This window comes from Amycolatopsis sp. La24 (assembly GCF_029087445.1).
In the GTDB taxonomy this organism is placed as follows: Bacteria; Actinomycetota; Actinomycetes; order Mycobacteriales; family Pseudonocardiaceae; genus Amycolatopsis; species Amycolatopsis nivea.
The window spans coordinates 1-162,394 of the sequence record NZ_JARACH010000011.1 but is presented as its reverse complement, the minus strand read 5'-3'; the positions used below and the strand labels follow the sequence as shown (position 1 = coordinate 162,394).

Here is a 162,394-nt window from a genome sequence, read left to right as displayed (position 1 = left end):
GTTCGGGGGTGCTTGTCAAGGCATCTTTCCCGCCTTGACAAGCACCCCCGAACCGTCAGCACAATCAACCTTCGGGGTGCCCCACGCAACCCTCAAAAGCAATGTCGCCGCCAAGCGACGAGCCGAGCCAACTCACTTAGAAGCAGCCATAGCCACCGCAGTAATAGTCGCCAACCCCCCAACCCCAGCCGCCCCCACAACCAACCCGGCCACAGCCGCAACCGAAGCAGCCAACCGCACCGCCAGCCCGGCAACCCACCGCAGCACCCGAACCACCACGATCAACACAACCAGCGCCAGCACCAAAACCCCAGCCGACACCCCTTGCCCGCCGCTCTCCGCAGCAGCGCTCTCCGCAGCAGCCAGCACGGCACTCATAACCGCACCTCTATCCGCGGTTCGGCCAAACTCTCCCGCCCGAATTCGCGCACGTTCTCGTACGCCCGCCTGCGCATCTCCTCACGCGCCCGCACCCGCCGCCGTTCCGAGCCCAACTGCCACACCCACCGCCAGCCGATGACCGTCGCGACGACGGAACCGGCGAGGGTCACCAGGAAGGCCTGTCCGACGAGACCGTGGAGCGATTCGAGGCTCAGCAACACCAGCAGCGCCCACACCTGAGCGACGGTGAACGGGATGACCAGAGCTGCCGCGTACACCCCCCGACGCCAGCGAACCGGCTGAGGAGCGGGAAGAAACGGTTCCATGACTGCCTCCCTCGGTGGTGTGCTTCCAGAAAACCCCGGCGGCGCCGGGAAATCTGTGTCAGCTGACACGTTTCAGCGGGCGAGCCTCCGCAGTTCCGCGAGCCGGTGAACGGTCACCTTGCCGCGCGCGGTGCTGATCACCCCCTGGCGGCGGAGTTCCCGTGTCACCCGTGCCCACGATTCGCGCGAAATCGCTGCTGTCATAGCGAGTTCTGCTTGCGTTCCGGGCACCGCGACTTCGATATCCGTACCTCGCCGCACGCCGTGCTGAACCGCCAGCTGCATCAACTGCGCGGCGACGCGGCGGGTGGCCGTCCCGCCGCCGATGTCGAGCCATTGCCGTCCGACGTCGCGCATCCGGTCCGCCAGAACTTGCAGCAGCGCCCAGGAAATCGCCGCCTCGCGCCGGCACAGCGCGACGAACCGCGCGGCGGGCACGACCAGGACGTCCAGTTCGTCGAGCGCTTGCACTGTCGCCGACCTCCGTCCGCCGTCGATCACGGCCAGTTCGCCGATCACGTCGCCCGCGCCGCGGACGCCGATCACGACCTCGCGCCCGTCCGGCGTCGCGTTGGTGATCCGGACGTGCCCGGCAAGGAGGAGAAGCACCACCGAGGCCCGCTCGCCTTCGCGGCAGAGGACGTCCCCGCGCCGGTAAGCCTTGCGGACGGACAGCTCTTCGAACTTCGCGCGCTCCGCGGCGCCCAGCGCCGGCCAGAACCCGATCGTTTCCACGGCGGTCCCCCCTCCTCGTCGTCGGCCGGACCGGTCAGGCGATCAGTCCCGCTCCCGGCCGGACGGCGTCGGTGGTGCGGACCCAGCCGCGGGTCCGCTGCCCGCCGACGCGCACGCGGAAGGCGTGCGCGAAGGAGCTGCGGTCGATCCCGGCGTAGCCGTGCCGGACGACCGAGCGGTGGATCGCGTTCGAGACGACGAGCGCGAGCGGCCCCGAGGAGCTGCGCAGCCTGCGTCTCAGATCAGGGGCGTCGAGGAGACGGCAGGCGATGTCGATGTCCTCGCCGTACGGTCCGTGCGCGTCGTAGTGCACCTCGCCGGCGTGCACCGAAACGCGCAGCCGGAAGGCCAGTTCAGGCTCCTGGTCGCCGTGCCGGGCGAGCAGGTCGGCGAGCGCGGGCACCACGCGGGCGAGCAGGACCGTCTTCGGCACCTCGTCGACCGGCCGGACGAGGCACAGCGCCCCGTCGCCCCGGTCCACGAACGGATCCCGGAACTGCTCCGTGATGCCGCCGGCCCGGAACGCCTCGTCGAGCAGGGCGAACAGAACCGAACGGAGCCCGGCCCGAGCCGGGTTCGTACGGGTGGTCGACCCTTCGATGTCGACGACCACGATGGCTCGGTGTACTGGTGCCGGTACTGCTGAGGTGTCCATGACCGCCCCCTTATTTCAGGAAGCTACTGAAATCTAGTAGACTTTCACAGCAGCTACTATAAGGGTGGGCCCGTACTGAAACAATGGTGTCGCGCACACGACATCTTCGATTCAGGTGCGGGTCAAGTCCGAGATAGGCAACCCCTGAACCCTCGCCGACACTCGACCCCGGCCCGTCCGGCCACTCCGGCCTCCCGGGTGTAGAATCCCCGCCATTCACGCCTGACTGAACTTCACTGAAGGGTCTGAAGTCGTGTCTCAGCCCAACCCCGCGCTCGCCGCTCGCCTGCGTACTCTGCGCAAGGAGAGCTGGTCCGACGTGGTGCTCACCCAGAAGCAGCTCGCCGAGGCCTTCGGCGTGAGCACCGGCCTGCTGTCGTCGTGGGAGAACGTGGCGAAGCCGGTGACGCCCCCGCCGCACCGCCTCGAGGCGTACGCGACCTTCTTCGCCACCCGCCGTTCGGTGCAGGGCCCCCAGCTTCATCTCCTGGACACCGAAAACCTGACGGACGACGAGCACACCGTCCGCAAGGAGCTGCTCGCGGAGCTGCAGGCGCTGCGCGGCGACCTCGACGACCCGCCGGCCCAGCCGGTGTTCGCCCCGTCGAGCCTGTGGCACTTCCCGCCGAACCAGGACATCGTCATCGTCTGCGCGCAGCTGCCGGAGAAGTACCGGATCGCCTACACCGACCCGTCCAGCCCGGACTACGTGAACCTCTACACCTACGCCGACCCGGACGCGCTGCTCGAGCTCTACGGCCACATCCGCGCGTGCAACCCGGCCAGCAACGTCACCTTCCGCACCACCGACCAGAACACGACGCTGTCGGCGGACGAGTACACCGCACACCTGGTGCTGCTCGGCGGCGTCGACTGGAACCCGCAGACCCGCGCGCTGCTCGACCGGGTCGACGTGCCGGTCCGCCAGATCAGCCGCAAGGGCGACGAGGACCAGCTGGACACCGGGTTCGAAGTGACCCGCCCGGACGGCAGCACCCAGAGGTTCAGCGCCAAACTGCGCGACGGCATCCTGCTCGAGGACGTCGCGCACTTCTACCACGGCGTCAGCCCGCTCAACCGCAAGCGCACCGTGACCGTGTGCAACGGAATGTACGGCCGCGGCACCCTCGGGGCCGTACGAGCGCTGACCGACCGCCGTTTCCGCGACCGCAACCAGGCCTACCTCGACCAGCGCTTCGCGGGCGCGGATTCCTTCAGCATCATCAGCCGGGTCCCGGTCTTCGACAACCAGGGGCTCACCCCTGACTGGACCCTGCCCGAAAACCGGCTGCACGAGTGGCCAGAATCGAGCCTCACATGACCGCGACCGTCGCAGCGCCGGCGCAGCACACGACGCATCAGCGGCTGCTGCACCACGTCGCCGCCGAAGACGCGCCGCAGGCCAGGCTGGACGCGATCGTCGTGCCCAACGGCCGCCCCGCCGCCTATCTCAAGGACGCGTTCCGCGCCGCCCGCGAAGCCGACGCCACGCTTCTGCTGCTGTGCAGCAAGAACGCGCGCGCGACCGACGCGGTGCTCGCCGGGAAGCGCGCCGGGGTGCGAGTCCGCGCGATCGACACCGACGAGGCCGCCGGTCTCGGCGCCGTCCCGCCGTTCGCGACGAGCAAGCTGCTGCAGGCGAAGCGCCTGCTGCGCCGCACTGACACGAGCTTCAAGCGCAACCTCGGCGTGCTCGTCGCCGACCTGGCGGGCTGGCAGCGCATCCTGTTCCTCGACGACGACATCCGGCTGTTCCCGCACAAAGACATCCCGCTCCTTCGCCCGAGCAACCTGCGCGCCGCCGCGGGTCTGCTCGACCAGTACGCGGCGGCGGGCCTGGCCAACATCGGCATGCCGGACAACTCCGTGGTGTGCCACGCCTACCGCGAGTCCGGCGGAAAACAGGACACGTTCGTCGGCGGCGGCGCTCTGGCCGTCGGACGCGCCGCGTTCTCGTCGTTCTTCCCGGACATCTACAACGAGGACTGGTTTTTCCTCCTCACCGCGACCGGATTGCGCGCCACGGCGATCACCAGCTTCGCCTACCAGCACGACTACGACCCCTTTCGCGACACGGTGCGCGCCCGGTCGGAGGAACTGGGCGACACGCTCGCCGAGGGCATCTACGGCCTGCTGGACAACGGTCTCGGCATCGCCGGCGCGGACGTCGCGTACTGGGCGGACTTCCTGGAAAGCCGCCGGGCGTTCATCCGCACCACGCTGCAGCAGGTCCAGGACGCGCCTTACCTGACCGGCGCGTACGAGAACCGGATGGTCGCCGCGCTGAAGGCCGCGCTCGGCCGCAGCCTGCTGATCGAGCCGGACCTGTGCGTCCGGTACCTGCGCGCTTGGCAACGGGACCGGGACACCTGGGAAACGCATCTGCTGTCGTTGCGCGCGCGCCACGGCGCGCCGGGCGATCCGGACGCCGCGTTCGACACGCTGGGGATCGCGGAGATCGTGCACAAGTCCTGAAGGTTCAGCGTTCGCCGCAGCCGCGGGTGGCAAGCGGCGCGGGACGGTCGTCCGGCAACCGCTTCACCAGCACGTGGCAGCGTTCGGCTTCGAGAATCGTGCGCCCGTCCGGCGAAACGCGCTCGGCGTAGCAGACGACCGTGCCGTGACCCCAGTCGTGATAGCCGAGGCGGCGGTACAGCCTCGCGGCGCGCGTGTTGTCCGTGCGGACCGCGAGCGCGCCGAGCGCGTGACCATGACCGACCAGATAATCCTCGACCGCGCGCACGAGAGCCGCGCCGATGCCGCGGTTGCGAGCGTCCGGGGCGACCTCCAGATGGTTCAGCAGCGGAACGCCCGGCAGGTGGCCGCGGATCGGCGGTTCCTCGGCGTCCTCGAGCCAGAGGTACACGGCGCCGACCGGCCGCGCGGAGCACCACGCGGCGAACAGGACGCCGAGTCCCTTCGCCTGCCGGGTGAACCGGTCCTCGAAAAACCCCTGGTCGCCGAGGATCCCCGCCAGCGCCGCGAGGTCCGCCTGCTCAGCCGGCCGGATCGAGACCTCGCCCATCAACGCCGACTCCTGTCCGCGGGACCGGGGCACGCGAGCGGCAGGCCCGGGCCGCGGTCCTGATCTTGGCCGCCCGGCCTCAAGGGTAAGTGCGCGCCTGGGCACCGCGAAGACGGCGAATGCCGCAGCGCGGTCCTGCGAACGGAGCAACGGGCCGCCCTGCGCCGCCGCGCCCCTCCCCCGGTTTCCACGTCCCCAATACACCCCGGGACGCCCCGATTCAAACGGAAACCGGGCGGTAGTGCGGAAAGCCGCTTCCGGTGGTGGGTTTTGCGCGCAAATGAGCGGTCGGCGGGACGGGGGTCAGCGGATCCAGTCGTGTTCACGGGTCTGTGCGGCGGTGGGAGGACCGCTGCCCGGCCGCTCTGCTCCTCGCTCAGGTCCAGCCGATCCAGCCGTGCTCGCAGCGGAACAACCACTTACCCGCCGCACCGCGCCTAGATCAGGTCCAGCGGATCCAGCTGCACCCGCACCGGTTCGACCGCTTTCCGGGCGTCCCGGCGGGCCACCGCGTCGCGCACCACCGTCGCCAGGGCGCGGCCGTCCGGGCGGGCCACCCGTACCAGTGCCCGTTCGCGTTCCGCGTTGCCCTCGTCGTCGTAGTCGCCCAGCGGGACCGGGCCCAGGACCTCGCCGCTGTCCGGCAGCGGGAGGTCGTCGAGCACGCTCGCCACCGCAGCCGGGCTCCCCTCGACGCTCGCCATCCGCATCGCGGGCGGGAAACCCAGCTCCCGGCGCTGTTCCAGTTCCTGGCTCGCGTGCCAGCCCGGGTCCCAGCGCACCAGCGCCTGCACCACCGCCAGCCCCGCTTCCGCGCCGACGATCACCCGGCCCCCGCCCGACGCCGGGCGCACCAGCGCGCCGGCGGCCATCCAGCGGCGAAGGGTTTCTTCCGCGGCACGCAGATCCTGGCGTCCGAGCAACGCCCAGCCGTCCAGCAGCAGTGCCGCGCCGTAACCGCCTTCGGCGACCGGCTCCGCGCCCGGCGTGCAGACCACCAGCGCCGGGCGGCCCGGGACGGTCGCCAGGACTTCGGTCGCGCCAGAAGTGCGGACCGGAACCCCGGGGAAAGCCCGGCCCAGTTCTTCGGCGGTGCGCTTCGCGCCGACCACCACGGCCCGCAACCGGACGGAACCGCAAGCGGGACAACGGAAAGCGGTCTCCGGGACGCCGCACCACCGGCAGGCGGGCGGGCGCGGAGCACCGTCCGCCGACCCGCCGGGCAATGCCAGCGGACCGGCGCAGCGACGGCAGTGGGCGGGCGTCCGGCATTGGCCGCATGACAATCCGGGAACGTAACCCCGGCGCGGAACCTGGACCAAAGCCGGCAATCCGGCGGCGAAAGCTTGGCGCGCCGCTTCGAACGCGACCGCGGGCAGCCGGGCGACCCGGGCGGCTTCGTCGCGCGCTACGTCGAAGTCCTCGCCGACCGGGGTCACCCGCGGGGCGGCGGCGCGGAGTTCGGCGCGATCGGCCTGGATCTGTTGCGCCCAGCCGGATTCCACCAGCAGCTGCGCCTCGGCGGTCCGGGCGAATCCGCCGACCAGGAACGCCGATTTCGTGGCATGCGCCCGATCCATCAGCACATCCCGCACGTGCGGGTACGGGGCATGCGGATCCAGATGCAGATCGTCGCCGTCGTCCCACACGACGAACAGACCGGGATCGGCGACGGGCGCGAACATCGCCGCGCGAGTGCCGACCACCACGCGAACCGCGCCGCGCAGCACGGAAAGCCAGCGACGGTACCGTTCCGCCGGTCCCAGCCCGGCGATCAGCGCGGCGACGCCCTGCTCCCCCACCAGTTCGATGCACGCCTCGTGGACCCGGGTGAGGTCGCGGTGGTCCGGGACTACCAGGACGGCACCTCGGCCTTGGGCCGCCGCGGTGGCGGCCGCTTCGGCGAGGCGGCGCGGCCAGTCTTCGCCGGGGAGGGCCTGCCAGACCGCGTTCGCTTGACGGGATTCGGCGATCGCTTCCAGGAACGCTTCGCCACGTTGGTAACGGGACCAGGCGGAGACGTCCGGGGCCTCAGGGGTCGGCGCCGGTTCCGCGGGCGGCTCGCTTTCGGTCTTCGCGTGGCGTGGGGGCAGGGCCAGGCGCAGGACGTCGGAAAGGGTCCCGGCGTAGCGGTCGGCTACCGAGCGGCAGACGGCGTGCAGCGACGGCGGGAGGACGGGTTCGCTCGAGGTGACTCGCTCCAGGTAGGCGAGTTTCCGTTCGTACTCCGTCGTGTCGGTGCGTTCGATGAGGTAGCCGTCGACCAGCTGGCCCGCGAAGCGCACCCGGACCCGGCAGCCGGGGACTGCGGATTCGTGCAGTTTTTCCGGGACCTGGTAGTCGAAGGTGCGGTCCAGGTGGGCCAACGGGATGTCTACGGCGATCTTCGCGACGGGGAGTTCGGGGGCCGGGGTTTGCTGGCCTTTTCGGGAACGTGCCGGTTTGCGGGCGGGCTTTTTCGCCGGGGTGGCCTTCGGCTCCGGGGCGGAGCGCGAAGGCTCCGGGAGGTCCCATAGGGGGGTGGGTTCGGAGCTGGTCACTTGGAGATCTCTACCAGACTGGTCCGACAGTGCGGCGGGGAGATTCCCCTTCGGGGGAGGGTGCGGCGGGGCACCCCGAAGCCTGATTGTGTGAGGTTTCCCCCGGCGGTCGGACACCGGGTTTCATGCCGCGTGGGCGTGGTGGTGACGATAGTTCAGGCGGGTTTCGTGTGGTGTGCGGTAGCCGAGGGTGGAGTGCAGCCGGTCGTGGTTGTAGTAGGCGAGGTAGGCGAAGACGGCTTCGCGTGCGTGGTGGCGGGTGGTCCAGGAGCGGGTGCCGATTTCGGTTTTGAGGGTGGCGAAGAAGGACTCGGCGGCGGCGTTGTCGTAGCAGGACCCGGTCCGGCCCATCGACGGGCGGATGCCGTGTGCGGCGAGGGTGGCGCGGAATTCCGCTGAGGCGTATTGGGTGCCGCGGTCGGAGTGGAACACCGCGCCCGCGTTGACCAGGCCGCGGTCCGCGGCGAGGGTGATCGCGTCGCAGACCAGGCCGGCGCGCATGTGCGGGGCGAGGGCGTGGCCGACGATTTCGCGGGTGTGCAGGTCGAGCACGGTCGCGAGATAAAGCCAGCCTTCCTGCGTGGGCAGGTAGGTGATGTCCCCGACCAGCCGCTGTCCCGGCGCGTCGGCGGTGAAGTCGCGGCCGATCAGATCCGGCGCGGCCGCGGCGGTGTCGGGGCGGGTCAGCGACTGCCGCCGGCGACGGGTGAATCCGGCGATCCCGCGTTCGCGCATCACCCGCTCGACGCGCTTGTGGTTGACCGCTTCGCCGCGGCGGCGCAGTTCCGCGGTGATTCTCGGACTGCCGTAAGCACCCTGGTGAGCAGCGTGGATCTCGATGATCTCCCCGGCCAGCCGGTCCTCGCCGGCGGCCCGCTGTTCGCGGGCCGGGCCGGCGGCGAGCCACTCGTAGAAACCGGGGCGGCGCACGTCGAGGACACGGCACAGCCGGGCGACGCCATACGCGCCGCGGTGTTCGGAGATGAACCGGTAGCTGCGGGTCAACGATCCATCTCCTGCGCGAAATAGGCGGCCGCTTTCCGCAGGATCTCCTTCTCTTTCTCCAGCTCCGCCACCCGCTTGCGCAGCTGCCGCAGTTCCCGCTCCGTGGCGTCGCCGCCGGTCGCGGCCGCCTGGTCGGCGCGGTCGGCGGCCCGCACCCACGTCCGCAGGGTCTCGTGATTCACCCCCAGCTCACGAGCCACCTGCGCCAACGGACGAGACGCCGACCGCGCCAACGCGACCGCGTCCCGCCGGAACTCCTCCGGATACCTCGACGAACCAGACACAACAACATCCTTCCCCAGGCCAAAGCCAAGGATCAGAGTGTCCGGCACACCGGGGGAACCTCAGTGCTGACGGTTCGGGGGTGCTTGTCAAGGCGGGAAAGATGCCTTGACAAGCACCCCCGAACCGCAGGGAGGCTTCGTATCGGGGTGCGCGGGAGGGGCTGGGAGCCTCGATAGCGGGTGCATCGGCTGCCGGTGGTGCTGGGTGCTCGATGCGTTGGGTGCACCGGCTGCGGTGTGGGCGAGGTGGGGGCTTGCGCCCCAATGTGGCATTGGGTGCGTCAGATGCACCCAATGTGGCGTTCGGTGCGTCCCATGCACCCAATGCCGCATTGGGGCGGCATCCCGGCGGCGGGTGGGCGTGGGGCGAGCGGGTCGGTCGTGAGGGGAACCCTGAGGGAATCAGAGTCAATGAGGGTGGCCCTCACGAACCGCGACCGGGGGCGAAAGCCGTGAAGGGCTCCTTGAGGGAATGGGATTCCCTCAAGGAGCCCTTCACGGACCGAAACGGATCAGGCGCCGGCGAGTGAGCGCAGGGCGTCAGCGCGGGCGGTGCTTTCCCACGGGAGGTTCAGGTCGGGGCGGCCGAAGTGGCCGTACGCGGCGGTCGGGGCGTAGATCGGGCGCAGCAGGTCCAGGTCGCGGATGATCGCGGCGGGGCGCAGGTCGAAGACCTCGCTGATGGCCGACTGGATCTTGGTCGGGTCGACCGTTTCGGTGCCGAACGTCTCGACGAACAGGCCCACGGGAGCCGCCTTGCCGATCGCGTACGCCACCTGCACCTCGACCCGCCCGGCCAGGCCCGCGGCGACCACGTTCTTCGCCACCCAGCGCATCGCGTACGCGGCCGAGCGGTCCACCTTGGACGGGTCCTTGCCGGAGAACGCGCCGCCGCCGTGGCGGGCCATACCGCCGTAGGTGTCGACGATGATTTTGCGGCCGGTGAGCCCGGCGTCGCCCATCGGGCCGCCGATCACGAAGCGGCCGGTGGGGTTCACCAGGAGGCGGGTGCTGTCGGTGTCGAGGCCCAGTTCGGCCAGCTCCGGCTCCACGACGTGCTTGCGCACGTCGACGCCGAGCATCTGCTCCAGGTCGATCCCGTCCGCGTGCTGGGTGGACACCACGACGGTGTCGAGCCGCACCGGCTGTTCGCCCGCGTACTCGATCGTGACCTGGGTCTTGCCGTCCGGGCGCAGGTACGGCAGGACGCCGTCCTTGCGGACCGCGGTCAGCCGGCGCGACAGGCGGTGCGCGAGCGCGATCGGGAGCGGCATCAGCTCGGGCGTGTCCGAGCAGGCGTAGCCGAACATCAGGCCCTGGTCGCCCGCGCCCTGGCGGTTGATCTCGTCCTCGTCCGATTCGACCCGCGACTCGTACGCGGTGTCGACGCCCTGGGCGATGTCGGGCGACTGCGAGCCGATCGCCACGTTCACGCCGCAGGAGTTGCCGTCGAAGCCCTTGGCCGACGAGTCGTAGCCGATGCGCAGGATGACGTCCCGCACGATGGTGGGGATGTCCGCGTAGGCCTCGGTCGTGACCTCGCCCGCGACGTGCACCTGGCCCGTCGTGATCAGGGTCTCGACGGCGACCCGGCTGCGCGGGTCCTTGGTGAGCAGGCCGTCGAGGATCGAGTCGCTGATGGCGTCACAGATCTTGTCGGGGTGGCCTTCCGTCACGGATTCCGACGTGAACAGCCTCTTCGTGGACGCAGACACGACCTCGTCACTTCCCTCGGTCAAGCGATGGCGCCCCACCGGTATTTCAGGCGCTCCTGGCACAGCCCACCCTACCCAGCGGGCCTGTAGCTAGAGTCGACGTTCGATCAACGCTGTTACGGCATCCCACAATGTGGCCGCCAGCCGGGCTTTAGCGCCTTGCGAGATGACCTGCTCGGTGCCGTCCGCGGCGAGCAGCCAGCCCGAATTGTCCTCGGTGCCGAAGGCTTTGCCGTCGCCGACCGCGTTGACCACGAGCAGATCCGCGCCCTTGCGGCGGAGCTTGGCGCGGGCGTGGTCGAGCACACTGCCGTTCTCGTCGCCGGTTTCCGCGGCGAAGCCCACCACGATCTGCCCGGAACGCCGTTCTCGCACCAATTCGGCGAGGATGTCGGCGTTGCGGTCGAGCGTGATGACCGGGTCCGGGCTGTCGTCGGACTTCTTGATCTTGTGGTCGGCCAGCGTCGCGGGCCGGAAATCCGCGACCGCGGCGGCCATCACGACCACATCCGCGTCCGCGGCAGCGGCGTGCACCGCTTTGCGCATTTCCTCCGCAGTGGACACGCGTTGCAGCGTCGCGCCCGCCGGGGACGGCAGTTCGTCAGTGTGCCCGGCGACCAGCGTCACCTCGGCGCCGCGCTGCGCGGCGACCCGGGCGAGCGCGAAGCCCTGTTTGCCGGACGAGCGGTTGCCCAGGAAGCGGACCGGGTCCAGCGGTTCGCGGGTGCCGCCCGCGGAGATCACCACGCGCAGGCCTTCGAGGTCCCGCGGCAGCGCGCGCGGCTCGGCGAGCAGCAGCCGGGCCAGGTCGACGATCTCGGCCGGGTCGGCGAGCCGTCCCTTGCCGGTGTCGACGCCCGTCAACCGGCCCGCCGCGGGTTCGGTGACGACCATGCCGCGCGAGCGCAGCAGCGCCACGTTGTCGCGGGTGGCCGGGTGCTCCCACATCTCCGTGTGCATCGCCGGGAAGAAGGCGACCGGGCACCGGGCGGTGAGCAAGGTGTTGGTGAGGAGGTCGTCGGCGAGCCCGTGCGCGGCCTTGGCCAGCAGGTTCGCGGTCGCCGGGACGACCAGCACGAGGTCGGCCTCTTTGCCGACCCGCACGTGCTGCACCTCGGGCACCTCGGTGAAAACCCCGGTGTGCACCGGGTTCCCGGACAGTGCCTCGAAGGTCGCCGCGCCGACGAAGTTCAGCGCGGCCTCGGTGGGCACGACGCGGACGTCGTGCCCGGATTCGGTGAGGCCCCGCAGGACCTCGCACGCCTTGTAGGCGGCGATGCCGCCGCCCACGCCCAGGACGACCCTGGGCTTGGCGTCATTCACCCTCGGTGTGCTCGAGCAGCCCGCCGTGGATCTCGCGCAGCGCGATCGACAGCGGCTTCTCGCGGGGGCCGGGCTCGACCAGCGGGCCCACGTACTCCAGCAGGCCCTCGCCCAGCTGCGCGTAGTAGTCGTTGATCTGCCGGGCCCGCTTGGCCGAGTAGATCACCAGCGCGTACTTCGAGGAGACCTTTTCGAGCAGGTCGTCGATCGGCGGGTTGGTGATGCCTTCGAGCTCTTCCAGCGTCGCCTGTTGCACAGTCACTCGTGGTGCTCCGTATCGTCACATCGATCGGCGGCAGAATCGCCACCGCCGGTAATCAAGTCTAGCAACCGCCGCGCGGCGACCTCGACGTCGGCGTTCACGACCCGTTCGTCGAACTCCCCCGCCGCGGCCAGTTCGCGTTCCGCCTCGGCCAGCCGGGCGGCCACCGCGGCCTCGGTCTCGGTCCCCCGGCCGGTGAGCCTGCCGACCAGTTCCTCCCAGGACGGCGGCATCAGCATGACCAGCCGCGCCTCCGGCATCGCGGCCCGGACCTGGCGCGCGCCCTGCAGTTCGATCTCCAGCACCGCCGGACGGCCGTCCGCCAGCGCCTTCTCGACCGGCTCGCGCGGCGTCCCGTACCGGTTGCCCGCGAACTCGGCCCATTCCAGCAGCCGGTTCCCGGCCACCATCCGGTCGAATTCGGCGGAATCCACGAAGTGGTAATGGTTTCCGTCGACCTCGCCCGGCCGCGGCGCCCGCGTCGTCACCGAAACGCTGAAGTACAGGTTCGGCTCGAGCCGGCGCAGCTGTCCCACCACACTCGACTTCCCGACGCCGGAAGGGCCGGAGACGACCGTGAGCCGGGGGCGGGAGATGTCCCCCGCCACCGGCTCACTGCCGCGGTCGGCGCCCCGGGTCACCGGGTAGTCCTGACCGACGCCGCTCACTCGCCGCTGAACTCGGCCAGCAGCGCCTTGCGCTGCCGGTCGCCGAGCCCGCGGAGCCTGCGGCTGGGGGCGATCTCCAGTCGTTCCATCGTCTGCTGGGCACGGACCTTGCCGACGCCGGGGAGCGCCTCGAGCAAGGCCGAAACCTTCATCTTGCCGAGGACTTCGTTCTCCTCGGCCTGCTTCAGCACGTCGACCAGAGTGGTACCGCCCCGCTTCAGCCGCTCCTTCAGCTCAGCACGGATGCGGCGGGCGGCGGCGGCCTTCTCCAGCGCCGCAGCACGCTGTTCCTCTGTCAGCTGGGGAAGTGCCACGTTTTCCTCCGGTAGTTCTCACATCTGGGTGGGTGACGCGACGGTACCCACCCCTGAGCAGGGGCCACAATGCGGGGGTGGCTGGTGGAGCGCGATTCCGGGGCCTGCTATTGGCCTTTTCCGCGCAGTCCCGCCAACCGGCCGTTCACCTCTTGGGCCGCACGGCGTAACGCCGCCGTGTCCGGGCCGTGCCGCAGCAGGTCGCGCGAAGACGCCGGGAGCAGGCCAGGGAGGCCCTCCCCGAAGACTGCCCGCAAATCCGCCTCGGTTGCCCCCTGCGCCCCGAAACCGGGCGCGAGCACCGGTCCGTTGAGCCGGCTCAGGTCGACTTCCCCAGGAGCCACAGTGGCCCCTACGACCACGCCGACGTCGCCGTACGGCTCAGCACCTGCGTTGTGGTCCGCCGCAGCGTCTACGACGCTCTGAGCGACCGTACGGCCGTCTTCGAGCCGCGCGCGCTGCAACGCGTCCGCTTCCGGGTTGGACGTGCGCGCGAGCACGAAGAGCCCGTTGCCCGCTTCGCGCGCCGCCGCGACAGCCGCGTCGAGCGCGCCGAAGCCGAGGTACGGCGACACCGTGGCTGCGTCGGCGGTGAAAGCCGCCTTTTCGGCCACGTACGCCGCCGTGTAGGCCGCCATGGTCGAGCCGATGTCACCGCGCTTCACGTCCAGCAGGACGAGCGCTCCGGCGTCGTGAGCGACGTCCACGACGCGTTCGAGCACCGCCACTCCGGCGGGCCCGAACGCCTCGAAGAACGCCGACTGCGGCTTCACGATCGCCGCCACCTCGCCCAGCACCTCCACGGCGCTGAGCGCGAAGCGTTCGAGCCCGCTCGAGTCGAGCGGCAGGCCCCACGCCTCGATCAGGCCCGGATGAGGGTCGATCCCGGCGCAGAGCGACCCGCGCGCGGCCACCGCTTCGGCGAGCCGCGCCCCGAATCGCGCGGTCACGACGTCGCCTTCAGCGCCGCCTGGAGGTCCTGCAGGCTGCGCACGCCGATGTCGCCGCGGATAAGCGCTTCGATGCCGTGCACCGCAGCCGCGGCGCCCTGCACCGTGGTGACGCACGGAATGTCGCGCGACACCGCGGCAGTCCGGATTTCGTAACCGTCCACGCGCGGTCCGCTGTTTCCGTACGGCGTGTTGATCACCATGTTGACGTCGCCGGCGAGGATCACGTCGACGATGTTCGGCTCGCCGGTGCCCGGGTCCGGCTCCGAGTGCTTGCGCACCACCGAGCAGGCAACCCCGTTGCGCCGCAACACTTCCGCGGTGCCGGAGGTGGCGAGGATCTCGAAGCCGAGATCGGCCAGCCGCTTCACCGGGAAGACCAGCGAACGCTTGTCGCGGTTGGCGACGGAGACGAATACCCGGCCCGAGGTGGGCAGCGATCCGTAGGCGCCGCTCTGCGATTTCGCGAATGCTTTCCCGAAGGAGGTGTCGACGCCCATGACTTCGCCGGTGGATTTCATTTCCGGGCCGAGCAAGGAGTCGACGCCGTGTCCTTCCGGCGTGCGGAACCGGTGGAAGGGCAGCACGGCTTCCTTGACCGCGACCGGGGAGTCGGCGGGCATCCGGCCGCCGTCGCCCTCGGCGGGCAGGACTCCGGAGGCGCGCAGGTCCTTGATCGTCGAGCCGGTCATCACCAGCGCCGCGGCCTTCGCCAGCGGGACGGCGGTGGCCTTGGAGACGAACGGGACGGTGCGCGAGGCACGCGGGTTCGCTTCCAGGACGTAGAGCACGTCGTCCTTGAGCGCGTACTGCACGTTGAGCAGGCCGCGGACGCCGACGCCGCGCGCGATGGCCTCGGTGGAGCGGCGGACCGCGTCGAGGTCCTGCGCGCCGAGGGTGATCGGCGGCAGCGCGCAGGAGGAGTCGCCGGAGTGGATCCCGGCTTCCTCGATGTGCTCCATCACGCCGCCGAGGTAGAGGTCCTCGCCGTCGAACAGCGCGTCGACGTCGATCTCGATCGCGTCGTCGAGGAACCGGTCGACCAGCACCGGGTGCTCAGGGGTGACCTCGGTCGCCCGGCGGATGTAGCCGGCCAGGGACTCCTCGTCGTAGACGATCTCCATGCCGCGCCCGCCCAGCACGTAGGACGGGCGGACCAGGACCGGGTAGCCGATCTCGTCGGCGATCCGCTTCGCGCCCTCGAACGAGGTCGCCGTCCCGTACTTCGGCGCGGGCAGCCCGGCGGCGGTGAGGACCTCGCCGAACGCGCCGCGGTCCTCGGCCAGGTCGATCGCCTCCGGCGGCGTCCCGACCACCGGCACCCCGGCGTCGGCGAGGCGCTGCGCGAGCCCGAGCGGGGTCTGCCCGCCCAGCTGCACGATCACGCCGGCGACCGTGCCGGACTGCTGCTCGGCGTGCACGACCTCCAGCACGTCCTCGAACGACAGCGGCTCGAAGTACAGCCGGTCGCTGGTGTCGTAGTCGGTGGACACGGTTTCCGGGTTGCAGTTGACCATCACGGCCTCGAACCCGGCCTCGCGCAACGCGATCGCCGCGTGCACGCAGGAGTAGTCGAACTCGATGCCCTGCCCGATCCGGTTCGGCCCGGAGCCGAGGATCAGCACCTTCGGCTTGTCCGACTGCACCGCGACCTCGGAGGTTGCGGCGGGGTCGGTCTCGTAGGCCGAGTAGTGGTACGGGGTCTTCGCCGCGAACTCCGCCGCGCAGGTGTCGACCGTCTTGAACACCGGCCGCACCCCCAGCCGGTGCCGCAGCGCCCGCACGCCGTCCTCGCCCGCCAGTTCCGGCCGCAGCGCGGCGATCTGGCGGTCGGACAGGCCGGTGCGCTTCGCCCGCCGCAGCAGGTCGCCGTCCAGCACCGGTGCGTCGCGGACCTCAGCGCCGACCTCGCCGATGAGGGCGATCTGGTCGATGAACCACGGGTCGATCCCCGACGCCTCGTGCACCTGCTCGACGGTCGCGCCGAGGCGCAGCGCCAGCTCAACCTCGTAGAGACGGCCTTCGTGCGGGGTGCGCAGCGAGTCCAGCGTGGACTCGACCGTCGCGCCCTCGGGGTCGGGCTGGGTCCAGAACCCGGTCGCCTTGGTCTCGATCGACCGCATCGCCTTCCCGAGGGCTTCGGGGAAGCTGCGGCCGAACGACATCGCCTCGCCGACCGACTTCATGGTCGTGGTCAGCGTCGGGTCCGCGCCGGGGAACTTCTCGAACGCGAACCGCGGGACCTTCACCACCACGTAGTCCAGCGCGGGCTCGAACGACGCCGGGGTCTCGCCGGTGATGTCGTTGCGGATCTCGTCGAGGGTGTAGCCGATCGCCAGCTTCGCCGCGATCTTCGCGATCGGGAAACCCGTCGCCTTCGACGCCAGCGCGGACGAACGGGACACGCGCGGGTTCATCTCGATCACGACCATCCGGCCGTCGTCCGGGTTGAACGCGAACTGGATGTTGCAGCCGCCGGTGTCCACGCCGACCTCGCGCAGCACCGCGATCCCGACGTCCCGCATCACCTGGTACTCGCGGTCGGTCAGCGTCATCGTCGGCGCGACGGTGACCGAGTCGCCGGTGTGCACGCCCATCGCGTCCACGTTCTCGATCGAGCACACGACCACCACGTTGTCGTGCTTGTCGCGCATCAGCTCGAGCTCGTACTCCTTCCAGCCGAGCACGCTCTCCTCGATCAGCACCTCGGTCACCGGGGACTCCGTGAGCCCGGTCGACGCCAGCCGCTCCAGGTCTTCGGGCGTGTGCGCCATGCCCGAGCCGAGGCCGCCCATCGTGAACGACGGCCGGATGACCACCGGCAGCCCGAGTTCCTCGACCGTGGAACGAACCTCGTCCATGTCGTGGCACACCCGGCTGCGCGGCACGTCCGCGCCGACCGTGCGCACGATGTCCTTGAACTTCTGCCGGTCCTCGCCCCGCTGGATCGCGTCGATGTCCGCGCCGATCAGCTCCACGCCGTACTTCTCCAGCACGCCGCGCTCGTGCAGGGCCACCGCGCAGTTCAGCGCGGTCTGCCCGCCCAGCGTCGCCAGCAGCGCGTCCGGGCGCTCCGCCGCGATGACCTTCTCCACGAAGTCCGGCGTCACCGGCTCGATGTAGGTCGCGTCCGCGAACTCCGGATCCGTCATGATCGTCGCCGGGTTCGAGTTCACCAGCGACACCCGCAGGCCCTCGGCCCGCAGCACCCGGCAGGCCTGCGTGCCCGAGTAGTCGAACTCGGCCGCCTGCCCGATCACGATCGGCCCGGAGCCGATCACCAGCACGTGCTGGATGTCCGTCCTCTTCGGCATCAGGCCTTCTTCTCCATCAACTCAACGAATTCATCGAACAGGGGCGCGGCGTCGTGCGGACCCGCGGCCGCTTCGGGGTGGTACTGCACGGAAAACGCGGGCACGTCGAACGCGCGCACGCCCTCGACCGTGTCGTCGTTCGGGCAGTAGTGGCTGATCTGCGCGGCCCCGTAAGGGGAATCGAACCGCTGGCCCGGTTCGCCTTCGAGGGCGAAACCGTGGTTCTGCGCGGTGATCGCGACCCGCCCGGTCGCCACGTCGATCACCGGGATGTTGATCCCCCGGTGCCCGTAGCGCATCTTGTAGGTGCCCAATCCCAAGGCGCGGCCCAGGATCTGGTTGCCGAAGCAGATCCCGAACAGCGGAATCCGCTGCTCCAGAACGGTTTTCGTCAACGCCGTCGCGTGCGCGGTCGTCGCCGGGTCGCCCGGGCCGTTGGACAGGAACACCCCGTCCGGCTCCAGCGCCAGCAGTTCCTCCGCGCTCGTGCTCGAGGGCAGCACGTGCACCTCGATGCCCCGCTGCGTCATCAGCCGCGGCGTGTTCGACTTGATCCCCAAGTCCAGCGCCGCGACCCGGAACCGCTTCTCCCCTTGCGCCGCAACGACATACGGCTGGTCCGTGGAGACCTCGCCCGCGAGGTCCGCGCCCTTCATCTGCGGGCTCGCCAGCACCTCCGCGACCATCTGCTCGTCGCTGCCCAGCGCGTCGCCCGAGAACACGCCCGCGCGCATCGCGCCCTGCTCGCGCAGATGCCGCGTCAGCGTGCGGGTGTCCACTTCGGAAATCCCGACCACGCCCTGGCGCACCAGTTCCTCGTCCAGCGACCGCTTCGAGCGCCAGTTCGACGGTGTGCGCGCGGGATCCCGCACCACGTAACCGGAAACCCAGATCCGGGCCGATTCGTCGTCCTCGTCGTTCCAGCCGGTGTTGCCGATCTGCGGCGCGGTCTGCACCACGATCTGCCGGTGGTAGGACGGATCGGTCAGCGTTTCCTGGTAGCCCGTCATGCCGGTGCAGAACACCGCCTCGCCCAGGGTCCGCCCGCGCGCGCCGTATGCCGCGCCGCGGAACACCCGGCCGTCTTCGAGAACCAGGGCGGCGGGGCCGCGAGTGCCGGTGCTCACTGGGCACCTCCCTTGATGTCGTGATCGGAAAGTTCGTTGATCCACAATGGATAGTCGTCGAGATCGTCGCCGCGGAACCCGGTGTCCAGCGCGACGTCGCCGAGCTGCCAGGTGATCACCAGCAGCACGTCGGTGCCGGTGACCTTCCCGGCGAGCCGGGAGTCGCGGCGGATCCCGGTGATCGAGGCGCGCGGGATCCAGAAGTCCGGGAGCCCGCCGCGTTCCACGGCCACCCCGTCCGGGTGCAGCCGCCAGACCGCGCCGGACCGCGGGCCCGCGCCGCGCGTGACGATGCGGTCCTGCCAGTTGCCCGCGGTCGTGGTGCCCACGTACACGCCCGTCGATTCGAGCTGGAATTCGCCGGGGTCGGCCGGGATTTCCGGGAACGGGGCGATCCGCGCGCTCTGCGAACGCGCCTTGCGCCGCCAGCCCATCCACATGCCCCACAGGCACAGCAGGAAGAACGCGACGATCCCCAGCGTCAGCAGCAGCCGCTCCATCAGCAGATCTTCCCCTCGCGCGCGGTGATCCGCCCGCGCAGCAGGGTCGCCGTCACCACGCCGGGCAACCGCATTCCCTCGTACGGGGTGTTGGCCGCGATGCTGGCCAGTTCGGCCCCGCGCACGGTCCATTCGGCGTCCGGGTCGACCAGCGTCAGGTTCGCCGGTTCGCCCGCTTCGATCGGACGGCCGTGCCCGGACAGGTTCCCGATCTCCGCGGGCCGCTCGCTCATCACCCGGGCGACGCCGCGCCAGTCGAGCAGGCCGGTCTTGACCATCGTCTCGACGACCACCGACAGCGCGGTCTGCAGGCCGAGCATGCCGGGCCGGGCCGCGGCCCACTCGGTGTCCTTGTCCTGCACCGCGTGCGGCGCGTGGTCGGTGGCGACGCAGTCCACGACGCCCTCGGCCAGCGCGGCGCGCAGCTTCTCCGCGTCGCCGCCGGTGCGCAGCGGCGGGTTGACCTTGTTGACCGGGTCGTAGGTCTCCAGCCGGTCGTCGGTCAGCAGCAGGTGGTGCGGCGTGACCTCGGCCGACACCTTCGTGCCGCGTTCCTTCGCCCAGCGCAGGACGTCGACCGTGCCCGCGGTGGAGACGTGGCAGACGTGCAGCCGCGCGTTCGCGTGCAGCGCCAGCAGGCAGTCGCGCGCGACGATCGATTCCTCCGCCGACGCCGGCCAGCCCGCGTAGCCCAGCCGCGACGCCTGCTCGCCCTCGTGCGCCTGCGCGCCGACGGTGAGCCGCGGTTCTTCGGCGTGCTGGGCGATCACCGCGTCGAGCGCGGTCGAGTACTCCAGCGCGCGGCGCATCAGCAGCGGGTCCGCGACGCACACGCCGTCGTCGGAGAAGACGCGCACGGCTGCGGTGCCCTTGGCCATCGTGCCCAGTTCGGCGAGCTTCTCGCCCTTGAGCCCGACGGTGACCGCGCCGACCGGGTGGACGTCGACCAGGCCGACCTCCTGCCCGCGCCGCCACACGTGGTCGGTGACGAGCGAGTTGTCGGCGACCGGATCGGTGTTGGCCATGGCGAACACGGCGGTGTAGCCGCCGAGCGCGGCCGCGGCGGAACCGCTGTCGATGGTCTCGGTGTCTTCGCGGCCCGGCTCGCGCAGGTGCGTGTGCAGGTCGACGAACCCAGGCAGCAGGACCTGGCCCTCGGCGTCGAGCACCTCGGCGCCCTCGGGAACGTCCACCTCGCCGATCGCGGCGATCACGCCGTCCTCGACCAGGACGTCCACCGGCTCGCCCTCGCCGTACGGGCGGGCACCCTTGATCACGATGCTCACGCGGCAGCTCCTTCACTGGCCAGCAGGTGGTAGAGGACCGCCATGCGCACGTGGACGCCGTTGCGGACCTGTTCGGTAATGGCTGAGGAGGGGGAATCCGCGACCGCGGAGGCGATCTCCATGCCGCGCAGCATCGGGCCGGGGTGCAGCACGACGGCGTGGTCCGGCAGCAGCGCCTGGCGGCGCTCGGAGAGCCCGTAGGAGATCGAGTATTCGCGCGCGGAGGGGAAGAAGCTCTGCCCAGGGCCCCCGCCCGTCATGCGCTCGGCTTGGACGCGCAGCATCATCACCGCGTCGACCGCGGGCAGCTCGGCGTCGAGGTCGTGCGACACGGTGACCGGCAGCTTTTCGACGCCGACCGGCAGCAGCGTCGGCGGCGCGACGAGCACCACCTCCGCGCCGAGGGTGCTGAGCAGGTGGATGTTCGAGCGCGCGACCCGGCTGTGCAGGACGTCGCCGACGATCGCGATCCGCCGGTCCTTCAGGGAACCGAGACGTTCGCGCAGCGTCGCCGCGTCCAGCAGCGCCTGGGTGGGGTGCTCGTGCATGCCGTCGCCCGCGTTGACCACCGCGGTGCCCGGTCCGGCGAGCCAGCCCGACAGCCGGTGCGCGGCCCCCGAGGCGGGGTGCCGGATGATCACGCAGTCGGCGCCCGCGGCGGCCAGCGTGAGCGCGGTGTCCCGCAGCGATTCGCCCTTGTTCACCGAGGAACTGGACGCCGAGACGTTGATCACGTCCGCGCTCATCCACTTCCCGGCGATCTCGAACGACACCCGCGTGCGCGTCGAGTTTTCGTAGAACAGCGTGATCACCGTGCGGCCGCGCAGCGTCGGCAGCTTCTTGACCTCGCGGCCGAGCAGCGTGTGCTTGAGCTCGTCGGCGGTGTCGAGCACGGCGGTCGCGGTGTCCGCGTCGAGCCCGTCGGTGGCGAGCAGGTGCTTCACCGGGTTTCTCCTTCCGGCGCGCGCAGCAGCACCGCGTCCCGGCCGTCGGTTTCGGACAGCAGCACGGAGACGCCTTCGGCGCGCGCGGTGGGCACGTTCTTGCCGACGTAGTCGGCGCGGATCGGCAGCTCGCGGTGGCCGCGGTCGACGAGCACGGCGAGCTGGACGGCACGCGGGCGGCCGTGGTCGCGCAGGGCGTCGAGGGCGGCGCGGATGGTGCGGCCGGAGAACAGGACGTCGTCGACGAGGATGACGACCCGGTTGTCGATCCCGCCGGGCGGCAGCTGCGTCTGCTCGAGCGCGCGCGGCGGACGGCGGCGGAGATCGTCGCGGTAGAGGGTGACGTCGAGGGCGCCGTGCGGCGGCTCGGCCCCGGCGAATTCGCCGATCTTCCCGGCGAGGCGCGCGGCGAGCGGAGTGCCGCGGGTGGGGATGCCGAGCAGCACCGGGTACTGCTCGGGCGGACCGGCTCCGAGAGCGGTCTTCTCGATGACCTGGTGGGCCATCCTCGCGATCGTGCGCGCGACATCGCCGGCAGAAAGCAGCTCGCGCTCTCCCGCCGGCTCCGCCGCGCCACGCGGACGTGACGACAAGGCGGACCTCCTTCCCCGCCTCTCTGGACGGGTCCTTAAAGGACGTCGGCAACCGGCTGCTGCCGGAAACCGCACCGACAGTAGCAGGACCGGTCAATCAGTCTTCCGGGTGGTACGCGCACGGCCGCCACCTGCGCGGACCGACCTTCTGCTTGACCTGGTGACAACTATGCGTAACCATTACTCTGAGTATTCGACTCGAGGAGTCCCCGGCTCCGGTCCTCCCGGCCGGGCAGGGGCGATGAAACGGAGAACCACCAGATGGGCGATTACGCCAAGGCGCTCGGGGCCAAGCTCCGCGGGATCCGCCAGCAGCAAGGCCTGTCCCTGCACGGGGTCGAGCAGAAGTCCGGCGGACGCTGGAAGGCCGTCGTGGTCGGCTCGTACGAGCGCGGCGACCGGGCGGTCACCGTCCAGAAGCTGGCCGAGCTGGCGGACTTCTACGGCGTGCCGGTGGTCGAACTGCTGCCGGAGGGCCGGGTCCCCTCGGGAGCCGAGCCCGCCGCGAAGATCGTGATCAACCTGGAGCGGCTCCAGCAGCTCCCCGCGGAGAAGGTCGGCCCGCTCGCCCGGTACGCGGCGACGATCCAGAGCCAGCGCGGCGACTACAACGGCAAGGTGCTCTCCATCCGCACCGAGGACCTGCGCTCGCTCGCCATCATCTACGACATGACCCCCGGCGAGCTGACCGAGCAGCTCATCGACTGGGGCGTCCTCCCGCCGGAAGCCCGCCCGTCCAAAGAGGACTGAGCACTGATGGCGGCAACGGCCGTGCACGACGCGGCGGGCTTCCCGCACCCGGGGAACCGGGAACGCCCGCCGCGCTTCGGGTGAGGCTCGATCCGCCGCGGTTCCGCGCTGCCCGGCCCGGCCTCGGGCGATCCGGGGTGCCCGCGACCGTTGACCTGCTGTGTTCCGCTCTTCGGCGAACGCCGTAAGTGCCCACGTTTTCCGTGTTGAGAGCCCGGATTCGTTCCGGATTCCGGCGCATTTCCGCTTCGCGTCGCAGCGCCGCCCAGGACTTTTCCTCGCGGCCGCTCCCCCGCTCCGAGCTTCGGACGCCCGAGCGGATTCCCTTGCCTGGCTTGCGGTTTCGCGCCGATGGCTTGCCCGCCGCCGCGCACCTGGATCGCCGATACCAAGCAGTGCGGTAATTCCGCGCTGAGCATTTCCCCCGCTCGCGACCGGTTTCCGCCCCAGGCACGCTCTCCCGGCATCGGCGGCGGTCCGATCCCGCTGCTTTCCCGCCCGCGACATTCCTGCTCCGGGCAGCGGTTTCTCTCCCCCCGCCTGGAAACCGTTGCCCCGTCGCGGTTTCCCCGGCAGCATGCGCGGCACCGCTCCGGCGGGTTGCTCACTCACCGCAGTGAATCCGGAAGACCGCCGCCCCGGCTCGCCGCGCACCCGCCCGGATTCTGCTGCCGCGAAGGGCGCCCGCCGACCGGTTCTGATTCCGCTCGGTGATCAATTTTCTCCCGGACGCCCCTCGCGCCGGCCGCCGCGGTCCGGCGGTGACCCGATCAGGCAGCGGCCAATCAGGTGGCCGCTTTCCCCCAGCCGGGTTACCTCCGACTACCGAGCCGCGAGGGCTAAAGGACCGCGCGCAGCCGGTCGGCGATCGTGCCGATGCGGCCGAGGACGCCGTTGATGAACCGCGGCGAGTCGTCCGTCGAAAGTTCCTTCGCGAGGCCGACCGCTTCGTCGATCGCGACCGCGTCGGGGACGTCGCCCGACCACAGCATCTCGTACACGCCGACGCGCAGGACCGCCAAGTCCACGGGCGGCATCCGCTCGAGGGTCCAGCCCTGCGAGTGTTCCGCGAGAAGTTCGTCGATCCGCTCGCGGTGGGCCGTGACGCCCTCCACGACGGTGATCGTGTAGTCCGCGACCGGGTCGACCTCGACCGCGCCGACCCGGTCGGCCAGCAGCGTGACCGCGTCGGCGGACCGCTGGGCGGCCTCGTACAGCATCTCGACCGCGCGCCGGCGCGCCTGCCGCCTGCTGATCGCGCCGCCGCGGTTCGGGTGCGGGGGAAGCTTGTCCGCCATCAGCTGGAGACGCGGCCGAGGTAACGGCCGTCGCGGGTGTCGACCTTGATCTTCTCGCCGGTCGTGAGGAACAGCGGGACCTGGATCTCCGCGCCGGTCTCGAGCGTCGCCGGCTTGGTGCCGCCGGTGGAGCGGTCGCCCTGCAGGCCCGGGTCGGTGTGCTGGACGACCAGCTCGACCGAGGTCGGCAGCTCGACGTACAGCGGCTCGCTCTCGTGCACCGCGACCTGGACCTCGGTGTTCTCGAGCATGTAGTTCGCGTTGTCGCCGACGGTCTCGGCGGGCACGGTGATCTGGTCGTAGGTGTCGCCGTCCATGAAGACGAAGTCCGCGCCGTCCTTGTACAGGTACGTCATGTTCCGGCGGTCCACCGTGGCCGTCTCGACCTTCGTGCCCGCGTTGAAGGTCTTGTCGACGACCTTGCCGGTCAGCACGTGCTTGAGCGTGGTGCGTACGAACGCACCGCCCTTGCCCGGCTTGACGTGCTGGAACGCGGTGACGCTCCACAGCTGGCCGTCCAGCTTGAGGACGAGTCCGTTCTTCAGGTCGTTGGTGGTGGCCACGAGTCTTCAGGTCTCCTGTGTTCGATCTCTTCGGCCGCGGCCGTCAGACGGCCACGAGGTCCTTGGTGCTCAGGGTGAGGAGTTCGGGTCCGGAGTCCCGCACGACGAGCGTGTCCTCGATGCGCACGCCACCGCGCCCCGCGAGGTACACGCCGGGCTCGACGGTGACCGCCATACCGGCGGACAGTGTACCGACGCCTGCCGCGGCGAGACTCGGTGCCTCATGCACTTCCAGCCCGACGCCGTGCCCGAGACCGTGCGCGAACTGCTCTCCGTACCCCGCGTCGGCGATCACCGAGCGGGCCGCGGCGTCCACTTCGGACACCACAGCGCCGGGCCGGACCGCCTCGCAGCCCGCCGCCTGCGCGCGGTGCACCAGGTCGTAGATCTCGCGCTGCCAGTCCGCAGGTTCGCCGATGACGACCATGCGGGTCATGTCCGAGTGGTAGCCGTCGACGGTGGCGCCGAAGTCGAATTTCACGAAGTCGCCGCGGTTCAGTTCGGCCCCGGTCGGGCGGTGGTGCGGGATCGCCGAGTTCGGCCCGGCGGCGACGATGGATTCGAACGAGATCCCGGACGAACCGTGCTCCAGCATCCGGTTCTCCAGGTCGCGGGCCACTTCCAGCTCGGTCCGGCCCGGCCGCACTCCCCCGGCCTCGATCAGGGCGGCGAGCGCGCGGTCGGCGGCGGCGCACGCGGCGCGCAGTGCGGCGACCTCGACCTCGTCCTTGACCACCCGCAGCTGCTCGACCAGGCCCGGCGTGCGGACCAGTTCGACCCGGTCGAAGCGCACCTTGAGGTTCTCGTGCTCCTCGACGCTCACGTGCTGGCTCTCGAACCCGGTCCGGCCGTAGCCCTGCTCCGCGGCGTGCACCGCGAGCGCGCGGGCGCTGGCGCGGTCGAGCACGCGCTCCAGGTCGGGCACCTCCGACTCCGACTGGGTCGTGTAGCGCCCGTCGGTGCAGAACAGGGTCTTCGCGTCGCCTGCCGCGTGCAGCAGCAGCGCGGCGTTCGACCCGGTGAACCCGGTCAGGTAGCGGATGTTGAGCAGATCGGTGACCAGCAGCGCGTCGACCCCGTTCTCGTGGAGCAGGGCGGCGAGCGCGGCGCGGCGGCGAGCGTGGATTTCCGGCACGCGACCAGCTTAACCAGCGGCTTCCGACCCCTGTTCGGGCACGGTTTCAGCGCGGCTCCGGCACGGTTCCGGCGCGGCGGGGAGGACGGCCTACTGGCGGTTAACTTCGGCGCGCCTACACTCCGTCCATGCTGGGTGCCTGGTTGACGCGCGGGCTGGTCATGGCGGTCGTGCACGCCGCCGCGATGACGCTGCTCGCCAAGTGGTCCGTGTTCCACCCGACCGGCCAGACGCTGTTCACGTCGCTCGCCATCGCCGTGCTGGTCGGCGTGGCGGCGCTGTGGAGCGCGATCGACGGCTGGCGCGGCCTGCGCGACAGAGGGCGCGCGTGGTTCATCGCCTCCCTGGTCGCGGGCGTGTGCTCGGGCATCCTGTACGTGATCGGGCGGGCGATTTTCGTCGACCAGACCGGGGTTTCCGAACTGGGAGCCGCGCTCACCGGCGGGGCGGCGTTCTCCGCGCTGCTGGTGCTGGTGCCCGCCGGGCTGGGATTGTTCGTCGGCGGCCGGATCCGGCGTCCGGCCGAGGATGCCGATGCCGACTCCGAGCCGGAGCCCGACGACGAGGACGAGGACGGCACCGGCAGCCGTTCCGGTGAACTCGAACTCCCGCCGAGCCCGACCCCGCGGGAGGAGAAGCCGCCGGCCGAGAAGCCGAAGCCGTCTCCGGTCAGCCGCCAAGCGGCAAACCGCGCGCGGCGCCGTCCCACTGTTGCGGGTCGATCTCCTGCACCCCGGAACCGTTGAGCGACACGATCGTCGTGTCCGGCAGGCCGTAGAGCTGCCCGTCGAGCACCATGCCGTAGCCGCGGCCGTACGCGTGCACGACGGTCGCCCCCGAACGCAGGCGGGTTTTCACCGGCACCTCCGGCACCTGCGGCAACGGCCGGTTCACCAGTTCCCCGGCGAGCACCTCGGCGACTGAACGCCGGTCGATCCGGATCCGCTCGCCGCGGCGGTAAAGGTCGATCATGCGGTCCGGGGACGGCATCGCGACGCCGTCGAAGGTCGCCGTGCTGCGCGCCGGGGTCGAGCAGCCGCCCGCGCCTTTCACGTCGAGCCCGAAGTGCTTCAGCCCGGTCGGCGCGCCCGACGGGCCGATCTCGGTGGCGCGCACGACGTCCAGCGAGACCAGGTCGCACGGGTCGCTGACCGACGTAGGCGCGTGCCCGTCGGGACGGCGGACGAGTCCGGGTCCTTCCTTCCACGCGCCCGGGATCACGACCGGTTTGTACGGCTGCATCGTGAAATCGCGGTCCCAGAAGGTGATCGTGGTGCCGTCCGCGGTTTCGTGCGCGATGGCGAAGGCGTCGAGCGCGCCGACCCACTCCAGGTCCACGCTGAACGCGTCGACCACCGAACGGGTCCGCGGTGCCGCGGTGGTCGCGGTGGGCTCGAATCCCTTCTCCCCCAACGCTTCCACGCCCTCGCGGAACGCCGGGTCGTGCGCCCGGATCACGAACTGGCCCGCCCCGTTCCACCCCGCCGCGCGGCCAGTGGTGTCGGTGAACATCAGGTAGTACCAGCCGTCGAGGAAGACCACCGAGGGCTGGCCGGCGCCGTAGACGTTGCCGCGGTGGACGTCGTGGGACGCGCCGAGAATCGGTTTGCCGCCGTTCGAACGGGTCCAGTGGATGCCGTCCGGGCTGGTGGCCATGCCGATCGCGTTGCCGAGCGCGTGGTCGCCCGCCGCGCCGGTGTAGTACAGGAAGTAGGTGCCGCCGACGCGCAGCACGGACGGGTCGCAGGTGTGCATGCCGTCGAAGTTGCCGGGCGCGCCGGACAGGAGCGCCGCGGGCGCGCCGCCACCCGGCCCGGTGAAGGGTCCGTCGGCCGAGGGACCTTCGGCGTAGAGGATGTCGTCCCCCGGCGGCGGGGCGCTGCTGTACTGGCTGCACCACCAGATCCGGGTGCGGCCGTTCTCGACCATCACGGTGGGGCCGTAGTTGTAGGACGCGTCCGCGGCCCCGGCCGCCACGACGCCGCCGCTCTGCCTGCTGGCCCCCGAGGCGAGCGCGACGTCCGCCGCCCGAGGCGGATCCTTGGGAGTTTGCGGCGCCCCGCCCGCGATGCCGCCGTGCCCGGTGCCCTCGGCCTGCGGCTGCGCCAACGTCTGACTGCACCCGGAAACGAGGGATCCGGCGATCAGCAGCGAGAGCAGCTGACGCACGGGTCGCCGACCCCCACGACGAAACGGGTGCATGATCGCCGAGTGTAGCGACAGCGGCACCGGATGGGTGAACCACGTCGCGCATCCGCCGGTCAGACGGCGGGTTTACCGGGGGCTTGCTTTTCGGCTGGTGCGGAGGTCTTTCGCCCGCTGGCCTGGGGGTGGCTGCCTGGCGTCGGGCGGGGTATGGCTGTCCGCGCCAAGTCTGGCGGTTGTTGCGGGCGCGGGGTCTCTGAAAGCCCGCCCTGCTGCCTGAACCGCCCCGCTGCGAAGTCAGGACGAGCGCGCGGCAATCCAGCGCAACGCGAACGCGCAACCATCCGCCTCAACGCCAGCGATCACGCCGGTCGCGATGCACGAAAGCCCGCCGTGCGCCCGAAACCACCTCGTCACAGCTCCCGGCGCGAGGTCGGGACGTGTGCACCACAATCCAGCTCAATGCGTGCCCTTGGCTACCCGCCCCAAAACCAGCGATCCCGCCGGTTGCGGGGGTTCCGCGGGGAGGTCAGGACGCGTGCGCGGCAATCCAGCGCAACGCGAGCCCGTGACCATCCGCCCCAAACCAGCGATCACGCCGGTCCCGAAGCTCCCGCCGCGAAGTCAGGACGCGTGCGCGGCAATCCAGCGCAACGCGAGCCCGTAACCGTCCACGCCGAGGCCGACGATCACCCCGGTCGCGATGTCGGAAAGCACGCTGTGGTGCCGGAATTCCTCGCGTTTGTGCACGTTGCTGATGTGCAGTTCGATCAGCGGCGCGGTGAGCTGCGCGGCGGCGTCGCGGACGGCGATCGAGTAGTGGGTCCACGCGCCCGCGTTCAGCACGACCGGCGCGCCCGCGTCGGCGGCCTCGTGCAGCCAGCCGACCAGTTCGCCCTCGTGGTCGGTCTGGCGCACCTCGACGTCAAGGCCCAGTTCCTGGCCAGTCGAGACGCACAACTGCGCGAGGTCGTCGTGCGTGGTGGAGCCGTAGACGTCCGGCTCGCGTTTGCCGAGGCGGCCCAGGTTGGGGCCGTTGAACACGAACGTTTTCACAGCAGCACGCTCCCGCCGTTTCCGGAGGGCTCGGCCGCGATCGCCGAGTACGCGGCGGCGAGCAGCGACGGGTCGGGGCCTTCCAGCCTGCCGGGTTTGGCGAGCCCGTCGAGGACGACGAAGCGCAGCACGCCGGAGCGGGTTTTCTTGTCGCCCTTCATGGTTTCCAGCAGCTGCGACAGCGCGTCCGGGTCGTAGGCGGTGGGCAGGCCGATCAGTTTGAGCACCGAGGCGTGGCGGTCGGCGGTGGCGTCGTCGAGACGTCCGGCGAGACGGGCCAGTTCCGCCGCGAACACCAGGCCGACGCTGACCGCCGCGCCGTGGCGCCAGCGGTAGCGCTCGCGGCGTTCGATGGCGTGGCCGAGGGTGTGGCCGTAGTTGAGGATTTCGCGCAGGTCGGACTCGCGCAGGTCGGCCGCGACGACGTCGGCCTTCACCTGGATCGAGCGGCGGACGAGTTCGGCGAGCACGTCGCCGGTCGGGTCGAGCGCCTGCTCCGGGTCGGCCTCGATCAGTTCGAGGATGCGCGGGTCGGCGATGAAGCCGGTCTTGACGATCTCGGCCATCCCGGCGACGAGTTCGTTGCGCGGCAAGGATTCCAGCGTCGCGAGGTCGACCAGGACGGCGGAGGGCTCGTGGAAGACGCCGACGAGGTTCTTGCCCGCTTCGGTGTTGATCCCGGTCTTCCCGCCGACCGCCGCGTCGACCATGCCGAGCAGCGTCGTCGGCACGTTCACCAGCCGGACGCCGCGCATCCAGGTGCCCGCGACGAACCCGGCGAGGTCGGTGACCGCCCCGCCGCCGAGCGCGACGACCACGCCGCGCCGGTCCAGCCCGATCCGGCCGAGCACCTCCCAGCAGAAACTGGCGACCGAGAAGGCCTTGCCGTCCTCCGCGTCGGGAATCTCGACGCGGTGCGCGTCGAGCCCGGCCGCGGCCAGCTCGTCGCGAACGGCCTCGGCGGTGGCGGTGAGCGTCGGCGGGTGGATCAGCGCGACCTTCGACGCGTCGGCGAGCTGCTCGGTGAGTTCGCCGAGCAGGCCGCGCCCGACGAGCACGTCGTACGGCTGCGCGGTGGCGACCCGGATCCGGACGGGCGGGGTGACGGACACGGTTCTCCTCACTGCTCCCGGACCGGGAGGTCCTGGGCGGGGTGGTGACTCAACGGCATCGGCTGGGTGCGGCCGAGGCTGGTGCGGACAGGGTGGCTGGCGGTGGGGTTCTGGTTCGCGCCGGGGACGGCCGAGGCCAGCAGATCCGGCGAACCGGTCGGCACGACTCGGCCCGCCGCACCTGGTTTCGCGTGGCTGACCGGCCAAGGCAGTCCCGCTGGCTGGTCTCCGGCAACCCGGCTCGGCGCGGTCAGCCAGGCGGGGCCGGGCTGGCTCCGCTGGCTGGATCCGGGCCGGTGGCGGGTCACTGTTCGCGGACCCGGTCGGGTTCGAGGGCGGCGACGGCGGCCGCGACGACCTCTTCTGGCGTGCGTTTGTCGGTCTCGATCTCGACGGTCGCCACCTCGCGGTACACCGGCAGCCGTTGGTCGAGCAGGGCTTTGAAGGTGGCGCGCGGGTTGATGCCGGCGAGCAGCGGGCGGGCGCTGGACATCCCGGTGCGCTGCACGCCCGCGGCGAGCCCGACGTTCAGGAAGACCACCGTGTGGTCCTGAAGCCGGGCGCGGGTGCCGGGGGTGAGCGGGGCTCCGCCGCCCAGGGAGAGGACGCCGTCGTGTTCGGCGAGGGCGGTGGCGACCGCTTCCTCCTCGAGCGCGCGGAAGGCGGGTTCGCCGTCGTCGGCGAAGATGTCCGAGATGGCGCGTCCAGCGCGGGCGACGATGTCGTCGTCCGTGTCGCGGAAGGACACGCCGAGCGCGGCGGCCAGCAGCGGGCCGACCGTGCTCTTGCCCGAGCCCGGCGGTCCGATGACGACCGCGCGCGGGCTCACCAGCGCTCCTCGAGCGCCTTCAAGTACGACTGCGCGTTGCGCCGGGTCTCGGCCAGCGAGTCGCCGCCGAATTTCTCCAGCGCCGCGTCCGCGACGACCAGCGCCACGACCGACTCCAGCACCACGCCCGCGCGCGGCACCGCGCACACGTCGGAACGCTGGTGGATCGCCACGGCGGGCTCGCCGGTCCGGACGTCCACTGTGGACAGTGCCTTGGGCACGGTCGAGATCGGCTTCATCGCGACGCGCACCCGCAGCGGTTCGCCGTTGGTGATGCCGCCTTCGAGCCCGCCCGCGCGGTTCGACCGGCGCGTGACGCCGACCGGTCCGGTGCCGCGGTCGATCTCGTCGTGCGCCTGGCTGCCCCAGCGGCGGGCGGTGGTGAAGCCGTCGCCGACCTCGACGCCCTTCATCGCCTGCACGCCCATGAGCGCGCCGGCGAGCCGCGCGTCGAGACGGCGGTCCCAGTGCACGTGCGAGCCGAGGCCCGGCGGCAGCCCGTAGACGATCACCTCGATCACGCCGCCGACGGTGTCGCCTGCCTTCCGCACCGCGTCGACCTCGGCGACCATCGCCTCGGTCCCCTCGGCCGAGAACGCGCGCACCGGGCTCTCGTCGATCGCCGCGAGGTCGCCCGGCTGCGGGAGCGGGCCGTCGGGAGCGTCCGCGCCGCCGATGGAGACGACGTGGCTCAGCACCTCGGCCCCGAGCAGCTGCCGCAGGAAGTTCCGCGCGACCGTGCCGAGCGCGGTCCGCGAGGCCGTCTCGCGAGCGCTGGCGCGCTCCAGGACGGGACGGGCCTCGTCGAAGCCGTACTTCTGCATGCCGGGCAGGTCGGCGTGCCCCGGGCGGGGCCGGGTCAGCGGCTCGTTGCGGGCGAGCCCGGCGAGTTCGGCCTCGTCGACCGGATCGGTCGCCATGACCTTCTCCCACTTGGGCCACTCGGCGTTCTCGATCTGGACGGCGATCGGGCCGCCCTGGGTGACCCCGTGCCGGACCCCGCCGAGGAACTGGACCTGGTCGGTCTCGAAGCCCATCCGGGGGCTGCGGCCGAACCCGAGCCGGCGCCGCGCGAGCTGCGCGGAGAGGTCCGAGGTCGTCACCTCCACCCCGGCAGGCAGCCCTTCGAGCACAGCGGCGAGGGCGGGTCCGTGCGATTCTCCAGCGGTGATCCAGCGCAGCACCGGCCAATCCTGTCACGGCGCGTCCGGCGGCCTGGCAGAGCCCCTGGCCTCAGGCGATGCCCGTTCCAGCGGCTGGGAAGACCGCGCACGCCCAGGTGGCCAGAACCAAGCCCGGGCCGTAGGGGACGCGGAGGGGGCCGGCGCGGATTCGGGAGGGGGCGGGGTCGGGCGGCGGTGCGGATTGGGCGGGCCTCGGCGGGAGGGCGACGCCGGTTGACGTGGGGGCTGGAGCAGTCGGCGCAGTAGCGGGAGCGGGCGGCGCGGAAGCGAGGCCGGTCGGCGGTGAGGACGAGGCGGGCCTCGGCACGAGAGCGGGCTCGGTTGACGTGGAGGCCGAGCCAGACGGCGCGGCAACGGGAGCGCGCGGCACGGGAGCGGCATTGGTCGGCGCGGAGGGAGTGGCAGTAGCGGAGTCCGTGAGCGTGGACGGAGTGGCAGTCGGCGTAGACGGCTGGGCAGGGTCGGCCGCTAGGGGCGGGGAGTCGGGTTGGCTCGGCGTGGGCTCGTGGAGGCCTCCTTCGGCTTCGGAGTGGAGCGATGGTGCGGCGGTCGAATCGGTGACGGGCGGAGGCGTCGGGGTGGCGGATAACGGAGGAGCGAGAGCTGGCTCTCGAGCAGACCCGCGCAGTTGACGGATCCGGCGTGTCAGCCACATCGGCACGAAAGCCGCCACGCTCACCAGCGCCGCCAGAACCGCCGCCACCGCGGGGGCCAGTCCGCCGACTGCGCCCAGGACTGCGCCGAAGGACCCGGCCAGTTTCACGTCTCCTGGGCCGAGGCCGCCCGCCGACAGTCGGTGGACGATCAGGTGTGTTCCGCCGAACAGCAGGCAGCCCAGGAGGGCGCCAGCGGCCAAGCGCCAGCCTCCGCCGCTCAGAGCGGCGAGGGTGAGGGTCAGGGCGACGGCGGGGTAAGCAGGCAGGGTCAGGACGTCCGGGAGACGGCGGTGCCGGGCGTCAGCCAGCGCGAGGGGTACGCCGAGTACCGAGACCAGCCACGCCACGGGGAGCCACCAAGCCGGGAGTGCGCCCGCGTCGGCGCGGGACGCGGCTACGGCGACTGCCGCCACGGCGGTGGTGATGCCCAGCACTGCGGAGACTGGGGCACCGGCTTTCTTCGTCATCACCAGCAGCACGGGGACCACCGCTCCGGCTGCGAGCACTGCTGTCAAAACCATGCGACCAGCCTGTCGCCAACGCCTGGACCAGGGCAAACAAACCACTGCGCGAGGGGACCCCTCGTGCGCGACACGCCGGAAGGTTCACTCGACAGAGGCAGAATCAGCTGGGGGAAGAAGCCAGAGCCTCGGCGAGGAACGCGGTGGAAAAAAGCATCAGCCGGAGGGGAGAAGCCACAGCCCCGCCGGGATCAGCCCGTGGGCAAAGCATCAGCCGGGGGAAGAGGCCAACGCCTCGGCAAGGTCAGCCGTGGGAAAAGCATGAGCAGGGCGGAAAAAGCCAAAGCCCCACCGAGACCAGCCGCGGGACAAAGCATCAGCCGGGCGGACGAAACAACAGCCCCACCGAGATCAGCCGTGGGAAAACGCATCAGCCGGGCGGAAGAAGCCAAAGCCCCACCGAGATCGGCAGTGGGGAAAGCACCAGCCAGGGTAGAAGCCACAGCCCGCTGAGATCAGACGTGGGAAGAGACCAACTCCCCGGCCAGGAAAGCCCGCCGGTATCCCGACGGATTGACGCCCCGCAAGCGTTTGAAGGCGGCGCTGAAGCCGAACGCGTCCGAGTAGCCCACCGCGCAGGCCACCTCCGCGATCGGCATTGACGGCTGTTCCGTCAGGAGGTCCGCGGCCAGGGTCATCCGCCATCGGGTCAGGTACGTCATCGGCGGCTCCCCTACCAGGTCCGCGAAGCGTTTGGCCAGGGTGGACCGCGAAACTCCGGCGCGGGCGGCCAGTGTGACGACCGTCCACGGGGCTGCCGGGTCCGCGTGCAGCAGGCGCAGCGCAGCGCCTACCACCGGGTCCCGTTGAGCCGCCCACCACGGCGGCGGGGTGCCGCCTGGGCGGTCGAACCAGTCGCGCAGCAGGCAGACCAGCATCCAGTCCAGGAGCCGGTCCAGGACGACTTGCTGACCGGGCGCGTCGACGGCCAGTTCGGCGGCCAAGTGATCAAGCACCGGGTCTTCCGCGTCCGAGGAAGGCGGCCGGACCACTACCGGCAGTGCGTCCAGCAGCGCGGCCATGCGGCTGCGGCTGTGTCCCGGATACGCGCCGACGATCAGGTTGGTTTCGCCGTAGAACGGGTCGTTCCAGCCCAGGTGGTGCTGGGTGCCGCCCTGGTCGGGGGTGGCGCAGAACTCGCCGCATTCGACGGGGGCGGCGGGGGTGTCCAGGCGGTCCACGAAGGAGAACGGGCCGCGGACGAGGATGGTTTCGCGGGCGCGCAGCAGCTCGGGCGGATGGTCTTCCGGCACGATCCAGCCCTCGCCGCTCAACAGCGTGCACAGGGTCAGCGGAGGGCCGTCCACGAAGCGCAGCGACCACGGCGCGGACAGGGCCGTGCAGCCGAACAACGAGCCGTGCGCCCGGACCCCGCGGATCAAATCGCTGAAGGCATCCACCTGCCCGAGGTTAGACGAATGGACAGGCAATCCGCCGTATCGCCTATGGGATCGTCCGAGAAAGCCCGGTTAAATCCCAGCCATGAGCACGCTGACCGACCATGATCTCGAGTTCCTCCGCCGTCCCCTGCACGGCTTCCTGACCGTCGCCGCCGGACCGCGTCCGCCGCAGCCGCGGCCGGTGTGGTTCGAGGCCGCCGATGACGGGACGATCCAGCTGTTCACCGCGCCGGACTCGGCGAAGATCCGCCAGCTGCGCGAGGATCCGCGCGCGTCGATCGTCGTCGCGGCTCCGGTCGGCGAACCGGAGCGCTGGGTGTCCGTCGCCGGGCGCGTCACGATCGAGGAAGACGGCGGGCACGACCTCGCCCGCAGGCTCGCCGCCCGGTACTGGGACCTCAGCACCGACGAGGGCGCGGCCGGGCTCAAGATCCTCGAAGAGCTGCCGCAGGTCCGGATCGTCATTCACCCGGAGAAAGTGCACCGCTACGCGTTCTGACCCGTCCGCGGACCTCCCGCACCAGCAGCACCAGACCGCAGACCACGCACACCGCTTCGGTGATCACGCCCCAGTACTCGTACTGGCTGTTGAACTGGTCGCGCACGCCGTAGAAGCCGACCGTCACCGACAGCAGGTACGCCAGCAGCGTCACGCCGCCGAAGCCCAGCGTGAAGAACGCCGGCAGCCAATGCCGCCAGGCGAGCAGCGCGATCGCGATCACCACGCCAGCGATGCCGTTCACCAGGAAAAGCGGCCCCACCACCGGGATGTCCGCGTAGCCGCTGCCCCAATACAGATAGAAGTGGATCGCCGCCGAGCCCGCCAGGCCCGCCGCGCCGAGTGCGCGCGTCCAGGTCGTCAGCATGGGCGTCTCCTTCCGTGCGGAAAGCCGGATACGGACTACACGCACGGAAGGCCGCGGCGGTTCACGGGCAACTCGGACCGCCGCGGTTCGTTGCACTGGGCATGACTGCCGAACTGCACTCCCGCCGCGCCGCCCTCGCCTGCGGGGCGACCGTCGCGGGCACCGTCACCCTCGCCGCGTGCGGGGCCGGGGGCCAAGAGTCCAAGTCGGCCCCGCCGAAGCCGGGCGGGAAGGTCATCGCACTGGCGGAAGTGCCGGTGGGACAAGCGAAATACGCGAAGCTGATGAACGGCGACAACGTGGTCGTCGCGCAGCCGACGGCGGGGAAGGTCGTCTGTTTCAGCGCCGTCTGCACGCATCAAGGCTGCGAAGTGAACCCGCCGCAGAACGGCCAGGTGCGCTGCCCTTGCCACGGTTCGGTATTCGACGCGTTGACCGGCGCGGTGAAGCAGGGACCGGCGAGCACGCCACTGGCCGCAGTGCCGGTGAAGATCCAGAACGGGGACATCGTCTCCGCGTGACCGGAATCGCCCTTTGTGGACGCTCACCGTCCACAAAGGGCGTTCGGCTCAATCGTTCCAGGTGAAAAGCTCGTCCCCGGCGGCGACCGTGCGGCCGCCTTCGAGGCCGGCGAGGACGTCGGCGGACGCGTCGAGCCCGACGACCGGGACGATCGGCGAGTAGCCCTTGGCGGCGACCGCCTCCGGGTCCCAGCCCACGATCGGCTGGCCCGCCCGCACCTTCTCGCCCTTGACGACGTGCAGGGTGAACCCCTCGCCCTTTTCCTTGACCGTGTCGATGCCGAGGTGCACGAGCACCGCGCGGCCGTCCTCAGTGGCCACGACGTACGCGTGCGGGTGCAGCGTCACCACGGTCCCGTCGACCGGGGCGACCGCGTCGGCGCGGCCGCCGGACGGCTTCACCGCGATGCCGGGGCCGACCATCGCCTCGGCGAACACCGGGTCCGGCACCTCGGTGATCGCGACGACCTCGCCGGCGACCGGGCTCAGGATCGGCAGGCTCACATCAAGTCCTCGATGTCGCTGGCGATGGTGTCCGCCTCCGGGCCGACGATGACCTGGACCGCCGAGCCCATCTTCACGACGCCCATCGCGCCGGCCGACTTCAGCGCGGCTTCGTCCACCAGGGACATGTCCTCGATCTCGCACCGCAGCCGCGTGATGCAGCCCTCGATCTCGACGAGATTGTCCGCGCCGCCGAGCGCCGCGAGAATCTTTTCCGGCCTGTCATCCGCCATCGCGGCCTCCTCGTATCCCGTTGGTTTTCCACCTGGAACAGGTGCGCTCCGCCACCATTACTACGCCGTTTGCCACGTTGCCGAGCGAGCCCGGCCACGAACGGATAACGGTGGTTGACACCTGCTCGCGCTGCGGAGCATCCTGCCCCATCAGATCATTGGTCTAGACCGGAACGTACCAATCTTCCGGCGCGGACGCGAGCACCGGCCCCGGTGCGCGAGAAGCGAGGGAGGGTGACACCGAGATGAGTGCGGCCGCGCACATTCCGCCGTCCGACCCCGCCGACCGCGTCGTCAACGGGCCGACCCCGAAGCACGCCCAGCTGCGGGAGATCCTGCGCCGCCTGGTGGAGCGCGAGCTCCCGCCGGGCTCGCCGATCCCGTCCGAGCGAGAGCTCGCGCAGCACTACGGCGTTTCGAGGCTCACCGTCCGCTCGGCGATCGGGAAGCTCGTCGAGGAAGGACTGCTGGCCCGGGTCAGGGGCAAGGGCACCTTCACCGCCGCCCGGCGGATGGAACTGCAGGTGTACCTGATGTCGTTCACCGACGACATGCGCCGGCGCGGGCTCACCCCGACCACCGAAGTGATCTCGACCTCGACCGAGGTCCCGCCGGTGACTTCGGCGCACGCGCTCGGCCTCGCCGAGGGCGTCGCGGCGCACCGGCTCGTGCGGCTGCGGCGCGCCGACGGCGTCCCGCTGGCCGTGGAGCGCGGCTGGTACCACGCGGGCCGGACTCCCGGCCTGCTCGACCTCGACCTGACCCGTTCGCTGTACGCCCAGCTGGCCGACGCGTTCTCGCTCCGGCCGGACCAGGCGTACCAGACGGTGTGGGCCGAATCCGCGGACCGCGAAACGGCGCGCCTGCTCGGCATGCGCACCGGCAGTCCGCTCCTGGTGTTCCGCCGGGTTTCCAGCTCCGGCGGCGAACCGGTCGAGGACATGACGTCCTGGTACCGGGGCGACCACTACCAGGTGACCATGCAGCTGGACCGGAACTCCCCGGGTTCCGGCGACCAACCCCACAATGGAGGTATCCGATGAGCGCCACCACCGCGGCTGGGGCCAGCGGGAAGAAGAAGGGCGGCGGCGGCCTTGCCGGGCTGCAGCGCTTCGGCCGCAGCCTCATGCTGCCGATCGCCACGCTGCCCGCGGCCGGTCTGCTGAACCGGCTCGGCCAGGACGACGTCCTCGGCAAGGACGGCCTGAACTGGGGCAAGGCCGCCGACGTGATCGGCGCGGCGGGCGGCGGCATCTTCGACTGGCTGCCGCTGATCTTCGCGATCGGCATCGCGGTCGGCTTCGCCCGCAAGGGCGACGGGTCGACCGCCGTCGCGGCCGTCATCGGCTGGGTCGTGTTCAACAAGGTGATCCAGGCGATCGCCCCGATCAAGAGCCAGCAGGGCTACAAGCCCGGCTGGGACCTCGCGCCGATCCACTGGCCCTACAGCGTGCTGACCGGCATCGTGTCCGGCATCGTGGCGGCCCTGCTGTGGCAGCGCTACCACCGGATCAAGCTGCCGTCCTGGCTGGCCTTCTTCGGCGGCCGCCGGTTCGTGCCGATCATCACCGCGCTGGCGATGATCGTGCTCGGCGTGATCTTCGGCCTGCTCTTCAAGTACGTCGACCAGGGCATCACCTCGGCGGGCGAGGCCGTCGTCGGCTCGCCGGTCCTCGGCGGCGGCATCTACGGCCTGCTCAACCGCCTGCTCATCCCGATCGGCCTGCACCAGCTGCTGAACGTGCCGGTGTGGTTCATCTTCGGCGGCGGCGACCTCACCAACTTCTTCCACCACGTGCAGGGCTCCGGCGCGTTCATGACCGGGTTCTTCCCGATCATGATGTTCGCCCTCCCGGCGGCGGCGTTCGCGATCGTGCACACCGCGCGTCCCGGCCAGCGCAAGCTCGTCGGCAGCATCATGATCTCGGCCGCGCTCACCGCCTTCATCACCGGCGTCACCGAGCCGATCGAGTTCGCGTTCATGTTCGTCGCGTGGCCGCTGTACATCTTCCACGCGGTGATGACCGGCGTCTCGCTCGCGGTCTGCAACGCGCTGGGCATCCACCTCGGCTTCTCGTTCTCCGGCGGCGCGATCGACTTCGCGCTGAACTCGTCGCTGGACACCGCGCACAAGGCGTGGCTGCTGATCCCGATCGGGCTCGTGTTCGCCGTGATCTACTACGTCGTGTTCCGCGTCGTGATCACCAAGTTCAACCTGCGCACGCCGGGCCGCGAGGACGACTCGATCGAGGGCGACCTCGAGCGCACGGCCGCGAAGTAACACCCGAGAAAAGCAAGAGAGGTACACCATGCCGGAGAAACGCGTCACCGTGGCCAGCAAGGTGGGGCTGCACGCCCGGCCGGCCGCACTGGTCGCCAAGGCGGCCGCGGCCCAGCCCGTCGCGGTCCAGATCGCCAAGGACGGCGGCGACCCGGTGGCCGCCGGCAGCGTCCTCAACCTGATGACCCTCGCCGCCGCGTACGGCGACGAGGTCGTCATCAGCGCCGAGGGAGACGGTGCTGAGGCGGCGGTCGAGGCCGTCGCCGAGCTGGTCGCCACCGATCTCGACGCTCAGTAGCGATACCGCTCCACGGGGAAAACACGAACCGTGCGGGGCTCCCGGGCTTCCGGGGCCCCGCACGGTTCGTTCGCGCCGGGGCACTGCGGAACAGCCCGGCGGCGGGTCCTATTACGCTGGCGGGCATGGAGAGTCTGCGCCTGATCGACGAGTGGCCAGTGGACAACGCCGCGGCCGGGGCGGTCTCCGCTTCCGGCGAGGTGCGCGGACGCCACGGCGACCCGGCCCGCCCGTTCCGGCTCGCGTCGGTCACCAAACTGCTCACCGCCTACGCCGCGCACATCGCGGTCGAAGAGGGCGTCGTCGAACTCGACACGCCTGCCGGGCCGGAAGGCTCCACCGTCGCGCATCTGCTCGCGCACACCTCCGGGCTCGCCTTCGACGCGCACAAGGCGATGGCCGAGCCGGGCACGCGCAGGCTGTACTCCAACGCCGGGTTCGAGGAACTCGCCGACGCGCTGGCCGAGCATTCCGGCATCGCCTTCGCCGAGTACCAGCGGGAAGCGCTTTTCGAACCGCTGGGCATGACGTCGACCCGGCTGGACGGCTCCCCCGCCGCGGGCGCGGTGTCCACATTGGATGATCTGCTCCGGTTCGCCGCGGAACTGCAGGTGCCCAAGCTGCTCGCGCCGGAAACCCTCAGTGCGGCCACGGAAATCGCGTTCCCCGGGCTGAACGGCGTGCTGCCCGGCTTCGGGCACCAGAAGCCGAACGACTGGGGCCTCGGCTTCGAGTTGCGCGACCACAAGAGCCCGCACTGGACGGGCGCGAACAGTTCGCCGCGCACGTTCGGTCACTTCGGGCAGTCCGGCACCTTCCTGTGGGTGGACCCGGAAGCGGGACACGCCTGCGTCGCGCTCGCCGACCGTTCGTTCGGGCCGTGGGCGGCGCAAGTGTGGCCGCCGTTCACTGACGCCGTGCTGGCGGAACTCTCCGCGTGAGACTCCGGTGGGCGCTGGCCGCTCTGCTGCTCGCCGCGGGTTGTTCCGCACCGGCCGCGCAAACCCAAGCGCCCCAAGCATTGCCCGCGCCGGACGCGCCACTTCCGTTGGGCACCAACGGCGCCGCGGCACCGAAACTCGACTGGGACCCGTGTCACGGCGGTTTCCAATGCGCGACGGCACCGGTTCCGTTGAGCTACCGCGAACCCGGCGGGGCGAAGCTGAATCTCTCGGTGATCCGCATGCCCGCTACCGATCCCGCGCACCGCGTCGGGTCGCTGATGATCAATTTCGGCGGGCCGGGCACTGACGGCGTCGGCGAGCTGATGCGGTTCGGCCCGCGATATCCCGAAGAGCTGCGGGCCAAGTTCGACCTGGTGAGCTTCGATCCGCGCGGAATCGGCGGCAGCGCCCCGGTGCAGTGCCCGGGGACGCCGCCCGCCGCCGGTTCGCCGCTGCGGGACAGCGCGGCGTTCTGGACCGCCAGCGCGGCCGTCGGCAAGGCGTGCGCAGCGGGCACCGGTGCGGAGCTGTCGCACCTGTCGACGGCAAATGTCGCGCGGGACATGGATTTGCTCCGGCAGGCGCTCGGCGAGCAGCAGCTGAACTTCTACGGCTATTCCTACGGCACGTATCTCGGCGGCACCTACGCGAATCTGTTCCCCGGCAAGCTGCGCGCGATGGTCCTCGACGGAACGCTCGACCTCGTCGCGAATTCCACCGGACAACCGGGTCAGCAGCAGAAACCGGTCGACGTGCGCGCCGACGTCGCGACTGCCCAGCAACAGGAACTCGAAGCGTTCTTCGCTGCCTGCAACGCAGCAGGACCGGGCAAATGCGCGTTCGCCGGCGGCGACCTGAAGCAGAAATTCGCCGCGGTGTTCGCCCGTCTGACGCACGGTCCGGTCGGCGGCATGACGGTGGCGTCGCTGATGGAAACAATCGACCGGGCGCTGTATCAGTCGTCCCGGTGGCCCCGGCTGGCGAAGACGCTCGCCGCGCTCGTGCCGTCGTCGCCAGTCTCCCCAGTGCCCGTGCTGGATCCGCGCGTGCCGACGCATTCGCCCGGGTTCCTGGCGGTGCAGTGCCTGGACAGCGAACTGCCGCAGGACACCGCCAAGTACGCCCAACTCGCTGCGGAAGAAGCGAAACGGCAGCCGTATTTCGGTGTCGCGCCAGTGTTTTCGATGGCGCGGTGCGTCGGCTGGCCCGCCCGGGACGAAGACCGGTACCTCGGACCGTGGAACCGGCCGCGGCAGCATCCGATCCTGATCCTGGCCAACCGGAACGACCCGGTCACCCCGCTCGCGAACGCCCAGGCCACCGCACGGGAACTCGGCGACGGTCACGTAGTCGTGGTCGACGGTGCCGGACACACCACGCTCGACGTGCCCAGCACAGCCGCTTCCGCAGCGATGGCACGGTATTTCACCGATCTGACGGTGCCTCCGGAAGGGACGGTCTACCCGCCGGAGGTCCGGCCGTTCCCCTAGCCGTTCAGCACGTTGATCGGCTCGCCCGCTTGGAACGCGGCGATGTCCTCGACCGCGCCGCCGTAGAAGATCTCGTACGTTTCCCGGCTCACGTAACCGATGTGCGGCGTCAGGATCGCGTTGTCCAACGTCCGCAGCGGGTGATCTGAGGGCAGCGGCTCTACGTCATAGACGTCCAGGGCGGCCGCCGCGATCGTCTTGCCGCGCAGCGCCTCCACCAACGCCGATTCGTCGACAATCGGCCCGCGCGAAGTGTTCACCAGGAGTGCGGTCGGCTTCATCGCGGCGAGTTCGGCAGCACCGACCAAACCGCGAGTGCGCTCGGACAGGACCAAGTGGACCGACAGAACATCGGACTGCGCGAACAGGTCCTCTTTGGACACTGCGGTGACCCCGTGCTCGGCAGCCCGCTCCGGAGTGAGATTCTGGCTCCACGCAATCGGTTTCATCCCGAACGCCTGGCCGATCCGCGCGACCTCGGCTCCCAGCCTGCCGAGCCCGAGCAGGCCGAGCGTCTTCTCCCGCAACGCCATCCCGAGACCGACCTGCCAGCCGCCCTCGCGCATCGAACGGAACTCGAGCGGCAGATTGCGCGCACCGGCCAGGATCAGCGCCCAGGCGTGTTCGACGGTCGGCGCGGCGAGCGCCCCGGTCGCGGACACCACGACACCGCGGCGCTTCGCCGCGTCCAGATCGATCGCCGCGTTCCGCCGGCCGGTGCTCACCAGCAGTTTCAGCTCCGGCAACCGGTCGAACACCGCGGCCGGGAACGGCGTGCGCTCGCGCATCGCGACCACGACGTCGAACCCGGCCAGCCGCGCGACGACCTCGTCCGGCCCGGCGAACGGCTCGGTGAACACCTCGATCTCCGCCCCGAGCGGCTCCCAGTCCGCACACTGGAGAGCCACGTTCTGGTAGTCGTCGAGGATCGCGATCTTCATGCCGCCCACCGTAACCCGCGGGTCAGGCGTTGCGCGCCCGCTCGATGATCTCGTCGATCACATCGTTCTTCGCGTCGGCGTAGTTCTGCACGTACTCCCAGACCTGCGCGGCGAGTTCGCGTTTCTTCGCCAGGTACAGCGCCAGTTCCTCCGGATGGCTGCGCAGCCGGTCGCGGAACAGCCGGTAGCGCTCGGTCTGGCCGTTGCCGGGCGAATGGACGTGCAGGTTGATGTTCGTGTCCGGACCCTTGAACAGGCGGTGTTTCTCCCAGTCCGGCTCGCGGATCACCAGCCGGTAGCCCGCCGCTTCGAGGTCGGGGACATACGCGTCCTCGTCGTCCGAATCGGGCACTTCGAGCAGGATGTCGACGATCGGTTTGGCGGCGAGCCCCGGCACCGAGGTGGACCCGACGTGTTCGAGGACGAGCACGCGCTCCCCGAGCACGGAGCGGATCCGCTGTTCCTCGCGTTCGTAGAGCCGCGGCCATTCCGGGTCGTACTCGGCGAGTGTGATGGTAGTGCCGAGTTTCGGCGCCTCGCCGACCCACGCCGCTTGGATTTCTTTCTCCCCGAACTGTTGCCTGGTCACCGTGATTCCCCCTGTTGCTGGCTGAAAAGCAGCCCGCCAGGATATCAGGAAATCGGCAGCGGCAGGATGTTCCCGCTCGCCTCGCGCAGTGCCGCCCGCATCTCCGCACGCGGTGCCGGTTGCCCGGTGAAGTGCTCCGCTTGCCCGAATGCCTGGTGCAGCAACATGTCGAGCCCGGTCGCGAGCCGTCCGCTGCGGCGTTCGACCGCCTCGGCCAGCGGCGTCGGCCACGGGTGATAGATCACGTCAAGCACGCTGCCGATCCGGGACAGTTCCGCGAGATGCGGCACGACCGCGTCCGGCGGCACCGTGTTGACCAGCACCGCCGTGCGGTCCGCCAGCTCCGCGAAGTCCGTATCGGACCAGCGCAGCACGTCCACAGCGAGGCCCGCGCGCTTGGCCGCGTCCACGGTTTCCGAAGCCCGCGCCGGTTCGCGCACCACCAAACGCACCGTCGCGACGCCGAGCGCGGCCAATCCGACTACCGCGGCTGCAGCCGTCCCGCCCGCGCCAAGCACCACCGCCTGATCGCTCGCGGACGGCGAGTAGCCGCCGGCGTAGCGCAGGGCTCCGGTCACTCCGTCGACGTCGGTGCAGTCGGCGAGCCAGCCGTCCGGACGCCGCACGAGCGTGTTCGCCGCGCCGACCGCGGCCGCGCGCGGAGTGACCTCGGCGGCGTGGTCGAGCGCGGCCCGCTTGCCCGGCATGGTGACCGAGAGGCCGACCCATTCCGGGCCGAGACCGTCGACGAAGCCAGGCAGCTCGTCGGCGTCCGTCTCGACCCGGTCGTAGGTCCAGCCGTCCAGCCCCAGCGCCGCGAACGCCGCGCGGTGCAGCACCGGCGACAGCGAATGCGCCACCGGCTTGCCCAGCACCGCCGCGCGGCGCGGGCGGTCACTTGATGACGCCACGCTGCTCCGCCAGGGTCCTGTTCGCGTTGTGCTGGTCGTTCGTGACCGCGAAGCAGGAATGCCCGTCCTTCTCGCACTTCACGAAGTACACCCAGTCGCCGGGGGTCGGGCTGACCGCGGCCTTGATCGCGTCCATGCTGGGCACCGCGATCGGCGTCGGCGGGAGACCGTAGTTGGCGTACGTGTTGTACGGCCCCGCTTTCGCCCGGTCCTCGGGTTTGGTGAGCAGCGTCGGGCGGTCCAGCACGTAGTTGACCGTGGAGTCCAGCTGCAGCCGGATGCGCTGCGTGAGCCGGTTGTAGATCACTCGCGAAATCTTGCCGAAGTCCGGTTTGATCGCCTCGCGTTCGATGAGCGACGCGATGATCAGCGTCTCGTACGGCGATTTCCCCGGCCCGGTGTTCTGCGCGGTGAGCCCGGCCGCCTGGATCGAATCGGCCGACTGCTTCACCAGGTCGGTGATCAGCTCGGTCGCGCTCCAGCCGGGTTTGACGTCGTACACGCCGGGAGCGATCAGGCCTTCGAGCCGTTTGTCCTTGCTCAGCGCCTTGCCCGCGTCGGCCAGCGCCCACTCCGGCGCGCCGAGCGCCTTGAGATCGGCGTCGGCGACGGTCTTGCGCAGCTGGTCGACCGGGATACAGGTGCTCTTGCCGTTCAAAGTCGCGCACGAGGCCTTCGACATCAGGCTGAACACGCCCGGCGTGACCTTGCCGTCGGGCTGGGTGATGTCGTCGAACTGGGTGTACGGCCGGATTTCCAGCCGCCCGACGCGTGCGGCGGGCGAGGTGATGAGGTCGACCGCGTTCTCGCCGGACATGTGCTGGCGCAGCAGGTAGTAGCCCTGCTGGATCTTGCTCAGCGCGGTGTTTTCCGCGCCCGCCTTCACGAACGCCCGGGAACTCGCGACCACGCCCGCGTCGGTGAGCTTCGCGCCGATCGCGGACGTCGTGTCGCCCTGTTCGACCTGCACGAGCGCGTCGCCTTCGCCGGAACCGTCGAAGTCCGCGTAGCCGAAGATCTTCTGATACCCGAAATACGCGCCGCCGCTGAGCAGGACGAGCACGAGCACCGCGGCGATCCAGCCGATCGCGCGCTTGCGCTTCTTGCGGGGCTTCTTCGCGGGCGGCTCGTCGACCGGCGGCTCGGCCCCGTCTTCGGGGTAGCCGTCCTCGTCGTAGCCGTCGTAGTCCTCGTACTCGCCGTATTCGTCGTACTCGTCCTCGAAGAGGCCGTCGATCGGCTGCTCGTCCGGGTGCTCCGGTTCGTGCGCCGCGGCGGGCACGGCCGGGATCACTTCGGTGGGCTGCTCGACCGGCTGCCGGCGCGGCGGCTGGCTGCGCGGGTCGCGCGGCATCGACGCGTCCGCGAAACGCGGGTCGCGCGGCATGGAAGCCTCGGCGAACCGGGGATCCGGCGGCATCGACGCATCGGCGAACCGGGGATCGCGCGGCATCGAAGCCTCGGCGAACCGCGGGTCCGGCGGCATCGACGCGTCCGCGAACCGAGGATCGCGCGGCATCGAAGCCTCGGCGAACCGGGGATCCGGCGGCATGGAGCCGTCCGGCGGCGGAGCGGGAGCGCGCCGGACCGGAGGGGGCGGCGGCATCTCCGGCGCCCGGCGACGGCCAGGCGCGGCAGCTTCCGCGGGCAGCTCGACATCGTCCCGGCGACGACGGCCGGACGGCGGCTCGACGTCGACGGGCGGCGGAATGTCCTCGCGCCGACGGCGACGGCCAGCCGGAGGATCGACCGGCGGCGGCGCGTCCTCAAGCCGACGACGGCCGGCCGGAGCGTCGACCGGTGGAACGTCCTCGCGGCGACGGCGTCGACCGGCGGGCGGCTCGGCTTCCGCGGGCGGGAGGTCGTTCCCGGCCACCGGTACCTCGTCCGGAGTTATGCGGCGCGGCCGGGCGCGGGGAAGGTCGTCGGCCGCGTGCGGCGGCAAGTCCCAGTTCTCCGTCGACCGCTTCGGCCGGTCCTGCGGCGCGACCGGACGGCGCCGCCGGGTCGGCGGAGCGTCGGCGGTCGGGCCACGCGGCGGTTCGGCCGGAGGCATCGCGTCCGGTGCGACGCGACGGGGCGGTTCGCCGGCAGGGCGAGGGGTTCCCTCGGGTGCGCGCCGGCGTCCTTCCGCGGGACGCTGCGGCACGTCGCCGCGCGGACGTCGTCGTTCGCCAGGCGGCATGCCTTCCGGCATCGCGCGGCGGGGAGGTGCTTCGTCTTCGGGCTCGCGTCGCCTGCGCCGTCCGCCGGGAGCGCCGGTACCCGCCGCGGGGTCCGGCACGTCCGGGTTGTCGGGGTTGCGCAGCCGACGGCGGCCACCCGGATTGCCGGGGCCGCGGGGGTCGGTCATGAGTCGCCTTTCCGGGCGCGGTGCGCGGCGGCGGCGTCGAGCCAGGCTTGCAGGATCTCGACTGCCGCTGCCTGGTCCACCACGGCGCGCTGCTTGCGTCCCTTGACCCCCCGCTGGGACAGCATTCGCGACGCGGTGACCGTCGTCAACCGCTCGTCTGCCAGCCGCACGGGCACGTCCCCCACGCGCCCGGCGAGCTTGTCCGCATACGCGAGCGCGATGTCCGCGGCCGCGCCCTGCCGGTTCGCCAGCGTCCTCGGCAAGCCCACGATCACCTCGACCACCTCGTGTTCGGTGACGAGATCGGCAAGCCGGTCCAGATCGCTGTCGTCCTTCGCATCACGGGAGAGGGTAACGAGCGGGCTCGCGAGCACGGGGGCGGGATCGCTGAGCGCGACCCCCACCCGGACAGACCCGACATCGACCGCGAGCCGCCTGCCCCGCCCCGGATCGGACTCGCCGGGCCGATCCGGGCCTCTCCGGGGGTTAGCGGCCAAGGTCCGCGACCGCCGCGCGCAGCGCCGTCACGGCCTGCTCCGCGCCCGCCGGGTTGCTGCCGCCGCCCTGGGCCATGTCCGGCTTGCCGCCGCCGCGCCCGCCGATCGCCCCGGCGAACGACGGCACGAGCTTGCCCGCCGCGATTCCCTTGTCGCGCGCCGCCGAGGTCGTGGCGACCACGAAGGCCACCTTCTCCCCCGAGGGCGCGAACAGCGCGACGACCCCGGCGCGGTCGCCGAGACGCCCGCGGATGTCCGAGGCGAGCGCGCGCAGGCCGTTGCCGTCGACGTCCGGCACGACCTCGGCGACCACCGAGACGCCGGAGACGTCCTGCGCCTTGTCCGCCAGCGCGCCGGCCGAGCCGAGCACCTGCTGCGTGCGCAGCTGCTCGATCTCCTTCTCGGCGTTCTTCAGCCGGGACAGCACGTCCTCGATCCGGCCGGGCAGTTCGTCCGACGGCACCTTGAACGTGTTCGCCAGCTGCGACACGAGCAGCTGCTCCTTGCGGACGTGCTTGAGCGCGTCCGGGCCGACCAGCGCCTCGACGCGGTGCACGCCCGAGCCGACCGACGCGTCCGACACCAGCTTGACCAGGCCCAGCTGGCCGATCCGGCCGACGTGCGTGCCGCCGCACAGCTCGCGGGAGTACTCGCCCATGTCGACGACGCGGACGTCGTTGCCGTACTTCTCGCCGAACAGCGCGACCGCGCCCAGCTCGAGCGCCTTGTCCTTGGTGGTGGTGTAGCTCTGCACCTCGACGTCGGTCTGCAGGTAGTCGTTCACTTCCTGCTCGACCTCGGTGAGGATGTCGGCCGACACCGCGCCCGGCGTGGTGAAGTCGAACCGCATCCGGCCCGGCGCGTTGAGCGAACCGGCCTGCGCCGCGCGCTTGCCGTACGCGCCGCGGACGGCCGCGTGCACGAGGTGCGTCGCCGAGTGCGAGCGCTCGATCGAGAGCCTGCGGTTCGCGTCCACCGACCCGGTGAGCCGGGTGTCGATCCCGACCTCGCCCTGGGTCACCTCGACGCGGTGCACGAACAGGCCCGGCACGATCTTCTGCACGTCGAGCACCTTCAGCTCGACGCCGTCGCCGACCAGCACGCCGGTGTCGGCGATCTGCCCGCCGCTCTCGGCGTAGAACGGGGTGCGGTCGAGCACCAGCTCCGCCTTGCGGCCCGCGGCGACGCTGCGCACCGGCAGGCCGTCCTCGAGCAGGCCGACGACCTTCGCGTCCGCCTGCAGTTCGGTGTAGCCGAGGAACTCGGTTTCTCCGTGCTGCTCCAGCACCTTGCGGTACTCGGACAGGTCGCCGTGGCCGCTCTTGCGCGACGCCGCGTCCGCCTTGGCGCGCTTGCGCTGCTCCTCCATGAGCGTGCGGAACCCGGCCTCGTCGACGGTCAGGCCCTGTTCGGAAGCCATCTCCAGCGTCAGGTCGATCGGGAAGCCGTAGGTGTCGTGCAGCTGGAACGCCTTGTCGCCGGCGAGCACGTCGCCGCCGCCCTTCTTCGTCTCGGCCGCGGCCAGGTCGAAGATGCGCGAACCGCTGGTGAGGGTGGCGAGGAAGGCTTCCTCCTCGACGCGCACGACCTCGGAGATCCGGTCGAACCCGCTGACCAGCTCGGGGTAGGTCGGGCCCATGGTCTGGCTGACGACCTTCGCGAACTCCTGCAGCACCGGCTCCTGCACGCCCAGCAGGCGCGTGGAGCGCACGATGCGGCGCAGCAGGCGGCGCAGCACGTAGCCGCGGCCGTCGTTGCCGGGGGTGACGCCGTCGCCGATCAGCAGCACGCCGGTGCGCGCGTGGTCGGCGATGACGCGGAAGCGCACGTCGTCGGCGTGGTTGGCGCCGTAGCGGCGGCCGGAGAACTCCTCGGCGCGGCCGATCACCGGGCGCACCAGGTCGGTCTCGTACACGTTCTCGACGCCCTGCAGGATCGTCGCGACGCGCTCGACGCCCATGCCGGTGTCGATGTTCTTCTTCGGCAGCTCGCCGATCGGCGGGTGGCCCAGCTTCGGGCTCTGGTCGCCGCGGACGTCCTGCATGAAGACGAGGTTCCAGATCTCGATGTAGCGGTCCTCGTCGGCGACCGGGCCGCCCTCGCGGCCGTACGCCGGGCCGCGGTCGTAGTAGATCTCCGAGCACGGGCCGCCGGGACCGGGCACGCCCATGTCCCAGTAGTTGTCCTTGCCGTCGCGGACCTGGATCCGCTCGCTGGGCAGGCCGGTGAGCTTGCGCCACAGCCCGGCCGCCTCGCTGTCCTTCTCGTAGACGGTCGCCCAGATCCGGTCCGGGTCGAGGCCGAAGCCGCCGTCGTCCTGGGACTTGGTGATCAGCTCCCAGGCGTTCTCGATCGCGCCTTCCTTGAAGTAGTCGCCGAACGAGAAGTTGCCCGCCATCTGGAAGAACGTGTTGTGCCGGGTGGTCTTGCCGACCTCGTCGATGTCCGGCGTGCGCACGCACTTCTGCACCGAGGTCGCGCGCGGGTAGGGCGGCGGGGCCTCGCCGAGGAAGTACGGCTTGAACTGGACCATGCCCGCGTTGACGAACAGCAGGTTCGGGTCGTCGAGGATCAGCGGGGCGCTCGGCACGCGCGTGTGGCCCCTGCTCTCGAAGTGGCGCAGGAAACGGTCGGTGATCTCGTGTGTGTCCACGGGTACGTCCTTGTGCTGAAGACCCGGCTTCGGCCGGGGAAAGGAAACGGGGGTCGGAGGCGGCGGAAGGCGCGCGGAGATCAGCCCTCCGCCCGGCGAGCTCGCCGGGCGGGGCGACGTGCGGCGTGCCTGCCCGAAGGCGGCGCGACGGCGGTCCGCTCCTCGACCATGTCGTGCAGCTCCTGTTCCCGTTCGTTCATCCCGGCGCGCACCTCGGCGCCGAAAGAACCGACGGCGCCCGCGAGTTCTCGCACGGCGTCGCCCAAGTTCGATGCTAACCCGGCCGGCGTGGCCTGACGAGCGGTTTCGCTCGCCTTGCGGCTCAGCGCGACTCCCGCGACGACCCCGACCCCGAGCCAGAACAGCCGCTTCACTTCTTCCCCCGGCGGGCCGGGCGCTGCGCCTTCGAGGCCTTGGCTTCCTGCTTCTTGCGGCGCGCGCGGATGGCTTTGCTGATGCCGTAGGAAAGCGCGGCGGTCTTCACCAGCGGGCCGCCGAGCGTCGCGGTGAAGACCGACGAGAGCGCCGAGACGTTGCCGCTGACCGCCTGCGCGTTCGAGGTGATCCCGTCGACCCGCTCGAGCTGCGTGTTGACGTGCGTGATCGTCTCGTTGGCCCCGATCAGGATCGGGTCGCTGTTCTCGTGCGCCTTGCGGATCGCGATCGTCGCCTCGTCCAGCGTGCGGCCGAGCTTGAGCAGCGGGATCGCCAGCAGCAAGACCAGCAGTACGAAAGCTCCTGCGGCGATCAGCGCGGCGATCTGCCCTGCCGACACGGGCCCTCCTCGGGTGGTGCGGGGTCTTAGGTGGTGTGAGGTTACCGCCTGCGGCGCTTCTCGGCGGGGACCCCCCGCCGCAGTGGTCACCCAGCGCAGTCGCCGTCGCGGAAAACAGTTCGCGCCGGGCGTGTCCGAGCTGGTCTGCTCGTTCCATGGACTCCTCGAACGGACGCGGCCCGCTCCCCCGCGTGCTGGCCGGGCCGGGCGGCCCCGCCGCCGACGTGCTCGCCGGCCTTCCCGGCGCGGACCTGACCACGCTGCAACTGGAAGTAGCCCGCCGCCGAGCCGCGAAACTGCGCGGGCCGGACGTCCTGCGCCGCTACCGCGAGGACCGCTTCACCACCCCCGCGCCCTTGCCGTTCGAGGTTCTGCGGCGGGTCGAAGACTCCCTGCTTTCCGCCGCGCCGCCGGAATTCGATCGAGTGACCCTCTCGCCGGTTACCCCGCTCGGCGCGCATTCCACAGTGGCCGGACTGGCCCAGCACCGCGTCGTCCCCACTGGACGCGGCACAGAGGTCGCTGCGGACCCGACGAACGGCCTCGCGCTCGAAGCAGCTGTCCGCCGCACCGGTTCCGCGCCGGTGCGCCTCACCACCGTGCAACGCGTCGTCCGAGCCCAGCTTCCGGCCCCCGGTCTCTTCGCGCACTTCTCCCTGTTCGCCGCCATCACCGCCGGTCGCGACCGAGGCAGCCTGTCCTTCGAACGCGAACACCTGATTGAGCACGCGCAGCTGCTCACGACAGCCGTGCGCGCCGCCGGTGCCCGCGCGGCAGGCTTCGAAGTGACCACTTTGGACACCCGCTTCGCCGATTTCGCCGCCTCGATGCGGGAATCCTTGCCCGACGTGGCTGTTTCCGACGCCCCAGACCGCTCGGTCGGCCGCGGTTACTACTCCGGCGTCTGCTTCACCGTCACCGCAGACTTCGGCTCCGGCCTTGTCCCCGTCGGCGATGGCGGCTTCACCCCGTGGACCGCACGGTTGCTCGGCAACGCGAAGGAACGCCTGCTCGTCTCCGGCATCGGCGTCGACCGTGTCGCATCTTTGCTCAACGCTTGACGATCCCCTCGTACACCGCCGCCATGTCGTCCTCGCCATGCCCCGCCTCGACTGCAGACTCCAGATGCGCCAACGCAGCCGCCGCCCCGCCGACGTCGATCGCGTGCCCCGCAGCCTCGACGACAAGCCGCGCGTCCTTCGCCGCGAGCGACGCCGGGAAACTGGCCGGGTACTCACCGGCGAGCATCATGGGTCCCTTCGCTCGCGCGTAAGGCACGTCGAACCCCGTGCCGCTCATGACGTCGAAGAACAACTGCGGATCCACCCCGAGCACCTTCGCGAGGGCGAGACTCTCCCCGGTACCGTTGGTGAGCGCGAGAATCCACGCGTTCATCACCAGCTTGAGCCGCGTCGCCGTACCGGGTTCGGTGCCGAGCCAGCGAGTCGTGGAACCAATCGCGTCGAACACCTCCGCCGCACCGTCGTGCACGTTGTCCGGCCCAGCCGCGAGCACCTGCAGCTTCCCCTGCTCGGCGGGTCCTTTCGTCCCCATCACCGGACAATCGACAAACGGCACCCCCGCCGCGACGGACGCCTCAGCAAGCCGATCAGCCCACTCGACCCCGACGGTGCTGGTCTGCAACCAAATAGTCCCCGGTTCGAGGGAGAGCCCGCGAAACACCTCAGCAACCGCAGGCCCGTCGGAGAGCATGGTGACCAGGAAATCGGCCCCCTTGACCGCCTCGCCAGGCGACCCGACAACGGTGACCCCGTCCGCGACAAGCGGCTCAGCCTTGGCCCGAGTCCGGTTCCAAGCCCGCACGGTCACCCCAGCACGAGCAAGATTGGCGGCCATCGGACGGCCCATGATCCCGGTACCGAGAAATGCGACTGTGGTCATCCGGCCATCGTGCCGCCAGACCCAAACCTCGGCAGGATGACCGCCCCGCCGCTGTCCTGAGGGCCACCCTGAGGAACTCTGATTCCGTCAGGGCCCCCCTCACGACCAGCCACCGACGGTGAGGGGCCCCTTCACGGACCTAGATTCCCTCAAGGAGCCCTTCACGGACCACCCTCGCCGCAGCCCCCGCCAGCGATGCGCCCCAATGCGGCATTGGGTGCATCTCACGCAACGAACGCCACATTGGGTGCATCCCACGCACCCAATGCCACATTGGGGCGCAAGCCCCGCCCGAAAACCCGCAGCCCATGCACTCAACCGTCGAGGCACCCAGCAACACCCCCGCTGCCGATGCACCCGCTATCGAGCCACCCAGCCGCTCCCCGCAGCCGGTGCACCCAAGCATCGACGCACTCAGCCCCACCCGCAGCCGGTGCACCCAACGAGCGAGGCACCCAGCCCTCCCCCGCACCCCGATACGAAGCTCATCTGCGGTCGGTGGGTGCTTGTCAAGGCATCTTTCCCGCCTTGACAAGCACCCACCGACCGTCAGCACAATCAACCTTCGGGGTGCCCCACGCGACCCTCAAAAGCAATGTCGCCGCCAGGCGACGAGCCGAACCCGCTCAAGGCCTCCACCGCTCGCTGTAATCCGGATGATCCGCATACGGCAACGCCAGCAACCGCAACGTCAAACACCAATTCGACCCGGCCTCATCCGCGGGCACATGACAGGTCTCACACCAATACTCGCTGCCGTACAACGGAAACCCGGGCACCTTCTCCGACACCGTGGTCCGATGCGCGAGCATGATCCGCCGCGTCGCCTCGATCTCGTTGATCATCTGGTTGACCACGTCGAGTTCGAGGTCGCCAAGGGAGCGGACCCGCTCCTCGAGCCCGACCTTGGCCTCGCCGCGGTTGAGCGACTCGCCGGCCTTGCCCTTCTGCACCGCCTGCATGATCAGCGCCTGCCGCTGTCCGACGCGCGCGGCCAGGAACGCGATCAGGTCGTCCACGACGCCTCCCTCCTCCGGTCCCGGCTCCCCTCCGGTTCCGGCAATAGTCGCACCTCGACCCCGGCGCGTTACCGCTTAGCGGTGCACCTCACGGTAATCAACCTCGGAAAAACCAGTACGACCTGCGGAAACATTCGCGAAATTCCCCGCAATGTTGATCACCGAGAGTGAACACGCCCGGCGATCGGACGATCACGCCTGGTCGGATCGGGCCTTGCTCGGCTGCACCCGCTTCGGTTCGCCAGGCATTTTCGGATAGTCCGGCGGGTATGGCAGTTCCGCACCGCCGAGATCGCGGTCGTCGCGCTCGTACCACTCCAGCAGCGTCTCCAGGCCGAACGTCTTCTCGTCCATCGGCGCGTGGAGGTCGCCGTGCTCGGCGAGGAAGCCGGGGACGGTCAGGACGTCGAAGTCGTCCGGGTCGACGTCGGCGAGCAAATCCCAGGTCAGCGGGGTCGACACGGTCGCGCGCGGGGTGCCGCGCACCGACCAGGAGGAGGCGACCGTCCGGTCCCGGGCCGCCTGATTGTAGTCGAGGAAGACGCGACCGCCGCGTTCCTCCTTCCACCAGGAGACCGTCGCCTTGTCCGGGATCCGCCGTTCGACCTCGCGGCCGAGCGCGATCACCGCGTGCCGCACCGCGATGAAGTCCCATTCCGGGCGGATCCGCACGAGGACGTGCACGCCGCGGCCGCCGGAGGTCTTCGGGTAGCCGGTGAGCCCGGCGTCGGCGAGCACGTCGCGGACGACGCCGGCGACCTCGACCGCGTCGGCGAACCCGGCGCGCTCCGGCGGGTCGACGTCGATCCGCAGCTCGTCCGGGTGATCCAGGTCAGGGCGGCGGACCGGCCACGGGTGGAAGTCGAAGGTGCCGAGGTTGGCCGCCCAGGCGAACACCGCGGGTTCGGTCGGGCAGACCTCATCGGCGGTGCGGCCGGAGGGGAAGGTGATCCGCGCGGTCTGGAGCCAGTCCGGCGCGCCCTTGGGCACGCGCTTGGCATAGAACCACTCGCCGGTGACGCCGTCGACGTAGCGTTTCAGTGTGGTCGGCCGCTCGCCGATCGCGCGCAGCAACGGATCGGCCACGGCGAGGTAGTACTCGACCACCTGCCGCTTCGTGATGCCGCGTTCGGGGAAGTAGACCTTGTCCGGGCTCGACACCCGGACGGTGCGCTCCCCCACCTGGTACTCGACCGGATCGCCGTTTTTGGCCATGCGGCCACCGTAGCCGCGAGTGCCGTACCGTGGCGGGGTGTCCGGGAGAACCAAGCTGATCGCCGCCCTGGTCGTGCTAGCTCTTCTCGGCGCCGCCGCGCTGTGGCTGCCGATTCCGGGACCGGCGCAGCTGCGCACCTGGGCCGCGGAGACCGGATCGATGACTCCGCTGGTGCTCCTCGTGGCTTACTCGTTGCTCACCGTCGCGCCGATCCCGCGCACGGTGTTCAATCTGGCCGCCGGTTTGCTCGTCGGCAGCGTCGCGGGGGTGGTCATCGCCTTGGCGGCTACCACGATCGCCGCCGGGCTCGCGTACGGGCTGGCCCGGCTGCTCGGCCGCGACTTGATCCTGCGGCACCTGCACCGCGCGCCGGTGCGGGCGGTCAACGACCGGCTCTCCGACGGCGGCGTGCTCGCCATCACGTCGCTGCGGTTGATCCCGGTCGTCCCGTTTTCGGCGATGAACTACCTGTGCGGCGTTTCGTCCGTGAAACTCGTTCCGTACCTTGCCGGAACGGCGCTCGGGAGCGTCCCCGGAACCATCGCGGTGGTCGTTTTCGCGGACGCGCTGACCGGCGACACGCCGCCCGCATTGCTGGCTTGCTACGCGGTCTTCGCCGCGCTCGGCGCGGCAGGATTGGTGCGGGTGCTGCGGAAGCGCGTCCCCGCCGCCGAGCCGGAGGCGCCCGTGCCGTCGGCACCGGCTGGCTGACGGCGGGCAGGTACTTCCGACCGCTACACTCGTTCGGGTGCGCGAGGGGTATCCGCGCTGCGCACGACCACGATCACGGGACTTTCGTCAGGAGCGGGCGTCATCGACACCGGGCAGCTGATCGCGGGGCACTACCGCCTCGTCGAGCACATTGGTAGCGGTGCCATGGGCGTGGTGTGGCGTGCCGTGGACGTGCGCCTGGAGCGGTCGGTGGCGATCAAGCAGATCCTGCCGCAGCCGGGCGTCTCCGAGGCCGAACGCGACAACATGCGCCAGCGCGCGATGCGCGAGGCGAAGAACGCGGCCCGTTTCCAGCACCCCAACGCGATCGTCGTGTTCGACGTCGCCGAGCACGGCGGCGACCCGTGCCTGGTGATGGAGTACCTCAACGGCCCGAGCCTGTCCGCGGTGCTGTCCGAACAGGGCACACTGCCGGTCGGCCAGGTCGCGCGGATCGGCGAACAGGTCGCCGCGGCGCTCGTGGCCGCGCACCGCGCCGGGATCGTGCACCGGGACGTCAAGCCCGGCAACATCCTCATCGACGAAACCGGCACCGCGAAGATCACCGACTTCGGCATCTCCCGCGCGGCCGGCGACATGACGCTCACCCAGACCGGCCTCATCGGCGGTACCCCGGCGTACCTCGCCCCCGAACTGGCCCGCGGCGCCGACCCGGTGCCCAGCTCGGACGTCTTCGCCCTCGGCGCGACGCTGTACCAGGCGATCGAGGGGCAAACCCCGTACGGCAACACCACGAACCAGCTCGCGCTGCTCTACGCGGCGGCGAACGGCCAGGTCAACCCGCCGACGCAGGCCGGTCCGGCGACCGCGTTGCTGATGAGCCTGCTGCGCAGCGAGGCTTCCGAGCGGCCGAGCATGGCCGAGGCACGGGAGCGGCTGGCTCAGCTGGCGACCGGGGAACCGGCTGCGCCGCAGCAGTTGCTGTCGGGGAATCGCGGTCCGGGGAGCAACGGGTCCCGTCCGCCGTGGGCGCGTGCGAGTGCTCCGGCGGCGGCTGCCGCTGCCGCGCCGAAGGCTCCGTCGAACCCGCCTCGGACGCCGACTGCTGCGTTCATGCCGATGGGTGCGCCTTCGCGTCCTGCTCCCCCGGCGAATACTCCGCCGCGTCCGCAGCCTGCGGTGCGTCCTACGCCGACTGCTGCTGCGCCGAACTACTCCGGTGCTGGGTCGGGGGATCGGGTTTCGCCTGCAGCGGCTCGGAAGAAGAAGATGGCGTTCCTCGCTGGCGGTGCCGCGGCGGTCGTTGCGGTGGCGTTGGTGGTGTTTCTGGTGTTGAGCAGCAGCCGGGACAAGGGCGGGCCTTCGTCGAACGCGCAGCCGCCCGCGCCGAACTCCTCCGCTCCGGCGTCTCCGTCGAGCACGCCGAGTTCCTCTGCGCCGCCAGTGAAATCCAGCGGCAACGTGCAGTGGGGTCCTGCAGGCAAGCTGGCCGTGGACTTCTACCAGAACGCCGGGACACCGACCGGGTGGGCAATGCTGACCCCCTCGACGCAGGCGCTCTTCGGCGATCAGGCCGCGTTCGCCTCGTACTGGGCACAGAACAAGCCGGTGTCCTACGGAGGCGCGAACGTTTACAAGCGCAAGAACAACCCAGACGGCTCCGTCGACGTACAGATCACCGTAGTCCCGGACGGCGGTGCGCAGATGCAGAAGGTCGTGCAGGTCATCGCCGCCGACGACGGCACGCTGATGATCAACAGCGACCCTCGGCTCGGAAGCGGCGCGCCCGCGCAGTGACACTCGCCGCAGAGGTGGGTCCAGCGGGACGAATAGCCTACCTTTGAAGCATGGCCGAGAACGGAGCTCTGCCGCCGGGCTGGAATCCTCGGTTCCACGAGGATCTGGTCGGGCTGGATCCGTACGACCCGGAGGCCCGTGCGTTCGCCGCCCATCTCGACCGGATGGAGCGCACCGGGCCGACTTTCACCGTCGAGGCGTGCCTGGACCAGGTCGCCGACTTCGCCGAGTCCAGCAACCGCACCGGCGGGCTCCGCTACTGGGTGTCCGCGCTGGTCGTGGTGCTGATCGTGCTCGGGCTGCTGGTCACCGCCTGGGACATCGCGCTGCACACGGTCGCTTTTCTCTCCAGGTAACGTGGGAAGGGTGAAAGGTATGAAACCCGTCGTCGGCACCACTCCGCGCGTGGTGAAGTCCGACCAGGAATGGCGGGAGCAGCTTGCCCCCGAGGAGTACGCGGTGCTCCGGCAAGCCGGCACCGAACGGCCGTTCACCGGCGAGTACACCGACACCAAGACCACCGGCGTGTACGAGTGCCGGGCTTGCGGCGCGGAGCTGTTCCGCAGCGACACGAAGTTCGAAAGCCACTGCGGCTGGCCGTCGTTCTACGACCCGGCGGACTCCGACGCGGTGCTGCTGCGCGAGGACCGCACCATGGGCATGCGGCGCATCGAAGTGCTGTGTGCCTCGTGCCACAGCCACCTCGGGCACGTGTTCGAGGGCGAGGGCTACGCGACCCCGACCGACCAGCGGTACTGCATCAACTCGATTTCCCTGAAGCTCGTCGAGGACTCCGGCGACTGACGCCGAGGTCCGCTGAAACCGCCCTTCCCGCTCCCGGGGAGGGCGGTTTTTCGTCCGGCGGCAACCCCGGGCAGGCGGGTAACGTGGTTTGTTCATCCGGAGGGGGACCGTGATGGACTGGACGATCGAACGCGCGATGCCGGCCGCGCTGATCCTGGTGCTGGCGCTGGTCTGCTGGTGGCTCGGACGGCGGACCGCCGCCCGGCTGCACCGGGGCAGGCATCCCGAAACCCGGCTGACGTCCGCGGCGCAGGTCGCGTTGCTGACGAACGGACCGTTCCGCGTCGCCGAGACGACGGTCGCCTCGATGCTGGAGCGGGAGCAACTGCGCGCGGACTCCGTGGGACGGCTGTATCGCACGCCGACCGAGCCGTCGGACGCGCTGAGCAGGGAAGCTGCCGAGCTGACCGGCACGGGGGTCGGGATCGCGACGGTGCTGCGCGGTCTCGTCTGGGCCGACACGGTCCGCGAACTGGTCGACGACCTCACCAAGCGCGGACTGCTGGTCGACGGCCAGGCGCTGCGCAAGGCCTGGAAGTGGACCGCGATCGAAGAAGCGGTGCTGGCGGCGGCCGGTGTGGCGGCGTTTGTCGGCGGGCTGAACGGCTACGTGCTGATTTCGGTTCTGCTGCCTGCGTGGTTCGTGTTCGCCGCGCTGTCCCGTCGCCGGGCGGCCCGGCGGATCCGGCCGACCGACGCCGGACGTGAAGCAGCCGAAGCGGCGTGGCCGGATCAGAGCCTGATCAGCGGTCTGACCGGGAGCGTCGCGGTCGGCGGACTGTCGAATCACCCGGATCGCGAGCTGCGGGTCGCCCTGCTCCGCGGTCTCCCGGCGACCCGTCGGGCGGGGGCGGCCATCGCGGGAGCCGCGGGCGGGTTCGCCGGACCGGCGGGGTACTGGGCCGCTGGGACGGGCTGCGGGTCTGGTTGCGGCGGCGGAGCGGGCTGCGGCTCCGGATGCGGCGGTTCCGGGTGCGGGTCGGGATGCGGCGGCGGGGGCTGCGGCGGCGGGAACAGCTGAGCCGGGAACGAACCGGACATCGAGTGCGTCAGTTCTGCCGACAGCCTCCGGCGACCGGCCGGTTAGGGTTCCGGCAACGCTGAAACGAGGGGGAAGCCGTGGACGAACCGTGGGGCATTTCCGGCCCGCAATTCCTGCTGATCTTCGGCCTGGCGCTGGCCGTCGTCCTGCTGGTGCAGATCAGCTGGCCGTCGATCGCGCGGTCGCGGCGAGGGAACGCGCCCGCGACCGTCGAGGCGCCGCTGCAGCCGGACGTCTACCAGCTCGCGTACCTGGCCGGCGGCTCGGACCGCACGGTCGACACCGCGATCGCGACGCTGCTGGAACAGGAACTCCTGCGGGTGAGCAGCAAGGGCAAGCTGAGCGCGATCGGCAAGCGACCGGCTCGCAAGAGGCTGGAACGCGCGGTGCACGACGCCGCGCAGGGCGGAACGGCGACCGTCGCCATGGTGCGCAAGTCGCCGACGGTCCAGCCGGAAGTGGAGAAGATCCGCCAGGACCTCGAACGACGCGGGCTGCTCGTCGCCGGCGACGGACTGGACGGCTTCCGCGCCGGGATCGTGGCCGCGTACGCCGTGTTGCTGCTGATCGGGATCGTCCGCGCGGTCAACGGAGCGCAGCTTGACCGGCCGATCGGTGGGCTGATCGGGTTGCTCGTCGTGGCCGGGACCCTGACGTTGATCGCTTACGCGGTCCGCAAGGGCTCGAAGACCTCGCGCCCGACCGACGCGGGCCACGCGATCGTCGTGCGCGCCCGCGAAGACGCGAAGGCTGCCGAGGAGCGGCCTGAGGAGTTCGCTGCCACGAACCGGAACGGCAGCGGGGCATTGCTCGTCGGCGCCGCGGCGGTGGTCGCGCTCGGCGGAATCGCGCTGTACCCGGACGAGGAGATGAGCACAGCGCTGATCAGCGGCGGCGGCAGCTGGACCGGGGGCGGCGGGTCGAGCGGCGGATCGTCGTGCAGCAGCGGCGGTTCCTCGTGCAGCAGCGGGTCTTCGTGCGGCGGAGGCAGCAGTTGCGGCGGCGGGGGCGGCTGCGGCGGATAACCGAAGGAGGGAGGCACCATGCACGAGCCTTGGGGGATCTCCGGCCCGCAGTTCCTGGCGGTCTACGGTTCCGCGCTGGCCTTGACGCTGGCGGTGCAGCTGGTCCGGCCGCTGCTGCGCCAAGCGCCTGCGGACACGCATCGTCCGCTCGACGTCTACCAGCTCGCCTGCCTCGTCGGCGGCCCTCACCGCACGGTCGACACGGCGATCGCGGCGTTGCTGGAGCGCGGGCTGCTGCGGGTCGACAGCAGGGGTCAGCTCACGGCCGTCTCCGGAGCGCCGACGGGGCCGGTTGAGCAGGCGGTCTACGAGGGCGTGCGGAAGCGGCCCCACACGGCTTCGACGCTGCGTACGGCGGAAGCGGTCTCCGCGCCGGTGCGGAGCATCGGAAACGACCTCCGCAAACGCGGTCTGGTTACGGTCGCCTCCGCATCCTTCGCGACCGGAGTGGTTCTGGTCTACGCCGCCCTGTTCATAGTCGGTCTGGTGCGCTCAGTGAACGGCTCCGCGCTGCACCGGCCGACTGCGGGATTGAACGTCCTGCTGGCCATCACCGCGATTCTGACGGTCCTGGCGGTGGCCGGCCGCAGACGGCCGAAAGTCCGTCCGACTAAAGCCGGGCGCGCGCTGGTCGCTGCGGTGCGGACAGACCCGGTGACGCAGCGGGCGCAGTCCAGCGCGCTGCTGTTCGGTGCTGCTTCGCTGGTCGCGCTGGGCGGGTTCGCGCAGTACCCGGACCATGCGACAAGCTTGGCGTTGACGAGCGGTGCGGGAACGTCGTCCGGCGGTGGATCGTCCTGCGGCGGTGGCAGCGGGTGCGGAGGCGGAGGTGGGTGCGGTGGCTGACCGGTTGGGGATCGGCATCGGCTGGCGGCCGGAACTGGACCTGTCGATCGCGCGACTGCCGGGCGTCGACTGGGTCGAGGTGGTCGCGGAGAACCTGCACGCCCCGCACCTGCCGGAAAGCCTGCTGGCGCTGAAGGATCGCGGGATGCCGGTGTTGCCGCACGCGGTGTCGCTGTCGCTGGGCGGAGCCGAGCCGCTGGACACCGCGCGAGTGGAGCACCTGGCCGAACTGGCGCGGGCTCTCGACGCGCCGCTGGTCAGCGACCACGTGTGCTTCGTCCGAGCGGGCGGGCTCGACTCCGGACATCTGATGCCGCTGCCTCGCTCGCGCGCGGCGCTGGACGTGCTGGTGGACAACGTCCGGCTCGCACAGTCCATTGTGGACGTACCGTTCGCGCTGGAGAACATCGCCGCGCTGCTGGAGTGGCCGGACAACGAGCTGACCGAGGAACAATTCCTCACCGAGCTGACCGAGCGGACCGGCTGCCTGCTGATCATCGATGTCGCGAACCTCTACGCGAACGCGCGCAACGTGGGCACCGATCCGGTGGCGTTCCTGGACGGGATTCCGTGGGAACGGCTCGCGTACGTGCACATGGCGGGCGGCGTGGAGCGCGACGGGGTTTATCACGACACGCACGCGCATCCGGTGCTGCCGGAGGTGCTGGATCTGCTCGCCGAACTGCGTCGGCGCACGGATCCGCCGGGCGTTCTCCTGGAGCGCGACGACGACTACCCCACCGATTCCGAACTCGCCGCCGAACTGGTCGCATTGCGCACCGCGGTGACGTTGTGAGCCGGGAAGAACTGGCGGCTCGGCAAGCTGCGCTGCTGGACAGCTTGTTGACCGGGGCCGAGGCGCCGTCCGGCTTCGATGCCTCGCGGTTGCGCATCGAAGCGGACGTCCTGCTCGCCAAGCGACGGCGGCTGGTGGCTTACCTGCGGCCGGACCTGCCCGAGGCGCTGGGCCCGCGGTATCGGCCATTGTTCGACGCGTACGCGGCGGAGCGTCCGAAGACGACTTCGATCCGGGCGCGCGAGTATGCCGACGCGTTTGCGGAGTGGCTCATCGCCCGCGGTGACCTGCCCAAACCTCGACGCAGATGGTTCCGGTGCTGAGCCCGTTCGGTTTTTGTCGGTGGTGCTGGCTACGCTGACGACATGTCTGGTTACGGCGGTGTTATCCGATCTCTGCCGAGCCGGGAGGGAGGGAACCTGTCGTGAACGGATTCTGGGCCGCGGTGAGCCCGATGCTGCTCGTCTACGTCGCCACCGCCGCGGGTTTGGCGAGCATTTTGGCCACTGGCAAGGACAAGCTGGCCACACAGGCGTCCGCGCCGGAGTCGGCCGCCGTGCCGCGCGATGTCTACGACGTCGCGTACCTGGCGGGCGGGCGGCCTCGGCTGGTCGAGGCCGTGATCGCGACGCTGTTCGCGCGCGGCCAGCTGCAGGTCGGGTCGCTGGGCGAGATCGTCGCCGCTGGTCCGCCGCCAGCGTCGCCGCCGCTTGAGCAAGCCGTGCATCAGGCGGCTGGTCGCGGTCGTCTCGCCTCGTGGGTCGCGCGATCGTCGGTGCTCAAGCCTGCGATCCGGGCGCTCGAAACCGATCTCGTCCAGCGGCGGCTGGTCAGCAGGCGCAGGCCGTTGACGGGTCTCGGGTACACACTCACCGCGGTGGCCGTGGTCGTGCTGGCGGCCGGGGTGGGGCGGCTGGTCTACGACGTGGGCCGGTCTCATCTGAACGCCATGGTGGTGCTTGTTTTCGGCGAGGTGGCGCTGACGCTCTGGCTCTGTCTCGTCGGCAGCCAGCGGATCACCAAGCAGTTCGGCGAACGGAAGGTCAGTTCGCTGCCGCCGACGACTGCGGGGGCGACGGTCCTCGCACGGGCCGAACAGCAGGCGGCTGCGGGCGGCTCAGGACCGGCTGAACTGGTCGCGGTGGGCGGACTGGCGGCTTATCCGGACAAGCGGGTTACGGGAGGGCTTATGCCGATTTAGCCGCTGCTTCACGGGCGGCGTTGGCTGGCGGTGTTGGAGGAGGCTGGTGGTGGTCACGGCAGCGCTCGTGTGACCGGCGCGCGGCGGGGACTGGCGGGGCGACCACAGACCTGGGTGCGCGGGAACTGGCTGTGCTCGCTGGACTGGCAGGTGTCACACGAGGCCGACACGGCACTCGCCGGACCGACGCGGCGCTCGTGGTGTCGACGGCGCTTAGCGCACTGGCGGCACCACGCGAACCGCCACGGCACTCGTGCGGAGAGCCACGAGGCCGGTGCAGCACAGCGGTGCCCGCGTCGCCAGCGCGGCCGCTCGCCGAGGCTGGTGTCGCTTACGAGACCGGCAGACGCACCACCGGCGACCACACCGGCGTATCCGCGCCAGGACGATGCGATAGTCCTCCCAGCGCGGCCGCTCGCCGGGTCTGGCACCGCTTACGAGATCGGCTGAGGCACCACCGGCGTATCCGCACCAGGCCGTGCGACGGGTGGTCCCAGTGCGGCGGCGCGCCCGGCAACTCGCCGACCATCCGGACGCGCGAGTCAGCTGGCCGACGTCGCGCACGAGGCCGGTGCAGCACACCGGTGTCCGCTTCGCCAGCGCGGCCGCTCGCCGGGTCCGGCGACGCTTACGAGACCGGCTGAGGCACCACCGGCGACCACACCGGCGTATCTGCGCCAGGCCGGTGCGACGGGTGGTCCCAGTGCGGCGGCGCGCCCGGCAACTCTCCGGCCATCCGCACGCGAGTCAGCTGGCCGAAGTCGCTGTCGACTGTCTCCAGGACGTCCGTGTAGTCCACTTCGGACGGTTCCGGATCCTTGCGGCCCAAGGAATCCAGCCACCGTCCGGTGCCGGCGAGGGACAGGCGGGCGTGCCAGGTGCCGCCGTCGGTGACGGTGCGGCGGATGGCCGTCATGATGGCGGCGGCGGTGAGCCAGCCGGTGGCGTGGTCCAGTGCTTGCGCGGGCAGTGGCGCCGGGGCGTCGGTGGCGTACTCCTCGGCGATGCCGGACGACATCTGCACGAGGCTGTCGAAGCCGCGGCGGCGGGCCCACGGGCCGGTCCAGCCGTATGCCGAGATATCCGCGACCACGAGGCCTGGGCGGAGTTCGGCGAGCTCTTCCGGGCCGAAGCCGATGCGGGCGAGTGCGCCGGGGCGGAAGGTCTGGAGCAGGACGTCCGCGCGGGCGATGAGCTTCTTCAGCTTCGCGCGGCCGCCCTCGGTGTCGAGTGCGATGAACGCCGAGCGCTTGCCCTGGCCGGTGTCCATGGTCAGGACCGGGATTCGCGGCAGGTGTGCGGCACCGACGTGCAGCACGTTCGCGCCGTGCGCTGCCAGCACGCGGCCTGCGACGGGTCCGGCGAGGACGTGCGTCAGCTCCAGCACGCGGACGCCGCCCATCGGACGGTCCGAGTCGAACAGGGTGCGCTTCGGCGCGTCCCCGATGCGGTTCAGTTCGACCAGCGGCAGGTTCGCGACGGCTTGGCCTTGCGGATGGGCCAGCCAGTCCTCGCGCGAGCGCATCAGCGCTGCCGCGCCGCCCGCGGTCACCACGGCGGATTCGACCTCTGCCATGGATTTCGCGGCCACGGTCTTGGTTACGGCTTCACGGGTCGCCGGGACGCCGAGCGCCCAGCAGACCGCCGCTTCATGCCGTGGGGTGTTGCAGTGCAGCTTGATCCAGCCGTCGGCCGCGCGGTAGTCGCCTGCGATCCTGCCCCACGGGCTCGGTCCGGGCTCGCCGTCGATGCGCAGCAGGTGCTCGCTGCGGAACGCGGCGGCGGCGTGCCGGGTGTCGACCGACACCGTGCCTGGGTCGATGCCGCGCAGCCGCAGCAGTTCACCCGCGGACAGGGTGGCCGCGGCGATGCTCGCGGTCGCCATGGCGGGGACCCGGAAGTGTCCGGGCAGCACCGATTCGTCGCCGGTCAAGGACACGGCGGGCAGCGGTTCCCCGGCGAGCGACTGCCAGGCCCCGGCGAGTACGTCCTGCACCGGCGGTTACGGCAGAGCCGCGACGAGTTCGGCGGGCGGCACCTTCGTGCCGGTGTAGAACGGGATTTCGACGCGCACGTGGCGACGCGCCTCGGTGTTGCGCAGGTGGCGCATCAGGTCGACGATCCGGTGCAGTTCGTCGGCCTCGAAGGCGAGGATCCACTCGTAGTCGCCGAGCGCGAACGACGCGACGGTGTTGGCGCGCACGTCCGGGTAGTCCCGCGCCTCCTTGCCGTGGTCGGCCAGCATCTTGCGCCGGTCCTCGTCGGGCAGCAGGTACCAGTCGTAGGACCGGACGAACGGGTACACGCAGATGTACTTGCGCGCCTCCTCGCCGGCCAGGAACGCGGGCACGTGGCTCTTGTTGAACTCGGCGGGCCGGTGCAGCGCGGTCTGGCTCCAGACCGGCGTGGACGCGCGGCCGAGCGGCGTGCGCCGGAACCCGGTGTAGGCGGCCTGGACCTGCTCGATCTCCTCGGCGTGCCACCAGATCATGTAGTCCGCGTCGGCCCGGAGGCCGGACACGTCGTACACGCCCCGGACGACGACGCCCTTGGCCTCGAGCCCGTCGAGGTACTCGGCCGTCTCCCGGCCCGCGGCGCCGCGGTCCTCCCCCAACTTCCCCGGTTCGATCCGGAAGACCGACCACGTGGTGTAGCGGATCGTGTCGTTGAGTTCGTTGTAATTCAGCCGCGCCATGACTCCATCCTGGCACTCCTCGCACGGCGATCGCCATGGGGCTCCGTCACACGAAGAGCTGCTCCGCGATCCGCCGGGCAGCGGCGTCGGCCGTGGCCACGCACGCTGGCAGGCCAACGCCGTGCAGCGTGGCGCCCGCCACGGCCAGGCCCGGGACATCTGCGACTGCCCTCTCGATCCGGGTCACCCGTTCCAGGTGCCCCGTGCCGTATTGCGGGAGGCCGCCGCCCCAGCGCGTCACCAGGGTGTCGATCGGCTTCGCGGTGACGCCGGCGAGCCGGGCCAGATCCGCGCGGACCGCTGCGACCAGGGCATCGTCGTCGCCGTTCAGCGCGCCGGGCTCGCCGAACCGGCCGACTGAACCGCGTACCAGCACCGGTCCGGCGTCGCCGAGGTGAGCCCACTTGTTCGACGAAAACGTGAACGCCTTGGACGCGTACGGCACGCCTTCCGCGTCCCGCTCCCCCGCGCCGATGAGGATTCCGGACGCGTCCGGCAGCTCCGTGCCGGGCGGGAACGCGAACGCGACGACTGCCATCGACGCTAGTTCGACCTCGCCGAAAGCGGTCGAAGCAGCCGGGACCACCCCGTCGAGCAGTTTCCGGGCGGCCGGCGCGGGCACCGCGAGCAGGACGGCGTCCGCGTCGACCGGGCTGTCGGCAGGCGCGTGCGCTGGCGCGGCAGCACCGAATTCGAGGTGCCAGCCGGACGGCGTCCGCGTCAGTGCGCGGACCGTCGACGAGGTGCGCAGTTCGGCGCCGGAAAGCTCCAGCAACCGGTCAAGCAAGCCTCGCAAGCCTCCGGTGAGGCTGCCGAAAACCGGTGCGGTGCCCGGCGTTTTCGGCAGCAGCGACGACGCAGCTTCGGTGAGCGAACCCGCTCCGCCGTCGATCGCGTTGGCCAGGCCGGGCATCGTCGCGCGGAGGCCGAGGCCGTCGGCACCGCCCGCGTACACGCCGCCCAGCAGCGGGTCGACCAGCCGGTCTACCAGCTCATCTCCGAAGCGTGTGCGCAGCAAGGGCCCGAGCGGGACGTCGCCGTCGCCCAGTTCGACCGGGCCTAGCGAGCGTTCCTTCTCGACCGCGCTCCGGCCGTCCTCGGACAGCACGCCCGCGACTGAGTCCGCGGACGCCGGGACTCCCATCACGGTGCCGGGCGGCAGGCTCTGCACCGAACCGCCGGCGTGGATTTTGGCGCGCGCCTTCGTCGGATGGACCAGGCGATCGGCGAGGCCGACCTCCTCGACCAGCGAAATCATCTCGGGCCGCCGGGCGAGGAACGCCTCGGCCCCGACGTCGTAGCTGACCCCGCCGACCTCCGCCGTGCGCAGCTTGCCGCCGATCGCGGACGTGCTCTCGAAAACAGTGATCGTCACCTGGTCGCCGAGCAGCCGGCGCGCCCGGTACGCCGCGGCCAGCCCGGAGATCCCGCCGCCGACGACCGCGACGTGTTTCACAGCGAGTGCACCAGGTCGACGACCCGCTTCAGCACCTCCGGGTCGACGCTCGGCAGCACGCCGTGGCCAAGGTTGAAGACGTGCCCGCGAGCCGCGCGGCCCTCTTCGACGATCCGGCGCACCTCGGCCTCCAGGACCGGCCACGACGCGTACAGCAGCGCCGGGTCGAGGTTGCCCTGCACGGACACCTTGCCGCCGAGCCGGTGGACCGCGACGTCGAGCGGGATCCGCCAGTCGACGCCGACTACGTCCGCACCCGCCTCGCGCATCGCGCCGAGCAGTTCGCCGGTGCCGACGCCGAAGTGGATCCGCGGCACGCCGTACTCGCCTGCGACGGCCAGCACCCGGGTCGAATGCGGCAGCACGAACTCGCGGTAGTCGCGCTCGGACAGCGCACCGGCCCACGAGTCGAACAGTTGCACCGCGTCGACGCCCGCGTCGAGCTGGGCGCGCAGGAACGTGGCGGCGATGTCGGCCAGGCGCGCGGCGAGGTCGTGCCAGACCTCGGGCTGCGAGTGCATCAACGCCTTGGTGTGCTCGTGGTTGCGGCTCGGGCCGCCCTCGATCAGGTAGCTGGCCAGCGTGAACGGCGCGCCGGCGAACCCGATCAGCGGCGTTTCGCCGAGCCGCTCCACCAGCAGCCGGACGCCCTCGGCGACCTTGCCGACCTGCTCCGGTTCGAGCTTCGGCAGCGCGCGCACCGCGTCCGCGTCGCGCACCGGCGAGGCCACGACGGGGCCGGTGCCGGGGACGATGTCGATGTCGACGCCCGCCGCCTTGAGCGGGACCACGATGTCGCTGAACAGGATCGCCGCGTCGACGCCCAGCCGGCGGACCGGCTGCATCGTGATCTCGGCGAGCATCTCCGGGTCGAAGCACGCGTCGAGCATCGGGACGCCCTCGCGCAGCGCGCGGTACTCCGGCAGCGAACGACCGGCCTGGCGCATGAACCACACCGGAACGCGCGCGGGCCGCTCCCCGCGCGCGGCGGCGAGGAAGGCCGACCCGGGCAGGGCGCGGCGGGGCGAAACGGACGGAGCGCCGACGGGCGCGGACGAAACCTGAGGCACGAACCCCATGGTCCCACGCGGGCCCGACAGTCCCGGGCCGCCCCGTGTCCAACGCGCCCAGCCCCGGGCGGTGGGTCTTCCGCGGAGCGAGAGTCCGCCCAGCACAGCGCCGCCGAGCAGATCCGCGAGGGGAACCCTGGGGGACGCGCCCAGACCCGGCGCTGCGTCTACCGCAGACCGAAGGTGCGCCCAGCACAGCGCGCTGATCAGGTCCGCGAGGGGGACTCTGGAGACGCACCCAGCCCCAGCGCAGCCCCTACCCCAGAACGAGGGTCCGCCCAGCACAGCACGGCTGAACAGATACGCGAGGCGAGCCCTGGGGGAACGCGCCCAACCCGGCACCGCATCTACCCCAGAGCAAGAATCCGCCCAGCACAGCGCAGCACCTACCCCAGAACGAGGGTCCGCCCAGCACGGCGCGCTGATTAGGTCCACGGGGGGAAACTCTGGGGAATCCACGAGGGGAACTCTGGGGAATCTGATTCGCTCTCCCCGCGCAAGGGAAGCGGAGGGCAGCCGGAGCCGTCCCGTGGTCTGATTCCGTCACGGACCTCTACACGCCGCGGCCCACGCCGCGAGGCGGAGGGCAGTCGAAGCGGTCCCGTGGGTCGCGGGTCGGTCTCGCTCGGCGCGCCTGCGTCCGCAACCGGGTGTCGCCGCCCTACAGTCGGAGCGTGACCGCGATGACGCCAGTGCCCGATCTCTTCCGCGAAGCCGTCGCGGCGCTGCAAGCCGTCCGGCCGCGCCCGGAGATCCGCCTGGAGACGATGCGTGCGCCGCAGCGGCTCGCGCCGTGGTCCTATGCGTTGAGCTGCGACGTTTCCGGGCCTGCGGACGTGCTGGCGTCCGGCAGGCTGGTGCTGCTGCACGACCCGGACGGCCAGGAGGGCTGGGACGGCGTGCTGCGGCTGGTCATGTACGTCCGCGCCGAGCTCGACCGCGAGCTGGCCACGGACCCGTTCCTCCCGGCGGTCGGCTGGTCGTGGCTCACCGACGCGCTGGAGGCCTCCGGAGCGTCGTGGAAGGCGCTCGGCGGCACCGTCACCGAGACGTCCTCGGCCCGGTTCGGCGACATCTCCGGTCCGGCCCGCACCGACGACCTCGAGCTGCGGGCGTCCTGGACCCCCACAGACGGCGCGCTCGGGCCGCACGGGCTCGCGTTCTGCCAGGTGATGGCGAGCGTCGTGGGGTTGCCTCCGGTGGGCGTCACGCTGTTCGAGCAGCGGCAGAGTTCCTGATTTCCTAAGTTCACCCGGTCGGGCAGCGTCTCCGCGGCGCTTGCACGCGCACGAACGCGCCTTCCCGGGCGGATCCGGGCCCCCGCGGCGCTCCGGCGGGATCTTCGGCGGGGCTTCCGGGCGTCCGCTCCCGACCGTCCATCGTGGACCGCAGCGGGCGCTGCTCCGGAAGCTGCACGTTCGTGGCTGGGCGTGATCACAGGCAGTGAACCCCCGGTAACCAGCTCCGACGCGGTTTCCGGGCCCTTTCCGGGCACTCCGGCCAGGAGCGGGCGGCCGCGCGGCGCGGGCGACAAAACATGAAAGAAAATGATCTTGCCCCGGCCGGGGCGCATTTCCGGATCCGGATCGCGGGGGCGGCGGCCCGGCTCCGCGAGCACCCGCAGGTGCACGGGCCATCTGCACGCCCGTTTCATTGCCGGTAACTCAGATGCATCGCAGCCCGGTCGTCAGTTGTTAACAAGACTCCGATCGTTAGTCCGATCGTGTTACAACGACCTCGCTGAGTGACGAACTGTTTCGGATAGATACCCATTCGATCCCCCCGCAACGGCGTCCGGACGGCTACAGTGCCTGGGACGACACCACTTTCGGTCTAAAGCTGGCGCGGCTGAACGGCCGAAGGTCCCGGTGCCGGTCGGGGGGCACGACCGACTCCAGGGAGGTAGTGACGTGGCTACCGTCGGCTTATCTCAGGCCGTCCGATCCACGCCAGCCGGCGCCTTGCCGGCGAGCATGGTTCCGCACCCGCGGGAAGAGCTTTTTTCCGTGTTGGTGGTCGATGACCACCCGCTGTTGAGGGAGGCAATCGCAGCACGACTCGCACAAATGGGTGCGGGCACTGTCCACGAAGCCGCCACGGTGGCCGAGGCGAGGGCGCGAGCACAGGCCACCGGCCCGTGCGACCTGGCGATCCTCGATCTCGGACTGCCGGACGGCAGCGGAATCGAACTGGTTACGGAACTCCGTAGCCACGGCTGGCCGCGCGTGGTGGTCCTGGCATCCTCCGACGACCCGTACGCGGTGCGCTCCGCGTTCCAGGCCGGAGCTCAGGCGTACCTGCTGAAGTCGGCGTCGCCGGTGGTGGTCACCGACGGCGTGCGCCGGGTTCTCGAAGGCGGCGTTTACGCCGACCCGAGCGTGGCCCCGGTTCTGGCGACCGGCACGCGAGTGGCGGGCACCGACAACACCCCGCGCGAGCTGTCGGCTCGCGAGGTGGAGGTGCTCCAGCTCGTCGCGGACGGGCAGTCGAACAAGGAGATCGGGGAGGAGCTTTCCCTCTCCGCGCTCACCGTCAAGTCCCACCTGTCCCGCATCGGGCGCAAGCTCGGCACGGGCGACCGGGCGCAGATGGTCGCGCTGGCGATGCGAGCCGGCGTGATCCGCTGACGACGACGAACCACGTCCCTGCGGGGCGGGCGGACCAGGCGCGGTCCGCCCGTCCCGTAGGGTCGTCGGACATGGGAACTGCACAGGCGGACGGAGCCCGGACCGGAGACGAGACCACCGACCCCTCCGGGGACTCCCGAACGCCGGTGCTGCTCAGGGAACCGGCGGAGGGCACCCCACCGGTCGTGGCCGATCCCGACGCGCTCGCCGAGGCGTGCGCGCGGCTCGCCGCGGGCACGGGCGCCGTGGCCGTCGACACCGAACGGGCGTCGGGCTATCGCTACTGGCCCAAGGCCTATCTCGTCCAGCTGCGCCGCGAAGGCTCCGGCACGGTGCTGATCGACCCGATCGCGCTCGCCGACGACCTCGCCCCGCTGCGGGACGTCCTCAACGACACCGAATGGGTGCTGCACGCCGCGTCCCAGGATCTGCCGTGCCTGGCGGAGCTGGACCTGCGGCCGCGCTCGCTGTTCGACACCGAGCTGGCCGGACGGCTGGCCGGGTACGAACGCGTCGCGCTGGGCACGCTCGTGGAGCTGCTGCTCGGGTACACCCTCGAAAAGGGCCACAGCGCCGCGGACTGGTCGAAGCGTCCGCTGCCGATCGACTGGCTCAACTACGCCGCGCTCGACGTCGAGCTGCTCAACGAACTGCGCGCGAAGCTCGAGACCGAGCTGGCCGAGCAGGGCAAGCTGGAGTGGGCGCAGCAGGAGTTCGAGGCCGTGCGCACCGCTCCCCCGCCCGCGCCGCGTGCCGAACCGTGGCGCCGGACGTCCGGGGTGCACAAGATCCGCAGCCCGCGCGGCCTCGCCGCGGTGCGCGAGATGTGGCAGGCCCGCGACGAACTGGCCCGCAAGCGCGACCGCGCGCCGAGCCGGATCCTGCCCGACAGCGCGATCGTCAACGCGGTGACCTCCGACCCGAAGACGGTCGAGGAGTTGCAGGCGCTGCCGGTGTTCAGCGGACGCGTCCAGCGCAAGTACACCGCCAGCTGGCTGCGGCACCTCCAGGCGGCCAAAGCGCTGCCGGCGAGCGAGCTGCCGAGCCCGAGCCAGCCCAACGACGGTCCGCCTCCGGTGAACCGCTGGGCCGACAAGGACCCCGACGCCGCCGCCCGGCTCGCCGCCGCGCGTGCCGCGTTGGCCGCGATCGCGGAAGACCGCAAGCTGCCGGTGGAGAACCTCCTGCTGCCGGATTTGGTCCGGCGCACCTGCTGGCGTCCCCCGGCCGACCTCGCGGAGGACTCGGTCGCGGACGCGCTGCGGGCGGGCGGGGCGCGGCCGTGGCAGGTCGAGCTGACCGCGGCGGTGCTGAGCAAGGCGTTGCACAGCACGGCTTCCTGACCTGCGCCGGGTGGTTCAGACCTCTAGGTGAGATCTCACGTACGGCGACGCGTCGGTCGGCGGTAGCCGAGCGACCGCGCCACGCCGGTCGCCGTGGTGACCACCGCGGGCACCAGATGCGCTACCGAGGTCGTCTCCCGGCGTCCCACGACCGCGACCGCGGCGGTGACCCGTGCGGTGGCGTCGCGGATCGGGGCGGCGACAGCGACCGCGTCGTCGGCGAGTTGGCGGTCGGCGACGCAATAGCCGGTGCGGGCGATGTCGGCGAGTTCGGCGCGCAGGGTTTCCGGGTCGGTCGTGGTGTGCGGGGTTTCCGCGGCGATCGGGCTGGTCAGCGCGGATTCGCGGGTGTCGGCGGCGGCGTGCGCGAGCAGGACGCGGCCGGTGGCGGTGGTGGTCGCGGGAAGGCGGCTGCCGGTCGTGGTCAGGATGCCGACCGAACGGTGTCCGGCCAGCCTGGCCAGGAACACGACGTCAGTCCCGTCCAGCACGGACAGGTGCACGTTCTCGCCGGTCGCGTCGAACAGGTCGCCCAGGTACGGCAGGGCGATTTCGCGGATCGACGCCCTGGCCAGCGACAGCGAGCCCAGCTCCCACAGTTTCAGGCCGAGGTGATAGCCGCCGTGTTCGTCGCGGACCAGCGCTCCCCAGTCGGCCAGCTCGCCGACCAGCCGGTGCGCCGTGCTCAACGGCAGGCTCGCGGACTGGGCGATTTCGGTCAGGGAAAGGACCGGCGTTTGCGGGCTGAAGCAGTCCAGGACCGACAGCAGCCGCGCCGCCGCGGTGGGTCTGGCTTCCATGTGGCGGAAGTCTGATTGAGGCCGGGCCGCGACGCAAGCGACACTGCGGGCGTGGGTCGGCCAAGCGAGTCAGTTGTGATCACCGGGGCGGGATCGGGTCTGGGGCTGGGAGCGGGACTGACGCTCGCGGCGCGCGGGCATCGGGTGTTCGCCACCGTCGAACGGGACGACCAGATCGAGCCGACGCGGGCGGCGTTCGCCGAGCACGGGCTCGCCGCGGAGGTCTCCCGGCTCGATCTGCTCGATCCGGCTGATCGCGAGGCAGCGGCGGCGCTCGACGCGTCCGTTCTGCTCAACAACGCCGGATTCGGTGCGGAAGGTCCGCTTCTGCGCACGGATTCCGCAGTGGTCCGGAAGACGTTCGAGGTCAACGTCTTCGGCACGCTCGAGCTGACGCGGCTGGTCGCCGATCGGCTCGTCACCGCCGGGCGCGGCGGGCGGATCGTGTTCGTGACGTCGGTGGCCGGGCTGTTCGTCGCGCCCGGCGCGGGCCCGTACGGGGCGAGCAAGTTCGCCCTCGAAGCCATGGCGCAGGCGGTTCGCCAGGAACTGCGGCCGCACGGGATCGAAGTCCGGGTCGTCGAGCCCGGGCCGTTTTCCACCGGATTCAACGAAAAACTCGTCGAGAACGCGCCTGCCTCGGAGCACGACTTTTCGGATTTCCTCGCGATGCAACGCGATCCGGCGCCGGCGGTCGAGACGATCGCTCGGGTGGCGGTCGAATCCGGGGCGTACCGGACGATCGTGCCGGGCGAGTTCGGGGCGATCGTCCGCGAGCAGCAAGATCGGCTGTGGGCCGAGACCGACCTGGTCGATCCGTGAGAAAGTGCGACAGCACACCAGTACGAGACAGGAGCACATGACAGTGAAGATCGCGGTTCTCGGGGGCGGACACGGTTCCTGGGCCACGGTGGCGGAGCTCGCCGAGAACGGCCACGAAGTGCGCTGGTGGCGGCGCAACGCCGAGGCGCTGGAAGCGGTGCGCGCGACCGGAGCGGTGAGCGTCCGGGATTACCGAGGTTCCCGATCGGTGCCGGTAGGCGACGGCGCCGGGGAGATCAACCCGGTGGCGGACCTCGCCGAGGCGGTGCGCGACGCGGCCCTGGTCGTGATCCCGCTGCCGTCGACCACGCACGACGACCTGGCTCCTCAGCTCGCTCCGCTGCTGACCGATGGCCAGGTGGTGTTCATGCCGCCGGGCACGTTCGGTTCGATGGTGTTCGCCAAGGCCGTCGCGGCGGCGGGCGGCAGTGCGGAGATCGCGTTCGCCGAAGCCGGGACGCTGCCTTATCTCGCGCGCCGGCACGGGGACGCGGAAGTGGTGATCAGCGGGTACGCGACCCGGCTGCCGACCGGGGTTTTCCCGTTGCGGCTGGCGGAAAGCGCGTTCAAGACGCTGCGCGAGGCGTACCCGAGCGTCGAGGACGCGGGCGACGGGCTCAGCGGCGCGCTGATGAACGCGGGCCCGATCATCCACCCGCCGCTGATCACGATGAACGCCGGTCCGCTGGAGCATTTCGCCGCCTGGGACATCCACAACGAGGGGACGCAGCCGTCCATCCGCAGCGTCACCGACGCGCTGGACGCCGAGCGGGTCGCGCTGCGCGAAGCGTTCGGCTACGGCGCGCCGCACTTCCCGCTGGCCGATCACTACGCCGCCGACGGCGACGAGTGGATGTACGGCCGCTCGGCGCACGAGCGGCTCACCGACAGCGGCGACTGGCGCGAGAAGATCGACCTCCACACGCATCGCTACATGGTGGAAGACACCCGGCTCGGGCTGTCGCTGCTGGTTTCCGCGGGCCGGTGGGCCGGGGTGCCGACACCGGTCGCGGAAGGCCTGCTGGCGCTCGGTTCCGCGATCACCGGCCGCGATTTCTACGCCGAGGGACGGACTTTCGAGAACCTCGGCCTGGCGGGTCTCGACCGGGCCGGGCTGACCAAGCTGCTGCGGGACGGAGTCCAGTCGTGATCGCCATCGTCGGCGCCGGGCGGATGGGCGAGGGCATCGCGCTGGCCTTCCTCGCGGCGGGACATCCGGTGCTGCTCGCGGACGTCAAGGACCGCACCGAGGAGGAACGCCAGCTCCGGCGCGACGAGGTCCGCAAGCGTCTCGCCGACCGGCTCCGCGCGATGTTCGGCCACGCGGACGCGCTGGAAAGCCTGACGCTCGGCGACCGTTCGGCGAAGGAACTCGCCGACGCGACCGTGGTGTTCGAGGCCGTGCCGGAGGTCATGGACGTCAAGCGCGAGGTGTTCGGCTGGCTCGGTTCGCAGGTGCCGGAGTCGGCGGTGCTGGCCTCGACGACGTCGACCTTCCTGGTCACGCAGATCGCGGAACTCGCCGAACGGCCGGAGCGGGTCGTCAACGCGCACTGGCTCAACCCGGCCGAGTTGATGCCGCTGGTCGAGGTCAGCCGGAGCGACGCCACCGACCCGGCCGCGGTCGACCGGCTCGTGGAACTGCTGCGCGAAATCGGCAAGGTGCCGGTGGTGTGCGGGCCCGCTGCCGGGTACATCGTGCCGAGGCTGCAGGCGCTGCTGATGAACGAGGCCGCGCGGATGGTCGAGGAAGGGGTGGCCGGAGCCGCCGAGATCGACCTCGCCGTGCGCGCCGGGCTCGGGCCGCGGTTTTCGGTGCTGGGCCCGCTGGAATTCATCGACTGGGGCGGCGGCGACATCCTGTACTACGCCTCGCGCTACCTGACCGGCGAACTCGGCGAGCGGTTCCAGGCGCCCGCGATCGTCGAAGACAACATGACCGGCCAGCGGCGCGGCCTCCAGGACGGAGCCGGGTTCTACCGCTTCGACCAGGCCGGGGTGCCGGACTACCGGGCGGCGCGGATGCGGGAGTTCGAGGAGATCTTCCGGCTGCGGGAACCGCATTTGCGAGACGGGACGCCGGTTCCGGTGCGTCCGGAGGACGAATCGGCGGAGTGATCCTTCGACGGCCGCGGGTTCGGGCCCGCGGCCGTCAGCACTCCTTCAGCCAGCCGGTTGCCTGGACGGTGCGCGGATGGGCATCGCCGAAAACCGCTTTGAAGCCGGATACCACGGATTCCAGCTCGGCCGCGGCACCCGTTCGGTCGCCGCGTTGGGCGACGGCTCGGGCCAGTGTCGCGCGGAGGCCGAGCACCACGGGGTGTCCGGCTGGCCAGGCACCGGCGGCCAGCACGGTTCGCGCGGAGTGCTCCGCTTCGTCCAGGTTGCCGCTCTCCACGCAGGCTTGCGCGAGGGCGCCGCGCAGGAGCAGCGCGCCTCGGCCTCGCGCTTCAACCAGAAGCTCGCGGAGCAGGTCGGCTGACTCGGCGGCTTGCCCCGCTTTCAGCAGCACGGTCGCCAGGCTTTCCGCCAGAGCTTGCCGCTTCCCGTACAACTCGCGCAGCGGAGCGATCGCCGCCTCCGGATCCCCGGTTTCGGCTTGCACCACCAAACGGAGACCGCGGATCGCGTCCCGTTGCTCGTCGGTCTCGCAGAGCGCATCCTCGTCCGACAGCAATTGCTCGACTGCCTCGTAGCGGTTCAGCGCGCGCAGCAGGGCGATCTTCCGGCGTCGACCGGCTTTCGTCCGGAGGTGCGCCGGGCCGAGTTCAGCCGTGCAGTAGCCGACATGCGCGTCCAGGACCGCCAGCGCGTCTTCGTACTGCGCCGCCACGGCATAGGCTTCCGCGAGGAACAGCTGGGTCTTGAAGGTCGCGGGCTGGCGGGCGCCCCACGTTTCCTCGAACAGCTCCGCAGTGCGTTCCAGCAGCGGGATCGCCTCTGCCGGACGGCCCTGCGACGTCTGGCACCACGCCAGATTCGCCCACGCGGCAAGGGTGTTCGGCTCGCGCGGACCGAAGACGTCCGTCAACGCGGGCACCAGGTCCGCGTAGTGCCGTTCCGCGGCGGGCCAGTCCTCGTTCTTGACCAGCAACTGGCCCAGCAGAAGCCGCCGACGCAGGTTCGGCACGCTGTTCGGGTTGCGCGCCTTCGCGAGGGCGGCCTGCAGCGCGGCGACCTCGTCGGCCGGCTCTGGCTTCGTGCGGAAGAGTCCCACTTGGACAGTCTGCCTGCTGCGCCGTTCAATCCTTCGGCAACCACCCGGATGCTTCGCTGGCATCCGGATGCTTCGGACCAAACGCCTCCGCAAGCAGCAGCCGTGGCCGGGTCGTCAGGGCCGCCCCGCGAACCCGGGAGTGTGCCGTCCCCCACTCGACCGGGCCACTCCCCTGGTTACCCACCGGTAACAAGGGCTAGGGTGCGGGACAGGAACACTCTCGACTTCAGGAGCATTCGTGGCCGCACCAGCAACGCCGCCGCTCGCGCCCACCGCGCGAGGGGTGCGCAATGTCGTCTTCGTCGAAGGGGTACGCACGCCCTTCGGCAAGGCGGGCGACAAGGGCATGTACGCCGGGACCCGGGCGGACGACCTCGTCGTCAACGCCATCCGCGAGCTGCTGCGGCGGCATCCGGAGCTGCCGCCCGAGCGCGTGGACGAGGTGGCGATCGCCGCGACGACGCAGATCGGCGACCAGGGCCTGACCATCGGCCGCACCGCCGCGCTGCTCGCCGGGCTGCCGAAGTCCGTGCCGGGCTTCGCGATCGACCGGATGTGCGCGGGCGCGATGACCGCGGTGACCACCACCGCGAGCGGCATCGGCTTCGGCGCGTACGACATCGCCATCGCGGGCGGCGTCGAGCACATGGGCCGCCACCCGATGGGCGAGGGCGTCGACCCGAACCCGCGGATCGTCGCGGACAAGCTGGTCGACCCGACCGCGCTCGTGATGGGCCAGACCGCGGAGAACCTGCACGACCGCTTCCCGGAGATCACCAAGGAGCGCACGGACGCGTTCGCCGCGCGCAGCCAGGAGCGCTACGCCGAGGCCGTGAAGACCGGCAAGATCGGGCCGGAGCTGGTTCCGGTCGCCACGCGCAGCAAGGAACTGGGCTGGGGCCTCGCGACCGAGGACGAGCCGCCGCGCCCGGGCACAACCGTCGAGCAGCTGGCGAAGCTGAAGACGCCGTTCCGCCCGCACGGCCGGATCACCGCGGGCAACGCGGCCGGGCTCAACGACGGCGCCACCGCGGCGATCCTCGCCGACGAGGACACCGCGCGCGAGCTGGGCCTGCCGATCGGGATGCGGCTGGTCGGCTACTCGTTCGCGGGCGTCGAGCCGGAGGTCATGGGCATCGGCCCGGTGCCTGCCACCGAGAAGCTGTTCAAGCGCACCGGCCTGTCCATCGACGACATCGGCCTGTTCGAGATCAACGAGGCGTTCGCGGTCCAGGTGCTCGCGTTCCTCGACCACTTCGGCATCGCCGACGACGACCCGCGGGTCAACCAGTGGGGCGGCGCGATCGCGTGCGGCCACCCGCTGGCCTCGTCCGGCGTGCGGTTGATGACGCAGCTGGCGCGCCAGTTCGCCGAGCGCCCGGACGTGCGCTACGGCCTCACCACGATGTGCATCGGCATCGGCATGGGCGGCACCGTGATCTGGGAAAACCCGGCCTACAACGGCTCTGAGGGGGCGAAGTAATGACTTTCACCGCTGAAGAGGCGAAGGCCGCGTTCCCGGACGAGGTGGTGACCAACGCGGTCACGAACCTGGTCAAGGTCCCGGGGCTGGACAAGCCGGTCGCTCTGATCACGTTGGACAACGGCCACGACCACACGCGGCCGAACACCTTCGGCCCGCAGGGTCTCGTCGCACTGAACGCCGCGCTGGACGAGGCGTTCGCCGCCGAGCCCGCCGCGATCGCGGTCACCGGCAAGCCGTTCATTTTCGCCGTCGGCGCGGACCTTTCCGGCGTCGAGGCGGTGTCGGACCCGAAGCTGGCGCGCGAGATCGCACAGACCGGGCACGACGTGTTCCGCCGGCTCACCGAGTCGAAGATCCCGACGTTCGGGTTCGTCAACGGCGCGGTGATGGGCGGCGGGCTCGAACTCGCGCTGTCCTGCCACTACCGGACGCTGTCGGAGAACACCGCGGCGATCGCGTTCCCCGAGGTGTTCCTCGGCCTGTTCCCGGGCTGGGGCGGCACGCAACTGCTGCCGAACCTCATCGGCCCGGACGCCGCCGTCACCGTGATCATCGAGAACGCGCTGGCGCAGAACAAGATGCTGAACGTGCGCAAGGCCGCCGAACTCGGCATCGTCGACGAGGTCTTCGGTTCCGCGGACTACCTCGAGCAGTCGCTGCTGTGGCTGGCCAAGGTGGTCAACGGCGAGATCACCCCGGCTCGCCGGGAAATCGACCGCGGCGCGGAGTGGGACGCGGCCATCGCACGGGCCAAGTCCATCGTGGACGGTCGCACGCACGGTGCGTCGCCGGGCGCGACCAAGGCCGTCGAACTGCTGGAGCTGGCGCGGGAGAACGACCTCGACCGCGGTTACGCGGCGGAGACCGACGGGCTCGCCGAACTGCTGATGTCGGACGTGCTGCGCGCCGGGCTGTACTCGTTCAACCTGGTCAACAAGCGGGCGAAGCGGCCGGCCGGTGCGCCGGACAAGTCGTTGGCGCGCAAGGTGAACAAGGTCGGCATCGTCGGCGCGGGCCTGATGGCCAGCCAGCTGGCGCTGCTGTTCGTGCGCCGCCTCAAGGTGCCGGTGGTGCTCACCGACGTCGACCAGGCGCGCATCGACAAGGGCGTCGGCTATGTCCACGAGGAGATCGACAAGCTTCTGGCCAAGAAGCGCGTGTCCCCGGACGGCGCGAACCGCCTGAAGGCGCTCGTCACCGGCTCGCTCGACAAGGCCGCGTTCGCCGACGCGGACTTCGTGATCGAGGCCGTGTTCGAGGAGCTGGGCGTGAAGCAGCAGGTGTTCGCCGAGCTGGAGCAGCACGTCTCCCCCGAGGCGATCCTGGCCACGAACACCTCGTCGCTGTCGATCACCGCGATGGCGTCGAAGCTGCAGCACCCGGAGCGCGTGGTCGGCTTCCACTTCTTCAACCCGGTGGCCGTGCTGCCGCTGCTGGAGATCGTGCGCGGCGAGAAGACCGACGACGCGGCGTTGGCGACGGCGTTCTCGGTCGGCAAGCAGCTGAAGAAGTCGAGCGTGCTGGTGAAGGACGCGACGGCGTTCGTCGTGAACCGGCTGCTGCTGCGCTTCCTCGGCGAGGTGCTGGTGGCGGTGGACGAGGGCACGCCGTTCGACGTGGCCGACTCCGCGCTGGAGCCGCTCGGCCTGCCGATGTCGCCGCTGAACCTGATGCAGCTCGTCGGCCCCGCGATCGCGCTGCACGTCGGCGAGACGCTGCACGGCTCGTTCCCGGACCGCTTCACCGTGAGCGAGAACCTGGACAAGTTCGTGAAGGCGGGCAAGAAGGGCGTCTGGACCTGGGACGCGACCGGCACGCCGTCGGTCGACCCGGAGGTCGCCGCACTGTGGACGCAGGGCGACCAGCCGTCCACCGCCGAGCAGGTCCGCGACCGCGCGCTGAACGCGATCGCCGAAGAGGTCCGGATCATGCTCGACGAGGGCGTGGTCGCGGAGGCCCAGGACATCGATCTGTGCCTGATCCTCGGCGCGGGCTGGCCGTTCTGGCTGGGCGGCATCACGCCGTACCTCGACCGGGCGGGCGTGTCCGAGCGGGTCAACGGGAAGCCGTTCCTGTCCCAGGGTGTCGCTTCGGTTCCGGCGTAACGCCTTGGCGGAGCCGCCCTGTTCCGTGCAGGGCGGCTCCGCCGTGAACCCGGACACACCGAGCGCTTCGTGACCTTCTGAGCACCAGCCGTTCACCGCTGCCCCATAGCGTCCTGCCGAATCATCGGAGCAGGTCAGGAGCAGGATGAACAGCACGAACCCGGACGGCGTCGGCCGTCGCGGATTCCTCAAGCGCGCGAGACTGGCCGGCGCGGTCGCGGCCGGGGTCCCGGTGCTGGCCTCGGGCCAGGCCGACGCGGCGGGCCTCGATCTGGGGCTCGACCTCGGGATCGATCTCGACTGGCTGTTCGGCCGCCGCTACCAGTGGGTCGTCGGCGATCACCACACGCACAGCCAGTACTCGTACGACGCGATGTACACCATCGACCGGATCGCGTCCGGCGCGCGCGAGCACGGCGCGAAGTGGATCGTTTTCACTGATCACGGGCACGCGACGCACGAGAAGTCGTCGGTGGAGCCGACCAGCCGCGACGTGCTCGCCGCGCAGCGCAAGCATCCGGATCTGCTGCTGTGGCAAGGCATGGAGTGGAACGTGCCGGGCGCGGAGCACGCGACCTTGTTCTTCCAGGCCGGCCGCGACCAGGCCACCGTGCTGCGCGAATTCGAGCGCGGCTTCGACTGGCGGCTGACGGGTTCCGAATCGTCCAGCCCGGAGCACGAAGCGCTGGCGCTCAAGGGTTTGCGGTGGCTTGCCGAGCAGGAACGCAAGCGCCGGATCCACGCGTCGGTCGTGCTGATCAACCACCCGCTGCGCAACGGCCGGGTGTCACCGCACGAACTGCGCAACTACCGCGACACCGCGCCCGGAATCGTGATCGGCATGGAAGGCGCGCCCGGTGCGCAGGCCGACGGATTCCCCAAGCCGCAAGGCAATGGCGGCGCACGAGGCGGCTACGCCAACAACCCCGGCGCGGATTCGTGGCCCGGCTTCCCCGCCGAGGCGTACCGCACGTTCGGCGGCTGGGACTGGACCACGGCGAAGGTCGGCGGGCTGTGGGATTCCCTGCTGGCCGAAGGAAAACCGTGGTGGATCACCACGAACTCCGATTCGCACTACAACCGCGGCGACCAGCTCGTGCGCCCGGCGGTGCCGGACGGCTGGTACGAGCAGACCGGCAAGTACCCGGACCCGGTCGACAGCGGGGTCCCGCAATTGTCCGCGCCGTACGCGGATTTCTACCCCGGCGAGTTCAGCCGCACCGTGGTCGGCGTGTCCCGGCCGGGCTTCGAGGGCGTGCTGGAAGGCCTGCGCGCGGGCCGGATTTGGCTGTCCCACGGCGGTTTGGTGCAACAGCTGGAAGTCGGCGTGCACGGCAGCGGCGACTGCACGACGTTCGGCGGACGGCTGCGCGTGCGCCGAGGCTCGACGGTGACGGTCGTGGTTTCCGCGGTGACCGCATACCGACCGAACGGCTCGGGTTCGGTGCCGCGCCTCGGCCGGCTGGACCTGATCTCGGGCGCGGTCACCGGCCCGGCGGCGGATCGCGACGCGATGACTGCGCCGGGTACGCGCGTGGTGGAGTCGTTCACGCCTTCGCGCGGCTACGCAGGACGGCGAGTGACGTTCAAGCACACGTTCCGCAACGTACGGGAGCCGTTCTACGTCCGGGTGCGCGGAACAGACGGCAAGCGGCACGTCGCGGGCGGGATCGAGCCGGCGATGGACGTGATCGGGCAGGCGAACCCGTACGAAGACCTGTGGCTGTACGGGAACCCTACGTTCGTCGACGTCCGCTGAGGACAGTCAGGCAGGCGCGGTTCCGGCCGCGCCTGCCTGCTCAGCCGTCACTCCGGGAGATCCCGGCCTTTCCCCTCTCGAGTGCACAGCACCGCCGCCAGACAGACGACAAGCGCCCCGATCCACACCACGCCCAGCAGCGTCGTCCCGCCGCCCGCCGTCAGGACCAGGCTGGCGGCGATCGCCGGGGTGAAGCCCGCCCATAGGGTCGAGGCGCCTTGGTAGCACAGGGAAGCTCCGGTGAACCGCACCCGCGTCGGGAACAGTTCGGCGAGGAACGCCGCGTACGGACCGAGAACGACGCCCTGGAGCCCCTGCCCGACGGCCACCGCCACGGCGTAACCGAGCGCCGACCCGCTGCCGACGAGACGCAGCATCGGGAAGGCGAACGCCATCATGGCGACGATCCCGGCGATCATCACAGGTTTGCGGCCGATCCGGTCCGAGAGCAGCGCACTGCCCACGGTGGCGCCGAACATGAGGACCGCCGCCCAGGTCTTGGCGTTGAGCACGGCGGTGCGGTCGGCTCCGTGGCCCACCGCGAAATCGACCGCCCACATCGTGGCGATGCCCATCATGCCGAACATGGCCAGCCCAGCGAACAGGCCGAGGACGACCTGGCGGGAGTGCCCGGCGAACACCTCCGCCAGCGGCATCCGGCGTTCCGCCGCCTCGGCCTGGAACCGCCGGAACAGCGGGCTTTCTTCGACCGAGGACCGCACCCACAGCCCGACCGCGACCAGCACGAGGCTGAGCAGGAACGGGATCCGCCATCCCCAGCTGAGGAAACTCCGGTCCGGCAGCAGGCTGGCGAGCGTCACCGCGCCGCTGGCCAGCACGGCGCCCGCGGGGCCGCCCAGGTTGGCGAAGCTGGCGGCGAACCCGCGTTTGCCTCCGGGCGCGTGTTCGAGCGCGATGGTCATCGCTCCGCCCCATTCGCCGCCGACGGCGAAGCCTTGCAGCACCCGCAACACGATCAGCAGCGCCGGTGCGGCCGCGCCGATCTGGGCGCTCGACGGGAGCAGCCCGATCAGTGTGGTGGCCAGGCCCATCGTCAGCATCGACACGACCAGCACCCGTTTGCGGCCGAGCCGGTCGCCGAAGTGCCCGAAGACGATTCCGCCGAGCGGGCGCGCGGCATAGCCCGCCGCGAGGGTGCCGAAGGAGGCGAAGGCGGCGAGACCGGGTCCAAGGCCGGTGAAGAAGACGTGCCCGAACACGATCGCGGCGGCGGTCGCGTAGAGCACGAAATCGTAGAATTCGATGGCGCTGCCCAGAAAACTGGACGCCAGAACCCTCCGCAGGTGCTTGCGGCCGAGCCCGTCGACGAGAGCGGGTGCCTCTTGGGCGGAGTTCGCGGTCACGCTTCACCGACCGGCTGCGGGACACGGGATCCGGCCCGCGCGAAACTGATCACCTGCAAGTCGTCGGGCACCAGGACCGGGCCGTCGTAGGTGTCCCGCGCGCCACGCCAGACCGACGGGTCCGCGTCGCCGGGAACGAGGTGGTGCAAGGCCAATGCCCGCGCGCCTGCCTCGGCGGCCACTCGCCCGGCTTGCTGCGGCGAACTGTGCGACTTGTGGTGGTGCTGTTTGGCCGCACGCGCGACTTTCGGGTCTTCGTCGGCGTAGCTTCGCTCGACCCAGTCGAAGTCGATCGCTTCGTGCATCAGGAGGTCGGTGTCCTCGGCCAGCCGGACGAGGTTCTCGCAGTAGGCCGTGTCGCCGGAAATCGTCACCGATCCCCCGTCGGTGTCGAACCGGAACGCGAACGCCGGCGCGACCGGAGGATGCCGCACGAGCGTCGCGGTGACACGCACGAGTTCGTCCCGGTAGACCTCGAACGGCTCCATTCCGGACGGGCACGGGTTGTCGTTCGGGTGGTAGCCGATGCCCTGGGGCACCGCGATGTCGCTGGCGGTGAAGAAGCTCAGCGGGGACGGCCGCAGCGAGTCGAGCATGCGGTCGGTCAGGTCGGTGCTGTAGGCCTGCAACAGCTTCGTCACCATCTCGGCAGTGCCGGGCGTCGGGTTGTCCGGGAACGCCGGGCGGGGCGCGACGTCCGCGACCGGCGAGACCGGCGGCAGCGCGCCGCGGTTGCCCGGCCCGAGGATCGCGACCGGGCGCTGCCGCGGGCTCCGCATGGACATGAAGCCGAACACGGTCAGCGCCGCCAGGTCGACGGTGTGGTCGGAATGCAGGTGCGTCAGGAAAACGCCGCGCAGCGACCGGAGCGGGAGGCCGGCCCGGCTCAGCTGCTCCCCCGCGCCCTGCCCGCAGTCGACCAGGTACGCGGCGCCGCCCACGACGACCGCGGTGGCGATGCCGGACCGGCGCGGACCGGGGCCGGAGCCCCACCACCTCGGCCCGCCCGCGGTGCCGAGCGCGACGGCGTACGGCGGGGCGGATTCTGGGGATTCTGGCTGCATGCGGACCTCCACGTTGAGCAAGTCCGGCTCAGTATGGGAGGCTCCCGATCTCAGGAAAAGCCATAAAAGATGCGGATCTTTTTAAGAAGAACTGATGAAGGAACTCACTCTCAGACAGCTCCAGTACTTCGTCGCGGTGGCGGAGAAAGGCTCGATCAGCGACGCGGCCCGTGCTCTGCATGTCTCGCCCGGGGCCGTTTCGCAAGCGCTGACCGACCTCGAGTCCAGCCTCGCCGTTCAGCTGACCCTGCGCAGGCGGGCCACCGGCGTCACGCTCACCCGCGCCGGACGGCTGGCCGCGGACCAGGCCCGCGCGGTGCTCGCCGAGACCGACCGGCTGCGCGACACCGCGCACGTCATGCGCGGCGAACTGGTCGGCACGCTGCGAATCGGCTGTTTCCCGACACTGTCGCCGTGGCTGCTGCCCAGCATCATCGAGCACTTCCTCCGCGAACATCCCGCGCTGCGCCTGGAGATCGCCGAAGGCCCGTCCGACGAACTCCAGCGGCAACTGGCCGACGGCGACATCGACGCGTGCCTGATGTATTCCGCGCATCTGCGCCGCGGACTCGACCACGAACGCATCGCCCCGGTCCGGCTGCGCCTGGTGCTGCCCGCGAACCACCGCCTCGCCGGCCGCGACGAGATCGCCCTCGCCGAGCTCAGCGCGGAGCCCGCCGTGCTGACGTCCCTGCAGCCCGCGCGCGATCTGGTCGAGAACCTGATGCGGCACGTCGGCGTCGAACCGCGGGTCGGCTGGAGCATGTCCAACGTCGACACCATCCGCGCGATGGTCGCGCGCGGGCTCGGCTATTCGCTGCTCATGGGGAGACCGCACGGCGACCTCAGCTACGACGGGCTGCCGCTGATCTACCGGCGCATCGCCGACGACTTGCCCGAGAACGCGGTCGTGCTCGCCCGGGTCCGCGGCAGCAAACCCACGGCCGCGCTCGCCGAGCTCACGGAATTCTGCCTCCGGGAGTTCGGGACCGAAGGCCGTCCAGTCCAATGAGGACAGTCGACGGCCGTGCTCAGACCTCGATGACGGTCAGCAGCCGGTCGAGCCCGGCGAAGTCCTTGAGATTCCTGGTGAGCAACGGGATCTGGTGCGCCGCCGCCGTCGCCGCGATCTGCAGGTCCATCCGGCGGGGACGCGGATCCCGCCCGAACCGGCGGACCAGTCCCGCACCCGTTCCGTACATCTTGGCTTCGTCGACGCCGAACGGCAGCACCGCGAACTGGTCGAGAACACGGCGGTAGCGCTCGATCCGTTCCGCGAGCCGGACCGGATCGTCGGTGACGAGGCCGTAGGCCAGCTCCGCGACGGTCACCGAACTGACCGCGGGCACCGAGGACGCGTACGGGCCCAGATCGAGCCGCTCGAGATCGATGACCACCGAAGTGTCGAGCAGCACCCGGGACGGAGCGGTCACTGGTCTTCGCCGGGATCGCCGATGCGGTCCGGCCCGAAGACAGCGTCGTCGGCTTCCCGCTCGCGACGCCATTCAGCGCTGTCCATCGGTGGCAGCCCGCGGAAAGCTTCCTGGATGTCGCCGAGCGTCCGGTCTCGCCGCGGCTCCTCCGGGGCGCGGTGCGGCACCAGGTCGGCTACCGGCTTCCCGTTGCGGGTCACCACAAACGACTCGCCTGCTGCTACGCGACGCATGATCTCCGCGTTGTCGTTGCGCAGCTCTCGCTGGCCGATTGCGTACCCCATAGGCAGGAGTGTAGCAACCTTTTCTCTCATGTGCTACATAAGTGCTACACCGAGGGCAGCCGCACAGTCACCGCCAGCCCGCCGCCGACCACTGGCTCCGCGGACACCGTCCCGCCGTGGGCCTGCACCGCCGCCCGCACGATCGAAAGTCCCAGTCCCGCACCGGAACGCGCCGTCCGGGCCACCCCGGCGCGGCGGAACGGCTGGAACAGTTCCGGCACCGCCGCCGGGTCCAGCAGCCCGCCCGACGAACGCACCCGCAGCGTCGACCATTGCGCGCCCGGCTCCGTCGTCACCTCGATCCAGCCGCCGTCGACGTTGTGCCGCACCGCGTTCTCGACCAGGTTCCCGGCGATCCGTTCCAGCAAGGCCGAATCCCCGATCGCAGGCGACGGCTGCATCGCGAAATCCGCGCGCAGGCCGCGTTGTTCAGCCTCGCCGCGGACCGCGGACCAAGCCCGTTCCACGAGCACGGTCAGGTCGACCAGCTCCCGCGTCACCAGGCCGGCTCCGTCGGTCCTGGCCAGCAGCAGCAACGAATTCACCAGCTGTCCCGCCCGGTTCGTCGCGTCCAGCACGACCCCGGCCATCCGGCGGAATTCGGCCTCGTCGGCGTGTTCGTCGGACAGCGTGACGTCCAATTCCGTACGGATCACCGACAGCGGCGTGCGCAATTCATGGCTCGCGTTGGCGACGAAATGCCGCTGCGAATCGAACGCGTCCTGAAGCCGGTCCAGCATGTCGTCGAACGTCCGGGCCAGCTCGGCCAGTTCGTCGCGCGAGCGGATCTCGCCGATGCGCTCCCCCATCGACTCGATCGACAGCCGCCGCGCGGTCCCGGTGATCTCGCGCAGCGGCCGCAGCACGCGGGAGGTGAACGTCCAAGCCAGGATCGCCGCCGCGGCCACCACGAAGCAGAACGCCAGCGAGCCGAAGATCAGCACCCGGGTGACCGCGTGCTGACGCAGGTGCTGCGCGAGCGTGGACGCGTCCACGTCGATGCCGTCGACTCGCACGATGGTGCCCGGCGGCATGTGCGGCACGGCGTCGACGGCGTCGCCGACGAGCGTCCACGCCAGCCACAGCAGCAGCAACCCCGCCGCGGCGACCAGGACGGTCGCCAGGACGGTGACGCGCACCCGCAGGCTGCGGGCGCCGGGAAGCTTCACTCGGAACCGGCGACCGACACCCGGTAGCCCGAGCCGACCACGGTCTCGATGATGCCCGGTTCGCCGAGCTTCTTGCGCAAGGTCATCACGGTGACCCGGACGGTCGTGGTGAACGGGTCGGCGTTCTCGTCCCACACCCGTTCGAGCAGTTCCTCGCTGCTGACCACGGATCCGCCCGCGGACAGCAGCACCTCGAGCACGCCGAACTCCTTGCGGGTCAGCTCGACCGGCCCGCTCGCGCGCCGGACGGTGCGCTTCGCCGGGTCCAGCTCGACGTCGCCCGCGGTGAGCAGCGGCGGCGCGGCGGGCGTCGCGCGGCGGCCCAGCGCCCGCACGCGCGCGACCAGCTCCGGGAACGCGAACGGCTTGGCGAGATAGTCGTCCGCGCCCAGGGACAGCCCGTCCACCCGGTCGGACACCGAACTGCTCGCGGTCAGCATCAGCACGCGCGTCAGCTCGCCGGACGTCACGATCTCGCGGCACAGGTCGTCGCCGGACATCCCGGGCAGGTCGCGGTCGAGCAGCACCACGTCGTACCGCGTGACGGACGACTTCTCGTGCCCGTCGTCGCCCGTGAGCGCGATGTCGACGGCCATGCCCTCCCGCCGCAGCCCGCGGGCGATCGCGTCGGCCAACGGCTCTTCGTCTTCGACTACCAGAACTCGCACCAGACCACAATCCCATAGTTTCCTGAGAGCACCTGAGAGAGTCATGCAACGCGTGGATGAGCGTTTGCTTCCGCCGCTGAAGCAGCCGGCGCGGGTGCGACTCGTGGCACCATGGTGTTGCGTCGCTGAACCACATCGGCAAATCTCAGTCCCCAGCGGGCCTGGAAGTCGTTGTCGAGTGCGGTCAGGATGTGTCCACGAGGCCGGTCGAGCCAGTGCCGTTCGAGCTGGGAACGTCCCAGGATTGTGCGGGCGCCGCCGATGTCGGCGTGGACGATTTTTCCGCAGAACCGGCACCGAAAGATGTCCTGGGTTCGGCGGTTGCCAGGGTGCGTGTATCCGCAGCCGTCGCATTCGCGGCTGGTGGGGGCAGGATTGACTTCGACAGTGGACAGTCCCGTGTCTTCACGCAAGGAATCGAGCTTGGCTCGCACAGCCCCGCGTCCCGCGACGGTTATCAGACGGCGCATGCGACGGGAGAGCTGGCCTTGCCGCACCATGCCTCGCAGGTCCAGCCGTTCGACCGCCAGCGTCGAGATCGCGGGGTCGGCCGCGATGCGGTTGAGGCAGCGGTTGGTTTCGTTGGTGACGAACTCGCGGATGTCGTTGACCAGCGCCCGATAACGCCGGGAGTTGCCGAGCTTGATTCCGTTGCGCTGCAACGCCGCCGCCAAAGGCTGCAATCGGTCGTCGTACGCACGGAGCCGGGCGAGAAAGCCACGTCCGCGCAGATGGCCGTCGCTGGTGGCCAGCAGTGTTGAGAGACCCCAGTCCACGCCGACAGTGCGTCCGCCTTCACGTGGTCTGGCGACGGGGGTATGGACAGCCAGCCGGTAGGTCACGGTGCCGTCCTCCGCAACTCGAACCTGGCAGTGGCTGGCCAGCCGCGCATCCGGTGTGGCGAGGCGTTCGAGGAAGGCACGGTGAGCGTGCAGCGGAATCCACACCGGCTTGCCCGCCCGCAGCGTGGAAATCCGCACCCAATAGTCGGCGTGCTCCCTTTCGGAGGTCTCCACGGCGGCTATTTTACCGTCCATCACCATCGTGCGGGCCCGCCGCAAATCCGGATGCCGGACACGAGTCCTGGCCTGTTTGAAGATACGGCGGGCCAGCCTCAGCACCTCTTCCGGGATACTGCTTTTGCCGGAGATCGCCACCCGCTCGCCGGTCGCGGGAGCATGCCATGCGTGTGCTTTGTTGAGGTAGAACAGGTCGCGCTTGCACGCGGCTGAAAGAGCGGAGCGAGCGACTATTCGACGGAACTCGTTCTCGCAACTGCCCAGCCACGAACGGTGCGCCGCGATCGCCTGCGCGACGACCGAATCCCACTGGCGCTGCGACAACCCGCCGCCCCATGTTTTGGCGTCGATCCACCGCGGCAGCTTTCCTGTGGTGAAGAAGATAGCGACCGCTTCGGATTGCGCTCGGCCCAGACCGGCTTGCCACCGCGGCAACAGAGCTGCCACTTGAGCGTGCTTGCCCTCGTTGGCACTGGAATGCAGCCGAAACGAACGGACAACAGTCACGATGTCTCAACCCTGCCTTCCATGATCTCGCTGACGCATAGCGGGTTCTGCGCCGATCGGCGCAGTTCCTGCTAAAAAAGCTCGTTTTCCGGTCTTGAACAGATTTCGCGCGATCCGGCATGCGACCGAGTTCCGGTGGACCAGCACACAATACCGGAGGGGGGGACACTCTCGTTCAGCCCCACCGCAACGCGAACCACAGCCGCATCCGCGTTTCCGGGTCGGCCAGCTCGACGCCCAGTGCCCGTTCCACCTGACCGATCCGGTGCCGCACGCTGTTGCGGTGCACGCCGAGTTCGGTGGCGGTCCGGTCCCAGCTTCCGTGGTTCGCCAGCCACGTTCGCAGCGTCGGCACCAGTTCGCGGCCGTGCGCGCGGTCCAGTTCTCGCAGCGGGGCCAGCAGTCGTTCGGCGAACGCGCCTGCCGCGGCGGGCGGGATCAGTTCGTCGAAGCCGAGCGGGTCGGCGCTGGCGGCCAGCGGACGGGCCAGCGCGCGGGCGCGGGCGAGCAGCAGTTCGGTTTCCGCGACAGCAGCGGGCAGGTCCGCGGCGGGGTGCGGCGGACTGGCGACCGCGAGCCAGCCGTGTTCCAGGAGACCGTCCAGGTCGCTGGGTTCGCCTGCGATGGCGTAGAAGCGGGGGCCGGGCAGGACTTGGACCAGCGGGGTGTCGAGCCGGGCGCGCAGCCAGTCCGGCCGTCGGGCGAGCGCGTCCGGACCCTTTCGGTGGGCGATTCCGGCGACGAGCCGGGCTTGATCGCTGCCGACGACTCCGGCGAGCGCATCCGCGCCGGGACCGCCGAGCAGCAACGCTGTCGCCGCGGCACCGAGTTCCGCGCTGTCCGATCCGGCGCGGCCGACGAGGCCCAGCAGCGCCGCGCCGACGGCCAGGATCGCCCGGTCTCCGCTGTCGAACCGTTGCGCCCGGCCGACCACGACCAGGTGCGCCGCGGTCGCCTGCGGATAGACCGGCTGCGCGACAACATGCGTGCCGTCCGGCAATTCAGTGGAGGCGATGCGGATTCCGGAGCGAGCTCGCAAGGTCGCGAGCAATTCCTTCACCGGCGACGGCAACGGCTGCGGCGCGTCGTAGCCCGCAGCCAGTACGTCCCCGGCGCCGACCATCGCGACCCACCCGCGCAAGCGTCCGGCGAGCGCGGCGACCAACTCCCCCAGACCGCCGCCAGCGGCTCGCGTCAGCGCTTCGCGACCTTCCGCCAGTCGCCGTTCTTCGTGCCGCCCCGCTTCGGCGAGCGCGACTGCGACGGCGCGGTTGATCGCCAGGAACGGCGTCGCGGGCGGCACGACCAGCAGCGGCAGGCCGTGCTCCGCGCAGGCGTCGCGCAGTGAGGGCGGCAGAGTTTCCGAGACCGTCGGGGTGAGGCCGAAACCGAGCGCGGTGACGCCCGCGTCACACAGCCCTCGGACGTAGCGGTCGGCGTCCTTCGGCAGGTTCACGCCCGCGGTGAGCACGAGTTCGGCGCCCACCAGGTACGGCGCGGGGTCGGCCAGTTCGCTCACGTGCGCCCACCGCACCGGCCGGTCCAGCGCGCCCGGGCGGAGCGTTTCGGGCACGACGTCGAGCGCCAGCTCCGGGTTGCCCGCGACGGTGCGTAGTGGGACTGTCACCTCCGCGGGCAACAGCACGTCCTGGTGGGTCATTTCAACCAATCTCCGGCGAAGTCCTGGATACATCGTCCCATGCCGCCGCGGGGTCGCCCGACCCTACGGTGTCCCGCAAGAACCCCACCCCGTTTCGAGGAGGACCCGTGGGCGGCGACTATGCGGTGATCGCGCTGTACATCGCGGGCATGATCGGGGTCGGCTGGATCGGCCTCCGGCTGGCCAAGACCAAATCCGACTATCTGGTCGCCGGACGGCGGCTCGGCTGGTTCATGTACTCCGGCACGATGTCGGCCGTCGTGCTCGGCGGCGCGTCGACCGTCGGCGGCGTGAAGCTCGGCTACACCTACGGCATCTCCGGCGCGTGGCTGGTGATCACGATCGGCGTCGGGATCCTCGTGCTGCACGCGGTTTTCGCGCGGCGGCTGGTGAAACTGCGCGTCTACACCGTCGGCGAGATGCTCGACCTGCGCTACGGCGGCCGCGCGAGCGCGGTGTCCGGCGCGGTGATGTGGGGCTACACGCTGATGCTCACGGTCACCTCGACGCTGGCGTTCGCGTCGATCTTCAAGGTGCTGTTCTCGATCCCGAGCTGGGCCGGGATCGCGATCGGCGGGTCGATCGTGGTGCTGTACTCGGTGCTGGGCGGCATGTGGTCGATCACGCTGACCGACATCGCGCAGTTCGTGATCAAGACGATCGGCATCCTGTTCGTGCTGCTGCCGGTCGCGCTCGTCTCGGCGGGCGGCTTCAGCGGGATGGCCGAGAAGCTGGACGCGTCGTACTTCGAGTTCACCTCGATCGGCGGCGAGACGATCCTGACCTACTTCCTGATCTACACGTTCGGGTTGCTGATCGGGCAGGACATCTGGCAGCGCGTGTTCACCGCGCGCACGCCGCGCGTCGCGACCGGCGGCGGCGTCATCTCCGGCGTGTACTGCCTCGTCTACGGCATCGCGGGCGCGCTGATCGGTACGGCGGCGAAGGTGCTGTACCCAGACCTCGGCAGCGCGCAGGACGCCTTCGCCACCATCGCCGAACGGCTGCTGCCCACCGGCGTACGCGGTCTCGTGCTCGCTGCGGCGCTGTCGGCGCTGATGTCGACTTCGAGCGGCGCGCTCATCGCGTGCGCCACCACGACGACTTCGGACCTGTTCCGCAAGATCGGCCTTAAGAGTGGCGAGGTCTTGCGTAACCGAGTGACGACACTTGTGCTGGGCATCGTGGCCATCGGTATCGCAATGCTCGTGGACGACGTCGTCAACGCGCTCACCATCGCGTACGACATCCTCGTCGGCGGCCTTCTCGTCACGATCGTCGGCGCGCTGTTCTGGAAGCGCGGCACTCGCGAAGGCGCGTACGCGTCGATGGTGGCCGGCACGGTGTCCGTCATCGCCTTCATGATCATCGACGGTGTCGCGGCCAACAGTCCGATTTATTGGGGCCTCGGCGTCAGCCTGGTCGTGTACGTCGGCGTCAGCCTCGCGACACCGCGTACGCCGGACAGCATTCTTTCCGTGTGGACACAACGTCTGCACGGGTCCGAAGCCGCTGAAGATCTCAGCGCATCCGAAACCCGACAGGAGTTGACCCAGTGAGTGAACAGCGTCCGGTCGGCCCGCTCGACTCGTCGCAGATCCCGCGCTTCGCCGGCTTCGCGACCTTCGCGCGGCTGCCGCGGATCGACGAAGTGCCGAGCGCCGACGTAGCCGTGGTCGGCGTGCCGTTCGACTCCGGCGTGTCCTATCGCCCCGGCGCGCGGTTCGGTCCTTCGGCGCTTCGCGAGGCGAGCCGGCTGCTGCGGCCCTACCACCCGGGTCTGGACGTTTCGCCGTTCGCGGAGAAGCAGGTCGTCGACGCCGGCGACATCGCGGTCAACCCGTTCCACATCGGCGAAGCGATCGAGAAGCTGCAGCAGGAAGCCGAAGCGCTTACGGCGGGCGAGACGAAGCTCGTGACGGTCGGCGGCGACCACACCATCGCGCTCCCGCTGCTGCGCGCGGCGGCGAAGAAGCACGGTCCCGTTGCGCTGCTTCACTTCGACGCCCACCTCGACACCTGGGACACCTACTTCGGCGAGCCGTACACGCACGGCACGCCGTTCCGTCGCGCGGTCGAAGAAGGCATCCTCGACACCAGCGCCGTGTCGCACGTGGGCACGCGCGGCCCGCTGTACGGCAAGCGCGACCTTGAAGAAGACCGTCGCCTCGGCTTCGGCATCGTCACCTCCGGCGACGTACTGCGCCGCGGCATCGACGAGACCGTGGACGCGCTTCGGCAGCGCATCGGCGACCGTCCGCTGTACGTCTCCGTGGACATCGACGTGCTCGACCCCGCGCACGCGCCCGGCACCGGCACCCCGGAAGCGGGCGGCATGACCAGCCGCGAGCTGCTGGAGATCCTGCGCGGCCTGCGCGGGCTCAACCTGGTCGGCGCGGACGTCGTGGAGCTGGCCCCGGCCTACGACCACGCCGAGATCACCGCGGTCGCTGCTTCGCACGTCGCTTACGACCTGGTCAGCCTACTGGCGCTGGGACGCGGCGCATGACCCGGATCGGCGGCGACGTTGTCGTAGAGACGCTGCGGGCGCTCGGCGCGGACACCGTGTTCGGCCTGCCCGGACAGCACGCGCTCGGCTTGTTCGAAGCGCTGCGCCGCGCTGAAGACGTGCGCGTGGTCAGCTCGCGGGTGGAGAACAATCTCGCCTTCGCCGCGGACGGCCACGCGCGCGCCCGGCTCGCCGCCGATCCGCACGGTCCGGTGCCGGTCACGCCGATGATCGTATCGACCGGCCCCGGCGCGCTGCTCACGCTGGCGTCGCTGCAGGAATCGCGCGCGGCCTCGGTGCCGGTGCTCGGCATCTCCAGCCAGGTCCCGGTCGCCGGGCTCGGCGGCGGACGGCACGGCTACCTGCACGAACTCACCGACCAGCAGGCCAGCTTCCGGGACGTCGCGAAGTCGGTGCACGTGGTCCGGTCGATCAGCCAGATCCCGACCGCGCTGCGCGAGGCGTGGGAATCCGCCGCGACCGCGCCGTACGGGCCGGTGTGGGTGGAAATCCCGCAGGACGTGCTGCTCGCTGAGACGATCCTGCCGCAGCTGACCGCCGTGACCGCGGCGGCCGCACCGCTCGAACCGTTGCCGGAGCTAGTGGCCGAAGCCGCGAAACTCCTTGACGCAGCGAAGAATCCGGTGATCCTCGCCGGCGGCGGCGCACTGCGTTCGGGGGCGCACGAGGAACTGCGCCAGCTCGCCGAAACCCTGCGCGCGCCGGTGGTGTCGACGTTCGGCGGCAAGGGCGTTTTCGCCTGGGACCACGAACTGTCCGCGCAATCGTGGATGGAAGACTGGCACACCACGGAATTCCTCTCCGCCGCCGACGTCCTGCTGGTGCTCGGCTCCGGGCTGGGCGAGCTGTCCAGCAACTACCGCGAGTTCGCGCCGCGCGGCCAGGTCGTGCAGGTCGAAGCGGATCTCGGGAAACTGGAGTCGAACTACCCCGCGCTCGGGCTGCACGCAGATGTCCGGCACACCCTTCGCGCACTGCTCGGCCAGCTCACGCCGCGCACCCCGGACGGCCGCGCCGAAGCCGCGGTGAAGGATCTGCTCGCGCGCGTCGAGTCCAGGTTGGACAGTCAGCCGCTCACGCTCGAACGGAAGCTGATCGACGACATCCGTGCCGCGCTTCCCGAAGGCACGCAAACCTTCTGGGACATGACCATCGCGGCCTACTGGGCCTGGTCGGTCTGGAATCCGGACGGCGCGCCGATCCACACCGCGCAAGGCGCGGGCGGGCTCGGCTACGGCCTTCCCGGCGCGCTCGGCGCTGCCGCGGCAGGCGTGCGGTCGCTGGCCGTGTCCGGCGACGGCGGCGCGATGTACGGACTGGCCGAACTGGCCACCGCCGTGCAGCACCAGCTCGACGTGACCTGGCTGGTCGTCGACGACGGCGGCTACGGCATCCTCCGCGAGTACCTCACCGGCGCGTTCGGCCAGACCACCGCGACCGAACTGCCGCGACCGGATTTCGTCGCGCTCGCCGAATCGTTCGGCATCCCCGCCCGAAAGACCACTGTGGACAGTGTCCGCACGGATCTCGCCGACGCGCTGCGCACCCCTGGCCCGTCGGTCGTCGTGCTTCCCGCGCTGCTGAAGATGTTCGCCCCAACCCATTTGGAGCATTCATGACCCACGTCCGCAACTTCGTCGGCGGGGCCTTGGTCGACACGCCCGACACCGAGGCGACCCTCGAACTGACCAACCCGGCCACCGGCAAGGTCTTCGGCACCAGCGTCATTTCCCGGCGGAACGAAATCGACCTGGCGATGGAATCGGCGGCGCGCGCGTTCCAGTCATGGCGGCGCAGCACGCCCGCGCAGCGTCAGGAAGCGCTGCTCAAGATCGCCGACGCGCTGGAAACCCGCGCGGAAGAGTTCGCCGACGCCGAGGTCCGCGAGACCGGCAAGGTCCGTTCGGTCATGCTGGACGAGGAAATCCCGGAATGCGTGAGCACGCTGCGGTTCTTCGCCGGCGCCGCGCGGCAGCTCGAAGGCACCGGCGCGGGCGAGTACCTGCCCGGGCACACGTCGGTGATCCGCCGCGAGCCGATCGGCGTGTGCGCGCAGATCGCGCCGTGGAACTACCCGCTGATGATGGCCGTGTGGAAGATCGGCCCGGCGCTCGCCGCGGGCAACACCGTGGTGCTCAAGCCGGCGGAAACCACGCCGTCCACCGCGGTGCTGCTGGCCGAGGCCGCGGCGGAATTCCTGCCGCCAGGCGTGTTCAACGTCGTGTGCGGCGACCGGGAAACCGGCCGCGCGCTGGTCCGGCACCCGCACACCGACCTGGTGTCCATCACCGGCTCGACGCGCGCCGGCATCGACGTGGCCACCGTCGCCGCGGCCGATCTCAAGCGCACCCACCTGGAACTGGGCGGCAACGCTCCCCTGCTGGTCTTCCCGGACACCGACCTCGCCGACACCGCCGAACGGATCGCCGACGCCGCGTTCTACAACGCCGGGCAAGACTGCACCGCGGGCAGCCGCGTGCTGGTGCACGAGAGCGTCCACGACGAATTCGTTGCCGCGCTGAAGAAAACGGCCGCCACCCGCCGTCCGGACGTCGACTACGGCCCGCTCAACAGCCGCGCCCAGCTCGACCGCGTGCTCGGTCTGCTGGAGCGGCTGCCGTCGCACGCCCGCGTCGAAACCGGCGGCACCGCGCCCGGACCGGGCTTCCAGCTCGCGCCGACCGTCGTGTCCGGCCTCCGGCAGGACGACGAACTGGTGCAGGAGGAAGTCTTCGCGCCGGTGATCACCGTCCAGCCGTTCGCCGACGAGACGGAAGCGCTGGAGCTGGCCAACGGGGTCCCGTACGGGCTGGCTTCTTCGGTCTGGACGAACGACGTCGCCCGCGTCGCACGGGTGTCGCGCGACCTCGGTTTCGGCTGCGTGTGGGTGAACACGCACGGCCCGCTGACCGCCGAGATGCCGCACGGCGGGTTCGGCCACTCCGGGCACGGCAAGGACCTCTCGGCGTACTCGTTCGCCGAGTACACCCGGGTCAAGCACGTGATGACGAGGTTCGAGTGATGAGCGACAAAGTCACCGAGGTCGAACAGCACGGCATCGCGCCGATCCCGCCCGCCGAGCAGACGTCCCGGCCCCGCGACCTGTTCCGGCTCGCGTTCGGCGGGGCCAACACGTTCGCCACGATCATCCTCGGCACGCTGCCGATCGCGTACGGGCTGAGCTTCTGGGCCGCGCTCGCGGCGACTGTCGTGGGCGTGGTGCTCGGCGCGCTCGTGCTGTCCCCGATGGCCTTGTTCGGCCCGGTCACCCGCACCAACAACGCTGTTTCGTCCGGCGCGCACTTCGGCGTGGTCGGCCGGTGCGTCGGCTCGTTCCTGTCGCTGCTCACCGCGATCACCTTCTTCGCGATCTCGGTGTGGGTGAGCGGCGACGCGGTAGCCGGTGCGGCACAACGGCTTTTCGGCATCGACGGCGGTCCTGTGCTGCGCGCGGTCGCCTATGGCGTGATCGCGATCGCCGTCCTCGTCGTGTGCATTTACGGCTACCGCTTCATGCTCCTGGTCAACCGTGTCGCGGTAACGCTGGGCACGCTCATCATGCTGGTCGGGATCTTCGCCTACGGCGGCTCGTTCGACCCGTCATTCGCGGGCAGCGGCAACTTCGCCCTCGGCGGCTTCTGGCCGACGTGGATCCTCGCCGTGCTGACCGTGATGGCGAACCCGATCTCGTTCGGCGCGTTCCTCGGCGACTGGTCGCGCTACATCCCGGCCACCCATTCGCGCCGCTCGCTGCTGGCCGCGCCGTTCCTCGCCCAGCTGGCGACGCTGCTGCCGTTCGGCTTCGGCATCGCGACCGCGACCCTGGTCGCCGACCCGGCCGACTACGTCACCGGCCTGACCGCGATTTCCCCGCTCTGGTACGCGATCCCGCTGATCGTGGTCGCACTGATCGGCGGGCTGTCCACCGGCACCACCGCGCTGTACGGCACCGGACTGGACTTCAGCTCGATCTTCCCGCGCCTGTCCCGCGTACGGGCGACGCTGCTGATCGGGACGCTCAGTGTGCTGTTCATTTTCGTCGGCAATTTCGTGCTCGACATGGTGTCCAGCATCAACGCCTTCGCGACGCTGATCGTGCTGTGCACGTCGCCGTGGATGGTGATCATGATGATCGGCTACGTACAACGCCGCGGCTACTACGACCCGGCCGACCTGCAAGTCTTCAACGAGGGCCGCACCGGCGGACGGTACTGGTTCCATCGGGGCGTCAACTGGCGCGCGATGGCGGCCTGGATCCCGGCCACCGGACTGGGCCTGCTGTGCGCGAACACGCCGATGATCACCGGACCGCTGGCAGGCATCGCGGGCGGGGTGGACATCAGCCTGGTGGTGACGCTGTGCACGGCCGCGGTGGCGTATCCGGTGCTGGTGAAGGTGTTTCCGGAGCCTCGGGAGGTTTTCGGGCCTTCGTCGGCTATCGCTGCGGAAGCGGTGGTTGCCGAAGCGTGAGCGGCGGGCGGCTCCCTGATCTCTGGAACCCGCCGTCGTTACTCACAAATCAGCTGTCGACCGCGCGGTTTCCAGCGCGTGAAGCGATACGTACCGCTGCCTTTGCACGAAAGCTGAGCCCCGCCCACTGCCGCCGTGCGGCAGGGGCGCGCTCAGCTGTCGATGAGCCTGGTCGCCTGGCTTCGTCAGCAAAAACACCTGATATCGACCATGGCGCCAAGTGCCGGAGGAAGCGCGCAGCAGCACCGGATCGATCACTACTCCGGAGTACGACTCTCGGTGTGCGACCGTGCACCAGGTGTGTCCACTGCCACTACCGGCGACGGGTGATCACCACCGGCTTGAGATCCTTCGGCACCGCGGCGAACGCGGACACCGGAACCCCGAACGAGGCGGCGAGGATCTCGCGCGGCAGCGAGTTCAGCGTCCCGACGATGCCGATGTCGTCGTTCGGCTCGCCGGTGCTGGTGTTGAACATGACGAGCACATCCAGACCTTCAGTGTTGCTGGAATTAGCGAAATAATGAAAGAACCCCTGTGGCGCGAAGACGAGTTCCCCGGCTCCCGCACTGAAAACCGCATTGTGGTAACTGCCGTCCTCGTGCGTCCCGAGAATGCTCCAGTCCGCCCTGCCGGAAATGATGTAGTTCAACTCCCACGCGGACGGATGCCAATGCGGCTCGCGCACGCCGCCGGGGTCGAGATGCACCAGATACACCGAACCCCGCTGACCTGCCAATACCGGGAAGTTCTTCTCGTGAGCCCCGCGCAACGTCCCGCCGTCGTGGACGGCAGGCGCGGATTTGGCGAGCGGGAAAACGTACGTCGGTTCCGCTGGTTTCTCCGTGCTCGCCCGCGCGGTCCCACTCGCCCCGAGCGCGGTCGCCGCGGCGATTCCGGCACCTGCCCCGAGCGCGCCACGCCTGCTGATTTCCGACATTCTCTCCACCTTTCCCATAACCTGCTCCCCTGATTCTTCCGGGAACGCGGAAAACGGAAAGGGCCCAGCGCGGATCACAGCTATCGCGCGCAGCGATGACCAAACACGGTACCCGCGCGGGACAGTTGTGGGAGGATCCCGGAAACCCCGGTCCTGGAGGCGATTCGTGACGTTCGCAGTCGGCATCTTCGACTTGTTCAGCTTCGCCGTGCCCGGAGCGGTCCAGTTGTCGCTGCTGGTCTACGTACTCGACCGACTGGGCGTGCTGCACGTCGCCGCACTGACGTCCGCGCCGGGCGCGCTGCTGGTCGCCGGCGCCGTCGTAGCCAGTTACTTGCTCGGACACCTCTTCCACCCCCTGGCCGCACAACTGGAGCGGCTCCGCCCCCGCCGGGACGCGGAGGCCGCGCGGCAGGAGTTCGTCGCCCAGGTCCCGCAGGCACGCGACCGCGCTTACGTCCAGTCCAACCCGGCGCTGCTCGTCGCCGCGGCTGAACTGCACGACAAGGACGCGGCGGGAGAAATCGTCCGGATGCGCGCGCAGTCGGTGATGCTGCGCAACATCGCGTTCGCGTTCGCGCTGGCCGCGGTGGTCGCACTCGTCCAGACCGCGACGGGGCCGCACCGGGTGATCGCCGCCGGAGCCGCCGCGCTTTCGCTGCTCGGCGCGGCCGGGGCTCTGGGCAGCAGCCGGAAGGTCTGGCACATGTCTCGGATCAAGACGCTCGAGATTTGCTACTGGATCCCGGACATCGACCAGACCTTCGCTGCCGAGGTCCCGGTCGCTGCTGCTGAGTAATGAGCGCGGCGGGTTCCTGCTCCGGGGACCCGCCGTTCAAACGCGGGACTTCTTTCGCTCCTGCCCCCCTGCGCTCGGGCTCGCGGCTTGTCCCTCGCGTTCCCGCCATTTCAGCAGCCAGCCGACGCGAGCCACTCCGCTCAGACGCGCAGCTTCTCCCCGCCACTCCCGGCAAGTCGGCACCATTGCCGACTCCGGCCCCACTCCGTTCAGGCGCGCTTGTCTCCCGCGGTCCCTCCGAGCCAGTGCCGACCCGAAGCCCGCTTTGCTCAAGCGCGCCCTACCTCCGCGCTCCCGCCAAGCCAGCAGCCAGCCGCCCCGGAGCCCACTCCGCTCAGGCGCGCGGCTTCTCTCCCGCGGTCTCCTCCACATCGGCACCCAGCCGACCCGACGCCCACTCCGTGATCCGCCGCGCCACGTCCTGGGCGGTCAGGCCGATCCGGTCCAGCACCTCCGCGCGGGTTCCGTGGTCGTGGAACGCCTGCGGCACCGCGAGGTCACGCAGCGGGACGTCGCGCTCGGCGTCGCGCAGCACCGCCGCCAAGGCCGAGCCGAAGCCGCCATGACGGCCGCTGTCCTCGACTGTCACCACGAGTTTGTGCTGCTCGGCCAGCGCGACCAGCTCCGCGGGCACCGGGACCACCCAGCGCGGGTCGGCGACCGTCACGCCGATGCCCTGGTCCGCCAAGCGGTCCGCGGCCGACAGGGCCAGCTGCGCGAACGGACCCACCGCGACCAGCAGCACGTCCGTCGAACCCGAGGGGCGGCGCAGCAGGTCGACCGTGCCGATGCGTTCCACCGCGGGCACGTCCGGGCCGACGCTGCCCTTCGAGAACCGCAGCGCGGTCGGGCCGTCCTGGACCGCGACCGCTTCGCGCAGTTCCTCGCGCAGCGTTCCCGGGTCGCGCGGCGCGGCCACCCGCATGCCCGGCACCATGCCCAGCAGCGACAGGTCCCACATGCCGTGGTGGCTCGGGCCGTCCGGGCCGGTGATGCCCGCGCGGTCCAGCACGAACGTCACCGGCTGGCGGTGCAGCGCGACGTCCATCAGGACCTGGTCGAACGCCCGGTTCAGGAACGTCGAGTACAGCGCGACGACCGGGTGGCAGCCGCCCATCGCGAGGCCCGCCGCGGACGTCACCGCGTGCTGTTCGGCGATGCCGACGTCGAACCAGCGGTCCGGGAAGCGCTCGGAGAACTTCTCCAGCCCGGTCGAGCGCAGCATCGCGGCGGTGATCGCCACGACGTCCTCGCGCTCCTCGCCGATCTTCGCCAGCTCGTCGCCGAACACGCCGGTCCAGCTCGGGCCCTTCACCGGCGGCAGGCCGGTCTCCGGGTCGATCGGGTCGGTCTGGTGCATCTGGTCGGCCTGGTGGTTCACCGCGGGCGCGTAGCCGTGGCCCTTCTCGGTGACCACGTGCACGATCACCGAACCGCCGAACGCCCGCGCGCTCTGGAACGCCTTCTCCAGCGCGACCAGATCGTGGCCGTCGACCGGGCCCAGGTACTTCAGGCCGAGGTCGGAGAACATCACCTGCGGGCTCAACGCATCCTTAATGCCCGCCTTAGCCGCGTGCAACGCCGCGTAGATCGGCTTGCCCACCACGGGGGTGCTGCGCAGCAGTTCGCGTCCGCCGTCCAGCAGCCGCTCGTAGCCCGGCTGCAGCCGCAGCGAGGCCAGGTGGTCGGCCATCCCGCCGATGGTCGGCGAGTACGACCGGCCGTTGTCGTTGACCACGATCACGACCGGGCGGTCCTTGCGCCCGGCGATGTTGTTGAGCGCTTCCCAGCACATGCCGCCGGTGAGCGCGCCGTCGCCGACCACCGCGATCGCGTGCCTGCGCGGGCCGCCGGACAGCTCGAACGCCTTCGCCATGCCGTCCACATAGGACAGCGCGGCGGACGCGTGGCTGTTCTCCACCAGGTCGTGCTCGCTTTCGCCGCGGCACGGGTACCCGGTGGGCCCGCCCTGCTGGCGCAGCTTGTCGAAGTCGCCGTGCCGCCCGGTGACGATTTTGTGCACGTACGCCTGGTGCCCGACGTCCCACACGATCGCGTCGCGCGGCGAGTCGAACACGCGGTGCAGCGCCAGCGTCAGCTCGACGACGCCCAGGTTGGGACCGAGGTGCCCGCCGCTGCGGCGGACCTTGTCCACGAGGAAGTCCCTGATCTCGGCCGCCAGCTCCCCGAGGTCCTCGACGCTCATGCGCTTCAGGTCCGCCGGTCCGTGCACCGAGTCCAGCATGGTCACCGCTCCACCCCGTCCGTCTCTTCCTCCGCCGGTTCCGGCCAGTCTACGGACGGCCGCCACCTCGGTCCGGCCGCCCGCGTCTCGGATCACAGCTCCGGCGGAAACGCAACTCCACGAGCGGGGAAGATCACGAGGCCGGTCAGTCAAGTCGCGGTCACCCCGCGTGGCCGTGATAATCCCGGACGGACCCCCGAGCTCGAGAGGACCCCATGGCGGACTTGTACATCGGCGGCGAATGGGTGGACGCGCGTGCGGGAGGGCGGCGCGAGATCCGGTGCCCCGCGGACGGCAGCCTGGTCGCCGAGGTCGCCGAAGCGACCGCGGAGGACACGGAGGCCGCCATCGCCGCGGCTCGCCGGGCGTTCGACACCGGACCCTGGCCGTCGACCCCGGCGGGCGAGCGCGGCAACCTGCTGCTGCGCGCGGCCGACCTGCTCGACCGCGACGCCGAGGAATTCGCCCGCGCCGAATCGCTCGACACCGGCAAACGCCTGGTGGAGAGCCGCTACGACATGAGCGATATCGCGGCTTGCCTGCGCTATTTCGGCAAGCTCGCGGGCAACGACGCGGGCCGGGTGGTGGACACCGGCAGCGCGGACTCGTTCAGCCGGATCGTGCACGAACCGGTCGGCGTCTGCGGCCTCATCACCCCGTGGAACTACCCGCTGCTGCAGACGGTGTGGAAGATCGCCCCGGCCCTGGCCGCGGGCAACACGTTCGTGCTCAAGCCGAGCGAGCTGACGCCGCACACCTCGATCCTGTTCATGCGGCTGCTCGCCGAGGCGGGGCTGCCCGGCGGGGTCGCGAACCTCGTGCTCGGCGCGGGTCCGTCGGCCGGCGCGCCGCTGTCGGAGCACCCGGACGTCGACCTCGTGTCGTTCACCGGCGGCCTGGCCACCGGACGGGTGATCGCGGCGAACGCGGCGGCGACGGTGAAGAAGGTCGCGCTCGAACTCGGCGGCAAGAACCCGAACGTCGTGTTCGCCGACGCGGACTTCGAGACCGCCGTCGACTACGCGCTGACCGCGGTGTTCTTGCACTCCGGGCAAGTCTGCTCGGCCGGTGCGCGGCTGATCATCCAGCAGGAATGGCACGACAAATTCGTCGACGAGCTGGTGCGCCGCGCGGAGCGGATCCGCCTCGGCGGACCGTTCGACGAGAACGCCGAGACCGGGCCGCTCATCTCCGCCGCGCACCGCGAGAAGGTGGAGCGCTACGTCGCCACCGCCATCGAGGAGGGCGCTGTCCTGCGCACCGGCGGCAAGCGTCCGGACGACCCGGCGCTGCAGGACGGCTTCTACTACCTGCCGACGATCCTCGACAACGTCCAGCAGGGCAGCACCGCGGTGGTCGAGGAGTCCTTCGGCCCGGTGCTGACCGTGGAGACGTTCACCGACGAGGACGACGCGGTCCGCATCGCCAACGACACCCACTACGGCCTGGCCGGCGGCGTGTTCACCCAGGACGCGGCCCGCGCCCAGCGCGTGGCGAACCGGCTCCGCCACGGCACGGTGTGGATCAACGACTACCACCCGTACCTGCCGCAGGCCGAATGGGGCGGCTACAAGCAGTCCGGCTTCGGCCGCGAGCTCGGCCCGACCGGCCTGGCCGAGTACACCGAGGTCAAGCACATCCACCAGAACCTGAAGCCCGGCCCCCAGCACTGGTTCTCCGGCTGATCCCCCCTCCCCCACCGAAAGGACCGTGCCCTTGAGCGACACCGGCGACCGCGAACTCGGCGAATTCGGCTACACCAACCAGCTCAAGAGAACGCTCGGCAGTTTCCACACCTTCGCTGCCGGCATCAGCTACATCTCGGTGCTGACCGGGGTGTTCCAGCTGTCCTACCTCGGCCTGTCCGAGGGCGGACCGGCCTACTGGTGGTCCTGGCCCGCGGTGTTCGTCGGGCAGCTGATGGTGGCTCTCTGCTTCGCCGAACTGGCCGCGCAGTACCCGGTCGCCGGGTCGGTCTACAACTGGGCGAAGAAGCTCAGCAACCCGCACATCGCGTGGATGGCCGGCTGGATGATGCTGCTGGCCTCGATCGTCTCGATCTCCGCGACCGCGCTCGCCTACCAGCGGACGCTGCCGCAGATCACGTCGTTCTTCCAGTTCATCGGCGACGGCACGGGCACCAGCGACGCGGCCAACGGCGTGCTGCTGGCCACTGTGCTGATCGTGTTCACCACGCTGGTGAACGCGTTCGGCGTGAAGCTGATGGCCCGGATCAACAGCGCGGGCGTGTTCGTCGAGCTGCTGTTCGCGGTGCTGCTGGTGGTGTTCCTCGCCTTCCATTTCGTGCGCGGCCCGTCGGTGGTGACCCAGACGAACGGCACCGAGGCCGGGCATTCGTCGGGCTACCTCGGCGCGTTCCTGATCGCCGGCATCGCCTCCTCGTATGTGATGTACGGCTTCGACACCGCCGCCTCGCTCGGCGAGGAATCGCTGAACCCGCACCGCAACGCGCCGAAGGCGATCCTGCGCGCGCTGGTCGCCTCCTTCGTGCTGGGCGGGCTGATCATCCTGTTCGCGCTCATGGCGGTCGGCAACATCAACGCACCGGAACTCGGCACGGTCGGCCTGCAGTACGTGCTCACCGACGCGCTCGGCCCGGCGATCGGACGCGTGTTCCTGTTCGTCGTGTTCATCGCGATCACCGTGTGCGTGCTGGCGGTGCACACCGCGGCGATCCGGATCGCGTTCGCGATGGCACGGGACAACGCGCTGCCCGGCGGCCGGAAACTGGCGCGGGTCAACAAGAAGACCGGCACCCCGGTGCTGCCCGCGATCGTGATCGGCGTGCTCGCGGTCGCCCTGCTGGTGCTGAACATCAACTCCACGCAGATCTTCTCGGCCGTGACCAGCCTCGCCATCATCCTGATCTACCTGTCCTACCTCCTCGTGACTGTGCCGATGCTGATCCGCAGGCTGCGCGGGCGGTGGCCGCGCGAGGGCACCCCGGCCGGCCGGTTCTCCCTCGGCCGCTGGGGTCTCCCGGTGAACGTGCTCGCGGTGCTGTGGGGCGGCGCGATGACGGTCAACCTTGCCTGGCCCCGCAACGAGATCTACAACGCTTCCCCGCCCTTCCACTGGTATCTGAAGTGGATTTCGGTGCTGTTCGTCGGCGTCTTCGCGGCCGGCGGCTTCGCCTACTACTGGTTCGTGCAACGGCACAAGGTCGGGGTGCTGGCGGACCACGCCGCCGCCCCGGCGCCCGATGAGGAGGTTTCCCGGTGAGCGCAAGCGAGTTCGACTACGTGGTGGTCGGCGGCGGAACGGCCGGATCGGTGGTGGCCGCCCGGCTGTCCGAGGATCCGGACGTGACCGTCTGCCTCCTCGAGGCGGGGCCGTCCGACACGGACGTGCCGGAGGTGCTGGAGCTGACCCGCTGGATGGGCCTGCTGGAATCCGGGTACGACTGGGACTACCTGGTGGAACCGCAGGAGGCGGGCAACTCCTACCTGCGCCAGGCCCGCGCGAAGGTGCTCGGCGGCTGCTCGTCGCACAACTCGTGCATCGCATTCTGGGCCCCGGCCGAGGACCTCGACGAATGGTCCTCGATGGGCCTGCCCGGCTGGTCGGCCGCCGACGTTTTCCCGCTGTACCAGCGGCTCGAGACCAACGACGGCCCCGGCGACCATCACGGCCGCTCCGGCCCGGTCACCATCCGGTCGGTCCCGCCGAACGACCCGGCGGGCGCGGCCCTGCTGTCGGCGTGCGCCCAGGCGGGCATCCCGACGACGGAGTTCAACTCCGGCAAAACCGTCACCCACGGCGCGAACTGGTTCCAGATCAACGCCCGCGAGGACGGCACCCGGTCTTCGGCGTCGGTGTCCTATCTGCACCCGATCATGGGCAAGCGGCCGAACCTGGAAATCCGCACCGGCGCCCGCGCGAAACGTCTCCTGTTCAACGGCCGCCGCTGCACCGGCGTCGAGGTGCTGGACGCGGACCTCATCCACCACAGCACGATCACCGCGCGCCGTGAGGTCGTGGTCAGCTCCGGCGCGATCGACACGCCGAAACTGCTGATGCTGTCCGGCATCGGGCCCGCCGACCACCTGCGCGAGGTCGGCGTCGAGGTGCTCGTGGACTCGCCGGGCGTCGGCTCGAACCTCGAGGACCACCCCGAGGGCCTGGTGATGTGGGACGCCCTGCAGCCGATGGTCACCGAATCCACGCAGTGGTGGGAAATCGGCATCTTCACCATGACCGAGGAGGGCCTGGACCGCCCGGACCTGATGTTCCACTACGGTTCGGTGCCCTTCGACATGAACACCGTCCGGCACGGCTACCCGACGACGGAGAACGGCTTCTGCCTCACGCCGAACGTGACGCGCAGCCGCTCGCGGGGCACGGTCCGGCTGCGCACGCGCGACTTCCGCGACAAGCCCCGCGTCGACCCGCGGTACTTCACCGACGAGTACGACATGCGCGTGATGACCTACGGCGTGAAGCTCGCCCGCGAGATCGCCGCGCAGCCCGCGCTCGACGAATGGGCGGGCGTGGAACTCGCGCCGGGCCGCGACTGCACGACCGACGACGAGATCGCCGACTACCTGCGCAAGACGCACAACACCGTGTACCACCCGGCGTGCACGGCCCGGATGGGCGCGGACGGCGACCCCGAGGCGGTGCTGGACGAGCGGCTGCGGGTCCGCGGAGTCGAGGGCCTGCGGGTGGCCGACGCCTCGGTGATGCCGTTCCTCGTGACAGTGAACCCGTGCATCACGACGATGGCGATCGGCGAGAAGTGCGCGGACATGCTGAAGGAAGACCGGGGCTGACCTCTCGGCGGGTGGCGGTGTCCGATCGGGCCCCACCACCCGCTCGCCCCGGTTTGCCGGACTGGTCCGACGGCCAGTCACCAGAGCACGTGCCGCTGCCAGCATCGCGCGCAGAATCATGTCCACTCCTCGCCTCGTCTTCCGGCGACTGCCGGAGCGCACCTTTTCCGATGCACATCAGGTCAGTCGCCAGCGAGAGCGCTGAGGTTCTCGAGTAACCGAATCGTTACCAACAGTCACCTTCGCCCGGCACCGCACTAAACGCGGATTCCGTTGCACAGCAGCGAAATCGAAGGCAGAAAGCTGCCGAACGCCGAGTCAGGCCCGTCCGCATCTGGCCTCGCGAGGGAGACCAGGCTGGGCGAAACCACGTCCCAGCAACGTGGACTTCCTTGCATGGCAGGAAATCCAGGCGCTCGCGTAGGCCGGGGCGATCGCTGCGGTCGGCGGTGTCGGGCTTGCTCTACCGACCGCGCACTATCCGCCGGGGGCACCGTCGAACCCGACCTCCGGCTGGCCTGCATCGGAGCGTTCGCGCTGACGATCCTGACCCTCCGCCGACGCTAAGGCGAACTGCTGGCGTTCACCACTTTGACCGGCATCGCGGTAGCGGGAATCCTCCTGCGCTACCTCGTGATCACGCGGACCGGCAGGACTCGCCGTGGCGGGAGATGTCCAACGGGCGCAATAAAAGTCACTGCAGCAGCGCCACGCACTCCACGTGATGCGTCATCGGGAAAGCGTCAAAAGCCCGCAGATCCGTCAGCGAATACCCGTGTTCCGAGAAGAACTGCACATCCCGCGCGAGAGCCGCCGGGTCGCATGCCACGTAGACGATCCGGTCCGGTTCGCCCTCGGCGATCGCGTTGACGACCGCTCGGCCGGCGCCCTTGCGCGGCGGGTCTAGGACCACGACGTCGACCGGCGTCGGGGCGTCTCCGATGAGGTGTTCCACGCGTCCGGAACGCCAGCTCACCTGCGGCAGGTCGGCGAGGTTGCGCTCGCCGTCGGAGACCGCGCGCCGGCCGGATTCGATGGCCAGCACCTGGCCGTCCGGGCCGACCTGGTCGGCTAGCACCGAGGCGAACAGGCCGACCCCGGCGTACAGGTCCCAGGCGACCCCGCCGCGTGGCGCGTCCGCCCACTCCCGCACGAGTTCCGCGAGTGTGTCCGCCGCCTGCGGGTGGACCTGCCAGAAGCCGTGCGCGTCGAGCCGCCAGTCGCGGCCGGCCGCGTGCTGGATCGCCATGCCGCCGGACAACTGCTTGCCTTGCGTCCGCCCGCGCACGGTGGCGAGTTCGCGCAGGTGGAGGTGGTTCTCTGCGTCGCTGGTGACTTCCAGTTCGGTGCCCGGCCGCCAGCGCTTGCTCAGCGCGGTGTCGAGCGAGCCCGGCACGGCGATCGGGCAGTCGTCGATCGGGACGACGCGGTGGCTGTGGTGCGCGCGCAACCCGGCCTGGCCGTCGCGTCCGGCGACGAGGCGGACCCGGCTGCGCCAGCCGAGCGGGCCGCCTTCGAGCGGTTCCACGACCACGTCGCGGGTGATCCCGGCGAGCCGTTGCAGCTGTTCGGCCACCACCGCGGCCTTCAGTTCCCGCTGGTAGGCCGGTTCGGCGTGCTGCCAGTCGCAGCCTCCGCAACCGCCGGGAGCGGCGAGCGGGCACGGCGGCGTCACCCGGTGCTCGGACCCGCTCAGCACCTCGATCGCGTCGGCGCGGCAGAACGAGCCGCCCTTGTCCTCGGTCACTTCGGCCCGGACGCGTTCGCCGGGCAGCGCGTGCCGCACGAACAGCACTCGTCCGTCCACACGCGACACACAGTGCCCGCCGTGCGCGACTGGGCCGACTTCCAGTTCCAGGATCCGGCCTAGCCAGCTCTCGGTCATTCTGATGATTCCTTTGTCGCAGGGGCTGGCTTCGGGGCGTCCGGGGGACGCGGCGTCGTCGGCGTGAAGCCGCGCCGGACGTCACCGGCGGACGGGCGGGCCTTGCGCAGCCGCGCCACCGCCTTCTGCGACGACTCCAGCTGCCACGGCACGCTCGCCACGACCACGCCGGGCTGGAACAGCAGCCTTCCCTTGAGCCGCAACGCACTCTGGTTGTGCAGCACCTGCTCCCACCAGTGCCCCACGACGTACTCCGGGATGAACACCGTCACGACGTCGCGCGGATTGGCGCCGCGGACCCTCTTCACGTAATCCAGCACCGGCTTCGTGATTTCCCGGTACGGGGATTCGACGACCTTCAACGGTACCTTGAACTTGTGCGCTTCCCACTCGTGGGTGAGCGCGCGGGTGTCGGCGTCGTCCACATTGACCGTCACCGCCTCGAGCACGTCCGGGCGCATCGCCTTCGCGTACGCCAGCGCGCGCAGCGTCGGCCGGTGCAGTTTGGACACCAGGACGATCGCGTGGTTGCGCGAGGGCAGCACGGTCGGCGCGTCGCCCATGTCCTTGAGTTCCTCGGACACCCGGTCGTAGTGCTTCCGGATCGCGGTCATCAACGCGAAAATCGCCACCATCGCGGCGATCGCGATCCACGCGCCGAGCAGGAACTTGGTGATCAGCACGATCACCAGCACGGTGCCGGTCATGGTGAGGCCGATCGCGTTCACCGTCTGCGAACGGCGCATCCGCCGCCGCGCCGCCGCGTCGGTTTCCTTGGCCAGCAACCGGTTCCAGTGCCGGATCATGCCCGCCTGGCTGACCGTGAACGACACGAACACGCCCACGATGTACAGCTGGATCAGCCGGGTGACCTCGGCGTCGAACGCGATGATCAGCACGAGCGCGAAAATCGAGAGGAACAGGATGCCGTTGGAGAACGCCAGCCGGTCGCCGCGGGTGTGCAGCTGCCGCGGCAGGTAGCGGTCCTGGGCGAGGATCGAGCCGAGCACCGGGAAGCCGTTGAACGCGGTGTTCGCGGCCAGCAGCAGGATGATGCCGGTGGAGAACGAGATGTAGTAGAACGCGGGCGGGAAGTCGGCGAACACCGCGTGCGCGATCTGCGCGACGATCGTCTTCTGCTCGTAGCCGGGAGGCGCGCCGGCCAGCTGCCGCGCCGGGTCCTCGGCGAAGTTCACCTTCGTGACGATCGCCAGCGTGATGATGCCGACGAGCATCGTCACCGCCAGCACGCCCATCAGCAGCAGCGTGGTGGCCGCGTTCTTCGACTTCGGCTTGCGGAACGCGGGCACGCCGTTGCTGATCGCCTCGACCCCGGTCAGCGCCGCCGCGCCGGAGGAGAACGACCGCAGGATCAGGAAGACGAAGGCGATGCCCGCCCAGTTGCCTTCCTCGTGCAGCGTGAAACCCGCGCTCTCGGCGCGCATCTCGGTGCCGGTGACGGTCTGGAAGAGCCCCCAGACGACCATCAGCAGGATGCCGGCGATGAACCCGTAAGTCGGAATGGCGAACGCTTTGCCGGATTCGCGCACTCCGCGCAGATTCAGCGCGGTCAGCACGGCCACGATCACGACCGAGGCGAGCACTTTGTGGTTGGCCACCCACGGAATCGCCGAGCCGATGTTCGCGACGCCGGACGAAGTGGACACCGCGACGGTCAGCACGTAGTCGACCAGCAGCGCGCTCGCCACCGTCAGGCCGAACTTCCCGCCGAGGTTGGTCGTCGCGACCTCGTAATCGCCGCCGCCGCTCGGGTACGCGTGGACGTTCTGCCGGTACGACGCCACGACGACGAGCATGACCAGCGCGACCGCGACCCCGATCCACGGCGCGAAGGCGTACGCGGACAGGCCCGCGACGCTCAGCGTCAGGAAGATCTCCTCCGGCGCGTAGGCCACGCTGGACAGCGCGTCGGAGGCGAAAATGGGCAGCGCGATGCGCTTGGGCAACAACGTGTGGGCGAGACGGTCGCTGCGGAACGGGCGCCCTAGGACCAGTCGCTTCAGCACTGTCGGGAACTTCGACACCACGAGAGCGTAACCGGGTCGCCGCAAGGTAGGTTCGGCGCTGGTGTCCGAGGGTACCCACCGACGGGTCATCCGCACCCTGCGAGGAGGCTAAGCGTGCACGTGGTGATCATGGGATGCGGCCGCGTCGGCGCGTCTCTGGCCGCGGCGCTGGAGCGGCTCGGCCACGACGTGGCCGTCATCGACAAGAACCAGCAGGCGTTCCGCAGGCTGGGCAGCGACTTCCACGGCCAGCAGGTCGTCGGGGCGGGTTTCGACCGCCGGGTGCTCGTCGAGGCCGGGATCGAGCGCGCGGGCGCTTTCGCGGCCGTTTCGAGCGGCGACAATTCCAACATCATCTCCGCGCGGGTCGCGCGCGAGAACTTCGGCGTCGAGCACGTGGTCGCGCGCATCTACGACCACAAGCGCGCCGCGGTCTACGAACGGCTGGGCATCCCGACCGTCGCGACCGTGCCGTGGACGACCGACCGGTTCCTGCGCACCCTGCTGCCCGACGGCGTCGCCTCCGCCTGGCGCGATCCGTCCGGCAACGTCGCGCTGCTGCAACTGCCGCTGCACGAGGGCTGGGTCGGCCGCAGCGTGCACGAGCTGCAGGAGACCACCGGCGCGCGGGTCGCGTTCATGATGCGGTTCGGCACCCCGGTGCTGCCGGACGCGAAAACCGTCGTGCAAGCCGACGACGACGTGTGGGTGGCGGCGCGTTCGGGCACCGTCGGAGACGTGACGAGCCTGGCCGCTCGCGCCCCCGAGGAGGAGAACTGATGCGGGTCGCGATCGCGGGCGCGGGCGCCGTCGGGCAGTCCATCGCCGCCGAGCTCATCGACGGCAACCACCAGGTGATGCTGATCGAGCGGGACGCCGACCAGTTCGAGCCGGAATCCGTTCCGCAGGCCGACTGGGTCCTCGGCGACGCGTGCGAGGTGTCGATCCTCGAGGAGTCCGGCATCGAACGCTGCGACGTCGTGATCGCGGCGAGCGGCGACGACAAGGCCAACCTCGTGGTGTCGCTGCTGGCGAAGACGGAGTTCGCCGTACGGCGCGTGGTGGCGCGGGTGAACAACCCGGCCAACGAATGGCTGTTCACCGACGCGTGGGGCGTCGACGTGGCCGTGTCGACTCCGCGGATGCTCGCCGCGATGGTCGAGGAGGCGGTGAGCGTCGGCGATCTGGTGCGGCTCATGACGTTCCGCCAGGGGCAGGCGAACCTGGTGGAACTCACCCTGCCGGAGGAGACGCCGCTCGCGGGCAAGCCGGTGAGCGAACTGGCGCTGCCGCGCGACGCGGCGCTGGTGACCATCCTGCGCGGCGACCGGGTGATCGTGCCGCAGCCGGAGGACCCGCTCGAGGCGGGCGACGAGCTGCTGTTCGTCGCGACCTCGGACGTCGAGCCGGAGATCCGGACGGCGCTGGGCTACTGAGACGCGAAAAAGGGCGGACCCGCGACGGGTCCGCCCTTTTTTCGCAAGTCGGATCAGGTCTCCGGAGTCGGCGCCTGCGCGTACTTCTGCCGCAGCCGCGCCTCGACCTGCGCGTCGGTCTCCGGCTCCGGTTCTTCCTCGGCAAGCGCCTTCAGCCGCTTGTCGGACCGGCGGACCGCCCAGACGACCACCAGCAGCCCGATCGCGTACAGCGGGTAGCCCATCGCGATCTTGGCGAACGCGAGCCAGCCGGTCTGGTCGCCGTCGTACAGCCAGCGCTGGACCACGAACCGGGCGGCGAAGATGACGGCCATCGCGAGCGTCGCGACGTCGTAGCCGTAGCGGGACGGCTTGTCCTTGCGCCAGGCGGTGCCGTTGCCGTTGAGCGCGTTCCACACGACGCCCGCCAGCGGCCAGCGCACCACCACCGAGATCACGAACACGGCGCAGTACGCGAGGCTCGCCCAGATGCCGAAGAGGAAGAACCCCTTCGCGGACCCGGTGCGGAACGCGATGAACGCCGCGATCGCGACGCCGAAGAATCCCGAGATGGCCGGCTGCAGCGGCTCCTTGCGCACGACGCGCAGGACGGTGATCGCCACCGCGCTGCCGATCGAGCCCCAGATCGCCACGGTGAGCCCGAAGAACGCGTTCAGCAGGACGAACACGATGACCGGCACCGAGGAGTAGAACAGGCCGGAAACCCCGCCCATCTGCTCCATCAGCGTCGGCTGCCGCTCGGGCTCGTCCCCGTTTCCGGGCGCGTCCTTGTCGTCGCGGGGAGCAGCGGGTTCAGTCACGAGTGTTGATCACCCTACCGGGCTCTGGAGTTCGTAATACGGGTTGTAGAGCACCTTCTGCCCGTCCCGTTCGGCCATCCGGCCGCGAACCTTGACGGTACGGCCGGGCTCGATGCCGGGAATCCGGCGCCTGCCCAGCCAGATTAGCGTCACGCCCTGCGTGCCGTCGAACAGCTCCGCCTGCAGCGAGGCGGGCCCGTCGGTCGGCGACAGCTCGACGCTGCGGAGCCTGCCGAGCACCGTCACCTCTTCGCCGGACCGGCAGTCACAGGCGCGCTGCGCGCCTTCGGCACCCGACCTCTCGGACATCTCGTCGGCGTCGAGGTCCTCGACGTCGCTGGTCAGCTTGCGAACCAACCGGCTGAAGTAGCCGCCGTCCTTGGCGGACATGGTGTGCTCCTGTGCTCCGGGGCCCCCGACTTCGTTCGGCCCGTGCGTATTCCAGCGTAGCTGCGGTCTCAGCCAGGGAAACGGGTTTGCGGCAAGATCGCAACGTGACGTCCGCAATCCGTCTCCCGGCCGCCGTCCTGCTTCCCGGCACCGGCTCGGACGACATCTTCGTGCGCTCGGTGTTCGGCGGCCCGCTCGCCGCGCTCGGCGTGCCGATGATCACGCCCGCGCCGGCGCCCGGGGCGGGTCTCGCGGAAGCGTTTTTGGCCGAACTGGACCGTCTCGCTGACCGGCACGGGACGGTCCTGGTGGGCGGGATCTCGTTCGGGGCGCATCTCGCGGCGGAGTGGGCGGTGGCGAATCCGGGGCGTTGCGGGGGGCTGCTCGCGGCGCTCCCGGCTTGGAACGGGGAATCCGGGCAAGCACCCGCGGCGCTGGCCGCGACGGTCACAGCGGATCTGGTGGCCGCCGAGGGGGTGGACGGGGCGCTGGCGCAGGCGGCGGCGGGGAGTCCGGGGTGGCTCGCGGAGGAGCTGGACCGGGCTTGGCGGCGGCACGGGGCGGGCCTGGAGGCCGGGTTGCGGGCTGCGGCGGGGAGAGCCGCGCCGGTTTTGGCGGACTTGCGGGGCGTGGACGTTCCGGCCGGGGTGGGCGGATGCGCGGATGATCCGGTTCATCCCGCTTCGGTTGCCCGGGAATGGGCTCGTGCGTTGCCGCGAGGGCGGTACGGGGAGACGTCGCTCGCCGCGATGGGGCGGGATCGCGAGGCTTTGGGGCGGGCGACTGTTTTGGCGTTTTTGCGGGCGTTGTGAGGATGCGCCGAAAAGGCCCTCACGGAACGGCGTCCGCGAGGGCCTTCTGGAGAGCGAAAGCGGTCAGCCCTGTTGTTCGGCGATGTGCTGGGCGACCGCGTCCGGCAGGGTGATCGGCAGCGGGGTGCGCACCGGCATCGGGGAGTTGCCTCGGTCCACGACAGTGCGGCGCACGATCGCCCGCAGCACCTCGGGAGCTTGCGAGGCGGTGGACTGCGGGCCCGCGATCACGCCGCGCAGCATCCAGCGCGGGCCGTCGACTCCGACGAAGCGCAGGGCCACGTCGCCGACGATCGCGGACAGTTCCATGCCCCATTCGCCCCGGCCGACGTTGACCTTCGCGCCGTCCGCGCGGAGCTGGTCGGCCAGTTCGTTGCTCACCTCGCGCCACAGGCCGCCGGATTTCGGGGCCGCGTAGGCGCTGACGGTGATCTGCCCAACTTCGGTCACGACGTGCACCGCGCGCACGCCGCCTTCCTCCGGGTCCATTTCGACCTGCACCTGCGAACCGTCGGGCACCGGCACGCGCACCGAGCCCAGGTCGATGCGCGGGATGCCGTCTTCCTCGGCTTCGGCGGCGTCGAACGGGCCGTCGGTCGTCTCCGACAGCTGGTCCTCGGGTTCGAGCGCGTCGTCGGCGCCGTCAGCTTCGGCGTTCTCGCCGCGCTGGGAAGCGACGCCTCCGGTCTCGTCGTCGCCGGACCGGCGCTTGCGTCCGAAAATCCCCACTATCGTTCCGTTCCTTCCCCGGTGCCCGCGCCGGTGTCTCCGGCGCCGGGTGCCAGTGTGGCGTGCCCGCCGGTCGAGCCGTAACCTCCCGCGCCGCGTTCGGTCGTCTCGAGTTCGGCGACCTCGACGAACTCCGCGTGCTCGACCCGCTGGACCACCAGCTGCGCGATCCGGTCGCCGCGCGCCAGCACGATCTTCTCGCGCGGGTCATGATTGACGAGGCAGACTTTGATCTCGCCGCGGTAGCCCGAGTCGATCGTGCCGGGAGTGTTCACCACGGACAATCCGACGCGCGCCGCGAGCCCCGAGCGAGGATGCACGAACCCGGCGTACCCGGCGGGCAGCGCGATCGCGACCCCGGTGCCGACGACCCCGCGCTCTCCGGGTCCGAGCACGATATCCGAGGTGGTGACGAGATCGGCCCCGGCGTCGCCGGGCCGGGCATAGGCGGGCGGCGGGACTTCGGGGTCGAGCCGCTGGAGGAGGACCTGAACGCTGGACACGGGCGGCGAGACTACCCTTGTCCTGTGGCTGACCGCGTGAACACCGCCGCGACGGGCGTCGTCGCACACTCCGAACGGCTCTACCTGCCGTGGTGGGGCTGGCCCCTGCCGATGGCAGGCGCGATCCTGCTGGGCGTCGAGGTCCACCTGGGCTACCCGTCCATCCCGATGTGGATCCCGCTCGCGATCGCCGTGCCGGTCATGGCCGCCCTCCTGCTCTCGCTGGGCAGGGCGAAAATCAAGATCACCAGCGGAGACGACCCCGAACTCTGGGTCGGCGACGCCCACCTGCCGCTCCGCTACGTCGGCGAGATCACCGTCGTGGAAAATGACGCCAAACGCCACGCCCTGGGCCGCGACGGCGACCCAGCCGCCTTCGTCCTGCACCGAGGCTGGGTGGGCCCAGCAGTCCGCATCACCCTGACCGACCCGGCAGACCCCACCCCGTACTGGCTTTTCAGCACCCGCAAACCCAAGCGAGTCGTAGAACTGCTCCGCAACCACGCCTGACCCCACGCACCGGTCGTGAGGGGAACCCTCACAGACGCTGATTCCCCCAGGGTTCCCCTCACGACCCCACCGCCGCCGGAACACGCACCCAATGCGGCATTGGGTGCGTCAGATGCACCGAACGCCACATTGGGTGCGTCCCATGCACCCAATGCCACATTGGGGCGCTATCCCACCCGCCAACCGCAGCCAGTGCACCCAACGGTCGAGGCGCCCAGCCCCCACCCGCGGCCAGTGCACCCAACGAGCGAGGCACCCACACCTCCCCCGCACCCCGATACGAAGCTCATCTGCGGTTCGGGGGTGCTTGTCAAGGCATCTTTCCCGCCTTGACAAGCACCCCCGAACCGTCAGCACAATCAAACTTCGGGGTGCCCCACGCAACCAAGGCAGGCAATGTCGCCGCCAGGCGACGAGCCGAACCAGGCCCCCCGAACACGAGTAAGGGGGCCGACCAACCGGCCGACCCCCGTGCTTACCCGGTCTTCCCAAGACCGCGAAAACGCTGACCCCGTGAATCTCCCCTAGATCTCCCTGTGAAAATCCCCAGGTCAGGCGCAATCGCGGCAGATCAGCCTGCCGCCGTTGTCCTCGGCGAGCCTGCTCCGGTGGTGCACCAGGAAGCAGACCGAGCAGGTGAACTCGTCCGCCTGCTTCGGCACGACCTTCACGGTCATGTCTTCCCCGGAGAGCCCGGAAAGGTCCGCGCCGGGAAGTTCGAAGTTCTCCGCGGTCGCGTCCTCGTCGACGTCGACGACGCCGGACTGGTTCTCGTTCCGCCGGGCCTTCAGCTCCTCCAACGAGTCTTCGGCCAGCTCGTCGGCTTCGCTGCGGCGCGGAGCGTCGTAGTCGGTAGCCATGGTGTCCCTCACCCCTGCGATTCAGCGTGTCGTCCTGCACCGGTTCCGGAGGCGCCCGATACCGGTCGTGCCGCTGGTCAACGTTCCAGCGCCCCTGTTTGTGCCCGGCCCGCGAGTGACCCAGGTCTCAGCCTGGCGGGCCTCGTTCTGCGGCCGGAGCCCGGGAAGGGTAGCTCACCGCCGGACGCGTCTCGCACCGAGTCGGACATTGCCGGTCCAGCGTCACCCGGGAGGGGGAACGCGCAGGTGAGACGCCTGTCCTCCGTTCGGGTTGCCCCGGCGTCGTAAACATCACCTCGCCGCCGAGTCGGCTTGCTCGCGCGGAGCCGTCCGTGGTGCGATCGCCACCGAGGGGCATTACGCGGAACGGGTGAAGGTGACCCGCGACACCGCGCGTCGCGAACAGCGCCTAGGCTCACCGGCTACCACGCCGGTGCGTACGCTGGCGGTTACCGCGAGGCGCGGCGGGGCGACCGCGGCCGGTTCTGCGAGGGGAAGGGACGGGGCAGGTGGCGTCGGGGAATGGGGCGGGGAACCGTGGTGCGCGGCCTTACCGCAAGCACCGTCCGCTGCCCGCGTTGATCGTGATCGGCGTGCTCGCGCTCGGCGCGGTGTTCGTCTGGGTCAACGCCGTGGTCGGCCGCGGCGACATCGACGAGGCGGTGCGCTGCAGCCCGGAGCCCAAGGCGCCGCCGGGGATCACCTACACCTCGGTCCCGCACAACGGCCTGGACGACCGCTCGCCGATGCCCCCGGACAAGGTCGCGCTGAAGGTGCTCAACGCCAGCAGCACGCGCGGGCAGGGCAGCATCGCCACCAACGCGCTGCGCGAACTCGGCTTCACCGCGATCGGCGATCCCGCCAACGACCCGGCGTACCCGAAGGGCGACGCGCGCTGCCGCGGCCAGATCCGGTACGGCGACAACGGCGCCGCCGCGGCCCGCACGGTCAGCCTGGTGGTGCCCTGCGCGGAACTGGTGCACGACACCCGCAAGGACGCCTCCGTCGACCTGGCCACCGGCAAGCTCTTCACCGACGTCCAGCCGCGGCCCGAGGCGGTCAAGATCCTCAAGCAGCTCACCGCCTGGTCGCAGGCGCATCAAGGGGGCGGCGGCAGCGAGCAGTCCGCCAGTCCCGGCGCGCCGGTGATCGACCAGACGCTCCTGGCCTCGGCGCGCTCCGTCACCTGCTGACCCCGCGGACGAGGTCAGCAGGCCCGGTCCGCGGTCACACCTCCGCCGCGCCTCCCGCGACCAGCGCGGCGCGCAGTTCCGCCGCGATCCCCGGCGAGGCCGCGAACGTCGCGTCCTCCCCCAGATCCGCCGCTTCGCCCGGCAGCAGCACCGTCGCGCCCGCCTCCTGCGCTACCAGCGCTCCGGCCGCCCAGTCCCAGCGGTGCAGACCGTGCTCGAAGAATCCGTCCAGCCATCCGGCCGCGACCGCGCACAGGTCCAGCGAAGCCGCGCCCCGGCGGCGGATGTCGCGCACCTGCCCGACGAGATCCGCGGTCAGCTTGCCCTGCCGGATCCGGCGGTCCCGCGCGTAGGAGAAGCCCATCCCGACGAGCGCCAGGTCCAGCCGGTCCGCCGCGGACACCGACAGCCGCTCGCCGTCGAGCCACGCACCGCCGCCGCGGACGGCCGTCCAGCGCCGGCCGCTCACCGGCTCCACGACCGCTCCCGCGACCGACACCCCGTCGATCTGCGCCGCGATCGACACCGCGAAGGCCGGCAGGCCGTACAGGAAATTGACGGTCCCGTCGATCGGATCGACCACCCAGGTGACCCCGCCGCCGAGCGCTCCCCCGCCTTCCTCGCCGAGCACCGGTTCCCCGGGCCGGATCCGCTCCAGCCGGGCGCGGACCAGTTCCTCCGACTCCCGGTCCACCGCGGTCACCACGTCGGTCTCAGCGGACTTCGTGTCCACCGCGACCTCGCCGCCGGACCGCATCCGCACCCAGGCCGTCCGGACCAGGTGCGCGGCCTCGACCGCGACCTGTTCGGAGGTGTTCTTCAGGTCGTTCAGCATCGCCTCGTCAACTCCCACGCCCGCCATGTCACCACATCCGGTTAAAGTCTCCGCAGCAGACTTCTGAATCGTGCGAGAAGGGACCACGCCAGTGACGGCGACCCGAGGTTTCGGAATCGACATCGGCGGCAGCGGGATCAAAGGCGCGCTGGTCGATTTGGAACAGGGACAGCTCATCGGGGACCGGCACCGGATCGAAACGCCGCAGCCCTCGACGCCGGACGCGGTGGCGGACGTCGTCGCCGAGATCGTCCGCGCGGCGGAATGGGACGGCCCGGTCGGCGTGACGCTCCCCGCGGTGGTCAAGAGGGGCACCGCGCACACCGCGGCGAACATCGACCACAAGTGGATCGGCACCGACGCCGAGGCGCTCTTCGCGAAGCGGCTCGGCAAGAGCGTCGGCGAGGTCACGATGCTCAACGACGCCGACGCCGCGGGCCTCGCCGAGATCCGCTTCGGCGACGCGGCCGCGCGCACCGGCGTGACCGCGCTGCTCACCTTCGGCACCGGCATCGGCAGCGCGCTGTTCCACGACGGCAAGCTCGTGCCCAACACCGAATTCGGCCATCTCGAGGTCGACGGCCACGACGCGGAAAAACGCGCCGCCGCTTCGGTGAAGGACAACGAGGGCCTGTCGTATCCGCAGTGGGCCAAGCGGGTGCACCGGTACCTCTCGGTGCTGGAGAACCTGATCTGGCCGGACCTGTTCATCGTCGGCGGCGGCGTCAGCAAGAAGGCCGAGAAGTGGGTGCCGCTGCTGGACATCCGCACGCCGGTGGTCGTCGCGTCGCTGCAGAACAACGCGGGCATCGTCGGGGCCGCCGCGGCCGCCGCGGAGGGCGCCGGGCACTGACCGCCGGGTCTCGGACCGGTCACCGGGAGGCGCCGGGAAGGGGGCCGGAGGGTGATCGCTTCGCGACGCAGTGGGCCGACGTCGTTACAATGGAACACGGCGCAGGAGCTGCGGAGGCAAAACCGCAGGCCGAGGCGTGTTCCCCGAATGTGAGGCAGCTGAGGTGGCGACATCTCGGCTCGTCATGATCGACCGCTGCGAAAGGGCGTAAGTGGCAGCCGCAAGAACCGCAACCCGAGGCGGGACGAAGACAGCGACCGAAGCCGGCGAGCCGGCCGACGAGGCAGCCACCGGAGCGGCGAAGTCCCCGGCGCGCAAGACCGCCGCGAAGCCGGCGGGCGCGAAGAAGACTCCGGCCAAGAAGGCTCCGGCGAAGAAGGCCGCCGCGAAGGGTCCGAAGACCGACGACGGCGATCCCGACGGCCCGGTCGACCTCGACGAGGCCGAACTCGACAGCCCGGATCTGTCCGATCTCGAAGAGGTCGAGGTCGACGTCGTCGACGAGACGGTCAACGACGAGACCGACGACGATGACGACGACTCCGAGGACGAGGCCGAGGCGACCGAGGGGGCCGCGGGCGCCGCGACGTCCACCGCCGCCCGCCGCCGCGCGAGCGCCGCCGAGAAGGGCGGCAAGTCCTCGGACAACCCGGACTTCGTGTGGGACGAGGAGGAGTCCGAGGCGCTGCGCCAGGCGCGCAAGGACGCCGAGCTCACCGCGTCGGCCGACTCGGTCCGCGCCTACCTCAAGCAGATCGGCAAGGTCGCGCTGCTGAACGCCGAGGAGGAGGTGGAGCTCGCCAAGCGGATCGAGGCCGGGCTCTACGCCGCCGAGCGCGTGCGCACCGCCGAGGAGGAGGGCGAGAAGCTCGTCACCCAGATGCGCCGCGACCTCAAGTGGATCGTGCGCGACGGCGAGCGGGCCAAGAACCACCTGCTGGAGGCGAACCTCCGGCTGGTCGTGTCGCTGGCCAAGCGCTACACCGGCCGCGGCATGGCGTTCCTGGACCTGATCCAGGAGGGCAACCTCGGCCTGATCCGCGCGGTGGAGAAGTTCGACTACACCAAGGGCTACAAGTTCTCGACGTACGCCACGTGGTGGATCCGCCAGGCGATCACCCGCGCGATGGCCGACCAGGCGCGCACCATCCGCATCCCGGTGCACATGGTCGAGGTCATCAACAAGCTCGGCCGCATACAGCGCGAACTCCTGCAGGACCTCGGCCGCGAGCCGACGCCCGAGGAGCTCGCCAAGGAGATGGACATCTCGCCGGAGAAGGTCCTGGAGATCCAGCAGTACGCGCGCGAGCCGATCTCGCTGGACCAGACCATCGGCGACGAGGGCGACTCGCAGCTCGGCGACTTCATCGAAGACTCCGAGGCGGTCGTCGCGGTCGACGCGGTGTCGTTCACGCTGCTGCAGGACCAGCTCCAGTCGGTGCTGCAGACGCTGTCCGAGCGCGAGGCGGGCGTGGTCCGGCTGCGCTTCGGCCTCACCGACGGCCAGCCGCGCACCCTCGACGAGATCGGCCAGGTCTACGGGGTCACGCGCGAGCGGATCCGGCAGATCGAGTCGAAGACGATGTCGAAGCTGCGTCACCCGTCGCGTTCGCAGGTGCTGCGCGACTACCTGGACTGAGCTTCTCCGGTTCCCGCGAGAAACCCCGCCCCGCACTACGCGGCGGCGGGGTTTCTGCGTTTACCGACAACGCCGCCGCGGCATCGGCCCGGCATTTCCGCGAAATCCTTCCTTCGTCTGACCACAGTGGACGCGGACGACTCCGGAAAACCCGGCGACACCGGATCCCGATGCGAATTACGCTGCGACGCAAGGGTAATCCGCGCAGCGAATCGCGGCGGGCGAACGTGCACCCGAACATGCGAGTACGCGGCGACTCGGAGCGGCGGTGTTGCGCGCACGTCCGTTTCCTGTTCACAACCGTTCACCCGGAACCCCCGGAACCGTTCCGGAATACTCATCGCCGGTGCACAGTCGCGCACCCACCGCGACACTGGGACCCGGGCAAGAGGCGAAAGTCGGTTGTTCTCTGCCCGAACGCGGAAATCGTGATTGTTTGGTTGCCTGAAAACGAAGATCGCAACGAGTGATCGCCATTAAGCTGCGCCCACAACGAGCGTCAGTATTGGAAGGCAGCACCGCCCAGTGTTTTCGACGAAAACTCAATCGCGAGCGAGCCAGGGATGCCCGGCGGCGCGGAGCGGATCCTCCGGCCCCGGTGAAGCGAGGCAACTGTGATCGGGTTCCTCCTCCGCAGACTCGTCAACTACATCGCCCTGTGCCTCGTCGCGACTTTCGCGGCGTTCTCCTTGGCGTCGCTGTCGTTCAGCCCGCTGGACGCGCTCAAGCTGCGCAATCCGCCGGCTCCGCAGGCGACCATCGACGCCAAGGCCGCCGAGCTGCACCTGGACCAGGCGATCCCGCACCGGTTCTTCACCTGGCTGGGCGGCGTGTTCCAGGGCGACTTCGGCCGCACCGTGGCCGATCAGGCGATCACCGACGAACTGTTCCGCCGCGCGGGCGTGAGCCTGCGGCTGTTCCTGCTCGGGATCACGATCGGCATCATCATCGGCGTGCTGGTCGGCGTGGTCAGCGCGATCCGGCAGTACAAGATCAGCGACTACATCGCCACCACGTTCTCCTTCGTGGTGCTGTCGACGCCGGTGTTCGTGATCGCCACGATCCTCAAGGCGGGCGCGCAGTCGGTCAACGACAACCTGCTCGACGGCTACCAGTTCTTCATCGTGCAGGGCGAGGGCGGCGCGGTCGACGGCGGTTTCGGCGACGTCCTGCTCGACCGGCTGCAGCACATCATCGTGCCGACCCTGGCGATCGTGCTGACCCAGGTCGCCTACTACAGCCGCTACCAGCGTTCGGCGATGCTCGACGTGCTCGGCTCGGACTTCCTGCGCACCGCGCAGGCCAAGGGCCTCACCCGCAGGCGCGCGCTGTTCAAGCACGGCCTGCGCACCGCGCTGATCCCGATGGCGACGCTGTTCGCGTTCGGCTTCGGCCTGCTCATCACCGGCGGCGTCTTCACCGAGAAGATCTTCGGCTGGTACGGCATGGGCGACTGGCTGGTGACCGGCATCCAGAAGCAGGACACCAACATCGTCACCACCGTGACCCTGTTCATCGCGATCTGCGTGCTGCTCGCCGGCTGGCTCGCGGACGTGCTCTACGCCGCGCTCGACCCGAGGGTGAGGATCTGATGGCCGCCCCATTGAACGAGGCCGACCTCGCCGACTCGGCCGTCGCCGCCACCGAAACGGACGCCTCGCAGCAGACCGGGAAGTCCTCCAGCCGGGGCAGGCTCGTCGCCCGCCGGTTCTTCCGCAACAAGCTGGCCCTCGTCGGGCTCGTCGTGATCCTGCTGTTCTACGTGCTGGCGTTCACCTACAGCTGGTATTCGCCGTGGGGCTACGACGAACTGGACCCGACCTCGACGCTGATGCCGCCGGACGGCACGCACTGGTTCGGCACCAACCAGATCGGCGGCGACATGTTCGCGCAGACCATGCGCGGGCTCCAGAAGTCGCTGACCATCGGCCTGCTGGCCGCGCTGTTCTCCACCGGCGTGGCCTCGATCGTCGGCTCCGCGGCGGGCTACTTCGGCGGCTGGACCGACCGGGTGTCGATGTGGGTCGTCGACCTGCTGCTGATCCTGCCGCCGTTCCTGATCATCTCGATCCTGTCGCCCGCTTTCCGCGGCAAGACCTGGCTGATCCTGGTCGGCCTGATCGCGCTGTTCCAGTGGATGATCACCGCCCGCATCGTCCGCGGCATGACGCTGACGCTGCGCGAGCGCGAGTTCGTGAAGGCCGCCAAGTTCATGGGCCAGTCCCCGTGGCGGATCATCTTCAAGCACATCGTGCCGAACATGGCTTCGCTGCTGATCATCGACGCGACGATCAACGTCGGCGTCGCGATCATCATGGAGACGTCGCTGTCGTTCTTCGGCTTCGGCGTGCAGGCTCCGGACGTTTCGCTGGGCACGCTGATCTCGGCGGGTTCCGACGCGGTCCGGACGTTCCCGTGGCTGTTCTACATCCCGGCCGGCTTCCTGGTGTTCACCGTGCTCGCGGTGAACTTCGTCGGCGACGGCCTGCGCGACGCGCTCGACCCGTCGTCCAGCCGTTCGCGGCGCAAGGAACGCAAGCGGATCGAAGAAAAGACGAAGTCGACCGCGTCGACGCAGACCGTGGGAGCAGAAGCATGAGCGCCGCACTCGAACTGAGCGCGGAAACGGGCAAGCCGACTGGCACCGTGCTCGAGGTTTCCGACCTCGAAGTGTCCTTCCCTTCCGAGTCCGGCCGCGTGCACGCGGTGCGCGGGCTGAACTACCAGGTCGAGGCCGGCGAGGTGCTCGGCATCGTCGGCGAGTCCGGCTCGGGCAAGTCGGTGTCGTCGCTGGCGGTGATGGGGCTGCTGCCGCCGCAGGCGCGCGTGTCGGGCTCGATCCGGTTCCAGGACAGCGAGTTGATCGGCAAGTCCGACACCGAGCTGTCGAAGATCCGCGGCAAGAAGATCTCGATGGTCTTCCAGGACCCGCTGTCGGCGCTGACCCCGGTGTACACCGTCGGGGCGCAGATCGCCGAAGCGCTGCTGGTGCACGGCAAGGGCACGATCACCAAGCAGCAGGCGAACAACCGCGCGGTCGAACTGCTCGACCTGGTCGGCATCCCGAACGCGGCGGCGCGGGCGAAGGCGTTCCCGCACGAGTTCTCCGGCGGCATGCGCCAGCGCGCGGTGATCGCCATCGCGATCGCCAACGACCCGGACCTGATCATCGCCGACGAGCCGACCACCGCGCTCGACGTGACGGTGCAGGCGCAGGTGCTGGAGGTGCTGAAGACCGCGCAGGAGGTCACCGGCGCGGGCATCGTCATCATCACGCACGACCTCGGCGTGGTCGCCGGGTTCGCCGACCGGCTGATGGTGATGTACGCCGGGCGCGCGGTGGAACAGGGTCCGGTCGAGACGATCTACGCCCAGCCGCGGATGCCGTACACGCTGGGCCTGCTCGGTTCGATTCCCCGTGTCGACGCGCGGGAGAAGCAGCCCCTGGTGCCGATCGAGGGCCAGCCGCCGTCGCTGGTGAACCTGCCGCAGGGCTGCCCGTTCGCGCCGCGCTGCCCGCTGGCGATCGACGCCTGCCGGACGGCCGAGCCGGAGCTGTTCACGATCACGCCGGGCAACCCGAACGCGCCGGTCGACACGACGCACCGGGCCGCCTGCATCCGCACCGAAGAACTCGCCCGTCCCGACGCGGACGCCGCCGAGGTCTACGGCGCCGAGGTGATCGAGGAGGCCGAGGTCGCGTCCCTGCCGCGCACCGAGCGCTCGACCGTGCTGGACGTGCAGGACCTGCAGAAGCACTACGCGGTCAGCAAGGGCACCGTCTTCAAACGCAAGGTCGGCGTCGTGCGCGCGGTCGACGGGATCACCTTCGACATCGTCGAGGGCGAAACCCTGGGCCTGGTCGGGGAATCCGGCTGCGGCAAGTCGACCACGCTGATGGAGATCCTCGAACTGGCGGCCCCGTCGCACGGTTCGGTCGCGGTGCTCGGCAAGGACGTGGCGAAGCTCGCGGGCAAGGACCGCAAGTCGATCCGCCGCGACCTCCAGGTGGTCTTCCAGGACCCGATGGCCGCGCTCGACCCCCGGCTGCCGATCGGCGACATCATCGCCGAGCCGATGGTGACGCACGGGTTCTCGAAGGAGCGCATCGACCAGCGGGTGCCGGAACTGCTCGGACTGGTCGGGCTGCGGCCCGAACACGCCGACCGGTACCCGGCGGAGTTCTCCGGCGGGCAGCGCCAGCGCATCGGCATCGCGCGGGCGCTCGCGCTGGAGCCGAAGCTGATCGTGCTCGACGAGCCGGTGTCCGCGCTCGACGTGTCGATCCAGGCCGGCGTGATCAACCTGCTGGACGAGCTGAAGGCCAAGCTGGGCCTGTCGTACCTGTTCGTGGCGCACGACCTGTCGGTGGTCCGGCACATCGCCGACCGCGTGGCGGTGATGTACCTCGGCAAGATCGTGGAGATCGGCGACGTCCGCACGGTTTTCGAGGCGCCGCAGCACCCGTACACGCAGGCGCTGCTGTCCGCGATCCCGATCCCGGACCCGGCCAAGGAACGCGAACGCGGCCGGATCATCCTCACCGGCGACCTGCCCAGCCCGGCGAACCCGCCGTCGGGCTGCCGGTTCCGCACCCGGTGTTTCGTCTTCTCCCAACTGTCCGAAGAGGACAAGAAGAAGTGCGTCGACGTCGAACCTCCGCGCGAATCCCGCGCCGAGGACCACGACGTCGCGTGCCACTACGCCAAAACCCGCGAAGTCGTGTAGCCACGATCCGTTGGCACACCAGAAGAAGGAAGGTAAACACATGCGACGGAGAATGGCCGCGATCGTGGCCCCCGTTGCCGCTCTGGGGCTCCTGCTCGCCGCTTGCGGCGGAGGCAGCGGCGGCGGCGACAAGGGATTGCAGGACACCGGTTCCTCGGGCGTCAAGACCGCCGACATCAACGCGCAGCCGATGGACAAGGTGAAGGACGGCGGCGACTTCAAGTGGCCGGTCGACCAGCTGCCGGACAACTGGAACTACAACCAGGTCGACGGCACGGTCCTGGACGGCGCCAGCATGTTCGGCGCGATCCTGCCCTACCCGTTCCCGCAGAACGCGGACGCGACGGTCGGCCTGGACAAGAACTACCTGACCTCTGCTGAGATCGTCAGCAAGGACCCGCAGGTCATCGAGTACAAGATCAACCCGAAGGCCAAGTGGAGCAACGGGCGCCAGTTCTCCTGGGAGGACTTCGCCGCGCAGGCCAAGGCGCTCAGCGGCAAGGACACCGCCTACCAGGTGTCCAGCACCACGGGTTACGAGGACATCTCCAAGGTCGAGAAGGGCACTGACGACCTCGACGTCAAGGTCACCTTCGCGAAGAAGTTCGCGGAGTGGAAGTCGCTGTTCTCGCCGCTGTACCCGAAGGAACTCAACGCCGACGCGAACACCTTCAACAAGGGCTGGGCGCAGAAGGCCCAGATCACCGCGGGTCCGTTCAAGATCAAGAGCGTCGACTACACCGCCAAGACCGCGGTGTTCGAGCGCGACCCGAACTGGTGGGGCGACAAGCCGAAGCTGGACACCGTGACCTACAAGGTCGTGGACCGTCCCGCGCTGGCGGACGCGTTCGCCAACGGGCAGATCGACTTCTACCCGCTGAACAACGACATCAACGCGTTCAAGCGGGCCCAGGCGGACCCGAACGCGGTCGTGCGCCAGTCGGCCTACCCCGACTACACGCACATGACGCTCAACGGCGCTCCGTCCTCGATCCTCGCGGACAAGGACCTGCGGGTGGCGGTCATGCGCGGCGTGGACACGGTGACCATCGCGAAGTCGATCCTCGGCCAGATGCAGAAGGACACGACGCCGATCGGCAACCACCTGTTCCTCAAGGGTTCTAAGACCTACGAGGACAACAGCGGCCCGTACAAGTTCGACCAGAACGCGGCCAAGGCCGAGCTGGACAAGCTGGGCTGGAAGCAGTCCGGCGACCTGCGCGCCAAGGACGGCAAGCAGCTGAAGCTGCGCCTGGTCATCCCGTCGGGCACCCCGATCAGCCAGCAGACCGGCCAGATCCTGCAGTCGCAGCTGAAGGCGATCGGCGTGGGCATCGACATCGTCGCGGTCCCGTCGACCGAGTTCTTCAAGAACTACGTGAACGTCGGCAACTTCGACCTCACGCTGTTCCGCTGGATCTCGAACTCGTTCCCGATCGGCGGCAGCAAGGGCATCTACTACCTCGACCCGAAGAACGTCAACCAGAACTACGGCCGGATCGGCAGCGACAAGGAAAACCAGCTGCTCGACACCGCCGCGCAGGAACTGGACGACACCAAGCGGGCCGCGGACATCAACGCCGCGGACAAGGAGATCTGGGCGCTGGGCCACCAGCTTCCGATCTTCCAGTCGGTCGGAGCCTTCGCCGTCCGCAAGACGGTGGCCAACTACGGTTCGCCGGGCTACGCGAACAACCCGTACGACTACCCGAAGATCGGGTTCGTGAAGTAATCCTCCCCCAGCGGGAATCGAAGGAGCGGCGCGGACTCCCCGCGCCGCTCCTTCCTTTTTGGACAGTTAAGGTGATCCTTGTGCGGAAGTTCCTGCGATTGCGGCCGGTGCGGCACATCCTGGTGACGAGCGCGGTCGTGCTCGTCGCGTGTGCCGCGGTGTTCGTGGTGCAGCTGCTGGAGTTCAACAGCGCCCGGCCGCGGCTGCAGGGGCTGATGGCGAACGCGACCGGGATCGTCTCGCGGGTCGACGACAACACGGTCACCGTGCGGTTCCCGGTGCCGAACCAGCCGGAAGCGAGCGCGGCGGTCGAACTGGACACCACTCCCCCGCCGCTGGGCACGAAGGTTCCGGTGCGCTACGACCCGTCGGCCCCCTCGCGCGCGGTCACGACCGGCGCTTCGGCTTTGGTGACCGCCGACCGTGCCTCGACGTACGCGACCGTCACCGTGGTCGCGGTGCTCGCGATGCTGGCGGTGAACGGCTTCCTGCTCTTCACGCGATTCGTGCAGCCCTCTCGGCGCAAGGTGAGCGCGTCGGTGCCGATGCGCCGGGTGAAGGTGCAGCGCGGCTTGCTGACGCGGTCGTGGCTGGAGACCGACACCGCGACGCCGCGCTGGATCCCGGTGTATTTCTCACCGACGCTGATCGGCCTTCCGTCGCCGTCGCGCGTCGAGGTGCTGGGCGACCTGCGTACGGACCGCCACGTTGCCGTCCGGATCAACGACGAGGTGCTGTACCCAGCGGGTTCGGTGCGCACGGGCGAGCCTCGCGGCCGTCGCCTGGACAACCCTTCCGAGCCGGACGAGGAACGCGCGCTCGCCGCAGCCACGCCGGTACGGCTCGCGCGACAGTTCCGTGCCGACCTGCCGGTGCTGGCGGTCGCCCCGGTGGTGGGCGCGTTCTGGGCGCTGGTCGACGGGAGCGGATTCGCGGGCTGGCTGACGGTCAGCGTGCTGATCGCGGCGTTCGGGTTCTGGTGGGCCGCTCTGCGCGGCTCGGACCCGTCACTCTGAGCGGATTCGCTGCTACAGTCGCGCCATGTCGTTCGAACGGCCCTAGGAACCCGGACGGGTCTTCCCGTCCCTCGCGACCCTGCCTTGTCCTGAAGGCCGCAGTCCCCTGCGGCCGTGTCGCCGTTCCCAGGAGCTGTTCTTGTCCAGCACATCGAGTGCTGGGAGCTACCGTGCTGTCCTGACGATCCCGCATGCCGCCGCGACCTTCGGCGCGGCGTTGACGGGCCGTCTCGCGTTCGGGGTGCTCCCGCTTGCGTTGTTGTTCACCGTCCAAGAGGCCACCGGGTCCTTCACCGCCGCGGGCGCCGCCGTCGCCTGCTTCGGGCTCTCCTCGATTCTCATGCCGTTCAAAGCCCGTGTCATCGACCGCTTCGGGCCAGCCCGGACCCTTCCCGTTCTCGCCACCGCCACTGCCGCCCCACTCGCCGCACTAGCGCTGCTGGCCTGGTCCGGCGTCGCTGCCTCGGCCCCGTATCTGCTGCTCAGCATCTTCTTCGGCGTCTGTGCCCCGCCGTTGGGGCCGGTGATGCGGATGCTCTGGCGAACCCTCACCGAGAACACCGCACTCCTCGAACGCGCGTACAGCCTGGACTCTGCCTGCGAGGAAGCCCTCTATCTCGCGGGTCCGGTCATCACCGGCGCGATAGTCGCGACCGCGTTCCCGGCTGCCGCGCTGCTCGCCGCCGCGGGGTTGCCCGGTCAGCCGTGTCGGCAGAACCGCTCAACTGGAGTCTGGGACCGCTGAGCACCCGTCGATTCGCCGCACTCGCCACGATCATCCTCATTACCGCTGCGGGCACCGGCATCGCTGTCACCACCGTCGTCGCCCGCGCACAAGAGCACGGCGCCCCGGGAGCCACCGGTGCATCGAAGCCGCGCTCGCCCGCGGGAGCGTCCTCGGCGGACTCGCCTGGGGCCAACGGGAACAACAGCGGCCAGCGTCCACCCCGCTGACCGGGTTGATCCTCGTGCTCGCCGCGGGGATCGCGCTCCCTGCGACAGCGGAAAACCTGGTGGTACGGGGCATCGTCATGGCCGCAGTCCCCGTGTTCGTCGTGTCCTACCTGGCTTCGGACAAGCTGGTTCCCGAACACCAGAGCACCGAAGCCAGCACCTGGGTCAACACCGCCAACAACCTCGGCGCCGCAGCGGGCTCCACCACCGCAGCGTTCCTCGTGGCGCAGTCATCCTCGGCGATGGCGAAACCACTACTCCGATGACTCCAGCGCCGTCAGGATCTCCGCCACCTCCGGATACGACTCCTCGACCTTCCCCTCCTTGCCCAGCCGATACCGCTCCAACCGCACCGCACCGAGATGGCGGGCTTCGTAGTACAACGCCCGCCTCCGCGCCGACGGGGATGCGTCCGGCTGGCCGTAGGTGTCCCAGAACCAGTCCCGCCTCGAGCCGGTTTTCGCTGACGCCATGCGGATCGTCCAGTCCGCCGCCGGGTCGCCCCACCAGCTGCGGTCGTGGTCGAACACCCCGACGATCTCCAGTTCCGGCGTCAGCATCACGTTCACGTGCCACAGATCCCCGTGCAGCAGGCGCGGTTCGGCGATCTCGTCGAGCAGCGCGGCGTCGCGCTTCGCCCACGCGGCTACCTCGCGCAGGTCCGATCCGTCGAGGCCGAGGTCTTCGACGTCCGCGGCGTTGTCCTCGAAGTACGCGATCAGCGCTTCGCTCCAGGTCGCGAAATGCGGTCCGGCCACGAGGCCGAAACCGGGGCCGCGCACGTCGTGGATAGCGCGGGTGATTTCGCCGAGCTGGCGGAAGTACGGCGCCCGTTCCTCCGGCTCGAAGCCCCGGAGGACTTCCGGGCCGGGTGCTCCGGGGAGAACGGCCTGCAGCACGTAATCGCGGCCGATGACCTGGTGCGTGAAATCGGCGGCGAGCGTGCGCGGCATCAGCGGCGAGATCGGCGCGAAGTACGGCGCGGCAAGGTATTCGTTGCGCATGAACTGGGGCTCGATCCGGGTCTGCCGCGTCGGTTCCGGGGCGACGCGCAGGATCGCCGGGCCGTCGGCCAGTTCCACCCGGTAGGTGTTGTTGTAGCCGCCCCATCCGATTTCGACGGCGGACCGCACGCTGGTGCCGAGCGCGCGGCGGCACAGCAGTTCGATCTGGTCGGCGGAGAGGGGTTGCTGGAACGCGTCCGAGGGCCGATCTTGAGGCTGGAAGTCCACCGGAGCATCCTGCCACTCCGCTCAGGACAGCACTAATCCTTTACGGCTCAGCGATTCCTCGATCCGCAGCCGTTCGAGATCCCGGTCGGCACCCTCGCGCAAGCCGTCGAGCCGGTGTTCGACGCCGATCTCGCGGCAGGCGGTGACGAGCAGTTCGTCGTACGCCTGCCGGGTGCCGATCCGGCGCGCGGCGGGCGTTCCGGCGGGGAGTTGCGCGAGGGTCCGGCGTACGCGGCGCAAGTCCGCGGCCACCTGCTCCACCGGCGGTGCGGACGGCACCGGAACGCCACGTCGCCGACGCAGCCAGCGGCAGAGTGCGGGAACGCGGAGGGCAGCCCAGAACAACGCCGAGGGGGCCACGCTGACCACGGCGAACAGCAGAACCGGACCGGCCGCCATGCTCCCGAGTTTAGCCGCGGCGGCGGTTGCGCGCCCGGTTCGCGAACAGCACCGCCACGCCCGCGCCGAGCAGGACGATGCTGGCGATCACGTGCAGCTGCGGCGGCAGCACGTGCAACTGCAGGAACCAGCTCGGGTGCTCGGATCCGGCGATCCGGTTGATCAGCCCGCCCGCGCCCTGCACCACCAGGAGAACGCCGATCAGCTCGATCATCGCGACACCTCCTTTTTCGGCGCGGAGGAACCGAAAATCTCCTGCCACAGCGGTCCGAACACGAACCACAGACCGGTGACCGTGCCCAGCCGCGGCAGCCAGCCCCACAGCGGCTCGACGTGGCCCGACTTGCCGACCACCACGATCGCGAGCAGCAACAGCCCGGCGCTGATCGCGCAGGCCAGCACGCATTTGCCCCATTCGCGCCATTCCTTGCGAGCCTTCGCGCGGCCGTACAGCTTCTCCGGCCGCGGACCGCCGGCGAAGCGGTGCGCGAACCGGACGTCGGCCCACTCCACCATCGACGGGCCGAACACCACCGAGAAGCCCAGATACACCGCGGCCAGCCCGTGCGTCACGTTCGGCGTCGCGCCGTTCATCAGGTCGATCACCGTGATCACCAGCAGCACCAGGTCCACCACGGGCACCAGCGCGAGCAGCACGGTGCTGGCCTTCTGCTTGCGCAGCGCGTACCGGGTCAGCAGCCCGGCCGCGATGAAGACCCAGAACCCGATCTCGCACGCCACGATGGCCGCGGTCAACGGGCTGTTCAGAAACTCGTCCATGGCTTCACTGTCGCGGGCGCGGGCGTCTGAGCGCGTCAGCGGACGGCACGATCGGGGGGTCATCATTTCGTAGGACGACCGGGCCGCCGCGGTGTGCTGTCATGGTCGGGTGCGCCTGCGAGACCTGCGCTCGGCCCTCCCCCGGCCGCGCGAACTGCCGCCGTGGCAGCAGAACGGCCTCGTCGCGCTCGCGGTGTTCGCCGGCGGCACGATGCTGTACCTCACCGGCGGCCACCAGCTGCTGCCGAACGGCGACCCGTTCCCGCTCTGGGTCCGGTTCGCCGAACTGGGCGCGATGTGCCTCGCCGCGTTCCTGCGCCGGACGGTGCCGTGGGGGCTGCTGGCCGCCACCGGGATCGTCGGCGTCGACGTCGCGCTGGGCCTGTCGCTGCCGATCGTCATCGCGTACACGGATTTCCTGTACTCCGCGATGCTGCACGGTTCCCGGTGGACGACCCGGGTGCTGGTCGGCGTGACCGCCACCGTCACGCTCACCGTGCTGTTCGTGTTCCTGGCAGTGGCGGGCTGGCGGGCGGCGGCGCTGGGCGCGTTCAGCATGCTGTCGTTCCTGCTGGTCCCGGTGTGGTGGGGCGCGAATGTGCGCCAGCAGAGCGATATCGCGGCGTCCGAACGTGCCAACGCCGAACAGCTCGCGACGATCGCCGCGCTGGACCGGCGGGCGGCGGTGGCGGCCGAACGCGCGCGGATGGCCCGCGACCTGCACGACGTCGTCGCCGGGCATCTGTCGGCGATCGCCATCCAGTCGGAGGCGGCACTGTCCATGGCGGACGATCCGAAGACCGCGCAGACCGTGCTCGTCGCGGTGCGGGAGAACAGCGTGCGCGCGCTGGAGGAAATGCGCGCGATGATCGGCCTGCTGCGTTCGGAATCCGCCGAGGACGAGGTGACCGCTCCGGCCCGGCTGGCCGAACTGGCCAGGCTGGTGGAATCGGCGCGCGCGGCGGGTATGACGGTCACCGTGGATTCCACTGTGGACGAAGAACTGCCGACCGCGGTCGACCTCACCGCGTACCGGATCGCGCAGGAGTCGCTGACGAACGCGGTCAAACACGCGCCGGGCGGCCGGGTGACGGTGCGGCTTCGCGTGGCCGACAGCACGCTGACCGTCGAAATCGGCAACGAACTGCTCGGCGCGCCGACCCAGCCCGACAGCGGCGGGCACGGTTTGCTGAGCATGCGCGAGCGCGCGCACGCCGTCGGCGGCACCCTGCGAGCAGGACCGTCCGGGCCGCGCTGGCTTGTCCACGCCGAACTTCCCCTTGCCGGAGAGCCGTCATGACCGTCCGAGTCCTCGTCGCCGACGACCACGGTGCCATCCGCGCCGGGCTCGCGCTCATCCTCGGCAACGCCGAGGGCATCGAGGTGGTCGGCGAGGCCGCTGATGGAGAGGTAGCCCTGCGCCAGGCCCGCGCGCTGCGGCCGGACGTCGTCCTGATGGACGTCCGGATGCCCGGCACCGACGGGATCACCGCCACCCGCCAGCTGATCGCCGAGGGGCTCGCCGAAGTCCTCGTCCTCACCACCTTCGACCTCGACGAGTACGTGCACGCCGCCCTGCGCGCCGGGGCCGCCGGGTTCCTGCTGAAGTCGGTCGAGGCGCCGCGGCTGATCGAGGCAGTCCGGCTGGTCGCGGCGGGCGAGGGCGTGCTCGCCCCGCAGGTCACGAAGCGGCTGATCACCGCGTTCGCCAGCACCCCGGCCGGGCCGTCGCCCGCCCCGACCGGTCTCGCCGACCTCACCGAACGCGAACGCGAGGTGCTCGGCTGCCTCGGCGCAGGGCTCTCGAACGCCGAGATCGGCGCCCAGCTGTACATCGGCGAGGCGACGGTGAAAACGCACGTTTCCCGGGTGCTGGCCAAGCTCGGCCTGCGGTCCCGGGTGCAGGCGGCGATCCTGGCCCAGGACCACGGCATCGAGCCGCCCGGATAGCGGACCCGCGCCTCCGGCGAAGCCACCGCGAAAACCCACGATTCCCGGGCGCTCGCCAAGCTCAGCCCGCGCTCGCGCGTCCAGGCGACGATGCTCGCCCAGGACCACGGCCTCACTCCACCCGGATAGCCGATCTGCGCGTCGGGCCGTCACCTTCTAACGTTCCCCCATGGGTGAGCGGAGAACTCTCGACGTCGACGAAGTCCTCAAGCGACAGGAATCCGGCGAGCTGAAGCGGCGGCTCAGGGGACGCGACCTGATCGGGTTCGGCGTCGGCATCATCATCGGCACCGGGATCTTCACCCTCGCCGGGGTCGAGGCGAAAACGCACGCCGGGCCGTCGGTGACGCTCTCGTTCGTGATCGGCGCGGTGGTCGCCGGCCTCGCGGCGCTCTGCTACGCCGAGCTGGCCTCCAGCGTGCCGACCGCGGGCAGCGCCTACACCTATGCCTTCGCCACCCTCGGCGAGGTCTTCGCCTGGATCATCGGCTGGGACCTGCTGCTGGAGTTCGCGCTCGGCGCGGCCGTGGTGTCGCGCAGCTGGTCCGGCTATCTCGCGAACCTGCTCGGGCTGTCGCCGGACTGGTTCGGCGAGAGCGCGACGGTCAACGTCGGCGCGGTGCTGATCATCGCGGTGCTGACGGTCGTGGCCGTGGTCGGCATCAAGGAGTCCTCGTGGCTCACGAACCTGCTGGTGCTCGTCAAGGTCGCGGTCTGCGTGCTCATCCTCGCCGTCGGCGTGTTCTTCGTGAAGGGTTCGAACCTCACCCCGTTCGTCCCGCCCGCGCAGCCGCCGTCGAGCAGTGCGAACGCGTTGCACCAGCCGGTGGTCCAGGCCGTCCTCGGGCTCGAGCAGTCGGTGTACGGCATCGCCGGCATGGTCACCGCCGCGGCGGTCGTGTTCTTCGCCTACACCGGCTTCGAGGCGCTCGCCAACCTCGGCGAGGAGACCATCAACCCGCGCAAGGACCTCCGCGTCGGCATCCTCGGCGCGCTGGCCGTGTGCGCGGTGCTCTACATCGGGGTCTCGATCGTGCTGACCGGCATGGTCCACTACACCGACATCGACTCCGGCGCGCCGCTCGCGGACGCGTTCGACCGGGTCGGCCAGCACTGGGTCGGCGCGCTGATCTCGCTGGGCGCGGTCACCGGGCTGACGTCGGTGATGATGGTCGAACTGGTCACGATCGGCCGGATCGGCTTCGCGATGGGCCGCGACGGCCTGCTCCCCAAGGCGATCGGCACGGCGCACCCGCGCTGGGGCACGCCGCACCGGATGACCATCGGCGGGGCCGCGCTGATCGCCGTGCTGGCGGCGTTCGTGCCGATCTCGGCGCTGGCCGACATGGTCAGCATCGGGGCGCTGTCGGCGATGATCATCGTCGCGGTCGCGGTGCCGGTGCTGCGCAAGCGCCGCCCGGACCTGAAGCGCCCGTTCACCGTGCCGTTCTCGCCGGTGGTGCCGATCATCGCCGCGGTGGCGTGCTTCTACCTGATGCTGAACCTCGACGTGATGACCTGGATCCGGTTCGCCGCGTGGCTCGTGATCGGCCTGCTGCTCTACTTCTTCTACGGCCGCAAGCACTCCCGCTTCGCCAAGTAGGTTCAGGCCACTGCCAGGTGCACGCGGTGGTGCCGCGGGTTCTCGACCTCGTCGAGCAGCGCCACGGCGAAGTCGGCGTACGAGATCTTGGCGGAGAAGTCGAACTGGTCGCCGATTTCGTAGCGGCCGGTGCGCTCGCCGTCGTGGTCGAAGTCGCCGACCGGGCTGACGTACACCCAGTCCAGTCCGGCGCCTTCGGCGCGCAACACCTCGAGCCCCGCCGCGTGCGCCAGGCAGAAGGGCCGGAACTCCGCCGGGCCCGAGTCCAGCGCCCGGGTTCCGTCAGCGGTGGGCAGCAGCACGGACAGCCCGACCGCGACCAGCCGGGCCTGCGCTAATCCGGCGAGGAGAGCGTGTGCAGAGTTGGTGAAGAACGCGTGCGGGTCAGTGCCCTCGCCGTAAACAGCGGCCGCGTTGATGACGGCGTCGTGCCCGGCGGCGAGGGCGGCGACATCGGCCGCGCTGGTGACATCGCCAGCGACGACGTCGGCCAAGTCGCGGTAACGCGCGGGATCGCGAACCACCGCAGTGACGTCGTGCCCGCGCCGCCGTGCCTCCGCGACCGCCTGCCGTCCGGCCCGGCCGCCCGCCCCGAAAACAACGATCTTGCTCATCGTGGGAATACCTCCTGGGGTGTCGATGCTCTGGAAGGTAGCCAGGGGGCCGGTTCCCTCCGGGATACTTCGAGAGGAGACCGCGATGACCGTTCGGCAGCCCTTGCCTCCCGACCTGTTCGAGGAGCTGTGCCCGTCCGCGCTGGTGCCGTTCCGGTTCGGGGACAAGTGGTCCGCGCTGGTCATCCGCTGCCTGGAGGACGGGCCGCGCCGGTTCTCCGAACTGCGGGTGCCGCTGCACCGCGTCACGCCGAAGGTGCTGACCCAGACTTTGCGCGGCCTCGAACGCTCCGGCCTCGTCTCCCGCACGGCGCACGCCGACCCGGCATCAGGCGTCGAATACGCGCTGACGCCGCTGGGCCGCAGCCTGCTGGAGCCGATGAAGACGGTGTACGGCTGGGTCGCCGAGCACTGGGAAGAACTGCTGGAAGCGCAGGAACGCTACGCCGCGCCGGTGCGCAACCCGGCGTAGGAAACCGCCTGCGCCAACGCCTCCGCGTGCCGGGCATCCGCCACCAGCAGCACCGATTCGAGTCCCGCCGCGATCCATTCCACCGGCTGGTCGTGCACGCCGTCGTCGCCCAGTTCGCGGTAAGTGTCCACAACGGACAGCAGCGTTCCCTCCGCGCCGAGCCGTACTCCGGCGATCAGCACGTGATGCGGCGCGGGCGGCCGCCACCGGTTCGTCCACAGTGGAGGGATGCCGGTGTCGAGGTAGTCCAGCAGCGCTCGTTCCGGCGTGTCCGGAGATCCCAGTTCCGCCGGGTCGACCCGCGCCAGCACCGCCACTCGCGGCAATTCCCACAGGCCCAGCAGCAAATCCGAGACCGTCGACGCGCTCCACGCCCCCAGCGCCGGAACCACCGCCAGCTTCTCTTCCGACAGCGTCCGGATAGCTGCGGCCAAGCCGTCCAGCGAGGTGCCCGCAGCTGTCTCGTCGAACGGCACCGGAAGGCGGAAGTCGTTGCGGGACAACGCACCTGCCGGACGACTGGGCGATGCGCGCACGGTCCCGGCAGCGATCGCGACCTCGTCCTGGTCCGGCACCGCGATGTCCGCCGCGCGCAGCGTCACGAGCCCGGTGAAGGCCGCCGCCAACCCGTCTTTCTGCGGCAGTTCCGCCCGGGCCTCGGCGACCAGGCGCGCACCGCCGGGAAGCCAGTGAACGTCGGAAAGCCCCGTGTTCAGTACCGCCACAGATGCGCCGCCACGATCTCCTCAGGCGCCCGCTCGGCGGCCCACGCCGCGTCCGAGGCGCGCACCGCGCGGAACGCGCCGAGCAGCTCGTCCCCCAGCGCCCCGGACACGCGCGGATTCGCCAGCAGCGCAGTGTCCTGTTCGGACGGACTCGCCGGCAGCGGCAGCACGCCCGCGGTGTTCCGTTCCCCTTCGCTCCAGCCGCCCGGGTCCTCCGCGATCGGCTCCGGCAGCACCGCCGAATCCTCGATCCCGGCCATTCCGGCAGCGAGCACTACCGCCAGCGCGAGATACGGATTGGCCGACGCGTCCGACGTCTTCAGCTCGACATTCGCGTGCTCCGTCCCGAGCAGCGCCGTGCCCGGGACGTACCGCAGCGGCGCTTCGCGGTTCTCGACGCCCCAAAACGCATACGCACCAGCGAAAAACCCTGGCCGCAACCGCATCGTCGACGGCACGCTCGGCGCGGTGATCGCCGTCAGCGCGGGCAAATCCCGCAGCAGCCCGCCGAGGTACGCCGCGCCTTCGCCTTGCGGCACCCCGTCGCCAGCCAGGAGGTTGCGCCCCTTGCGACGGACCGAAGTGTGCAAGTGCCAGCCGTTTCCCGCGGCTCCGAGGCCGATCATCGGCGCGAAAGTCGCCACCAGCCCGTGTGCGTGCGCGGCCGCGTGGATGGTCTGGCGCGCCAGAAGCTGGTCGTCCGCCGCGGAGACCGGATCCGTGGCGGCAAGCGACAATTCCAGCTGCGCCACGCCGTATTCCGCGTGCAGCTGGCCGATCTGCAGGCCGTTCGCGGAGAAATCGTGCAGCAGCGCGGCGATGAAGTCGTCCAGGCCGATCAGCGCGTGCGGACTGTAGGCCGGACCGCGGTGTCCCGGCGCGGACACGACGTCCTCGCTGCCCGCTGGCGCTACGGAAAACTCCAGCTCGTACCCCGCCCGGAATTCGAGACCACGTTGTGCTGCCTCGGCGACCTGCCGCTCCAGCACGGAACGCTGGCAGTAGGGCCACGGCGAACCATCCGCAGCGAACTGCCGCACCGGTGCCCAGGCAAGCGCAGGCTGCCCGGCAAGGCGACGGAGACGTTCCACGACCGGCACCAGCCGGATGTCACCCGACGGCGTGCTGAGGCCGGAATGGGCGTACGTGATGGCATCGTGGCTGTCGAAGACCGCGAACAGCGAGGTCGCGCCCACGCCGCGGACCGCCGCGTCGGCCAGCCCGCCGACCGGGACCACCCGCGAGCGCGGAATGCCGTTGTTGTCCGCCCAGGCCAGGTGGACGCCACCGACCCCCGCCGCGGCCAGGTCTTTCGCCGCCGCCGACGCCGCCTTGGTCATGGCAACCTCCTCGGGATCAGTATCGCGGGCCCGCGCCGTCCGGGCCATCCGCGAATGTTCACCCGGGCGGCTCAGTGACCGGCCCGGCGTCGTCACGGCTGCGCAACGCCACTCCCGCGACGACGGCGAGCGTCCCGATCGCTTCGACGACGCTCGGCACCTGCGCGAGCACCACGAACCCGACGACCCCCGCCGTCACCGGCAGCAATGCCAGCAGCACCGCGAACCGCGCCTGCCCGAGACGACGCAGGACCACTTGGTCGAGCGCATACGGCACAACGGTGGACAACACGCCGACGCCGATCCCGAGCAGCAGCATGCGTGGCGAACCCCACACTTCGCCGGTGCCCAGCGCGAGCGGCGACAGCACGACGGTCGCCACCACGAACCCGACCGCGAGCGAATCCAGCCCGTCCCCGCCGATCGCGACCCGCTTGCCGAGCACGATGTACCCCGCCCAAGCAGCCGCCGCGGCCAGCGCGAACACGACGCCGAGCGGACTGCCCGCGATCCGCACGTCCGCGATCGCGACCACCCCGAGCGCCACCAGGACCAGCGCGATCAAATCGCGCCGGGTCCGTGACCCAATCGCCGCCACGACCACCGGACCGGCGAACTCCAGCGCGACGACCGTGCCCAGCGGCAACCGCGCGATGGCCTCGTAAAAGACCACGTTCATCCCCGCCGTGACGACGCCGAAAGCGCCCGCGAGCAGCAGCCGCTTGCCCCGCCAGGCTGCTTTTGGCGGCCGCCGCCACAGCAACAGCACGACGGCCGCACCGAGACAGCGCAGCCACGCAACCCCGGAGGGCGTGGCGTGCCCGAAGAGGTCGACCGCGATGGCCGCACCGGCATACATGGAAATTCCGCTGAGAACGAACAAGACCGGTGCCGGAATCGCGTTCACGCGTTTCCAGGAGAGTGCAATGCCCACTCCCGCATGGTGCCTGACCACGGAAAACGCCGAGCGCCGGGTGGTCTGGTCCTACGGGTTGGGACGCCGCTGCGGCAACCGGGCTAATTCGGCGTGACGCACCTCCCACCGGCGCGGGAACACTTGCGGGCCGCCAAACGTCTGCAAGAGTGGAAGCACGAACACAGCGGAGCCGGAAGCGATCCCCGCCGAAGGCATCGACACCGAAGTGGGCGTAGCTGGATCGAGGCACCGGGCGACCGGTGCCGGGACGGAGGGAGACCCCCATGACAACGCCGACGCTCACCCGCCCCGAATTGACCGCAGCCGACCGATGCGACCGGTGCGGAGCAGCAGCTCAGGTACGCGCTGTCCTCAGCTCCGGAGGCGAGCTGCTCTTCTGCGGGCACCACGCCCGCGAGCACGAGGCCAAGCTCAAGGAACTGGCCGCGGAGATCCAGAAGTAAGTTCGCTCACCCGACAACAGCTACCCGGAGGCGGCAGGCGCAGCGCGCTTGCCGCCTCCGGCGTTTTTCGGGCCGAGTTACGCACTCGGTTTGCTGTGGCCTCGGCAGCTTCCGGACCAGGCCCTGAGGCGCGAACCGGCTCCACTCGGCTGCCTGAGCGAGTCCTAGGCCTCTGCACTGGCCCCGCACGCCCGCCACGGCGGCAAGTGCTGACCTCCGCATGTGGGCACCACGCCGGACCCCCACCTCGCCGCGAACCTGCCCCCGTCAGCCGGGCAACGCACGCTGCGCGTCCGAGACGCTTCCCCCAAGTCAATGAGGGGAACCCTCATTGACTCTGATTCCCTCAGGGTGGCCCTCACGACCAGTCACCGGCGGTGAGGGGCCCCTTCACGGACCTAGATTCCCTCAAGGAGCCCTTCACGGACCACCCTCGCCGCAGCCCTCGCCAGCGATGCGCCCCCAATGCGGCATTGGGTGCATCCCACGCAACGAACGCCACATTGGGTGCATCCCACGCACCCAATGTGGCATTGGGGCCGCTAGCCGCCACCACCCACGAGACCGAAGCTGGTGCACCCGACGGTGGAGGAGGCACCAATCCGCTCCCGCAGCCGATGCACCCAAAGCATCAAGGCACCCAGCCCAAACCGCAGCCGGTGCGCCCAACGAGCGAGGCACCCAGCCCTCCACCGCAGCCGATGCACCCGCTATCGAGACACCCAGCCCCTCTACCGCAGCCGATGCACCCAAACATCGAGGCACCCAGCCCCTCCCCCAACCCCGATACGAAGCTCCCCTGCGGTTCGGGGGTGCTTGTCAAGGCATCTTTCCCGCCTTGACAAGCACCCCCGAACCGTCAGCACAATCAAACTTCGGGGTGCCCCACGCAACCAAGGGCCAATGTCGCCGCCAGGCGACGAGCCGAAGGGAACGACTCAAACCGTATCCAGAACCACCTCAAAAGCCACCTCAGCAGCCCCCAGCAGCTTCACATCCGCCCCCAAAGCCGAACTCACGATCCGAGTCCCCCCAACAGCCCGAGACACCAAACTCCGCCCCCGAACCTCCTCGGCAACCGCCCGCATCACCGACTCCGGCAGCACAGTCAGCAAATCCCCCAGCACCACCAGCTCCGGCCCCAGCAGGTTGACCACGTTGACCAGCCCCAACGTCAGCCATTCCGCATACTCAGCCAACCGAGAGGAAGCCGCGACAGCATCCAGCCCCAGCTCCCGCAGCTCAACGAGAATCACCCCGCGCGGCGTGTCCTCAGGCAACCCCAGGGCCCGGCACAGCGCGGCCTCGCCGATCTCGGTCTCCCAGCATCCGCGGCTGCCGCAATAACAAGCCCGCCCGCCAGGCCGGATCGCCATGTGCCCGATCTCGCCGACATACCCAGCGCCGCCGCGCAGCGAAGACCCCTGCGAAATCACCCCGCCGCCGACGCCGACATCAGCGGACACGTACACCGAGTCCGAAGACCCCCGAGCCGCCCCGCGCAAATGCTCGGCAACGGCACCTAGCTCGGCGTCGTTGGCCACCAGCACCGGAATCCGCATCACCGCCGACAGCCGCTCCCCGAGCGCCACGTCGGTCCACCGCAGGTTGGGCGCTTCGTGCACCAGCCCGTCGGCCCGTCGCACCACCCCGGGCACCGACACGCCGACCGCGATCGGTTCCACGCCGAGGTCGCTCGCGAGGACCCGCGTCGACTCGATCACGTGCGTGATCACCTCGTCCGCGGTCCGCGTCCGGGTGTGCAGGTTCCAGCTGTTGCGCCCGAGGATCTGCCCGCCGAGCCCGACCAGCGCGATCGCCACGTGTTCGACCTGCAAATCGACCGCGAGCACCACCGCGGCGTGCGGCTGCGGCAGGACCAGAAGCGAGGGGCGGCCCGCCCCTCGCCCTGGCCTCGGCACTTTTTCCTCGACCACGCCTGCCTCGGCGAGACCGTCGACGAGGGTCTTGATGGTGCTCCGGTTGAGCCCCAGCTCGGTGGCCAGGGCAGCCCGCGTACTGGGCCCGCCGACGTGCAGCATGCGCAACAGAGTCGTGCGGTTGTGCCGGCGCACCTCGTCCGGGCGGGCGACGGGCGGGCTGCTCACCGGATCATCTTCCCATCTGCCCTCAGCGTGCTGACGCCTCAGCCCGCCGTCGCGACAACGCGTCCACCGAAGCGGCCAGCAGCAGAACCAGGCCGGTGATGATGTTGACCACCGCGGCCTTCTGCTGAAGCAGGCCGAGACCGTTGTTCACGATCGCCAGCACCGCGCCGCCGATCACCGCGTCCATGATCCGGCCCTTGCCGCCGAACAGCGAGGTGCCGCCGATGACCGCCGCGCCGACCGCGAACAGCAGGGTGTTCAGACCGCCGGACTGGCCGCTGACCGAACCGACCTTCGACGAGTACACGATCGCGCCGATCGCCGCGAACGACGAGCTGATCACGAACACGCTGGTGCGCAGCTTCGGCACGTTGATGCCGGCGCGGCGCGCGGCTTCCTTGTTGCCGCCCACCGCGTACAGGTGCCGCCCGTACTTGGTGCGGTTGAGCACGTAGGTGCCCGCCACCAGCAGGACCAGGACGATCGGCACCACGTACGGCACGCCCGCGATCACGACGAGGTCGTTCGACGCGCGGTTGATGGTGAGCAGATAGGTCGCGACCGCGGCGACGACCGCGATGGCGCCGACCTTCGCCAGCACGATCGGCGTCGGCTGGACCACCAGCCCGCGCTTCAGCCGCGAGAAGTGCTGCCCGAGCGCGAGCACCGCGTATCCGCCTGCCGCGACGACGAAAAGCACCCAGCTGCCGACGATCGAGAGGTTGCCGTTGGCGACCGCGTTGAGCGTGTCGCTCGTGCTGATCGGCAGCGTGCCGCCTTCGCCGACGAACTGAAGGATCACGCCCTGCCAGACGATGAACAGCGCCAGCGTGACGACGAAGGACGGCATTCCGATCTTCGACACCAGGAAACCGGTGATGCAGCCGATCGCGGTGCCGGTGCAGACCGCGATGAGCATTTCGACCCACGCGTTGACCGGCGCACCGACCATGATCACCACGATGCCGACCAGTGAAACCGCCGCCCCGGCCCAGATCTTCTGCAGCAGCGCCAGCACCACCGCGAGCACGAGCACCGCGATGAACGTGATGAAGACGCCGGTTCCCATGGAGCCCAGCAGGTTTCCATTGTGGACATAGTGCAGCGCCATCAGCGACGCGCAGACGCCGGACGCGGTGCCCGCGGACAGGTCGATCTCGCCCAGCAGCAGCACGAACACGATGCCCATCGCGATGATGGTCTGGCCGGCGCCCTGCTCGAGCAGGTTGGCGATGTTCTGCAGGGTGAAGAAGTCGCCGGACAGCGCGCTGAACAGGACGGCGAGCACGATGACGCCGAGCACGGCGGGAATCGAGCCGAGCTGCCCGTCCTTCATCCGCGCGAAGTAGTCCTTGATCGCCTCGCCGGTGGACAGCGAGGTCGTGTCGATGCCGAAGTCGGCGATCGCCCCGGAGGGCGCGTCCGGCGTCTGCGGCTTCTCGGAAGTTTCGGTCATGGCGGGTTCTTTCTCGCTCACAGCGCGACAGCTTCGGGACGGGCCAGGCCGAGATCGCCCGATCGGCCCGCGGTGATGAGTTCGACGACCTGGCTGTGCGTCACGTCGCCGGTCTGCACCTCCGCGACCAGCCGGCCGAGGTACAGCACCGCGATCCGGTCCGCGACCTCGAACACGTCGGCCATGTTGTGGCTGATCAGCACCACGCCGAGGCCCTGTTCGGCCAGCCGGCGCACCAGATCGAGCACCTGCTTGGTCTGCGCGACGCCGAGCGCCGCGGTCGGTTCGTCGAGGATGACGACTTTGCTGTTCCACAGCACGGATTTCGCGATCGCGACCGTCTGGCGCTGACCGCCCGACAGCGAGGAAACCGGCGTGCGGACGGATTTCACCGTGCGCACGCCGAGCGACGCCAGCGTCTCGCGCGCGGCCTTCTCCATGCTGGCCTCGTCGAGCAGCCAGCTGCTGCCGCGCTCGCGGCCGAGGAACATGTTCTGCACGATGTCGAGGTTGTCGGCGAGGGCGAGGTCCTGGTAGACGACCTCGATGCCGAGTTCGGCGGCGTCCTTGGGGCCGCGGATGTGCGCGTCCGCGCCGTTGAACCGCACGGCTCCGGTGTCGTACGGGTGGATGCCCGCGATGCATTTGACCAAAGTGGACTTGCCGGCCCCGTTGTCGCCGACGAGCGCGGTCACTTCGCCCGCCCGCACGGCGAAGTCCACGTCGTGCAGGACGTGGACCGGGCCGAAGCTCTTGTTCAGGCCGGTGATGTCGAGAATGGGCTCGCTCATGGGATTCGCTTGTCTCTCGCGTGGATACCGGGCCGGGACGCGCGTCGGGGGAACGCGTCCCGGCCCGGCTGCTCTGGCGGGGAGTTACTGCTGCGTCAGGAGATGCCGTTTTCGGTGCACTTGGCGGCGAGGTCGCCGGTGCAGATGTCGGACGCCTTGACGTAGCCCTGCTGGACGACGGTCTTGATGTCCTTGATCGTGATCAGCTGCGGCTGCAGCAGCACCGACTTCAGGTCGCGGTTGTTCTTCGGGTCGTGCAGCTTGCCGGTGGCGATCGCGTCGGCGGCGGCCTTGTCGCCCTTGGCCAGCGCGGCGGCCAGCTTCGCGGTGTTCTCGGCCTCTTCCTTGATCGGCTTGAAGATCGTCAGCGTCTGGTCGCCGCGCAGGATCGCCTGCAGACCGGCCGCGGTCGCGTCCTGGCCGGTGACCGGGACCTTCCCGTTGAGGCCGTTCTTCTTCAGCACGGTGATCACCGCGCCCGCCAGCTCGTCGTTCGCCGCGACGACGCCGTCGACCTTGCCGCCGACGCGGGTGAAGATCTGCTCGAACGTCGTGCCGCCGACCTGGGCGTCCCAGTTGTCGATGGGCTGCTTCTGCACGAGGTTCAGCGCCTTGGACTCGTACAGCGGCTTGAGGACCTTGTCGTGGCCGTTGGCGAACAGGGTCGCGTTGTTGTCCGTCGGCGCGCCCTCGATCTGGACGACGTTGGCTCCCGGCTTGCTCTTCAGCGCGTCCGCGAGGCCCTGCGCCTGGATTTCGCCGACCTTCTCGTTGTCGAACGAGACGTAGTAGTCGGCCGAACCGCCGAGGCTCGGGCGGTCGTAGTCGATGACCGGGATGCCGGCCTTCTTGGCCTTGGCCTCGATCGCCGCGCCGACCGCGGGGTCGGACGGGGCGATGACCAGCACCTTGACGCCCGAGCTGATGAAGCCGTCGGCGAGGGTGGAGAACTTCTGGTTGTCGCCCTGGGCGTTCTGGATGTCGGCGCTGAAGCCCTGCGCGGAGAGCGCGGCCTGCAGCATCGGCTTGTCGAAGGCTTCCCAGCGGGCCGAAGTGGCGGTCTCCGGCAGGATCACGCCGACCTTGCCGTTGGCGCCGCCGCCTGCCGGGGCGGAGGCGGAGCTCTTGCTGTCCCCCGAGTTGCCGGAGCCCGCGCTGTTGGCGCCGCACGCCGAAAGCGCCAGGCCGGCGCTCACCGTCGCGGCGAGGAGGGTAAGGGTTCTGGTGCGCATCCTCGTTCCTTCTCCGATCATGCTCGCGGGGTGATCGGGAGGGGTCCCCGTGCACCGTCGCAGATATGTTGTGGCCGACAACATATGCCGCGGAGCGGCTCTGCGGAAGATGGCGGGATCGAGTAACCGACACCAAATGGACACGGTTCGGCAACGCAGCCCTCATCAGGGGCTTGCGCTGACTGAGTGATCCCTGCCACGCACCGAGCGTAACGAGAACTTGTCCGGTCTTGTCCGGTCCGCAGGGCAGGGGTGCCCGTTCAGGCGCCCGGATCGAACCGGACGAACCGTTCTACCTGGGGAAGGGGCGCACGGACCCGCCGTGCGCCCCGCCGCGGTGCCCGGAGAACTACCAGGAGCGCAGCGTGACGATGCGCTCTTCGAGCTGCTCCACCGTCGCCATCGCGGTGGGCGGGCCGCCGCACTGGCGGCGCAGTTCGTTGTGGATCGCGCCGTGCGGTTTCTTCGTGCGGTGGTGGTACACGCCGACCAGCGCGTTGAGCTCCTTGCGCAGCGCGCCGAGCCGTTCGCTCACCGACTGCGACCGGACCGGCGGCGCGGCCGGCTGCTCGTCCTTCGGCTTGCGCCGCTTCTCGTCGGAGATCTGCTCTTCCTGCCGCTTGCGCAGCAGCGCGCGGACCTGGTCCGGCTCCAGCAGCCCGGGAAGGCCGAGGTACTCCTGCTCCTCGTCGGAACCGGAGAAGACCGCGGTGCCGAACGAGTTGCCGTCGTAGATGACCTGGTCGAGCTCGGCGGAGGCGTGCAGCGAGGTGAACGCCTTCTCCTCCTCGCCCGGTTCGTCCTCGGTGCGGTTGGCCTGGGCGAGCAGTTCGTCGTCCCAGCCTTCCTTCTCCCGGTGCGGTTTGCCGAGCACGTGGTCGCGCTGCGCTTCCAGCTCGCTGGCCAGTTCCAGCAGCACCGGCACGCTCGGCAGGAAGATGCTCGCCGTCTCGCCCTTTTTCCGGGCCCGCACGTAGCGGCCGATGGCCTGCGCGAAGAACAGCGGGGTGGACGCGCTGGTCGCGTACACGCCGACGGCCAGCCGCGGGACGTCGACGCCTTCGGACACCATCCGGACCGCGACGATCCAGCGTTCCTTGGTCTCGGAGAACTCCTTGATCCGCCCGGACGCCTTCGGGTCGTCGGACAGGACCAGCGTCGGCGTTTCGCCGCAGATCCGCTCCAGGATCTTGGCGTAGGCGCGCGCGGTTTCCTGGTCGGTGGCGATCACCAGGCCGCCCGCGTCCGGGATTCCTTGCCGCACCTGGCTGAGCCGCGTGTCGGCGGCCTGAAGGACCGCCGGGATCCACTCGCCCGCCGGATCGAGCGCCGTGCGCCAAGCGCGCGCGTTCTGCTCCGCGGTGAGCGGCTCGCCCAGCCGCGCGGTGAACTCCTCGCCCGCGCTGGTGCGCCACGACGCCTCGCCGGAGTAGGCGAGGAAGACGACCGGCCGGACCACGCCGTCGGCGAGCGCGTCGGAGTAGCCGTAGGAGTGGTCGGCCTTGCTGCGCTGGAACCCGCCGCCGTCCGGTTCGTAGGTGACGAACGGGATCGGCGAGTCGTCGCTGCGGAACGGCGTCCCGGTGAGCGCGAGCCTGCGCACCGCGGGCGTGAACGCCTCGCTGGTCGCGTCGCCCCAGGACTTCGCGTCGCCCGCGTGGTGGATCTCGTCGAGGATCACCAGGGTCTTGCGGTTCTCCGTGCGCACCCGGTGCAGCGTGGGATGCGCGGCGACCTGCGCGTAGGTGACCGCGACGCCGCGGTAGTCCGACGAGGTGACGCCGGTGGTGTTGCGGAAGTTCGAGTCGATCGGGATGCCCGCCGCCGCGGCCGAGGCCGCCCACTGGTGCTTCAGGTGCTCGGTCGGGGTGACGATCGTGACCGCCTCGACCGTGCGGTCCGACAGCAGTTCGGCGGCGATCCGGAGGCCGAAGACGGTCTTGCCCGCGCCCGGCGTCGCGACCGCGAGGAAGTCCTTCGGCTTGCTCGACAGGTACTTCGTGAGCGCTCGGCGCTGCCAGGCGCGCAGCGGGCGCGCGGTGGAGTCCGTCGCTGCGGGCGGCGCCCCGAGGACCGGCTGGGTCGTCTCGGACAAAACTCGGTTCACCCCCTCCTCGGGCCGCTCCGCGCGGCCGTGACGTGCGAAAACCCCCACTGTGGCACCGGCTTCGCCGCCGGGCGCCGCGATGAGGGCACGTCGGCCAGCTTACCTTCCGAGTCCCCGGGCGCCCGCCACCGCCACGGGTGGTGTCCTCCGACACGCCCCCTCTCGGCGGGGGTGACGAGCCAAAACCGCGCGCATGGACCATGCTGGGACACACCATGGGCGAGGTGACACCGGACGCCGGCGAGGCAGAGCCGGACGGCAAGGCAGTGCCGAAGAAGAGCGTGCCGGAGAAGACCGTGCGCAGGGGGCCGTGGCGGCTGCTCACCCGCACGCTCGCGAAAGCGTGGGACGGCAACATCTTCTCCGAGGCCGCCGAAGCGGCGTTCTGGCAGACGCTGTCGCTCCCGCCGCTGCTGCTCGGGCTGCTGGGCAGCGTCGGGTTCATCGGCGAGTGGTTCGGCCAGAACGTGGTCACCGCGGTGCACGACCGGATCATCACCTTCAGCCACACCATCTTCAGCGCCAACGCCGTGCAGGAGATCATCGAACCGACGGTGAACAGCATCCTCACCGTCGGCAAGGGCGAGATCGTGTCCGTGGGCTTCGTCATCTCGCTGTGGGCGGGTTCGTCGGCGATGTCGTCGTTCGTCGACGCGATCACCGTCGCGCACGACCAGTACGGCGTCCGCAACGAGGTGTGGCAGCGGATTTTCGCGCTGCTGCTGTACCTGTGCGCGCTGATCGGGCTCGTGATCGGGCTTCCGCTGCTGGCGATCGGGCCGGACCTGCTGCCGGAGTTCTTCCCGGTCGACTGGCGGCCGACGGTCTCGTCCTGGGTCGGCACGCTCTACTACCCGGTGCTGGGCGTGATGATCGCGCTCGCGCTGACGACGCTGTACAAGCTCGCGCTGCCGCGCCGGCTGCCCTGGCACCGCGGGCTGCCGGGCGCGATGCTGGCCGGCGTGGTGTTCCTGGTGTCGAGCATCGGGCTGCGGATCTACCTGAACTGGATCACCAAGACCGGCTACACCTACGGCGCGCTGGCCGCGCCGATCGCATTCCTGCTGCTGATGTTCTTCATCGGCCTCGCGGTGGTCGGCGGCGCGTATTTCAACAGCGCGATCCAGGAGCTGTGGCCCGCGAAGGCGACCCGGCGGCAGCGGCGCAAGTGGCGGCGGCTGGAGATGGAACGCGCGAACGAGCGGATGCGGGCCGAGGAGGGCCGTCGCCTGTGGGACCGCACGACGATGCCGTTGCGCCGGCCGAAACGGCACCCCGAAGACGACACCGCCGAGTCCGAGACCGGCCACGACGAGCCGAACGGCGCCGAGGTGCAGCGCCCCGGATCGGAGACCGTGCAGCTCGCGCGGCCTGAGCGTGCCCCGGACCAGCGCGGCTCCGAGCCTTCTTCCGGCTCGGAACCGCGCTCGCAGCAGGGCTGAGGTCAGCCCTGGCGGAACCGCCACGTTTTGCTGTCGAAGGCGATGCAGACGCTCGGCGACATCACGACCACGCGCAGGGTGCCGCCGTCGCGTTCGTCGTAGTCGATGCCCTCGACCTCGAAGTTGCCGCTGCAGCCGCTTTCCAGCGGCAGCTGGCCGAGCGAGGTGACGTGCCCGGTGACGTCGGAGCCGGAGACCGAACCGGAGAGATCGACCTGCAGCAGCGGTTTGGTGGTGCCGAAGAGGCTGCCGTCCGGGTCGTCGGAGGAGCACATGAGCCGGGTCGCGGAGACGAAATCGCAGCCCTGGACGTCGCGTACCTGGTGGTCGAGCCGGATCGCCGAGGCGTACGGCAGGTTCTGGCCGGGGTCGGTGGCCGCGACGCCGGGCATCGGGTAGACGAGCAGACGGTCCATCGTGCCCCATTCGCCGGACACGAGCCAGCGCGCGTCGGGCGACACCGCGGCGAACGAGTTGTTGTTGGCTTCCCACGATTCCAGCGCGTGCTGGTAGTCGGCGCGGGAGCCGTCCGGGGCTTCGACGCGGAAGAGCTTCGCGCCGCGGTCGTCGCGCTGATAGGGCTCGACGTACCAGCCCTTCGCCGACCCCGGGTCGCCGATGTGGTTCCAGCCCTTCGAGGCCAGACCCGGGTCGACGGTGCCGATGCCGGTGTAGCGGATGCTGGTGCCGGACGAGCGCTCGACAGTGGCGAGGCCCTGGCTCTCGTCGAGCGGACGGGCCCGGTCCGAGCCGACGGTGGTCCATCCGGTCACCGCGTCCGCGGCGCCCGCCGCGACGGCGCTGAAGGCGGACATCAGGACGACGAGGGAAAGCACGATCCCGGTTGCGCGCATGCGGGGACACTCCTGCGGGGAGGCGACTGGCCGGACTGCAGGTCTACCAGTTCCTCCCCGGGTGCACAGCCACCGAGTGAAGGATTTTCACCTTTGTTCCCGCGCACCGGGACGCGCGGGAAGCGCGCTCAGTCGTCGCCGCCGGGACGGAGGCCCTCGTAGATCTTCTTGCACTTGGGGCAGACCGGGGACCCCGGCTTGGGCGACTTCGTGACCGGGAAGACCTCGCCGCAGAGCGCCACGACGTGCGTGCCCATGACCGCGCTCTCGGCGATCTTGTTCTTGCGCACGTAGTGGAACATCTTCGGCGAGTCGTCGTCGGTCGACTCGGTGCTGTCGGTCTCCGGCTTGGTCAGCGTTTCGGTGCTCACCCCACCATCATGCCTCAGCGCCGCGCCCGCGGTAATGCCCGGCTAGGCTCGCCTGACCTGCCAAGGGACCCCTCAGGAGCCCGGATGCCGCACGAGTCCGCACCCCGCTGGCACAGCTGCCTCACCCGCCTCGGCGGCGACCACCGCGTCGGCCACGACGCCTGGGCCGACCTTGAAACGCGCTACACCGAACCGCACCGCCGCTACCACGACCTCGCCCACGCCACCGCCGTCGCGCACGACGCGGAGCGGCTAGCGGCCGACCTGCCCTTCCACGAACGCGCTGTCGTCGTACTCGCCGCGTGGGCACACGACGTGGTCTACGACGCCGTACCCGGCGAAGACGAGCAGCGCAGCGCGGAGTGGCTTCGCCGCTGGCTCACGCGCGCAGGGATTGCCGCTGCGCACATCGACCAGGCCGAAGCCCTCGTACTCGCCACCGCCGCCCACGAAGCCCCTGAAGGCGACCTAGCCGCAGCAGCCCTCCTCGACGCCGACCTGGCCATCCTCGGCGCATCGCCCGCCGTGTACGCCGCGTACGTGGACAACGTGCGCCAGGAGTACGCGCGCTATCCCGACGACGCCTGGGCAACCGGCCGCGCCGCGGTGCTGGAAAGCCTCCTCGCGCGACCTGCGCTGTACCTCACCGAAAGCGCGCGCTCACGCTGGGAAGCCGCCGCGCGGCAGAATCTGCAGGCAGAGCTGACCCGATGCCGCAGCGTGCGCGGCGATCACAGATGATGTCCGTTCGTGACCACCCAGACCACTCCCCTGTTCGTCCACGAGGAAGTCGCCTCGGCGTTGCGTGACGGTCACCCCGTCGTCGCGCTCGAGAGCACGATCCTTTCGCACGGCCTCCCGTACGGACGGAACCTCGACGTCGGCCGCCGCATCGAGCAAACCGTACGAGACGGCGGCGCCGTGCCGGCCACCATCGCCGTCCTGGACGGACGGCCGGTCATCGGCCTGTCCCCCGCCGAACTGGAGCGCGTCTGCGCCCCCGACGCCGGCCTGGACAAGCTGTCCCTGCGCGACCTCGGCCCCGCAGTCGGCCTCGGCCGCTCCGGCGCCACGACCGTCGCCGGCACCTCGGCGCTCGCCGCGGCAGCCGGGATCGGCGTCTTCGCCACCGGCGGCCTCGGCGGCGTGCACCTGGGCGCGGCACAGAGCTGGGACGTCTCGGCCGACCTCGGCGTCCTCGCCAAGGTGCCGACCGTGGTCGTGTGCTCCGGCGTGAAGTCCGTCCTGGACATCCCCGCCACCCTGGAAGTTTTGGAAACGAACTCGGTGCCCGTCCTCGGCTACCGCACCGACGACTTCCCCGCGTTCTACCTCCGCTCGTCCGGCCACCCCGTCGGCTGGCGCGTGGACGACCCGAAGCAGGCCGCCGCGGTCATCTCCGCGCACCGCCGGTACGCGAATTCGGGCGTATTGTTGACAAACCCGATCCCGGAAGAGTCCGAAATGGACCGTGCACTGCACGACCGCCTGCTGCGCGAAGGCCTGGCAAAACTGGCCGACGGCGACGTACACGGCGCGGACGTGACCCCCGTGCTGCTCGAACACTTCCACACCGCCAGCGAAGGCGTCAGCATCGACGCGAACGAGGCTTTGGTGCTGTCCAACGCCAAACTCGCGACCGAGGTAGCGGTGGCCCTGTCGTGACCGGAATCGTAGTAGTCGGCGACGCGGGCCTAGACGTCGTCGCGCGACACGACCAGCCCCTCCCCCACGGCGGCGACGCCCGAGCAGCAATCCGCTTCACCGGCGGCGGCGCCGGAGCGAACACCGCCCTGTGGCTGCGCTCCCTGGGAGCAGAAACCACCCTGATCGCCCGAATCGGCAACGACTCGGGCGGCCGCCTGATCCGAGCCGAGTTGGAAGCCGCAGGAGTCCGCTGCGCCTTCGCGACCGATCCGGAAGCCCCGACGTGCTGCGTAGTAGTCCTGGTAGACGGCGAAGGCCAACGCAGCATGCTCGCCGACCGAGGCGCGAACAAACGCTTCGCCCCCGAAGACGTCACGCCCGAGGCCCTGGCCGGCTCCACCCACCTGCACCTGTCCGGCTATGTCCTGCTGGACCCGTCCTCCCGCCCCGCAGGCCTAGCCGCACTGGCCGCCGCGAAGAAAGCCGGGCTGACGACCTCCGTGGACCCCCAAGCAGCCGCCCACATCCACGACCCGTCAGCCTTCCTGGACGACGTACGCGGCACCGACCTGCTCATGCCGAACACCGAAGAACTAGTCGCCCTGACCGGCTCCGCAGACCCGTCCTCGGCCACCGAACTGCTGAACACCGTAGGCGCAGTAGTAGTAACCGCAGGCCTGGACGGCGCGAGCTGGATCGACGCAACCGGCGTCTCCTCAGTCCCAGCAGTAGAAACAACCTGCGTGGACTCCACCGGCGCAGGCGACGCCTTCGACGCAGGCGTCCTCACCACCTGGCTAGCCGGAAAGTCCACAGTGGACGTACTACGCACAGGCACCCAACTAGGCGCACTGGCAGTAAGCCGAATCGGCCCGCAACCCTAAAACAAAGGTCCGTGAGGGGCCCCCTGACAGCCCCAGATTCCCTCAGGGCCCCCCTCACGGCCCCACCCTCGCCGCCCGGGATGCGCCCCAATGTGGCATTGGGTGCGTCAGACGCACCGAACGCCACATTGGGTGCGTCACATGCACCCAATGCCACATTGGGGCGCTAGCCCCACCCGAGAACCGGCAGCCGACGCACCCAAACCAGCGAGGCACCCACACCTCCCCCGCACCCCGATACGAAGCTCATCTGCGGTCGGCGGGTGCTTGTCAAGGCATCTTTCCCGCCTTGACAAGCACCCACCGACCGTCAGCACAATCAAGCTTCGGGGTGCCCCACGCAACCAAGAGGCCAATGTCGCCGCCAGGCGACGAGCCGAAACAGACGGACGCTACCCGTCAATCACCCGATGCTTCCGCCCCTCGATCTGCCGAGCATCCCGCGCATACCGATTGACCTTCTCCGACTTCTTAGGCGGCCGATCATTAGCGATCAGCACAGCGATCCAAGGCAACGGCACGGAAATCACCAAAAACAAAATAGCCAGCCACCACGTGTGATAAGTCAGCCCGGCCAAAATAAGACAGGGAATCCGGCACACCATCATGATGACGTACTTCCGCTTCCGCGCCGCCAGCTGATCGTCCAGCGACGGCTCGGCCTCGGTGATCAACACAGGTTCGGGGCGGGGATCGGCTCCGTGGGGTGCGTTCACAGCACCACCTCCGTGTTCCATCGTCTCACTCACCGGCCTTCCGCGACACCCGGGCGGGCAAACCGGGACAACGCGGCGACGACCAGCGTCTCGACCCCGGTCCGCAGCGTCGGGTGCAGCACCGGCGCGAACTTGGACGAGTGATTCGAGGGCACGTCGGTCTCGAACCGTCCCTCGGTCATCGCCGTGATCACCTGCTGCGCGTCGAACCCTCCGACCAGCCAGAACACCGACGGCACCCCGGCCGCCCGGCCGAACTCGCTGAAGTCCTCACTGCCGGTGACCAGCGGCGCGGGCATCGTCGCCTCCGCACCGAAGTGCCCGCGAAACACCTCGGTCAACTCGTCCGACGCGGCAGTGTCGTTCGCCGTGACCGGATAGGACGCGACGACCTCCACCGTCGGCGGCTGAGGCGCCCCCGCGGCCGCGGCTTCACCGTTCACGATCCGCTCGATCGCCTTGCGCAGCCGCACCAACACGGCGTCGTCGAAGGCCCGAGTGTTGACCTCGAGCACGGCATGGTCAGCGATCACGTTCGCCGCGGTCCCGACATGCATCGAGCCGACAGTCACCACGGCAGGCTCAGTAGCCGCGATCTCGCGCGACACGATCGTCTGCAGCTTGAGCACCACGGACGCCGCCAGCACCGCCGGGTCGACCGTGGTTTCCGGCCGCGACCCGTGCCCGCCGCGACCGTGCAGGGTGATCCGCAAGGTGTCGGTCGCCGCCATGATCACGCCCGGACGGGTCAGCACCCACCCGGCCGGACCAGGCACGATGTGCTGCCCGAAGACCACGTCGGGACGGCCGACCCGGTCGAAGAGACCGTCGCGGACCATCCCGGCGGCACCGTCCCCGGCCTCTTCCCCGGGCTGGAACAGCGCGAGCAGCGTGCCGGACCACTCGTCCCGCGAAGCCGCGAGAAGATGCGCGGCACCGGAGAGCCACGTCGCGTGCATGTCGTGCCCGCAGGCGTGCATCAGCGGCACTTCGCGACCCTCGGAGTCGACGCCGCGCGCAGTGCTCGCGTACGAGAGCCCCGTCTGCTCCTCGACCGGCAACGCGTCGATGTCCGCACGAAGCAGCACAGTCGGTCCTTCGCCGTTGCGCAGGACGCCGACTACACCGGTGCGACCGATGCCGGTGTGCACCTCGAAGCCGTCTTCAGTCAGCCGTCGGGCCAGCTCGGCTGCCGTGCGGGTTTCGGTGAACGCCAGCTCGGGATGACGGTGCAGATCGACGTACAGCGCTTCAAGCTCCGGCAGTGCCGCTTCAAGCGGAGCCAGGACACGCTCGGTGGTCTCGGTGGTCACGATGCTCATCGTGGCAGGCTTACCCACCGTGAGCACGAACACGCCTCTTCCTGACCTTTCCGACGACGTCTGCGCGCGGCTGCGCGAAGCGTTCCGACGCACCGGCTACGACGCTGACGGCGTCGTCGACGCGCTCGGCGGCGCAGCGCACACGGCGCTCGGCCGCGGCGAGCCCGAACCCGCCCGCCGCGCGAGCCTCGACGCCGGCGATCTCGGCGTCTTCATCCGGCTGTTCCTGCTCGGTCTCGCCGAGCCGGAGAAGGCCGTCTCGTCGGCGTTCGCCCCGCTCAGTGCGGACGACGCGGTGGCCGCCGGCATCCTGCGGACGGTCGGGGACGAGTTCCGCGCCGCACTCGACATCCGTCCGCACGGCGACGAGGACGGTTCGTGGTGGGTCGTCTCCGACCTCGACGCCGACATGCTCGGCCACGTCGTGCCCGAGGACCACGTGCTCGGCGTCGGGCACGCGTCGCTGAGCCTGATCCGTGCGACCAGCCGCCGCCCGGTCGGCACCCTGCTCGACCTGGGGACCGGCAACGGCGTCCAAGCGCTGCACGCGACCCGGCACGCGCAGCGGGTCACCGCGACCGACGTGTCGGCCCGCGCGCTCGCGCTGGCCGCGGGCACGTTCCGGCTGAACGAGCTGGACGTCGAGCTGCTGCGCGGCGAATGGTTCGCGCCCGTCGCGCGCCGCCGTTTCGACCAGATCGTGTGCAATCCGCCATTCGTGGTCGGTCCGCCGCGCGTCGACTACACGTACCGCGACTCCGGCTTGGCCGGCGACGACGCGAGCGCGCTGGTCGTCCGTCAGCTGCCGAGCTTCCTCAACGACGGCGGCACGGGTCAGCTCCTCGCGTCGTGGCTGCACCGTCGCGGCGAAGACTGGGGCGACCGCGTCGCACGCTGGCTGCCGCCTGAGACTGACGCCTGGTTCGTACAGCGCGACGTCGCCGACCCCGGGCTGTACGTCGGCACGTGGCTTCGCGACGAAGGCATCGACCCACGCTCACCCGAAGGCCGCGCGAAAGCCGCCGCGTGGCTCGACTGGTTCACCGAAAACGACGTACAGGGCATCGGATTCGGCTTCGTGACGCTGCGGCGCGCGAACGGTCAGACGCCGACTGTTATCTGCGAAGACCTGCGACAGGCTTACGACGACCCGCTGGGTCCCGAAGCAGCGAACTGGCTCGACCGCGTCGAGTGGCTGCGTACGCACGGCGACAACGTGTTGGACGTAGCGTTTCGGGTACCCGACACAGTGCTGCTCGAACGCGTCGACTCTCCCGGAGATGAGGGCTGGGAAACAACCGTGCGGCGGTTGCATCGCACCGACGGACCCGGTTGGCAGCACGAGGTCGACGAACTCACCACGCGCCTTCTCGCGGGTTGCCGCGGCGCGTTGCCGCTGTCGGATCTGCTGGACCTGCTGTCCGCCGCGCAGGGCCTCGATTCGGCCGAACTGACCGCCGCCCCTTTGCCGATCGTCCGCGAACTTGTGCGGCACGGCATGCTCGTGCCGGGTTCGCCGCGGTGAGGGCGGTGGCGGCGCGGGTCACCCGCGCGAGCGTGACCGTCGCGGGGGAGATTGCCGGAGAGATCAAGGAACCCGGACTGCTCGTGCTGCTGGGCGTGCACCGGGACGACGATCCCGGTAAAGCCGAAACGATGGCCCGCAAACTGCACGAGCTCCGGTTGCTGCGCGACGAGGAATCGTGCGCGACGACCGGCGCGCCGCTGCTCGTGGTGTCGCAGTTCACGCTCTACGGCGACACCCGCAAGGGCCGCCGCCCGTCGTGGACCGCCGCCGCCCGGCCGGAAATCGCCGAACCCCTGGTGGACGCCGTGGTCGCGGAACTGCGCGGCCGCGGCGCGACCGTCTCGACCGGACGGTTCGGCGCGGAGATGGCGGTGGAAAGCGTGAACGACGGCCCGTTCACCGTTCTCGTTGAGGTCTAGACCACATTGGAGAAGGCCGCGTAACATCGAAGGCACGGAGCGCGATTCGAGCGCATTCCCCGGAGCGCAGCGGTTCTCAGCAAAACCTCAGTTTTGGTGGAGCAACCGCGAGGCGGGTACGCCCGTCCTCATTTCAGCGAGCCGGGAACGTTTCACCTACCCGGAGCGTTGAGACCAGTGTCCAGCCAAGCCGGCTGGGCCCGCGGACACGGGATTCCACAGGCCCCGTCCCGCAGGCGCCGGCGAGACACGTTCAGCCCGTGACCGGGGAGGCAGAATGTCAGTCCAGACTCTCGAACGCGAAGCGCGCGGGATTCGCGAGCGCGGGATTCCAGCACAGCAGACCGAGGAGCGGGTGAGCGTGGGGGCGCTCACCGACGCCGACCTCGACGCCCAGAGCCCCGCCGCCGACCTGGTGCGCGTGTACCTGAACGGCATCGGCAAGACCGCGCTGCTCACCGCGGCCGACGAGGTCGAGCTGGCGAAGCGGATCGAAGCCGGGGTCTTCGCCCAGCACATGCTCGACACCGCCGAGGGCCTCACGCCGCAGCGCCGCAAGGAACTGCGCGCGCTGGTCCGCGACGGCCACGTCGCGAAGAACCACCTGCTGGAGGCCAACCTCCGGCTCGTGGTGTCGCTCGCGAAGCGCTACACCGGACGGGGCATGCCGCTGCTCGACCTGATCCAGGAGGGGAACCTGGGCCTGATCCGCGCGGTGGAGAAGTTCGACTACTCCAAGGGGTTCAAGTTCTCCACGTACGCCACGTGGTGGATCCGCCAGGCGATCACCCGAGGCATGGCGGACCAGGGCCGCACCATCCGGCTGCCGGTCCACCTGGTCGAACAGGTGAACAAGCTGGCCCGGATCCGCCGCGACCTGCACCAGCAGCTGGGCCGCGACGCGACGCACGAGGAACTGAGCGCCGAATCGGGCATTCCGGTGCACAAGATCTCGGACCTGCTCGACCAGTCGCGCGACCCGGTGAGCCTCGACATGCCGGTGGGCACCGAGGAAGACGCCCCGCTGGGCGACTTCATCGAAGACTCGGAGGCGACCGACGCCGAGAGCGCCGTGATCTCCGGCCTGCTGCAAGACGACCTCCGTCGGGTTTTGGCCACGCTGGACGACCGCGAACAGCACGTCATCCGCCTGCGCTACGGCCTCGACGACGGCCAGCCGCGCACGCTCGACCAGATCGGCAAGCACTTCGGCCTGTCGCGCGAACGCGTGCGGCAGATCGAACGCGAGGTCATGGCGAAGCTGCGCCAGGGCGAGCGCGCCGACCGGCTGCGGGCGTACGCCAGCTGAGTTTTCTTCCCTCTCCGGGCCCGGGGTTCGGGCTCGGGTTCCGGGTTCCGGGGAGGGCGGAGAAGCCGGTCAGCGAGCATTCGGGCTGGCGCGGCGGACTGACCGGGCGCGGGGTCCGGTGAGCCCGGCCGCGGCAAGCACGCGGACAGGCACGGTCAGGGTTTTCCGTGGGGATCGGGTGGGGCCCGGTCAGGCGGGACGGGGACTCCTCGACCACAGATTGTTTCGATGGGCAGTGGTTCGCGCCGCTGGTTGCGCAAGACCCTCGGTTCGGCTTTCGGACCGGGGGTCTTGTCGTGTCCGGACCCGGATTTCCACTGCCTGCCGCTCCGAGGACGGCGGAGTCGCCCGCCTTTGGGCTGGGGCCGGGTGTCCGGCCCCGGATTTCTCGCATCCACCGCCTCGACAACGACGAGGTCACCCGCCTTTCCGGCTGGGTGCCGGGGCCAGCCCCGGATTTTCGCCATCCGACGCTCTGAGGACGGCGGCATCGCCCGGCTTTGGGCTGGGAGCGTTGGTGTCCAGCACCGGATTTCTCGCATCCACCGCTTCGACAACGGCGAGGTCGCCCGGCTTCTGGGCCGGGGCGTCGCGTCCAGCCCCGGATTTTCGCCACCCGCCACTGCGATGGCGGCGGCATCGCTTCGGTTCCGGGCTGGGTGCCGGAGCCAAACCCTGGATTTCCCACGTCCGCCGCTCCGATGACGGCAGCGTCCTCCACCCCGTCCGTCTCCCTGGAGACGGCGGAATCGCGCGGCTCTCGGACTGAGGGCGTGCCCAGCCCTCCTCATCTGCCGCCCCGGTGCCAGCGGCCTGCTTCAACTCCCGGACCAGCGGCTTCGTCCTACCCAGCCCCGATTTCCCCCCATCCACCACCTCGGCAAGAGCGACGTCGAATTGCCGACAAATCGCCTCAGCAACACCACCAGCCCCACCAGCCCCTTGAGCCCCACAAGCCACTCCAGCCCCTTTTGAGCGCACCCTCCACCTTCCGTGCCCCGTTTCCTCCCCTTGACCCGATTCGTCCTGACACCCACCGCAATCCCGTCACCACTCCGCGCACCCGTTCGTGGAATTCGCGTCTCGTTCGCGTTTGGCGGTTCTGGGCAGTGGGTAGCAAGCGTTCGCGACCCCCGCTGTGCGGCGTCCGGTCAACGCGCCGGCGGGGGTCCCGTTGGTCACGCGGGGCGGGTGTGTGCGCATCCGGTCCGCTTTCCCCGGGAGGTCGGGTCCGTCGGGGTGGGCCCGGCCTCCCGACCATGCCTGCCCGAAACCCGTGGGAAGCACCGCTGGCGTGCGCTATCCCACAGCGTCCCCGCGCCCGTGCGACCGGGCGGAACCCGCTGAGTACCGTGAGCCAATCCCGATCAGGGCAAAGGAGCCTCGCTGTGCCGCCCACCACGTTCCAGCACACCGAAGTCCTGCCGCTCGGCAAGGACACCACCACCGAATACCGGCTGGTCACCGCCGACGGCGTCGAGACCGTCGAAGCCGCCGGGCGGAAGTTTCTGAAGGTCGATCCGGAAGCGCTGACGACGCTCGCGCGCACGGCGATCACCGACATCCAGCACCTGTTGCGTACGTCACACTTGCAGCAGCTGCGCGCGATCGTCGACGACCCCGAAGCCAGCGGCAACGACCGTTTCGTCGCGATGGACCTGCTCCGCAACGCGGCCATCTCGGCGGGCGGCGTGCTGCCGATGTGCCAGGACACCGGCACCGCGATCGTCATCGGCAAGCGCACCGAGGGCGTGCTGTCCGGCGGCGACGACGAGCGCGCGCTGTCTCAGGGCATTTTCGACGCCTACCAGCAGCTGAACCTGCGCTACTCGCAGATGGCCCCGATCAACTTCTGGGAAGAGCGCAACACCGGCACGAACCTCCCGGCGCAGATCGAGCTGTATCACAAAGACACCGACGCGACGGACCCGTCGTACGAGTTCCTGTTCATGGCCAAGGGCGGCGGCAGCGCCAACAAAACGTTCCTGTACCAGGAAACGAAGGCGGTCCTGAACCCGAAGCGGCTCGCCCGGTTCCTGGACGAGAAGCTGCGCAGCCTGGGCACCGCCGCGTGCCCGCCGTACCACCTGGCGATCGTCGTCGGCGGCATGTCGGCCGAGTTCAACCTCAAGGTCGCGAAGCTGGCTTCCGCGCGCTACCTGGACAACCTTCCCGCCGAGGGTTCCGAGCTGGGCCACGCGTTCCGCGACCGCGACCTCGAGCAGCAGGTGCTGGAGATGACGCGCCAGTTCGGCATCGGCGCCCAGTTCGGCGGCAAGTACTTCTGCCACGACGTCCGCGTGATCCGCCTGCCCCGGCACGGCGCGAGCTGCCCGGTCGGCGTCGCGGTGTCCTGCTCGGCCGACCGCCAGGCGAAGGCGAAAATCACGAGCGAGGGCGTGTTCATCGAACAGCTCGAACGCGACCCGGCCCGCTTCCTGCCGGACGTCACCGAGGAAGACCTGTCCGACGAGGTCGTGTCGGTCGATCTGAACCAGCCGATGGACCAGATCCGCGCCCAGCTGGCGCAACTGCCGGTGAAGACGCGCCTGTCGCTGACCGGCCCGCTGGTCGTGGCGCGCGACATCGCCCACGCGAAGATCGCCGAGCGCCTCGACGCCGGCGAGGAGATGCCGCAGTACCTCCGCGACCACCCGGTCTACTACGCGGGCCCGGCGAAGACCCCCGACGGCTACGCGTCCGGCTCGTTCGGCCCGACGACCGCGGGCCGGATGGACTCGTACGTCGCCCAGTTCCAGGCCGCGGGCGGTTCGCTCGTCATGCTGGCGAAGGGCAACCGCTCGAAGCAGGTCACCGCGGCCTGCAAGGAACACGGCGGCTTCTACCTCGGCTCGATCGGCGGCCCGGCCGCGCGGCTGGCGAAGGACTGCATCAAGAAGGTCGACGTGCTCGAGTACGCCGAACTCGGCATGGAAGCGGTCTGGAAAATCGAGGTCGAAGAGTTCCCCGCGTTCATCGTCATCGACGACAAGGGCAACGACTTCTTCTCCGAAACCAGCGAACCGGTCCTGCAGATCAGCTTCCGCTGATTCCGGCCGACGCCGAGGTCATCCGGGAAACATCCCGCCCAACCGGGCGAGAGTTTTCTCGATGGCCTCGGCGTTGCGCTTGGGAAACCCGAGCAACCGAATAGCAAGCGGCGACCGAGCAGTAGACCAGTCAAAGGTCTCGGTGACCTCGGTGCGCCCGTCCTCGGTCGGCTCGAGCAGCCAACGCCACCGATGCCCGGAGAAGTGCCGCCAAGCAATCAGCCGATTCTCCTCGAACTCGACCACGGTGTTCTGAATCCGGTACGGCGCCCCCATCCGCATCTCCATGCCGAACCGCGCCCCCAACGACAACCGCGCCGGCGCCGACCCCTGACTGGCCCGCACCGTGCCCGACCCGTCAATGAGCGGATGCTGCGCCGGATCGACGAGCAACGCGAAAATCCGTTCCGGTGCCGCAGCAACGACAGCACTGCGCGAAACCTGGCGAGTTCCCATTCACGCAGCCTAGGGCCGCCCCCCTCCCCCTGCCATAGACGCACACAAACAAGTCCACTATGGACTTCCGAAGGAAGTCCATAGCCGCACCAATGCACCCACGATCAAGGCAGCCACACCCCCCCAACCCCGATACACAGCCAAAAACACGGCGCGGAGGTGCTTGTCAAGGCATCTTTCCCGCCTTGACAAGCACCTCCCCGCCGTA

154 protein-coding genes and 1 pseudogene are annotated in these 162,394 nt (G+C 70.1%); 69 read left to right on the top strand and 86 right to left on the bottom strand.

The features are described from left to right. Positions 1 to 374: 374 nt before the first annotated feature. From PUT80_RS14445 to PUT80_RS14435, 3 genes are all read right to left on the bottom strand, one after another. A complete protein-coding gene (locus PUT80_RS14445) occupies positions 375 to 659 on the bottom strand; it encodes a hypothetical protein (protein ID WP_199817737.1) in 285 nt (94 codons plus the stop codon). Positions 660 to 779: 120 nt separating this feature from the next. Further along, on the bottom strand, positions 780 to 1,442 hold the full coding sequence (locus PUT80_RS14440; protein ID WP_037814608.1) for a Crp/Fnr family transcriptional regulator: 663 nt from the start codon (positions 1,440 to 1,442) through the stop codon (positions 780 to 782). 34 nt (positions 1,443 to 1,476) lie between these two features. Continuing rightward, positions 1,477 to 2,097 carry a hypothetical protein gene (locus tag PUT80_RS14435; RefSeq protein ID WP_037814607.1) on the bottom strand — a complete coding sequence of 207 codons (621 nt, stop codon included), beginning with the start codon at positions 2,095 to 2,097 and terminating at the stop codon, positions 1,477 to 1,479. 253 nt (positions 2,098 to 2,350) lie between these two features. Here PUT80_RS14435 and PUT80_RS14430 point away from each other — a divergent pair, with 253 nt between their 5' ends. Together PUT80_RS14430 and PUT80_RS14425 are read left to right on the top strand one after the other, a co-directional pair. Then, complete coding sequence (locus PUT80_RS14430) at positions 2,351 to 3,418, top strand: helix-turn-helix transcriptional regulator (RefSeq protein WP_134730950.1); 1,068 nt, start codon at positions 2,351 to 2,353, stop codon at positions 3,416 to 3,418. Further along, positions 3,415 to 4,572, top strand: a complete 1,158-nt coding sequence (locus PUT80_RS14425; protein ID WP_275292224.1) for a hypothetical protein — start codon at positions 3,415 to 3,417, stop codon at positions 4,570 to 4,572. Before PUT80_RS14430 ends, PUT80_RS14425 begins: the two co-directional genes overlap by 4 nt. A 4-nt stretch (positions 4,573 to 4,576) precedes the next feature. On the opposite strand, the gene PUT80_RS14420 is transcribed toward PUT80_RS14425, so the two are convergent. The 16 genes from PUT80_RS14420 to pyrR form a co-directional block, all read right to left on the bottom strand. Continuing rightward, entirely contained in the window at positions 4,577 to 5,122 is a 546-nt protein-coding gene (locus PUT80_RS14420; protein ID WP_134730954.1) for a GNAT family N-acetyltransferase, read from the bottom strand. 437 nt (positions 5,123 to 5,559) lie between these two features. After that, on the bottom strand, positions 5,560 to 7,662 hold the full coding sequence (locus PUT80_RS14415; protein WP_275292223.1) for a primosomal protein N': 2,103 nt from the start codon (positions 7,660 to 7,662) through the stop codon (positions 5,560 to 5,562). Between the two features lie 123 nt (positions 7,663 to 7,785). Next, positions 7,786 to 8,667 (bottom strand): IS3 family transposase, encoded by an 882-nt coding sequence (locus PUT80_RS14410; RefSeq protein ID WP_238604526.1) that lies wholly within the window; start codon positions 8,665 to 8,667, stop codon positions 7,786 to 7,788. Beyond that, positions 8,664 to 8,951 carry a transposase gene (locus tag PUT80_RS14405; RefSeq protein WP_275292222.1) on the bottom strand — a complete coding sequence of 96 codons (288 nt, stop codon included), beginning with the start codon at positions 8,949 to 8,951 and terminating at the stop codon, positions 8,664 to 8,666. The genes PUT80_RS14410 and PUT80_RS14405 overlap by 4 nt, the downstream gene beginning before the upstream one ends. 512 nt (positions 8,952 to 9,463) lie before the next feature. Next, on the bottom strand, positions 9,464 to 10,666 hold the full coding sequence (gene metK, locus PUT80_RS14400; RefSeq protein WP_037819197.1) for a methionine adenosyltransferase: 1,203 nt from the start codon (positions 10,664 to 10,666) through the stop codon (positions 9,464 to 9,466). Positions 10,667 to 10,756: 90 nt separating this feature from the next. Beyond that, positions 10,757 to 11,989 carry a bifunctional phosphopantothenoylcysteine decarboxylase/phosphopantothenate--cysteine ligase CoaBC gene (gene coaBC, locus PUT80_RS14395; protein WP_078870735.1) on the bottom strand — a complete coding sequence of 411 codons (1,233 nt, stop codon included), beginning with the start codon at positions 11,987 to 11,989 and terminating at the stop codon, positions 10,757 to 10,759. After that, entirely contained in the window at positions 11,982 to 12,251 is a 270-nt protein-coding gene (rpoZ, locus tag PUT80_RS14390) for a DNA-directed RNA polymerase subunit omega (protein WP_020658117.1), read from the bottom strand. The genes coaBC and rpoZ overlap by 8 nt, the downstream gene beginning before the upstream one ends. Then, positions 12,248 to 12,892, bottom strand: a complete 645-nt coding sequence (gene gmk / locus PUT80_RS14385) for a guanylate kinase (protein WP_238607442.1) — start codon at positions 12,890 to 12,892, stop codon at positions 12,248 to 12,250. The genes rpoZ and gmk overlap by 4 nt, the downstream gene beginning before the upstream one ends. 23 nt (positions 12,893 to 12,915) lie before the next feature. Continuing rightward, the gene (gene mihF, locus PUT80_RS14380; RefSeq protein ID WP_003096398.1) at positions 12,916 to 13,233 is read right to left on the bottom strand and encodes an integration host factor, actinobacterial type; all 318 of its coding nucleotides are present in this window, start codon (positions 13,231 to 13,233) and stop codon (positions 12,916 to 12,918) included. 107 nt (positions 13,234 to 13,340) lie between these two features. Beyond that, complete coding sequence (pyrF, locus tag PUT80_RS14375; RefSeq protein ID WP_275292221.1) at positions 13,341 to 14,183, bottom strand: orotidine-5'-phosphate decarboxylase; 843 nt, start codon at positions 14,181 to 14,183, stop codon at positions 13,341 to 13,343. Further along, the gene (gene carB, locus PUT80_RS14370) at positions 14,180 to 17,497 is read right to left on the bottom strand and encodes a carbamoyl-phosphate synthase large subunit (RefSeq protein WP_037818936.1); all 3,318 of its coding nucleotides are present in this window, start codon (positions 17,495 to 17,497) and stop codon (positions 14,180 to 14,182) included. Before carB ends, pyrF begins: the two co-directional genes overlap by 4 nt. After that, positions 17,497 to 18,624, bottom strand: a complete 1,128-nt coding sequence (carA, locus tag PUT80_RS14365) for a glutamine-hydrolyzing carbamoyl-phosphate synthase small subunit (RefSeq protein ID WP_037818937.1) — start codon at positions 18,622 to 18,624, stop codon at positions 17,497 to 17,499. The genes carB and carA overlap by 1 nt, the downstream gene beginning before the upstream one ends. Next, positions 18,621 to 19,124, bottom strand: a complete 504-nt coding sequence (locus PUT80_RS14360) for a transporter (protein WP_134666309.1) — start codon at positions 19,122 to 19,124, stop codon at positions 18,621 to 18,623. The genes carA and PUT80_RS14360 overlap by 4 nt, the downstream gene beginning before the upstream one ends. After that, positions 19,124 to 20,410, bottom strand: coding sequence for a dihydroorotase (locus PUT80_RS14355; protein ID WP_134731721.1), 1,287 nt, complete (start codon positions 20,408 to 20,410; stop codon positions 19,124 to 19,126). The genes PUT80_RS14360 and PUT80_RS14355 overlap by 1 nt, the downstream gene beginning before the upstream one ends. Next, positions 20,407 to 21,354 (bottom strand): aspartate carbamoyltransferase catalytic subunit, encoded by a 948-nt coding sequence (locus tag PUT80_RS14350; protein WP_238607445.1) that lies wholly within the window; start codon positions 21,352 to 21,354, stop codon positions 20,407 to 20,409. Before PUT80_RS14350 ends, PUT80_RS14355 begins: the two co-directional genes overlap by 4 nt. Beyond that, entirely contained in the window at positions 21,351 to 21,947 is a 597-nt protein-coding gene (pyrR, locus tag PUT80_RS14345; RefSeq protein WP_009075803.1) for a bifunctional pyr operon transcriptional regulator/uracil phosphoribosyltransferase PyrR, read from the bottom strand. Before pyrR ends, PUT80_RS14350 begins: the two co-directional genes overlap by 4 nt. Before the next feature lie 261 nt (positions 21,948 to 22,208). Here pyrR and PUT80_RS14340 point away from each other — a divergent pair, with 261 nt between their 5' ends. After that, entirely contained in the window at positions 22,209 to 22,697 is a 489-nt protein-coding gene (locus tag PUT80_RS14340; protein WP_275292220.1) for a transcriptional regulator, read from the top strand. 839 nt (positions 22,698 to 23,536) lie between these two features. Here the strand turns inward: PUT80_RS14340 and nusB are convergent. The 3 genes from nusB to PUT80_RS14325 are packed head-to-tail and all read right to left on the bottom strand — an operon-like array spanning position 23,537 to position 25,693. After that, complete coding sequence (gene nusB, locus PUT80_RS14335; protein ID WP_037818946.1) at positions 23,537 to 23,995, bottom strand: transcription antitermination factor NusB; 459 nt, start codon at positions 23,993 to 23,995, stop codon at positions 23,537 to 23,539. Beyond that, complete coding sequence (efp, locus tag PUT80_RS14330; RefSeq protein ID WP_134666313.1) at positions 23,995 to 24,558, bottom strand: elongation factor P; 564 nt, start codon at positions 24,556 to 24,558, stop codon at positions 23,995 to 23,997. Before efp ends, nusB begins: the two co-directional genes overlap by 1 nt. A gap of 43 nt (positions 24,559 to 24,601) precedes the next feature. Further along, entirely contained in the window at positions 24,602 to 25,693 is a 1,092-nt protein-coding gene (locus PUT80_RS14325; RefSeq protein WP_275292219.1) for an aminopeptidase P family protein, read from the bottom strand. 128 nt (positions 25,694 to 25,821) lie between these two features. Here PUT80_RS14325 and PUT80_RS14320 point away from each other — a divergent pair, with 128 nt between their 5' ends. Then, complete coding sequence (locus PUT80_RS14320) at positions 25,822 to 26,439, top strand: B-4DMT family transporter (RefSeq protein WP_275292218.1); 618 nt, start codon at positions 25,822 to 25,824, stop codon at positions 26,437 to 26,439. Here the strand turns inward: PUT80_RS14320 and PUT80_RS14315 are convergent. The 8 genes from PUT80_RS14315 to PUT80_RS14280 form a co-directional block, all read right to left on the bottom strand. Then, positions 26,363 to 27,853 (bottom strand): beta-xylosidase, encoded by a 1,491-nt coding sequence (locus PUT80_RS14315; RefSeq protein WP_275292228.1) that lies wholly within the window; start codon positions 27,851 to 27,853, stop codon positions 26,363 to 26,365. The genes PUT80_RS14320 and PUT80_RS14315 overlap by 77 nt on opposite strands. A 609-nt stretch (positions 27,854 to 28,462) precedes the next feature. Then, positions 28,463 to 28,894 (bottom strand): type II 3-dehydroquinate dehydratase, encoded by a 432-nt coding sequence (gene aroQ, locus PUT80_RS14310; RefSeq protein ID WP_037818952.1) that lies wholly within the window; start codon positions 28,892 to 28,894, stop codon positions 28,463 to 28,465. Further along, positions 28,891 to 30,006 (bottom strand): 3-dehydroquinate synthase, encoded by a 1,116-nt coding sequence (gene aroB, locus PUT80_RS14305; RefSeq protein WP_275292217.1) that lies wholly within the window; start codon positions 30,004 to 30,006, stop codon positions 28,891 to 28,893. Before aroB ends, aroQ begins: the two co-directional genes overlap by 4 nt. 8 nt (positions 30,007 to 30,014) lie before the next feature. Next, positions 30,015 to 30,170, bottom strand: coding sequence for a hypothetical protein (locus tag PUT80_RS14300; protein WP_275292216.1), 156 nt, complete (start codon positions 30,168 to 30,170; stop codon positions 30,015 to 30,017). Between the two features lie 140 nt (positions 30,171 to 30,310). Continuing rightward, positions 30,311 to 30,835: a shikimate kinase gene (locus PUT80_RS14295; RefSeq protein ID WP_205670102.1), complete on the bottom strand. Its 525-nt coding sequence runs from the start codon at positions 30,833 to 30,835 to the stop codon at positions 30,311 to 30,313. After that, entirely contained in the window at positions 30,832 to 32,019 is a 1,188-nt protein-coding gene (aroC, locus tag PUT80_RS14290; RefSeq protein ID WP_037818955.1) for a chorismate synthase, read from the bottom strand. The genes PUT80_RS14295 and aroC overlap by 4 nt, the downstream gene beginning before the upstream one ends. Positions 32,020 to 32,068: 49 nt before the next feature. Continuing rightward, a complete protein-coding gene (locus PUT80_RS14285; RefSeq protein WP_275292227.1) occupies positions 32,069 to 33,142 on the bottom strand; it encodes a prepilin peptidase in 1,074 nt (357 codons plus the stop codon). 509 nt (positions 33,143 to 33,651) lie between these two features. Further along, positions 33,652 to 34,596 carry an AraC family transcriptional regulator gene (locus PUT80_RS14280; RefSeq protein WP_275292215.1) on the bottom strand — a complete coding sequence of 315 codons (945 nt, stop codon included), beginning with the start codon at positions 34,594 to 34,596 and terminating at the stop codon, positions 33,652 to 33,654. 82 nt (positions 34,597 to 34,678) lie between these two features. Between PUT80_RS14280 and PUT80_RS14275 the strand changes: the two genes are divergently transcribed. Continuing rightward, positions 34,679 to 35,095 carry a pyridoxamine 5'-phosphate oxidase family protein gene (locus tag PUT80_RS14275; protein ID WP_134731728.1) on the top strand — a complete coding sequence of 139 codons (417 nt, stop codon included), beginning with the start codon at positions 34,679 to 34,681 and terminating at the stop codon, positions 35,093 to 35,095. Here the strand turns inward: PUT80_RS14275 and PUT80_RS14270 are convergent. Continuing rightward, positions 35,058 to 35,462 (bottom strand): hypothetical protein, encoded by a 405-nt coding sequence (locus PUT80_RS14270; RefSeq protein ID WP_275292214.1) that lies wholly within the window; start codon positions 35,460 to 35,462, stop codon positions 35,058 to 35,060. The two genes, PUT80_RS14275 and PUT80_RS14270, sit on opposite strands and share 38 nt — an antisense overlap. Positions 35,463 to 35,563: 101 nt before the next feature. On the opposite strand from PUT80_RS14270, the gene PUT80_RS14265 reads away from it, so the two are divergent. Next, entirely contained in the window at positions 35,564 to 35,983 is a 420-nt protein-coding gene (locus PUT80_RS14265) for a Rieske (2Fe-2S) protein (protein WP_275292213.1), read from the top strand. A 48-nt stretch (positions 35,984 to 36,031) separates the two neighbouring features. On the opposite strand, the gene PUT80_RS14260 is transcribed toward PUT80_RS14265, so the two are convergent. Together PUT80_RS14260 and PUT80_RS14255 are read right to left on the bottom strand one after the other, a co-directional pair. Beyond that, positions 36,032 to 36,487, bottom strand: coding sequence for a PTS glucose transporter subunit IIA (locus PUT80_RS14260; protein WP_037818962.1), 456 nt, complete (start codon positions 36,485 to 36,487; stop codon positions 36,032 to 36,034). Beyond that, positions 36,484 to 36,720 (bottom strand): PTS glucose/sucrose transporter subunit IIB, encoded by a 237-nt coding sequence (locus PUT80_RS14255; protein ID WP_037818963.1) that lies wholly within the window; start codon positions 36,718 to 36,720, stop codon positions 36,484 to 36,486. The genes PUT80_RS14260 and PUT80_RS14255 overlap by 4 nt, the downstream gene beginning before the upstream one ends. A 245-nt stretch (positions 36,721 to 36,965) precedes the next feature. On the opposite strand from PUT80_RS14255, the gene PUT80_RS14250 reads away from it, so the two are divergent. From PUT80_RS14250 to PUT80_RS14230, 5 genes are all read left to right on the top strand, one after another. Continuing rightward, complete coding sequence (locus tag PUT80_RS14250) at positions 36,966 to 37,763, top strand: GntR family transcriptional regulator (RefSeq protein WP_037818964.1); 798 nt, start codon at positions 36,966 to 36,968, stop codon at positions 37,761 to 37,763. Beyond that, positions 37,760 to 39,001 (top strand): PTS transporter subunit EIIC, encoded by a 1,242-nt coding sequence (locus tag PUT80_RS14245; protein ID WP_037818965.1) that lies wholly within the window; start codon positions 37,760 to 37,762, stop codon positions 38,999 to 39,001. Before PUT80_RS14250 ends, PUT80_RS14245 begins: the two co-directional genes overlap by 4 nt. A gap of 28 nt (positions 39,002 to 39,029) precedes the next feature. Continuing rightward, a complete protein-coding gene (locus PUT80_RS14240; RefSeq protein ID WP_037818967.1) occupies positions 39,030 to 39,299 on the top strand; it encodes an HPr family phosphocarrier protein in 270 nt (89 codons plus the stop codon). Between the two features lie 125 nt (positions 39,300 to 39,424). Beyond that, entirely contained in the window at positions 39,425 to 40,240 is an 816-nt protein-coding gene (locus PUT80_RS14235; protein ID WP_275292212.1) for a serine hydrolase domain-containing protein, read from the top strand. Continuing rightward, the gene (locus PUT80_RS14230; RefSeq protein ID WP_275292211.1) at positions 40,237 to 41,733 is read left to right on the top strand and encodes an alpha/beta hydrolase; all 1,497 of its coding nucleotides are present in this window, start codon (positions 40,237 to 40,239) and stop codon (positions 41,731 to 41,733) included. Before PUT80_RS14235 ends, PUT80_RS14230 begins: the two co-directional genes overlap by 4 nt. On the opposite strand, the gene PUT80_RS14225 is transcribed toward PUT80_RS14230, so the two are convergent. From PUT80_RS14225 to PUT80_RS14190, 8 genes are all read right to left on the bottom strand, one after another. Next, positions 41,730 to 42,674: a D-2-hydroxyacid dehydrogenase family protein gene (locus PUT80_RS14225; RefSeq protein WP_037818972.1), complete on the bottom strand. Its 945-nt coding sequence runs from the start codon at positions 42,672 to 42,674 to the stop codon at positions 41,730 to 41,732. The two genes, PUT80_RS14230 and PUT80_RS14225, sit on opposite strands and share 4 nt — an antisense overlap. Positions 42,675 to 42,696: 22 nt before the next feature. Further along, on the bottom strand, positions 42,697 to 43,263 hold the full coding sequence (locus PUT80_RS14220) for a GrpB family protein (protein WP_275292210.1): 567 nt from the start codon (positions 43,261 to 43,263) through the stop codon (positions 42,697 to 42,699). A 44-nt stretch (positions 43,264 to 43,307) separates the two neighbouring features. Beyond that, a complete protein-coding gene (locus PUT80_RS14215; protein WP_275292209.1) occupies positions 43,308 to 44,174 on the bottom strand; it encodes a shikimate dehydrogenase in 867 nt (288 codons plus the stop codon). Further along, positions 44,158 to 46,527, bottom strand: a complete 2,370-nt coding sequence (gene mltG, locus PUT80_RS14210; RefSeq protein WP_275292208.1) for an endolytic transglycosylase MltG — start codon at positions 46,525 to 46,527, stop codon at positions 44,158 to 44,160. Before mltG ends, PUT80_RS14215 begins: the two co-directional genes overlap by 17 nt. Further along, complete coding sequence (gene ruvX / locus PUT80_RS14205) at positions 46,524 to 47,024, bottom strand: Holliday junction resolvase RuvX (RefSeq protein WP_037818975.1); 501 nt, start codon at positions 47,022 to 47,024, stop codon at positions 46,524 to 46,526. Before ruvX ends, mltG begins: the two co-directional genes overlap by 4 nt. After that, complete coding sequence (alaS, locus tag PUT80_RS14200) at positions 47,014 to 49,677, bottom strand: alanine--tRNA ligase (RefSeq protein WP_037818976.1); 2,664 nt, start codon at positions 49,675 to 49,677, stop codon at positions 47,014 to 47,016. The genes ruvX and alaS overlap by 11 nt, the downstream gene beginning before the upstream one ends. Positions 49,678 to 49,757: 80 nt before the next feature. Continuing rightward, the gene (locus PUT80_RS14195) at positions 49,758 to 50,051 is read right to left on the bottom strand and encodes a hypothetical protein (protein ID WP_037818978.1); all 294 of its coding nucleotides are present in this window, start codon (positions 50,049 to 50,051) and stop codon (positions 49,758 to 49,760) included. Then, entirely contained in the window at positions 50,048 to 50,452 is a 405-nt protein-coding gene (locus PUT80_RS14190) for a DUF948 domain-containing protein (RefSeq protein WP_037818980.1), read from the bottom strand. The genes PUT80_RS14195 and PUT80_RS14190 overlap by 4 nt, the downstream gene beginning before the upstream one ends. A 155-nt stretch (positions 50,453 to 50,607) precedes the next feature. Here PUT80_RS14190 and PUT80_RS14185 point away from each other — a divergent pair, with 155 nt between their 5' ends. Beyond that, complete coding sequence (locus tag PUT80_RS14185) at positions 50,608 to 51,513, top strand: hypothetical protein (RefSeq protein ID WP_275292207.1); 906 nt, start codon at positions 50,608 to 50,610, stop codon at positions 51,511 to 51,513. Here PUT80_RS14185 and PUT80_RS14180 read toward each other — a convergent pair. From PUT80_RS14180 to PUT80_RS14170, 3 genes are all read right to left on the bottom strand, one after another. After that, positions 51,503 to 52,354, bottom strand: coding sequence for an NAD(P)-dependent oxidoreductase (locus tag PUT80_RS14180; RefSeq protein ID WP_043838268.1), 852 nt, complete (start codon positions 52,352 to 52,354; stop codon positions 51,503 to 51,505). The two genes, PUT80_RS14185 and PUT80_RS14180, sit on opposite strands and share 11 nt — an antisense overlap. A 626-nt stretch (positions 52,355 to 52,980) precedes the next feature. Next, positions 52,981 to 53,373, bottom strand: coding sequence for a DUF6221 family protein (locus PUT80_RS14175; protein WP_134666391.1), 393 nt, complete (start codon positions 53,371 to 53,373; stop codon positions 52,981 to 52,983). Positions 53,374 to 53,565: 192 nt separating this feature from the next. Further along, complete coding sequence (locus PUT80_RS14170) at positions 53,566 to 54,588, bottom strand: DNA polymerase domain-containing protein (RefSeq protein ID WP_275292206.1); 1,023 nt, start codon at positions 54,586 to 54,588, stop codon at positions 53,566 to 53,568. Positions 54,589 to 54,625: 37 nt separating this feature from the next. On the opposite strand from PUT80_RS14170, the gene PUT80_RS14165 reads away from it, so the two are divergent. The 10 genes from PUT80_RS14165 to PUT80_RS14120 all read left to right on the top strand — a co-directional run bounded on the left by PUT80_RS14165 (position 54,626) and on the right by PUT80_RS14120 (position 62,772). After that, complete coding sequence (locus PUT80_RS14165; RefSeq protein WP_037819040.1) at positions 54,626 to 55,300, top strand: TVP38/TMEM64 family protein; 675 nt, start codon at positions 54,626 to 54,628, stop codon at positions 55,298 to 55,300. A 117-nt stretch (positions 55,301 to 55,417) separates the two neighbouring features. Continuing rightward, the gene (locus PUT80_RS14160) at positions 55,418 to 57,058 is read left to right on the top strand and encodes a serine/threonine-protein kinase (RefSeq protein ID WP_275292226.1); all 1,641 of its coding nucleotides are present in this window, start codon (positions 55,418 to 55,420) and stop codon (positions 57,056 to 57,058) included. Positions 57,059 to 57,108: 50 nt separating this feature from the next. Beyond that, entirely contained in the window at positions 57,109 to 57,414 is a 306-nt protein-coding gene (locus PUT80_RS14155; RefSeq protein WP_009075657.1) for a hypothetical protein, read from the top strand. 19 nt (positions 57,415 to 57,433) lie between these two features. After that, positions 57,434 to 57,862 carry a peptide-methionine (R)-S-oxide reductase MsrB gene (gene msrB / locus PUT80_RS14150; RefSeq protein WP_037819046.1) on the top strand — a complete coding sequence of 143 codons (429 nt, stop codon included), beginning with the start codon at positions 57,434 to 57,436 and terminating at the stop codon, positions 57,860 to 57,862. Between the two features lie 112 nt (positions 57,863 to 57,974). Then, positions 57,975 to 58,883, top strand: coding sequence for a TIGR04222 domain-containing membrane protein (locus PUT80_RS14145; RefSeq protein WP_275292205.1), 909 nt, complete (start codon positions 57,975 to 57,977; stop codon positions 58,881 to 58,883). A gap of 98 nt (positions 58,884 to 58,981) precedes the next feature. Beyond that, complete coding sequence (locus tag PUT80_RS14140; RefSeq protein ID WP_275292204.1) at positions 58,982 to 59,929, top strand: TIGR04222 domain-containing membrane protein; 948 nt, start codon at positions 58,982 to 58,984, stop codon at positions 59,927 to 59,929. An 18-nt stretch (positions 59,930 to 59,947) separates the two neighbouring features. Further along, positions 59,948 to 60,775, top strand: a complete 828-nt coding sequence (locus PUT80_RS14135; RefSeq protein WP_275292203.1) for a TIGR04222 domain-containing membrane protein — start codon at positions 59,948 to 59,950, stop codon at positions 60,773 to 60,775. Further along, positions 60,768 to 61,571 carry a DUF692 domain-containing protein gene (locus PUT80_RS14130; protein WP_037819213.1) on the top strand — a complete coding sequence of 268 codons (804 nt, stop codon included), beginning with the start codon at positions 60,768 to 60,770 and terminating at the stop codon, positions 61,569 to 61,571. Before PUT80_RS14135 ends, PUT80_RS14130 begins: the two co-directional genes overlap by 8 nt. Continuing rightward, positions 61,568 to 61,894 carry a hypothetical protein gene (locus PUT80_RS14125; RefSeq protein WP_275292202.1) on the top strand — a complete coding sequence of 109 codons (327 nt, stop codon included), beginning with the start codon at positions 61,568 to 61,570 and terminating at the stop codon, positions 61,892 to 61,894. Before PUT80_RS14130 ends, PUT80_RS14125 begins: the two co-directional genes overlap by 4 nt. 101 nt (positions 61,895 to 61,995) lie before the next feature. Next, positions 61,996 to 62,772, top strand: coding sequence for a TIGR04222 domain-containing membrane protein (locus PUT80_RS14120; protein WP_275292201.1), 777 nt, complete (start codon positions 61,996 to 61,998; stop codon positions 62,770 to 62,772). Between the two features lie 628 nt (positions 62,773 to 63,400). Here PUT80_RS14120 and PUT80_RS14115 read toward each other — a convergent pair. Genes PUT80_RS14115 through hemE form a run of 4 tightly spaced genes read right to left on the bottom strand, consistent with a single transcriptional unit; the run spans position 63,401 to position 68,002 of the window. Beyond that, positions 63,401 to 64,768, bottom strand: a complete 1,368-nt coding sequence (locus tag PUT80_RS14115; RefSeq protein ID WP_275292200.1) for a CoA transferase — start codon at positions 64,766 to 64,768, stop codon at positions 63,401 to 63,403. A gap of 6 nt (positions 64,769 to 64,774) precedes the next feature. Then, on the bottom strand, positions 64,775 to 65,467 hold the full coding sequence (gene hemQ / locus PUT80_RS14110; RefSeq protein WP_037819061.1) for a hydrogen peroxide-dependent heme synthase: 693 nt from the start codon (positions 65,465 to 65,467) through the stop codon (positions 64,775 to 64,777). Positions 65,468 to 65,513: 46 nt separating this feature from the next. Then, positions 65,514 to 66,923 (bottom strand): protoporphyrinogen oxidase, encoded by a 1,410-nt coding sequence (hemG, locus tag PUT80_RS14105; protein ID WP_037819064.1) that lies wholly within the window; start codon positions 66,921 to 66,923, stop codon positions 65,514 to 65,516. Beyond that, positions 66,920 to 68,002: a uroporphyrinogen decarboxylase gene (gene hemE, locus PUT80_RS14100; RefSeq protein WP_051729671.1), complete on the bottom strand. Its 1,083-nt coding sequence runs from the start codon at positions 68,000 to 68,002 to the stop codon at positions 66,920 to 66,922. The genes hemG and hemE overlap by 4 nt, the downstream gene beginning before the upstream one ends. A gap of 665 nt (positions 68,003 to 68,667) precedes the next feature. On the opposite strand from hemE, the gene PUT80_RS14095 reads away from it, so the two are divergent. The 3 genes from PUT80_RS14095 to PUT80_RS14085 all read left to right on the top strand — a co-directional run bounded on the left by PUT80_RS14095 (position 68,668) and on the right by PUT80_RS14085 (position 71,963). Beyond that, the gene (locus PUT80_RS14095) at positions 68,668 to 69,231 is read left to right on the top strand and encodes a DUF3000 domain-containing protein (RefSeq protein WP_037819065.1); all 564 of its coding nucleotides are present in this window, start codon (positions 68,668 to 68,670) and stop codon (positions 69,229 to 69,231) included. Positions 69,232 to 69,903: 672 nt separating this feature from the next. Then, positions 69,904 to 70,620 (top strand): response regulator transcription factor, encoded by a 717-nt coding sequence (locus PUT80_RS14090; protein WP_033291604.1) that lies wholly within the window; start codon positions 69,904 to 69,906, stop codon positions 70,618 to 70,620. 71 nt (positions 70,621 to 70,691) lie between these two features. Continuing rightward, positions 70,692 to 71,963 (top strand): ribonuclease D, encoded by a 1,272-nt coding sequence (locus PUT80_RS14085; RefSeq protein WP_051729674.1) that lies wholly within the window; start codon positions 70,692 to 70,694, stop codon positions 71,961 to 71,963. A 35-nt stretch (positions 71,964 to 71,998) separates the two neighbouring features. Here the strand turns inward: PUT80_RS14085 and PUT80_RS14080 are convergent, their stop codons facing one another. Beyond that, complete coding sequence (locus PUT80_RS14080; protein WP_037819069.1) at positions 71,999 to 72,763, bottom strand: IclR family transcriptional regulator; 765 nt, start codon at positions 72,761 to 72,763, stop codon at positions 71,999 to 72,001. A gap of 75 nt (positions 72,764 to 72,838) precedes the next feature. On the opposite strand from PUT80_RS14080, the gene PUT80_RS14075 reads away from it, so the two are divergent. Genes PUT80_RS14075 through PUT80_RS14065 form a run of 3 tightly spaced genes read left to right on the top strand, consistent with a single transcriptional unit; the run spans position 72,839 to position 75,703 of the window. Next, positions 72,839 to 73,585: an SDR family NAD(P)-dependent oxidoreductase gene (locus PUT80_RS14075; protein ID WP_051729677.1), complete on the top strand. Its 747-nt coding sequence runs from the start codon at positions 72,839 to 72,841 to the stop codon at positions 73,583 to 73,585. A 37-nt stretch (positions 73,586 to 73,622) separates the two neighbouring features. Then, entirely contained in the window at positions 73,623 to 74,735 is a 1,113-nt protein-coding gene (locus PUT80_RS14070; RefSeq protein ID WP_275292199.1) for an NAD/NADP-dependent octopine/nopaline dehydrogenase family protein, read from the top strand. Next, positions 74,732 to 75,703, top strand: a complete 972-nt coding sequence (locus tag PUT80_RS14065) for a 3-hydroxyacyl-CoA dehydrogenase NAD-binding domain-containing protein (protein WP_275292198.1) — start codon at positions 74,732 to 74,734, stop codon at positions 75,701 to 75,703. The genes PUT80_RS14070 and PUT80_RS14065 overlap by 4 nt, the downstream gene beginning before the upstream one ends. A 34-nt stretch (positions 75,704 to 75,737) precedes the next feature. Here the strand turns inward: PUT80_RS14065 and PUT80_RS14060 are convergent, their stop codons facing one another. After that, positions 75,738 to 76,802 carry a tetratricopeptide repeat protein gene (locus PUT80_RS14060; protein ID WP_275292197.1) on the bottom strand — a complete coding sequence of 355 codons (1,065 nt, stop codon included), beginning with the start codon at positions 76,800 to 76,802 and terminating at the stop codon, positions 75,738 to 75,740. 283 nt (positions 76,803 to 77,085) lie between these two features. On the opposite strand from PUT80_RS14060, the gene PUT80_RS14055 reads away from it, so the two are divergent. The 3 genes from PUT80_RS14055 (at position 77,086) to PUT80_RS14045 (ending at position 82,152) form a co-directional block, all read left to right on the top strand. Continuing rightward, a complete protein-coding gene (locus PUT80_RS14055; protein ID WP_037819076.1) occupies positions 77,086 to 78,285 on the top strand; it encodes a thiolase family protein in 1,200 nt (399 codons plus the stop codon). Next, positions 78,285 to 80,393: a 3-hydroxyacyl-CoA dehydrogenase NAD-binding domain-containing protein gene (locus PUT80_RS14050; RefSeq protein WP_238607499.1), complete on the top strand. Its 2,109-nt coding sequence runs from the start codon at positions 78,285 to 78,287 to the stop codon at positions 80,391 to 80,393. The genes PUT80_RS14055 and PUT80_RS14050 overlap by 1 nt, the downstream gene beginning before the upstream one ends. A gap of 145 nt (positions 80,394 to 80,538) precedes the next feature. After that, the gene (locus PUT80_RS14045) at positions 80,539 to 82,152 is read left to right on the top strand and encodes a PHP domain-containing protein (protein ID WP_275292196.1); all 1,614 of its coding nucleotides are present in this window, start codon (positions 80,539 to 80,541) and stop codon (positions 82,150 to 82,152) included. A 47-nt stretch (positions 82,153 to 82,199) separates the two neighbouring features. On the opposite strand, the gene PUT80_RS14040 is transcribed toward PUT80_RS14045, so the two are convergent. Both PUT80_RS14040 and PUT80_RS14035 read right to left on the bottom strand, forming a co-directional pair. After that, complete coding sequence (locus PUT80_RS14040; RefSeq protein WP_037819080.1) at positions 82,200 to 83,516, bottom strand: MFS transporter; 1,317 nt, start codon at positions 83,514 to 83,516, stop codon at positions 82,200 to 82,202. Beyond that, positions 83,513 to 84,580, bottom strand: coding sequence for an MBL fold metallo-hydrolase (locus PUT80_RS14035; RefSeq protein WP_275292195.1), 1,068 nt, complete (start codon positions 84,578 to 84,580; stop codon positions 83,513 to 83,515). Before PUT80_RS14035 ends, PUT80_RS14040 begins: the two co-directional genes overlap by 4 nt. A 94-nt stretch (positions 84,581 to 84,674) precedes the next feature. Here PUT80_RS14035 and PUT80_RS14030 point away from each other — a divergent pair, with 94 nt between their 5' ends. After that, a complete protein-coding gene (locus PUT80_RS14030; RefSeq protein WP_051729680.1) occupies positions 84,675 to 85,592 on the top strand; it encodes a LysR substrate-binding domain-containing protein in 918 nt (305 codons plus the stop codon). Positions 85,593 to 85,611: 19 nt separating this feature from the next. Here PUT80_RS14030 and PUT80_RS14025 read toward each other — a convergent pair whose 3' ends face one another. The 6 genes from PUT80_RS14025 to PUT80_RS14000 form a co-directional block, all read right to left on the bottom strand. Next, entirely contained in the window at positions 85,612 to 86,013 is a 402-nt protein-coding gene (locus PUT80_RS14025) for a type II toxin-antitoxin system VapC family toxin (protein WP_275292194.1), read from the bottom strand. Further along, entirely contained in the window at positions 86,010 to 86,297 is a 288-nt protein-coding gene (locus PUT80_RS14020) for a type II toxin-antitoxin system prevent-host-death family antitoxin (RefSeq protein WP_275292193.1), read from the bottom strand. The genes PUT80_RS14025 and PUT80_RS14020 overlap by 4 nt, the downstream gene beginning before the upstream one ends. Before the next feature lie 44 nt (positions 86,298 to 86,341). Next, positions 86,342 to 87,466 (bottom strand): HAMP domain-containing sensor histidine kinase, encoded by a 1,125-nt coding sequence (locus tag PUT80_RS14015; RefSeq protein ID WP_275292192.1) that lies wholly within the window; start codon positions 87,464 to 87,466, stop codon positions 86,342 to 86,344. Further along, a complete protein-coding gene (locus tag PUT80_RS14010) occupies positions 87,463 to 88,134 on the bottom strand; it encodes a response regulator transcription factor (RefSeq protein WP_009075614.1) in 672 nt (223 codons plus the stop codon). Before PUT80_RS14010 ends, PUT80_RS14015 begins: the two co-directional genes overlap by 4 nt. Before the next feature lie 41 nt (positions 88,135 to 88,175). Further along, positions 88,176 to 89,660 carry a transposase gene (locus tag PUT80_RS14005; RefSeq protein ID WP_275292191.1) on the bottom strand — a complete coding sequence of 495 codons (1,485 nt, stop codon included), beginning with the start codon at positions 89,658 to 89,660 and terminating at the stop codon, positions 88,176 to 88,178. A gap of 175 nt (positions 89,661 to 89,835) precedes the next feature. Next, the gene (locus PUT80_RS14000; RefSeq protein WP_275292190.1) at positions 89,836 to 91,320 is read right to left on the bottom strand and encodes a PucR family transcriptional regulator; all 1,485 of its coding nucleotides are present in this window, start codon (positions 91,318 to 91,320) and stop codon (positions 89,836 to 89,838) included. Between the two features lie 107 nt (positions 91,321 to 91,427). Between PUT80_RS14000 and PUT80_RS13995 the strand changes: the two genes are divergently transcribed. The 5 genes from PUT80_RS13995 to PUT80_RS13975 are packed head-to-tail and all read left to right on the top strand — an operon-like array spanning position 91,428 to position 98,320. Then, the gene (locus tag PUT80_RS13995) at positions 91,428 to 92,879 is read left to right on the top strand and encodes a sodium:solute symporter (protein ID WP_043838344.1); all 1,452 of its coding nucleotides are present in this window, start codon (positions 91,428 to 91,430) and stop codon (positions 92,877 to 92,879) included. Continuing rightward, positions 92,876 to 93,829, top strand: coding sequence for an agmatinase (speB, locus tag PUT80_RS13990; protein WP_037357511.1), 954 nt, complete (start codon positions 92,876 to 92,878; stop codon positions 93,827 to 93,829). The genes PUT80_RS13995 and speB overlap by 4 nt, the downstream gene beginning before the upstream one ends. Then, positions 93,826 to 95,469 carry a thiamine pyrophosphate-binding protein gene (locus PUT80_RS13985; RefSeq protein ID WP_275292189.1) on the top strand — a complete coding sequence of 548 codons (1,644 nt, stop codon included), beginning with the start codon at positions 93,826 to 93,828 and terminating at the stop codon, positions 95,467 to 95,469. The genes speB and PUT80_RS13985 overlap by 4 nt, the downstream gene beginning before the upstream one ends. Beyond that, on the top strand, positions 95,466 to 96,872 hold the full coding sequence (locus PUT80_RS13980; protein ID WP_275292188.1) for an aminobutyraldehyde dehydrogenase: 1,407 nt from the start codon (positions 95,466 to 95,468) through the stop codon (positions 96,870 to 96,872). Before PUT80_RS13985 ends, PUT80_RS13980 begins: the two co-directional genes overlap by 4 nt. Continuing rightward, the gene (locus PUT80_RS13975) at positions 96,872 to 98,320 is read left to right on the top strand and encodes a cytosine permease (RefSeq protein ID WP_275292187.1); all 1,449 of its coding nucleotides are present in this window, start codon (positions 96,872 to 96,874) and stop codon (positions 98,318 to 98,320) included. Before PUT80_RS13980 ends, PUT80_RS13975 begins: the two co-directional genes overlap by 1 nt. Before the next feature lie 313 nt (positions 98,321 to 98,633). On the opposite strand, the gene PUT80_RS13970 is transcribed toward PUT80_RS13975, so the two are convergent. Beyond that, a complete protein-coding gene (locus PUT80_RS13970; RefSeq protein ID WP_275292186.1) occupies positions 98,634 to 99,260 on the bottom strand; it encodes a cupin domain-containing protein in 627 nt (208 codons plus the stop codon). A 166-nt stretch (positions 99,261 to 99,426) separates the two neighbouring features. On the opposite strand from PUT80_RS13970, the gene PUT80_RS13965 reads away from it, so the two are divergent. Further along, positions 99,427 to 100,059 (top strand): hypothetical protein, encoded by a 633-nt coding sequence (locus PUT80_RS13965; protein ID WP_275292185.1) that lies wholly within the window; start codon positions 99,427 to 99,429, stop codon positions 100,057 to 100,059. Between the two features lie 334 nt (positions 100,060 to 100,393). Here the strand turns inward: PUT80_RS13965 and dxs are convergent, their stop codons facing one another. Next, the gene (gene dxs, locus PUT80_RS13960; protein ID WP_275292184.1) at positions 100,394 to 102,310 is read right to left on the bottom strand and encodes a 1-deoxy-D-xylulose-5-phosphate synthase; all 1,917 of its coding nucleotides are present in this window, start codon (positions 102,308 to 102,310) and stop codon (positions 100,394 to 100,396) included. 209 nt (positions 102,311 to 102,519) lie between these two features. Here dxs and PUT80_RS13955 point away from each other — a divergent pair, with 209 nt between their 5' ends. The 3 genes from PUT80_RS13955 to PUT80_RS13945 are packed head-to-tail and all read left to right on the top strand — an operon-like array spanning position 102,520 to position 107,097. Further along, positions 102,520 to 103,989 (top strand): aldehyde dehydrogenase family protein, encoded by a 1,470-nt coding sequence (locus PUT80_RS13955; RefSeq protein WP_134666443.1) that lies wholly within the window; start codon positions 102,520 to 102,522, stop codon positions 103,987 to 103,989. A 31-nt stretch (positions 103,990 to 104,020) separates the two neighbouring features. Then, on the top strand, positions 104,021 to 105,547 hold the full coding sequence (locus PUT80_RS13950) for an amino acid permease (protein WP_037819112.1): 1,527 nt from the start codon (positions 104,021 to 104,023) through the stop codon (positions 105,545 to 105,547). Then, positions 105,544 to 107,097, top strand: coding sequence for a GMC family oxidoreductase N-terminal domain-containing protein (locus tag PUT80_RS13945; protein ID WP_275292183.1), 1,554 nt, complete (start codon positions 105,544 to 105,546; stop codon positions 107,095 to 107,097). The genes PUT80_RS13950 and PUT80_RS13945 overlap by 4 nt, the downstream gene beginning before the upstream one ends. 694 nt (positions 107,098 to 107,791) lie before the next feature. Here the strand turns inward: PUT80_RS13945 and PUT80_RS13940 are convergent. Further along, complete coding sequence (locus tag PUT80_RS13940; protein ID WP_275292182.1) at positions 107,792 to 108,982, bottom strand: class I SAM-dependent RNA methyltransferase; 1,191 nt, start codon at positions 108,980 to 108,982, stop codon at positions 107,792 to 107,794. Continuing rightward, positions 108,979 to 111,027: an APC family permease gene (locus tag PUT80_RS13935; protein ID WP_134666449.1), complete on the bottom strand. Its 2,049-nt coding sequence runs from the start codon at positions 111,025 to 111,027 to the stop codon at positions 108,979 to 108,981. Before PUT80_RS13935 ends, PUT80_RS13940 begins: the two co-directional genes overlap by 4 nt. A 96-nt stretch (positions 111,028 to 111,123) precedes the next feature. On the opposite strand from PUT80_RS13935, the gene PUT80_RS13930 reads away from it, so the two are divergent. Then, on the top strand, positions 111,124 to 111,789 hold the full coding sequence (locus PUT80_RS13930) for a TrkA family potassium uptake protein (RefSeq protein WP_037819124.1): 666 nt from the start codon (positions 111,124 to 111,126) through the stop codon (positions 111,787 to 111,789). After that, positions 111,789 to 112,445, top strand: a complete 657-nt coding sequence (locus PUT80_RS13925) for a TrkA family potassium uptake protein (protein WP_009075577.1) — start codon at positions 111,789 to 111,791, stop codon at positions 112,443 to 112,445. Before PUT80_RS13930 ends, PUT80_RS13925 begins: the two co-directional genes overlap by 1 nt. 53 nt (positions 112,446 to 112,498) lie before the next feature. Here PUT80_RS13925 and PUT80_RS13920 read toward each other — a convergent pair whose 3' ends face one another. Then, the gene (locus PUT80_RS13920; protein WP_106961522.1) at positions 112,499 to 113,167 is read right to left on the bottom strand and encodes a DUF3159 domain-containing protein; all 669 of its coding nucleotides are present in this window, start codon (positions 113,165 to 113,167) and stop codon (positions 112,499 to 112,501) included. 87 nt (positions 113,168 to 113,254) lie between these two features. Continuing rightward, a complete protein-coding gene (locus PUT80_RS13915; protein ID WP_009075573.1) occupies positions 113,255 to 113,635 on the bottom strand; it encodes an OB-fold nucleic acid binding domain-containing protein in 381 nt (126 codons plus the stop codon). A gap of 104 nt (positions 113,636 to 113,739) precedes the next feature. On the opposite strand from PUT80_RS13915, the gene PUT80_RS13910 reads away from it, so the two are divergent. Next, entirely contained in the window at positions 113,740 to 114,447 is a 708-nt protein-coding gene (locus PUT80_RS13910; protein WP_134731845.1) for an alpha/beta hydrolase, read from the top strand. Positions 114,448 to 114,510: 63 nt separating this feature from the next. Here PUT80_RS13910 and PUT80_RS13905 read toward each other — a convergent pair whose 3' ends face one another. Further along, positions 114,511 to 115,176, bottom strand: coding sequence for a DUF3710 domain-containing protein (locus tag PUT80_RS13905; RefSeq protein ID WP_037819129.1), 666 nt, complete (start codon positions 115,174 to 115,176; stop codon positions 114,511 to 114,513). Beyond that, positions 115,176 to 115,679: a dUTP diphosphatase gene (dut, locus tag PUT80_RS13900; protein ID WP_043838363.1), complete on the bottom strand. Its 504-nt coding sequence runs from the start codon at positions 115,677 to 115,679 to the stop codon at positions 115,176 to 115,178. The genes PUT80_RS13905 and dut overlap by 1 nt, the downstream gene beginning before the upstream one ends. Before the next feature lie 24 nt (positions 115,680 to 115,703). Between dut and PUT80_RS13895 the strand changes: the two genes are divergently transcribed. Further along, positions 115,704 to 116,189 (top strand): DUF3093 domain-containing protein, encoded by a 486-nt coding sequence (locus PUT80_RS13895; RefSeq protein ID WP_275292181.1) that lies wholly within the window; start codon positions 115,704 to 115,706, stop codon positions 116,187 to 116,189. Between the two features lie 551 nt (positions 116,190 to 116,740). Here PUT80_RS13895 and PUT80_RS13890 read toward each other — a convergent pair. Beyond that, on the bottom strand, positions 116,741 to 117,049 hold the full coding sequence (locus PUT80_RS13890) for a DUF4193 domain-containing protein (RefSeq protein WP_013224476.1): 309 nt from the start codon (positions 117,047 to 117,049) through the stop codon (positions 116,741 to 116,743). Between the two features lie 509 nt (positions 117,050 to 117,558). On the opposite strand from PUT80_RS13890, the gene cei reads away from it, so the two are divergent. Continuing rightward, positions 117,559 to 118,242, top strand: a complete 684-nt coding sequence (gene cei, locus PUT80_RS13885; RefSeq protein WP_037819138.1) for an envelope integrity protein Cei — start codon at positions 117,559 to 117,561, stop codon at positions 118,240 to 118,242. A 34-nt stretch (positions 118,243 to 118,276) separates the two neighbouring features. On the opposite strand, the gene PUT80_RS13880 is transcribed toward cei, so the two are convergent. Next, positions 118,277 to 119,104 carry an inositol monophosphatase family protein gene (locus PUT80_RS13880; protein WP_275292180.1) on the bottom strand — a complete coding sequence of 276 codons (828 nt, stop codon included), beginning with the start codon at positions 119,102 to 119,104 and terminating at the stop codon, positions 118,277 to 118,279. A gap of 64 nt (positions 119,105 to 119,168) precedes the next feature. Between PUT80_RS13880 and PUT80_RS13875 the strand changes: the two genes are divergently transcribed. The 9 genes from PUT80_RS13875 to PUT80_RS13835 all read left to right on the top strand — a co-directional run bounded on the left by PUT80_RS13875 (position 119,169) and on the right by PUT80_RS13835 (position 130,265). Next, complete coding sequence (locus PUT80_RS13875; RefSeq protein ID WP_037819144.1) at positions 119,169 to 119,930, top strand: ROK family protein; 762 nt, start codon at positions 119,169 to 119,171, stop codon at positions 119,928 to 119,930. 211 nt (positions 119,931 to 120,141) lie between these two features. After that, complete coding sequence (locus PUT80_RS13870) at positions 120,142 to 121,569, top strand: RNA polymerase sigma factor (RefSeq protein ID WP_134666455.1); 1,428 nt, start codon at positions 120,142 to 120,144, stop codon at positions 121,567 to 121,569. Between the two features lie 614 nt (positions 121,570 to 122,183). After that, on the top strand, positions 122,184 to 123,161 hold the full coding sequence (locus tag PUT80_RS13865; protein WP_037819149.1) for an ABC transporter permease: 978 nt from the start codon (positions 122,184 to 122,186) through the stop codon (positions 123,159 to 123,161). Beyond that, complete coding sequence (locus tag PUT80_RS13860) at positions 123,161 to 124,168, top strand: ABC transporter permease (RefSeq protein ID WP_134666457.1); 1,008 nt, start codon at positions 123,161 to 123,163, stop codon at positions 124,166 to 124,168. Before PUT80_RS13865 ends, PUT80_RS13860 begins: the two co-directional genes overlap by 1 nt. Next, the gene (locus PUT80_RS13855; RefSeq protein ID WP_037819153.1) at positions 124,165 to 126,297 is read left to right on the top strand and encodes an ABC transporter ATP-binding protein; all 2,133 of its coding nucleotides are present in this window, start codon (positions 124,165 to 124,167) and stop codon (positions 126,295 to 126,297) included. Before PUT80_RS13860 ends, PUT80_RS13855 begins: the two co-directional genes overlap by 4 nt. A 40-nt stretch (positions 126,298 to 126,337) precedes the next feature. Continuing rightward, positions 126,338 to 128,029: an ABC transporter family substrate-binding protein gene (locus PUT80_RS13850; protein WP_037819155.1), complete on the top strand. Its 1,692-nt coding sequence runs from the start codon at positions 126,338 to 126,340 to the stop codon at positions 128,027 to 128,029. Positions 128,030 to 128,109: 80 nt separating this feature from the next. Continuing rightward, positions 128,110 to 129,045: a DUF3592 domain-containing protein gene (locus tag PUT80_RS13845; protein ID WP_037819158.1), complete on the top strand. Its 936-nt coding sequence runs from the start codon at positions 128,110 to 128,112 to the stop codon at positions 129,043 to 129,045. A 139-nt stretch (positions 129,046 to 129,184) separates the two neighbouring features. Further along, positions 129,185 to 129,790 (top strand): hypothetical protein, encoded by a 606-nt coding sequence (locus PUT80_RS13840; protein WP_238607517.1) that lies wholly within the window; start codon positions 129,185 to 129,187, stop codon positions 129,788 to 129,790. Between the two features lie 286 nt (positions 129,791 to 130,076). Next, entirely contained in the window at positions 130,077 to 130,265 is a 189-nt protein-coding gene (locus tag PUT80_RS13835; protein WP_275292179.1) for a hypothetical protein, read from the top strand. On the opposite strand, the gene PUT80_RS13830 is transcribed toward PUT80_RS13835, so the two are convergent. Genes PUT80_RS13830 through PUT80_RS13815 form a run of 4 tightly spaced genes read right to left on the bottom strand, consistent with a single transcriptional unit; the run spans position 130,254 to position 132,410 of the window. Further along, a complete protein-coding gene (locus PUT80_RS13830) occupies positions 130,254 to 131,231 on the bottom strand; it encodes an aminoglycoside phosphotransferase family protein (RefSeq protein ID WP_275292178.1) in 978 nt (325 codons plus the stop codon). The genes PUT80_RS13835 and PUT80_RS13830 overlap by 12 nt on opposite strands. Before the next feature lie 21 nt (positions 131,232 to 131,252). Continuing rightward, positions 131,253 to 131,630, bottom strand: a complete 378-nt coding sequence (locus tag PUT80_RS13825) for a hypothetical protein (RefSeq protein ID WP_275292177.1) — start codon at positions 131,628 to 131,630, stop codon at positions 131,253 to 131,255. Positions 131,631 to 131,640: 10 nt separating this feature from the next. Next, positions 131,641 to 131,844, bottom strand: coding sequence for a hypothetical protein (locus PUT80_RS13820; protein WP_037819169.1), 204 nt, complete (start codon positions 131,842 to 131,844; stop codon positions 131,641 to 131,643). Then, entirely contained in the window at positions 131,841 to 132,410 is a 570-nt protein-coding gene (locus PUT80_RS13815) for a hypothetical protein (RefSeq protein ID WP_037819170.1), read from the bottom strand. The genes PUT80_RS13820 and PUT80_RS13815 overlap by 4 nt, the downstream gene beginning before the upstream one ends. Positions 132,411 to 132,501: 91 nt before the next feature. On the opposite strand from PUT80_RS13815, the gene PUT80_RS13810 reads away from it, so the two are divergent. The 4 genes and pseudogenes from PUT80_RS13810 (at position 132,502) to PUT80_RS13795 (ending at position 135,963) form a co-directional block, all read left to right on the top strand. Then, positions 132,502 to 133,710 carry a histidine kinase gene (locus PUT80_RS13810; RefSeq protein WP_240691383.1) on the top strand — a complete coding sequence of 403 codons (1,209 nt, stop codon included), beginning with the start codon at positions 132,502 to 132,504 and terminating at the stop codon, positions 133,708 to 133,710. Then, the gene (locus PUT80_RS13805) at positions 133,707 to 134,360 is read left to right on the top strand and encodes a response regulator transcription factor (protein WP_275292176.1); all 654 of its coding nucleotides are present in this window, start codon (positions 133,707 to 133,709) and stop codon (positions 134,358 to 134,360) included. Before PUT80_RS13810 ends, PUT80_RS13805 begins: the two co-directional genes overlap by 4 nt. Positions 134,361 to 134,375: 15 nt before the next feature. Continuing rightward, positions 134,376 to 134,489 (top strand): annotated as a pseudogene (locus PUT80_RS13800) (DNA-binding response regulator); the annotation flags it as partial. 40 nt (positions 134,490 to 134,529) lie between these two features. Continuing rightward, positions 134,530 to 135,963 carry an amino acid permease gene (locus tag PUT80_RS13795; RefSeq protein ID WP_275292175.1) on the top strand — a complete coding sequence of 478 codons (1,434 nt, stop codon included), beginning with the start codon at positions 134,530 to 134,532 and terminating at the stop codon, positions 135,961 to 135,963. Between the two features lie 2 nt (positions 135,964 to 135,965). Here the strand turns inward: PUT80_RS13795 and PUT80_RS13790 are convergent, their stop codons facing one another. Then, complete coding sequence (locus tag PUT80_RS13790; protein ID WP_275292174.1) at positions 135,966 to 136,763, bottom strand: NAD(P)H-binding protein; 798 nt, start codon at positions 136,761 to 136,763, stop codon at positions 135,966 to 135,968. Here PUT80_RS13790 and PUT80_RS13785 point away from each other — a divergent pair. Beyond that, positions 136,663 to 137,049 carry a helix-turn-helix domain-containing protein gene (locus tag PUT80_RS13785; protein ID WP_275292173.1) on the top strand — a complete coding sequence of 129 codons (387 nt, stop codon included), beginning with the start codon at positions 136,663 to 136,665 and terminating at the stop codon, positions 137,047 to 137,049. The genes PUT80_RS13790 and PUT80_RS13785 overlap by 101 nt on opposite strands. Here the strand turns inward: PUT80_RS13785 and PUT80_RS13780 are convergent. From PUT80_RS13780 to PUT80_RS13770, 3 genes are read right to left on the bottom strand one after another with little or no spacing between them, the layout of a single operon-like run. Continuing rightward, complete coding sequence (locus tag PUT80_RS13780; RefSeq protein WP_275292172.1) at positions 137,019 to 137,774, bottom strand: hypothetical protein; 756 nt, start codon at positions 137,772 to 137,774, stop codon at positions 137,019 to 137,021. The genes PUT80_RS13785 and PUT80_RS13780 overlap by 31 nt on opposite strands. Beyond that, positions 137,762 to 139,114 carry a glutamine synthetase family protein gene (locus PUT80_RS13775; protein WP_275292171.1) on the bottom strand — a complete coding sequence of 451 codons (1,353 nt, stop codon included), beginning with the start codon at positions 139,112 to 139,114 and terminating at the stop codon, positions 137,762 to 137,764. Before PUT80_RS13775 ends, PUT80_RS13780 begins: the two co-directional genes overlap by 13 nt. A 58-nt stretch (positions 139,115 to 139,172) precedes the next feature. Next, a complete protein-coding gene (locus PUT80_RS13770; RefSeq protein ID WP_043838437.1) occupies positions 139,173 to 139,973 on the bottom strand; it encodes an EamA family transporter in 801 nt (266 codons plus the stop codon). Between the two features lie 341 nt (positions 139,974 to 140,314). Between PUT80_RS13770 and PUT80_RS13765 the strand changes: the two genes are divergently transcribed. Then, positions 140,315 to 140,494: a hypothetical protein gene (locus tag PUT80_RS13765; RefSeq protein WP_037358805.1), complete on the top strand. Its 180-nt coding sequence runs from the start codon at positions 140,315 to 140,317 to the stop codon at positions 140,492 to 140,494. 938 nt (positions 140,495 to 141,432) lie between these two features. Here the strand turns inward: PUT80_RS13765 and PUT80_RS13760 are convergent. From PUT80_RS13760 to PUT80_RS13740, 5 genes are all read right to left on the bottom strand, one after another. Next, positions 141,433 to 142,602, bottom strand: a complete 1,170-nt coding sequence (locus PUT80_RS13760; protein ID WP_275292170.1) for an ROK family transcriptional regulator — start codon at positions 142,600 to 142,602, stop codon at positions 141,433 to 141,435. A 22-nt stretch (positions 142,603 to 142,624) separates the two neighbouring features. Further along, positions 142,625 to 144,058: an ABC transporter permease gene (locus PUT80_RS13755; RefSeq protein ID WP_037819236.1), complete on the bottom strand. Its 1,434-nt coding sequence runs from the start codon at positions 144,056 to 144,058 to the stop codon at positions 142,625 to 142,627. 17 nt (positions 144,059 to 144,075) lie between these two features. Continuing rightward, positions 144,076 to 144,849 (bottom strand): ATP-binding cassette domain-containing protein, encoded by a 774-nt coding sequence (locus tag PUT80_RS13750; RefSeq protein ID WP_037819184.1) that lies wholly within the window; start codon positions 144,847 to 144,849, stop codon positions 144,076 to 144,078. Positions 144,850 to 144,944: 95 nt separating this feature from the next. Further along, positions 144,945 to 146,081 (bottom strand): substrate-binding domain-containing protein, encoded by a 1,137-nt coding sequence (locus PUT80_RS13745; protein WP_275292169.1) that lies wholly within the window; start codon positions 146,079 to 146,081, stop codon positions 144,945 to 144,947. A gap of 349 nt (positions 146,082 to 146,430) precedes the next feature. Beyond that, positions 146,431 to 148,176, bottom strand: coding sequence for a DEAD/DEAH box helicase (locus PUT80_RS13740; protein ID WP_037819238.1), 1,746 nt, complete (start codon positions 148,174 to 148,176; stop codon positions 146,431 to 146,433). A gap of 227 nt (positions 148,177 to 148,403) precedes the next feature. On the opposite strand from PUT80_RS13740, the gene PUT80_RS13735 reads away from it, so the two are divergent. Continuing rightward, the gene (locus tag PUT80_RS13735; protein ID WP_238607527.1) at positions 148,404 to 149,630 is read left to right on the top strand and encodes a YihY/virulence factor BrkB family protein; all 1,227 of its coding nucleotides are present in this window, start codon (positions 148,404 to 148,406) and stop codon (positions 149,628 to 149,630) included. 2 nt (positions 149,631 to 149,632) lie between these two features. Here the strand turns inward: PUT80_RS13735 and PUT80_RS13730 are convergent, their stop codons facing one another. Both PUT80_RS13730 and PUT80_RS13725 read right to left on the bottom strand, forming a co-directional pair. After that, complete coding sequence (locus tag PUT80_RS13730; protein WP_134668169.1) at positions 149,633 to 150,484, bottom strand: hypothetical protein; 852 nt, start codon at positions 150,482 to 150,484, stop codon at positions 149,633 to 149,635. A 128-nt stretch (positions 150,485 to 150,612) separates the two neighbouring features. Beyond that, positions 150,613 to 150,855: a DUF3039 domain-containing protein gene (locus PUT80_RS13725; protein WP_020657970.1), complete on the bottom strand. Its 243-nt coding sequence runs from the start codon at positions 150,853 to 150,855 to the stop codon at positions 150,613 to 150,615. Between the two features lie 84 nt (positions 150,856 to 150,939). Between PUT80_RS13725 and PUT80_RS13720 the strand changes: the two genes are divergently transcribed. From PUT80_RS13720 to PUT80_RS13710, 3 genes are read left to right on the top strand one after another with little or no spacing between them, the layout of a single operon-like run. Further along, entirely contained in the window at positions 150,940 to 151,596 is a 657-nt protein-coding gene (locus tag PUT80_RS13720; protein WP_275292168.1) for a hypothetical protein, read from the top strand. Positions 151,597 to 151,605: 9 nt separating this feature from the next. Then, positions 151,606 to 152,520: a pseudouridine-5'-phosphate glycosidase gene (locus PUT80_RS13715; protein WP_037819193.1), complete on the top strand. Its 915-nt coding sequence runs from the start codon at positions 151,606 to 151,608 to the stop codon at positions 152,518 to 152,520. After that, positions 152,517 to 153,386, top strand: a complete 870-nt coding sequence (locus PUT80_RS13710) for a carbohydrate kinase family protein (RefSeq protein ID WP_037819195.1) — start codon at positions 152,517 to 152,519, stop codon at positions 153,384 to 153,386. The genes PUT80_RS13715 and PUT80_RS13710 overlap by 4 nt, the downstream gene beginning before the upstream one ends. 392 nt (positions 153,387 to 153,778) lie before the next feature. Here PUT80_RS13710 and PUT80_RS13705 read toward each other — a convergent pair whose 3' ends face one another. Both PUT80_RS13705 and PUT80_RS13700 read right to left on the bottom strand, forming a co-directional pair. Continuing rightward, the gene (locus PUT80_RS13705) at positions 153,779 to 154,123 is read right to left on the bottom strand and encodes a DUF3099 domain-containing protein (RefSeq protein WP_051728718.1); all 345 of its coding nucleotides are present in this window, start codon (positions 154,121 to 154,123) and stop codon (positions 153,779 to 153,781) included. Between the two features lie 8 nt (positions 154,124 to 154,131). Further along, positions 154,132 to 155,424, bottom strand: coding sequence for an amidohydrolase (locus tag PUT80_RS13700; RefSeq protein WP_037810035.1), 1,293 nt, complete (start codon positions 155,422 to 155,424; stop codon positions 154,132 to 154,134). Between the two features lie 19 nt (positions 155,425 to 155,443). Between PUT80_RS13700 and PUT80_RS13695 the strand changes: the two genes are divergently transcribed. From PUT80_RS13695 to PUT80_RS13680, 4 genes are all read left to right on the top strand, one after another. Then, complete coding sequence (locus PUT80_RS13695; protein ID WP_275292225.1) at positions 155,444 to 156,949, top strand: class I SAM-dependent methyltransferase; 1,506 nt, start codon at positions 155,444 to 155,446, stop codon at positions 156,947 to 156,949. Further along, positions 156,946 to 157,371: a D-aminoacyl-tRNA deacylase gene (gene dtd, locus PUT80_RS13690; RefSeq protein WP_037810034.1), complete on the top strand. Its 426-nt coding sequence runs from the start codon at positions 156,946 to 156,948 to the stop codon at positions 157,369 to 157,371. Before PUT80_RS13695 ends, dtd begins: the two co-directional genes overlap by 4 nt. A 277-nt stretch (positions 157,372 to 157,648) precedes the next feature. Continuing rightward, a complete protein-coding gene (locus PUT80_RS13685; RefSeq protein WP_037810032.1) occupies positions 157,649 to 158,680 on the top strand; it encodes a sigma-70 family RNA polymerase sigma factor in 1,032 nt (343 codons plus the stop codon). Between the two features lie 1,388 nt (positions 158,681 to 160,068). Next, on the top strand, positions 160,069 to 161,730 hold the full coding sequence (locus PUT80_RS13680; RefSeq protein WP_037810030.1) for a fumarate hydratase: 1,662 nt from the start codon (positions 160,069 to 160,071) through the stop codon (positions 161,728 to 161,730). 18 nt (positions 161,731 to 161,748) lie between these two features. Here PUT80_RS13680 and PUT80_RS13675 read toward each other — a convergent pair whose 3' ends face one another. Continuing rightward, entirely contained in the window at positions 161,749 to 162,186 is a 438-nt protein-coding gene (locus tag PUT80_RS13675) for an SRPBCC family protein (protein ID WP_037810029.1), read from the bottom strand. Positions 162,187 to 162,394 lie beyond the last annotated feature (208 nt).

What these genes read in the sequence shown, in the direction of transcription:
- PUT80_RS13745 (WP_275292169.1), bottom strand. Translation starts at nt 146,081, where the DNA reads ATGCGCACCAGAACCCTTACCCTCCTCGCCGCGACGGTGAGCGCCGGC.
- PUT80_RS13855 (WP_037819153.1), top strand. Translation starts at nt 124,165, where the DNA reads ATGAGCGCCGCACTCGAACTGAGCGCGGAAACGGGCAAGCCGACTGGC.
- PUT80_RS13755 (WP_037819236.1), bottom strand. Translation starts at nt 144,058, where the DNA reads ATGACCGAAACTTCCGAGAAGCCGCAGACGCCGGACGCGCCCTCCGGG.
- PUT80_RS14185 (WP_275292207.1), top strand. Translation starts at nt 50,608, where the DNA reads ATGGACTCCTCGAACGGACGCGGCCCGCTCCCCCGCGTGCTGGCCGGG.
- PUT80_RS13720 (WP_275292168.1), top strand. Translation starts at nt 150,940, where the DNA reads ATGCCGCACGAGTCCGCACCCCGCTGGCACAGCTGCCTCACCCGCCTC.
- PUT80_RS13675 (WP_037810029.1), bottom strand. Translation starts at nt 162,186, where the DNA reads ATGGGAACTCGCCAGGTTTCGCGCAGTGCTGTCGTTGCTGCGGCACCG.
- PUT80_RS13770 (WP_043838437.1), bottom strand. Translation starts at nt 139,973, where the DNA reads ATGTATGCCGGTGCGGCCATCGCGGTCGACCTCTTCGGGCACGCCACG.
- PUT80_RS14255 (WP_037818963.1), bottom strand. Translation starts at nt 36,720, where the DNA reads ATGGCGGATGACAGGCCGGAAAAGATTCTCGCGGCGCTCGGCGGCGCG.
- PUT80_RS13825 (WP_275292177.1), bottom strand. Translation starts at nt 131,630, where the DNA reads ATGGCGGCCGGTCCGGTTCTGCTGTTCGCCGTGGTCAGCGTGGCCCCC.
- PUT80_RS14270 (WP_275292214.1), bottom strand. Translation starts at nt 35,462, where the DNA reads ATGCTGACGACCTGGACGCGCGCACTCGGCGCGGCGGGCCTGGCGGGC.
- PUT80_RS14170 (WP_275292206.1), bottom strand. Translation starts at nt 54,588, where the DNA reads ATGGCCAAAAACGGCGATCCGGTCGAGTACCAGGTGGGGGAGCGCACC.
- PUT80_RS13920 (WP_106961522.1), bottom strand. Translation starts at nt 113,167, where the DNA reads ATGGAGCAGATGGGCGGGGTTTCCGGCCTGTTCTACTCCTCGGTGCCG.
- PUT80_RS13970 (WP_275292186.1), bottom strand. Translation starts at nt 99,260, where the DNA reads ATGTCGGAAATCAGCAGGCGTGGCGCGCTCGGGGCAGGTGCCGGAATC.
- PUT80_RS14225 (WP_037818972.1), bottom strand. Translation starts at nt 42,674, where the DNA reads ATGAAGATCGCGATCCTCGACGACTACCAGAACGTGGCTCTCCAGTGT.
- PUT80_RS13835 (WP_275292179.1), top strand. Translation starts at nt 130,077, where the DNA reads ATGGCCGCAGTCCCCGTGTTCGTCGTGTCCTACCTGGCTTCGGACAAG.
- PUT80_RS14035 (WP_275292195.1), bottom strand. Translation starts at nt 84,580, where the DNA reads ATGCAGCCAGAATCCCCAGAATCCGCCCCGCCGTACGCCGTCGCGCTC.
- PUT80_RS14360 (WP_134666309.1), bottom strand. Translation starts at nt 19,124, where the DNA reads ATGGAGCGGCTGCTGCTGACGCTGGGGATCGTCGCGTTCTTCCTGCTG.
- PUT80_RS13915 (WP_009075573.1), bottom strand. Translation starts at nt 113,635, where the DNA reads ATGTCCGCCAAGGACGGCGGCTACTTCAGCCGGTTGGTTCGCAAGCTG.
- PUT80_RS13735 (WP_238607527.1), top strand. Translation starts at nt 148,404, where the DNA reads ATGGGCGAGGTGACACCGGACGCCGGCGAGGCAGAGCCGGACGGCAAG.
- PUT80_RS13700 (WP_037810035.1), bottom strand. Translation starts at nt 155,424, where the DNA reads ATGAGCATCGTGACCACCGAGACCACCGAGCGTGTCCTGGCTCCGCTT.
- PUT80_RS14240 (WP_037818967.1), top strand. Translation starts at nt 39,030, where the DNA reads ATGCCGGAGAAACGCGTCACCGTGGCCAGCAAGGTGGGGCTGCACGCC.
- PUT80_RS14045 (WP_275292196.1), top strand. Translation starts at nt 80,539, where the DNA reads ATGAACAGCACGAACCCGGACGGCGTCGGCCGTCGCGGATTCCTCAAG.
- PUT80_RS14085 (WP_051729674.1), top strand. Translation starts at nt 70,692, where the DNA reads ATGGGAACTGCACAGGCGGACGGAGCCCGGACCGGAGACGAGACCACC.
- PUT80_RS13880 (WP_275292180.1), bottom strand. Translation starts at nt 119,104, where the DNA reads ATGGCGGGCGTGGGAGTTGACGAGGCGATGCTGAACGACCTGAAGAAC.
- PUT80_RS14180 (WP_043838268.1), bottom strand. Translation starts at nt 52,354, where the DNA reads ATGACCACAGTCGCATTTCTCGGTACCGGGATCATGGGCCGTCCGATG.
- PUT80_RS14250 (WP_037818964.1), top strand. Translation starts at nt 36,966, where the DNA reads ATGAGTGCGGCCGCGCACATTCCGCCGTCCGACCCCGCCGACCGCGTC.
- carB (WP_037818936.1), bottom strand. Translation starts at nt 17,497, where the DNA reads ATGCCGAAGAGGACGGACATCCAGCACGTGCTGGTGATCGGCTCCGGG.
- PUT80_RS14070 (WP_275292199.1), top strand. Translation starts at nt 73,623, where the DNA reads ATGACAGTGAAGATCGCGGTTCTCGGGGGCGGACACGGTTCCTGGGCC.
- PUT80_RS14145 (WP_275292205.1), top strand. Translation starts at nt 57,975, where the DNA reads ATGGACTGGACGATCGAACGCGCGATGCCGGCCGCGCTGATCCTGGTG.
- hemE (WP_051729671.1), bottom strand. Translation starts at nt 68,002, where the DNA reads ATGGGGTTCGTGCCTCAGGTTTCGTCCGCGCCCGTCGGCGCTCCGTCC.
- PUT80_RS14435 (WP_037814607.1), bottom strand. Translation starts at nt 2,097, where the DNA reads ATGGACACCTCAGCAGTACCGGCACCAGTACACCGAGCCATCGTGGTC.
- PUT80_RS13785 (WP_275292173.1), top strand. Translation starts at nt 136,663, where the DNA reads ATGACCGTTCGGCAGCCCTTGCCTCCCGACCTGTTCGAGGAGCTGTGC.
- PUT80_RS14235 (WP_275292212.1), top strand. Translation starts at nt 39,425, where the DNA reads ATGGAGAGTCTGCGCCTGATCGACGAGTGGCCAGTGGACAACGCCGCG.
- PUT80_RS14155 (WP_009075657.1), top strand. Translation starts at nt 57,109, where the DNA reads ATGGCCGAGAACGGAGCTCTGCCGCCGGGCTGGAATCCTCGGTTCCAC.
- PUT80_RS14425 (WP_275292224.1), top strand. Translation starts at nt 3,415, where the DNA reads ATGACCGCGACCGTCGCAGCGCCGGCGCAGCACACGACGCATCAGCGG.
- PUT80_RS13955 (WP_134666443.1), top strand. Translation starts at nt 102,520, where the DNA reads ATGGCGGACTTGTACATCGGCGGCGAATGGGTGGACGCGCGTGCGGGA.
- PUT80_RS14275 (WP_134731728.1), top strand. Translation starts at nt 34,679, where the DNA reads ATGAGCACGCTGACCGACCATGATCTCGAGTTCCTCCGCCGTCCCCTG.
- PUT80_RS13795 (WP_275292175.1), top strand. Translation starts at nt 134,530, where the DNA reads ATGGGTGAGCGGAGAACTCTCGACGTCGACGAAGTCCTCAAGCGACAG.
- msrB (WP_037819046.1), top strand. Translation starts at nt 57,434, where the DNA reads ATGAAACCCGTCGTCGGCACCACTCCGCGCGTGGTGAAGTCCGACCAG.
- PUT80_RS13750 (WP_037819184.1), bottom strand. Translation starts at nt 144,849, where the DNA reads ATGAGCGAGCCCATTCTCGACATCACCGGCCTGAACAAGAGCTTCGGC.
- PUT80_RS14340 (WP_275292220.1), top strand. Translation starts at nt 22,209, where the DNA reads ATGGGCGATTACGCCAAGGCGCTCGGGGCCAAGCTCCGCGGGATCCGC.
- PUT80_RS14080 (WP_037819069.1), bottom strand. Translation starts at nt 72,763, where the DNA reads ATGGAAGCCAGACCCACCGCGGCGGCGCGGCTGCTGTCGGTCCTGGAC.
- mltG (WP_275292208.1), bottom strand. Translation starts at nt 46,527, where the DNA reads ATGACCGACCCCCGCGGCCCCGGCAATCCGGGTGGCCGCCGTCGGCTG.
- PUT80_RS13705 (WP_051728718.1), bottom strand. Translation starts at nt 154,123, where the DNA reads ATGGAACACGGAGGTGGTGCTGTGAACGCACCCCACGGAGCCGATCCC.
- PUT80_RS13940 (WP_275292182.1), bottom strand. Translation starts at nt 108,982, where the DNA reads ATGACCGAGAGCTGGCTAGGCCGGATCCTGGAACTGGAAGTCGGCCCA.
- PUT80_RS14020 (WP_275292193.1), bottom strand. Translation starts at nt 86,297, where the DNA reads ATGGGGTACGCAATCGGCCAGCGAGAGCTGCGCAACGACAACGCGGAG.
- PUT80_RS13815 (WP_037819170.1), bottom strand. Translation starts at nt 132,410, where the DNA reads ATGGACGAGTTTCTGAACAGCCCGTTGACCGCGGCCATCGTGGCGTGC.
- PUT80_RS14285 (WP_275292227.1), bottom strand. Translation starts at nt 33,142, where the DNA reads ATGACGAAGAAAGCCGGTGCCCCAGTCTCCGCAGTGCTGGGCATCACC.
- PUT80_RS14420 (WP_134730954.1), bottom strand. Translation starts at nt 5,122, where the DNA reads ATGGGCGAGGTCTCGATCCGGCCGGCTGAGCAGGCGGACCTCGCGGCG.
- PUT80_RS13860 (WP_134666457.1), top strand. Translation starts at nt 123,161, where the DNA reads ATGGCCGCCCCATTGAACGAGGCCGACCTCGCCGACTCGGCCGTCGCC.
- nusB (WP_037818946.1), bottom strand. Translation starts at nt 23,995, where the DNA reads ATGGCGGACAAGCTTCCCCCGCACCCGAACCGCGGCGGCGCGATCAGC.
- PUT80_RS13775 (WP_275292171.1), bottom strand. Translation starts at nt 139,114, where the DNA reads ATGACCAAGGCGGCGTCGGCGGCGGCGAAAGACCTGGCCGCGGCGGGG.
- PUT80_RS14135 (WP_275292203.1), top strand. Translation starts at nt 59,948, where the DNA reads ATGCACGAGCCTTGGGGGATCTCCGGCCCGCAGTTCCTGGCGGTCTAC.
- PUT80_RS14050 (WP_238607499.1), top strand. Translation starts at nt 78,285, where the DNA reads ATGACTTTCACCGCTGAAGAGGCGAAGGCCGCGTTCCCGGACGAGGTG.
- PUT80_RS13820 (WP_037819169.1), bottom strand. Translation starts at nt 131,844, where the DNA reads ATGATCGAGCTGATCGGCGTTCTCCTGGTGGTGCAGGGCGCGGGCGGG.
- PUT80_RS14320 (WP_275292218.1), top strand. Translation starts at nt 25,822, where the DNA reads ATGCTGGGTGCCTGGTTGACGCGCGGGCTGGTCATGGCGGTCGTGCAC.
- PUT80_RS13765 (WP_037358805.1), top strand. Translation starts at nt 140,315, where the DNA reads ATGACAACGCCGACGCTCACCCGCCCCGAATTGACCGCAGCCGACCGA.
- PUT80_RS14245 (WP_037818965.1), top strand. Translation starts at nt 37,760, where the DNA reads ATGAGCGCCACCACCGCGGCTGGGGCCAGCGGGAAGAAGAAGGGCGGC.
- PUT80_RS13980 (WP_275292188.1), top strand. Translation starts at nt 95,466, where the DNA reads ATGACCCACGTCCGCAACTTCGTCGGCGGGGCCTTGGTCGACACGCCC.
- PUT80_RS13975 (WP_275292187.1), top strand. Translation starts at nt 96,872, where the DNA reads ATGAGCGACAAAGTCACCGAGGTCGAACAGCACGGCATCGCGCCGATC.
- PUT80_RS13890 (WP_013224476.1), bottom strand. Translation starts at nt 117,049, where the DNA reads ATGGCTACCGACTACGACGCTCCGCGCCGCAGCGAAGCCGACGAGCTG.
- PUT80_RS14265 (WP_275292213.1), top strand. Translation starts at nt 35,564, where the DNA reads ATGACTGCCGAACTGCACTCCCGCCGCGCCGCCCTCGCCTGCGGGGCG.
- PUT80_RS13850 (WP_037819155.1), top strand. Translation starts at nt 126,338, where the DNA reads ATGCGACGGAGAATGGCCGCGATCGTGGCCCCCGTTGCCGCTCTGGGG.
- PUT80_RS13925 (WP_009075577.1), top strand. Translation starts at nt 111,789, where the DNA reads ATGCGGGTCGCGATCGCGGGCGCGGGCGCCGTCGGGCAGTCCATCGCC.
- PUT80_RS13685 (WP_037810032.1), top strand. Translation starts at nt 157,649, where the DNA reads ATGTCAGTCCAGACTCTCGAACGCGAAGCGCGCGGGATTCGCGAGCGC.
- PUT80_RS13790 (WP_275292174.1), bottom strand. Translation starts at nt 136,763, where the DNA reads ATGACCAGCGCGGACCACTTGTCCCCGAACCGGAACGGCACCAGCGCG.
- PUT80_RS13805 (WP_275292176.1), top strand. Translation starts at nt 133,707, where the DNA reads ATGACCGTCCGAGTCCTCGTCGCCGACGACCACGGTGCCATCCGCGCC.
- PUT80_RS13985 (WP_275292189.1), top strand. Translation starts at nt 93,826, where the DNA reads ATGACCCGGATCGGCGGCGACGTTGTCGTAGAGACGCTGCGGGCGCTC.
- hemQ (WP_037819061.1), bottom strand. Translation starts at nt 65,467, where the DNA reads ATGGCGCGGCTGAATTACAACGAACTCAACGACACGATCCGCTACACC.
- PUT80_RS13730 (WP_134668169.1), bottom strand. Translation starts at nt 150,484, where the DNA reads ATGCGCGCAACCGGGATCGTGCTTTCCCTCGTCGTCCTGATGTCCGCC.
- PUT80_RS14030 (WP_051729680.1), top strand. Translation starts at nt 84,675, where the DNA reads ATGAAGGAACTCACTCTCAGACAGCTCCAGTACTTCGTCGCGGTGGCG.
- PUT80_RS14000 (WP_275292190.1), bottom strand. Translation starts at nt 91,320, where the DNA reads ATGACCCACCAGGACGTGCTGTTGCCCGCGGAGGTGACAGTCCCACTA.